We start from the raw sequence: 230,686 nt of genomic DNA on the forward strand, positions 1-230,686 counted from the left end.
ACACAATCTGCCAACGCTCCTGCTGATAAGGCGCCACAAACACCACCTGCTCATTAATCATCTCGCCGGTTGAGTCACGCATGTACTTGAACACACTGTCGTAGGGCACTCGCATCATGATGTCCGCCACGCGTGTTTTGGACAGGTAATGGCCTTTCCAGATGTGGTTGCGAAGATCGTCCCCCAGGTTTTCATCCGGAATGATCCAGTAGGGCCGGAACGCCACACCCAGTGCCTCGGCGATCTGCCGACCGAGATCCGCATCCACACCTTTCGCCTCACCATTTTCCTCGTAGGAGTAAGGCGGAAAGTCCTTATACATGCCGACGTTCAGAAAACCCGAATCCTGGATAATATCCAGGGTGCGATCCGGAATGAGCAGGCGCGGCTGTTGGCCATGCGCCACCGCCGCCAGCATCGCAAACACCACAAGCAAAACACGAAACGCAGCTTTCATCACTCACCCTCCTGACGACAAATCGTTTCCAAACCGGATTATTCCGGCTTGGGCAGCGACTCAACGTAGGTGCGAATGGCCCAGATCGCGGTTTGATCCAGATTGTCCTTGAAGGAGGGCATACCGCGGCCGGTGCCGTTGGTGACCCGGCCAATGAAGTATTCGTCGTCCCACTCTTCCAGTTCACGCAGGTCTGGCGTCAGGCCACCAGACATGGCCTCGATGCCGTGGCAAACAGCGCAGTTACCGGCATAGCCACTGCGACCAATTTTGATGGCTTCTTCGTTGAGTGAGCCGTGTTCGTTGCCCTCACGGAACGGATTTTCCGCGCGCAGCTCCTTGCCAAGGTCGGGCAAGGCACCGGTATCAACCGGTTGCGGTGTCACATCCCCGTGGGACCAGGCGGAGGAAGCGCCAACAGACAAAGTGGCAGCGAGCAGGGTTCGAATGAAAACGTGTGTCAGCATGGTTAGACCACCTCTTGTTTTGAATCACGATGGCTGGCGCTGTTTTTGTGTGACGTCAACCAGCAGCTTTCCACAAGTATGGTGAGGCCGTGCTAGCGATAGAATGCCACTTTCGCTTTCAGACACTAGTTCCTTAGTAGTAAACGCTCAGAGTCAACGCCAAAGCATGAGCTTCCGCATTGCCCATAGAGAACGCCCGGTTTTTCATGATGATGGCCATACCCTGGGAACTTTTCCCGATTCCTGTTGGTTTCATCCCATTGATCCGATGCTTTTTTCCGTCGCCACAGCGTCCCCCCAAGCCAATACTCGTGGCGTCGATGCCTTGAGCAAGACGATGGGTACAACAAAAAACAAGGGGAAAGACAATGAACTTCAAGACACGCAAGCGCCCGCTACTGCGGGGGATAGGGCTGGCTCTGGCCCTCGGATCAGCGGTAGGTCTCGCCAGCCAGGCAAATGCCGGAAACGTAACCTGGGAAGATATCGCCAATGATGCACAAACAACCGAGAACGTGCTGGGCTATGGCATAGGCCCCAAGGCCCAACGATACAGCCCGATGACCACCATCAACCGGGACAACGTGGAACGACTGGTTCCGGCCTGGTCATTTTCGTTTGGCGATGAAAAACAACGGGGGCAGGAATCCCAGGCACTGGTTCATGACGGTGTTATCTATGTAACCGGCTCCTACTCTCGCATGTGGGCCCTGGATGCAAAAACCGGAAAACGGCTATGGGAATACAGTCACCGGCTGCCAGAAGGCATTCGCCCCTGTTGCGATGTGGTCAACCGTGGCGCTGCCATTTTTGGTGATAAAGTCTTCTTCGGTACTCTGGATGCGGGCATTGTTGCCCTGAACAAGGATACCGGTAAGGTCGTCTGGCGAAAGAAATTCGGTGACCACGAAGCCGGCTACACCATGACCGGCGCACCCACGCTCGCGAAGGATCAGAAGACCGGCAAAGTTTTGCTGATTCACGGATCCTCAGGTGATGAATTTGGCGTTGTAGGCAAGCTGTTTGCCCGAGACCCGGATACCGGCGAAGAAATCTGGATGCGCCCGTTCGTCGAGGGCCATTATGGCCGTCTCAACGGTAAAAAAAGCACGCCAACCGGTGATCCTCGCGCGCCCAGTTGGCCCGACGACTCCTCCCGTGACACCGGTAAGGTTGAAGCCTGGAGTCATGGCGGCGGAGCCCCTTGGCAAAGCGCCAGCTTCGATGCAGAGACCAACACCATCATCATCGGTGCCGGCAATCCCGCACCCTGGAACACCTGGGCCCGCACATCACCGGGTGGCAACCCTCAGGATTATGACAACCTCTATACGTCGGGACAGGTTGGCGTAGACCCCACAACAGGTGAGGTGAAGTGGTTCTACCAACACACACCGAACGATGCCTGGGATTTTTCCGGTAATAACGAGCTTGTGCTGTTTGAGTACACAGATGACGGACGCGAGGTAAAAGCCACCGCGCACGCTGACCGCAATGGCTTCTTCTATGTGGTCGACCGCACGAACGGTAAGCTCGAGAAAGCGTTCCCATTTGTTGACAACATTACCTGGGCCAGTCACATCGATCTGGAAACAGGCCGCCCCGTGGAAAGAAAAGGCCAGCGCCCACCGCCCGTCCCGAAGGGTGAAACCCGTGGCGAATCCATCGAAGTCTCTCCGCCCTTCCTGGGTGGCAAAAACTGGAATCCTATGGCTTACAGCCAGGACACCGGACTGTTCTATATACCCGCCAACCATTGGAAAGAAGATTACTGGACCGAGGAAGTTACCTACAAGAAAGGGGCCGCCTACCTGGGACAAGGCTTTCGAATCAAGCGAATGTATGACGACCACGTAGGCATCCTTCGAGCCACGAACCCGCTCACCGGCGAGATCGAATGGGAACACAAAGAGCGGTTGCCACTTTGGGCCGGCGTTCTGACCACCAAAGGCGGCCTTGTATTCACAGGCACTGGAGACGGCTACCTGAAAGCGTTCGATGCCAAGACCGGTGAGGAACTTTGGAAATTCCAGACCGGCTCGGGAATCATCTCTTCGCCGATCACCTGGGAGATAGACGGCGAGCAATACATAGGCATCGCCTCCGGCTACGGCGGTGCAGTTCCGCTTTGGGGCGGCGATATGGCCGAACTGACCAAACCTGTCTCCCAGGGAGGTTCGTTCTGGGTATTCAAGATGCCCTCCTGGGCACAGGCCTCCCGCTAACCTTCCTCCGGACTGGGCCTGGCAGTTCGCCGGGCCCCTTTTTCTGCCTATGAGTCAGAGGTGAAATCATGAAACCTGTTATTACCGCCTCATTGTTACTGTTCACCGTATCGGCACTGGCCAGTGACTATATGGCCGATATGGATCAAATCCCCGTCATCAACGGTTGTAAGCTGGAACGCAAAGCTAGTTGCGCCGGCGCTGACCTACAGGGGGCGGATCTGTCCAATATGGACCTGCACTCAGCCAACTTTCGCGGTGCCAACCTGTCTGGCGCAAATATCAGCCATACCAGCCTCCGCGGTGCCAACCTTGATGGGGCGACTCTCGACAATGTTACCGGATATCGGCTCCAGGCCTACCGGGCCAGCATGAGGGGCGCGTCCCTGAAGAATGCCCAGTTACAGGGTATGCAGGGCGAGTATCTGTTCGCCCAGGGAGCGGACTTCAGCGAGGCAGACCTGACCGGAGCCAACTTCGACTTCTCGCGGTTTTCCGGTGCCACTCTGGTGAACGCCACCATGCCCTTCAGCAGCTTCGAGATCTCCTGGATGCCAAAGGCCAACCTGAAGGGCGCCAACCTGCGGGGGGCAAACCTTCAGGAAGCCAAGCTGGGGCTGGCCAACCTGGCCGATGCCGACCTGACCGGAACCCGCATTCACTACGCCACGTTCGAGGGAACCCATATGGAGGGCTGCACAGCCTGCCCCTTCGACTGGTGAACCAGGGCGGGCTCAGACCCGCCTTGCTTCCTCCAGCTGACCATAACGAACAAGGCCAGCATCCACCGCCAGATGAATCAGCTCCACTGACGAGGCAACCTGAAGCTTGCTCTTCAGGCCCGCCAAGTGGTTAGACACCGTCTTGTTGCTGACGCACAATCGACCAGCGATACCTGAAACACTCTCACCCCGGGCATACATCAGAAGAACCTCCATTTCCCTTTGGGTCATATCCCTGAGCCGATGGTCTACCGGCCGCTCCTGGTTCATTGCCAGACGGGTCGCAATCGGATGCTCGATGTAGGGTTGGCCAGCAGCGACCCGTTTCACCGCTTCAGCCAGCTCCTCCGGGGCGCAGCTTTTTGAGACAAACCCCGAACCGCCAATATCCAGAGCCTGCCTGACCATGGGCAGCTCATCGTGCATGGTGAAGAAAAGAATGGCCGCACCGCGCCAGCGCTGGCGCAGTCGGCGCCCAACCTCCAAACCAGAGATATCGGGAAGCCCCATATCGAGCAACACCACATTTGGCCGCAACCCTCCATAGCAAGCGACCGCATCCTCGCCGTTGTCGACCTCGGTGATCGCCACCGCGGGCAGCATTGAACGCAGGAGATTCGCAATCCCCTGGCGAACGACCTGATGATCATCCACAATCATGAGTTTCACACGATGCTCCCCGGGATTGGGCACAGTCGGGTAAGCGGGACGGCAAGCCGGATTCGGGTGCCCTCGCCCATTCGACTGAAGAACTTTACTTCACCACCCAGGCATCTGGCACGCTCACGCATGGACCGCACACCCAGGCCAGCGTTGTCGGGCAGACAATCGTTTCCGACGCCATCATCACGCACTTCAATGCTCAGTTCCGTGGCGTTAAGGGCTACCGCCAATGTCGCGCAGGACGCATTGGCATGACGGGATACGTTGTTCAAGGCCTCCTGGAGAAACCGGTACAGGTGTGTCTGTTGCTCACCGGTAAATTCTGGCAAGCGGTCGTCCATCGCAAGGCGACACTCCAGGCCGCTAAGCTGTTGCCATTGTTCGGTCAGATGCCGGATTGCGCTGCCCAGACCCAACTGCTCCATCACCAGCGGATGCAAATCCTGGAGCAGGTGACGGAAATGCCTCTGGATGGTCTCACAGTTTTCCGCCAGGTCACTGGCCTGTTTCTTCTGCCGATCGTTCAGGCCGGGATCGTAGAGCAGGCTTCGCGCCTGGGCACGAATGCCCGTCAGGTATTGCCCCAGGTCATCATGGAGTACACGGGCGATATGTTCACGCTCCCGGTCCTGCAACCGAAGCAGTTCGTTGAGCAGTCGACTGACGGTCTGCTGTTCCGACTGAAGCGCCTCGGCCATGGAATTGAAACGGCAAATCAGAGAGTCCAGCTCTTGTTCTTGCTGACGCGGTAGCCGGGAAGTGAGTTGACCCGCCGAGATTGCCCCCATGGCTTCAGAGAGGCTGGCGAGGGTACGCATGCCGCGCCTGACCATAACAAACAGCGCGAGGAAGCACAGGCAGGTACCAATCGCGTAGGCACCGGAAACCAGCAGGAACCCTTCCCAGATTTCCTCAACCTCATCGGCGGGATCAACCTGCCAGCCATTAACCACTGGCCGGTGAAATTCTCTAGCAATTAGTGCTGAGAACCAGGCAGGCACATCCCTGCTTACTTCAGTACCGGTATCACCCGCCGGCGTCAGGTGACGCATGCCGCTAACGACAGACTCCGGGAGACCGTCGGGGCTTTCCAAACTCTGTGCAAGGCCGGCAACACCGCCAAGTTCCCGCTGGACATCATGGCGGGCCTGCTGGATGTAAAACAGCGCTCCGAGCAGATAGATGAGCAGAAAAACCGCCAGCATCAATAGAGATATCTTCCGATATACCGTCATTGTTTTTATCCATTGCGGGTAAACAGCCTGTCCACCCTCATGCTAAACCCGCCAGCTTTAACCGGAATAGTTCTTTAGTACTGGCACTTTCCTACTTTCTGAATATTTCACCGGCATTGCCCCTTCTCTAAGCTGGAATCACAACAACAAACCGGAGAATCCAATGTCTTTGTTATCCAGGACAGCGGCAGCCACCCTGCTCACCGTGCTCAGCGCAGGCTCTCTCCAGGCGGAGTCTCTCGACGTTCGCATCGGCTACCTGCAGTGGGTGCCAGACAGGGGCCCTGTGTTATCCAACGTGATAGCAGACCCCGAAGACGCCGGCTTGCGTGGCGCTGAACTGGGGCTGGCCGACAATCAGACCACCGGGCGATTCCTTGGGCAAAACTATGAGCTGGACAGTGAAGTTGCCGGTTCCCACGAAGAGGCCCTGGCAGCTTTCGAGTCCATGCAAGCCAACGGTACGCGCCTGTTTGTGGTCAATGCCCCAGCCCAGACCGTGCAGGCGATTATGGGGCTGGCCAGCGATAACGCCCTGGTGTTCAATGCCGGCGCCAAAGACGATGCGCTTCGCACTGCCGAATGCCACGTTAACCTGCTTCATACCGTGCCCAGCTACGCCATGCTCACCGACTCACTGGGCCAGTGGCTGAATATGCGGCGCTGGAACAATCTGTTTCTGATTACCGGGCCGACCGACGAAGACAGGGCCTGGGCCGATGCGTTTCGCCGGTCCGCCAAGCGTTTTGGTCTGAAGATTGTCCAGGACAAGCCCTGGACCTTCGACGCTGACCTGCGCCGCACCGCCGCCAAGGAACTGCCCGCATTCACCCAGGCCCGCAACTATGATGCCGTGGTCGTGGCCGACGTGCGTGGCGATTTTGGCGAATACGTTCCCTTCAATACCTGGCTGCCGAGGCCGGTGGTCGGCACCCAGGGCATGGTGCCGGTTACCTGGCACCGGGTGGTTGAAGCCTGGGGCGCGGCGCAGCTTCAGAACCGGTTCCGGGCCCTGGCCGAGCGCGATATGAATGGCGACGACTACGCTGCCTGGGCCGCTGTCCGTTCAATTGGCACGGCGGTCACCGATCTGAAAGTGGCCGACGCCAGCGAGATTCGCGACTTCCTGTTTACCGACAAGTTCCAGCTGGCCGCCTTCAAGGGGCGCAGTCTGAGCTTTAGGGACTGGAACGGACAACTGCGCCAGCCAATCCCGCTGGTGCATCCCAGAAGTCTGGTGGCTCAGGCCCCCTTCGAGGGCTTTCTGCACCCCAATACCGAAATGGACACCCTCGGGTTCGACAAGCCCGAAAGCCAGTGTCGTATCAACGGCTGACCCTGAGCGGCGCCACTTTGAAAACAAGAAGGAGCAACACCATGAAATCATTGTTCAAACACGCTGCTCTAGCGGCCATGATCGGTCTTTCCGGACCTGCAGTGGCCAGCCTGGCCTACGTTTCCAACGAGAAGGACAACACCCTGTCTGTGATCGATACAGACACCCACCAAGTGATCGATACCATTGAGGTTGGCGCACGCCCCAGAGGTATCCTGTTGTCGAAGGACTTCACCAAACTCTATATCTGTGCCAGTGACGATGACACGGTGCAGGTGCTGGACCTGGCCACCCGGAAGATCATCGACACCCTGCCCTCCGGCGAGGACCCAGAGCAGTTCGCCCTGCATCCGAACAACCGGCACCTGTATATTGCCAATGAGGACGATGCCATCGTGACGGTGGTAGACGTACAAACCAAGGATGTGCTGGCCCAGATTGATGTCGGCATCGAGCCGGAGGGTATGGCAGTCAGTCCCGACGGCAAGTGGGCGGTGAACACCAGTGAAACCACCAGCATGCTGCACTGGATCAACACCGAGACCTTCGAAATCGAGAAGAACGTGGTCGTTGGCCAGCGCCCCCGCCATGTGGAGTTCACCAAAGACAGCAAGATCGCCTGGGCCTCAGCCGAAATCGGCGGCACCGTGCACATCTTTGACGTCGACACCATCGAAGAGATCAAGCAGATTGATTTCAAGATCCGCGGCGTACCCCAGGACCGCGTTCAGCCGGTTGGCATTCAGCTGACCTCTGACGGCAAGTACGCCTTTGTGGCCTTGGGGCCGTCCAACCACGTCGCCGTGGTGGATGCCCAGACCTATGAGGTTCTGGACTATCTGCTGGTCGGTTCCCGGGTATGGCAGCTGGCACTGGATAAGGATGAGAAGTTCCTTTACACCACCAACGGTGTCTCTGGCGATGTCTCTGTGATTGATGTAGACGAGCTCAAGGTCATCAAATCCATCAAGGTGGGCCGCTACCCCTGGGGTGTGGTGATTGATCCGACTTCATGACCATCGAAGCCCGGGACATCAGCTTCCGCTACGGAGACAAAGCGGTTCTGAAGGAGGTCAGCTTCGCGCTGACCTCTGGCCGTTTCCATGCACTTCTGGGCCCAAACGGGGCAGGTAAATCCACCCTGTTTGGCTTGCTCACCCGGCTACTGGCCTTGCAGCAGGGCGATGTCTTGCTGGGCGGCCAGTCGCTCAGAAAACAGCCCGCAGAGGCGATGCGGAAGATCGGCGTGGTGTTCCAGCAGAATGCCCTGGATCTGGACTTGTCCGTTCGCCAGAATCTGCACTACCACGCCGCGCTGCATGGCCTGTCCCGCAAAGAAGCCCGGGCCCGTGGTGACCGGGAGCTGGCCCGGTTCAATCTGCTCGACCGGGCCGACGACGCGGTTCGCCAGCTCAATGGGGGGCACCGGCGGCGGGTGGAAATTGCGCGTGCACTGCTTCATCAACCCTCCCTGTTACTTCTGGATGAGCCCACCGTAGGCCTCGATGTCGCCAGCCGGCGGGCACTCAACGAACACGTTCGGACCCTGTGCGAGCAAGACGGGCTGACCGTACTCTGGGCCACGCACCTGATTGAAGAGGTTCAGGAGCAAGACAAGGTGTTGATTCTGCACCAGGGCCGCTTGCTGGCAAACGGCACGGGACAGGTGATCTGCGAGGAGCAAGGCGCACAGAATCTGGCAGACACGTTCCACAAACTGACCGGAGCCGGCTAATATGAAAGCCATCGATTACTGGCACTGTTTTATGGGCATCCAGACCCGGGAATGGCTCAGGTTCTGGCAGCAACGCACCCGCTTTGCCAGTGCGCTGGTGCGGCCCCTGCTCTGGCTGGTGGTATTCGCCGCCGGGTTCCGGGCGGTTCTGGGCATTTCCATTATTCCCCCGTACCAGACCTACATCACTTATGAAACCTACATCGTGCCCGGACTGTGCGGCATGATCATCCTGTTCAACAGCATGCAAGGCGCACTGTCGATGGTGTATGACCGGGAGCTCGGCAGCATGCGGGTGCTGTTGATGAGCCCCCTGCCCAGGCCATTTCTGCTGATTACCAAACTGCTGGCCATGGGTTTTGTCTCCGTGGCCCAGGTTTATGTTTTTCTGCTGATCGCATGGCTGGTTGGCGTAGAGCCACCCCGATGGGGGTACCTGGCGATTCTGCCCGCATTGGTCCTCACCAGCCTGATGCTGGGCGCACTGGGATTGCTGATAGCCACCTGGATAAAACAACTGGAGAACTTCGCGGGGGTGATGAACTTTGTCATTTTCCCGATGTTCTTTATGTCTTCCGCCCTGTATCCGTTGTGGCGCATGAACGAAGCCAGCCCATGGCTTTACTGGATCTGCCAGTTCAATCCGTTTACCCACGCAGTTGAAGCGATCCGGTTTTCACTCTATCTGGAATGGAACCCTCTGGCCGTCGGCATAACCGCCGGCGTGACCATCGTACTTTCGCTTTTCGCTACCGCGGGTTTTCGCCCCCAGCGGACGAAAATCCTGGGGAGCAAGCCCGCCTGATCCGGCCGAGTGTCAGGAGCCCACTCTATCCAGCCTCCTCAGCTGCTCTAACAACTCGCGAACGGCTCCCGACTCCACCACCCGGTCGTCCCATTGCAACCTTGCCGGCTTACCATCGAGGTACCAGAGCCGGTTTGCCAGTAACTCTGCATCACCGCTGTCGTGGGTCACACAGATCATGGCCATATCCGGGTTTGCGTCCAATATGCCGGCGATCAGCTGTTTCAGATCTCCCGCCATGATCGGGTCGAGCGAGGCAAAGGGCTCGTCCAGCAGTAGAAGGTCCGGCTTGACCGCCAGGCAGCGGGCCAACGCAGCACGGCGCGCCATCCCCAGTGAAAGCTGATCCGGCAGGTAATGGCCATAACCGGCCAGACCAACCTGTCGCAACAGGTGCTCAGCCTCCTCATCGCTCGCGCCCACCAGCCGGAGGTTGGCTTTCAGGCTTCGCCAGGGCAACAGCCGATGCTCCTGAAACAGGTACCCGACTCGCAGTGTTTCACGACCAACCACCGCACCGGCCGGCATTGAGTGATCCAGGCCGGCGATGGCATTGATCAGCGTGGTCTTACCGATGCCGGACGGCCCCAGCAAGCAGATGCGGTCGCCACGCTTGATGGTGGCAAACACTTCGCCCAGCACGGGCTGTGCATAGTCCCGACCGCGTATTCTCAGCTCAAGCATGGGCCTGCTCCGGCTGTCGCCAGCGATTGGCCCGTCTTTCCACAGGCTGTAACAGCCCCAGTTCGATCAATTGCACAACGGCGATAAACGCCAGGCTGTAGGCCAGAATGGCTGCAACGTCGAACACCTGGAACGCCAGGTGCAGCTGAAAACCGACACCGCTGGAACGCCCCAGCAGTTCAACCACCAGAACGATTTTCCAGATCAGCGAAAGCCCTCCCCGGGTGGCCGCCATCAGATAAGGAAAGAGCTGCGGCACCCACACCTGCCGGAGCCGCTGCCAGCGGGTAAATCCGTACACGGTAGCCATCTGTTCCAGCCGGTAGTCCAGGCTGCGTGCACCTTCTCGCACTGTGACGGCGACATTCGGGATCTTGTTGATAACAACCGCCATCACCGCAGCCGCCTCCACCAGCCCGAACCAGACATACATCAGTATGATGGTGACCAGCGCAGGCAGGTTCAGAAGCAGCACCAGCATGGGATCAAACAGTGCGTTGGCGGTGCGCGACCGGCCCATCACAATACCGATACACGTACCCAGCAGCATCGCCAGGGTAAACGCCACCGCGACCCGTGCCAGCGTGGCGCCCAGATGGAACCAGAGCTGACCGCCCCGCGCTTCCTTCATCAAGGTTTCCAGCACCTGCAATGGTCCGGGTAGCAACGGGGATTCCAGGTGCCAGGCAAACAGCCCCCAGAACACAATAAACAGGGGCAGTACCAACCAGTAGCTCCAGACCGGCGGGCGACCTGCCTGGCTGCTCACGGCGGGCTCCGGTAGAACAGGGCTTCGGGCATCAGGGCCTCGGCATCAGCGCCTGTGAGCACCAGCAGCCGCTGGAGATCGCCACGGCGCTGCTCGGTCAGCGGCGCCGGGGTGCCCGCCACAAAGCCATCCCGCAGGGCTTCGAACACGGCCTCTGTGGACTGCCCCATCAGAGGCCGTAACCGCTGCCAGTGCGAAGGTTCACCGGCCAGCTCGGCTTTTGCCTGTTGCAGCGAACGGGCAAAGCGTTCAATCAACCCGGCATGCTGTTGCGCCCATTCTGAGGGAAAGACATAACCCAGTACCGGCAGGTTTGGTTCCAGGTCCAGAGCCCTGAGCAGGTCCGCCATCCCGAAAGCCGAACGCCAGCCGCCCTCGCCTCTGAGCCGGGCAGAGAAGTGCCAGTAGGTGACGATGGCATCAACCTGCTCACGCTTTAGCGCCTGGTTCAGTAGTGGCGGGGCGGCAAACTGCACCCGGGCATCTCGAGCCAGATCGATACCCTGTCGCTCTGCCACCTTGGTCAGCAGCACCCAGCCCTTGCTGTCCGGCCCGCCGGCTACGCCGATGCGTTTGCCTGCCAGGTCAGCCACCGAGCGAATCGCAGACGCCTCCGGCACGACGATATCCCCGATCTGGCTTGAGAACGGCACATACAGGTAGGGGGTGCCGGCTTGGAATCGCGACTGCGCCCAGAGCAAATCAGCCACCGCGCCATGCACGGAACCACTGGTGACTGCCAACCGTGACGCTGGCAAATTCGCCACCAGTTTCAGGTCAAGCCGGTAGCCGTTCTTCTGGTCCAGCTTTCTGTGTTGCAGATGATCCAGCTCCCAGTGGGCGGTACCGAACTGAAGCACGCTGATGCTGAGAACGGGCAACCCCGCCGGCTCCCGCGAATAGCCGTTGTCCGGTGTTACCAGCAAAACCACGGCAAACACCAGGCTGAGCACGCGAAAGCCCCGTGAGAACCACCCCTTGAGGCCCGGGTGTACGGCTTGAGTTATTCTTGTGTGATGCTTCATACCATCACGATACGAAGCCCTCAGCCCTTCAAGAATAGTACTTTGGTGCCTGTTTTTTGGTGCGATGGTCGCATTCAACCCAAGGCCAATATGGCGTGTAATGAAACCATCACAATAATAAACAGAAGGTGATCGCACCCATGCAGACACCTTCTGCACAGGAGGCCGCCATGTTAACCGAGCTTGATGCCGCACTCTCGTCGGAAAAACGCTATGATGAATCCGACACCACTCCCGAAGACGACAATAAACAGGCAGAAACATCCATGGAGCCGGCGTACAAGATTCTGATTGCCGACGACCACCCCCTGTTCCGGGAAGCGATCAGCAGTGTGATCGCCTCAGGATTCCAGGGCAGTGAGATTATCGAAACCGATGATCTGGACAGCGCGCTGGAAATCACCCGCGAAAACGACGACCTCGACCTCATCCTGCTGGATCTGAACATGCCAGGCATGCACGGCCTCAACGGCTTGATTACCCTGCGCAACGAGGCGCCGACCATTCCGGTGGTCATCGTATCCGCTGAGGAAGACAAACAGGTGGTGCTGCAGGCGATCACTTACGGCGCCGTGGGCTTCATCACCAAATCCTCACCCCGGGCCCAGATGACCGAAGCCATCCAGCAGATCCTGAATGGCAACGTATACCTGCCCTCCGACATAATCCGCACCGGCAAGGAAAGTAACAGCCGCAGAGCCCGGCACGAAGACAACCCCATTTCCCCGGAACTGCTCAACTCCCTGACCCGTCGCCAGTTACTTGTGCTGGAAAGAATGTCCAAAGGCGAGTCCAACAAGCAGATCGCCTACAACCTGAACATTGCAGAAACCACCGTGAAAGCCCACGTTTCGGCCATTCTGAGGAAACTCGGTGTGCACAACCGGGTGCAGGCCATTCTGTCGGCCAGTGATGTGGATTTCAGCCAGTACCTGAAGCGTTGACCAGTCTTGAGGGGCTCAGCCCCTCAAGACATGATTGAGCACCGCTCTTAATTTCAGCGGCTTGACCGGCTTGTTCATCAGCAGATACCCCAACTCGCGGATGTGCTGTTTCAGTTCGTTGGTGTAATTGGCTGTGATCATCAACACCGGCGCCGGCTGACTTCGCCGGCCATTGATCTGGGCAACCGCATCCACACCATTCTCATCGTTGTCCAGATGGTAATCCGCCAGGATCAGGTCCACCGGTGTGCTGGCGATATCCACTTTGGCGTCCAGATCAGGCACAGAGACGGCGGTCACCACCCTGCAGTCCCAACCCTCCAGCAGGGTTTTCATCCCCTCACAGATGGCCAGATCGTTGTCGATAACCCACACCCTGGCGCCGGACATGCCGTGATCCACTTCGACCTTCTGGATATCCGTGGTCGCCGCCGGCGAGGGCTGCAACTGCCCCAGCGGCACCCGCACGCTGAACACCGAGCCTTTGCCCTCAGTCGACGCCACAGACACCTCATGCCCAAGCATGCGGGATATCTTGTCGACGATCGCCAGCCCCAGGCCCAGCCCCTTGTCGGCCTGAGAGCCACTCGGGCGAATACGTTTGAATTCCTGGAAGATCTCGGTCAGCTTGTCCTCGGGAATACCCGGGCCGGTGTCCCAAACCTGCAGTAACACGTGATCATGCCGGCGGCGAACACCGAGCAGGATGCGCCCCTGACCGGTGTAACGGATCGCGTTGGTCAGGAAGTTTCTCAGGATTCTGGCCAACAGCTGGGAGTCAGACTGCACCACCGCCGACGATGGCACGAAATCCAGCCGCAGCCCCTCTGCCAAAGCCATCTGACGGAATTCCCGGGCGATGTTGTTGAGCAGATCCCGCAGATCAAAGGCGGTCACGTCCGGTTTGATCACCCCGGCGTCGAGCTTGGAAATGTCCACCAGCGTGCCCAGCAGGTTCTCGACGTCATCCAGCGAGGTGCTGACCGAGCGCACCAGGCCCTCGGCCCTGGGGCCGAAGCTTTGCTCCTGCAAGGCGCTGGTGAACAGACGGGCAGCATTGAGCGGCTGCAGCAGATCGTGACTGACGGCGGCCAGAAACTTGGTTTTCGACAGATTGGCCCGCTCAGCCTCCAGTTTGGCCTCCCTGAGGCGCGCCTCAACCGCTGCACGCTCGGAGATCTCCTGACGAAGCTGGGCGTTGAGGCCGGTCAGTGCCGCTGTGCGCTCCCGTACCCGCTTTTCCAGGTTGTCATAGGCCTGCTCCAACGCCAGCGCGGTTTTTCGGCGATCGGTAATATCACGAATCAGCACGAAGAAGCCGACCACTTCGCCATTGTCATCAACGTTGGGCACATACGATCTGAGCATGTACCGCTGCTCACCCCGAACACCGGTTTCGTCAAACTCGAATGTCACGCTGTGGCCGTCCATGACCTCCAGAATCTGGGGTAGCAGCCGCTGGTAAAATTCAGGCTCGTGCACCTCGTCCAGGCGCATACCCAGGGGCGACTGCCCGGGCTGGCCATACCAGGCCTGGTAAACCTTGTTGCAGAACTGCACGGTCAGATCAGCGCCCACGTATGCAATCAATGCCGGCACATGGTCTGTCACCACGCGAATCCAACGCTCGCTTTCTTCCAGCGCCTTGATACGGCGCGCCATTTCGCTGTTCTTGACGTCAGTGATGTCGGAATACAGCACCACAAGCCCGCCTTCCCGCGTGGGCCTTTCGGTCATCTGCACCCAGCGGCCGTTGGACAGCAGGAACACCGTGCCCTCGGCATCCTCGTGGCTGTGCTCCTCGACGACCAGCCCGGAGCTCAGCGCTTTCGATTTCACCTTGTCTATCGGGGTGCCCGCTGCCGGCACCGGCACACCGGCATGGCGCCAGTAACTCCGGAAACGACTGTTGGTCTGAATCAGGCAGTGGTTGTGGTCGAACAATACGAATCCATCAGCAATGCTTTCAATAGCATCGTTCAGGCGCTGGCGCGAGGTCTCCGCCTCTTCCCGGGCACGCATCAGAGCTTTGTTACTGGCCTTGAGTTCTTCCATGGTCAGGTTCAGGGCTTCCGTGCGCTCACGGACCTGCTCGGCCAGTATCACCGAGTGCTCGAACGCCGCGTAGGGCTCCGGCTTGTGGGCAGAGCCAGACTCCACCCGAACAATCAGCGCGTCCCGGATGTCACGCAGGCGCCGGTTTTCAGCTTCCAGTTCCGCAATGCGTTGGTCCTTGGCGGACTCGCCGGAAGATTCGGGGAGATCAGGTACTGAACTCAGGCTGGCCAATGACCACCCCCGTAAAGGTCTGATTAATGTGCATACCGTTGAACTGCTCCCCGTAGGTGTTGAACCCCACCACACGGTGCGCTTTGAGGAATTCGGAAACCGCGTCACTTTGTCCGGTCAGCTCGGCTTCGAGCCGGCGTAAAAAGCAGTCGCACCCCAGTGTTACCAGCGGTGTGCCGACCACCCGCTCGGAGGCTTCAATCTGGGTTCGTACACTGTCCAGGAGCGAACCCGGCGCCATGGCGGTCATGACAATGCCAGTCTCCACTGCGCAATAGAACGTGAGACTGCGATCAGGATTGACTCTCTGGATAGAGCGAACGAAATAGTTCCCTCCCACTCGAACGCCCAGGGGCCGCAGGGCAAACACCTTGCGGTCCAGTTCATCCAGCGATACGCCCACCGCCCGACCATAGACCTCAGCCGCCGGCTCCGCGTTCAACTCGTATACAGTCCGGCTTTGCGGACAGGCCCGGGTAACCACCAGTTTTTCATCCAGCGGTTCCATGTGGTGGGTCGAGAACACCCGGAAATCCAGCGGGGTATTGACCAGCATGACGGTGGCCGCCCCGCAGTGAAATTCACCATCGTAATAAACGTGGGTATCGGCCAGGCGCTCGTCGTCCCCCGCAGATCCACCAAACTGAGGGATTGTGCCTAAAGCCGCATTGAGAGTCGCCAGTACCAGTTCTTCCCGGCTGGAAAGACCATCCAGCAAGGTAATGGCAAAGGTATTGCCCTTGACCGGCGCCAGGTTGGCATCCCGGCAGGTGGTCAGCATCTGGTCAATGACACCCTGGGCGTCCTGGAGGGTGAATCGATCCAGCTGCCGAATCAAAGCACAATCGATGGCGAAGTAACGGGCATCAAACCCGATGGCGCTGATGCAGCCCCGGTCGTATCCCTGCTCGGTAATCTCACCGGCCGAGGTGCAACCGTAGACACGCACACCAGAGAAGGCTTTTTGCAGAGCGGGACCCAGTTTCTGCAGGTCATACTCAACAGAGCAGAAGAACAGCACGCAACCCAGGTTGTCGTGCACAAGCCGCTTGGCAAGCTCTGCCGCGGCCAGCTCGGGCTCGCGGACGCTGGAACTGGCGACTCGCACTGCGGGTAACTGACTGACTGGCTTCATCGGTAGCCTGCTCGGAATACGGGAATCTGATACCGATTCTACGCCTCCTGAACCACCAGCCAATGCGACTTCAGTGCACTTTGTCGGCGCGCCAAATCTTCCGTAAGCCATTGATTATCTTCCCCTTGAATCAATGTCCGGTGACGCAGCCAGGTTTTGGCAAGAGCAAACCGGCACTTTAGTCTGAGACGGCCATCGCAGGCGCACCGGCTTCCTGCCGGCTACCTGCAAGGCCATAGACAGGAGCGAAGCTCCTCAGAACATCACAACGGCACCCAGTGCCAGAGTGTTGGCGTCTGCGGTTTTCACACCGGTAGACTTGGTTTCCTGCTCGAACATATTGTATTCGGCCACCAGCTTGAAGTTACTGTTAACGTCGTGGAACACGGCTACAGACATATTCTCGGTCTCGAAATTGCCCTGATCGGAATCGGTTTCACCGTAAGACAGCACAAAGCGGTTCGCCCCCAGGGTGTAGGAAGCCTGAACCAGGTAGCCATCGGCGTCCTCTTCAGAGGCCAGAGCCCCATCCGTAATCAGAACCGGCACATCGCCTTTGGAAGTGAAGCCTGAAGCCGTCAGGGACAGACCGGCCACAGCCGCTTTCACACCATAGCCAACGCCCTGACTGTCGATCTTGGTAGTGGCGTTTTCGGAGCTCTGATGACGACCGTTCACCCAACCCGTCAAGGCCACGCCGTTCAGGTCAGCGCTGTAGGTGACTTCCGCCTCAAAACGCGGGGCAGACTGCTCAGACTGGGCGCCCGGCGTGGTGTTGGCAGGCTCAAAAATACCCGCTGCAACGTTCAGGCCGCCCATGTCCGGTGTGCGATAGGTGATCTGGGCTGACGGATTTGGGTAAGGGTAGCCGGTGCGGATATTGCCGAAAGACACGCCTGTGGCTGCACCCGGAGAACCAAAACCCATCAGGATCTCATCCAGGAAGATATTGGAACGGGCGTACAGGCCGAAATCTTTACCAATCAGGACCTGACCAAAAGCGCCATCCACGGTTGCATACAGTTGACGCACATCGATTGCGGTGTCGGTCGGCGACTGCAGGCTGTCGTTGATCGTGCTCCAGAACGATGAACGGCCACCCAGTGTCAGGTCGCCCATCTCCTTACTGAAATTGAAGCCGATGGTGTTCGGCAAAAAACCCATCTTGACGTCGGAATTGCGCACGTCAGCAACTTTGTCATCACGGTTCACGTAAAACGCATTGAAGTAGCCATCCACCGAAAAGCTGGTGCCGTCCTCGTTGTACAGTTCAATGGCTGCATTGGCTCCGGCACTGGCTCCCATGGCCGCCATCATGGCAATGGCCAACCCTGACTTTCTGAAGTTGTTGTTTTTCATACATCCCCCGGTTGTTTTTTGGAAATCTGGGATAAGAGGACCGGTTATCCGATCGCTCCAGGCGAGGTCTGACGCCTGATTTCCATGGTCGGTGATGCAACAACAGGGGGGAATGCTTCCAGCGAGCAGGTTTTCTGCTCATTTGGGAGGCATTTGAAACGAAACTTTGGAAGTACGACTACGTGGAAAGACCACCCGTGAACTGGTCCAGTTCAGACAAGCAGTCATCAAGAAACTCATGGGGGTTGGCCAGAATGGCCTCATCCGCCACCACACCAAACTGCACCTGACCGGCGTAGCTGACGATACTCACACCCAACCCGATATCGCCGGCCTGGGGCACCCAGAACATCTGCTCGGTGATGGCACAACCGGCCAGGTAACGGGTCTCCGGCGTACCAGGCACATTGGACACCACCGCAGAGGCCTTGCGGAAAAACAGGTCAGCCAGTGGTTTGCGCCCCACCTCCGGCAAAAGCGCGGCGCTGGCCGTCAGCCCCCAGGCGATCCCCGGCTGCCAGCTCTTCTTGAGCTTGCGGGTTTCATGCTTGATGCGGAACAGCCGCTCCAGGGCACTGGCTCCATCCACCGGCATGGGCACGAACACCGTGCCAAAGCAGTTGCCGGGCTCGCCGTCCTCCGGCCGAACCCCCTCCGGCATCCGGGACCGGATATCCACGGGCACGGCCGCATGCATGACCGCATCGTCCAACTGTTCTGGTGACATCCCCAGCCGTGGGCGCACAGCAGCCGCCACACAGGCCAGTAACACATCGTTGATCGTAGTATGGGTGGCCGATGCGACTGCACGAAAACGGTCAAGCGCCACCGGTTCAGACCACCGACAGCTACGCCGGCCCAGCAATGGCCGCCGCAACTCAGAGGGCGTATCGGCCGGTTCCACCAGAAACTCGCTGAGCTCATGCACCATCCGGGCACTGGCCTCCAGTGCCCGCCCGGCGTGCCCCACTCCTTTGGTGGGGCCATCATCCGGTATCGCGCCGGAAACCTGGCCTGCCTGGGCAGCCATATTTCCCAACCATTGCCTGGCGTAGGTTGTCCACCGTTCCAGCTGCGGCAACTCGGCAGCGCCATAGATGGCCGGGTACTGCCGGGGCGACGGCGGGCATAGTGTTGAGAAAATGCCCAGCAGGGACAGCCCGTCGGCGTAACAATGATGCAGGCGCAGCAGCAAGGCCGCACCACCCTGGGCGTTGGGCGCCAGCCAGAACTTCCAGCCCGGGCGATACCGCGGCAGCGGCTCGTTCAGCCGCGCCGACACCCAGTCCTGCAACTGATGCTGATCAAACCGGTCTATCACCACGTCAAGGTGATGGGAAACGGAAAAAGTGGGGTCTTTCTGCCAGTACCAGGCCGGCGCCTTCCAGACCGGGCGGCAGAGAAAACGCTCCCAGGCGGTCCAGTACACCTCCAGAAATTCCCGGAACCGGCCGGCCGTCAAGCCGTCAACCCGGAGCATAATGGTAATGGTCATGGGGTTTTCCGGCCGTTCCAAAGCCAGCCAGGCCGAATCCGAAGGCAGCATGAGATGCGATTGCTCCTGGTTCAAACCTGATAGTCCCCGATGAATAACGTGCCCGATAAGTAAAAAGCCAATCCCGCATTGTGCCAGAGTCCTTTACGGGGCTCCATCACCGTGCGTCGCCCACAGCGTTACAAAAAATTACCTGCAAGTAACCCTTCGGCTCTATACTGGTTATATGTAATGATGCAATGGTTATAGAGAAGGACCACGATGCTGCGCGATTGGCTACAGATCTCCGGAAATCCCGGCGGTAGTGCCACTAACTCGCCCAGCCAAACGCGGTACAAATGAGAGACCGGCACAACCAAAACCAATAACAGTCCATTGCAATGCCGGGGGAGATGAATCATGAAAGCCAGTCATGTTCGCAAACTGATCAAGCCTATCGAGAGCGCCTATTCAGAGATGTTCTCAGGCCGGGTTTACCGTGTTGGTAAAGGCGCCGTATCGGTGCGGAATCATAGCGGCGCTGCGGAACATACCGTCATCGGCGTCCACGGCTTTCTGGAAAATCACTGTTACTTCACCCAGGCCTATGACGGCCCGACCACCGAACTGATTCTTCTCACCTGCAGCAACTACCATATTCCGGTAAACGGTGTAACGCCGGAGAACCCGGGCTGGGAAGTGCCCATCAAGCACCTGGAAGGTACCATTGAGTATGATGCCTGTATTCTGAATCAGGCACTGCAAAACCTGCCCAGCACCCGCAATATCCGGATCCACGGCCACTCCAGGGGTGGTGCGGTGATTCTTGAAGCCATCAAGCAGTGGCCAGAGCTGTACGAAGATGTCGAAATTGTGCTGGAAGCGCCAGTGCTGCCCCAGGGCAAACTGCACGCCCTGGTGACCACCCTGCTGGAGCCGGTCAGCCACGGCATGTGGCCCTGGCTGATCCGTCTGATCAACAGCGCGCCGCAATCCGCCTATGGCCAGACATTCTTTGGCAAGATGAACCCGAGAAAACGGCAGCTGCTGAACAAATTGTTCTATGCCACCAAGGATCATCTGACCATCGTGCGCAACATTGAAAATATCATGGAGTGGATGGTCCGCACAGACACCTCGGTGTACCAGCATGTGCGCCATGGCACGTTCCTGATACCTGCGACGGATCGCATCCTGGATCGCAATGCCATGCTGGCCAGTGCCCGTACCAGCCCGACCAACATGCGCATCATCGAAACCGAAGCCCCCAGCCACTTCATCACGCTGGACAGCAAGGAATGGGTGCCCGGTCTGGAAACTCTGCCTGTTGCCGCCGAGGGCTGAACCTTAACAGGTGCAGCCCGGTTTCCGCTTCGCTAAACTGAGCGCCTTTTTCTGAGGCCATGCCTCTTGTCGCCGGTTTTATTGGAGCCCCTGCATGTATCGTGAGCGCCTGGTCACAACGGACGTGAATTCAGAAAACGCCCACCGGCTTAAACGCCTGCTACTGGAATACCACGACTTTCGCCAGCTCAAGTCAGCCCACCCCCTGCTGGAAGACACCCGCCGCATCGCCGACTGGCAAGCGGAACGGCTGAAAGCCACGCACCAGGACCTTTACCAGAACCCCGGCTATCACACTGGCCTGGAATTCTTGCTGACAGACCTTTACGCCCCTGCTGGCATGACCCAACGGGACGATAACATCGACCGGGTCTTCCCGAAGATGGTGAAGTGGCTACCAGACCATCTCTTGGGCACCTTCGCCGGGCTGGTTGAACTGAACCTGGTCACCCAGAGCCTGGATCTTGAACTGGCACAATGGTTTGACCGGCACAACCTGAGTACCGCCTCAATCACCACCAGCGACTATTGCGACGCTTATCGGGCCAGCGGCCAGTTGAGCATCCGCAGCCGGCAACTGGAACTGGTGGCCGACACTGGCCAGCAGTTGGACCGCTACGTGCGCAACCGCACCCTGGGCTGGCTGCTGTCGATGAGCCGGGGGCCGGCGGAAATGGCCGAGCTGGGCGATCTGCACAGTTTCCTGCACCGGGGCTACAGCGCATTCCGGAAGATGGAGGATGTCGACGTGCTGATTGAACGGCTGATCGGCCGGGAAAAACAGGTGATGGAGAACATACTGGCGAGCCACCCGGAACCCTTCTCGGTACCGGGCAACCTTTAACCGGGCTCAGGCTGTGAGAATCTGGTCCAGTTGCGAGTGAATTTCCTGCTCGATACGGGATTTGAACGGGCGCAGCATCAGCCCCAGTTCCAGGCGGATGTGCAAATCACTGTCAGAGAGATCCAGGTGGCCTTTCACCCCACTGCGCTTGAACGTGAGCAGGTCGCCCTCCCACTGGTAATTGACGTCGAACTGCTTCGACAGATCTTTCGCCAGGGTTTCTGCCGCTTCACGGGCGTGGGCTTTGTCCAGGGAGTGGGCGCGATGAATATCAATGACAGACATGGATCAGTTTTCTCGGTTGTTTGGAGACAGATTTACAGTGTAAGTCGGCAATAAACTTGTAGCCAACCCCTCAAAGGTTAGAATACCAACCTGAGATTCTGACAGGACCAACACCCATGAGCGAGCAGCAAACACCGGGCACCCCCGGCAACGGCCAGGACGACGTAACCCACTTCGGGTTCCGCAATGTACCCAGGAGCCAGAAAGCCAGCCAGGTGGCTCAGGTTTTCCACAGCGTGGCCGGCAAATACGACCTCATGAACGATTTGATGTCCATGGGCATCCACCGGCTGTGGAAGCGTTTCACCATTGAACTCAGCGGTGTTCGCCAGGGCCATCAGGTACTGGATATTGCCGGTGGCACCGGCGACCTGACCATGAAATTTTCTGACCTGGTCGGCCCCACCGGCAAGGTGGTCCTGGCCGACATCAACGCCTCCATGTTGCAGGTAGGCCGCAGCCGGCTGACCGACCGGGGCTACGCTGGCAACATCGAGTACGTGCAGGCCGATGCCGAGCACCTGCCATTCCCGGACAACAGCTTCCAGGCCGTGTCCATCGCCTTTGGCCTGCGCAACGTCACCGACAAGGACCAGGCCCTGCGGGACATGGCCCGGGTCCTGAAACCCGGCGGCAAGCTGATGGTGCTGGAATTCTCCAAGCCCACCAACCCACTGCTGAGCAAGGCCTACGACACCTACTCGTTCACCGCCCTGCCGTTGATGGGCCAACTCATCGCGGGCGACAGTGAAAGCTACAAGTACCTGGCCGAATCCATCCGCATGCACCCGGACCAGGACACCCTGAAAGGTATGATGGAACAGGCCGGTCTGGTGAACTGCAAGTACTACAACATGACCGGCGGCATTGTCGCCCTGCACGTGGGAATCAAACCCTGATGTTCCCCGGCCCGACCCTTCTGTCCGCTGCCAGCGCCATTGTAGAGATCGCGCTGAACCGGGCACTGGAACTGGACACAGCGGGCCGGCAGGCCCTGCTGGACGCCCTGACCGGGCCGGCACAATTCAACATCAGCGCGCCGGTCCCGTTGACCTGGACCCTGGAGTGTGTGGGCGAACGGGTTCAGGTGCGCAGTCAGCCCGCCGATGCCCCCGAGCTGGTCATTACCGGCCGCCCCATGGCCTTTGTTGCCCTCGCCCTGGGCGATGACCAGGTGTTTGCGGACAATCGGCTGGGCGTGCAGGGCAATACCGCCCTGGCCCACCAACTGCAACGTGCCCTGAACCAGCTGGAGCCTGACTGGGAAGCGGCCATGGCCCGACACCTTGGCGACCTTCCGGCACATTTTCTCGGCAAGCGCATCCGCAGCGCGGTGCAATGGAGCCGGCAGGCTGCTAATGCCATGAACGCCAATCTGGAAGAGTACCTGCACGAAGAGAGTCGGGCCCTGCCCGGCCGCAGAGAGCTGGAGGCCACATTCCAGGACATTGACCAGCTCAACCTGCGCACTGAACGCCTGGAAGCCCGGCTGACACAGCTGGAAAGTTCCGGTAGCGACAACGATACGGAGACCCTGTGACCCGCCTGCAACGCCTGTTCCGAATTGCCTGGGTATTCTGCCGCTACCGGCTGGACACGTTTCTGCCCCTGGCGGAACTGCCCACACCGCTGAAGATTTTCTTCCTGCTGGCGCCCTGGCACCTGTTCCCCCAGCCGAAACTGAGCCGGGGCGACCGGCTGCGACTGGCGTTGGAAGAGCTCGGCCCGGTGTTCGTCAAATTCGGCCAGATTCTCTCCACCCGGCGGGACCTGCTGCCCGACGACATGGCCGAATCCCTGAAACAACTGCAGGATCGGGTGCCGCCGTTCCCCAGCGACCAGGCCCGGGGCATTATCGAGAAATCCCTGGGCGCGCCGGTGTCGGAGCTGTTCGCCGAGTTCAGCCCGGACCCGATGGCCTCGGCCTCCGTGGCCCAGGTACACGCCGCCACCCTGCCCAATGGCCAGAGAGTGGTGGTCAAGGTGCTGCGCCCAGGTATCGACAAGGTGATCCGCCAGGACCTTGGCCTGATGTACCTGATGGCCGGCCTGCTGGAAAAATACTGGTCTGAAGGCAAACGCCTGCACCCGGTAGACGTAGTGGCCGATTACGACGCCACCATCCACGATGAGCTGGACCTGCAACGCGAAGCCGCCAATGCCAGCCAGTTGCGCCGCAACTTCGACAACTCACCGCTGATCTACATCCCGTTCATCGACTGGGACTACACCAGCAAATCCGTGCTGGTGATGGAGCGCATTCACGGCATCCCCATTGCCGACGTAGACAGCCTGAAAGCGGCCGGCGTCAATATGAAAGTGCTAGCCGAAAAAGGCGTGGAGATCTTCTTCACCCAGGTGTTCCGGGACAGCTTCTTTCACGCCGACATGCACCCGGGCAACATCTTTGTCGACGTCTCCAACCCGGCTGACCCGAAGTACATCGCCATCGATTTCGGCATTGTGGGCACCCTGGCGCCAGACGACCAGAGCTACCTGGCCCGTAACCTGCTGGCCTTCTTCCGCCGGGATTACCGCCAGGTGGCCCAGCTGCACATACAGTCCGGCTGGGTGCCGCCGGACACCCGGGTGAATGAATTCGAGGCAGCCATCCGTACCGTGTGCGAGCCAATCTTCGAACGGCCACTGAAAGACATCTCCTTCGGCCACTTCCTTCTGCGGTTGTTCCAGACGGCCCGCCGTTTCAATATGGAAGTGCAGCCGCAGCTGGTACTGCTGCAGAAAACCCTGCTGAACGTCGAGGGCCTGGGCCGCCAGCTGTACCCGGATCTGGACCTGTGGAGCACCGCCCAGCCGTTCCTGGAGAGGTGGATGCGCCAGCGCATCGGCCCCGCCGGGTTGATCAAATCGCTGCAAACGCACCTGCCGGCGTGGCTTGAACAGTCGCCGGAGATGCCGCAACTGGTTCATGATGCGCTATTACAGCTTCGAAGCAGCGGCCCCACGGAAGAACAGAATCGCGCTACGCTTGAGTTAATGAAAGAGCAGCAACAGCGCAGCGACCGCCGGTGGCGCCGGGGTTTCATTGCCGCCGCACTCACCGCCGCAGCCCTGGCGGGCACTCAGGAGCAGGCCACGCAGCTGGCGGCCGATGCGCCACTTTGGAGCTGGGCCTTGCTTGCCCTTGCCGGCGCGGTCATGCTCCGGGGCAGCCGTTAAACGAATGGATTTATCAGGATTCACAAAAATGCAAGATTCCCCCGCTAACGTCGTACAGCCTGACTGGCTCAACGAGATTCGCTGGACAGAAGACGGCCTGGTACCGGCCATCGCCCAGGATGCCGACAACGGCGACATCCTGATGATGGCGTGGATGAATGCCGAGTCACTGAAGCTGACCGTTGAGGAAGGCCAGGCGGTGTACTGGTCCCGATCCCGGGGCAAGCTCTGGCGTAAGGGCGAAAGCTCCGGACACCAGCAGGTACTCCGGGATATCCGGCTCGACTGCGATGCCGACGTCATTTTGCTGAAAGTGGAACAAAAAGGCGGTATTGCCTGCCATACTGGTCGGCGAAGCTGTTTTTACCGGACCCTGAAAGACGGCCAATGGGTCAGCGCCGAGCCGGTGCTGAAAGACCCGAACGCCATCTACGGCAGTGATTGAGGAGCAGAGACCGTGAGTGATGTACTGGAACGCCTGGCCCAGGTCCTGGAAGCCCGCAAGGAAGCCGACCCGGAAACCTCCTACGTGGCCAGCCTGCACGCCAAGGGGCTGAACAAGATTCTGGAGAAGGTGGGCGAAGAGTGCACCGAAACACTGCTGGCCGCCAAAGACGCCGAACACTCCGGGAACACCCGGGATGTGGTGTACGAAACGGCCGACCTGTGGTTTCACAGCATGGTGATGCTCTCCCGGCTTGGGCTCGGACCAAAAGATGTGATTGATGAACTGGCCAGTCGTTTCGATCTGTCAGGCCTAGAAGAGAAAGCGTCGCGGAACTCGTAAAGAGGTACCCCTAACGGGGATTTCCGGGAACGGTCGCCGTTGGCGTACAATGTCATGGAACAGCAACAATTGAACGAGGAACCCTCATGGGTATCAGCATCTGGCAACTTTTAATCGTACTCGGCATCGTCATCCTGTTGTTCGGAACCAAGAAACTGCGCAACATCGGCAGTGATCTGGGCGGCGCGATTCGTGGCTTCAAGAAATCCATGAGCGACGAAGAGGAAAAATCCGCCGATCAGAGCACGCTGGAAGGCCAGCAGGCTGAGAAAACTGAGGCCCCGGCCGAAGAGAAGCCCCGGGAAAAGCAAAGCTGAGTACCGCCTGAATGTTCGATATTGGCTTCATTGAGCTACTGATCTGCGGCATCATCGCGCTGCTTGTGCTTGGGCCTGAGCGCCTGCCTACCGCTGCCCGGGCCGCGGGCCGGTGGATTGGCGGCGCGCGGCGCATGGTGGGCCAGTTCACCTCGGAACTGGATCGCCAGCTCAAGGCAGAAGAGCTGCGGGAAGAGCTCCGCAAGGCCGGTGACGTCGGCCTGGACGACATGGAGAAAACCGTCCGCGGAGCCCTTGATGAAGCCAAGAAATACGAACACATGATCCTGCCAGACAGCGAGACCCGCAAACCCCGGCCCGCACCGGCAACCCGCAGGCTCGCCGGCGAGGAAAGCACAAATCAGTCAACCGCCGAGACTCCGCAAGGCGACAACGCCGATCAGGAAGCCAGCGGCGAGGCCAGCAACGCGACACCAGAGCGGCCATCGGATAATCGTTCATGAGCGACCCAGGCAGTAACCCGATACCTCCTGAACAACAGGAGATGCCCCTGATCGAGCACCTGCTCGAATTGCGCAACCGGCTCCTGAAAATGGTGCTGGCCGTCATTGTGTGTTTTGCCTTTATCTACCCGTTCGCCAACGACCTTTACCTCTGGCTGTCGTTACCACTGCGCGAGCTGCTACCGGTGGGCCAGACCATGATCGCCACCGACATCACCTCGCCTTTCTTTGCGCCCCTGAAACTGGCTCTGGTGCTGGCAGTCTTTGCCGCCATCCCGGTGATCCTGTATCAGCTCTGGAGCTTCGTAGCGCCGGGCCTGTACGCCCATGAAAAGCGCCTGGCATTTCCCCTGCTGTTTACCTCCGTCATCCTGTTCTATGCGGGCGCGGCCTTTGCCTATTACGTGGTATTCCCTCTGGTCTTCGGATTCTTTACCGCCATTGGGCCCGAGGGCATTGTCGAGCTGCCTGACATCAGCAGTTACCTGAACTTCGTTCTGAAAATGTTCTTTGCCTTCGGGGTGGCCTTCGAGATTCCCATTGCCACTGTGCTGCTGATCCTCACAGGTGCCACTACGCCCCAGGATCTGGCCGCAAAACGCCCCTACGTGGTGGTGGCCTGCTTTATCATCGGCATGCTGCTGACCCCGCCCGACATTATTTCCCAGACCCTGCTGGCGGTGCCCATGTGGATTCTGTTCGAGTTTGGCATCCTGTTCGGGCGCCTGGCATACCGCCGGGTAGATGACGCCTCTGAGGGCGAGTCCGACTCCGCATGAACCTGGCGCTGCTGTTCGACGAAGACTTCACCGGCACAGACCGGGTGCTGCTCCGCGGTCGCCGCCTTGAACACCTGAGGACCGTACTCAAAGCCAGTACCGGCCACCAGATTCCGGTCGGCCGGGCCAACGGCGCCATAGGCACCGGTGAAATCCTGACCCTGACAGACACCGAAGCGGAGCTGAAGGTCACGCTAAGCCAGCGCCCACCACAGCCTCTGCCACTGACCCTGATCCTGGCCATGCCACGGCCAAAGATGTTCCGCCGCGTGCTGCAGACCTGCGCGTCCTTGGGGGTGAAGGATATCTGGTTGATTAACAGTTACAAGGTGGAAAAAAGCTTCTGGCAAACTCCGTGGCTGTCAGACGACAACCTGAGGGAAAACCTGACACTGGGCCTTGAGCAGGCTAAAGATACGGTGATGCCACAGGTGCATATCCGCAAGCTGTTCAAACCCTTTGTGGAAGACGAACTACCGGCCCTGCTGGCAAATAAAATCGCGCTGGTGGCGCACCCCGGCACAACCGCACCCTGCCCGGTTCACCTGAACGAGCCGGCAGCCCTGTGCATCGGGCCGGAAGGCGGTTTTACCGATTACGAAGTGGGCAAACTGGAAGAGGCCGGATGCCAGGGTGTGCATCTGGGGCCCCGCATTCTGCGGGTGGAAACGGCCGCGCCAGTGTTGATCAGCCGGCTGTTTGACGCCTGCGGCTGAGCTACCCGCAAAGCCGTCTCTTATTCCGTGATACCCATGGCTTCTGCCGCCACCCGATTCTTCAGCATGGGCAACTGGTTGAGCCAACGCATACCGGTATTCCGTAACCAGCGAACCGGCAGCTCGTCCCGGGCAAACAGCTGCTTGAAGCCTTCCATCGCCGCCATCATGGTGAGATTCTCGCCTTTTCGGCGACGCTGGTAACGGGCCAGTACCAGGGCATCATCCGGGGCCAGGTTGCGGGCCTTGGCCCGGGCCAACTCTTCCAGCAGGGCCCTCACATCGCCATAGCCCAGGTTGGCACCCTGGCCCGCCAGCGGGTGAATGGTGTGGGCGGCGTCCCCAACCAGGGCCAGGCCGTCGGTAACATAGTCCTTGGCGTGGCGCTGGCGCAGCGGGAAGGCAAAACGCCCGGAAACCTCCAGTACCTCACCCAGTTGCTGCTCAATGGCAACGCCTAACGCCTGCCGAAACGCCTCGGTGTCCAGCGCCATCAGGCGTTTGGCTTCCAGCGTATCCTGAGACCAGACAATCGAGCAGAAATGGTCATCGCCGGCTTCGTTCAGTAGCGGCAAAAAGGCCAACGGCCCGGTTGGCGAAAAGCGCTGCCAAGCAGTATAGCGGTGCGACTGGCGGGTGCGGACCGTGCACACAATCGCCTGCTGGTCGTAATCCCACTCCCGCGTGGCCAGGCCACTCCATTGCCGCAAGCGAGACAAGGCGCCGTCGGCTCCGACCACAAGGCGGGCGTTCAGGCGCCGGCCGTCTTCCAGCTCGACACCGTCACGGCCATGCCAGGCCTTCACCCGGACGCCGTCAAACAGGGTAACGCCACTGTCGGCCAGCTCTTCAAACAGCGCGCGCACAATGTTCCGGTTCTCAACAATGGTTCCCAGTGAACTGGCGTGCAGCTCCGCTGCATCAAAATGGATACGCCCGGTGCCGTCACCATCCCACACCGTCATCTGGCGGTAGCCACAGTGGCGACTGTCCTGGACCCGCTGCCAGGCGCCCAGTTCAGCCAGCAGACGCTGGCTGGCCAGGGAGATAGCGCTGACTCTGGGCTCAAAGTCGTTCACATCCGTTGCCGGGGCCGCCGGTGCGACCAGCTCTGCTACCGTGGCACCTTCAATCAACCCGACCTGCCAACCCTGGCGGGACAGCCCCAGGGCCAGTGCTGAGCCAATCATGCCTCCACCCACAATCAGGATATCCATCTGCGAATTGCCGGAATCACTGGTCATTGCGGGCAGGCTCCTTCGAACAATCGGCACGGGAAACAACGGGTTTACGGCCACCGGTGCCCATGGCTTTGCGGGAAAACCAGCGCTTGGCGCCAGGCACCAGATCCAGGCCTACCAGGCCCGCGTCCCGGGCGGCCGCCAGAGGTGGCAATGATTGCCCGAACACACGAATCAGGGAATCCGAAAACTGTACGGTTTGCTGCCAGTCCTGCCGGTGCAGGCGCTGGTACTCTCCCAGAATCGACAGATCGCCCAAAGGCGTGCCGTCGTCCACCGCCCGCCGGAACTGCTCCACCAGGGTCATCAGCCCACGCAGGGCCAGGTTAAACCCCTGCCCGGCGACCGGGTGCAGCGCGTGGGCCGCATTACCCACCAGGGCAACGCCCGGGCGCACGGCTTCATCCACCGTGGTCAGCTTCAACGGGTAGTGATGGCATTCACCTATCCGGGTAAAGCGCCCCAGGCGCCAGCCAAAACGCTCCTGCAAGGCCTGGCATCGCTGGTCATCGGACAGCGCCAGTACCTGCTCCAGCGCACTGTCGGTGAGCGTCCACACCAGGGCGGACTGGTTTTCCGCCGTCACCGGCGAGCCATGGGGCAGCAAGGCCATAGGCCCCGCCTCGGTGAAGCGTTCGAAAGCGGTAAACCCGTGTGCGTCACTGGTGGAGACGTTGGCAATCAGGGCATTCTGACCGTAGTCCTCGGTGCGGGTCACAAACCCCAGCTGTTCCCGCAGGCCAGAGCGGCCGCCATCAGCCACCACCAGGCACTGCCCGGCCAGACTGTAGTGTTCGTCACCCTTGCGAATCTCGACGCAAACACCACCAGGCATCGGCGTCATACCGGTGACTTCCGCCGGCGCCTGCCAGCTCACGGGGGTGTCCAGCAGCGCCCGCATCAGGCTCAGGCCCATCCAGCGGTTATCGGCCACATAGCCCAGGGCTGCCTGACCGTGATCCTGCGCATGCAAGCGGGTTGCGCCGAATCGCCCCCGGTCCGACACGTGGATGTGGTGGATTGGCGTGGCATGTTCCGCCAGTACCTCCCACAGCCCGAGGTTTTCGAAGATCAGCCGTGAGCCCCAGGCCAACGCCGTGGAGCGTGCGTCGTAACTGGGCTGGTAGTCTTCGGGCAAGGCATCTGGCGACAGTGGAAAGGTTTCCACTACCGTTACCCGTAACTCCGGCACCACGCGCGCCAGCGCCAGCGCCAGGGTGGCCCCGGCCAGGCCGCCACCGGCAATGATCAGATCGGTATCGGTGCGGGTGTCTGTCACAGTGTCAGTCCGCCATCAGCGCTTCAATCTCGGCAATGGTCTTCGGAACATCGCCAGTCAGAACCCGGCAACCTTCTTTGGTGACCACCACATCGTCTTCAATGCGAATACCAATGCCGCGCCATTTGGCGTCTACATTGGCGTTGTCCGGGGCGATGTAGAGCCCGGGCTCCACCGTCAACGCCATGCCCGGCTCCAGTTCACGCCAGGCATCACCCACCTTGTAGTCGCCCACATCGTGCACATCCAGGCCCAGCCAATGACCGGTCCGATGCATAAAGAAGGGCTTGTAGGCCTCACTGGCGATGGCGTCATCGAGTGAACCAGAGAGCAGCCCCAGGTCAATTAACCCCTGGGTAAGCACCTTCAGTGCCGCTTCGTGGGGATGGTTCCAGTGGTTACCGGGCCGCACAGCATCAATCGCTGCGTACTGGGCCGCCAGCACCACTTCGTACAGGGCTTTCTGTTCCGGGCTGAACCGGCCGCTGACCGGGAAAGTACGGGTGATATCGGAGGCGTAACAGTCCAGCTCGCACCCGGCATCGATCAACACCAGGTCTCCGTCTTTCAGGGGCGCGCTGTTCTCGATGTAATGCAGGATGCAACCGTTGGCACCGCCACCCACGATGGAAGGATACGCCGTCGAGCGGGCACCGTGTTCCATGAAGGTATGAATCAGTTCGGCTTCCAGGTTGTACTCGTAACCGCCCCGGCGCGCCCGTTTCATGGCACGGCAATGAGCCTCGGCACTGATCTGACCAGCCTTGGCCATCACCTTCACTTCTGCCGAGCTCTTGTACAAACGCATGTCGTGCAGCAGGTGTTCCAGGGCCACGAACTCTCCGGGAGGATGGGCGCCTGCGCGCACTTTGCTGCGGATAACCTTGACCCAGTCCATCACCCGGTTATCAAAGGCGTGGTCCTTGCCCAGCGGGTAATAGACCCGGCTGCGGCCTTCAATCATTCCGGGCAGGATGTCGTCGATGTCGGAAATCGGAAAGGCATCGTCCATACCGAAGCGCTCAATGGCGCCCTCCGGCCCCACCAGGAAACCGTCCCACAGTTCTTTCTCCGGGTTCCGCTCTTTGCAAAACAGCACGGTTTCACCGTGCTCACGGCCGGGAATCAGAGCCAGCACGGCTTCGGGCTCACCGAAGCCAGTCAGATACTGGAAATCGCTGTCCTGGCGGAACGGATGCAACACGTCCCGGTTTCTGACCCGTTCCGGGGCCGCCGGCAGGATAGCGATGCTGTCTGGTGCCATACGGTCCATCAACTTGCGCCGACGCTCAGCAAACTCTTTAACGGAAATCATTGAGGTCATGATGTCTCCAGGTCAATGCAGGGTCGGGGTGTTGGCCGGTTTTTCCGGTTCGTTAAACTCGGTAAATACCGCCAGGGCACCCAGCCGGATGTATTCGGTGATCTCCAGCAACTGCTGCTCGCTTTCTTCATCCGATTCTTCATCTTCCGACAACTGGCTGATAGCCACCATGTCTTCAATCAGCTCGCGAATCTCGTCCGGAGCCTGCCCCAAGGATGCTCCGGCCGCCAGTGCCATGCCTTCCAGGAAACCCCGAACCCAGGCCACCAGTGCCTCAAGGCGCTGATCAATGGCGTAATCGTCATCCGGCAGCAACGGGTGAAAACTGAGGTCTGACGACTGCAACTGCGCCAGCGCCGTCTGGTAGGCGCCGTTCATAAAGGGCGCCAGATCCCCGGACTCTTCCATGGCCTGGGTGCCAAGCCCCATCTGTTCACAAACCATGGCCAGCCACTCGTCTTCCTGAATACGGGAACCGGCCGCCAATCGACCACACAATGCACCGTGCAGCTCAGAGGGGTGGCTGAACGCCTTGTGTGTGGTGTAAACGTTGGCCCAGCGTTCAAATTCAGCGGCGCGGGCAGCACCTGTGCTATCGGTGTCAGACATGAAACCCTGTGTTCCTGTGTCAGGGGAGCCTGGCCGTTCTACCAGCCGGGTTCCGTATACATTTGAGCAAGCCTCTATCCTAGCATTCCGGCAGACAAGTGGCACTTCCGGGTACCGGCGGGCTTGCTTTTGCACTGGCAAAAATCAAAAATGTTATAACGTATCAAAGCTGCGAGAGGTACCAACCATGTTTTACCCACGCGCATCCGCACGTTCTGCAACCCTGCTGCTATCACTCAGCCTGGCCGCATGGCCGGTTCTAGCCTCCGACAACCCGGGCGCACACCAGCATGGGCACGCCGATCTGCAAATGGCGATTGATAACGAGCGCGTAGATCTGCTGCTTCTCTCACCCGCCTACAACCTGATCGGCTTCGAGCACAAGCCCCGCACTGATGAACAGCAACAACGGGTGAACGACGCCGAACAATGGGCCAGTGAAACTGCCATAATCAATACCGTGGCGGGCAACTGCACCCTGGTCTCCAGCGCCATGCACGTGGGCTGGGGTGAAGCGAAAGACGACGGCCACAAGCATGACCATGGTCACAGCCATAGCCATAGTCACAATCATGACCACGACCATGACCACGACTCCGGTCACGCAGACATCGAAATTACCCAGACGCTCAACTGCCCGAATCTATCGGAGTCCGCTCAGTTCGAAACCGGCCTGATGGCCCGCTTCCCTGAACTCCAACACCTGAACGTGCAGTGGGTCGGCCCACTGGGACAAGGCGCCACACGTCTGTCACCGGGTAACATCCAGTTCCGGCTGACCCGGTAGTAGCCCGGCGAACTACTCGCTGTAGGGTTTGACCGACGTCGCTACCAGCGAGTAGGAGGACGTACCGAGATCATTCTCGGTACGTTCGATGACCAATTCGCCTTCTATCCACACCGGGTCATACAAAGCCCGGAGCGTGAATCCTTCTTCATATTTGACGTGAATAATCTGGTTCGGTGGTGGCGGAGGCACATGAATGCAGGCGCCGTAGTAGGGGACCAGGAAGAACTCGAGGATACGCATGTCGTTGGTGACTTTCAGGGGCACGACAAAACCCGGAATCCGGCCTTCAACGTTACCCATCTCCGGAACAACCCGGCCGGTCATGATTTCATCCGGCAACAGGGCGGGGCCGTCTCCTTCGTGTTCAATTTCCGGCATACTCTCCAGCAACGCCAGATCCTCGGCCGGCATCAGTTCCAGCCAGTCGATCTCCCGCGGCTCTGCCAGTGCAATGGATGAAACCATCAGCAGTATCATCGGTCCAAGCCGCGCAAGCAGGTTCCGGGTTTGCAAGGTATCGAACATGTACAACCACTCCCCATGGGGTCAACCGTGTAACGGACGCCATCATACAACGGCAAAGACAATACGGATATGAGCACCGAGACAGCAAGAAACCAATCCGGTTCCAGTATACCGGAACCTGCGATCGTGACACGCCAACTGGCCTTTCGATGGCCCGGCCAGACAACCGCCACGGCCTTTCCCGATATCCGGCTTGCCCAGGGAGAGCATCTGTTCCTGCATGGCCCCAGCGGCACCGGCAAGAGTACTCTGCTGGGATTACTGGCGGGTATGCTGGCCCCGGAGTCGGGCACCATCGAACTTCTGGGACAGCCGATGTCCAGCCTGAAGGTCGGCGCTCGCGACCGGTTCCGGGCAAATCACATGGGCGTGATCTTCCAGCAGTTCAACCTGGTGCCTTACCTGAGCGCGATGGCCAACGTGACCTTGCCCTGCCGCCTGTCTGCGGTACGCCGCACCCGCACCAGCCCAGACCCTGAGACATCGGCAGCGGACCTGCTCAGGCAGCTGGCGATCCCGGATGACCACTGGCACAAAGGCGTGACCGAACTCTCCGTTGGCCAGCAACAGCGGGTGGCGGCTGCCCGGGCACTGATTGGCGCGCCGGAAGTCATCCTGGCTGATGAGCCAACCTCGGCACTGGATGCCGACAACCGGGACCGTTTTCTGGACCTGCTACTGGCGTTGGCTGAACAGCGGCGCAGCTCGGTTATCTTTGTCAGCCATGACCGCGCACTGGCCAGCCACTTCCATCACCAACAAGCTTTGGGAGCGACCCCATGAGCAAAGTAAAACTTGCCCTCTCCCTAGCTACCGCCAGCCTCTGGTATCGCCGCCGGGTGCTCGCTCTGGTCTGCCTGACACTGACCCTGAGCGTGTCTCTGCTGCTGGGCATCCAGTACCTGCGCACCGAAATCCGCCAGTCTTTCACCAGCACCATCAGCGGAACCGACCTGATTGTCGGTGCCCGGAGTGGCCAGCTTAACCTGCTGCTGTACACGGTGTTTCATATTGGTGATGCCACCAACAACATCCGCTGGTCCAGCTTCCAGAAACTGGAGCAGGATCGCCGCATTGATTGGGCCATCCCCATTTCACTGGGGGACAGCTATCGTGGTTATCGGGTGGTCGCCACCAACGACCAGTTTCTGGCCCGGCTCCAGTTCGGCAACAACCAGTCTCTGGAACTGGCCCAGGGCGAGTGGTTTGACGACCTGTTCGACGTGGTCCTCGGCGCAGGTGTTGCCAGGCAACTCGACCATCGCCTCAACGATGAGATCGTGTTGTCTCACGGGGGCGGTCGCACCAGCTTCTCCAATCACACCGACCTGCCCTTCAGGATATCCGGCGTGCTTGCACCCACCGGAACGCCGGTCGACCAGGCCGTCTATATCAGCCTCGATGCCATGGAAGCTATCCATGTTGGCTGGGAATCCGGTGTCGCCATCCCTGGCCGGGGTTTATCCCCGGACCGCGCCAGAGCCAGGGACTTTACACCAGACGCCATCACGGCGGCCTTTGTCGGCCTGAGCCAGCCCATCCTCACGTTTCAGGTACAACGGGAACTGAACCAGTCCCGGGATGAGCCGTTATCCGCCATTCTCCCCGGTGTCGCGCTGAGTGAGCTTTGGCGGATGATGGGGCAGTTTGAAAAAGCGCTGCTCGGCATCAGCGCCTTCGTGGTTGTTACCAGCCTGATCGGACTGGTGGCGGTGCTGCTTACCTTGCAGGCTCAACGCCAGCGCGAAGTGGCGGTTTTAAGGGCCACGGGTGCATCCCCGGCGCTGATCGCGTCGCTCTACAGTTTCGAGTGTGTGGTATTGGCCCTCACCGCCTGTCTGCTCGCCCTGATTGTCGGGGCTGGCGCAATTGCCGGCCTGAGTCCCTGGCTGCTGGAGCAGTTCGGTATCCAGATCAGCCTGCGCCCGTTGAAACAGGACGAGTGGTTACTGCTGGCTGCCGTTCCGGTGTCGGCCCTGCTGGTATCACTGGTGCCGGCCACCAGCACCTGGCGAAAGAGCCGGAAACAGGGCTTTGGTGCCGCCAATACAGACTGAACCCGCGCCGAAGGTGATGGCCATCACGGGAATCCGCGCCATGACAATGCGTTAAATTGACCGGTCTGGCGTCGGCACTTATAGTTACTCATACTTACATCACCGTTGTTGGGCACGTCATGGAACAGTCCGAAGTACAGGCATTAGCGGACAAGCTGGACAAGCTGATTGAACGCTGCGAAAAGCTGGAGAAGGATAACGCCCTGTTGCGCGAGCTGCAGGACGACTGGAATCGGGAACGAGCCCAGCTAATGCACAAGAACGATCTTGCCAAAAACAAGATTGAAGCCATGATAGGCCGCCTGAGGGCGCTGGAGCACCACTGATGTCAAAGTCATCAACCACCGTTGAAGTCAGAATACTCGACAAGGAATACCTGGTGGCTTGCCCGCAGGAAGAGCAAGAGGCGTTGCTTCGTGCGGCCCGGCATCTGGACAACAAAATGCGGGAAATCCGCTCCAGTGGCAAAGTGTTCGGAACCGAGCGCATTGCCGTGATGGCCGCGCTGAACATTACCCACGAACTGCTGGAGCGCGACACCATGTCTCACGCAACCAGCAATTTGCTCAGAGCCATGGACAACCGGCTGGACGAAGCCCTCGGAGAATCGTCCGGAAATTGATTTCAGAAAGATTCCGGGAAATGGGGTTGCAATCGGCCCCGACCCTGCCCGTATAATGGGATCAACTTCCTGGGCTGTTCGCTGGTCGGGTACGTCCTCGAGCCGATGCGCACTACCCAGGTGGCCACTTCAGGGCATTGTGAGCATGTCCCCCAAGGGGGAAAGCCTAATATGTCACAGCGGCCACCGACCTTGAACTTTGGGTTCAAGGGCTACATCCGATAACGGCAGCCCGGGAAGCTTTATTTTGAGTCAGTTTCACTCTCCCCAACCGTTTGAATCCCATCCGGACACCCTGTCCAGGACGGAGCTCCGCAGGCACCTCAGGCAAAAACGCCGAGCCTTATCCTTCGAGCAGCAACAACAGGCCTCGGAACGACTGACACTGAATCTTCTGAAACATCCGGCCCTTCACCGCGCCAGGCACATTGGCATCTACCTGCCCAATGACGGCGAGATCGACCCAAGCCTTTATATCGACTTGGGCCGGCGCAAGGGCATCCGGTTTTACCTGCCGATTCTGCACCCGGTGTATCCGGGCAAACTGGTGTTCAGTCCGTACTTTGACGGTGTTGAACTGACCGCCAATCGGTTTGGTATTCCGGAGCCGGCGTTTCCGCGCTCAAGGCGCAGACCGGCCTGGGCACTGGATGCGGTGCTGTTTCCGCTGGTAGGTTTTGATGAGCAGGGGGGAAGGCTCGGCATGGGCGGCGGGTTCTATGACCGCACGTTCGCCTTCAGCCGGATAAGGCCGGCCATGGCACCCAAGCTGATAGGGCTGGCCCACGATTTTCAGAAAGTCCGTGAATTACCGATAGAATCCTGGGATGTGCCCCTGCACGGCGTGGTTACGGACCAGCGCTGTTACCGGTTCAGACCCTGATTGGCAGACTGGATAAACCCGACCGCTGGCGCAGCCGCCCGGTCGGCACGTTTGTCTTCTGAGGCCTGGATGGAAGTGAAGCCGGTAACGACAAGGCCGACAGCAAAGATGAGCACGATGGCGCGGATGATGTCAGGCTTGTTACCCATTACGTATTTCCCGTTTTTTCTTTGAGTTAATTAGTTGGAAAATCAGCTAGCTATTCTCGGGTTCGAGAATTAGACGAAAGACTAACACGTAACTTCAATTTTACAATTTTTGACTCGTTACAGTTATGTAAGGGTTTTTGCGCCGGTATGCGAGGCCGGAGAATGACGCCCGACACCGGGCTCCCTGATCTCACGTGGATCACCGAATCAGTGGGTGGATGGGCTTTCCGAAACACGCTCCTTCGGCACATCCACCCCCTGATTCTGCTTGGGTGATTTTGCCCGGTTTCTACTTTTCGTTTGCGCTTCCGTTACCCGCGCCGAGGAACAACCGGTAGGCTTCGTTATCGGTCATGTTTTCGTAGCGGAAACCCACCTTCTCCAGCATCTTTTCGAAATCCGGAATCTCATCCTCATTCACCTGTGCTCCCAGCAGCACGCGGCTGTAGGCGGCGCCGTGGTTGCGGTAGTGGAACAGGGAGATGTTCCAGCGGGTGCCGAGGGACATCAGGAATTTCAGCAGGGCGCCCGGGCGTTCGGGGAATTCGAACTGGTACACCACTTCGTTATCCACTGACGGCGCATGGCCGCCGACCATGTGGCGGATGTGTTGTTTGGCCAGGTCGCTGTCGGTCAGGTCGATCACGGAGTAGCCGTTTTCGCGGAGTTCCTGCACCAGGTCTTCCCGGCCGTGGCCGCCAGCCTGGATCTGGATACCGACGAAGATGGTGGCGTCGTCAGAGTCCGAATAGCGGTAGTTGAACTCGGTGATGCTGCGCTTGTGCAAGGCGTTGATGAAGGTCTTGAAGGCACCCGGGCGTTCCGGGATGGTGACCGCCAGGATGGCTTCGCGTTTTTCACCGATTTCCGTGCGCTCTGAGATGTAGCGCAACCGGTCGAAGTTCATATTGGCGCCGCTGAGCGTGGCGATCAGGTTTTCGTTTTCGATCTGTTCCCGCTCAACGTACTTCTTGATGCCAGCGACGCCCAGGGCGCCGGCAGGTTCGGCGATGGAGCGGGTGTCTTCGAAAACGTCCTTGATAGCCGCGCAGATTTCATCGGTGGATACCGTGATCACTTCATCCACATAATCCTTGCAGATTTCCCAGGGGTATTTGCCAATCTGCTTGACCGCGACGCCGTCGGCAAAGATGCCCACTTCGTCCAGCACTACCCTCTTGCCAGCTTTCATAGCCGCTTGCAGGCAGTTGGAGTCTTCCGGCTCGACCCCGATCACCTTGATTTCCGGGCGAAGGTATTTGATATAGGCGGCCATGCCGGCAATCAGGCCGCCGCCGCCCACGCAGATGAAGATGGCGTGGATGGGCTGGCTGAACTGCCACATGATTTCCATGGCCACCGTGCCCTGGCCGGCAATCACATCCGGGTCGTCGTAAGGCGGGATGTAGGTATAGCCGTGTTTCTTGATCAGCTCCTGGGCATGGGCCGCGGCTTCATCAAAAGCATCGCCTTTGAGCACTACCCGGGCACCATGGTCCCGCACCGAGCGCACTTTGATCTCCGGGGTGGTCTGGGGCATCACGATCACCGCCTTGATGCCCAGCTTCTTGGCTGCCAGCGCCACGCCCTGGGCATGGTTGCCGGCGGAGGCACAAATCACCCCTTTGGCTTTCTGCTCCTCAGAGAGCTGGGCAATCCGGTTGTAGGCGCCGCGAATCTTGAAGGAAAACACCGGCTGAAGGTCTTCACGCTTGAGCAGAATATTGTTGCCAAAGCGCTTGGAGAGGCTACGGGCTTCAGTCAGGGGTGTTTCGATGGCGACGTCGTAGACCCGCGCATCGAGAATCTTCTTGATGTAGCGTTGCGGCATGATGGTTCCGGTTGCTGGTGATTGGCTTGGAAAAACCTACAGTGTAGAAACTTTGCACGGCAGCCGTCTATAAGCAGAGACACTGGGCGCGTATAATGCGTGAAAAATCATCTTTTTTCTCCCGGAGCCCACCATGACGCAGGACGAACTCAAACAAGCCGTTGCCAAAGCAGCCATGGACTACATTGCCCCGAAACTGGAACGCAGCAGCATTGTCGGCGTCGGCACTGGCAGCACGGCTAACTTTTTTATCGACTTCCTCGCCCAGTACAAAGATGAATTCGACGGCGCCGTGGCAAGTTCCGAGGCCACCGCAGAACGCCTGAAAAAGCACGGCATCGAAGTCTATGACCTGAACAGCGTCAGTGAGATGGAGTTCTATGTCGACGGTGCCGACGAAACCAACGCCAACCTCGAACTGATCAAAGGCGGCGGTGCCGCGCTGACCCGGGAAAAAATCGTGGCGGCAGTGGCCAAAACCTTCATTTGCATTGCGGACGACTCAAAAATGGTGAGCATCCTTGGCGACTTCCCGCTACCGGTGGAAGTTATTCCCATGGCACGCAGCCATGTTGGCCGGGAAATCGTGAGGCTCGGCGGTGATCCCGTGTACCGTGATGGTGTTACCACAGACAACGGCAACATCATCATCGACGTCCACAACCTGGATATCTCCCGCCCGATCCAGATGGAAGAAAAACTGAACAACATCGTGGGCGTGGTCACCAACGGTCTGTTCGCCCGCCGCCCGGCGGACCTGTTGTTGCTGGGCACCAGCGAGGGCGTGAAGAGCATCCCTCGTAACAGCGCCTGACAGGTTACGGACTGCCTCCAGAAAGCTGGCCAACCGGGCCAGCTTTTTTTGTGCCCGGCGAAATGCAAACCAAGCGCTTGCTTGGTGGCGGAGATTGCGCGACACTTCTTCCATCGAAAAACAAGTACACCGGGAGCGAATCCGTGTCTGACTACTTCAACGAAACCCACGAGCAGGTGCGCCAGACCGCGCGCAAATTTATCGACACCCACGTACGCCCTTACATAGACGACTGGGAAGAAGCCGGCGAATTCCCCCGGGAAATCTACCAGCTCGCAGGCGACGCAGGGCTTCTGGGCATTGGCTTCCCTGAGGCTCTGGGCGGCATCGCTGAGGGCGACATTTTTATGAAAGTGGCGGTTTCCGAAGAACTGATGCGTTCCACCTCCGGTGGCTTTGTGGCCAGCATCGGCTCCCTGGACATCGGCCTGCCGCCGGTGGCCAAGTGGGCTAAAAAAGAGATTCGGGAGCAGATTGTGCCTCCCGTTCTGCGCGGTGAAAAAATTGCCGCCCTGGCCGTCACCGAGCCCGGCGGCGGCTCCGACGTGGCGAACCTGAAGACCCGGGCGGTAAAAGATGGCGATCACTACATCGTCAACGGCAGCAAAACCTTCATCACCAGCGGCATCCGCGCCGACCACTACACCGTGGCCGTGCGCACCGGTGGCGAGGGCCACGCCGGCATCAGCCTGCTGCTGATCGACCGCGACATGCCTGGCTTCTCCACCGGCAAGAAACTCAAGAAAATGGGCTGGTGGGCGAGCGACACTGCCGAGCTGTTCTTTGAAGACTGCAGGGTGCCTGCAGACCGCCTGATCGGCGCCGAAAACGCCGGCTTTATCGCCATCATGAGTAACTTCCTGGCCGAACGCCTGAGCCTGTCCATCATGGCCTACATGACCGCTCAACTGGCCTACGAGGCGGCCCTGGACTACACCAAACAACGCCAGGCCTTCGGCCGCAATATCGCCGGCTTCCAGGTCACCCGCCATAAGCTGGTGGACATGGCGACCCAGATCGACATCGCCCGGGAATACACCTACCGCTGCGCTGCGTTGATGCAAGCCGGCAAGAACCCGATCAAACAGGTGGCCATGGCGAAGAATTTCTCTGTGGACGTGTGCGAAAAGGTTACCCGCGAAGCGGTACAGCTGTTCGGCGGCATGGGCTATATGCGGGAATCGGTAGTAGAGCGGCTGTATCGGGACGCCAAGATTCTGTCCATTGGCGGTGGGACCACGGAGATCATGAAGGAGCTGATTGCCAAACAGATCAGGCTTTAGGCCTGGTCTGTTTGGTCTTCAGTTTTCAACCGGCACGATATCCCAGGTATCCACCCACAATTGAGCCCAGAATAGCCAGTACCGGCAGCGTGAAAACAACAGCATTCAGATTGCCACCAAAAAAGTCACCGGACCTTTTCAATGAGAAAAGACTGTTAAACGTATCGATGACCACCGGTGTCAATCCGACGAACCAGCCCAACACAGCGCCAATAAATAAACCGAAAACAATTCCAATGAACACCATAAACCACTGCATCACAGCCGATCCTTGTCAAAACGATTATATGTGGTGCTAACCAACTACCTCTTAACGTCCAACATGCCATAGGGGCGCTCACGCACACCCTTGAGCAACCCGACAATCACGTCGGTGCCTTTCATCGGTGCCATTTCAGGGTAGTCTTTCATTTCGATTGAACCTTCGATCTCAAAATGGCCGTGACGGAAGCTGTTCACCTCGCCATCCGTGGCGACCCAACGGAATTCCCGTTCGGTGTCGCTGTGTTTGCCATCGCTGATGAATAGGCGGCCTTTGCGACCGGCTACGGTCATTTTGCTGGAGGCTAGGAAGGACAGCATACCGGTATTGCGACTCTTCTCTTCCTTAAGCTCTGCTTCACTTTGGTATGTGCCGGCCATAAGCAAAAAGCGGGAACGTTTGCCGTTATAGAACTCCATGGCATAGCCCTCTCGCTCGGGCGTCACAGTGTTCACCACCACAAACTCCCGATCCAGACACACCCCTGGTTTATTGTGGGGCCAGGGATGGTATTCCAAGGCATGAGCCCGCTCCTGCATTTGGATCAAGCGCTCGTGATAGATGGCTTTGTAATCAGCTTCATCTCGAGAGACATTTCCCAGTGCACCCTGCCCTTGGATGGCAATGGCGGCTTTTGCGGACGGGAAGTCCCTTAGAAAGTGAGTTTCGAACTTGTGACTGCGATCAGGCTTTTCTCGCATCCCTGGAATTTTTCGTCTGTCTGCATAGTAAACCAAGGTTTTGAGGTCACCTTCCGGTTCCGAATGCACGTAATGGGTTTCGACAACTTCCTTATTGCGCACTTCTTCCACTCGCGATCGCCACTCGTCAACCCGATACTCTCCCCGATACGCAGTATCGTGACGCACTTCGTCTGGTGGGTACACCGAAGCCAGAATCAACTCATCGTTGTAACCGCTATCGATCAGTTTCATATCCGCAGGTAGCTCTAACTGGTATCGCCCTGCGCAGTGTTCCGTAAACTCAAATACCGGGAGTTCGTCTTCTCGCATTTCCATCTTGCTCATGGCCAGTCCTTGTGTAGTTTGTATCAGCAATAGAAGCCCAGTCAGGGCACTGCGGGTAATCGGCGACATTCAGCCTCCCAGTTTTCGGTGTATGTCCGGCAACAGGATCTGCAGCTCCCCCATAACCAGATCCCGGACATCCGGGCAGTTAAAAAAGCCCTGATGCTCCTCCGTTGCGGGCAGAGCCAGCCGCTTGAGGCCACCAGCGGCCCTGGGATGATCACCCGCTCCCGCATGAACGGTGCCGTCTCCCGGCGCCGTTTCTGATTGCAGCTTATAGTCCGTCGTATTGGCCTGAGGCGGGGGTGGGGGATGGTACTCATACTTAGCCTGTTCCAGCCAAGCATCCACAGCCGCTTCGTGTCTTTGCTTTTCCTGAGGCCCGTACAGACTCACCGTTCCATCGCCGAATAAAACAGCATGATTCTCATTGTGGTAAACTTGCCATTCATCCCTTTCGCCGTCTGAGACTTCACCACCGTCCCATGTACATCGGTCAAACGAAAGATCGTTATCATTATTGCTGTAGACTAGGGTAGTGGTGTTATGGAAGCTATCTGCTAACGTCTGATGAAAATCAGAACACTCCTTTAATCTCAGGTCCATTGCGAATTCATAGTCATCTAGCTGATTACCTTCTGAGTAAGCACTCCCAATCTCCGGTGCCAACAACTCCGGCTGAATCATCCGGTACCAAACATCAAACCGGGAATAAAAATCAAAAACCGAACTCCCTGTCCCAATGTTCACCACTTCCGGCGCCTGATCTCCGCTTTTCAGGTACAACCAGTCCGCCTGATTGTCCACTGTGCGATATAGCTGATTGGGCAAAAGCTCAAGTCCGCCCTGGCAGAACCCGAGGATGGCGGTCACATCGGCAGCATTTTTACCAAGTACCAATTTGGCGGCTCCAGATTCACCCGCCCGGAACTTTTTGTACGTCGCCGGGCTACCATGGGTCGGCATCGCGCCGTGAATGACCGCCTCTACATCACTTTCCAGCCTCGCCATGGAAAAGCCCGCCCGCGAGGCATAGCCACCCATGGAATGACTGATCACCAGAAACTTGACGTCCGCTGGACCTATGCCTCGCTCGTCCTTCTCCACGATTTGTTGACGAAAGTCAGCAATCCGATCTTTCAGGCGCTCGCCAGCATTTTCATTGCTCAACATCCAGTTGTAGCCCACGGCAAATACCGGAAAACGAAGGCCCGGATACAGTCGTGACAAGGTGCGAGTCTTGTTCTCCAGAAACTTCAGGAAGGGGCCGTAGCTGTCCCAGTGCACCTCACCCCAGCCATACTGGCGTTTTTCGTCTATCTGCGAGGGCGGAACCGCGGTATAGGTGCGAAAATAGTCATCCGCACCTTCATCAACTTCCAGTAAGCTATCATCGCGCTCAAAAATGGGCACGCCTCGACGCTTGGCATCACCGTTTACCAATAACTGCTTACGCTGTACCGGCCCGGCAAACACAAAATCACTTACACGAGGAACCACGCCTGCATACCGGCGAGCCGTCCGACCTTTTTCAGCCAAGTCGTCACCGCGCTCTTTCACACCAATCCAGCGTCGCCGGAACCATTTACCTATAGCTTCGAGCTTTCCGTCGTCGTCCTCCGCTTGGGCATCAGCCATTTCCTGTTCACGCTGCGCTTTGATTTCGATGGCCGCACCACTGGGGCCTTCAAAAGCTGCTCCAGCAGCAGGATCCCAAACAGAGCTCCCGCTCCTGCGGTTTTTCAACCTCGTACCCATAATCCCTGGCACAAACACCAGAGCCACAACGCCCGGGCGGCATTGGCAATCCTCATGACAACTCATCCACATTCTCCTTGTGCTGCTTGTGCTCCCTTGCCCATTCCAGTACCCGCTCTGCCCGAAACTGCTCGAGCGCTCCGGAATGCAGATAACCTTGTACCGCCGTATTCTCGAATGCGTCAGGCACGTAGTGCAGCGCTTCCAGCAGGAGCGTGACTGCGGACAGGCTCGTAAAACCGGCTTCTGCCGCGAGGCTCAATCCTGTATCCAGTTGCGCCTTGCATTCGGGCCAGTTTGCCGGTGGATCGGGCAAATCCAACAGGTGGCGCGCCAACGCATATTGGCGAACTCGTTGCTGTTGGCTGGGCATGCGATCTAGCTCTTCCTGAGCCAATGTCCATGCCATCATCAGGCCACCGTTACTGCTGGATCACCTTCGAGCACCACGCCGCCGTGAGCCGTGGCGCTCCCCTGCAACACAACTGGCACGCCGTTCACGGTCAACCCGGGAGCACCCTGGCTCAGGGTGTCGGGCCCGCCGACTTTGCAGTTGCACTTATGGCCCTGCAGGGCAACCGGCGTACCGTTGACGGTAAAGGCCCCATCGCCCTCGGCAATGCCGCCACCAACGTGGGGTGTGTTACCCGAGAACATCGGGCACATGTGGTAATGACCTTTCAATGAAACGGGAATACCCATCAGATTTCCTCCATGAACGACAGATGACGACTCACGAAACTGTCTCCGGCTTCGCTTCGCTGCCAAAGCTGATATTGGTACGGGTACTGGTACGGATTGAGATCGGCATGAATCAGCGTATCAAAGGGAGCCAGGAACTCATCGCGTCGACGAGGCGGCGAATCTTCCAGGTAGAGGCTAAGTACTCGCGGGTCGTACCAGCGAAACCGCGTTGTTTCTCCTCCGGGCAAACGGGCATACACCCGCGACCGCAAGGCATCCACCAGATGTTTAGGTCCAAGGGAGCTCGTAATCCAAAGGCTGGCGTGGCCCAGCGGATCTTTCTGCAAACACACATCGATTGCCCCGGGTTCTCCGTCAACTGCAATGAGCCAGGGGCCACTGTCGGCGAGCTCTTCGTCTTGCTGGCGGAACAGGGAAAGGGTGTCCAAGCCAGCACCACGGGCAAACCACAGGGGTTCGGGACAGGCGGCGGCATCCAGTATCAAGCACTGCACGCCCTGGCGGACCAGCGCATGCCGTCGCTTGGCGTTACTCATGCACCGTCCCCGCACGCGGAGCAGATATCAACCAGCGGCGTTCCCTCCCGAGCCGCGCTTTCCAGGGTTTTGATCTGAGAGACCGCGCCGGTTGAGACCGCAACCGGACCGTTCAGCTTTATGGACGGTGAATCAATGGTCACGCCACCTGAGCCAATGGTGATTTTGCCCCCCGGTCCCTGGACCACAACACTTTCGCTACCGGTTAGGGTGAGATTCCGGGTGTGAATCAGGGCGCTTTCGCCGGCCTCTACCAGTACCTTGCCCTGCACTTTCTGGGTGTAGTGTCCACCCACTTCCAGATCATGATTGGCGCGGCTGAACTCGTGGCGACGATCGGCCACTTCCAGGCGATAGTGGCGGCCAATGTTGGTAAACCGGTCACGGCCAACCTCCAGGGTCTGATCCTGCCCGATGGAGGCCTTCTGGTCGCGGCCAATGTCGACCTGTTCGTCCCGGGTTACGTTCAGGCGCTGGTCGTTGCCGATGTGTTTTTCACGGTCATTGCCGACGGAGTACTTCTGGTCGTTGTAGATCTCCAACTCATGGTCTTTCTGCGCCCGAAGATAAACCAGTTGTTTTTCCTTTTCGTCTTCAAAACTTAATTCGTTGTAGCCGCCACCCTGGTGGGTCTGCGTCCTGAGCACGGTTCTGGTTCGGTTTGTGGGCAGGGTATAGGGTGGCTTGTTGGTCGCGTGGTACGTCCGGCCGGTGATGATGGGTTGGTCTGGATCACCGTCCAGGAAGCTGACAATCACCTCGTGGCCTACACGGGGTAGCGCCATGAAGCCATACTGGCCGCCGGCCCAGCCCTGGCTGACCCGTAACCAGGCGCTGCTGTGTTCATCGTCCGTGCCATAGCGGTCCCAGGGGAACCATACCTTGACCCTGCCGTGGTCGTCGCAATAGATCTCTTCCCCGGCCGGACCGGTCACCCGGGCTATTTGAGGGCCATCCATTACCGGGCGGCAACGATCGTTCCGTGGTCGCCAATTTACCGTTGCCGGTACAGCGGTGAACCCATTACCGTAGGTTGTGGGCTCCCCTCCTGCTTCCTCCTCCAGCACCTGAGGCTGTACACCATGATGCGTCACGCTAATCAACAACCATTCACTATTGGCGGCGTCATCAAAATGGCCCTCCAACTGAAAACGAGCCCCGGCTGTAAAATCAGCCCGATTACTTTCTCCGCTGGCGGTGCTTGCGCCCTGCCGGAGGCTATCAAGCCGTGCACGGGCGAAGGGCTCGCCGCTGGCGTCCTGCTTGTACCGACCAGGATAATCGTAGTGTTCGTAGTCTGGCCGTTGGTGCTGCAGGTCTGACGCCATTTCCACATGGTCGAGCCCATAGGCGGGGTTGCGGAAGGTGTAGTCTTTCATGGTAACCCCGGCAACACCCACTCGCTCGGTGGTATCGAACCGGTATACACAGCTTTGCCGACTGCTCCCTCCAGCCGTGGCATTGTATGGGGCATTTTCCAGTTTCAATGAATCCCGATAATGATCTGCGATGATGAACTCAGAACTCTGCCTGCCATGCTCCACCCTGAAGTGCCAACCTTCTTCAGCCGCCAACCGTCTCAGGAAGGCGAGATCTGACTCTCGGTATTGCACGCAGTACTCACGCTCTTCCGGTTTCCGGTTCAGGTCGAAACGTGTGCCTACTACCGCGTATTCCTCCAGCAACTCCCGCAGAATGACTTCGGTATCTTTATGTTGGAATATCCGGCTGTTCCGGCCTATGCCGAGGCGCCAAAGAGGAGGCCTAACGATCATCTCGTACCGGGTTCGGTGGTTGCCCGCTGTACCACGGGAAAACTCGGCCACCACACCTCTGAACTGCCTCAGCAACTGCTCATCCTGGTATATCCGAAGGATTATCTCTTGCTCCAATACCTCCGATGGCGCAATGTGACTGGCCTTACTGAAGGCTGTAAGGTCAAGGGTAAATACCTCTGAAAGAGCTTCAGTAATATCGAACTCATACACACTGAAAGTGTCGTCGGGCAGTTCACCAACGCTTATGGTGAACTGTAAGCCTGTGGAACCCAGCATATGCAACGTCCTATGTCAGTGGATCAACACTCGATCATTGAGTATCAGGGGAATTGGGAGGAAAGGCGTTCGGGGCGGCAAGGGGGGACGCCGAAGTGAGAAGAGCCCGGATTACCCTCAAACGTTATCGAGAGCCCGCTTTCGTGCCAAACCTGGCAAGCTGTTAGATCAATCACCCGACCATTCCTTTGTTCCATTGTCTCTCATATCCCTTGAGAATGGATGAAATTTCACCACTTCTGTACCGAAAACTACCAAAGCCCCGAGCCAGCGGCAACCTGTTGCGAAAGCTTACAGACCAACGTTTAGTTTCGGTCCACACCATTGTCCCGTATAATTACGCCCACTTTTTGAACGCAGTTAAACGCACCTCAACGTAGCAGGAAGGATCGCACATGCAATTCGACAACATCCCCGCTGGCAAGAACCCGCCAGAAGACATCTACGTAGCCATCGAGATTCCGGCTAACAGCTCCCCGGTCAAGTACGAGCTGGACAAAGACATGGGCGCCCTGCTGGTTGACCGGTTCATGGCCACCCCCATGTTCTATCCGGCCAACTACGGCTTCATCCCCCACACCCTGGCTGATGACGGCGATCCCATCGATGTGCTGGTTGTTACCCCTTACCCCATCCAGGCCGGCTGCGTTATTCGCTGTCGCCCGGTAGGCGTGCTGAACATGGAAGACGAAGCCGGTGGTGATGCCAAGCTGGTTGCGGTACCCCACGACAAGCTGACCACCACCTACCACGATGTCAAAGAGATCGACGACCTGCCGGAGCTGCTGCGCAACCAGATCCGGCACTTCTTCGAAAACTACAAGACGCTGGAGCCCGGCAAGTGGGTGAAGGTACAGGGCTGGGGCAACGCCTCCGAAGCCAAAAAAGCCATTGAAGACGCGGTTAACGCCTACAAAGGCTGATCGCACTTCAGGCAAAGAAAAGCCGGGCAGTCATCACAACTGCCCGGCTTTTTTGTGCGCGAGATCTGGTCTCTTAGCCCCTGGACAGCAGATCCCGCATATCACTGATGGCGGCGTTCGCCCGCGACAGATAGGCCGCCATGGTAAGTGAGTGATTTGCCAGCACTCCGAAGCCACTGCCATTCAGAATCACCGGGCTCCACATGGGCTGTTGCGTGCCCTCAAGCTCAATAATGATCTGCTTCACGCTGGCCATGGCATTTTTGTCCTGCAATACCTTGCGGAAATCCACCTCAATGGCCTTGAAGATGTGCAGCAATGCCCAGGCGCTGCCCCGGGCCTCATAGAACACGTCATCAATTTTGGTCCAGGGCGTTTTCACGTCATCACCACCGGTGTCTTCCGCCAGCGGATCATCCGGGTTGACGTTCGCCAGGGCTTCCGAAACCGAGGCTTTCCCAACACTCTCGCTGAGCGTTCGTGACAGGCTGCCCAACCGGGTTTCAAGGTCTGCCAGCCAGTTATTGAGGTTGTCAGCACGGGCAAAAAACTGGGCGTTGGGCTGCTCCGGATGAGACAGCCGGTCCAGGTATCGTTTCAGCGCATTAATGCCCCGACGGTACTCCCGCTCCGTGGAAGGAATGGCCCAGCTACCGCTGTCAAAATGAAACTGCGGCTCGGCGATGATCAGGTCCGCGTCTTCAGCAGACTGGCTCTGAGAACGGCTGATGTCCTTACGCATGGCTCTGGACAGATCCCGCAACTGTACCAGCACACCAAACTCCCAGTTGGGCATGTTATCCATCCACAACCCGGGCGGGAAAATATCGTTGGAAATATAGCCACCGGGTTTGTCCAGCAAGGTTTCGGCAAGCTGGATCATGGTGGCAGTGGTGGCAAAACCGGTCACCGGCTCCCGGCCCATGTCATTGGCGAGGGCGCGGGTATGCTCTCGCACAGAAAAGGTATCTGGCTCACTGCTCCAGTACATACCAAGAATGGTGGTTATTACCAGATATACCAACAGGATCACCAGAACAAATTTGCCAATGACACCGTTGCCTCCGGTGTAATCCTGCATATCGTCTTTCTTGTCCCTGAAGTACTGTGTGATTTTGCCCGGCATAAGGCTGCAAGTCTCCCGTCAGTTGTCAGTCAGCGGCAAATGGCCTGCCAAGATGGTATCCCATGGCTCCATCAATACCCAATCTACAGAGTACCGAGTATTCTGCTGCCGTTTCCACTCCTGTCGCAAAAACCTTCACGCCCCGGCTGCGCGCAATGGCCAGCACGGACTCCAGCCAGAAACGATTTTCATCATGGCTGTCGAGGTTATGGATGAAGCTGTTATCGATACGCATGGCCCGGAACGGCAGATTCTTCAGGTAGCTGAACGGCACGCCCCCCACCCCGAAACGATCCACCAGAACCGGCACCCCGAGCCGGACGAGCTCTCGAACCAGTGTGCTGACATCCTTGCGGTGATGGTGAATGGTCTGCTCGGCCACCCCAACCCAAAGACGACCAACCAGAGGCCCTGCCTGCCCAAGACTCGCCAGCAGATCCCTCCGGAACTCCGGGTCAGCAACGGACGCACTCCCCAGGGAAACCGCCAGGCGCTCCCCCGGATGGCTCGCCAGGCGCTCCAGAACCCGCTCGATCAGTAGCCGGTCGATGTCCTTGATTAGCCCGAGGCGCTCGGCCACAGGTACAAACAAACCTGCCTTGAGAACCCCTTCAGGACTGTTGATACGGGAGAACACCTGATAGTGAACCACCGACTGCTCACCACCCTGCACCATGGGCTGTAACCACAGCGACAAACTGCGGTCACGTATCGCCTGGCTGATGATCACCCGCCAGGTTTCCATGTTGTGGTGGTTCTCCAGGCCGGTTTCGGACAGCCAGCAGCAGGATTCATCCCGCTGCTGGGCCGCCACCAGGGCCTCATCGGCAGCTGCCAGCAGGTCCCGGCTACCTAACCCTTCGGCTGTCACCGCGAGCCCGGCATGCACGATAGTATCCATCGGTGCGGCATGATCCGCATAAAGCCCGTCAAGTTCCGCAACCAGTTCTTCCGCCCACACCCGGACATCTGCCGCGGATGCGCCCGGCAGAAAAACCGCGAATTCAGCCCCCGTCCTGCGCCCGGCGAAAGATTCAGTGTGCCGCTTCACAAAGCGCTGCAGACAGCCGGCAATCTGCTTCAGGAGCAGGTCGCCCTCGCTGCGGCCATAGGCCCTGTTGTAGTCAACGAAAAAGCCGAGCTGGATCATAATCAGCACGCCCGGGGCAGCCTTTTCCTCGGATTCAAGCTCAGCCCGCAGTCGCTGATCAAAGGCACTCCGACTGGCCAGGCCGGTCACGGGATCTTCGTTGTTCACCTTGCGCAAATGCTGGATCAGCTTGCCTTGCCCCTCAAACAACTGGCCGAGGTCATCCGCCATCTGATTCATGGCTTCGGTAACCTGGTTCAGTTCCCGGGTTGACTTGATGTCGACCCGTTTCCGAAAATCCCGCTGCCCCAAAGCCCTGGCCTGAGCTTCCAACGCTTTCAGCGGGCTCAGTATTCGCCCCAGCAACAGGTGCAGGACGACCAGACCGGCACCGCCGATGGCCAGCACGCCCACCAACAATCCCACGGTAATGCGCCAGAGATCGTCGTAAGCCCGGCCCGGATGACTGACCACACGAACCTTGCCCAGACGACTCCAGCCACGCACGACTTCGGCCTCAGCCATTGGCCGAGGCAGGGAGGCCAAACGGATAAACCAGCCAGGGGCGGCAGTACCCTGAAGCGGCATTCTTCTGCCCGCAATCAGGCTATCACTGTGATCAAGGTATTCCACGGACAAGTACCGGCCACTGTCGAACACGGCATCAATCAGCGACGCAGCTGCCACCGGATCTGAGCCATCAATGGCGTTCGACAAGGATAAGCCCGTGGCCGTGGCGCCGTCCCGGGCATGGTCACCGAGCTGATCGGCTACGTAGCCCCGAAAATAGCCGAAACTGGTGATGAACGCCGCCGTGAGAATGAGCACCAGCAAGCCACCGGTAAACACCAGTAATAGCCCCTGAAGCGTAATCACGCCGTGCTGCTGATCTCTCTTTCCAAGCATCCCCGCCATAGCTGCTGGGGCTCCGGTCCGATAATTGGTTTGATAAGTGTCTGTGACCTGTACCGCAGAGTTGACAAACATTTACATAGCGCAACCTACGCCGACAACATTAAACACTATAGACTCTGCAAAAGGACTAAGGTTAAAAAGTTAGTCCTGCCGGATCGGACCATCAAAAAATGAAAACAGACAGGCCGGAGCACAATGAACGACGAAAGCCAGAAAGAAAAACTCAGGCAGCATTTCGCCCGCCGTGTGACCACCCAGGCCAGGGTGGTTCTGGATACCTGGCAGAAGATTCGCGAAGACAGGGATCAAGCCGCGGTTTACCGCGATGAGCTGGTCTCGGCAACGGACAAGCTGGTCCGCTATGCCAAACGGTTCGAAATGGAGAGCCATGCCGCCGCTGCGGAGCACATCCTGGGACTGCTAGAGCACTGGCACCAGAGCTCCCCCCTTGAGGATGACCAGGCGCGGCAACTGGAAGATGCCACCGAGACTCTGCGCCATTGCACCCAACGCCGTACCGACCAGGAAACCTCCGACACACCCCAGCAATACCGACGCACACCGGTCTACATTGCGCTGTCCAACGGTGAAATGGCCGCCCGCCTGATCCGCCAGCTGGAATTTTTCGGGTTCCGGGCGTCCGCGTTCAGCAGTGCCTCTGACCTGATTGAAGCCTGCGCCCTGAGCAAGCCGGAAACCATCCTCATGGATGTCAACTTTGGCGGCGACACCAACAGTGGCATTGCCACTGTGGAGCAGCTACAGGAGCAGCACGACACGCCCATACCGATCATCTTCATGAGCGATGAAGACGGCAGTATTGAAACCCGCCTGCGAGCATCCCGGTGTGGCGGCGAGGAGTTTTTCTACCCGGCGGTGGACCCCGGCCAGCTGATCGAAAAGATCGAAACCTACACCCACGGCAATACGGTCGAGCCCTACAAGGTGCTGGTTCTGGATGACTCCCGGGCCCAGGCCAAATACATGGAAACGGTGTTGAAGAAAGCGGGCATGACCGCCCACATCATCACCGATCCGATGCAGATCATTCACGCCCTGGAAGAGTTTTCGCCGGAAATCATCATTCTGGACATGTACATGCCCGGCTGCACCGGCATGGAGATCGCCCGGGTGATCCGTCAGCAGGATCGCTTCCACAGCGTTCCCATCATTTACCTGTCCGCGGAAGAAGACGTCAGCAAGCAGCTGCACGCTATGAGCCTGGGGGGCGACGACTTCCTGACCAAGCCCATCGACCCCAAGCACCTGATTGCCACCCTGCACAACCGTGGCCGCCGGGCCCGGTCATTGCTGGCACTGATGATTCGCGACAGCCTCACCGGCCTGTATAACCACACCCATACCCTGCATCTGCTGGAGCAGGAAATCGTGCGGGCCCGGCAGAAAGACCAACCCCTGTGTTTCGCCATGCTCGACATCGATTACTTCAAAAAGGTTAACGACACCTTTGGCCATCCCATTGGCGACCGGGTGCTGCGAAGCCTGTCGATGTTTCTCAAGCAGCGACTGCGAAAATCCGATCACATCGGGCGTTATGGTGGTGAGGAGTTTGCGATCATTCTGCCCAACACACGGCCCGGTGACGCCCGCAACGTGTTGAATGAAATCCGCGAGCGCTTCTCCGAGCTGGTACAGCCGGCCGGCGACCGGGAATTCAACGTCACCTTCAGTTGCGGCATCTCCGCCTGGCAGGGTGACAGCGCCCAGTCTCTGTGCGAGCGCGCAGACCGGGCGCTTTACACGTCCAAGGAACATGGGCGCAACTGCGTTACCACTGCAGAAGACTAAACCCCGGACATCAGGCAGCGGGCTCCACAGTCAGAAATACCGCTGTCTGATTCAGCAGCTGATAGGCCACCTCACCGAAGGTAATCGGCCCCGTCAGCTCGGCAGTGGTCCGACCTTCCAGCTCCGAGTATAGGTAGTTGAGGATACAGTTACAGCCAAACACCAGATTACCGGCATGGTCAGGCATGGCGGCGAGAAACGCGGTCGGGTAATCTTCCACCGGCCGGGCAAAACGATAACTCACCCCCTCGAAAACCGGTGCATAAAGGTTTACCACTCCGGCCTGCTCGTCGACAGACTGAATGCTTACGTTGACCATTGCGCCACAGTAGTCCGCCACCAACGGCAGCTTCTGATGACGGCCTTCGCGCAACACAAGATCGGCGAAGTTGTGAGGCTGGCCATCCACCCGGCACCGACCTACCGCACGACTCGTTGCCTCGAACGTCAGCTCAGGGCCGGTGCCTGCTTCAAACAGATTGACGATATGAACAACCGCGGAGAGGCTGTCGTCCAGAGGCACATGGAGCACCACCGCCCGGTCACTGAAACACTCCCCGCTCCGACCATCAAAAACAACCGCTTTGCCCTGAGCCAGCTCATCGAGATGCACACCAGAGACCCAGCCTACAATCGGTTTCAGGTACATGTCGGGAAACTCCGGCGCATGGTGCGCATAGGCTTCCAACACCTTACTACCGGCAGGCAAAATTATGATCGAATAGCCATTCTCAGGGGCATCTTCCAGAACATTGCGCAGCGTGATTTCGTCGTAGTGGTTCACGCTGGCGTCCCCGTCACCGAGATCTTGCACAAACAGCCTGTCGCGGCAACACTGGCCACCATCGCCAGTCATGAAGTATGGCGTGCTCCCTCCCACCCAGGTACCCCGGGGCAGAGTGGCCAATAACGCCTCATCACCGGCAATGGCCAAAGCCCTTCCCGCCTTGATCAGCTCGGCTGCCTCCGTTGGGGTCATGATCCCCGCCTGCGTGGTTTTGCTCACGAGTCTATCCCCTCAGCGCTCTCTCGAAATGTCGCCAACTGGGCGATTTCATGACCAAGCTGTTTTTCGTGCTTGATAAAAAATCGTCTGAGCGTGTTCACCCTGAGAATCTTCGCATCGTGACTGGTCAGGCCCGAAAACTCCTGCCGACTCCGGGCCAGCAGTAGCTTGAGACTCAGAAGGCGAATATCCATCGGTGTGTCAGAGGCCAATAAATTGAACCACACGGGATCACCGGTCGGCGGAATAACCTGCCGGGCAGCGCCCGGCGAAGCACTTTCAGCCAAAGCACCTTCAAAGCCATGATCGGTACCATGCACGCCTTCGCTGATGGCATGGCGTATCTGCCAGGCCAGGTAAACGTCAATGTCGAGCAACCTGCACACTTGTCGATACCCCAGCCCGGCGTTCAGGCACTCAATCACCTTCTGGGCCAGACCATGCGTATAGTCATCACCGGCAGGGCCAAGAAACGGTACCGTCTCAGGCGGCTCTGCGCCCTGCTCCGGCAAACTGGCGTGGATGTAGGTTTTTAAAGGGCCCACATTGGCATGGCGCCAGCACGATTTCGGCTGCACAAATGCCGGCCGACCAAACCAGGACTTTCCGGTTCTGAGGTAGGCATGAAGCTCCCGACGCTGCGCATCCACCTTGATGCGGTCCACAACCCACGGTTCTTTCAATTCAAGTAACTGACGGCAGATCTCGGTGTCTCGCACGATACCTCCCTGGTAATCCCTATGCCTTGAAACACCCAGTCTGGCAGCATATTCCCGGGCCAGACAGCCGACTATCGCATCAATCGGCCGGGACTTAAGACCCAAGCCTACTGGGCACAAAAAGTACTGAACTGAACGTATCGCTCAGGCATCACCTCGTGCCCGCCGTTTTGTCGGCGCTGCATGAAACCAATGTCGAATACCGGCATGGCTCACCTTCATCGACAATGATTGTCATCAACGAAATGTCATCGCGCTTACAGCGATTGCTGTGTAACCTTTTTAAGACCAATGTACGACAGGCAAGATTGTCAAAAAGTGTTGATCTGAGGCTAACAAGTACGCACCATTGAGGTAACGTGCCGTTATCTTCGGCGATCCTGTAAAACACCAAGGCAGACAGAACCATGTCGACCATACTTGTGCTCCATGGCCCTAACCTCAACATGCTCGGCACCCGGGAGCCCGAGGTCTATGGCTATGAAACACTGGCCGATATTGACGACCGCTTGCACCAGACAGCGGCCGAGCAAGGTCACCACCTGCTGCATTTGCAATCCAATGCAGAGTACGAATTGATTGAGCGGGTACATGAGGCCCGGGGTGAGGGAGTGGATTTCATCATTATCAATCCTGCCGCCTTTACCCATACCAGTGTCGCCCTGCGGGACGCCATGCTGGCCTCCGGCATACCGTTCATAGAAGTGCATTTATCAAATGTGCATGCGCGGGAACCTTTCCGCCATCACTCCTATTTTTCAGATATCGCCGAAGGGGTTATCTGCGGGCTGGGCAGCCAGGGCTACGACCTTGCCCTGCAGGCTGCACTGCAACGAATTCACCGATAGACCAGAGACAACGGGACTGGAACAGTTATGGATATTCGTAAAATCAAGAAACTGATTGAACTGCTCGAGGAGTCAGACGTCGAGGAGCTGGAGATTCACGAGGGTGACGATTCAGTTCGTATATCGCGCCGTCGGGAACAGGCCTCCGGTGGCCATTACGTGAGCCACTACTCAGCACCCGCGCCCCAGGCTCCGGCACCGACCCCAGCACCCGAGGCAGCGCCGGCTGAACAAACCTCTGCACCAGCCGCCATCAATGGCCATGCAGTGAAATCTCCGATGGTGGGCACCTTCTACCGCTCACCGTCCCCGAGCGCTGCAGCGTTTGTCGAAGTTGGCCAGAAGGTAAACGTTGGTGATGTCATCTGCATTGTGGAAGCCATGAAGATGATGAACCAGATCGAGGCTGACAAGGCCGGCACCATCACCGAAATCCTGGTCGAGAATGGCCAGCCGGTGGAGTTTGACCAGCCCCTGGTCGTCATTTCCTGAATTCGGTGATTGTTAACCATGGCCATGTTAGAAAAAGTTCTGATCGCAAACCGCGGTGAAATCGCCCTGCGAATCCTCCGCGCCTGCAAAGAGCTGGGCATCAAGACGGTAGCCGTGCACTCGCAGGTTGATCGCGACCTTATGCACGTTCGTCTCGCTGACGAAACCGTCTGCATCGGTCCCAACAGCGCGACGGAAAGCTACCTGAACATCCCGACCATCATCAGCGCTGCAGAAGTAACGGACTCCGTAGGCATTCACCCGGGTTACGGCTTCCTGGCTGAAAATGCCGACTTTGCTGAGCAGGTCGAGAAAAGCGGCTTTCGCTTTATCGGACCGAAGGCGGAAACCATCCGCCTGATGGGCAACAAGGTATCTGCCATTGAAGCCATGAAGAAGGCCGGCGTACCCACCGTGCCCGGGTCTGACGGCCCGCTGACGGACGACGACGAGCGCACCCTCCAGGTGGCCCGCCAGATCGGCTACCCGGTAATGATCAAGGCCGCTTCCGGTGGTGGTGGTCGTGGCATGCAGGTGGTGCATTCCGAGGCTGCATTGCTGAAAGCGGTACAAATCACCCAGACCGAGGCCAAGAACGCTTTTGGCGACCCGACGGTCTATCTGGAGAAGTTCCTGGAAACACCACGCCATGTGGAGATTCAGGTACTGGCGGACATGCACGGCAACGTGATACATCTTGGCGACCGGGACTGCTCCATGCAGCGGCGGAACCAGAAAGTCATCGAGGAAGCCCCGGCCCCGAATGTTGACCCGGTATCCCGGGAACGCACGCTCAAGGCCTGCGTCGACGCCTGCAAGGAAATCGGCTACGTGGGTGCCGGCACCTTTGAATTCCTGTACCAGGACGGCGAGTTCTATTTCATCGAGATGAACACCCGGGTACAGGTTGAGCACCCGGTCTCAGAGATGGTGACCGGTGTTGATATCGTCCGTGAGCAGCTGCGCATTGCCAGCGGCCTGCCGCTGCAATACAGCCAGGACGAAATCCATATCTCCGGCCACGCCATCGAGTGCCGGATAAACGCCGAAGACCCGAAAACCTTCGTGCCCAGCCCCGGCAAGGTAAAACATTTCCATGCCCCCGGTGGCAACGGCATTCGTGTCGACTCCCACCTGTACAGCGGCTACACGGTACCGCCGTACTACGATTCCCTGGTGGCCAAACTGATCACCTGGGGCGATGACCGGGAGATTGCACGCCGGCGCATGAAGAACGCGCTGGACGAAATGCTGGTCGAGGGCATCAAGACCAACCAACCCCTGCATCGAAAACTGGTACGCGATGGTGGCTTTAAACAGGTAGACTTCACCATCCACTACCTTGAGAAACTGATGCGGGATTAACCATGCCCTGGATACAACTCCAGATTCCAGCTGATCCGGACACCGCGGATCAGCTGGAAGACCTGTTAATGGAAATGGGCGCAGACGCCGTTTCCATGGAAGACGCAGCCGACCAGCCCCTGTACGAACCCGACCCTGGCACTACCCCCTTATGGAGCCAGACCACGGTTACCGGCCTGTTCCAGTCCGACCGAAACACCGAGCAACTTTTAGCGGATATCCGCGACGCCTGGCATCAGCAAACCCAGCAGTCCCTACCCGAAATCGACGTTACCCTGGTAGAAGACAAAGACTGGGAACGGGCCTGGATGGACGACTTCCATCCCCTACAGTTTGGCAAGCGCCTGTGGATTGTCCCCAGCTGGCACGAAGCGCCAGACCCGGATGCGGCCAACCTGCTGCTGGACCCGGGCCTCGCCTTCGGCACCGGCACCCACCCCACCACGGCGCTGTGCCTGGAATGGCTTGACGGCCAGGATGTTGCAGGCAAGCAGGTGACAGACTACGGCTGCGGTTCCGGCATCCTGGGCCTGGCCGCCCTGCTGCTCGGCGCGGACCATGTCATTGGCGTGGATACCGATCCGCAAGCGCTGGAAGCCAGCCGGGACAATGCCCGTCGGAACGGCGTGGAAGACAACCGCCTGGATCTCTACCTGCCCGGCAAGGATCCGGACACCCGAGCCGACATCATGCTGGCCAATATCCTGGCCCAACCGCTCATTGGCCTGGCCCCGAGACTGGCGGAACTGACCAGGCCCGGCGGGGATCTGGTACTGTCCGGCATCCTGTTCAATCAGGCCCGGGAGGTGATGGACGCCTACGAGCCCTGGTTCACCATGGACGAGCCGGAACAGAAAGAAGACTGGATACGCCTCACAGGACGGCGCAAGGACGGATGACGAGCCCGGGCTTTACGACTAAACTGCCTCCTTTGTAGTGACAGATGTAGTGATAGATCAATGATCGAGAATCGATCTATCCGCGATCAAGCTTTCAGGAACGAAGCATGACCCAAAGCAGCCTGCAGACTCAGTGCCCTAATTGCGAAACCCGTTTCCGGGTGACTGACGAACAACTCAGTATCGCCGGGGGAAAAGTCCGTTGTGGCAGCTGCCTGAAAGTTTTCAACGCCATTGAGCACCAGGTCGTCAAATCCACCGGCAGCGCTGCGCCAGCCGCCACAGGTGGCAAAGCAGCAGGGGAAACCCCTCCTCCGCCCGCAGACACCCACGCAGGGCACGATGAAGAAGACTTTATCTTTGCCGACAACCCGGAAGAAGATGCCACAGAAGGTCGCTATGCCGGCAGCAAGCTGACGTTTTCCGATGACGAACTGAGCGACAGTTTCCGCTCATTTGATGAACCGGAAGAGTCCGGCTACCACGATGACGACCTGACCCCGGAAAAACAGGACGTCGACGAAAGCTGGGCGGAAGCCATGCTGGCGGACGATCAACCGGCACGGGCGCCGAAAGCACTGGCCGAACCTGAACCACAAACGCCAGAACCGGAAAACAAACCTGAGCCGGATCTGCAGCTGACACCCCAGGATTCGCCATCATCCGGGACACCTGACGCCGCCGACAGCCAAGAAACACCCGAGCCGCCAGCGCCAGGCAAAAGCAAGTCAGCCAGCCCTGCAACCGCTCCCGAAGAGCTTACGCTGGCGGCAACCGATGACGACCGGCCTGCGGCCCCGAAAGAACCGGCGCGCAAGGCTGATCAGGCGCCCGACACCCTGTATCGGGATCTGCGCCGCGACCCGGTATCGGTTGGCCAGGGCCGCAGTCGCCTGAGGGCCGCCCTCTGGACGCTCGTCGTTGTAGCCTTACTGGGCGCGCTGGTTGCCCAGGTAACCTGGTTCCAGTTTGATCGGCTGTCTGCCATTCCCCAGCTCCGGCCATTCTACGAGAAAGGCTGTGAACTGGCGGGCTGCCAGCTGAAACCGCTGATCAACGTAGAAGCCATCCAAAGCAGGAAACTGGTAGTCCGGACCGACCCTGACAACCGCACCCAGCTGATTGTCGACGCCGTCATCATTAACCGGGCCACCTTCGAACAGCCGTTCCCGGCCATCGCCCTGACCTTTTCCAATCTTAACGGCGATGTGGTTGCGCAAAGCACCTTTACCCCGGCGGAATATCTTGCCGGTGAGGCAGAATCTCTCAGCGCCATGCCCTCCGAGACCCCGGTACGGATTGCGATCAGTATCCGCGATCCGGGCCGCGACGCGGTCAATTACAACCTGAGCTTTCGGCCCTGGACACCCTGATGAGGGGCCGGGGCGACAGTTGACAGCGCAAAAGTCAACCAAAAAGCACGAAAAATAATCAATTTTTTCAGCACTTTTCCCCTTCAATCAGACCCCCTCCGGCGGTATCATTACCGCCCTTCGGAGACTGAAGCGGTCATAATTTAACCAGCCGCTTCTGGCCGAATCTTGCTTAAATCGCTGTGACACGGACTCAGATCATGCTGCCGACGGCAAAAATCGGGCCGTATACCCTGCCCAACCCATTGATAGTTGCACCCATGGCCGGTGTAACCGATCGACCCTTCCGGCAGCTTTGCCGGCGGATGGGAGCGGGCCTGGCAGTATCAGAAATGGTCATAGCAGACAGCAAACTCTGGCATACGCGGAAATCCCAGACTCGCCTGAACCATCAGGGCGAACCGGAACCCCGGTCTGTTCAGATTGCCGGTGGCGATCCGGACATGCTGGCCGATGCGGCGCGGCAGAATGCCGCCTTCGGGGCCCAGATCATTGATATCAACATGGGCTGCCCTGCCAAGAAGGTCTGCAACAAGGCGGCAGGCTCCGCCCTGATGAAAGACGAAAAGCTGGTCAGGGCCATTCTGGAAGCAGTGGCCAGCGCGGTGGACATTCCGGTCACGCTGAAAATGCGCACCGGTTGGGATCAGGACAACCGGAACGCGCCGGTGATTGCAAGAATGGCCGAAGACGCAGGCATCCAGGCCATCGCGGTTCACGGTCGCACCCGTGCAGACAAATACAACGGCGACGCGGAATACGACACCATCGCAGAGGTGAAGGCCAGCGTTGGCATTCCAGTCTTTGCCAACGGCGACATCACCACTCCGGAGAAAGCCCGGCAAGTGCTGACGCACACCGGCGCAGATGGTTTGCTGATCGGCCGAGGCGCACAGGGGCGACCCTGGATTTTCCGGGAAATCCTGCACTACCTGGAAACCGGTGAACACCTGCCAGAACCACCCCTGAATGAGGTGGAGCAGATCCTGTCAGAGCACCTGGCAGAGCTGCACGGCTTTTATGGCGAGAAAATGGGCGTGCGAATCGCCAGAAAACACGTGGGCTGGTACCTGCAGTCACACGACCAGAGCAAACAGTTCCGCAAACGCTTCAACGCCATCGACGATGCGCTGGAGCAGAAAGACAGCATCGAACAGTATTTTTCAGGCTTACGAAATGGAGAGGTATTCGCAGCATGACCGCTGAGACTTTGGCAAACGACACCCTGAGCACACCGGCAAACGATGATCTGCATCAGTTGCATACGGTAAACAACAGCGGCAACACCGTCACCCTGCGTGACAGCGTGGAAGTGGCCCTGAAGAACTACTTCGCGCAGCTGGATGGCGCGCCGGTTTCCGACGTCTACCAGCTGGTGTTGTCGGAAGTGGAAGCCCCGCTGCTGGAGCAGGTGATGAAATACACCCGCAACAACCAGACCAAGGCTTCGACCATGCTCGGTCTCAATCGCGGCACCCTGCGCAAGAAACTCAAGCAGTACGGTCTGCTATAATCAGACTTGTCCCTGAAGGGCCTCCCGGATGCGTTCGCGAGGCCCTTGTTCTTTATATCCAGGCTATCCCCGGCTTATCTGAACAGCGAAGAAAGTGACCCATGGCAAACCAGGCTAACACCCCCGTCCGTCGCGCCCTGATCAGCGTGAGTGATAAAACCGGCATCGTCGACTTCGGCCGTGCCCTGACTGAACGCGGCGTTGAGCTGCTCTCCACTGGCGGCACCTTCCGCCTGCTCAAGGAAAACAACGTACCGGTCACTGAAGTGTCCGACTACACCGGTTTCCCGGAAATGATGGACGGCCGGGTAAAAACCCTGCACCCGAAGATCCACGGTGGCATTCTGGGCCGTCGCGGTACCGATGATGCGATCATGGGCGAGCACGGCATTAACCCCATCGACATGGTGGTGGTGAACCTGTACCCGTTTGAAGACACCGTGGCCAATCCGGATTGCGATCTGGCCACCGCCATTGAGAACATCGACATCGGCGGCCCCACCATGGTCCGTGCTGCGGCCAAGAACCACAACGATGTCGCCATCGTAGTCAACGCTTCCGACTACAGCCGGGTACTGAAAGAGCTCGACAACAACGATGGCCAGCTCTGCTACAACACACGCTTCGACCTGGCGGTAAAGGCCTTCGAACACACCGCCGGTTACGACGGTGCCATCGCCAACTACCTGGGTGGCCGCACCCCGGACAACAACAACGCCGACTTCCCCCGCACCTTCAACGCCCAGTTCGTGAAGGTCCAGGATATGCGCTACGGAGAAAACCCGCACCAGCGTGCCGCTTTCTATGCCGAACGCAACCCGAAGGAAGCCTGCATCGCCACGGCCAAGCAGCTGCAGGGCAAGGAACTGAGCTACAACAACGTGGCCGACACCGACGCCGCCCTGGAATGTGTGAAGCCCTTCGCCGATCCGGCCTGCGTGATCGTCAAGCACGCCAACCCCTGTGGCGTGGCCATCGGTACCGATATTCTGCAGGCCTATGACCTGGCCTTTGCTACCGACCCCACCTCGGCCTTTGGCGGCATTATCGCCTTTAACCGGGAACTGGACGCCAAAACCGCCCAGGCCATCGTTGACCGCCAGTTCGTGGAAGTCATCATCGCCCCGAGCGTGGCGCCGGAAGCGGTTGAGATTGTCGCCGCCAAGAAGAACGTGCGCCTGCTGGCCTGCGGCGAGTTCGACGGCGAGCGCGCCCAGACCATGGACTACAAGCGCGTGACCGGCGGCCTACTGGTGCAGGACCGTGACCTGGGCATGGTCGCGATGGAAGACGTGAAGGTAGTCACCGAGCGCCAGCCCACCGAACAGGAACTGAACGACCTGCTGTTCGCCTGGGAAGTGGCCAAGTACGTGAAATCCAATGCCATCGTGTACGCCAAAGCCGGCCGCACCATCGGCGTGGGCGCAGGCCAGATGAGCCGCGTTTACAGCGCCAAAATCGCTGGCATCAAGGCCGCCGACGAAGGCCTGGAAGTGAAGGGTTCGGTCATGGCCTCTGACGCCTTCTTCCCGTTCCGGGACGGCATCGATGCTGCGGCAGAGGCCGGCATCACCGCCGTGATCCAGCCGGGCGGTTCTATGCGCGACCAGGAAGTGATCGACGCCGCTAACGAGCACGGCATCGCCATGGTCTTCACCGGCATGCGCCATTTCCGTCACTGATCAAAGAATTCAGGAGCAACACATGAACATTCTGGTTATTGGCAGTGGCGGGCGCGAACACGCCCTGGCCTGGAAAGCCGCGCAATCCCCGCTGGCAGATAAAGTCTTCGTAGCACCGGGTAACGCCGGTACCGCCCGGGAACCGAACCTGAACAACGTCGACCTGGACGTGATGGACCTGGACGGCCTGGCCAACTTCGCCGAGCAGAACAACGTGGGCCTGACCATCGTCGGCCCGGAAGCCCCGCTGGTGGCCGGCGTGGTGGACAAGTTTGAAGCCCGCGGCCTGCGTATCTTCGGCCCCAGCGCCGGTGCTGCCCAGCTGGAAGGCTCCAAGGCCTTCACCAAGGATTTCCTGGCGCGCCAGCAGATCCCGACCGCCGACTACGCCAATTTCACTGATGTGGACGAAGCCCTCGCCTATGTACGTGATAAAGGCGCGCCGATTGTGGTCAAGGCCGACGGCCTGGCCGCCGGTAAAGGCGTCATCGTCGCCATGACCCTGGCCGAAGCCGAAGACGCCATCCGCGACATGCTGGCAGGCAACGCTTTTGGCGATGCCGGCAGCCGTGTAGTGGTTGAAGAGTTCCTGGACGGCGAAGAAGCCTCCTTCATCGTGATGGTCGACGGCAAGAACGTGCTGGCCATGGCCACCTCCCAGGACCACAAACGAGTGGGCGATGGCGACACCGGCCCCAACACCGGCGGCATGGGCGCCTACTCCCCCGCTCCGGTGGTCACCCCGGATGTGCACCAGCGCATCATGGACGAAGTGATCTACCCCACCGTCAACGGTATGGCCGCCGAAGGTCACCCGTACAAGGGTTTCCTGTATGCCGGCCTGATGATCGACACCAACGGTGCACCCAAGGTCATTGAGTTCAACTGCCGCTTTGGCGACCCGGAAACCCAGCCGATCATGCTGCGCATGAAGTCGGACCTGGTGGAACTGTGTCAGGCTGCCGTGGATGGCAAACTGGACCAGTGCGACTCCGAGTGGGACGACCGCGCCTCTGTAGGCATTGTGCTGGCGGCCGGTGGTTATCCTGCCGACTACAGCAAAGGTGATGTGATCTCCGGCCTGCCGGAAGGTGAAACAGAAGGTGAGAAAGTCTTCCACGCCGGCACCAAGCTGAATGGTGAGGATGTGGTGACTGCCGGTGGCCGGGTGCTGTGCGCCACCGCTTTGGGCAACACGGTGACCGAAGCCCAGCAGCGTGCTTACCAGCTGGCGAAGACCATCAGCTGGAACGGCATGTTCTACCGGAACGACATTGCCTACCGGGCCATTGCCCGGGAACAGTAGAGCTGCCTGCTAGCGAATCACAACCCGGCCCCGCGCCGGGTTTTTTATGGTCGAAAGCCAATAGGAACTTCAAATCTACATCATAATAATTACTTGTTGTTAACGCTTATCATTTGTATAGTTGCAACCCTTATTCAATAACACCTGCACAGGATGCGATTATGCAACAACGTTTTACCCGCCGTTTTATCGTAGCCGCCATCATGGCCGCCTCCCTTCCTGCCGTGGCCCAGGAGCACACACTGAAGGAGCTGGTAATCATCGGGGACGAGACCTCAGCCGCCAGCCTGCCGGGCTCAGCCCATGTGGTAACAAACGAAGACCTGGAAACCATGAAGTACACCGACGTGCACCGAGTGGTAAAGGAAGTGCCTGGCGTTTATCTGCTTGAAGAGGAAGGCTACGGCCTGCGTCCTAACATCGGTATTCGCGGCTCCGGTTCCGGGCGGTCCGGCAAGGTTACCCTGATGGAAGACGGCGTGCTGATGGCACCTGCGCCCTACTCTGGGCCAGCCGCCTACTACTTCCCGTCCTTCGGCCGCATCAACGGCGTTGAAGTTCTGAAAGGACCAGACCTGCTCCGTTACGGCCCGGCCACCGTTGGCGGCGCCATTAACCTGCGTTCCACGCCGATTCCGACCACGACCGGCGGCCGGGTAACGGCGGAAATTGCCGAAGATAACGGCAAACGTATCCATGCCTGGTATGGCGCCAACAGCGAACAGGCCGGCTGGCTGATCGAAACTCACCAGCATGAAAGTGACGGCTTCAAAGACATTCGCCAATCCGACCGCGAAGCCGGCTTCGACAAGCAGGATTACGTCGCCAAGCTCCGCCTGAACACACGCCCGGACGCCGACATCTACCATCAGCTCGACCTGAAAGTGGATTACAGCGAAGAGCTGAGCCTGGAAACCTACCTCGGCCTGACCGACGCGGACTTCAATGCCAACCCGGACCAGCGCTACTTCGCCTCTGAACGGGACAACATGGACACCCAGCGCACCGGTTTCATGGCCCGGCACCTGGTGGATTTCAACAACGATGTAACCCTGACCACCACCGCCTACCGCAACGAATTCAAACGCAACTGGTATAAAGCGGCGGGGCTGAACTCCCTGATCAATGCAGCCAATGGCGGTGACGCCCTGGCACAGCAACAGCTCCGCGGTGAGGCGGATCTCGCCGGCATCGAGATCAAGAACAACGCACGCGAGTACGAATCACAGGGTATCGATTTTGTGGCAGATTGGGGCCTCAATCTGGCAGACATGCGCCACGACCTCACCTTCGGCCTGCGCTACCACGAAGATGAAGTAGACCGCCTGCAGCCAGTCGACACCTTCGACCAGGTCATCGTGAACGGCCGTCCGGTTCTGCAGTATGTCTCAACCACCTCCGGAAATGGCATCAGCGGCAGCAACAACGCCATTGAAAAAGCCGAGGCCTGGAGCACTTACATTGCAGACCGCGTTACCGTAAACGATCGACTGACCGTCACCGGCCTGCTCAGGTACGAGGATATCGAAACCAGTCGTGTACGCTATCAGCAAGAGGCCCGCACCGATGTACAGGACCGTGCCTCAAACAGCACCGGTGAACTTCTGCCAGGCCTGGGCGCAACCTACAAACTGGATGGCGGCGTCACACTTCTGGCCGGTGTTCATCGGGGTATGGCTCCGGCTGGAGCCGGCAGCACCGATGTTGAGCCCGAACTCAGCACCAACTACGAGCTCGGCGCCCGGATTCAGCGCGGCGCTGGTCGCTACGAGCTGATCGGCTTCTACAGTGACTATGAAAACACGGTCCAGAACTGCTCCGTAGCTACCCCTTGCGCTGGCGGCCAGGACACCGGTTCGGTCAGTCAGGGTGAAGCCCGCATTCAGGGTATTGAAGCCCTGGCAGGCTACGAGTTCGCTCTGACCAACGGCCTGTCTGTTCCGGTTGAAGCCACCTGGACCTACACCGATGCCGAGGTCACCAAAGACAGCGATTCCGGTAACGTTCTGAAGGGCGACAACCTTGTCTACCTGCCAGAGAACGTCCTGAACCTGCGCACCGGGCTGCGCGCCGGGGACCAGTGGGACGCCTACCTGAACGTGTCATACGTCGACGAAATGTGTATCGACAACACCTGCGACCGCAGTGGCACCGACAACACCTTCAGGAAGACCGAATCGCTCACCGTAGTTGATCTTTCCGGCAGCTACCGCGTTGCCGAAGGCGCCCGCGTCTTTGCCAAACTCGATAACGTGTTCGATACCCAGAAAATCATCGCTCGCTCACCCGATGGCGCCCGGCCGAACCTGCCGCGCACCGCATCTGTGGGCGTTACCGTTGATTTCTGATCGACGTCTCCACACAAAAGGCTGACGGACCAGCCTGACTCAGGAAAACTTCAGCCCGGCCATTGACCGGGCTTTTTTCTGGGTTAGTGTAAGCGTTCACAACGACCACAATGAAAAGGAGTTCTCCGTGCCGCGCTCTGCTCTTAACCTCGCCCTATTACTTGCAACCACACTGCTGATCAGCGCCTGCTCGAAACAGAGCATCTACGACAGCGCCATTGGCTGGGAGCGTTCCAGCGCCGGCCTTGAGACAGCGGAAGTGTCGATTGGCGAGTTGGACATTGCCTATCTGCGCAGCAAAGAGGCTGTAGAAGGTGACACCTTGGTGCTGATACACGGGTTCGGCGCTAATAAGGATAACTGGACGCGGCTGGCCAAGGAGTTCAAGGGCGAGTTCAATGTCTACGCCATCGACCTGCCCGGCCATGGCGACAGCAGCAAACCCCTGGACATCGGCTACCGGTTTGAAGACCAGGTGAACTACCTGAATCAGGTCCTGGCCGAACTGGGCGTGAAGCAGTTCCATATGATGGGTAACTCCATGGGCGGCGCGATCACCGCGCTCTACGCCGCCACCCATCCGGAGCAGATCCAGACCGCAGTACTGTTCGACCCCGCCGGTATCTTTGAGTATGAAAGCGAACTGGTAGATCGGGTGCTGGATGGTGACAACCCGCTGATCCCGAAAAAAGAAGGCGATTTCGATCGTCTGCTGGACTTCGCCCTGGAAAAGCGCCCGTTCGTACCCTGGCCGATTTTTGATGTGATGGAAGAAAAAGCCATCGCCAACCGGGAAGTGAACGAGGTTATCTTTGCCGCCATTCGCGACACCGGATTTGAGCCAGACTTCCGCGACGCCATTACCCGGATTGAAGCTCCGGTACTGGTGGTCTGGGGCAAGCTGGACAGGGTAATCGACTACCGCAACGCCGATGTGTTTGTTGAGGCTATCCCCAATGCTCGCAAAGTGCTCCTGGACGACGTCGGCCATGCGCCCATGGTTGAGGTTCCGAAAGAATCAGCACAACTGTTCCGGGAGTTTCTGGCCAACTAACACCCCTGACACCAAGCGCTACTACATTTGACACAGGAAAAAAGGTAGGCTTCCGGCTGCCACTTCAACACTCGACAAGAACTGGTTTATGCCTGAAGCCATCTGGATCACCTTCGCCTTTGTCCTTGGACTGCTTGTAAAAGCTGTTGGCCTGCCGCCGCTGGTGGGCTATCTGGCGGCCGGCTTTGCCTTGAGCGGCATGTCGGTGATGACTGGCATACCGGTGGAGGAAACAGCGGTTCTACAGCATATTGCACACCTTGGCGTCTTGTTGCTGCTGTTCACCGTTGGATTGAAACTCAAGCTCAGGTCCATCGTCAGTCCGGAAGTGATCGGCGGCAGCTTGCTGCATTTTTCGATTACCTGCCTGGTGTTTACCCCCGGTCTGTACTGGCTTCTTGACCTGGACTGGACCACGGCGCTGATGCTGGCCATCGCGCTGTCGTTCTCCAGCACCGTGCTCGCCGCCAAGGTTCTTGAAAGTAAACGGGAACTTAGAGCCTTCCATGGTCGCGTTGCCATTGGCATCCTGATCATGCAGGACCTGATCGCCTTGGTGGTGATGAGTATTGCCGCAGGCAAGTCACCTTCCGAATGGGCCTTGATGATTTTTGGCCTGCCGCTGCTTCGGCCACTCCTGTTCAAGCTGCTGGATGCCAGCGGCCACGATGAACTTCTGGTGCTGCTTGGCCTGTTGCTGGCTCTGGTTGTCGGGGGGCTGGGCTTTGAAGCCGTTGGGCTCAGCTCTGAACTGGGTGCCCTCATTTTCGGAGCCATGCTGGCCAACCACCCGCGCTCCCAGGAGCTGGCCAAGTCACTGTGGAGCGTCAAAGAAGTTTTTCTGGTGGGTTTCTTTCTGCAGATTGGCATTGGCGGCCTGCCAGACCAGCAAGCCCTGATGTTTGCCGTCGTCACCGCACTGGTTCTGCCACTCAAGGGCATTCTGTTCTACTTCTTGCTGCTGCTCTTCCGCTTGCGGGCTCGCAGCAGCTTTTTGACTTCTTTGTCGCTGACCAATTACAGCGAATTCGGCCTGATCGTCGCAAGCGTGGCACTACCACAGTGGCTGGTTCCACTGGCCATCACTGTCTCGCTGTCATTTGTCATTTCAGCCCCGCTTAACCGGTTTGCTCACGGCATCTACGAACGCGTCGCACATCGGATCGCCGGCTTTGAAAGCCATAAACGCCACCCGGATGAGCAGCCAATTTCACTGGGAGACACGAAAATTCTTGTTATGGGGATGGGGCGCACGGGAACAGCCACCTATGACTGGCTGCTTCCCCACGAACCTCGCCTGATGGGGCTGGATTCAGATCCGGCGAAAGCGGAAAAGCATCAGGAGGAAGGTCGCAACGTGGTGTTTGCCGATGCCGAAGACACCACCTTCTGGGAGGGCTTACATATGCCGGACCTGGAATCCGTGGTGCTGGCCATGAACGACATTGAGGGCAAGTTGATCGCTGCGAGGATGCTGCGCAAACTCGGCTTCAAGGGCTACATCGTGGCCCACACCATGTTCGCCGATGAGGCCGAGAAAATCCGCGAGGCGGGCGCTGACGACGCCTACCTGACCATGAGCGAAACCGGGGTCGCACTCGCCAGCCACCTCATGGAGAACACGGAGCTTCAACCGACGCAGGTGCGAAACCCGGTATAAACGTCACTGCGGAACGGCAGGTAAGCCTGCCGGTAGGTGCCACGAATCAGGTTGGATGATGTGGCACAGCTGCCACCCTTGGTGACCTTGTGTGTGGCAAACTGCAAGGTGGACATAAACGGGTACATGTCCACCTTGAAACCGTCATAGGGCAGGAAGTCGTTGGAGGTCCATTCCCACACCGAGCCAATCATCTGCCGACAGCCAGACCAACTGTCTCCGGCGGAATAGTCGAACACCGGATTCCGAGCCATGCTGCGGCCATCCAGATCAGCTCTCAAGGCATCCGGTGCCTCATTGCCCCAGGGATACCGGCGGAACGTATCCCCAGGCCGGTTGCCCAGCGCTGCCACTTCCCACTCATATTCCGTCGGCAATCGACGCCCGGCCCACTTGCAGAAGGCTTCCGCCTCCCAGTAAGTGACATGGGTAACCGGCGCATCTGCCTCCAGGGGTAACCACTGGTCAAACACCCGCTCCTGCCAATGGCCGTCGTGCCAGCGCCAGTACAGCGGGTGCCGGGGTGAGTGCATCAAAGGCTCCTTGCCCCCGTGCACCAGACTCACATCCTGCTCTGACTCCAGCCACTTCCGGCCTCCGAAAGACCACAGCTCCGGACGCTGGTAACCACAATCGTCCACAAACGCCTGAAACTCCCGGTTGCTCACCAGCGTTCGACTGATGGCAAACGCCGGCAACTCCACCTCGAACCGGGGTTTCTCAGCATCAAAGGCAAAGTCGTCTGTCGCAAAGTATTCAGACTCACCGGGCATACCAATCACCCAACGCCCGGCAGGGATTTCCACATCCCCGGAGATTGCCTCACAAGGGGCTGGCCGGTCGCCCTTGAAGTCCACAGGCGCCAGATACCCCACCGTCTGCCGGCACCAGATCAGCGATTCAATGTGCATGTTCTGGTGATAAATCGCATAACGGTAGAGATACAGCTCTTTGTCAGTGAGTTCACGGCTCTTGATGCGCTCTGCTACCCGGTCGTAGATGGCATTGAAGTACGTGAGCGTTTCCTCACGGCCGGGAAACAGATCCCGGCGCCAGCGATCCTTGTGCTCAACATGAAAGGAATCCCAGAGATCGTCCATGGATGGATCGAAGCTGGGCGTGCCATCCAGCAGGTTGAACACGAAGACCTCGTAGAAGAACGCAGAATGCCCCATTTCCCAGAGTGGTGGGTTCACACCAGGGTGGTAGGGAACATCCAGTTGCTGCTCCGGCAGCGTGCAGATCAATTGCTCCGTGCGCGACCTGGCCAGTTCCAACTCATCTAATAGCTGTAACTTTTTCACTTCAGCAACCATGGGCCGCAACTCCGGAGTCTGAATACGTTTGCCGTCTGGCTCGGTGGTATGAGCAGGTGGGGAAGGCCTTTCCAAAACACGCTGTGAATACATCCCTGTACGCTCTGCTCCGCCCCTCAGCGCTAATTGCTCCTGCGTCGCGCTGAGGGTCCTGGGCAGGCCATCCGTGGCCAGCCCGTGAAGCGCTTTCGCGCTCCACCCCTGGCTCCGCAAGGTTTTGGAAAGGCCTTCCCCACCTGCTCTTCGTACCTTCTGCCTGTCCGAAAGAATAACAAAGAAAAAACCGCCGGGGGCAGAAACCCGCGGCGGTTCAATCACTATCAATACGATAGGCGCAGAAAATCAGGCCACGTCAGGCAGCCTTCTTGCGCTTACGCCGCCAATCGGCCAGATCTTCGATCAGCTTGTAGAACAGCGGCACGAAGAACAGCGCCAGGGTACTGGCGGCGAGCATACCGCCTACCACTACCGTACCGATTTCCTGACGGGAAACCGCACCGGCACCGGTACTGAAGGCCAACGGCATGGAGCCCACGATGAAAGTCAGCGCCGTCATCATAATGGCCCGGAAGCGCTGGCGTGCAGCGGTGCTGGCAGCATCAAAGGAACTCATACCGCTTTTCCGGTTCTGGGCCGCGAACTCCACGATCAGAATGGCGTTCTTCGCCGCCAGGCCAATCAGCACCAACAAACCCACCTGGAAGTAGATGTCGTTGGGGAAGCCTCTCAGCAAAGACGCCAGAGCGGCACCGAACACACCGAAAGGTACCGCTGTGGCTACCGCAACCGGCAGGCCCCAGCGCTCGTACTGGGCGGCCAGGATCAGGAAAACCAAAAGCAGCCCCATACCGAAAGCGAGAATGCCGGAATCCGCAGAGTCCTGCAGCTGATAGGCTTCACCGGTCCAGCCCAGCAGGGTGTTACGATCAAACTGTTCCGACGCCACCGCCTGCAGGGCCGCCAGAGCATCACCGGTGGTGAAGCCCGGCGACGGATCTGCCAGCAGTTTGGCGGCCGGATACACGTTGAACCTGTTCAGGATATCGGGGCCGCTGACCCGCTCCAGCTCCACCAGGGAACTCAACGGAATCATCTCGCCATAGTTGGAGCGCACAAACACCCGGCGCAGGTCGTCCGGATGGCTACGGAACTCACCCTCTGACTGAAGATTTACCTGCCAGTTACGGCCCTGCAGGGTGAAGTCGTTCACGTAAAGGCCACCGAAGGTGCTCTGCATGGTGGTGAAGATCTGGTCAATCGGAACCCCGGCAGCCTGGGCCTTTTCCCGATCCACGTTGGCCTTGTAACGGGGAATGCCTGTATCCAGGGTCACCCGCACATTCTGCAGTTCCGGCCGGGCATTGGCGGCCTGGGTGAACTGGTCTGCCATGGCCTTGATCTCAGCCGGGGTGCGGCCACCACGGGCCTGTATATAGCCTTCCACACCTCCGGTGGTGGACAAGCCCTGAATCGGAGGCGGGGTAAAGGCAATCACGAATGCTTCCGGCATCCCAAAGCCAATGCCCATGATCTTGTTGGCGATGTCGGCCGCCTTCTGACCCTCGCCTTCCCGCTCTGCCCAGTCTTCCAGTGTCACGAAGGCCACACCACTGTTGGTCCGCAGGGCGCTGGAGATGATGTCGAAACCGGCAAAGGACACCACGTCTTTCACTTCCGGCAGTTGCATCATCTGCTCAACCAGCTGGTCGCGAGTGTCCGCCGTCCGGCTCAGGGCCGAGGTGGGGGGCAGCGAATAGGCCGCCAACACGAACCCCTGGTCTTCCTGGGGCACCAGGCCAGAGGGCATTTTGTTCAGCAGGAAAGCGGTGCCGCCAAGCATCGCTGCAAACAGCAGCACGCCAATCACCGCATGGCGCAGCAACCAGTCCACCACGGCAGAGAAGCCGTTAGTGAGTTTGTCGAAGCCGGCGTCAAACCAGCGGAATACGGCCAACTGTTTGCCTTCGTGGCCGAGCAACAAAGCACACATCGCCGGTGTCAGGGTCAGCGCCACGATACCGGATATCACCACCGACACCGCGATGGTTATCGCAAACTGCCGGTAAAGCTCACCGCTGAGCCCGCCCAGGAAGGCCACCGGGGCAAACACCGCCACCAATACCAGAGTGGATGACACCACCGCGCCAGACACCTGCTGAATGGTGAGAACCGCCGCATTGTAGGAAGACAAGCCCTGCTCCTTCATCAGGCGCTCGGCGTTTTCCATGATGATGATGGCGTTATCCACCACTACCCCGATCGCCAGTATCAAGCCGAACAGGGTCAGCAAGTTGACCGAGAACCCCAGTGCCTGCATGCCGGCAAAGGTACCAATCAGGGACACCGGGATGGCAATCAGCGGTATCAGGGTGGCGTTGAAATGCTGCAGGAACAGGAAGGTCACCAGCACCACCAGCAACACCGCCACAATGAAGGTGGAGATCACCTCCTGGATCGAGATATCAATGAACCGGGTGGTGTCGTAGGGCACGTTGTATTCCAGGCCCTCCGGGAAGCGGTCTGCAATTTCTTCCATGGCCGCGTTCACGGCATCGGCAGCGTCCAAAGCATTGGCGCCGGGCTGAAGGTACACCCCCATGGGCACTGTGGCACCACCATTGTACACCGCTGCGAAGTCGTAGTTCTGGGCGCCCAGCTCGATTCTGGCGACGTCTTTCAGGCGCAGGGAGGCACCCTGATCATCACTGCGCAGGATCACCTCACCGAACTCTTCAGGGCTGGTAAGCCGGCCCGGGGCCGACACGCTGAAGGTAAACGCCTGCCCTTCGGGCGCTGGTTCCGCCCCGATCCGACCCGCAGCAAACTGGGCGTTCTGGGCACGCAAGGCAATGGCTACATCGTTGGGAGTCAGCTCGTACTGGGCAAGTTTGTCCGGCCTCAGCCACACCCGCATGGAATAATCCTGGGCCCCGAACAGGGAGGCATCGCCAATACCGGGCAACCGCACTAACTCATCCAGCACGTTCAGCAAGGCATAGTTGGAGATCTCCACCACATTCATGGTGTTATCCGGAGAAGACAGGGTAATCACCTGCAGGATGGAGGTGGAACGGGCTTCCACTTTCAACCCCTGGTTACGGACGGACTGTGGCAGGCGAGCCAGCGCCTGCTGTACCCGGTTGTTGACGTTGATGGTGGCCTGGTCAGGATCGGTGCCAATCTCGAACGAGACCGTCACCCGGAAGCTGCCGGAGTCTGTGGCACTGGATTCCAGGTAGATCATGTTGTCCACGCCGTTGATTTCCTGCTCCAGCGGCGCCACCACCGAATCCGAAATCACGTCCGCGCTGGCACCCGGGAACCGGCCATCCACCACCACCTGGGGTGGAACTACGTTTGGATACTGCTCTACGGGCAGCCCGATCAGCGCCAGAAGACCACCAAGCGTGATGATGATTGAAACGACCGATGCGAAGATCGGCCGGTCGATGAAGGTCCGCAGCATCAGTCTGAGCCTCCCTCATCATCGGTATTGGTGACGTTTACCGTTGCGCCATCGCGCAGGTTAACCAGGCCGCTGACGATGTAACGATCACCTTCTTCCAGGCCGCCGAGAATGATCTGGCGACCGCTACTCACCGGGCCAAGCTCTACCCGGCGCGCCTTTGCGGTGCTCTCATCGTCAACCACATAGACCACCGGCCCGTTCGGCCCCTGAGTCACCGCTCTTTCCGGAATTGCGATGGCATCTTCGAAGCTCTGCAACTCAACCCGAACCCGCACAAACTGGCCTGGCACGATCACATTCTCCGGGTTACCAAAGACCGCGCGGGCCGATACTGTACCGGTACGCGGGTCCAGCGTGGAGGCGGTAAAGTCGATCTGCCCATCCAGCTCATATTCCTGGCCGTCGGCCAGTATCAGACGGGCGGCCACTTCCTGATCGCCGGCACCGCGCATCCCCTCGCGGGCAGCCCGGCGAATGTTGGCGTCATTCTCAGGCAGGGCAAAGCGCACATGAATAGGGTCCAGCTGGACAATCGTGGTCAGCAGGGTACCGGAGCTGATCAGACTGCCTTCGGGAAAATCTTCCAGGCTGGTGACACCGCTGACCGGCGCGGTTACCGAGGTATAACCAAGGTCCAGCTCTGCCTGTGCGACTCCGGCATTGGCCACCGCCAGATTGGCCTGGGCCAGCTCCAGTGCGGACTGGGCAGCATCCCGATCACGCTCACTCACCGCGTTGCGCTGGAACAGTGATGAAATCCGGTTCCACTCCCGTTCAGCCTGGCGCCGGTCGGCCTCGGCCACCTGGCGCTGAGCCTGGGCCCGTTGTAAGGCAGCTTCCGCAGGCTTGCGATCGATCCGGAACAGCGGGTCGCCTTCCTGAACCATCTGGCCTTCTTCGTACAGACGCTCTTCCAGAATACCCTGAATCCGCGCCCGCACTTCCACCTCACGGGCACCCCGAGCGCGGCCGGCATAATCCTGACGCACACTGATGTTTTCGGCCACGGCTCGCTCAACCACCACGGCTGCTGGCGGCATACCGCCGCCCTGCTGACTGCCTGTCTCGTCGTTACTGCAACCAGCCAGAATGAACAGGCATGACAAACCTGCGACCAAAAAGCCGTTGCGAGCCATCGGCCGGTGAACGTTATCAATGCGCATGGCGCGGTCTCCTGAAAACCGGTTTAAAGACATAAGGCGAGCCGGGATGGAATAGCGGGCCCGGGATAATACATAAAGTTAATAGGGCGCTAAAATACATCCATCCATGTATGTATGTAAACTAATTTCCTTTATACTTCGGTTTTTTCCCATCAGATGACTGCGATTAATCATGGCCCGAAAAACAAAAGCCGAAGCCGAAGCCACCCGGGAAGCCATCCTCGATGCGGCAGAATGCGTCTTTATGGACAAGGGCGTTGCCAAGACCTCGCTGGAAGAGATCGCCCGCAAGGCCGGCGTTACTCGCGGCGCGGTCTACTGGCATTTCCGCAACAAGGCCGACATTCTGGACGCCATGCTGGAACGGGTACGGGCGCCCCTGGGCGAGATGATGGATGAGACGGCGGAAGCAGATCAGGGGCTTGAGAGCCTGAAAAACCTGTGCATTGTCGCACTTCGTAAACTCGCCCAGGATCCCCGCTACTTTCGTGTGTACATGATCCTGTTCCATCGCAACGAATCCGACCAGGCCATCGCCAAACACCGGGAACTGGCCCGGGAAGCCACAGAATTTGTCACGGAAATCCTGGGACGCCCGGAAAACCGGATAAAGCTGCACCCGGAACTAACTCCCGCCCAGGCCGCATACTTGCTGCATACACAAATGCTGGGACTGTTTTTTGACTGGCTGGCCGATCCAGAGCAATGGCCGCTGGCTGAAGTGGCGCCCACCTTTGTAGAGGCTTACTTCCGGGGCCTGTTGGCCGAACGCTAGTCAACCCCAGACCCAGAGTATCATCGGCACTCCGACAACCGTCACGAGCACAGACAACGGCAAACCAAGGCGCCAGTAATCCCCAAAGCGATAACCCGCAGGCTCCATCACCAGGGCATTGGACTGATGCCCGATCGGGGTAAGGAAAGCACAGGAAGCGCCTACGGCCACCGCCATCAACACTGCATCCGATGCCAATCCAAGTTGGCTGGACACCCCGAGGGCTATCGGGGCGACCAGTATGGCAGCCGCCGCGTTGTTGACCACGTTTGACAACAACATGGTACCCACCAGGATGATGGTCAAGGCGACCCAGGCGGCCTGCCCTTGGGCAACCGTCAGGATCTGCTCCGCTATCAACGCAGCACCACCCGTGGTTTCAAGCGCCTGCCCTACCGGAATCATTGCGGCGAGCAGCACGATCACCGGCCAGTCGATGGCGCGGTAGGCCTCGCCGGCATCCATCAACTGCACCAGCACCATGGCCACCGCACAGGCCACCAGCGCCACGGGCGGTGTCAACAGGCCAGAAAGGATGATCGCGATGGCGGCGAGGAACACCCCGCCTGCCAGCCAGAGATTTTTCTCCCGGCCGAGGGTCAAGCCCCGCTCAGCCAGGGGTAGGCAACCCAGAGTTTGCAGTGTCGATAACAAATTGTCTTCATAGCCCTGCACCAGCAGGATATCCCCGGAACGGAATCGGATTTCTGCCAGGCGCCGCTTTAGTCGATGCCCCTGGCGGGCAATGGCCACCACGTTCAAACCGTAGCGTTCTCTCAGGTTAAGACGGTTGGCGGAACGCCCGATTAAACGCGACGATGGTGAAATCACGGCTTCCGTCAGTCGAACGTCCCCGGCTGCCACCTGCTCTTCGGTGCCCTCTCGGGGTGTCATTGGCTGCGACTCTTTTCCTTCTTCATCCTCGTCGTTCACCGCATTGGCAAGGACCAGTCCGGTTTGCTCAACAAACTCCTGCAGGCTCTCGGTGTCGGCTTCCACCAACAGCACATCGCCGAACTTCAGCACGTTGAAGGTTGATGGTGCTGGCGAGACCTCCTCTCCCCGAATCAATGCCAGTACCACCAGGCTCTTCTCGGTGCCGCCCGAGGTAAGCAGATTGTGCAGTGTGCCACCAGCAAAGGGCGACTCTTCCGGCACCTTCAGTTCGGTAACATACTCACCTACGCTGAACAGTTTGTCGCCACTGGCCGGGTCGTCGCGCTTGGGTGTCAGGCGCCAGCCAATCACACCGATGAACACAATGCCAACAACGGTAATGGCCAGCCCTACAGGCGCAAAATCGAACAGGCCGAAAGAGCCCGCTTCGCGATAACTGGCAATAATGATATTGGGGGGCGTGCCAATCAGGGTGATGGTGCCTCCCAGCAAAGAGCCGAAGGCAAGTGGCATCAGCAGCAAAGACGGAGAGCGCCCGGACTGCCGCGACATCCAGATCGCCACGGGCATCAACAGCGCCAGCGCACCCACGTTATTGATAAAGCCGGAACACAAGGCCACCACCAGAGTCAGGGTGATGACCTGCAGAACGGCGTTACGCCCAACCTTACCAAGCAATCGGGCGACGGCATCCACCACGCCACCGTTCACCAGCCCCTGGCTGATCACCAGCACAGCCGCCACGGTAATCACCGCCGGGTGGCCAAAGCCCGTGAACAACTGGTCGGGGACAACCAGGCCGGTGACAGCAACCGCCAGCAAGGCAAGCATGGCTACGATATCGAAGCGCAGGCGGTTCCAGATAAACAGGGCGAGGGTTGTGCCCAGAATCAGAAACACCGTCCATTGATCAGATAGCATGGCGCCACTCCACTCTTCGGCCAGACATGTCAGCTTTCCTTACAGAGCGCTTGTCAGTGCGCCCCAGCCCCATCTCCAACTCGCTGTATTGTCAACGCCCCGGAGAACTGGTGCAGAATCTGCTTGCCTGGTTGTCAGGGATTCCGCCTGCATGACAAAGCCATCAGCAGGTCACAGGGCCGTGGTCGACTATAGCAGTTTCCGCATTCGCTCCCCCAAGATTCCCAAGAGAAGCAGTCGGTTGTTCAGTCACTTTGCAGGAGCAAGGTTATGGAACAGAAACGACCGCTCGTCTGGTTGTCGGCGGATTCAGGCGAAAACACGGTACCGCCATCACTCACATCCCAGTGGGCGATTGTACCGGTTGATATCAATGCCCAATCCCTGGCCATTTTGCCGCACTGGCGGGGGCTGGCGGTGGGTGTGTGTGTTATTGCCGATCTCGAGCTTGCCGGGTTACCGTTGTTCGCGCCCTGGCTGGAGGCTTTACCGGTATCGTCCTGGCTCGCCCTGGTTCGGCGCGATCAGCTGCAACACCCCGCGGTGCGCCAACTGATTCGGGAATTCTGCCAGGATTACCACACCCTTCCCATCGCCCCCTACCGCCTGTCCGACAGTCTTGGCCACATGTGGGGCATGTCGAAACTGACCGAAGCACTGGCCAGTTCCGACCATGCCAGTGATTATCAGCAGTACGCTCTGGAGGGCCCTTCGAGCGCCATTCGCATGGCACGCAGCCTGGTTCGCAAATTCTCCATCACCAACGAGCCGTTGCTGATCTACGGCGCCAGCGGCACCGGCAAAGAGGCGGCGGCACGCTTCGCCCACGAGCATTCTGATCGGCGCACGCAGGTCCTGGTCAATGTAAACTGCGCCGCCCTGCCCGCTTCATTAACCCAGAGCGAGCTGTTCGGGCACGAACGGGGGGCCTTTACCCACGCCCTGAACAAGCGCATGGGCCGGATCACTGCAGCCGATGGCGGCACCCTGGTCCTCACCGGCGCCGATGAACTAAGCCTGGAACAGCAATCAGCGATCCTGCGGTTCCTTCAGGACGGTATCATTGAGCCTGTCGGCGCCAGCCGCCCGATAAAGGTCAACGTCCGCATCATCGCAACCTGCAGCGTGCCCTTGGAACAGAGGGTGGAACAGGGGCTGTTTCGATCCGATGTGTTCTACCGGCTGGGCAATCTGAGCGTGACATTGCCTACCTTGAAAGAACGCCTCGAGGACATTCCACTCCTGGCCCGCCGAGCGCTGGATGCCTGCGATGGCAGCCACTATCAGATCGGAAGCGACACCCTGGTTGCTCTGGCTCGCCATAGCTGGCCGGGCAACCTCCGAGAATTGCAGAATCGAATCCGCCAGGCGGTGCTGATGACTAAGTCACTGCATATTACGCCCGAAGACCTGGGGCTGGAGCCAACCGGCGCCCCTGCCCAACCTGACCGGTTCACCCTTGAGGCGTTCCGAGCCAGGGCTGAGGAGCAGGCCATCTCCACCAGCCTGTCACTTACCCACCAGAACGTTTCCGCCGCCGCTCGCCTACTGAAGATTTCCCGGGTGTCGTTTTACCGGCTGCTCGAGAAGCACAATCTGCAGCTCCCTTCCAGCATCAACCTGAACCCCGGAAGAGGGCAAGGAGACTGAACATGAAGCCACTGACCCTGATCGCGTTAACCGCAGCACTGGTAACCACCGCCAACGCCGCCCCGCCGGAGCCCGACGCAACTCCCAGATCAACCGCTGAAGCTGCCCAACAAAAGGCCGTCCAGGATTCTGCAACGGATATTGCCTCGATCACTGCCGACCGGGGTATCGTCACCCGCCCCGGCCGGTTTACCATCGAGCCTTCGTTCTCCCACGCCCACAGCAACGCCACCCGCGTGGCGGTGGAGGGGTACACCATCATCCCTGCACTGCTGATTGGGCTGATCAATATATCCGAGATACAACGGGATATTTTCGTCAGTGCTGTGTCTCTGAAATACGGATTCACCAGCCGGTTTGAGGGCAGTGTGCGGATACCGTACCTGAGCATCCGGGAGGACCTGCGGGAGAGGGAGATTTTCCAGGGCACGCCGGTGGATACCCTGCGGGAATCGTCAGGTGACGGCTTGGGCGATGTCGAGTTGGCAGTACGCTACCAGCTCAACGACGGGCTGGACGGCTGGCCCTATCTGATCGGCGTGTTCCGCGCCAAGGCACCCACCGGCGACGGCCCCTACGACGTCAAACAACGGGTGCTCACCGATAACGGCGGCAATCCGATCGGCATTGAACTGGCAGAGCGACCGACCGGGTCCGGATTCTGGTCGGTAGAGCCTGGCCTATCTTTCATCTACCCCACAGACCCCGCGGTGCTGTTTGGCAACCTGAGTTACGTGTGGACCATCAAGGAGGAGCAGGGCTTTGAAAACGGGGGGACCGTCGATCCGGGAGATGTGGTCCGTTTCGGATTCGGTATGGGCTTTGCGTTTAACGAACGGACGTCTTTCAGCCTCGGCTACGATCACTCGGTGATTCGTAAAACCACCTTTGAACACAACAACGACCTGTTCGCCGCCAATTTTGACCGCATTCAGGTGGGCTCGCTGGCCTTCGGCCTGTCTCATCGGTTATCACCGGCAACCACCCTGAGCCTGACAGTAGCCGTTGGCGTTACCGATAACGCACCTAACAGTGAGATCACACTGAAACTGCCGATCAACCTGTAACCGGCAATCAGGGCAGGATCAGAGGCAGGCCGGAGTCTCTGGGCAGGCGATAGACGCCACCCAGGTTGTTCAGTTCAATATTCAGCTGCCGGGTGTTCTGAATGACCGTGCTGTTGAGGCTGTTCTGGATCACGGTCATCCACCCCCCATTACCCGCAGCGCCAGACACCAGCTCCAGCCCCTGCAAGCCAGGAACGTTCGCGGACAGCACGGTTTCCATCTGGCTACTCCAGGCATTGGACACCGGGCGATTCAGGTCGGGAATCTGCAGTCTGTTGACCACCAGGGTATCCCCATTGACCGCCACCACCTGCTCGAGGCCAATGGCAATCTCCAGGTTGTCCAGCACAAACCCGCCCCGCAATTCGGCCAGTTCGCTATCGCTGAGCGGAGGGGCTGACACCCGCATGTCGGACCAGGCGAGCGGCGCCACCAACAGAAAAACCAGGGATAGACCGGCACCCTTTCTCATGATCTCACCACTCCTGTGTGCTGGGCCAATAGGGCAAGTTATGGCCAACACCCGGCCCCTTGAGACCTTTGAACAGCGGTGCCCGGGCCAGCCCCGGCCATTGGCCGTCTGCCAGGAAGCTGGACCGCCCCTGGTCCAGATGGCTACGAATCACGAACGCTGAGCCATCCCAGCTTTGCTCAAATTCAGCCCGACTGTAGGCCTTCAAACCCCGGGCGGGGTCTGCTACCAATACCTCGCGCTCACTGATGCCCCGAATAACCACAAAATGCCGGTAGCCCCCCAGGGTCACAAGAGCAATCACCGGCACCCGCACCTGCTCCCTCAGTCCACTCAGAGGCAGCCGGAATCCGTCGGCCTGATACCCCTCCGATTCCAGGTAGCGCTTCATATCGAGCATGGAAAAACCTTCTCGCCGAACCTTGTCTTCATCGGCGACGGCCAGCATCCCGACGAACACCTCCTGTTCATTGACCGGGTGGTCATAGTGAAACGACAACAACGTGGCCAGCGCTGCAGAGCCACAGCTGAAATCGTACTGTTGCCGGAAAACATCCTGGTATCGCTGGTCCAGAAAACTGCTGACACTGACCTGTACATCGCCCCCGGGACCGGGAACCAACACGGTTCCGGCAAAAGCCGAAGGCCACAGCAGGGTCGCCAGAACACCCGTCATCAGCTGTCTTAATCCCGCCATGGCCCGCCTCCGGTTTCAATGGTTGATGAGTATGTTGATCTGGGTACTGTCCTGTATGACTACCTGATTACCACTGTTCTGAATCACCGTGGCGACGCCGTTCATATTGTCGAAGGCGTGGTCGCTGATCCGGTTGTCGCCGGTAATGACCGGGCCGGACAATACGTTGCCACTAACCAGCCCATTTTGCTGGGTTTCGTTCAGCTGCCATTGCATGGAGATGCCCTGGCGACCGCTGGCGGAATCCAGCTGTTCGGCACTCAGTGGTTCTACGTCAGGCCAGTCACCCGCGTTCGCCGTTATGGCAAACAGGCTGCCCAGCACCAGTAAAAGCGTGACGCACCTTGTCATGACACATCTCCCGACAACACAGGGCTGCCCGGTTCAACACCCGGAGCAGCCCTGATTGCCTCAGTTGGTGCCACCACCCGCGTTGAGGTTGGACATCACACTGACGTTGGCCTGAGTCACGCTACCCACGCCCGCGTTCTGGGCGAAGGCTCCGACACCAGTGAAGTTAGCGGAGCCACCGGAAATCTCATTTGAGGCCCGGGTATCCACATAGGAGCTTTCACCGTTAGCACTGCCGTAGGTGACGTTGGTCCCCGATACAGAGCCATTGAGCTCGGCATCGTTCATGAACACTTCCAGGGACAGATTCAGCGTGGTGGTGCTGTTATCTGAATTGTCGCTGCTGTCGGTGTTGTAGGAATCAGTGGCGTTGGTGGAGTTATCGGAACTGTCACTGTTGCCACTGTCAGCAATTTTGAACGAATCGCTGATGTTAGTGCTGTTGTCGGAATTGTCAGAGTTATCGGAGTTATCCGAATTGTCTGAATGATCCGAGTTATCGGTGTTACCGCTGTCGGCGATCTTGAAGGAATCGCTCACGTTGGTGCTGTTGTCCGAGTTGTCGCTGTTATCCGAGTTATCGGAGTTGTCTGACATGTCGTTACCACTGTCCGCGACTTTGAACGAGTCGCTGACATTGGTGCTGTTGTCCGAGTTATCGGAGTTATCTGACATGTCGTTGCCGCTGTCTGCGATCTTGAACGAATCGCTGACATTGGTGCTGTTATCCGAATTGTCGGAGTTGTCTGAGTTATCAGACGCATCGGTATTGCCGCTATCGGCAATCTTGAAGGCGTCGGCAACATTGGTGCTGTTATCCGAATTATCCGAGTTATCGGAATTATTGGAGTTATCCGAATTGTTCGAATTATCGGAGTTGTTGGAATTATCCGACATGTTGTTGCCACTATCGGCAATCTTGAACGAATCAGACACATCGGTGCTGTTGTCTGAATTGTTCGAGTTATCGGAGTTGTCGGTGGAGTTGTCGTTACCGGAATCCGTGTTTCCGGAATAATTGGTGTTGGCAGAGGAATTGTCATTGGCGTTGTTGTTGGGGTCGCCGTCTCCTCCCTGTTGTGCCATAGCGTAACCGGAGATACCCATGCTCATGGCGATGGCAGCTGCTAGCAGACTTTTCTTGGTATTCATGATGTCATTTCCTTTGAGTTTGTTGGCTTTTAGGAATCCGACCCAACCCGCCAGCAACCGGGTAAGCCAAGGTCCAGACCCGCTCATGTATTGGAGCGATTACCGTGCCAACCTTACCCAGCAGCCATTATCTATCTGACTCATATAGATTTTTAGGAGTAATGCTGCTCGGCACCAGAGCGAACACCAGGACGACCTGTTCCATTACTGAAACAGCAGGTTTTAACGACACTTGGACAAACGAAAAAGAAAGGCGGGGAATCAGGCAGATAGCCAAAAATCAGACGTGTTAAAAAACAAAACCCCGCAAAGCAAAAGCCTTGCGGGGTCTCTGGTAGCTGGCAGGCACCGCGTGCCTGCCGGACAACCGGAACCGGTCGATTAACCGAACTGGTTCATGGTGTTGTCTTTACCACCGGCCTTCAGAGCCGCTTCACCAGCGAAGAACTCTTTGTGGTCATCACCGATGTTGGAACCGGCCATGTCCTGGTGCTTCACAGTGGCGATGCCCTGACGGATTTCCTTGCGCTGAACACCTTCAACGTACGCCAGCATGCCTTCGTCACCGAAGTAGCCCTTGGCCAGGTTGTCGGTAGACAGAGCCGCAGTGTGGTACGTCGGCAGGGTGATCAGGTGGTGGAACACACCCGCTTCACGGGACGCATCACGCTGGAAGTTACGGCACCACTCGTCAGCCAGCTGGCCCAGCTCAGTGTTGTCGTACTCGGCGCTCATCAGCTTGGCGCGGTCGTAAGCAGATACATCCTTGCCTTCTTCCTTCATGGCATCGAATACCTGCTGACGGAAGTTCAGGGTCCAGTTGAAGGACGGGCTGTTGTTGTAAACCAGCTTGGCGTCGGGCACTACTTCCTTGATGCGGTTAACCATGGCAGCGATCTGACCAACGTGCGGCTTCTCGGTTTCGATCCACAGCATGTCTGCGCCGTTCTGCAGGCTGGTGATACAGTCCAGAACAACACGGTCTTCGCCAGAGCCCGGCTTGAAGCAGAACAGGCCAGAGGCCAGACGCTTCGGCTTCAGCAGCTTGCCGTTGGACTTGATCACAACGTCGCCGTTCTCGATCTGGGAAGCGTCTTCGATGTACTCGCCGTCCAGGAAGCTGTTGTACTGGTCGCCCAGGTCACCCGGCTCGTTGGTAACAGCGATCTGCTTGGTCAGGCCAGCACCCAGGGAGTCAGTACGGGCAACGATCACGCCGTCGTCCACACCCAGTTCCAGGAACGCCAGACGAACCGCGTTGATCTTGGACAGGAAGTCGGCGTGCGGAACGGTTACTTTACCGTCCTGGTGGCCACACTGCTTCTCGTCAGATACCTGGTTTTCGATCTGGATACAGCAAGCACCGGCTTCAATCATCTGCTTGGCCAGCAGGTAGGTTGCTTCGGCATTACCGAAACCAGCGTCGATGTCAGCAATGATCGGCACAACGTGAGTTTCGTGGTTGTCGATCTGCTTGATCAGCTCAGCGGCCTTGGCGCTGTCGCCAGCGTTTTCAGCTTCTTCCAGGGCACGGAACAGGTGGTTCAGTTCCCATGCGTCAGCCTGGCGCAGGAAGGTGTACAGTTCTTCGATCAGGCCAGAAACCGCAGTCTTCTCGTGCATGGACTGGTCAGGCAGCGGGCCGAACTCAGAACGCAGGGCAGCAACCATCCAGCCAGACAGGTACAGGTAGCGACGCTTGGTGGTACCGAAGTGCTTCTTGATGGAGATCAGCTTCTGCTGGCCGATGAAACCGTGCCAGCAACCCAGGGACTGAGTGTACTGGGAAGAATCGGCATCGTAAGCAGCCATGTCTTCACGCATGATCTTGGCGGTGTACTTGGCGATGTCCAGACCAGTCTTGAATTTGTTCTGGGCGCGCATGCGGGCAGCGTGCTTCGGGTTGATGGCATTCCAGGTCGGGTTCTGCTTCAGAATCGAAGCGATTTGGTCGACGTCTTGTGCGTAGGGCATGATCTCTATCCTTTCTACGTTTATGTTCAAAAGGGTCGGAAACGCTGCTGCCAGCAGCTTCCGGAGCCAGCCACCTGCTTATACAACCCGGCAGGGGATGACGTTGGGCGTAACTGTAGTGCTTTCCGATTTATAATTGAAATTTATATGGTGTATTTTCGGCATTTTTCTGGTGAATACCAAAAATGGATAAGCCGGTAGACCAGAGCCGTTCTTGAGCCCGGTCATTTTGGCCACGCTATAACATGCTATGATTCAGCCACTTGATTAATATCACGCCCCCGCGACGACGGGTAACAGAGGTATCCGGTGTTCTACATCCGCGCTTTCGGCCACTCGCTGCTGCACGCACTGAAGAATCTGTTTCCGATTATTGCGGTGGTTGTGTTCTTCCAGTTGGTCGTACTTCAGCAGATGCCGGACAATACACTCAGCATGGCCATTGGTCTCCTGATTGTTGCTGCCGGTGTCGCCCTGTTCCTTCAGGGCCTTGAGCTGTCGATTTTCCCGGTGGGCAAAAGCCTTTCCAACCAGTTTGCCAAGCGGGGGTCGGTACCTATCCTGCTCTCGTTTGGTTTCGCCATGGGTTTCTCCGCCGTGGTGGCAGAGCCCGCCCTGATTGCCGTAGCCCAACAGGCCCAGGAGATCAGCGAAGGCAAGATTGACGCTCTCACCCTCCGGCTTCTGGTCGCCACGTCGGTTGGCGTGGTGATCGCCCTCGGCGTGTTCCGGACCATCTTCGGCTACCCGCTGCACTGGTTCATGATCGTCGGTTACATCACCGTGGTCATCGTCACCTGGTTCGCTCCGGAAGAAATTGTCGGGCTGGCCTACGACTCCGGTGGAGTCACCACCAACATTGTTACCGTGCCGCTTATTGCTGCCCTGGGCATCGGCCTGGCCGCTTCCATTCGGGGCCGCAACCCGCTCACCGATGGCTTTGGCCTGGTGGCCCTAGCGGTCATGGTGCCCATGATTACCGTGCAACTCTACGGCATCGTGGTTTACAGCGGCGGCGTATCCGACGAAGCGGGCCCCATACTCCTGCAGGACGAAGGCGAAGCCATCTCCGGCGCCCTGAAAATGCTGTTGGAACTGGCGGAGATGTTCAGGGACGTGCTGCCCATCATCCTGACCATTCTGTTCTTCCAGTACATCGTCCTGCGCCGGGGTCTGTCCAATCCGCCGAAGATTCTGTTTGGTTTTCTGCTGGTTATTCTGGGCCTATATGCCTTTGTCGTCGGCCTCAAGATGGGCCTGTTCCCCATTGGCACCAGCATGGCGGAACAGCTGATCGCACTGGAACGCTTCGGTTTCATTTACCTGTTCGCCTTTATGATCGGATTTGCCACCACCATGGCCGAGCCGGCCCTGCTGGCCGTGGGCAAACAGGCCGAAGAAGCCGCCTCCGGGCGAATCAACGGCAATGCCATCCGCATTCTGGTTGCCCTGGGCGTGGCGGTTGGCATCAGCATCGGGGTGCACCGGATCATTGTTGGCGGCTCCATGCATTACTACATTATGGGTGGCTACACGGTGGTCATCATCCTGACCGCCCTGGCCCCGAAATATATCGTGGCCCTGGCCTACGATCTTGGCGGGGTCACCACCTCCGAGGTGACCGTGCCACTGGTGACCGCCCTCGGCATTGGCCTGGCCACCAATATCGAGGGCCGGAGTGTGTTGATTGATGGCTTCGGCCTGATTGCTTTCGCTTCTATCTTTCCTATTGTTACCGTGATGCTCTACGCCATTGTCATGCAATGGCGGGCAGACCGCAGAGAGGTGCACACATGAAGTTTTCCGTTCTAGTCGCCATCGTTCCGGAAGAGCAGGAACAGGAATGCATAGATGCCGCCCGCGATCTGGGCGCCGGCGGCATTACCGTACTTTCCGGTCGGGGTATCAGCAACACAGCCAAGAAGACCTTCTTTGGCCTGACCTACGACGGCAGCCAGAGTGTGCTGGTGATGGTTCTGGAAAAGGGCCTGTCCTTGCAGATACTCAAATCCATTCAAAAACTTTTGATGCCGGCGGAAAACGATTCCCAGGGACTGGTATTCACTCTGCCGCTGGAACACCTGGGCGGCATTGATATGTCCCAGTTCCAGAAGTTTGAACAGCATCTAAAAGAAAATATCTAAGGAGCACCGGAGATGAAACTGGTCAAAGAGGTCATGGTTACCGACGTGGTTTGTGTTTCCCCCTTCGCCAAGCTGCGGGAAGCCCTGAGCCTGATGAAGAAACATAACGTGAAATCCCTGGTGGTCGAAAAACAACACCCAAATGATGCCTACGGCCTTATTACCTACACCAATGTGCTCAAGACCGTTGTCGCCGAAGAAGGTGACATTGACCTACTGAACGTTTATGACGCCTGCGCCAAGCCAGCAATCTCGGTTGGGAAAAGTCTCGCTGTTCGCCAGGTCGCCAGCCTGATGACCGAACACCGGGTAAAACGCATCCTGGTACTGGAGGACAATGACCTGCTGGGCTTTGTCACCATGGACGACATTATGGCGGTGTTGCTTGAGCAGGTTGAGTAACCGGTCCCCTTACTATGGCTGAACACGCTCTGACACAACTTCTGATGCTACTTGGAGCCACCGTTACGGTGGTTCTTCTTTTTCAGAAATTGAGGATTCCGCCAAGCCTGGCCTATCTCGCCGTTGGGGTAGCATTGGGAGCCAATACGGCTGGGCCCGTTGTATCTGAACATTACATCCGGATTATTGCCGAGTATGGCATCGTCTTTCTTTTGTTCACCATTGGCCTCAGCTATTCCGTGAGCCAGATATACGCATTGAGGCACACCATTCTCAGCCTGGGCACAGCACAGGTTGTCCTGACAACGATTATTGTTGGCCTGGCCGCATGGCTAATCGGCGTTCCGGCCGCTGCCGCCTTCGTTATCGGGGCCGTGTTCGCCCAGTCTTCGAGCACCATCATTATTCGCCAGTTAACCGATCAAAACGAAGCTCAGTCCCGACACGGCAGGCTGGGGATAACCCTATCAGTGTTTCAGGATATTACGGCTGTTCCATTTATCGTCATTATTCCTGTACTGGGAGTGGCAGCGGCCCATCAAATCACTGGCGAACTCGGGCTCGCCCTGCTCAAGGCCGGCATTGCACTTGTGCTGGTACTGATTGTTGGGCGATATCTGCTAAAGCCACTGTTTCATCTGGTAGCGGAGAGACGCTCAGCGGAACTCTTCACACTCACCGTGCTTTTCGTATCGCTACTCGCAGCCTGGACTACAGAAGCATTGGGTTTATCCATGGCCTTTGGCGCGTTTCTTGCCGGGATGATCCTGGCTGACACCGAATTCAAACATCAAGTCGATGCCACCATCCGCCCCTTCAGAGATGTTCTTGTAGGGCTGTTCTTCGTTAGCGTCGGGATGCTTTTTAACCCTGAGGTATTGCTTGAGATCTGGCCAGAGGCACTGGCAGGCGCCAGTTTTCTGATCATTACCAAGCTGCTCATCGTGACAATCATTACCCGCCTATCCGGAATCGATTTAGCAACGGCCTTCCGGACTGGGATTGTGCTCTCGGTGGGTGGTGAGTTCGGGTTTGCCTTGCTGACCATCGGAATAGAGAGCGGAACCATAGGCGGATTAATTGCACAGACAGTTCTTATGTCTGTTCTAATCTCAATGCTTATAAGTCCATTCCTGATGCACCACAGCGACTATTTAGCCAACCGTCTGTTTGTTCAGAAATCCAAAGTGGACAATCAAGAACTGATGGGAACCGGGCAACCATCCGATCTTGGCGACCACGTGATCATTTGCGGATACGGCCGAACCGGGCAAGTGGTGGGCGCCTTTCTGGAAAAGGAGGGCATCCCCTTTCTGGGCCTTGAGCTTGATCCCAGTATCGTTCAGGAAGCGCGCCTCGCCGGCCATGCCGTTTACTGCGCCGATGGTGCTAACAGGGAAGTTCTTGAGAATGCAGGGCTAGCCAGTACTTCGATTTTAATCATCACCCACAATGATCTCGCTTCCTCATTACAGACACTTCGGATAGTTCAATCTATCAGACCAGACCTCAAAACCATCGTACGAACCAATAACGATCGCTTTGAACAGGAGTTGCGAAACGCCGGTGCCACGGAAGTTATACCGGAAACGCTTGAAACCGGCCTGCTGATTGCCTCTCACCTTTTGCTCTCGCTTAAAGTACCGGGAAGGAAGGTAGCCCGCTATCTCGCGGATCAAAGGCGGAAGAGGTACCCGATGCTTAAAGAAATTTTCCGAAGCGACGTCGACACACTTCTGGATGAGAACCCGGATGCCGAGATACTGCACGCAATACGCGTTTTTGAAGGGGATCCCGGAGTCAACAAAACCATTGAGCAGCTTATCGCCCCATACAGCCGAATTGCGGTCTCCGCCCTTGTCAGAAACAACAATCGGGTAAAAGATCCAGAGTCGGATATCCGCCTGACCTCTGACGATGTTTTAGTAGTTCTCGGGCCCCAATCGGAAATTGATAGCCTTCAGCTAGAAATGACCGGTATTGAGCCAACCAGGGGAGCATAAGACTGGCTCAGTGAAGATTTTATTTGGGCTGTTGACGGAGAAACTCAATGTGCTCCTTCAAGCCAACGGCCTGGGCAACGTCCAACTCAATTGCGATCCCCGTCTCTTTCGATTCATCAAGTTTGCCCGCGGCACAGACAGCATCAAGGACCCGCCGCGAGCGGCTGGCCTCAACCAGGATCAAAACAACACTTCGGGCTCCCATAAACTCGAAACCAAAGAACGTGTAATGAGGCTTGTGACCTCGTCCTTGCGCATTATTGATGATAGTGGCACCCGTTGCACCAGCATCTCGAGCCGCATCAAGCACGATGTCCGTCCGTTCTTGGTCAACGAAAACCATAATCAATTTGAAATCCATGCTGCCTCCTTAATTCCCTTCCAGAACACCGATACTTTACCACCAGCCACCAACTATCCCATTAAAGATGGGACCAAGACTGATCTTGCTCAATTTAAAGCCAACACAACAATCTGATCCCGCTCTGCCAATGCCAACCACTCGCTCCGGGGAGGGTTGAGCTGCAGGTGCCGCCCCAATTCATTCGCCTTTGCCCGATATACGCCAAGCGCGATCTCACCGCCGGCGGCGACAATTTTTTCAAGCAGCTGGAAATCCGCGCTCGCAGGTAACGGGTAATCGTGGGGATCGCGGAACTGAATCTCGGCGCCACCCACAGTAAACAACTCATCCAACACTACCCGGAGTTCGCGACGCAGGGCTACCTGAGCCAGAACGTGGCTCAGGATCATCGGGCTGATCAGCATCTCACTCTGGTGGCCATAGAGCAGCTGGCGGTTGTTGGGATCACTCAGCTCCATAATTACCTGCGGGCGCCGGGGTGCCTCGGCCAGAATGTCTTCCAGCTGCAGGTAGCCAACCATGGCCCGGGCATCGGCCTCTTCCCCGGAACCAAGGCGGTCACTGCTCAGCAGAATGATCGTATCGTAGCTGGCGGGGTTCAGTTTTCGCAGATCGTCTTCCACCATGTAGTCAGCTTCCAGCAACTGACCGTTGATGGCTTCAAGATCAACGCCATAACGGGCAATTTCCCGCTGGCGTTCTTTTAACGGGGTGGCAGACACCATATCCAATTTGAAATTGCGGCCTTTATAGCTGCTAAATTCCTCGGCCAGGCTCGGCACCCGCCGGTTCCAGCCCAACACAAGCACCCGGTGAGCCCCCGAACCGCCAGTCGCGTGCACCTGCGCGGCGCGCCTTTCAATAACAGGCAGCGGTTCAGCTTTCGGGTCTGCCCCCGTATGCTCGTAATCACTGGCCAACAGCACCACGCGGTCTTCGCGGCGAATAATCGTGTCTGATGGTGCCAGCAGGTTGACGTTCCAGCCGCCACCGGCGGGCTGCAACAAACCAAGAACGATGGCGTTCGGGCGTTGGGCCGCCAGTTCGCCCAGACTCAAGCCTTCGGCGGTTTCACCGCCCCGGACAAAAATTTCACTGCCTTCTCCGGCGGTCAGCAGTTCGTTATAAACCTCAGAAAGATTGGGATGCAGAACGTTCTGCACCATCAACCTGCTGATGGTGACATCGCCCGCAACCACCTCAACCGCACCCGGATAGGCGCGCTCAATCACCGACAGCTTGCGCATGTCCTGAATTTCAGCCACCACAAATGGCAAAGGCGCATTCAGATGGCGAGCCTGGGCAGCGATGGACAGCAGTGCCTTGACGGTTTCCACATCTGACGTCACCAAGCTTCCGGCATCGTGAACCTGGCTGGGCACAATCACTGCGGCGGCATCCAGGCAGGCTACCCGATGCAAGGCATCTGGCTGAATCGCTGAGCCACTGCGAAGAATCACCTCACGAGCCCTTCGCCCAACGCCGGGCTCGCTCCCCAACTGATGCACCTGTTCGGCACTGGCCTCCTCCGCCAGGACCACCAGCCGCAATTTCTGGGTGTCATGTTTCTCCAGAAAACGCTGCATCCGACCGGTAGAGCTGAACAACTCCGCCACCAGTGGCGGCGTTTGAGCTGTCCAGCCAAGTACCACAAAATGGTTCTTAAGCGTGACCGGTGTCAGGCCCCGTTCCAGCTCTTCCATCTTGGCAATCAGCCAGCGGGTCAGGATGGCCACCAGGGTACCCATAAACACCACGTAACCGAGAACAGTCAGCAACGTGGAGACCACCCGTTGCCAGGTACCCACATCGTCGCCGAGATAGCCCGGGTCGGTCAGCCGCAGAAACGCCCACCAGACAGCCGAGCCCGGGTCGTCGAACTCTCCCCCCTGGGGCACCACAAGCATCCCGCCGATCAGCGAAATAAGCCCAATAAAGAAGCCGACAACCAGTAACTGGAATCCTGCCCCTTTGACAAGTTGGCGTTCGACAATGAACTTCAGACGGTCAACAACCCGGAATGGCAACATGGTGGTCCTTTTTGCGAATCGTCAGTGTTGGACATAGGATAGAACAAAGCCTGTCAGGAAGGTGACCTCAATCCATGACAACAACTTCAACTCGAAGCCCTGCCTCCCGTCGGATGATCCTGGCACTGGCAATCACCCTCTCCGGCACCGCAAGCGCCAGCAATGCTCATATCCCGCAACCCTGGAGGTCCGATGCAGTGGTACTGGGCCGGGATGAAGCCTATGACACCGAGCGCTTCCTCCACGAACTGACGTTTGATCACCGTCAGGCGTTACCGACCGCCATGGACAACGGCATCCGCGGTACCGGCGGCAGTGTCAGCAGCCGCCGGCTGTATTTCGACTTCCGCTACCGCCAGGATTTCGGTTTTCGTGATGACCAGAACGGCTTTCTGCTGGATATTCAGCGGGCCGAGGATCTCGACGGTTCCTACCAGCGGCAGTTGGTGGGCTTCAGGCAAAATCTTGGTGAACGCACGGAGCTGTGGCTGCAAGGCGATGTGTTTTCCGACAAGGCGGAATCCGACATCTATCTGAGTGCCCGGCACCGATTTACAGACAAAAGCTGGTTGCACGGCAGCATAGTTCTTCCGAATTATTACTTCAACGAAAAAACTGATACCGCCGACCGTTTCGACAAGCAGCCCCGTTCCTATTTCCTGCAGTGGCATCACCAGGGATCATCTGCCGTGGAAGGCACGACGGTATCGCTCAATCTGTCCCCCGATTCCCGGTTCATAAGCCAGCAGCAGGAGCTGGCCGTCAGCAACGAAACCCAGCGCGGGGCCATCAGCCACCGCCAGCAAACCGGAGACTGGCTGATCGGGTTACACCTGGAAGGTGAGCGCACACGGCGGGATTACACGCTGCAGCGGAGCGATGAAAACAGGGCCACCGGATTCGAGCGCGACCATCTGAAAGCCCGGGGCTCCGCCACCCTGGTGCCGCACCGGCTCTCCCCCACAGTTGGAGTGGCCTGGCTGCAACTGGATGAAACCGGATATTTCGGACGAGAGCTGAACGATGAGGGACGTATTCGGCGCCGGGAACCCACAGTCTTTGCCGAGATCACCCTGAGCGCCAGCCAGAACACCAGCATCAGCCCGGGCATTTACCTGAGTGCGCCCGAGATCCGGCAAACGTTTGAACAGGAGGAGGAACAACGCCAGCACACCGGCTTTACCGGCAAGCTGGCAGTACCTATTGAAACCCGACTGAGCGCCAGCAACGAGGCAATATTAACCCTGAACCCCACCTTCTACCTGCACAAATTCGGGTTTGGCGGCGGCAACCTGCAGTTGCACTGGCCGCTGTAAGCGGATCAGACCATCTGCGGGGCACTGCGGCGGGCACTGAGGGTTTCAAGAGCCGAGGCCAGTGATGGATAAAAACTGCTGACCCCCGGTTCCGGTTTGAGCCCAGCCCGGGCCAGGGCCCTAAGGGGCTGAAACTGAAGGTCAGCGATCATGATTTCGGTACCGTTTTTCCGGCACTGGTCAATCAGTTTGTTCAACGCCGCCAGGCCGCCGGCATCCAGCACGGTCACGCCATCCATGTACAACACAAAGCCCCGGGTTTCCCGGGACAGATCCGCAAGCTCACCAAAAACCCGGTCAGCGGCGGCAAAGAACAGCGGGCCGTTGATCTTGAATACCCGCCAGCCTTTCGGCAGCCCGGCCTGCACTACCCGTTTGTTATCGCTGATGTCTGTCACCTTGGTCATCTGAGCCATTTCACGCATGAACAGCACCGCCGCCAACAAGACACCGGTAGTAATGGCAATGACCATATCCAGCGCCACGGTCAGGCCAAAACAGGTAAAAAACACCAGCACATCGCTGCGCGGGGCGGTTTTCAGCAGATGCATGGCCTTGGGGGCCTCGCTCATGTTCCAGGCTACCATGATCAGCAGCGCAGCCATGGCCGGCATGGGCAGGTATGCCAGAATACCGGCCAGCGACACCAGCGCCAGCAACACCACCAAGGCATGCACCATGGCAGCCACCGGTGACTGGGCCCCGGCCCGATAGTTGGCAGCTGAGCGGGCAATGGCGGCGGTGGCGGTAATACCGCCGAAAAACGGCACCACAATGTTGCCGATGCCCTGCCCCATCAGTTCGCTGTTGGCGCTGTGGCGCTTGCCGGTCATGCCATCCAGCACCACGGCACACAGCAAGGATTCAATGGCCCCGAGCATGGCAATGGCAAAGGCCGCCGGCAGCAACTCGCGCACCATATTCCAGGACAGGCCTACCGGCTCGCCCTGGGCATTCAGTTGCTGCCAGGGCCAGGCAAATTCGGGAAGGAAGGGGGGAATGCCGGCACCGGTACTGCCATCGGGCAACAGGTAACTGAACCGGGAACCGATGGTTTCTATCGCAGCCCCATTGGCATTGAACCAGATCGCCAGCAGGCTGCCGATAATCACCGCAGGCAAATGCGGCGGCACCGGCGTTTTCAGCCTGGGCCAGAGCAACATAACCGCCAGGGTAATGGCGGCGATCAGTGTGCTCATGGAATCCAGCGCCGGTAACTGCTGGGCCAGCACCGCCAGCTTGTCCCAGTAATGCTCCGGCATGGTCTCTACCGACAGGCCGAAAAAGTCTTTCACCTGCAGGGTGGCGATCACCACCGCAATACCGCCGGTGAACCCCAGGGTGACGGATTCCGGGATATACTCGATAAAACGGCCCAGGCGCATCACCGCCATAATCACCAGCAACACCCCGGACATCAGCGTGGCCAGCAGCAGGCCACCCAGTCCGTAGCTCTGGGCAATGGGGTACAGAATCACCACGAACGCCGCCGTGGGGCCGGAGATGCTGTAACGGCTGCCGCCGAACAGGGCAATCACAAAACCGGCAATGAAGGCGGTATAAAGGCCATACTGGGGGGCAACGCCACTGGCAATGGCCAGCGCCATGGCCAGGGGGATAGCAATAATGCCGACGGTCACGCCGGCCATCAGGTCTTTCAGGAAGCGGCCGCCGGTATAACGCTCATCCACACAGGCTTCACGGAAGGCGTGGGCAATCCTCAGAGAAAACAGATGAGCGCGGTGCGACATGAGGCACTTCCCGGTTGCGGCGATAGCTTAGTCATTATATGCTCACGCCGATTACATTCAATGTTAACGTGATTAACATGCCATGAGCACTACCACTTATGACTAAGGAAAACCGAACAGCCCGATTGACGCTACTGATCGATCCGGAGAAGAAAGCGGTCTTTGAGGAACTGTGCAAAGCAGAGGATGTCACTCCGTCACAGAAAGTCCGCCAGTTTATCCGCGAATACGTCGAGCAGAGACTGGGCGAAGACTGGCGCGAACGGCGCACCGACAAACCTGACTGAGCATCGCCGATGGCCTCACCCGAACGCTTTCGCCTCCCTGTTCTGGCGCTCAGCCTGGCGCTAACGACCGGTTGTGCCCAGCTACCCAAACCGTCCGGCACAGAGCCCGCGCAACCACAAACCCTGTATGACAGCGTACTGGTCGACAGCCATTCAAGCCAGCCAGTCACCATCGACAACCTGGCACGAGCACTGACCAGCACCGATGTGGTGGTGATTGGCGAGTATCATGGCCACCAGGCCTCGCACCTCCTGCAGGCCCAATTGCAACAACGGCTTTACCAACAGCGTCCGCGCCAGGTGTTGACCCTGGAGCAGTTCAACCTGGATTATCAGCCGGCGCTGGACAGTTATCTGGCGGGCATCACCGGCGAAACCGAAATGATCGAAGACGCCAATGCCTGGGACAACTACCGGGCTTCTTACCGGCCGCTGGTAGAATTTTCCCGGCGCCATGATCTTCCCGTTGTTGCCGCCAATGCCCCTGCCGATGTGGTTCGCTGCGTGGGCCGCACCGGCCCGGGCTATCTCGAACGTTTGCCCACCGACCAGCGGCAAACGCTGCCTGAGCAGCCGTTCCGGGACACGCCGGCCTACCGGGAAAAGTTTGTCGAGGCCATCAGCGGCAGCCACGGCCAGGGCGATCCCTCCATGGCCGAGCGCATGGATAACACCTACAACGCCCAACTACTGCGCGACAACACCATGGCCATGCGCATCCTGCAAGCCCATCAACAACACCCGGACCACCAGGTAGTGCACCTGACAGGCACCTTCCACAGTGAGCAGGGGCTGGGCACCGTGGCGTTGCTCAAACAACAGGCGCCGGAGCTTTCTGTGGTGGTGATCAGCCCGGTGTTCTGGCCAGACGAGGAACGACAAGCACCGTTGGCCGGCAACCTCGACAAGGGCGATTACCTGTATCTGATCCAACCTCTGCCGCCGGAATTCCGGGACACGGATCGGCGGCAGAACGCCATGCGGGAACGTTTTAGCAGTGGACCAGAGATCCAGTGCATCACAGAATAGGCACGTTGATTCACACAAGGGACTGAACCATGAAAGTTGTTGTTGCCATTATCCTGGGCATAAGCCTTATTCTCTCTGCGTCGTTATTGAAAGAAGGGCTCACCGGCCTGAAAACGTCGGACCGCTACGTCACCGTCAAAGGCGTTGCCGAACGGGAGGTGCAGGCCGATCTGGCACTCTGGCCGATCCGATTTGTCGCCACGGGCAACACCCTGGAACAAGCGCAGGAAAAAGCACGCAGTAGCCGCGAAGCCATCTATGCGTTTCTGGAGTTACAGGCGATCGACAAGAACGCCGTTGAGCTGCAACGGCTGGATGTCACCGACACTCGCGCCAACCCTTATCAGGGCGAGGGCGAACAGAAGTTCATCATCAACCAGACCTTAATGGTGCGCAGCACCCAGATAGACCGCATTCGCCAGGCGGCCCAAAACGTCAGTGAACTGGTGGATTCCGGCGTACTGCTGACCACCGACTACGGCCCCGGCGGCCCCACTTACCTGTTCAGTGGCCTGAACGACATCAAGCCGGCGATGATCGCCGAAGCCACCGCCTCCGCGCGGGAAGCTGCCCAGCAGTTCGCCCGGGATGCCAACGCCAGTGTTGGCGGTTTGCGCCGGGCCAATCAGGGGGTGTTCCAGATTCTGGCCCGGGACCAGGCGCCGGGCGTATCGGAACAGCAGCAGCCGGTGAAAACGGTACGTGTGGTCTCGACCGTCGACTATTACCTCGAGTAACGTCCGTTTACTGGGTTTGCACCATCTCGTCCGTCACCTGATAGTCACCGGCCAGCCAGCGCAGAATCTCGTTGGCGGCCGGATGATCAAAGGCATCGTAGGTGCGGATCAGCGCCTGCTTCTTTTCATCACTGATCCGCCCCAGCCCGGCATCCTGCAGCACCAGCAGATCGGCTTGTAGCTGATTGGCAAGGTCTACCCCCAACAGTTCCCGGGCGGCATGATGAAACGCCTGGCCATACTGATAGTTCGGCCCCTGCCGGTAAGACTCCGCCAGAGTGAGCGCGGGTATCGCCGTCAACGCCGGCTGTAATGCCGGATTGATGGCGTGGCCGGCCAGATGTGCTGCATTGTTCGCGGGGCGGCCGGTAAAGGCCCGCAGGTGCAAATGCCGGGACATCCGGTCACCATCATTCACCGGGTAGTTATCCCACAGCACCGGTTTACGGCCCAGGTGATCCCCTACCCGCTTCAGGTGCCCCGGTGAGATTTCCCGGGAACAGACTTCCTCCCCGGTCCAGAACACCCTGACCTCTTTCGGCAACTCGGCGCCCAGGGTTTCCAGATAGTCCGCCGGGCGTTCTCCGAACACCCGGTCCAGCACCGGGTCGTCGGAATAGTAGGTCGGGCACATGCTGATGGTGGTGGCCTTGGAGTTATCCCGAATCCAGCGGACAATCTCGGCCTGGGTGCGGGCCAGCTCCGGCACTTCAGAGCGCATGTCATCAAACAGGATGGCCAACTCCTGAATCCCCACCCGGTCTAGCATCCGGAGCTTGGCTGCCAGCGCTTCCCGGGCGGCGTCATCAAACCGGTTGAAAATCTCGAACGGGCTCAGGCCTACCCCGAAACGTACCCCCTCACGGCGGCACAAACGGGCAAAAGCCTCCAGCTCGGCCGCCTGGTCTGCCGGATGGGGTTCCTGCCAGCGACGGCGCAGGTAGGAGTCCGCCTTCGGCGCGTACAGGTAGAAGCTGTAACCATGTGCGGCCAGCGAGGTCATGAGTCGCCCCCGCTCTGCCCAACTCCACATTGGGCCATAGAAACCTTCGATAACACCCAGTTCAACTGTCATGACCTGTTCGCCCCCTGATTACCGCATTCACTCATCGTATCCTCAAGTGTACTCCGGATCGGGCGAATCACCATGAACGAAACGTCAGTGGCCGGAAAGGCAATCGTATACTCTGGCGATAGGCGACTGACAGTCGGCAGGATAGACTATCAGCTATCTCTCAACGGAACCCGGCTCAACATGCCTGATGCCCGAAATCGCCTGACTGCCCTGGACGCACTGCGTGGCCTTGCAGCTCTGGGCGTTGTCCTGTTCCATTACCTGCCCTATTACGACCGGCTGTATGACCACTCTTTCAGCAGTCCCGGCTTCCTGGATTTCGGGCGCTACGGTGTGCACCTGTTTTTCATGCTCAGCGGCTTTGTCATTTTCATGACTCTGGAACGCACGCGCACTTCCGGTCAGTTCGCCCTGGCCCGCGCCTTTCGACTTCTACCCGCCTTGTGGGCAGGCATTGCGCTCACCTATCTGATGGTCCACTGGCTCGGGCCGGAGGATCGCATGGTTAGCTTCGATGCGGCACTGATGAACCTGACGCTGTTGCATGAGTACCTGGGCTACCCCCACGTTGACGGCGCCTACTGGAGCCTGGTGATTGAAGCGACCTTCTACGTGTGGATTGCCTTGCTGTTCTATGGCCTGGGCGATTGGCGCAGAATTCGGACGGTACTCTGGGCCTGGGTGCTGGTCAGTTATGCCGGTGTCATCTGGTGGAAGGCCATTCCGGACACCCTGGATTTTCTGCTGAAAGATTTGCTGTTTGTTCGCTACGCGCCACTGTTTATCAGCGGCATGTTGATCTACCGGGCCTATCATGACCGCCGCTTGCCCGCCATCGATATCGCCCTGCTTGCCCTGAGCATCGGCCATTGTCTGGTCGCCTACAAAGCGCCGTTCAATATCTTCGTGCTGGCCTGCTACGGCATTTTCGCGCTGGCGGTCGCAGGCTACCTGAATGTCCTGTCACGCCCAAGCCTGCTCTGGCTGGGAAGCATTTCCTATACGCTGTACCTGGTTCATCAGAACATTGGCTATGGGCTGATCAACCTGGCCTATCAGGCGGGCCTTCCGGGACAACTGGGGGTGGTGCTGGCACTGGCGGTGGCGATTGCCCTGGCCGCCGTCCTGCACTACGGCATCGAGAAGCCAGCCCTGGCTTATTACCGGCAATGGCGCGCCAACCGGCCGACGCCGACAGCACGCACGGTCATTAGGGCGGAGCGCCCTCAAGAACAATCAGGACGGGGCTGATAGCAGGAAATAAAAAGGTTTTGAAGGATTCATCAAGCTCCTGATCCCGATCAAAAGACCGCCAACATGGAAGGTGGAAAATATCGTCTAGACTTACAGAAAATTGTTGAACCACTTCATTTTGAAGGGAGTTTACCTGTATGGAAATCAAAACCTTTGCCGACCTGATCGACTGGACCCGGCAACTGCACGCCCATTTGGGCCGCTGCCTGCACGAATCTGCCGCCTTGAATAAAGATGAGCGAGCCAGTGCCCTGCTTGATTACATAAGTCGTCACGAGCAACTACTAGCAAAAGCCGTGGAAGAATATGAAAAGCAGGCCGATTCGAAAGCCATGAACACCCGCCTTTACGACTATGGCGTGCACAAACCTATCGAGAATGAACGCACCTGCGACACGCACTACAACGATCTGGATTTTGCCGGCATTGCCCGTGAGATTTTCGATTTCCACGACCAGGTAATGAACCTGTATGACAACCTGATCGGTAAAGCCGAGATTCCCGAGGCCAAAACCCTGCTGGAAGACCTGAAATCCCTTGAGGAACACGAGGCCATGCGCATGGCCAGCCAGATCGGCCGAATGCAGGATGTGTGAACTTCTCACCTCCCAATGACCTTAGACCTATGTCGTACACAGGTTATTTTTTGCTGTAGAACGGCCGCGGTAGTTGCTAATCTGAACTAGACTGTCCGGACGGTGGTTTCCTACAGGGAACCGGGTCCATCGAAAACGACAAATACAATAAAACCAGAGGATAGAAGAGCAATGAAGATCCGTTCTGTTCTTTCCGCGGCTGTGCTGGCTGTGGCAACTACCTTTGCCGCCACTCAGGCGCTCGCACAAGACAAATTCACCCTCAAAATGGCCGAAACCTGGGGCCCTAACTTCCCGATTTTTGGCGACACCACCAAGCGCTTTGCTGAAACCGTTGAAAAAATGTCCAACGGCAGGCTGACCGTCCGTATTGATTCCGCCAACAAGCACAAAGCGCCGCTGGGCGTGTTTGACATGGTCAAGGCCGGCCAGTATGACCTGGGCCATTCGGCATCCTATTACTGGAAGGGGAAAGTACCGGAAACCCTATTTTTCACCAGCATGCCATTTGGCATGAACGCCATGGAACAGTACGCCTGGTTCTATCACGGCGGTGGTATGGAGCTGATGCAGGAAGTGTATGAGCCCCACAACATGCTGTCGTTCCCCGGCGGTAACACCGGCGTTCAGATGGGCGGCTGGTTCCGCAAGGAAATCAAATCCCTGGACGACCTGAAAGGCTTAAAAATGCGCATTCCGGGCTTCGCTGGTGAGGTGTTTGCAGAGGTTGGCGTTAATCCAACCAACATCGCCCCGGGTGAGCTCTACACCGCACTTGAGCGAAACACCATCGACGCCGTTGAGTGGGTAGGCCCGGCGCTGGATCTGCGTCTTGGCTTCCAGCAGATTGCCGATTACTACTACACTGGCTGGCACGAGCCCGCCACGGAACTTCAGTTCCTGGTGAACAAGCGCGTGTGGGACCGTCTGCCAGCAGATCTGCAAGAAATCATGCGAGTAGCCATGCGCACGGCTTCATACGACATGCTGGTTCACTCACAGCACGCCAACGCCGAAGCCTGGGCCAACATCAAAGAGCAGTATCCGAACGTTCAGATCAAACAGTTCCCGGAAGACATCTTCCAGGCCATGTACGATGCCAACAAGAAGCTGCTGAAGGAAGCCGCTGAACGTAATGATCTGTCCGCCCGGATCGTGGAATCCCAGGAGACCTACCTGCGCCAGAGCCGGGCCTACACAGACATCTCTGAGCGGGCGTACCTGAATACCATGGCCGAAGTCGAGTAAACTGAGGTCAGAAGTAACAGAGCCGGGATCGCTCAACGCAGTGATCCCGGTTTTTTCGTTTCACAGATACGCATCCGCTTTGCGGAGGACGAAGTTCCATGCACTGGATAATCAAACTCGACAAGAGCCTGGCCTGGCTCTCGAAACTGTGCGGCGTGATTGCCTGCCTGGCCATGATCCTGATGGCCGTGAACGTTTTTTACGATGTCGTTGCCCGTTACGTCTTCAACGACGTGTCCATCGCCCTGCAGGAAATGGAATGGCATCTGTATTCCGTGGTTTTTCTGCTGGGTATTCCCTACGCCCTGCGCACAGACGGCCACGTTCGGGTAGACGTGTTCTATACCCGCTGGAGTAACAAGACCAAGGCCTGGGTCAATATTCTGGGTGCGCTGATTTTTGTCATTCCCTTTGCCTACCTGATCGGCCGTTACGGTTACAGCTTCGCCCTGGATTCCTACCAGATGGGCGAAGGCAGTGGTGACCCAGGTGGCCTGCCCCACCGCTGGGTGATCAAAGCGGTGATACCACTGAGTGCTGTATTCATGGCCACCGCCGGCCTGAATATGGTGACCTACGCCATCCGGGTACTGTCGGGCGAGAAAGAATACGTAGGCGAGCACAGCGCGGGAGGTCTGGCATGATCGGTATGATTATGTTCGGCGTGGCCCTGATCATGCTGATGTTCGGTTTCCCCGTGGCCTTTACGTTTGGTGGTGTGGCTCTGGTGTTCGGTATCTATGCCGAGGGCATGGATCTGTTTGCCTTCATGCCGTACCGCATCATGAGCGTGATGCAGAATACGGTTCTGATGGCGGTGCCCTTGTTCATTTTTATGGGGGTGGTGCTGCAACGCACCAAATTGGCTGAGCAACTGCTCACCTCCATGGGTCGCCTGTTTGGCGGTTTGCCGGGTGGTTTGGCCATTTCCACCATTCTTGTGGGCGCGCTCCTGGCCGCTTCGACCGGTGTGGTGGGCGCCAGCGTGGTGGCTATGGGCCTGATTTCTCTGCCGGTCATGCTTGCGCACAAATACGACAAACGGCTGGCAACCGGTACCATTTGCGCTTCTGGCACCCTCGGGCAGATCGTACCGCCGTCCATCATCCTGATTATCCTCGGGGATGTGCTTGGGCTGCCGGTTGGCGACCTGTTCAAGGCAGCGGTCGGCCCCGGGGTGCTGCTGATTGGCCTCTACATTGTCTACATTCTGGTGCTTACCCGTTTGAAACCACAGACGGCACCAGCCATGCCCAAGGATGATGACGGCGTAAGCCGGGGTAAGGAAATCCGGGATGCCCTGCTGGCCATCATTCCGCCACTGGCATTGATCATCGTGGTGCTTGGTTCCATCTTCACCGGCATTGCCACCCCCACCGAATCCTCCGCCCTGGGCGGTATCGGCGCGGTGGTACTGGCGCTCATCTACCGTCAGTTCTCGTTCAAGATGGTCTGGGATGCGGCGAAGGATACAGTCAGCGTTACTGCGATGGTCTTCGCCATTCTGATTGGAGCCACGGCCTTCTCCATGGTGTTCAGTTACACCGGCGGCGACTATCTGCTGGAGGAATGGCTGCTGATGCTGCCGGGCGAGCAATGGGGCTTCATCATTCTGGCCATGCTGGTCATCCTGATTCTTGGTTTCTTCATCGACTTCGTAGAGATTTCCTTCATCATCGTGCCCATCCTGGCGCCGGTAGCCGAAGCCCTGGGCATTAACATGCTGTGGTTTGCCATTCTGGTAGCCATGAACCTGCAAACCAGTTTCCTGACACCACCCTTCGGGTTCTCACTGTTCTACCTTAAAGGGGTGGCACCACCGAATGTCCGAACGATCGATATCTACAAAGGCATTGTGCCATTCATACTGATCCAGATTCTGGTGCTGGCGCTGATCGTCATCTTCCCGGAATGGTTCGGCATGAGCTCCACTTACTGACCTTTTCAGGCAGGGTCGGGTAAGCAACCCGCCCCTGCCTCCTGTCCTTTTTGCACCCAAACCTGACAAACCCTGATCATTTTCTATACTAAGCAAGAAACGCGACTCTCAGTGATGCATTCGGGAAAACGCCGGAGAATTAACGCGAAGGGAGAGAAGTTTCATGGCACAGGGCACAGCTCCAAAGACGGACTATTCTGACAGCAACACCAAAGCACATGTTCTTAGCCTGCCACTGGAAAACAGTCAGGCTGATCGCGAACCACACAGCTATGAACGCTGGCTGATCGCCAAGTTAATGCGAATGGCCGGTTCACCCGCCATACGCTTCCAGCTGTGGAATGGCGAGGTCATCGAGCCGGAGCAAGGGCCAGCCCGCTTCACCCTGCACCTGAAGGATCACAAGGCACTCTACTCCCTCGTTGCCAACCCCAACCTCGCCTTCGGCGATCTGTACAGCGCTGGCCGCCTGGAGATCGATGGCGACCTGCCTGATCTGATGGAAAGCCTTTACCGATCAGTCCACGCCGCCCGGCAGAAATGGCCAAAATGGCTGGATGCGCTTTGGAAGAATCACAACCCCAGAGCAACCGGCATTTCCGAGGCCAAGGAAAACATTCACCACCACTACGACCTGGGCAACGAGTTTTACCAACTCTGGCTGGACAGCGCAGAAATGCAGTACACCTGTGCCTATTACGAGCACCCCGGTAACACACTGGAGCAGGCACAACTGGCCAAACTGGAGCATGTGTGCCGGAAGCTGCGCCTGAGGCCAGGCATGACGGTGGTGGAAGCCGGCTGTGGCTGGGGCGGCCTGGCCCGTTATATGGCCCGCAACTACGGCGTGAAAGTTCACTCCTACAACATATCCCGTGAACAACTGGCATACGCCCAGGCCGAGTCTGAACGCCAAGGGCTCGATGGTCTTATTACCTATGTCGAGGACGACTACCGCAATATCACCGGCCAGTACGACGCATTCGTCTCTGTTGGCATGCTGGAGCATGTTGGCAAGGAAAACTACCGAGCCCTGTCGGAGCTGATCAAGCGCAGCCTGAAACCCAACGGCATAGCTCTGCTCCACAGTATCGGGCGCAACCGCCCCATGCTAATGAATGCCTGGATAGAGAAGCGGATCTTTCCCGGCGCCTACCCTCCCAGTATCGGCGAGTTTATGGAAATCTGTGAGCACGGCGACTTCTCGGTACTGGATGTGGAGAACCTGCGGCTGCACTATGCCCAGACCCTGAGCCACTGGACGGAGCGCTTCGAAGCCAATGCCGAGCGCGTTACCGAGATGTACGACGAACACTTCACCCGCGCCTGGCGGCTTTATCTGGCGGGCTCAATTGCAGCATTCCGGGCCGGTTCTCTGCAGCTGTTCCAGGTGGTGTTTACCCATGGCGATAACAACCAGCTGCCCCAGAGCCGGCAGGACTTGTATGCGTTTCCGGCAACACCGGAGGGCAACTGATGGATCACTACGATGTGATCATTGTTGGTGCCGGCCCGGCCGGTTCCACCCTGGCACGCAGCTTGGAGGATGCCGGGAAGAATGTACTGGTCATCGACAAAGCCAGCTTCCCCCGGGACAAAACCTGCGCGGGCTGGGTAACACCTGCCGTTATGGAGAGCCTGGACATCAACCCGGCGAATTACGCCAATGGCCGAACCCTTCAGCCTATTCGTCGTTTCCGCATTGGCATGATGGGGCAGCCTGCGGTGGAGAACGACCACCATGGCATTGTCAGTTACGGCATACGGCGCTGCGAATTCGACGCTTTCCTGCTCGAGCGGGTACGCTCTCCAAAGCAACTTGCCACACCCGTCAAATCCATCGTCCGGAACAACGGCCACTGGGTGGTCAACAACCAGTGGCAGGCCCCGCTTCTGATTGGCGCCGGGGGGCACTTCTGCCCGGTTGCCAGACAGCTGGGCACTGGCCCCGGTAAACACGAAACAGTGGTCGCCGCCAAGGAAGTGGAGTTTGAGATGACACCGGAACAGGCCGATGCCTGTGAAGCCCGGGGGGATACACCTGAGCTCTGGTTCTGCCGGGATCTCAAGGGTTATGCCTGGGTATTCCGCAAAGGTAATTTCCTGAACATTGGCCTGGGGCGGGAAGACAACCACCGGCTAACGGATCACCTGGAGGCATTCGTAGACGATATGAAGCACGACGGGCGAATCCCCGCAGACCTGCCGGGGCGATTCAAAGGCCATGCCTACCTGTTGTACGCCCATGCAGATCGGCCACTGGTAGACGACGGCGTATTGCTGATCGGAGATGCAGCGGGCCTGGCTTACACCCAGAGCGGTGAGGGTATCCGCCCTGCCATTGAATCCGCCTTGATGGCGGCCGAGGTGATTCTTCACGCGCCCGACTTTTCCGGGGCTGCGCTACAGCGCTACGGTGAGCGCATTGCGGAACGCTTTGGCAACCGTGCCAGCGAGCAGGACCCCGGCTGGGAACTGCCTGAATGGCTGAAACAGCCCCTCGCCAGCACGTTAATGCGCTCGCACTGGTTTACCCGAAAGGTAGTGACCGAAAAATGGTTCCTGCATCAGGATGTGCCGCCACTTAAAGCCGCCGGCTGAAACGCAAAAAGCCGGGCCCTTGCGGGGCCCGGCGAAGTGACGCGACATGAAAAGGGTATTACATGGAGAACTTGTGATCGAAGCCGATACCGAAGGTGGTGTCTTTGTCTTCGCTCAGGTCTTCCTCTACCTCGGTCAGGACCGCATACACCTTGCTGTTTTTGCCAACCTTGTAATCAGCACCCAGCGCCCACAAGCTGCGCTCTTCGTCTGTCAGATCACCCTCGGTCAGACCATACTGGGCCTTCAGCTTCAGATTGCCGGTCTTAAACGCACCGCTAACCAGGTAGCTGGTGTCTTCCATGTTGTTGTTGGCGCCTTCAGCCAACTGGTACAGGAAACCGGCTTCAAATGCGCTGGTGTTGACGCCCGCCACAAAACGAAGGATATCGTTCTGCGGATCCTGTGCACCGCCGTCAGAATCCACAAAACGGCGGGGAGTGCTGCTACCACGGGTACGAGTAGTCGTTTCAGAATCGTAGGCAATCGCACCGTAGAAGATGTCTTTCTGGAACGTCAGTGAGGCGGAAATCGCATCTGCTGGGCCGTCATTGGCATCCGGGTTAGCAACGTTATCAAACTCTTCGCCCGGAATAAACGCAACATTCAGGGTCAGCATGTCTGCCAGTTTCGGGGTGCTGTACTGAATGATGTTGGTTGCACGCAGCTGGCCGGCCATCAGGAAATCGATGTCGCCCAGGGTATCGTTGAACTGGTCAACGCTCATCTCGGCGCGCTTGAGCGGGGTGTCAAAGTTACCGGCGATCAGTGTGCCCGCGTTGGCGTGTTTGAAACCACCAAAAATGTTGCGCTGGCTGAAAGGTGTTCCGCCATCATCAACGTTGATCTGGTATTCCGCCTGGTAAACAGCAACCACGTCTTCAATGTTCAGGTCCAGTTCACCTTTTACGCCAAGACGGGAATTGTTGCTCTGCAAACGCCAGGCATCGTTAGAGAAAGAGGCGCGATCACGATCCTGGTTCTCATAGGAAACATTCACTTTACCGTAAACAGTCGGGCCCTTGTCAGCCATCGCCACAGACGGCGCGACAACCATGGAACCGATAGCCAGTGCCAGCAATTGCTTTTTCATTACGTTCTTCTCCATCAGTGATCATTCTTGATCGGTGTTGAATTTCGTGATGTCACTATGGCGATGGTTTATGAACGATTTGTTAACTATATATGTCAGTTGTGTGAAACCTGACTGTCAGCAAAGGGTTGCGATGCACAACGACAAACCCCGTCCAGAGGACGGGGTTGTTTTACAGACTGCGTTAACCGATTACTCGGCGTATTGCAGAACCACTCGATACACCGCGGTGGTGCCACTCACTTCATTACCGGTAAGCAAGAGCACGTCGCCGTTTGGTGACAGGTCCGCGGGTATCACCGTAATGTCTTCGATTCCCAGATCACCGGCGATAGCCAGGTTGGTTTCCGGGTCCATCACCCACTCTTCCCGCGTATTGAGATAGTCCACGATCGACGGCGACTGCGGATTGGTGATGTCAAACACCATGACACCACCCATACGCTCAAGACCAAGGAAAGCAAACGTACGATCACCAAAGGTGGCTGATGTTACCGCTTCCGGCTCTGGCCCCTTGTTATCCGAGCGGTTCAGGAACGAATCGCCAGCACTGTGGTTCGAGTTGAAGAACTCCGCGCAGGGGATATCTCGCTGCGACCCGGCAAGGCAGGCATCACTGGCCAGATACTGCTCAACCATGTCGCCGGAATCCCACACCAGATCACCATCAGCGGACCAGATCGCCATGGAACGGCCACCGAATGCGTATACCTCGTCATACATCAGCCGGTCACCTGCAGGGTCCTCAACACCGGAGGTATTGAACATCACAGGGTCACCGTTTTCATCGGTGCGGTAGCCCATGGTCCAGGTCACGGTGAGGCGGCCCAACTGTTCATCTTCCCGGCAGCCGCCTGGCTCACCGGCACTGGCGCCGCAGTAGTCGAACACCTCGGGATTCAGCAGTGCGCCTTTCGCCAGGTCGAACAGTTGTGGCGGCATGTCATCGCCCAGACGGCGTTCAAAACCGTTCTTGTGGAACAAATGCTTGAATCGTATTTCCTCGACAAAGCCCTGATTGGCATCACCACCAAAGTCAGGGTCTTCCGAATCTTCAGGCCCCCAATAGGCTGGGTTATCCTCACCCCAGGCCCGGGCATCGCCCTCGTTGGCGGTCAGGATGAAAGTCTCACCGTTATTGGTGAAGCTGGCGATGGCATCCGGATGGTACATGCCGAAAATACCCGGCCAGGTTTTGATGTCGATGACTCCGTTTTCATCGCTGGCATCCAATCCCTGGCCCTCAACACCATGATCCTTGTAGCCCAGCGGCAGGATCTCAGTGATGGTGGCCGAGGCGATGTCCACTTTCGCGAGTGCGTTGTTCTCCTGCAACGCCACCCATGCAGTGGTGCTGTCGGCGTTCACTGTGATGTACTCCGGCTCCATATCCTGGGCGACACTGGCACCCGGACCAAATACCCGAACACCATCCGCCACCAGCTGTGCTCTCTGGCTATTGAAGGCGGTAAAATCTGCCGTCCTGACTTGCAGGTTGTCAGGGTCAGTCACATCAATGACGGAAACCGAGCCTTCCGGATCAATCTGATAGTCGTCACTCGGCTCACCCTCATTGGCTACCAGAAGGTATTTGCCATCAGGAGTGAGTCAGCATATCCGGCTGAGCACCAACCTCTGCAAAGCCGCGCAGGGACAGTGTCGCAGCATCGTATATGGCAGCGAATCCCGGTTCAGTCTTCGGTGAATTGCTTTATTAGAAAACTAACTCGGTAGCAAAGAAACCTATTTCACCGCTGTTACAGGATCGGGAAGGAAATAAGACAGGGCAATGACATATTGATGAAAGGCACATGGCGGCCTGATACCACCACGTGCCCTTACGGACGTATTATGACAATCTACTGACCAAGGTAACTCCGGTACATCCACACCGTTTTTTCCTGCTGGGAGATGTAGTCACTCATCAGGGCAACGGTGCCTTCGTCTTGAGCCTCGCCGGCCAGATTGAGCAGATCACGCTGCTTGGCGATCAATTTCCCGAAGCTCTCTACGATGTTGCCCACAGCTTCTTTGCCATCAGACACATCCTTTCGCTCGGGCACATCGGATTTCTCGATGTAGGTACTGTATGCGTGCGCCGGGCGGTGGCCCAGGGTCAGAACACGCTCGGCGATCTCATCAATCTTCAGCAAAAGATCGTCATAGAGCTCTTCAAACTTGGCGTGCAGCTCAAAGAAATTGTCGCCCTTGATGTTCCAGTGATAGCCACGAACGTTCATGTAAAAGATCTGGTAGTTGGACAGCAACTCGTTAAGAGAGTCCGCCAGCTTCTGGGTCTTTTCCGTGTCCAGACCAATAAAGTTCTTACCCATATTGAACCTCCTGATTCGCGTTTTGGGTTTATCTGCCAACCACTCTACTCAGTCGTCGGCTATAGCTGAAGTTTAGTTCTTCAATACTTGCGATAGCATAAGATTATATCAAAAACCAGAAACCCATAGACCGATGCTATCGACGATAATCACAAGTTCTATTTGGAAATAATTCTCGTTTGGTCTTCAATACATTCATAGACCCTACGAAAACGGAGTTGATCATGAGCGCACTGAAACTGTTCGTTCACAACCACAGTGCCAACGGTGACCAGTCACTGTTAAAAACCATCACCTTTGCAATCACGCACTTCGTGGTGGCGTTCTCCGTAGCCTATTTGCTGACCGGCGACATTCTGATCGGCAGCCTGATCGCCATGGTTGAGCCGACCATCAACACCGTTGCCTACTTCTTCCATGAGAAGATATGGGCACGGTATCAGCGGAATGCAACCGCCAGGCCCTTGATCGTACGGCACAACACGCCCTGAAACGGCTGATTCAGATCAATTACGGATATAACAGAAGCGGGCCGGCTCAGACGCCGGGCCCGCAATCCATACAACCCTCAGCGGGTTCCGGCCCCAGCCTGAGGTTTCTGTTGAGATTTTTCAGAGCAGTCCTCAACCCTTCTTCAATCACCGGGTGGTAGAAAGGCATTTCCAGCATTTCACTGACGGTCATTCGCTTCTGGGCACACCAGGCCAACAGGTGGGCAATGTGTTCCGCCGCCGGCCCGAACATTTCTGCGCCCATGAACAAACCGCTGCCATGCTCACCATACACACGCAGCAAACCGCGATTCCTGCCAATCACTTTGCTACGGCCCTGGTCCTCAAAGCTGACCTCCCCGATTGCAAAGCAGCCCTGGCACTTCTCGTCCACCTGATGAATGGTCAGCCCGACCAAGGCAATCTGTGGGTCTGAGAACACCACGGCCAACGGCGTCTTGCGCAAGCCGGTGCGCACATCGGGCCAGGCCGCGGCGTTATCCCCGGCGATACGGCCTTCATCTGCCGCCTCATGCAGTAAGGGCCGGTGGTTATTCACATCACCAGCAATAAAAATATGGCTGTCGCCACAGCGCAGTGTGTAGGGATCAAACTCCGGCATGCCCTGGTCATTCAGTTCAATGCCGGCATTCTGGATATCCAGGTTATCCACATTGGGACGGCGGCCGGTGGCCGCCAGCAGATAGTCAAAGGTTTCCTGATGCACCTCGCCATCCTCAAACCAGGTGATGTGAACATCTTCACCCGTGCGCTCGACCCGGCGAGTCTCCGCCTTCAGGCTCAGTGCCAGTTCTTCACCAAACACGCCCTTCGCATAGTCACGGATCTTCTCGTCCCGCAGGCCGCCAATACCACCGCTGACCCCAAACAGCCGAACCCGCACGCCCAGCCGGCTCAGTGCCTGGCCCAGTTCCAGGCCGATGACACCGGGGCCGAATACCGCTACAGATTCCGGCAGATCCTGCCAGTCAAACACATCGTCGTTAACGATTAACCGGTCCTTGGCTTCTCTCAGGATGCCCGGCACGTTAGGTCGGGAGCCGGTGGCAATGATAATGCGATCGGCATGCACTTCAGTGTGTTCGCCAACCACCAGCCGGTGGCTGTCGACAAACCGGGCATGGCCCATCAATCGGTGTTCCTCCGGCAGTTTTTCCATGGACCGAACCACCGGTGCCACAAACTTGTCCCGCTCTGCCCGCACCCGCTCCATGACCAGCCGGCCATCAATCCGTACATCACCCGCCAGCACACCGAACACATCGGCGGTTTTCAGGTCGTGGGCTCTTTCAGCAGCGGCAATCAACAGTTTGCTGGGCATGCAGCCCACCCGCGCGCAGGTGGTGCCGTACCGTTCTCCCTCGATCAAAACCACATTGTCGGTGGCTTTACGAACCCGCTGGTATGCCACCATGCCGGCAGTCCCGGCACCGATAATGGCCACATCCACTTCACGCTTGTTCATTTTGCCTCCCGGTAAGCTAGAATTCGGCAGTTAAACTGAAAGTATAGAAACCTTATCATTGCCTGACAGGTGAAGCTGGCAAAAAATCCTCAGCAGTGTGCAGGTTTACCTTCAGTACGTTCGTCTGGCAATGACAATACCCGGAGATCTCAGGTGCAGAATTACTGGCTGGAATTTATGACGGTGGCACTGGTTCACTTACTTGCGGTGGCAAGCCCGGGCCCGGATTTCGCGATCGTTTTGCGCCAGGCGCTCACCCAGTCCCGACGTAATGCCTTGCTGAGCGCAGCCGGCATTGGCATTGGTATCTTGCTGCATGTGGGTTATTCGTTGTTGGGCATTGGTTTCATTATTCAGCAGTCGGTAATGCTGTTCACCGTACTGAAGGTGGTGGGTGCCCTGTACCTGTTGTGGATTGCCTGGCATTGCCTGCGAGCAAAACCCGGCGGCATTCATGTGGATGCCAGAGGTAGCAACGGGCAAACCGGTTGGGCGGCGTTCCGGCTCGGCTTCCTGACCAACGTGCTGAACCCCAAGGCCACGCTGTTTTTCGTATCCCTGTTCTCAGTCATCATCAACCCCGGCACCCCGGTGCTGCTGCAGGCGGGCTACGGCCTTTATATGGCTTTCGCCACCGGCCTCTGGTTTGCCCTGGTCGCGATATTCTTTACCCACCCCCGTGTCCGCCGGGGGTTCAACCGGTTCGGACACTGGCTCGACCGGGCCATGGGGGGCATCCTGGTATTGCTGGCCGGGCAGCTGTTGCTTTCTACAGTGAGCGGATCAGAGCCTCCGTCTGCTCCCAGCCCAGGCACGGATCGGTAATCGAGCAGCCGTAGATCAGCTCTTCGCCGTCGTCCTGCCGGCCGAATTCCAGGAAGCTCTCCAGCATCAGCCCCCTGATGTGCCGGTTGCCGCTGCGCTTCTGGGCCATCACCTCCCGGGCGATATCCAGTTGCCGCTCGGCCTGCTTGCAGGCGTTGTCGTGGCTGCAGTCCACCATCACTGCCGTCGACAAGCCGGCTTTCTCCAGTTCCGCCACCGCCTTGGCGATGCTCAACTCATCGTAATTGGTCACGCCCCGGCCACCGCGCAGTACCAGGTGGGTGTCCGGGTTACCGGAGGTAGAGATCATCACCGGCGCGCCGTTATGGGAAATACCCATATGGTGGTGCGGGTGCGAGGCAGACTTCATGGCATGGCTGGCCACGGTAATGCCGCCATCGGTACCATTTTTGAAGCCGGTGGGCATGGGCAGGCCGCTGACCATTTCCCGGTGGATCTGGGATTCGGTGGTGCGGGCACCGATGGCAGTCCAGCTCACCAGGTCACCCAGGTAATCCATCATGAACGGGCTCAGGGCTTCCGTCGCCAGCGGTAAACCCAGCTCGGACAATGCCAGCAGTAGCTTTCGGGAGCGTTCCAGACCCTGCTTCAGATCGCCCTGGCCGGTGCGATCAGGATCGTACAGAAGGCCTTTCCAGCCAACCGTGGTGCGTGGTTTTTCCAGGTAGGCGCGCATCACTATCAGGAAGCGATCACTCACCTCGTCCGCCAGGGTTTTCAGACGGGTGGCGTAATCCAGGGCGGCCTGTTCATCGTGAATCGAACACGGGCCCATCACAATCAGGGTTCGGTCGTCCTGACCGTGCAGCACGGCGCGGATCTGCTCACGGTAACTGGCAATGGCCCGAACCAGGTGCTCACCGGCAGGAAACTGCTGGCGCAACTCGCCCGCCGTTGGCAGTGTGGCTTCCTGTCGGTGCTGGCAAGCACTTGCGATTTGCTCGCCCAGCGTTTCGGATTTCAGCGGCATGTTCATGTCTGTGTTCCCGTTTCCCTGTATCAGAATCAAAAAAGCCCCGGCTGGGCTACCAGTCGGGGCTTTTTCGAGTCCGGTGGCAGCCTGGGTTGCTTGCCGGGCTGCCTTCCTCGTTAAATTCGGTCGATGAAGATCTTACGGGCGGCCCGGGCTCTGGCTAAAATAAAAGCCATAACCAAACCACCAAAAATACACAGCAGAACCTGCGGCCTTCAGTTTCTCACCGAAAGCTTTCAAAACATTCAATTGACAGGCTGCGTGTGTGGTCTTCATGCTTTTCACTATAACCCCGCGGTTTTCAGATTGGCAACCCGCAATCCGGAATATTTTTGGCGGGTATGTGTAACGGCTCCGGAGGCCCCGATGACTGAACGCATGACCCACTCCATCACAACCAGCCTGTTGGCACTGGTGTTCGCCCTGTTTTCAACCCTTGCCCTCGCCCAGGAGTCTCGCGTTTACCAGCTCAACAACCGCACCTCTGCTGACGTTGCCAACCAGATTAAAGAACTCTATCAGCAGGCTCCCGTCTCAGTCTCCGCCCGGGGACAGCAACTGGTGGTTCGTGGGGAGCCCGGATTACTGGATGAGATCGGCACGCTGATTGAATCCATCGACGTACCGCCCGTGCAGATGCGCATCAGCGTTCGCTACCGGCAGGACATCGGCGGCAAGCAGTCCGGTGGCGGCGTGACGATTTCCGACAACCGGGCCGGCGCCAATGTCGAACGCCGCACCATAAGCACCAATTCCAGCACTGAACGGCAACTGGTGGTCCAGGATGGCCAGTCCGCCCACATCACCTCCGGCAATGTGCGCACCCTACCGTTTGCGGTCCAGGGCGGACGCAACCCGGCGGCGATACTCGAACAGGTAGAAACCCGCAGCGGCTTTATCGTGACACCCCAGGCCATATCCGACCAGACGGTAGAGCTGAATATCGTCTCGTTTGAGGAAGATCCGGCCAGTATCCAGGGCTATGAAACCGAAGCCCTGATGACCATTCGGCGGGTTGAACCCGGTCAGTGGGTGTCCCTGGGTGGCACCAGCACATCCCAGAGCCACCGGCAGGATGGCATCACCTATCGGGTAACCGGTAACCGTTCTGAAAATCAGTCGGTGGATGTGAAAGTCGACATTCTGCCCTGATCAAGCTGCCCGTTTGCCGAGCAGCAGGTCCCGGGCATCATTGAGCTTGGCCGCCAGGTAGTCGTTACCACCCCGGTCCGGGTGTACCTTAAGCATCAGCCGCCGGTGGGCCGCGGTCACTTCCTCCCGGCTGCAGCCGGGCTTTACACCGAGGATGTCACAAGCTTCCTGTTCGGTCATCGGGCCCTGAGTTGCCACATTGGCTCGGGCACCTGACGCTCCACCCGGAGCTGGCCCTTCGTTATCACCCATCGCCCGGCGAACCAGGGGGGCAAACTTCAACAGCGCCGGCAGCTTGCGCAGCAACGGAATGATCGCGGCAACCGCTGCCGTCAACACATGGACCCGCCCGGTCAGCACCATAAACAACAACAGGGCGCCGCCCACCACCAGCACCGCTTTCCATATGGCGGCTTTCTGGCCTTCCGGTGACAGGGCACCCCATTTTTTCAAGATGACAAACACGGCGGCCGCCAGGGCCAGGCCGAGAATTAGCTGCATTCGATCCTCTCACCCGTTCACATCGTGACAGGAGCATAACAGATACACTCCCGTGCCATTATGTATGCGAAACTGCGATTTTACATCCGTAAAGCACAAGATCCGGCAAGACGACGTCATCGTAGTTTCATAGCAGTAGATATACTGAGATTTAGAGGCAAACTGGTGACAAACCGAAGTGCTTTTTGTAGCATCCTATTGGTTATCGTTAAGCTGACGCATTCTCATTAAGCGTCCGCCTGTCGCCGCCCCCTGATGCGCAAGGAAAGCTGTCAGCCTTCCCATCCCGGCGACGTTATCCGTTTAAAGAACCCTAGCCCAGGAACAGACCTATGCGTACCGCATCCCGTTTTGTCATCGTCATCATTTTTCTGGGTGTCGTCCTCGGCGGCATCTTCGGTTACAAGTTCTATGAATTCGGCCAGATGCAGGAGATGTTCTCCCAGCCTCAGCCCCCAGCCATCATTTCCGTGACCGACGCCACCACGGAAAACTGGCAGCCGAGTATCAAGGCCGTGGGCAGTGTAAACGCCATTAACGGTATCGAGGTGGCCAACGAGGTGCCGGGGGTCATTGAGTCCATCAACTTTGAATCCGGCGATACCGTGCAGAAAGGTGACGTACTGATTCGCCTGGATGCCGCCATCGACGAAGCGGCGCTGCGTACCCGCCGGGCAGAGGCCCAACTGGCGGAGCAGGAATTCAAGCGGGTGTCTGACCTGTTGCCCAAACGCGCGGTATCACAATCACAGTACGATGAGGCCAAGGCCAACTACGATGCCGCACGAGCCCGGGTAAACGAAGCCGAGGCTCAACTGAGCAAAAAAGTGATCCGGGCACCGTTTGACGGCACCCTGGGCATCCGGATGGTCGACCAGGGGCAGTACCTCCCGACGGGTACACCTATTGTCGAGATCAATATGCTGAACCCTATCTACGTGGATTACACGCTGTCCGAGAAGTACCTGCCGGAGGTTGACCGTGGTTACCCGGTAACGGTCACGGTGGCCGCGGTGCCGGATGAGGCATTCAGTGGTGAAGTCAGTGCCATCAACACATCGGTCAACCCGGAGACTCGTACGGTTCGTATCCGCGCCACCCTCAACAACGAAGATGGCAAATTGCGCCCGGGAATGTTCGCAACGATTCAAACAGGCCAGCCCAGGGACAACGAAGTGGTCACGGTCCCCAGAACCGCCATCTCCTATAACACTTACGGCAACTTCGTGTTCGCCGTGAAGGAGAATAATGACGGCGAACTGGTCGTTGAGCGCCGCACCGTCACCACGGGCGAGGTCCGGAACGAACGGGCTGCGGTTCTCTCAGGCCTTGAATCCGGCGAGACCGTGGTCTCGAAAGGTTTGCTGCGGCTGCGGGCAGGCCAGCGGGTGGAAATCCAGGACGAGTCCGGGCAGGAGGCGTCTGAGTAATGAAATTCACCGACATTTTTGTCCACCGGCCGGTGCTGGCCACCGTGGTCAGCCTGCTGATTCTGCTGATCGGTGCCCGGGCAGCCATGGAAATGGAAGTCCGCCAATACCCGAAACTGGAAAGCACCACGGTAACGGTCACCACCGCTTACCCCGGGGCCAGTTCTGACCTGATCAAGGGCTTTATCACCACGCCCCTGCAGCAGGCCATTGCCGAGGCCAGCGGCATCGACTATCTGACCTCTACCAGCTCCCAGGGCGTGTCAACGATTCAGGCCAAGATGGTTCTGAATTACGATGCCAACGACGCCCTCGCTGAAATTCAGGCCAAGGTTGCCAGCCAGCGCAACGTGCTGCCCGGCGATGCAGAAGACCCGGTGATCACCTCCACCACCGGTGACGACACGGCCCTGATGTATATTGCTTTCTACAGTACCGAGCTGGAAGTCCCCCAGATTACCGATTACCTGACCCGCGTGGTTCAGCCCAAGCTGCAGGCGCTGTCTGGCGTTGGCAAGGCCCAGCTGTTGGGGCGTGCTTTCGCTCTGCGGGTGTGGCTGGACCCGGAGCGGCTAGCCGCGGTGGATCTTACCCCGGTCGAAGTGGCAGACAAACTGCGAGCCAACAACTATCAGGCCGCTGTCGGCACCACCCGGGGCCAGTACACTGAGATTGCCCTGACCAGTGATACCGACATTGCCGATCCAGAAGCCTTCCGTAACCTGGTGGTCAAGCAGCAAAACGGTACCCTGATTCGGTTGCGGGACATTGCCGAGGTGGAGCTTGGCTCTCAAACCTACAATCAGCTGGCGCTTTATAAGGGCGAGCCCGCTACCTATGTCGCCATCGAACTGGCGCCGGGGGCCAACCCGCTGACCGTCGCCGGCCTGGTGAAAGACGAGTTACCGGACATCGAAAGCCAGCTACCCAGCGGCCTGAATGTGCGCCTGGCCTACGATGCCTCCGACTTCATTGAAGATTCCATCAACGAAGTCATCCGTACCCTGATGGAAGCCATGCTGATTGTTCTGGTGGTGGTATTCCTCTGCCTCGGCTCGATTCGCGCTGCTATCGTGCCATCTGTGGCGGTGCCTCTGTCGCTGATTGGCGGCGCGTTTATCATGCTGATCTTCGGTTTCTCACTGAACTTGCTGACCCTGCTATCCCTGGTTCTGGCGATCGGGCTGGTGGTGGACGATGCCATTATCATGGTGGAGAACGTGCACCGGCACATTGAGCAGGGCGAATCACGGTTTGACGCTGCGCTCAATGGCGCCCGTGAAATGGCCACACCGATCATCGCCATGACCACTACGCTGGTGGCGGTGTATGCGCCAATCGGGTTTATGGGCGGCCTGGTGGGCTCGCTGTTTACTGAATTTGCCTTCACCCTGGCGGGTACGGTTGTGATCTCCGGCATTGTTGCCCTGACACTCTCACCCATGCTCTCCGGCAAGGTGCTGAAACCCCATGGCAATCCCGGGCGCTTCGAGGTGCTGGTTGAAAAAACCTTTAATGGCCTCGCCAATGCCTACAAAGCTGCGCTTACCTCGTTGATGCAGACCAAGTCGGTGGTGGTGTTCTTCGCCGTCGTGGTATTGGGTTCTATCTATTTTATGGTGATGATGAGCCAGAATGAGCTGGCACCCACCGAGGACCAGGGCATCCTGTTTTACCAGGGGCTGGGGCCGCAAACCTCGACGCTGGAGTATCTGTTTGATCATGGCCAGGAGGTTCAGGAGCGGATGTCCGGCGTGCCCGGCTACAACGAGGATTTCATGATTCTTGGTATCACCAGCCCGAACGCCGTGTTTGGTGGTTTCAAGCTGGCACCGTGGAGTGAGCGGGAGATCAGCCAGTTCGAGGTACAGCCCATGCTGGATTCCGAACTCAAAAAAGTGACCGGATTGCAGACGGCGGTGTTCCCGTTACCGGCCCTGCCTGGTTCGGGTGGCGGCCTGCCGTTCCAGTTCGTGGTGACCACCGGTGGCACCTACGAACAGTTGAATGAAGTCGCCGACGAACTTCTTGGCAAAGCCATGCAGAGCGGCAACTTCATGTTCCTGCAGAAATCCATCAACTTCGACAAGCCCGTTACCCGCATCAACGTAGACCGGGACCGGGTGGCGGACCTGGGCCTGTCCATGCGTGATGTCGGTCAGTCGCTCGCCAGTATGCTCAGCGGCGGATACATCAACCGCTTCAATATGGAAGGCCGCTCCTATCAGGTGATTCCGCAGGTGGGTAATGACTTCCGCGCCAGCCGTGAAGCACTGGACGACTATTACATTCGCGCCGGCAATGGCCAACTGGTGCCTCTATCCAGTGTGGTCAGCTTCAGTGAAGAGGTGGAACCTTCCAACCGGACCCAGTTCAACCAGTTGAACTCGCTGACTCTTGAGGGCGTGATCATGCCCGGCGTGGCAGCTGGCTCCGCCATGGACTTTATGGAGCAGGCCGCAGCCGAGGTATTCCCGCAAGGCTTCAGCTTTGACTATACCGGGGAGTCGAGGCAGCTGGCCACCCAGGGCAGCGCTCTGATGGTGACCTTCTTCCTGTCGTTGCTGGTTATCTACCTGGTACTGGCGGCACAGTTCGAAAGCTGGCGCGATCCGTTCATCATCCTGGTGTCGGTGCCCATGTCTGTTGCCGGCGCCATGGCGTTTATCGTGCTCGGCTTTGCCTCCATGAACATCTACACCCAGGTGGGGTTGATTACCCTGATTGGTGTGGTGTCGAAAAACGGCATCCTGATCGTGGAGTTCGCCAACCTGCTGCAGAAAGAGAAAGGCCTGAACAAGGTGGATGCGGTGATTGAAGCTGCGGCCATTCGCCTGCGCCCGATCATCATGACCTCCCTGGCACTGATCTTTGCCATGGTGCCGCTGCTGATTGCGGTGGGCCCGGGGGCCGAGAGCCGGTTTGCGATTGGCCTGACCATCAGTGCCGGACTGGGTATCGGCACGTTGTTTACCGTATTCGTACTGCCGGCCTTCTACATTCTGCTGGCACGAGATCATCATGGCTCTGCGGCCGATGAGTATACGGAAGCTGCCAACAACGACGGGGCACCGGCCACATCCAGCAGCCATTAAATGCTGACTGGTGTTACTACAGAGCCCGCTCCGGCCATCCGCAGCGGGCTCTGTGGTGTCAGGTCATGGCAAAGTCGGCGGGCTCCATCACTGGCTCAACCTGCAGCCGACGTCGCCACTGCACAGTTTCACTGGGCAGCTCGCCGAAGTGTTCCCGATACAGCGCGGCGAAGCGGCCCAGATGGGTAAAGCCCTCGTCAGCGGCATACCAGGAAATATGTGGCACGTCGCACTGGCAATCCACCAGGCGTTTGCGCACGCGTATCAGACGGCAGCGCTGATAGAAGCGGTAAGGGGTCATGCCGGTTTCCCGCTTCATCAGGTAATACAGGTTACGTTCGCTGGCCCCGGAATGGTTAGCCAGTTCCTGCAGATCAAAATCCCAGTCCTGTTCGCTACGAATTTTCTCAATCACCCTCGCCAGCCTCCGGTCCAGTACTGGCAGTTCTTCGGGCAGTTCAACCCTGCCCGTCGCCAGTTGCTGTTCCAGGCGTTCAAACAGAGCAAGTGTCTCCCGACTGGCATCCTGATGATCCTGAAAATAATCCGCCTTCATTAGAAAACGATGGATATGACCAGCCAACGCCACGTCCAGGCCTGGCCGGGGCCACACTGGTACCAGCTCACTCACCGGATACACCAGTACCAGCCGACTGTTCTTGCTGATTCTCAAGCTGAATGTTTGGCCAGCGGGAATCATGATCAACGGAAAGGCAGACACACCAGGGCCACCTTCTGACGATACCTGAGCCGATCCGTGAATGGTGGCTACCAGAAGCCTCTGAGGCATGCAGCAGTCGGCAAGCAGCATATCCTGAGCGACATCAAGCACACAGACCAAGCCAGCCTCTACATCAAGGGCTGACAACGAACCCACCAATCCCTGGGGACGAGTCAGGCCACAGGTTATTCCCCCGCACCCGAGCAGCTCTGTCATGGCGGCCAGCCACTCTCCACAACCTGCACCACTCAATCGCAGGTAGGCTTCCAATTCCGGTTTGGCATTCAGAGTTCGCATATAGCTCAAAAAGGCAATTAGTGAGCCTGCCGTTTTAAAGTAGCTGCGGACAAAGCCCTAGCCAAATCTTGCAAAATGCGCAAAAGCTGAACAAAAGTTATGTTTTTATTGATAGTTGTCAAAATTGCAGAGACAGTCAGGCCAATGACAGGTCGGCCAGTGGCGTCGGCCTTGCCAACAGAAAGCCTTGACCACGATGGCAGTTTAGTTCCCGCAGCCTGCGGCGCTGCTCTTCGGTTTCAATACCTTCGGCAACGACCTCCAGATCCAGCGCCTCGGCTATGGCCAGAATGGCTGACACGATGCGCGAGTCGCGACCATCCGGCCCGAGACGATGGACAAATTGACGGTCGATCTTCAGAACCTTGACCGGCAAGGCATGCAAGTAGGCCAATGATGAATAGCCGGTACCAAAGTCATCGATGGCAACCATGATGCCCCGGTCCACAAACGACTGGAGCTTGGCGAGGCAGCGGCGCGACAGATTCATCAGGTTGGTTTCGGTAATCTCGATTTCCGGGCACCACCCCCGGGCCTCCAGGCTCGAGAACAGCGGCTCCAGCATCGGCTCCAGCCGCCCGTCCGAAATCTGCCGGGCGGAAATATTAATCGCTAGCCGACACCCACTGCCCCAACCGACTTCACATCGCTGAAGGTCCGCCATGATGTGCCGTACGAGTTGCTCAGTAAGCTCATGTATGTGGCCACGCTGCTCTGCCACCGGGACAAAATCCGCCGGCGATACTGCCCCGAGTTCAGGGTGGTGCCAACGCAACAGGGCCTCCAGCCCTACCATGGAGCCATTTGCCAGGTCGTACTGGGGCTGGTACACCACGGAAAACTCCTCCGGAGCCACCTTGAGCGAAGCAATCAATGCTTCAGACAAGCGCTGATGGAACTGCCCCTCCTCACCGTCCACGGCGCTGTAGATTCGATAACAGGCGCGGCCTGAGAGCTTGGCCGCGTGCATTGCACGATCAGCATTTTGCAGCAGGGCCGAAGCCGTTTCCCCATGCTTTGGAAACACCGCAGCCCCCACAGAGGCCGACAGGAAATGCTCCCGGTGCTCCACCAGCATTGGCGCCTGGAATATCCCGCTCATGCGCTGGCAAACCACGGGTAACTCAGACTCATCCTCCAGCTCGACAATGGCTGCAAATTCGTCCCCGGATAGCCGAGCAACGACATCCCCATCTCGAAGCACACTCTTCACACAGGCCGCCGCCTGCTGAAGCACTCGATCGCCACAGTCATGGCCATGGAGATCATTGACTGCTTTGAAGAAATCCAGATCGATGTAGACTACGGCGAAACAGCCTTTGCCTGCCTTGTATTGCCCGACCCTTGCTTTCAGAAACTCCTGGAACAGCGAGCGATTTGGCAGCTCGGTGAGTGGATCATAGTAAGCCAGAGACGCCAGACGTTCGTTACTGGCAGTCAGCTCACCAACATCCATGAAAACGCCGGCAAACAGCCTCTGTCCCTGGTAGTCTACCGGGTAGATATTGAGCCACTGCGGATAGTTCTCGCCATTTTTGCGCCGGTTCCAGATCAGTCCCTCCCAGCATCCGGTCTGATTCAGGCTGCGCCACATGGTCTGATAGAACTCGTGCGAATGCAGCCCGGAGCTCAGCACCGATGGCTTCTGCCCCACGACTTCTTCTGGCAGATAGCCGGTCACCGCCTGGAACATGAGGTTGACGTAGGCAATCCGGGCATCTGGCGTAGCCAGCATGATAGCTCTGGGGTGGTTGTCCACCAACGCCTTGAAATCCTGTTCTCTCAACGCCTGCATCGTCTTGTTTCCTTCCACGCCGAGCCTGCGGTAACGACAGGCTTTCAACCCAGCATAGATTTAAACTGTCGCAAACCTATCCACATCCTGCAAAAAAGCCCTACCTTTGACCAAAGGAGGAGAAAAATGTGACTCGCATTTGGCGATTTGCAATATTTGGATACCCCGCACACGGCGACAGGTCGATAGTGTTCCAGCGAGTTCAATAAAAAGATCCCAGGAGCGATCCATGCGCAGGAATGAACCGGTCACCGGCAAAGAGCGCGACTTTCCCGCTCAATACCACTTGATCACCACCACGGATCTGAAAGGCAAGATCACTGCCGCCAACGATGAATTTGCAGAAGTAGCAGGGTTCTCTGTTGATGAACTGATCGGCCAGCCCCACAACATGATTCGCCACCCGGATATGCCCCCGGAAGCCTTTGCGAACCTGTGGCACACCATCCGCGGTGGTGAGTCCTGGCGCGGAATCGTCAAGAACCGCTGCAAGAACGGCGATCACTACTGGGTGGATGCTTACGTCACTCCGATCATGAAAAATGGTGAACTGGTTGAGTTCCAGTCCGTGCGCTCACGGCCTACCCGGGCCCAGATTCATCGCGCCGAGAAGGCCTACGCCGCCTGGCATGAAGGCAAATTACCGCGCCGTTTCCAGGCCGTCAGTCCTCCGCTGATTTCCAAGCTCGCTTGCCTTTATGCCTCTTTGGCCGGCGGCCTTTTGCTGTTCGGGCTGGCCGAGCTGACGCTTGCCCATATGCTGACACTGCAGGCATTAGTGTTGGGCGTTTTCGGCGTGCTGTTCTGGCTGACCCTTCCAATGATGCAAACCGCCCGCGATACCTGCTGCGAAGCTCACCCGGTTATGCCCTGGATCTATACCGGCCGCCGGGATGAAGGCGCCTGGATAGAATTCGACCGGCAAAAGCGGGATAGCACCCTGCGGGCGGTCTCTGCCCGAATGCACGCCAACATCGGTAAGCTGCATGGGCGCAAGCAGCGCACCATGGAGTGGGTTTCCAGCTCGGTCAGCAGCATCCGCAGCCAGCAAACGGATATCGAGAACATTACCCGAGCTTTCGAAGAGCTGGCCCAGAGCGTTCAAAGGGTTAACGAAATGACCTGCCGCACTCAACAAGCCAGCGCAGATGCCCGGAAATCAGCGCACCAGTGCCAGAGCCGCATGGAAGGCGTGAACGAGTCGATATCCAGGCTTCACAACCGCCTGTCCGACGCCAATCAGGAAATGGATAAATTGGCCGGGCAAAGCGACACCATCAGTGTGGTACTGGAAGTGATCTCCGATATTGCGGAACAAACCAACTTACTGGCTCTGAACGCCGCTATCGAGGCAGCGCGAGCCGGTGAATCCGGACGAGGCTTTGCCGTGGTCGCCGAAGAAATACGCGGGCTGGCCCAACGCACCCACGAATCCACCCGCCGTATCGACACCATGATAGAAAACCTGCAGGCGGAAACCCGGACGGTCGTCGGGGTAATCATGGAAGGTGGCGAGGCTTGTGAGCAAACCGCCACGATGGCCCGCGAGGCAAGCGAGGCACTGGGAACCACCCTAAAAGACATAGACATTATCGATGACTGTGCCCGGGAAGTGGCCGGAGCCTCCGAGCAGCAGTCGGCCCTGGCACTGCAGGTAGAGCAGCAAGCTGAAAACCTGCTGCATTTGGGCAATCAGTCTGTCAAAAGCAGCGAAAGCGCCCACCAGGAATCGGAACAACTGGGCAACAACGTGGACCAGGCACAGCTGCTGACCAGTCATTTTCTAAAGATGCTTTGTGATCGCTTGCTGCCCGCTCAGACCAGGCAGGTCAAACAGCAATTTCCCGAGGCGGCGCAATAGGGTAGTCTGGCGATCTGTCGGCTGGTGAAACCAGCCCAACCCACAAAAGCTCAGGATCGCCAGCACCTTGACCCTCGGAAATCTTTTCTGGCTGTTTGTCGCCGGTTTTGCCATCTGGTATTGGTGGAAAGCCAAGGACATCAAAGACTTCGTGCTACAGGCCGCACACCGTTACTGTAAAACCATGGACGTGCTGTTACTGGATGATGCCGTTTACCTTCGCGGGCTCTGGTTCAAACGCGACCGCAACGGAAAACTCCGGGTATGGCGCCGCTTCCTGTTTGATTTCACCACCACTGGCGAAGAACGCTATACCGGGCGCATCATCATGCTCGGCCGACAGATTGAGCACATGGAACTGGAACCCCACCGGTTCTGATCCCCGCACACGTACACCCTTTCACCTCACCCAAATGGGCGATTACGCCAGACCCGACCGCCGGGCAATACTCCTCGTTGCATTACGACAACCAACAAAAACAACAGGAGTCTTTTATGCGAATTGCCATGCCTTTTCGGCTGATGGCCGCGGCCCTCATGCTGGTCTTCTCAATGGTGAGCCACGCCAGCTACACCCAGACCCGCCACCCGATTGTGCTGGTTCATGGTGTGACCGGTTTCAACACCATCGGTGGTCTGGTCAACTATTTCCATACCATCCCCTGGAACCTGGAGCGCAGCGGCGCAAAGGTCTACACCGCCAGTGTTTCATTCGTAAACAGCAGTGAGCAGCGCGGTCAGCAGCTGGCCAACTACGTCAACAGTCTTGGTCACTCCAAGGTCAACCTGATGGCGCACAGCCAGGGCGCGCCCACCTCCCGGGTCACCGCCTCCCTGATTCCCCACCGCATTGCCTCTGTTACCTCAATCAATGGTGTCAACAAGGGGTCGAAAGTCGCCGATGTCATCCGGGGCATACTGCCTCCCGGCAGTTACGTGGAAGGTGGGGTTGACGCCATCGCCAACGCGCTTGGAGGCCTGATTAACGCTTTGTCTGGTTCCAACAACCCGCAGGACGGCGTTGCCGCGCTGGAAACCCTGACCACTCCGGGCACAACCAGCCTGAACAACGCCCTGGGCTGGAAAGGGGTTAACCGAAACGCCTGCGCCGGCACCGCTGAAGACGTCTGGATCAACGGTAACCGGGTGAAGTTCTTCTCCTGGACCGGGCGCGGCATCTGGACCAACGTGTTCGACATTACCGATCCGTTCCTGGGCGTAACCTCTCTCGCCTTCGGCAGTGAGCCTAGTGATGGCCTGGTGGGCGTTTGCTCCACCATGATGGGCAATGTGATCGGCACCCACTACGACATGAACCATGTCGATGCCATCAACCACCTGCTGGGTGCACGCTCACTCTGGACCAACCCGGTCAGCCTGTACCGCAGCCACGCCAACCGTTTGAAGAACCGCGGATTGTGAGAACAGTATGACGAAACAACCCATCGCATTGCGTCGATGGGTGCTTCCCGGAGCATTGCTGGCTGTTGTGGCCGGCAGTGGCCTCTGGTGGGCACTGACGCCGCAAGCAGATACGGGCACCGCCAACACAACACCTCAGCAGGCAACTGAAAAGGCCGCTCAGCAGTCTGGTTCAACCAGCCTTGCCCCGACAGCCATTGTCGCCCCCAGCGCACCGGTTGCTGAAACCCGAACCCCGGAGTCCCTGGGTCCCAACCCATTTGCGCCCTCACTGCAGGGTACCGATATAGACGGCGTTCTGCAGGCGGACGACAACGGTCAGCTGATCGTGAATCTGGAGGTCAGGGATTTCTTCGATTATTTCCTGAGCACCGTCGGCGAGGTGTCACCGGAGACCGCCATTGGCCAGATTCAGCAGATGGCTCGCCAACACCTGCCCGAGAGCGCGGCACAACAAGCCCTCGCGTTACTGGACCAATACCTGGACTACAAACAGGCTTCCCTGGCGGTCATGCAAACCGAACTGGACCCGGCCCGCCAGCATGAACCCGCCTATCAGCTTTCTACTCTGGGTAATGCCCTGGCTCAGCTGAAGGGTCTGCGGCAACAAACCTTCGCACCCGATGCTCATCAAGCCTTCTTCGGCATGGAAGAAGCCTACAGCGAATATACCCTGGCCACGCTGGCCATTCAGCAGCGGACCGACCTGACCGATCAGGGAAAACAGGCCCTGGTGGAATGGCACCGCAACCAGCTGCCAGACACCCTGAAATCCACCGAACAACGGCTGGAAGCCAGCGCACAACAACATCAGGAACGGGTTCTCGCCGTGGAGTCGGCCACCTCCCCGGAAGCGGCGGGACAACGACTCACCGAGCTGGGGCTTGATCGGCAGAGCGTTGACGGCGTCGTCAGTTACCTCCAGCAACAGGAAGCCTTCCAGGCTCGGTTCGAAAGCTTCCGGAAGGACCTGCAAAGCAGCGTTGCCGGCGGTCTCGTGGATGCCGAACAACAGCAACATCAGGAACAATTGTTACAGCAACACTTCCAGGATGAACAGGAACAGACCTGGGCAAGACTGAAGCTGCTGGATCAAAGCTGATCATAATGTGCGGAAGCGCCTGAACTCGGCGCTGCCGCGTATTACAATCGGGCGAAGACGCAGTAGGACCCGATATGAACGCTGAACAAATCCAACAACAGCAAGCGCTGGGCTTCAGGTCTCTGAACTTTACCCCCAGGCTGGAGCCCGTTTACCGGAAATCCAGATCAGCCATGATTCGGCAACGGGCAAGGCCGGTGTCGATTGCCGGCCTGGCCCTGTACCTGGTCTATGCGATCGTAGACATTCTCACCCTGCCTCCGGAGCTGGCCAGCATCACCGCCGGGGTGCGCCTGGGCTTAGTCTGCCCGATAATCATCCTGGTGCTCGTACTCGCCTATCAGGACAAGCCTTCCGACCAGACGTTCGAGAAACTGTATACGATCGCCTATCTGGTTGGCGGTGTCGGTGTGATCGCCATTATCCTGGCGGCCCGAAAACAAGACTATCCGCTGCCCTATGAGGGCATGATCCTGATGCTGATGTTCGGCTATTTCGCCATGGGCCTACCATTCAAAACCGCGGCCACCGCTTCCGGTTTTCTGGTCATCGCCTACTTGAGCACAGAGGCCTTTGCGGGCACGCCCACCCCCGCCGTCCTGAGCAATGGCTTCTTTCTGCTGACCGCAAACGCCATCGGCATGATAGGTTCCTGGGTCAGCGAATACCGGCATCGTGCGCACTTTCTGGACCGCCAGCTATTGGACCTGATGCACCAGGCCACTGAAGCTGAAAGCCGGCGAAAGACCGAACTGATTACCGCCGCCAGCCACGATCTGCGCCAGCCTTTGAATGCTATTTACATCACCCTGGAAAACCTGAAACCAGGCGAACAGGATAACCACCAGAGCTCCGTCATTGCTCAAGTCAAAGACATGGTGGCCCAGCTACGCCGCCTGCTCGGAACCGTGCTCGACAGCGCTCGCCTGAGTGAAGGGATGATCCAACCGGAAATAGTGCCGGTCAGCCTCGAGGCCATGGTTCAGGAACTACACGACCTGATGAACGAGACGCTCGGCCAACGCAATATCACTCTGACCATCGAACCACAGCCTGCCGGATACCCCGTTCTGGCTGACCCGGGCCTGTTGCTGCGCATACTGCAGAACCTGGTGATCAATGCGGCCGACCATAGCGGTGGCAATGCCATTACCGTCAGCAGCCAATGCCAGGACCACTGGGTAACGCTGCGGGTAGCCGACAACGGCAAAGGGGTGGCGCCAGAGCTGGGGGAGCAGTTGTTCCAGCCCTACGTCCGTGGCAACAGCCCGGCGCCCTGCCCGGGGCTTGGTTTGGGGCTGACCATCGTCCGGGAATTCACCGGCCTGATGGATGGCCGGTGCGGTGTCGACTCCCGGCCTCACCAGGGTAGCGTGTTCTGGATTGAGCTACCGGCCACTACAACCAGCCAAGCGCCCGGGCCTTGTTAACGCACTCTGTCCGGTTGTGAACACCAAGCTGGGTGAAGATCGCCTTCAGGTGGGTTTTCACGGTGTGTTCGGTCAGGTCCAGGCTTTGGCAGATGCGTTTGTTGGGGAACCCCTGAGCCAGCAGGGACAACACCTCCCGCTGCCGTGGCGTCAGGGGAAGGTCGTCAGTAGCGAAAGCCGTCAGGCCCCCGGGGAAGTAGCTCTGCCCCTGTCCCACTGCTCGCATCATTCGCACCAGTGATGCCCTGCTTGCGGATTTGGCAAGAAAACCTTTGGCACCGGCGGCCCTGGCGGCTCGCACCGTCCCTTCGTCATCGCTGCTGGAAATGATGACAATGGGCGGCTTGGCACTCTGACCAGACAGCCGGGCGAACAGAGATAGCCCCACCTCACCGTTGAGGGCGACATCCAGCAGCACCAGATCAATGTTGTCATCGTGCCTCAAGGCATCGGCAGCTTGTTCAACCGACGAGACAATTTTCACCTGCGCTGCCAGCATCTCCTGCTGAATCAGACCAGCCAGTCCTTGAGCAAACAGCGCATGGTCGTCCACCAACAGCACCCTCCCGAAGAGTGATACTGCCGATGCCGGGGCGGATTCGGCACCCCGACCAAGCGTTGTCGCAATCATTCACAGTCTCCCGCACTGTTTATTTTTGTTTCCGGAGATACGCCACTATAAGCCAGCCAGACCAATCACTCAGCGGCCTGCTTAACACTTTATTACATAGGTGCCTGTTCTTATCTGCTCACTGCAGCCGACTGAAACACAAATGTCATAATTCTGAAGCATGCTTCCCATTACTCAACCATCTGTTATAAATAGGTTTTTCAACTAATGGCGAAACCACCAAGGAAGTTTTTAACTCTCTGCCTGTTCGTGCTCACGGCGGTCGTGCTGTCTCCAGCATCCGCCCATGAGCTTGAAATACACGGGTCGAACACCGTTGGCGCCACGCTGGCCCCCATGTTGGTCTCCGGGTATCTGCAGCAGCTTGGCGACGGCAACCCCAGCAGCCGGCCCACTGGTGAGGAAAATGAACAGATCCTCAGTGCCAACGCCGGCGGCCGGAATCTCAGTGTTCTGGTGGCGGCGCATGGCTCGAGCACCGGCTTTCGAACCCTCGCCAGCGGCCGGGCCGGCATCTGGGCATCATCCCGACCGGTGAAGCCATCCGAGGCCGACCAGGTGCGTGCGCAAGCCGATCTCACCGCGCTGGAAAGCGAGCATGTGATTGCCATTGATGGCCTCGCCATCCTGGTGCACCCATCCAATCCGATCAATCAGCTCAGTATCGACACCATCGGCCAGATCTTTGCCGGTGAGATTCGCAATTGGTCAGAGCTCGGAGGCAGTAACCGGGCTATCACCCTGTACGCGCGGGACGACCGCTCCGGTACCTGGGACACCTTCAAATCCCTGGTGCTGGGCAAAGCCTACGCCCTGCACCCTGAAGCACTGCGTTACGAATCCAACGATCAGCTCTCTGATGATGTGTCCAGAGACCCGGGTGGAATCGGTTTCTCAGGCCTGGCCTCTGTACGCAACAGCAAACTGTTGGCGGTTTCCGACGGCAACGCACCGGCCCTGAAACCGAACCAGCTCACCGTTGCCAGTGAGGACTACCCGTTATCCAGGCGACTGTTCATGTACACCATGGGTGATCGCACGCCGGAATTGGCCGCCCAGTTGATCGAGTTTGCCCTGGGCACCAACGGCCAGGCCCTGGTAGCCGAATCCGGTTTTATTTCCCAGAACCCGATTGCGGTGAAACCGGACTTCGATGCCTCCGTGCCGCTGACCTTCCGTCGCCTGACTGAGAACTACCAACGGCTGACCGTAAACTTCCGGTTTTCTGAAGGCCGCACCAAGCTGGACAACAAAGCACAACGGGATCTGATGCGAGTGATGCACTATCTCGAAGCGCAAGGACGCTCAGCGGAAGACCTGTTGCTGATCGGTTTCGCCGACACCCAGAGCCATGAACTGAGGGCCCAGATGATCTCCGAACTGCGGGCGCTCTCTGTGCGCAAAGCGTTAAACGAGGCAGGCCTGCCCCGGGTCGCCTACACTGGTTATGGGCACTATATGCCGGTGGGCGGCACCGGCAATCAACGTAACGGCCGAGTGGAAGTCTGGATCAAAGAACAATAGCACCGGATAGACAGGAGGCTTGGACGAAAGTTTCGTCCAAGCCTTCGGCAATCCCCTATCCGCACCGCTATCACAGATATGTTTGGGTTTCCTATACTGCCGTTGTCACCACCAACCAACAGACCGGGACAATGGACATCAAAAAAGACCATCGCTTCGCCATCAACCTGAACGTTCGGGGCATCCAGCCCTCTTCCACCCTGCGCATCAACGAGCTGAGTAACCAGCTACGTTCCGAGGGCAAGGACATCATCAAACTGGGCCTGGGCCAGTCTCCGTTCCCGGTGCCAGAGCGCGTGGTTGATGCCCTCAAAGAGCACGCCCACGAGAAAGATTACCTGCCGGTGAAAGGCCTCAAAGGCCTGCGCGAGGCTATTGCCGGTTACATTAACCGGGCCGAGCGTATGCGTTGCACCTGGGAAGACGTGCTGATCGGCCCGGGCTCGAAAGAGCTGCTGTTTATTCTGCAGCTGGCCTACTACGGTGACCTGCTGATTCCGCGCCCGAGCTGGGTATCCTATGCGCCCCAGGCCCGAATCATCGGCCGCTCGGTACACTGGCTGCCCACCCACGCGGAGAACAACTGGCAGCTGACCGCAGAAGAGCTGGACATCATCTGCCGGGACGACCCGTCGCGCCCGCGTATCCTGATCCTGAACTACCCGTCCAACCCCACCGGTTGCACCTACACCGACGACCAGTTGCTGGCCATCGCCAACGTGGCGCGCAAGTACAACCTGATACTGTTATCGGATGAGATCTACGGTGAAGTGCACTTTGAGGGCAAGCATAAATCCATCGCCCGTTATTACCCGGAGGGCACCATCATCAGCACCGGCATGAGCAAGTGGTTGGGTGCCGGCGGCTGGCGCCTTGGCGCCTTCATCTTCCCGTCGGAACTGCGCCCGCTACAGGATGCCATGGCCATCATTGCCAGTGAGACCTTCACCTCCACCGCAGCGCCTATCCAGCATGCTGCCATCACCGCCTTTGACGGTGGCGAGGACATCGACGAGTACCTGAAACAGTCCCGTCGGGTGCTGAAAGTGGTGGGTGAATACGTTTACACCCGTTTGAGCGCCATGGGTGCAGTGGTGCAAAAGCCGGAGGGGGCCTTCTACCTGTTCCCGGATTTCTCCAGCTTCAGCGACAGACTGGCCCGCAGGGATATCAAGACCGCCCAGGCGTTCTGCACCGCCCTGCTCGAAGACACCGGCGTGGCCATTCTGCCCTCCAGTGACTTCGGCTTTGTGCCGGACCACCTGGGCGCGCGCCTGGCGTTCGTTGACTTCGATGGCACCCAGGCCCTGGGCCTGGCCGGTGGTGACTACGCCGAGCAGGCGCTGGGCGACGATTTCGTCAAACAGGCCTGCCCGCGCATTGTGCTGGCCATGGACAAGATGGAGAAGTGGCTGAACAGCCTGTAAGCCTGCCGTGTTAGACTGGCACCCTCACGTTTTCGAACCGGGGGTGCCATGTCTGATTCTGTTTCTCTGCGCGAAATCACCGATTTTGCCGAAGCCCTGGCCAGAGAGGCCGGCGAGCTGATCCGCCACGAGCGCCAGGAAAACACCCTGCGCACCGACTACAAGCAGCAGACGGAACTGGTTACCCACGCCGATGTGATGGCCGATGAATTCATCACCGGCGCCATCCGCGAACGCTTCCCCGATCACCGCATTTTGTCTGAAGAAACCATGCCGGACCTGTCCCAGGCAGAGGAGCTGGACACGCCGCTGTGGATCATCGACCCCATCGACGGCACGGTAAACTACGCCTATGGGCACCCGCAGGTGGCGGTGTCGATTGCCTATGCGGAGCGCGGTCAGGTGCAGGTAGGTGTGGTACACGCGCCGTTCCCGAATGAAACCTTCCGGGCCACCAAGGGCGAAGGCGCCACCCTGAATGGCCAGGCCATTCGCCACAGCGGCGCTAAGGAACCCCGGCAAAGCCTGTTTGCCACCGGCTTCCCCTACACCAAGGACAACCTGGAACCGCTGGTAAGGCGGCTGGATGCGATGATTCACCAGTGCCGGGACCTGCGCCGCATTGGTTCGGCGGCCCTGGACATCTGCTGGGTGGCCTGTGGCCGCCTGGATATCTACTACGAGAACGTCAGCCCCTGGGACTTCGCCGCCGCCCGCCTGATTGCCTGGGAAGCCGGCGCCACGGTGGGCCACTTCAGCGACGTGCCCGATGGCTACCCGGCCGATCTCTGGGGCCGCGATATCCTCATCTCCGCCCCGGCCGTATGGGAGCCCGTACGGGCCACACTCCGTTCTGCTTCGGGTTATGACTGAAGCTGGGGTGTTTGTTTCTGGCGGTCTGGATTTGGAGTTTGGGCACGCCTAGCCTTCCAGTTTGGGAGTATGGGTACACGCAGCCTTTGAGTTTCGGGAGTGTTGTGGGCGGGGGTTGCCTTCGCAGAAACGCTACAAGCACGTCCGTGTGCGCTTCGCTCCGGCCATCCATGGCCTTCGAGATTCTGCGAAGGCAACCCCCGCCCACAACGATCGAGCTCCGATGAGATAGCGGTTCTACCGAAACTGAATTAATCGAGCAGTATGGATGCTAATTACACAGAAGCGTTTTTAATGCGATTTCCGTGAGATCGAAAAGGCACTGGCTGGAGACCCTTTCCCGAAATCTCGGAGGCCAGGGATGGCCGGAGCGAAGCGCACATGGATGTGCTCGTAGCGTTTTCGGGAAAGGGTCTCCAGCCAGTGCCGAACCCCAAAGACAAGCAGGCTAGACGTACCCAAACTCCCAACCCATCAGGCTACCGGCAAACAAACCACCAATCTCAACCCCAAACAGCCTCGGAAACCAAGCTCCAAGCCTCGTCGAAATCAGCAGAGGGCAAACGAGCGAATGAGGACCGGACGAACCGCTGGATGCGGCCTTCCAGAAACACCATCACGAAATCTGCACCACGGGCCGCGCTGGTTCGAGGCCGCAGGCTCTGGCGGATTTCGCCTTCCTTGAGAGTTTGGCGAAACTGGGTTTCCAAACGCTCGAAGAACTGGGATGCGCGCTTGCGCAGGGACTCATCCTCGCCCATCAGGGCATCGCCCGTCAGCACGCAACACAAACCCGGATTACGCTCAGCGAACACCAACACCAGATGCACCAGCTGCTGAAGGCGAACCCGCACATCTTCCTGCTCCTGAAGCACCAGCTGGCAACGGGAGAACACCGCCTCCTCGGCAAATTCGATCAGGGCTTCGAACATTTTCCGCTTGCTGGGAAAGTGCCGGTACAAGGCCGCTTCGGTGACACCCACGGTTTTAGCCAGGCCGGCGGTGGTGATCCGGGCCCCGGGGTCGTTTTGCAGCAATTCAACAAGGGCCTGCAGGATGGTGTCCCGCCGGCTGGGTTTCTGAGTGGTCATATCAGTACTACAGCGCTCTGTTTTTTTTGGCCACGGACAACACGGACCTGCACGGACACTGGGATAATCTTTCTATCCGTGTCAGTCCGTGCCGTCCGTGGCTAAGGTTTTATATTTTTTTAGAAGAAAGTGCCGTCAATCGGTGACGACGCACTGGCGTACAGCTTCTTCGGCATACGTCCAGAAAGGTAGGCCTCGCGGCCGGCTTCGATGGCCAGGCGCATGGCGTTGGCCATTTTGATCGGGTCTCTGGCCTGGGCGATGGCGGTGTTCATCAGTACGCCGTCGCAGCCCAGTTCCATGGCGATGGTGGCATCCGAGGCGGTACCAACGCCAGCGTCTACCAGTACCGGTACCTTGGCGTTCTCGACGATCAGCCGGATGTTGTAGCGGTTCTGGATGCCCAGGCCTGAGCCGATGGGCGCACCCAAGGGCATGATCGCCACGCAACCCATTTCTTCCAGACGCATGGCCAGAAGCGGGTCGTCGGAGCAGTACACCATCACCTTGAAACCGTCTTTGATCAGCTCTTCGGCGGCGGTCAGGGTTTCCGGCATGTTGGGGTACAGAGTTTTGTGTTCACCCAGCACTTCCAGTTTCACCAGGTCGTGGCCATCCAGCAGCTCCCGGGCCAGCTTGCAGGTGCGTACCGCGTCTTTGGCGGTGTAACAGCCGGCTGTGTTGGGCAGGATGGTGTAAGTGCTCGGGGAAATGACATCCAGCAGGTTCGGCTCGTCCGGGTTCTGGCCGAGGTTGGTACGGCGCACCGCCACGGTCACGATCTCGGCGCCACTGGCCTCAATCGCGTGGCCGGTTTCCATCAGGTCGTGATACTTGCCAGTGCCCACCAGCAAGCGGGACTGGTAAACCTTGCCTGCGATTTCCAGGGGTTTGTCTTCGGGGAGCTGGATTTCCGGGGTATCTGTCATAACCTACCTGAGTTCAGTAAAAAGAGGGGACGCGTTCAGCTGAACGCAAACTTAACCGCCGCCGATAGCGTGCACCACTTCCACCCGGTCGCCATCGCTCAGGGTGAAACTCGGGTGCTGACTGCGGGGCACTATATCTTCGTTGACCTCAACCGCGACCCGTTTCCCGGCCAGCGTGAGATGCTCAATCAAGGTCGCAATGGTTGCTCCACCGGGGAGTTCCATGTGCTCACCATTTACCTGAACCTGCATGGTCCGGATCACCTCCGTTACTTTTTCAGGGCCGCCGCAACCAGCAAGGCCCAACCAATCATGAAACAGACACCGCCAATCGGCGTAACCGGCCCGAGCCAGTGATGGCCGGACAACACCAGCAGATACAGGCTGCCGCTGAACAGCACAATGCCTGCGAGCCAGAAGCCGCAAGCGACGCCAAGTAAGCGCTGGGACAAGCCCAGAGCCGGCATCAGGCTCGCTACCACCAGCACCAGGGCGTGGTACATCTGGTAACTGACAGCCGTCTGGAACACTTCCAGGCCCCGCTCGCTCACCACGTGGCGCAAACCGTGGGCACCGAAGGCACCCGCCATCACCGCCAACAGGCCGGCCAAAGCTCCCATCATCAGAGCCCAGCGAATCACCGCTTCTGAGGGTTTAAGCGCAGTCACAGTGAATCAGCTCCCCGGAATCCAGATTCATCAGGGTCAGGGCGCCACCCCAGACACAGCCGGTATCCAGGCCGATAAACCGGTCGCTGCCGGTGTTGCCTTCCAGCGCAGCCCAGTGGCCGAAGATCACCTTTACATCGTCTTTCCGGGGGTAGGTAAACCAGGGCGCGAAGCCCGGCGGTGCATTATCCGCCGACTCTTTGGTGGCCAGCTCCAGGCTGCCGTCTTCGGCGATAAAACGCATCCGGGTGAAGTAGTTGGTGATCACCCGCCAACGGTCCATACCAGTGAGGGTATCACACCAGCGCTCCGGCTGATTGCCATACATTTGGCTGAAATATTCCTGCGCCTGCCCGCCCCGGATCACGGCTTCTACTTCCCGGGCACAGGCCACTGCCTGGTCCACGCTCCAGATATGAGGCAGCCCGGCATGGGCCATAACCAGGTTACGTTTTTCGTCGTGCACGCACAGATATTGTTGGCGCAGCCAGTGGATCAAGCGGTCATGGTCCGGTGCATCCAGGATATCGTGCAGGGTGTCTTTGCGCTTCGGGCTGTGGCCCCCCAGGGCAACCGCCAGCAAGTGCAAATCGTGATTCCCCAACACCACCACGGCAGCGTCGCCCAGGCTTTCAATGTAACGCAGGGTTTCCAGTGAGGCGGGCCCGCGATTAATCAGGTCGCCCGCCACCCAGAGCCGGTCCCGGGAGGGCGAAAAATCCACTTTCGCCAGAACATCCCGCAACCGCTCATAGCAACCCTGAATATCGCCAATGGCGTAGTCAGTCATTACTTACCTCATCTACCTCGACGTTAAGCGGGCCGGAGTCCGCCAGCAAGTCGGCAATCTTGACGTAGTCGGCCAGGCTCAGGTTTTCCGGCCGCAGGCCGTCGTTGATGCCCACAGACTGCAACTGTTCCACCGTCACCAGAGCCGCCAGTGCCTTGCGCAGGGTCTTCCGGCGCGCGTTGAAAGCGGTGCGCACCACGGCCTGAAGGGTCTTGAGGTTCTTGGCCGGGTGCGGCAATTCCTTGTGGGGTACCAGGCGAACGATGGCAGAATCCACTTTCGGAGCCGGCCGGAAAGCCCCCGGGCCCACTTCAAACAGCGGCTGCACCTTGCAGAAGTACTGGGCCATGATACCCAGTCGGCCATAATTATTGTCGCCCGGCGTGGCCGCCAGCCGCTGCACCACTTCTTTCTGCAACATGAAGTGCATGTCCTGAACCACCCCGGACTGCGCCAGCAGGTGGAAGATCAGCGGCGTTGAGATGTTATAGGGTAGGTTGCCGACGATTCGCAGTGGGCGACCATCCACCACCAGCTGGCTGAAATCGAAACTCAGGGCATCGGCTTCGTGAATCCGGAACTCGGGATAATTGAAGAATTTGGTGCGCAGCACCGGAATCAGGTCCCGGTCCAGCTCCACCACCTGCAGGCGCGGATTAACCGCCAGAATCTCTTCGGTGATCGCACCGAGACCAGGACCGATTTCGACAATGGCATCGTCCGGTTTCGGATTGATCGACCGGACAATCTTCTCGATCACGCCCGGATCATGAAGGAAGTTCTGGCCGAAACGTTTACGGGCCTTGTGGCCCGGATGGTTACTCATGATGACTCTCCGGCAATAGCCGCCCGGCGGCAGCGGGCCATGTGTTCGCCTACGCGAATGGCGGTGTGCAGGCTGCCGGCGTCGGCCTTGCCGGTGCCGGCCAGGTCCAGGGCGGTGCCGTGGTCTACCGAGGTACGGACAATGGGCAGGCCCAGGGTGATGTTAACGGCCCGGCCAAAGCCCTGAAATTTCAGTACCGGCAGGCCCTGGTCATGGTACATGGCCAGCACGGCATCAGCGTTATCCAGCCAGTGTGGGGTGAACAGGGTATCGGCCGGCAGCGGGCCGGTCAGTTTAATACCTTCGGCCCGGAGTTTATCCAGGGTCGGCTCGATCACCTCGATTTCTTCCCGGCCCAGGTGGCCACCCTCGCCGGCGTGTGGGTTCAGCCCCGCCACCAGGATCCGTGGTTTTTCAATGCCAAAGAAGGTTTTCAGGTCGGCGTTGAGGATGCGCGTTACCTGGGTCAACCGTTCGGGGGTAATGGCCGCAGATACGTCCTTCAGGGGTAAGTGGGTGGTTACCAGCGCCACCCGCAATTCCTCAGTAGCCAGCATCATCACCACCCGTTCAACACCGCAGAGTTCCTGCAGAAACTCGGTGTGGCCGCTGAACGCGATTCCGGCTTCGTTGATCACGCCTTTGTGAACCGGCGCGGTCACCATACCGTCAAAATCACCGTTCAGGCAGCCCCTGGCGGCGGTGGTCAGGGTATCGAGCACATACTGACTGTTGCCGGCGTGTAACCGGCCCGCGACTGTAGACGCGCAGCCTTCCACATGGCACACCGACACATGGCCAGCCCGGGTGTCTGGCGTCTGGCCCGGGTGCCAGTCGTGTAACTCTACGACCAGACCAAGCTGCCGGGCACGGTCTGCCAGCAGCGTTTTGCAAGCCACCACCACGATACCAGTCTGGCGCGGTTCAAGCGCCAGTTGCAGGCACAGTTCCGGCCCGATGCCCGCTGGCTCGCCGGCGGTCAAAGCCAGAATCACCGGTGTCGTCATGACGCGTTGTTTTCCTCACTGGCCGGGTTCAGATCGGCGTAGTCCCCTTTGAACTCGACAAAGGCTTCATCGCGAATTTCCCTGAGCCAGTTCTGAAGTTCGGTTTCAAACTTGCGCTGGTAGATAGCTTGCCGGGCCTGGGACTCCCGGTTTTCAGCAGTCACGTCCTGTTGCCGGCGCTCTTCTACCTGAAGAATGTGCCAGCCAAACTGGGACCGCACCGGCCCGTAAATCTCGCCTACATCGGCCTCCATCATGGCCTGCTCGAAAGCCGGAACCATCTGGCCGGGGCTGACCCAACCCAGGTTGCCGCCATCAGAGCCGGACACCGGGTCATCCGACAACTCCCGGGCCAGGGCCGCAAAGTTCGCGCCGTCCTGCAATTGCTGGTAGATATCGCGAATGCGGTTTTCAGCCTGGGTTTCGGTTACCGCTTGGGAGGGACGAATCAGGATATGACGCACCCGGTGCTGCTGGATCACCGTCAGCTGTTCGCCACCACGCTTGTCCATCACCGTCACCAGGTGAAAACCGCTGTTGTTCTCAAGCACCTCTGAGGGCACGCCTACTTCCATGTTCGGCACCACCGGCGCAACCAGGGATGGCAACTGGCTCTCTGTACGCCAGCCCATATCGCCGCCTTCAAGGGCGTTTCCGGCATCCGATTCGGCAACCGCCACTTCCCGGAAGTCGCGACCATCGATGATCTGCTGGCGCAGGTTTTCCGCTTTTGCGCGAGCCTGCTCAACGGAATCCTCGTTACCGGGGTCATCTACCTGGATAAAGATATAAGCCAGGCGGTATTCCTCAGCATCCGGCCCCCGGCCGGCCTGGGCCTGCAGGTAATTCTCAACCTCCCGGTCAGTGATACGGACCCGGTTGCCAACCCGGCGCTGCTGCACCCGGCCAGACAACATTTCATTACGGATCTGTTCCCGGGCCTGCTGGTAGGTAACGCCCTCTTCCGCCAGTTGCTCTTCAAACTGCTCCAGGCTCAAGCCGTTACTACGGGCAATATTAGCCAGGGTCTCGTTCAGCTCGTTATCGCTGATGCGCATCCCCATCTGGTCCGCCATCTGCAACTGAAGAGACTCGGAAATCAGCTGTTCCAATACCCGCTCTTCGAGCAGTTGCCGGGGCGGCAGGCCGGTGCCCTGGGCGCTGAGACGGCCAACAATGGTATTCACCCGCGCATCCAGTTCGGTCTGGAGGATGACATCGTCATCCACAATGGCAACCACCCGGTCCAGCACTTGTCGCTCGGCGTGGGCAGAAACCGACACAGCCAGCATGGCCATGGTCAGCAGCAGTGTCAGTCCGTGGCGTAACGTCGCCTTCATAATCACCTCTTGATGTGTACATTCCCAGCCAGGCCTTCAGAACAGGCTGGCTGATGACATTGGTTCGTTTTAACGGCGCGGAGTTCCAAAACGGCGGCGCTCGCGTTCGTCATAGCCGTAGATGGCATCAGAAATATTGTCGGAGGCGCCACCACTACCCCCGAGCCCTTTCAGTTCAATGCGGAACAGCACACGGTTATCCAGCTGTTCATCGTCCGTCAGGTAGTTCTGGTGAACTACCTGAACGCTCCAGCAGCAGTTGTTGTATTCAATACCCGCCAGGGTACCAACGGTACGGTCCAGGCCGGAATCATAAACCCAGCGGCCGATCCCGCTGACGCGGTTGGTCACTGGGAAAACAACACCAACATCACTCTGTTCCAGCTCGTCTGGTCGGCTGTAGGTGTGGCCCAGGGTGGCCAGGTAACGATAATCCTGTGAGTGGAAGATTAGCTGGCTTCGGCCTTCTTCGGTTTGCTGGGTGTCGGGGTCCCACAGGCCGGCACTGCGAATCTCCAGATTCTCCAGCGGATTCAATACCAGCTCACCGGCCAGCGGTGAGCGGCTTCTGTCGGAGGCACCCAGGCCGAACAGGTCCACTTCCCGATCATCGAAATAGCGCACCTGTCCGATGCTGACCCTTGCTCGCTCCGCCCCGGTCACCAAGTCATTGAACCGGCTGGTCAGGGCGACGGTCAACTGGTTGGCGTCACCCACCCGGTCACCGCCGGTGAAGCGATCCCGCTCAAACAACTGGTCGAAGCGGAAACTCTTGAGCCCGGTATCAAAGTCCGGGATGTGATTCTGGTCAGCATCGGCATCGGCCCAGGCGTAATAAAGCCGGGGCTCCAGGGTCTGGTTGTACGGCACATCGAACAGGCTGGAGCGGCGATCAAAGTACAGCCCGTTATCCCACTCAAACACCGGCACCGTTCGGTCAAAGCTGCCGCTGCCCTGAGTGTAATCTTCCAGGTCATAGCGGGTGTAATCCAGACTGACCGACGGCCGGGTGAAACCCCAGAGCCTGCGCACAGGCAGGGCCAGTTCCGGAATGGCCCGAACTCGCTGGCCGTTGGCCCGGTCCAGGCCGGTCAGATTCTCGTTGTCGCGATAGAACCAGGTGTACTGGCTCTCGAGATTGGCCTCGACGTGCCCTAATTCGCCGGTTCCGGCGTAGAGAATCTCCGGCAACTGGGCGTAGGGCTTGTCGACATCGGCGATCCGGTCCCGGATGGTCTGGTAACCGTTCAGGTAGGCATCGAAATACTGGTTATTGCCGGAATAACGCACACCCCCGCGACGTTGCAGGTGCGTTGCCTGATCGATTTCCAGGGAGCGGTTGAGGTCACTGAGGTAGTCCTGGTCAGAGACCACCGAGTAGTCCCCGTAACCGGTCCAACCCCCGCCAAACCGGGCCCGGGTGGTGAAATCCAGTGCCCAGCGATCGCCACCCTCGCCTGGATTGTCAGCCTTGAAGGCGGAATCGTTGTCGATATAACCCAGTTGCAGGACCGATTCACCAAAGCGGCTCAGGTAACGCCCTTCTACTTCGGTAAACAGCCCACGACCATGAATGTACTGGGGTGTCAGGGTGGCATCGTAATGAGGTGCAAGGTTCAGGTAATACGGTAAGGCCAGATAGCCGCCACTGCCGGCGCTGGAGGAACCGAACTGGGGGTACAGGAAACCGGTCTTGCGGCGGTCATCAATGGGAAAGGTGATGTAGGGCCAGTAGAACACCGGGGTATCCAACACTTCCAGGCGAACGTGGCGGGCGGTGCCAAATCCTTCCTCCTGATCCAGGGCAATATCGGAAGCGACAATAGACCAGTCGTTCTGATGAGGCCCGCAGGTGGTCAGCATGCCATCGGTGATCAGCACCTGGTGCTCCCCCACCCGGGACAACGACGATGCCCGGCCCCGCATCTCGGCGTCATGCAGCAGGAAGGTGGCGGTGTTGATGTCCAGTTGCCCGGACTCCACCGAGTAACGGGCGCTGTCGCCGGTCAGTAAAAACCCGTCGCCACGGCTGACCAGCGGACCGACAAGGTCCAGCTCCCCCGTTTGCTGGTTATAACGGGCTTCAGAACCTGTAGCCTGGAATTCACCCTGGCGCAGGCGCACATCGCCCTGCAGGAACAACTCGGAATTCAGCTCATAGCGGGCGTTCAGGGCGCTGGCCTCCAGCGGTGCCCCGCCGGTCTCCGCTCCGGACAGCAAGGGCATCTGGCCGCCAGCGGCCGACGATGGCAGGTATCCGCCTTCACAAAATACCGGTAATCGATCCCTCACCTCGGGCGGCAGCTCACTACGGGGGCGCCAGTCGATTTCCGCCGCACTGGGAGCCTGCTCCTCAGCACCGACTAAACCGGAAACAGGCAAAAGCGCCATTGCCAACAGGAGCCTGGCGAACCGGTGCTGGGGCCACGACAGGTAACGGTAACGGCTGGGCACGGTAGCGAAGTTCCTGTTCCGGGTGAATGGGGCTTGAAGAAAAACAGCTGCCTAGTTTACACGCGCCCCACGGGCTTGTTAACGGAAACACCGCTGCAAATCCGTTTTACGCTCTTTATACTGCTCTGCTAACGTTTGCACTCAGTCATTGAACTCAGGAAGCGCAGCATCATCATGGATATCCGCCTGCAACGGCTGACCGAATGGGTCAGGCACATACCCGGTTTTGAAACTGCCAGCCCCGAGCCGGTTTCCGGTGACGCCAGCTTCCGCCGGTACTTCCGGGTTTGGCAAAGCACCACTGGCAAAACCCCGGTGCCGTTTATCGTTATGGATGCCCCTCCCGAGCACGAAGACTGCCGGCCGTTTGTGGCCATCGCCCGACACTGGCGCCAGCAGGACATTATGGTACCCGCCATTGCCGCTGAAGACCTGGCCCTGGGCTTCCTGCTGCTGGAAGACTTTGGCGACCACCTGATGCTGCCGGCCCTGGCCCAGACCAACGCCGAGACACTGTACCGGCAGGCACTGGATGAGTTGGTCAGGATCGGCCAGGTGTCCTCGCCGGGCAATTACCTGCTGCCACCTTACGATGAAGCCCTGCTGGACAGGGAGATGGCGCTGTTCCCCGACTGGCTGCTGGAGCAACACCTGCAACTGACACTCAGCAATCAGGAACGGGCACTGCTGGACACCACCTTTGCGCTCCTGAAGGAGAGCGCCCTGGCACAACCGGAGGTCACGGTGCACCGGGACTACCATTCCCGGAACCTGCTGGTACTTGCCGGCTGCAAGCGCCCGGGGGTGATTGATTTCCAGGATGCAGTGCGCGGACCGGTCACCTACGATGTCGTTTCCCTGCTGAAAGACTGCTATGTGCGCTGGCCCGAACACCAGATCGCCGACTGGCTCGAATATTTCCGCACCGCCAGCCTCGCGGCCGGCCTGCATCGCGCCGATCCGGACACCTTCCGGCAATGGTTTGAGCTGATGGGCATGCAAAGGCACCTGAAGGCCGCCGGTATCTTTGCCCGCCTGGCAATCCGGGATGGTAAATCAGGGTACCTGGACGACATCCCCCGCACCGTTTCTTACCTGCGAGACGCCAGCGCCCGGCAACCGGCGCTCCGACACTTCCATGAATGGCTGTGCGACCGCGTACTGCCCGCCATTGAACAGCGTATTGGCCCCGTTCCCGGGCAGGAGAGCAGCCAGCAGTGAAAGCCATGATCCTGGCCGCCGGCAAGGGCGAACGCATGCGCCCGCTGACCCTGACCACCCCGAAACCACTCCTGGTAGCCGGTGGCAAACCGCTGATCGTTCATCACCTGGAACACCTGCGTGACGCGGGCTTCCGCGACGTCGTCATCAACCACGCCTGGCTCGGGGAACAGATAGAGCAGCAATTGGGCAATGGCAAACCGTTTGGCCTGAGCATTCGCTACTCCGCCGAAGGCGAGCCGCTGGAAACCGCCGGTGGCATCGTCCGGGCGCTGCCACTGCTTACCGACCAGGGAGAAGACTGGTTTCTGGTGATCAATGGTGACATCTGGAGCGATGTCTCGTTATCGGACTTGCAGCCTCCGGAACAGGATAACTGCCGTGCGCTTCTGGTGATGACGGATAACCCCGAGCACCATCCGGAGGGTGACTTTCACCTTGCAGCCGATGGCGCCCTGACCACAAGCGGCGGCAGAAAACTCACCTTCACCGGTATCAGCCTGCTGCACCGGAAGCTGTTTGATGGCCTGGATGACACGTCCGGCAAGCTGGGCCCGGTGCTTCGCAAGGCCATGGCAAGCCATCAGGTTCGAGGCCTCTATCATGGTGGCCGCTGGGTGGATGTTGGCACCCCGGCCAGACTGGACGAGCTGAACAGGCAACTCGCCGACGGCAGGCGACAGGTATGAGCAAAGCCAGCACGCCACCGTTACCCGCCAGACTGGAGTCGGTGTTCTCCGACCTGCTCAAGGAGCTGTCCAGTTGCGGGCACCAGGCCAGCACCCTGATGGAGAGAGCGAGGCTGCCGCGCTGGTGCCGCAAACCCCTGTTCTTTTTCCTCGGCTACATTGCCAAGGCCGATGGCCGGGTGATGGAAGCAGACATCCGCTACGCCGAGGCCCTGATGAAAGCCCTTGGCCTTTCCAACCGCCAACGCAAGAAAGCGATTGACCAGTTCCAGCGGGGCAAGGCCGCCAGCCAGCTACCCCTGAGGCAGGGCCTGCTGTTCCGTTTGCTGGCAGCGATATGGCCCGGACCAGCCCTGAAGACGGCCATCTGCCTGTGCCACGGTGCCCAGGTACTGGGCCAGCCCGGCAAAGCCCGGCGCTACCGCTGCGAAGATGCCATCGACCACATCGGCCTGCCCGTGGCGGTCAGCGACGACATCTTTGAAAGCTACGCCAGCAAAGTCTGGATCCGTAACGCCGGCCCTGCAGCCAAACCGGATACCTATGAACAGGCCTGCCAGATCCTCGGTGTGACCCGACGGGACGACCTGGAATCCATCAAACGGACCTACAGAAAGAAGGTGTCCGAATGTCATCCAGACAAACTCGCCCAGCAGAAACTGACACCATCAGAACTGGCCATGGCCAAGGATCGACTGCTTCGCTACCGGCAGGCCTGGGAACTGATCAAGCAGCGCCACCGGCCGCTTTAATCAGATGTTGCGCCGCCGATGCTGTCCCGGTCATCGATTCATCCAGGCCTGAATCCGGCTGGCCACCCGCTCCGCATCGGCCCGTTGTGGTGGGTTTGACAATGCCATGGGTTGGCGCCGATAACCACTGACCTGCTCCCGCGCCAGGGCAGCCGCCCGCGCAACCGCCGGATGCCGGCCGGCGTCATCCATGGCGTGCAGGTCGAGAACCCGCCACGGCCTGTCTGCCGACAACATAGCGGGCAATTCCGGCAACCTTTCACCGGAGAAACGTGGCGCCAGCCAGATCACCCCGGACAACGCCCCCTGGCCCAGTGCCCAGGCCGTCACATAATCGGCCGACCAGCCAATACCCGACACCGCCGGGCGCTCGTATCCGCGCCGCTGCAGCTCGCCAGCGGCGGCATCCAGCAGCTCGCGGATAGAGTTGCGGTAGTCTGACATCACCTCCTCCAGGGCTTCTTCCTCAGCCACGTCAATCATCACCGAGGATTGCAGCTGGTCATCCTCAGGCGGAGCTGGCTCCTGAGGTTCTGGCACCAGCCGTTGTTGTCGGCGCCGAACCACACTTTCCGGAGGCGGCCGAAGCCCCAGCGTCATCACTGCCACGCCACGCTCCGCCAGGGTATCAAGAAGCCCGCCTGCCAGACCTTCAGCCGCGGTCTGCCCTTCGTTTGCCAGCACAATCAGCGCGCCACGTGCCGGTGTTTTCAGCTCTGGCTGGAACAGCGCCAGTGCCCGGCTATCGTCGTCCAGATCCAGCCACACCGCCCGCTCAGGAAACATCCGGCCCAACGACCACTCGCCCAGGCCGGTCACCGCCGTCGCCCTGCTTTCCATAGCCTGTTGTGTGCCCTGACCCAGTTCCGGCTCGCTCTCCTGGGCCGATACCGTCAATGCCAGCCCGGCCAACAGCAACCAGAGAACCCCAATACCTGCTCGACCTGTGATCAAAACCGCTTACCTCGCGCTGCGAAAATGCCTAGCAAACTGATAGACTAGCAGGGTTCCTGTGCCGCCGATAACTCACCTGATCAAGAGAGCCTTTGATGAACCCTTACCTGATTGCCCCATCCATTCTCTCCGCTGATTTCGCCCGCCTGGGCGAGGAAGTCGACAACGTACTGGCCGCTGGTGCCGACGTGGTTCACTTTGATGTGATGGACAATCACTATGTCCCCAACCTGACCATCGGCCCCATGGTGTGCGAGGCCCTGCGCAAGCACGGTGTGACTGCACCCATCGATGTGCACCTGATGGTCTCCCCGGTGGATGACCTGATCCGCATGTTCATTGACGCCGGTGCCAGCTACATCACCTTCCACCCGGAAGCCAGCAACCACGTAGACCGCTCCCTGCAACTGATCCGCGACGGCGGCTGCAAGGCCGGGCTGGTGTTCAACCCCGCCACGCCCCTGAGCCACATGGATTACGTGATGGACAAGCTCGACATGGTGCTGCTGATGTCGGTAAACCCGGGCTTCGGTGGCCAGAAGTTCATCCCTGGCACCCTCGACAAGCTCAAGGAAGCCCGCAAGAAGATTGATGCCAGCAACTACAACATTCGCCTGGAAATCGACGGCGGCGTGAAAACCGACAATATCCGGGAAATCGCCGAAGCCGGCGCCGACACCTTCGTGGCCGGCTCTGCCATCTTCAACACCCCGGATTACAAGGCCACCATCGACGCCATGCGCGAGGAACTGGAGCAGGCCCGCAAGGTGATTGGCGGATGAGCCTGAAAGGTCTGTTCAACGCCCGCTGGCCGGGCGTGGCCCTGTTTGATCTGGACGGCACCCTGGTGGACAGCGCCCCCGACCTGGCCGCTGCGGTAGACCAGATGCTGGAACACCTCGGCAGGAGCCCGGCCGGGCTTGAGAAGGTGCGCAACTGGGTGGGCAATGGTGCCCCTATACTGGTGCGTCGTGCCCTGGCCGGGCAAACCGACTGGGAACCCGCTGCGCCCAGAGACGATGCTCTTTTCAACGATGCACTGGCGATCTTCTACCACGCCTACGGACAACTGAACGGCCGTCATGCGGTGGTGTTTGACGGCGTCAACGAATGCCTTGAGCACCTGAAAGGCCTGGGTTGCCGGATGGCCGTGGTGACCAACAAGCCGGACCAATTTGTTCAGCCATTGCTGGAGAAAACCGGCCTGGACCGGTGGTTTGAACTGTCCGTTGGCGGCGATACCCTGCCGGTAAAGAAACCGGACCCGGCGCCCCTGGTGCACGCCATGGAACAACTGGGCGGCACACGGGGCACCACGGTGATGGTTGGTGACTCCAAAGCCGACGTAAAAGCCGCCCTGGCCGCGGGCATCCCATGCGTAGCCGTGCGGTATGGCTACAACTTTGGCGGGCCGGTAGACAGCCTCGGCGCAGATGCTGTTGTTGATTCGCTGGCCGAGCTTTTGTAATCTCCCAAGGACGTTTTACTTTGAACACATCCATTCGGGAGATTCCTGCCGTGCAGGGACTGAATCTGACTGCAGCGCGAGGCATCCTGACAACCCGCGCAACACGATGGTGGCGATGGCGCACCGGCTGAGCAAGCCACGGGGCGGATAGCGCATGCCTGTTTGCCCGCACCACCGGTCACAGCGGTGTAACACCGTTCTGACAAAACGCAGATTAGATTTCAGGAAACCGAACCATGACACCCGAGCAATTCCACGAGCTCGCTGAAGCCGGCTACAACCGTATCCCCGTGTACCGCGAAGTACTGGCGGACCTGGACACGCCCCTCAGCACCTATCTGAAACTGGCCAGTGGGCCATACTCCTACCTGTTTGAATCGGTACAGGGCGGCGAGAAATGGGGCCGCTATTCCATTATTGGACTGCCTTGCCGGGAAGTGCTGAAAGTCTTCGACCATCGCATTGAGGTCAGCCGCCACGGCGAGGTGGTTGAACAGGCCGAAGTGGCCGACCCCCTGGTTTTCGTGGACGACTACCAGCAACGGTTCAACGCCCCGGACCTGCCGGAACTGCCCCGTTTCAATGGCGGCCTGGTGGGTTACTTCGGTTATGACACCGTGCGCTACATCGAGAAACGCCTGCGCCACAGCTGCCCGCCTGACAAAATCGGCACCCCGGATATCCTGTTGATGGTGTCGGATGAAATTGTGGTGTTCGACAACCTGCGGGGCAAGCTGCACCTGATTGTGCACGCCGACCCGTCAATTGACGGTGCCTACCAGACAGCACAGGCCCGCATCGACGAACTGGAAAGCCAGCTGCACCGCCAGACCGCCAACGCCCCGCGCACCCCGGAACATCTGCGCGGCAAGGTGGTGGACGAAAGCGACTTTATCTCCGGCTTCAGCCAGGACAAATTCGAAGCGGCAGTAGACAAGATCAAGGGCTACGTCCTGGACGGCGACGTGATGCAGACCGTCATCTCCCAGCGCATGTCGATCCCGTTCGAGGCACCGCCGCTGAACCTCTACCGTTCGCTGCGCGTGCTCAACCCATCGCCGTACATGTACTTCCTGGATCTGGAAGACTTCCACATTGTCGGCTCCTCTCCGGAAATCCTGGCCCGGGTGGAGGACGAGGAAGTCACCGTTCGGCCCATCGCCGGCACCCGCAAACGCGGCGCCACCGATGCCGAGGACAAGGCCCTGGAAAAAGAGCTGCTGGCCGACCCGAAAGAGATCGCCGAGCACCTGATGCTGATCGACCTGGGCCGCAACGACGCCGGCCGGGTATCGGAAACCGGCACCGTGAAGCTGACCGACAAGATGATTGTGGAGCGCTATTCCCACGTCATGCACATTGTCTCCAATGTCACCGGCCGCCTGAAACAGGGCACCAGTTGCCTGGACGTGCTGCGCGCCACCCTGCCCGCCGGCACCCTCAGCGGCGCCCCGAAAATCCGCGCCATGGAAATCATCGACGAACTGGAACCGGTGAAGCGTGGCGTGTACGGCGGCGCCGTAGGCTATCTGTCGTTCAACGGCAACATGGACACCGCCATCGCTATCCGCACTGCAGTGATCAAGGACAACACCCTGCACATCCAGGCCGGCGCCGGCGTGGTGGCAGACTCCATTCCCCGCCTCGAATGGAAAGAAACCATGAACAAGGGCCGCGCGATTTTCCGTGCCGTGGCCATGACCTACAACGACTACGACCATTGAGGCGGAGGAACAGATTATGTTGCTGATGATCGATAACTACGATTCCTTCACCTACAACGTGGTGCAGTACCTGGCGGAGCTGGGTGCAGACGTGCAGGTATACCGGAACGACGAAATCACCATTGCGCAGATCGAAGCCCTGAATCCTGAGCGGCTGGTGATTTCCCCGGGCCCCTGCACGCCCAACGAGGCAGGCATCTCCATGGACGCCATTCGCCACTTCGCCGGCAAACTGCCGATCCTGGGCATCTGCCTGGGCCACCAGTCCATCGGCCAGGTGTACGGCGGCGATATCATCCGCGCCGGGCGGGTGATGCATGGCAAAGTATCGGCGGTGTACCACAATGATATAGGCGTGTTCCGGGGCCTGAACAATCCGTTGCAGGCTACCCGTTACCACAGCCTGGTGATCGACAAGGACACCCTGCCCGATTGCCTGGAAGTCACCGCCTGGACCCGCAACGAAGACGGTTCCATAGAGGAAATCATGGGCGTGCGCCACAAGACCCTGCCCATTGAAGGTGTGCAGTTCCACCCTGAGTCGATCATGACCGAGCAGGGCCACGAACTGCTGCGCAACTTCCTGAGAACATAACAAGAGGCCGACCCCATGGACATGAAACAAGCCCTGAACCGCATTGCCTCCAACCTGGACCTGTCCCGGGAAGAGATGAAGGATGTGATGCGCATTGTGATGAACGGCGAGGCCACCGACGCCCAGATCGGCGCCTTCCTGATGGGCCTGCGCCTGAAAAGCGAAACCATCGACGAAATCACCGGCGCCACCGAAGTGATGCGCGAACTTGCAACCAAGGTCACCGTCGACGCCAGCCCACTGGTCGACATCGTCGGCACCGGCGGCGACGGCGCCAACCTGTTCAACGTGTCCTCAGCGGCGTCTTTCGTTGTCGCCGCCGCCGGTGGTTACGTCGCCAAGCACGGCAACCGGGGCGTGTCTTCCAAGAGTGGCAGCGCCGACCTGATCGAAAAAGCCGGTATCAACCTGAACATGAAACCCGAGGAAGTGGCGCGCTGCGTTGAACAGATCGGCGTAGGGTTTATGTTCGCCCCGGCTCACCACGGCGCAATGAAACACGCCATCGGCCCGCGCCGGGAACTGGGCTGCCGCACCATTTTTAACATCCTCGGCCCGATGACCAACCCGGCTGGGGTGACCCGCCAGCTGATCGGCGTATTTTCCCGTGAGCTGTGCCGGCCCATGGCCGAAGTGCTCCAACGTCTGGGCGCGGAGCACATCATGGTGGTGCACTCCAAAGATGGCCTGGATGAAATCAGCCTAGCATCGTCGACTCATGTGGCGGAGCTGAAAAACGGCGAGATTACCGAATACGAGCTGACGCCCGAGGATCTAGGCATCAAGAGCCAGTCTCTGGTCGGCCTGGACGTGGATTCTTCCGATGAGTCGCTGAAACTCATCCGCGCCGCCTTCGGCCGCAGCCACGATGAAACCACTGAAAAAGCACGGGACATGATTGCCCTGAACGCCGGCGCGGCCATTTATGTGGCAGGCCTGGCCAGGACCGCCAAAGAAGGGGTCGATATGGCACTGGACGCGATGGGTTCTGGCCTGGCTGCCGGCAAGATGTCGGAGCTGGCTGATTTCTCACAGTGTTTTTAACGGCCATGAACTCCTGAAGGCCGTTGCCAAGTTTGAAGAGCCGGTGATGGGGGCCTTTCCAAAACTGTCTGTAGCCATGGATGGCTACAGCCAAGCCCTACAGGGACGTACTTGTGGGCGTGTTTTGGAAAGGCCCCCATCATCGGCTCCAGCACCCAATTTTGCAGGCACGAAATGACTGAACGACATTTGGACAAAACTCCCACGATTCTCCGGAAAATCGTTGACCGGAAATGGGAGGAAATTGATGAACGTAAGCCCAAGGTTTCGATTGCGGACCTGAAAGCCATGGCGGGCGACCAAGCTCCGGCACGTGGGTTTGCCAACGCCCTGCGCACCCACATCGACGCGCAGCGTCCGGCGGTCATCGCCGAAATCAAGAAAGCCTCGCCCAGTAAAGGCATCCTGCGCGATCCGTTCGAACCAGAACGCATTGCCGAGAGCTACGAGAAAGGCGGTGCCGCCTGCTTGTCAGTGCTGACTGACAAGGATTTCTTCCAGGGCCACGCGGACTATCTGAAAGCGGCCCGCGCGGCTTGCAGCCTGCCGGTGATCCGCAAGGACTTCATGGTGGCGCCCTACCAGGTTTACGAAAGCCGGGCCATTGGCGCCGACTGCATTCTGCTGATTGCCGCCTGCCTGACCAAAGACCAGATGCAGGAGCTGGAAGGTATTGCCCATGAGATCGGGCTGGATGTGCTGGTGGAAGTGCATGATGGCGAGGAGCTGGACGATGCCCTGGCCCTGAGCACACCGTTGGTGGGCATCAATAACCGTAATCTGCACAACTTCGAAGTGTCGCTGGACACCACCTTCAATCTGCACCAGCGTATCAGTGCCGACCGGCTGACCATTACCGAGAGCGGCATCATGACCCGTTCAGACGTGGAAGCCATGACCAGCCGGGGCATCTACGGGTTCCTGGTGGGCGAGTCGTTCATGCGAGCGCCAGATCCAGGTGACAAACTGCAGGAGCTGTTTGGCTGATTCACTGAGGTAACGGGCAGGCTAACGATGGACGCAGATACCGGTAAGGAATCCGACAACCCGATACTGACCGGCCCCTTCTGGCCGGTATTTTTCCGCTATGCCCTGCCCTCGGTGGCGGGGCTGTTGGCGCTGACCACCGCCAACATTGTTGATGGCATTTTTATTGGCAACTTTGCCGGGGCCGACGCGCTGGCGGCGCTGAACCTGCTGATTCCCTGGTTTACCTTTCTGTTTGGCATGGCCCTGGCCCTCGCCATTGGCGGTACAGTTCGGGCTGGCCGGTATCTGGGCGAAGGCAGAACGGAAGCCGCGTCTGCCATCTTCAGCAAGTGCCTGATGGCCACACTGGCCCTCGCCATAACCGGGGCCCTGGCGGGGTTGTTGTTCCACGATGCGATCTATCGAGTGCTGGGTGCCTCCCCGGACATCTACCCGCTGATGTCCGAGTATTTTCTGGTGATCATCTGGGTGCTGGTGGCTCAGCTTGTCACCATGGTGTTGTATTACTTCGTGCGGGTGGACGGTTTTCCCGGGCTGGCAACCACGGCCCTGGTAACGGGGGCCGCCGCCAATATCCTGCTCGACGCCCTGTTGGTGGGCTATCTGGATTACGGTTTGCGTGGCGCCGCCATCGCAACTGGCCTGGCCCAGGTGCTGCAGTTCGGCGTTCTGGCCCGTTATTTTCTCAAGCCGGAGCGCAAGCTGCGCTTCGGGCTTTATCAAAAACACTGGCGGGAAGTGCCCCAGGCATTTGCCAATGGCGTTTCGGAGTGGATCAACGAGCTGTCGGTGGGGCTGGTCATGCTGCTGATCAACTGGCTGCTGATGACCACTCAGGGTGTGGCCGGGGTAGCCGCCTTCACCGTCGTGAACTATCTGATTTTCCTGAGCCTGATGGTGTTCTACGGCATTTCAGATGCCATGCATGTGCTGATCAGCCACAACCTGGGGGCCGGCAACGCCGAGCGTATCCGTCGCTTTATGGGCTGTGGGGCAACCGTCATCCTGAGCCTGGCACTGGCGCTGGTGGCCACGGTCTGGATGTTCGGAAACCAGGTTGTCCGGCTGTTTCTCGACACCGCCGCAGACCCCGCCACCGCCGAACTGGCCGACCGGTTCCTGACCATCCTCTGGCCGTTATTCCTGGTCAACGGTATTAACGTGCTGTTGTCGGTTTACCTGACCGCCATGCATAAACCCGTCCCCTCCGCCCTGGTGGCCTTTTCCCGAAGCCTGATTCTTCCTGCGCTGTTGCTGATAGGCATTGCCCAGTTCGCGCCACAGTGGCCGCTGCTGGTGGCACTGCCCCTTGCCGAATGGCTCACGTTCGGGCTGGCCGTGGCGCTGTTTTTGCGCTTCCGTCCGCAGCGAGTGATCAACGCTCCAAACCAAATGTAAAAAATGTAAAAATATTTCACCTGCACTCGATTCTCATTTAGATTTACTCCAAATTCTGGAATCGGAGTGTCGACATGGGACCGTCTGCCCGGGCGATTGCCGAACAGGCAAGTTTTCAGGCCTTCCTGCATAGCTATCTTCAGGAAATTGATCCCGGCCACTGGCTGGCCGCCAGCCAACACCTTCACGACCCCGGCAGCCGTTTCTCCGGCTCTTGGGTGTGCGAACTGCCCCTGAACACCCAGCGGGCCCGGCTTGCTGTCGATATCCTTTACCGTTCCCCCGTCGGCCGGCACCGCTATGGCAAAGTGCGCCAGTGGCTAAACGGTCGTCATTGCTGGTCAGACATCGAACCGTTCCAGGCTATGTGTCTTCTGGTACGCGAGCTCTATGCACTTTCCGGCGGTATGGTCCCGGAGCTTCGTAAACTCCGGGAACTGGAGTTCCTGCACCGGCTAACAGACAGCTACGGGGTGATGACCCGTTACCTGGAACAGCGCCGCCACGATCCCCGGCTTTTGACCAACCGGTTCATCGATTCAGAACAGTCTTTGTTGTTTGGCCACGCCACTCACCCCACCCCCAAAAGCCGCCAGGGCATGTCGGAATGGCAACAAACGGCCTATGCTCCTGAGCTGGGCGGGCGATTCCGGCTTCATTATTTTCTGGTCCATCAAGACTACGTGGAACAAGACTCGGACGGTCCATTGCCCGCCAGTACCATGGCGGAAACCCTGTTGAACAGTGGCCATGCCTCCCTGAACCTGCCAGACAACCATGCTCTGGTTCCGGCACACCCACTTCAAGCGCAGTGGTTACTTGCGCAGCCGTCGGTGCTGGTCGCCATCGAGCAGGGGCAGATACATCCGCTCGGCACTCTTGGGCCGGAGTTCTCCGCCACGTCTTCCGTGCGCACGGTTTACAGTGAACAGGCAGAATGGATGTTGAAGTTTTCCATTCCGGTGAAAGTGACCAACTCGCTCCGGGTCAACAAGGCCCACGAGCTGAAAGCGGGTGTGGTGATGTCCCGACTGATCCGGCAAACCGGGTTCGCGGAGTCTGAACCCGGCTTCCGCATCCTGCAGGACCCGGCCTATCTGACGGTTTCCCTGCCTGGGCAGGCCGAGAGCGGCTTTGAAGTCATTTTCCGGAACAATCCCTTCACTCCGGGGCAGGACCAGGGTGTGATCAGCATGGCCGCTCTGGCCCAGGATCCAATGCCCGGCCGAAATTCGCGGTTGATGGACCTGATCGAGGGTCTGGCTTTGAACGAGAGCCGAAGCATGGCCGCGGTCAGTCTGGACTGGTTCCAGCACTATCTGGCCTGCGCGATTGGCCCGGCGCTCCGGCTTTATGACGACCACGGCATTGCTCTGGAGGCGCACCAGCAGAACAGCCTGCTGGATATTGGTGGTGGCTATCCTCGCTGCTATTACTACCGGGACAATCAGGGTTACTACCTTTCGGAAACGTTTCGCAAACAACTGACAGAGCAGTGCCCGGACCTGTCGGAAACCCCGGAACTGTTCTACCGGGATGCCATGATCCGGGACCGCTTCTGCTACTACCTGATCGTCAACCAGGTGTTCTCCGTGATCGCCCGGTTCGGCCTCGACGGGCTGATTCCGGAATCGGTGTTGATCCGGCAGTTCCGGCAGTTTCTCCGCTGCGAACGCACCCGGCTCCATGGCCCGGCCCGGGCACTGGTCAATCTCCTGCTCGAGGACAGTCGCCTGCCGTACAAGGGCAACCTGCTGACTCGAGTACACGATGTTGATGAGCTGAATGCCGAGCTGGAAATGGCGGTGTACACCAGTATCGCCAACCCTCTTCGCGGTCTGGCGCACGCAGCACCGCAGCCAAGTTTTCCTGCGCAGGCTGTCGGGGCAGATCATGGCGCTGCGTGAGCAAACACCATCGCCGATGACAGGACTAAGCCCGGTCATCGGCCTGACCGAGTCGCCAACACAGCGCGTGCTCCGGCAACTGCTGGAAGCGCTGCTGTTTGAGCGTTTGATCCCCTACCGCCCATGCAATGACAACCGCTCCGGCTGGCAATGGCTGTCGTTCCGGATCGGCAGCCTGGCTGGGCGCTGCCGCGCTCGGGTTCGTGGCTTTGGCCGGCTTCGGCTGGATATGGACACCCTGACCCTGGGGCAGGAACAACCAACAACCTCAACGTCGCTGGCGAGGCTGGTCGGCCAGTTACCGGCCGCGAGCACACAACAGCAAGCGCTGTTAAACGAACTTGTCGCCACCATCGAAAACACCGAAAGACTCGACGCCCTGTATCGGGCCCGAGGCCCACGGGAACGGCGGGGCCTGCACGGCGAAGCGCTGGACTGTGCATTGCACGAGGGTCACCCCTACCACCCCTGTTACAAGAGCCGGCTGGGATTTCAGGGCGATGACCTGGTGCGCTATAGCCCGGAAACCAGCACCGGGTTCCGTCTCCATTGGGTGGCGGTCCCCCGGCGCTATCTGGATTCGCAGTTGCCGGCTCCGGATATGGCGTTCTGGCAGTCGGAACTCGGTCGGGAACAGGCCTATCTGCTGCGGGCCGCGTTCCACCGGGCGGGCGTTGACTGGCAACACTGTGGTGCCTTGCCAACCCACCCCTGGCAATGGCAACAACTCTGCCAGGGGCCCCAGGCGTCCCGGCTCGACGCACTGGGCATCAGAAGCCTGGGGCCTCTGGGAGACCGTTACCGGCCGGGGCAGTCACTGCGGTCCCTGTTCAACATCAGCCGGCCGGCGAACGCCTGCATCAAACTGCCGCTGGGCATCCATAACACCTCGTCCCGCAGGCACCTGGAACCCCACTCGGTGCCTTCAGCGCCGGTCATCAGCCGCTGGCTTGAGGCGATTTTGGCCGCCGACTCGCAATTCGACGCTACCTACCCTCTCCGCCTGCTGCCCGAGTATGCCAGCCTGGGCATTACCACTGGGCGTGACCGGGGCTCAGGCAGTGCAGGGCTTGAAGGTGAACTGGCCGCCATCTGGCGAGCCAGCATCCGCTCCCGGCTTAATGACGGTGAGCAGGCCATCCCCCTGAACGCCCTGTTCCAGTGGCAACCTGACGGCATGCCGTTCATCCACCCCTGGGTGGAGCACTACGGCCTGGGCCCCTGGCTGGAAGCCACGCTCAAAGCCGTCATCCTGCCAGTCTGGCATATGCTGGCGGCCCACGGTGTCGGCCTCGAGGCCCATGGCCAGAACAGTCTGCTGGTGATGCGTGACGGCTGGCCCAGGGCGCTGATGCTTCGGGATTTCCACGACAGCGTCGAATACGCCCGGGACTACCTGCCCCCGACCACTCCTGAACCGGACTTCGGCACCAGGCAGGCACTCTATGACCAGGCACCAGACGACCAGTACTACCGTATGAGCGGCCCGGAAGCCCTGCGGGAACTGGTCATGGATACCCTGTTTATCTTCAATCTGAGTGAGTTGGCGCTGCTGCTGGATGAGGCCTACGGATTTAACGAAACGCGCTTCTGGGACCGGGTCAGGACGATCCTGACCGATTACGCACGGCAACAACCGGATCTGACCTCCCGTTTGGACGGGCTGGCCTGGGATCAGCCAACACTTCGGACCGAATCCCTGCTGTGCCGCAAGCTGCGGCCAGACAACCAAAGCCATTGCCTCCGGGTAACCAACCCCCTGGCTTCGGGTCCGGATTCCACATCAATGCCCCCTACCGATCACCATCACGAGAGGTTACCGTGACTGCACCTTTGTTTTACGTCGACAACACACCCTACAGCCAGGCCGACTGTGATCATATTGTCCGGGGCCTGGCGGAGCGGCCCGAGTTCCAGTCGCCGGCCGGTTGCCGATTTGCGGTCTGCCTGCAAGACACCGCCCACTGGCTGGCCCTATGCCTCTGGCTGAAGCCCCTTGGCGCCAGCGTACTGCCCATTCACCCCGGCACGCCCTACCCTGCTGCCAGAGCCCTGGCCGAGGACACCGGCTGCAGCTACCTGCTGTTCGGCGAGCAACTGCAGGAGGTAACGCCGGAAACCCTTGGTGGGGTGACACGGACGGCTTCGGCCGAGGGTGGTGAGCTGATCCAGCTCAGCTCCGGCACCACGGGTAAGGCCAAGACCATCGCCCGGCCCTGGCGCGACATAGACCGGGAACTGGCCGCCTATGTCGCCCATTTTACTGAGGCCCGGGCCTTAACGCCGGTGGTCGCCTGTCCGGTCACCCACTCCTACGGTCTGATCTGTGGCGTACTGGCTGCCCGGGAGCGGGGCATCGCACCCCATGTGGTCACCAATCTGAACCCACGATTCATTATCGCCCGGCTGCGTGCGGTGCCTGAGCACCTGCTCTATGCCTCACCCACCCTGATTAGCCTGCTGATGCGGATGCTGCCGGAACAGGAAATGCTGCACGCTGTCATGCTTTCCGGGGCCCCCTTGCCCGCGCCGGTGCTGACTCAGCTTCGGGACCGGTGCCTGCGGCTGTGCCAGCAGTACGGATGCTCCGAAGCCGGCTGCGTGGCTGTGAGCGCAGACGTGACCGAACCGGGCCTGCTGGGCTACCCGCTGCCTCACCTGTCGGTGCAGGCCGGTGCCTCCGCCGGGCAACCGGATGAAATCCTGATCACGGTAAAAGCCACCGGACAGCGCATTCACAGTAAGGATCTGGGCTATTTCGACCACCGGGGCCAGCTGCACTTCCTGGCCCGCACCGATGACACCATCAATGTCGCCGGCATTAACGTCTACCCGGGCGCCGTGGAAGACGTGTTCCTTGGCTACCCCGGGATTCGCGAGGCGGTGGCGTTCAAACAACCCGATGCCTTTGCCGGTGAACGGGTTTGCCTGCGCTTCGTGGCGGATTCAGACATCGACACCGACCAGCTTCGACAATGGAGCCGCGACCGACTGTCACCTCACCAGGTGCCGTCACTGATCGAACAGGTGGAAAGCATCAGCCGGCTCCCGAACGGCAAGGTCAGCCGCCGGCTGTTAAGCGAATCCCTCGCTGACATGGGTCAGCGGGAGGTCCTGGCATGAACAGAACCAACCCGACCCGAAGCGCCATTGAAACGGTGATTCGAAACCATCTACCTGACGCCCGGCTATCGGTGTTTTCGGCCAAGGCCCGCCTCAACGCCGACCTGGCGATTGATTCCATCATGCTGCTGCAACTGATTGTGCACCTGGAACTTGAGCACGGCCTGCATGTTCCGGAGGAAGCGCTGCTGACCCATCAGCTCGAGACCGTTGAGGACCTGGAAGCGCTATTGGTCGCCACAGGCAACCCGGAGGTTTCCCTGTGATCAAAGTGCATTGTTTTGTCAGTTGTGTCTGCGAGATCATTAAACGCACACCGGGTGTGGATCACCGCCCGTTCTACTTTGGCGTCTGGGATGCGGACTTCTCGGTCAGTGAGGAGCAGGTTCTGTCTTACCACTCGCCCCATACCCGCCACGACCAGTTCCGGGAGTGGTACCGGCTGCTGTATGGCGTCACCATTGAGCCCTGGTACGACCACCAGCAATCGAAAGAGGCCAACATAGACCGGCTGATTGAACTGGTGGAAACGCGCCCTGCCGATCGTCAGGTAATGGTCATGCTGGACCTTTACCGGTTGCCGGAACGGGAGAACAAGTTTCACCAGAACCCGTTTCCCCACTACGTGATGCTGGAAGCCACGGACGATCCGGAGCAGTGGTTCATGTCGGACCCGGATTTTCGCTGGGAGGGTGTGCTGCCCAAATCCCGGATTCTGGACTCGGTGCGTTCCCCGGCCGCTGCCGGTGGTTTCTGTTTCGACGGCCTGGACATCCGGCATACGCCGGCGGAGACCGTGGCCGCCTACTTCGCCCAGTGCATGAAACCCGACACCAACCCGTTCACCAATGCCTTACGGCAGATTCTGCACGCCCATATCGGGCCCGACGCCAGGCAACCACTGGCAAACCTGCCCCAGGCATTCCGGGAAATTCCGGTGATGGCGATTCGCAAGTACGCCTACGAGCACGCCTTTGCCTGGCTGCTGGAGGATCAGGGCCGCACCGCCGAGGGCGATCCGTGGTTCGAGGCCCTGTGCGAGGACATTGACCGGCTGGTGAAAACCTACACCCAGATCCAGTACCGGGCGCTGAAACTGGTGATGTCAGGCAACCCTGCCCTGCTGGCTGGGGTCGAAGAGCTGCTGGACGAACAGGATCAGCGGGAGTTCGCCATCAAGGACAGCCTGCAGGGGCTGTTCCAGGAATGGCAGCAGCAACACCCCGACCTCACCGGCGCTACCGCCGACACCCGGACGTCCGACCTGGAGGTATTGCCATGATCCGCTTCCACCTGTGTACCATCTCATTCCGCCACCAGTTGGTGTCGTTACCGGAACTGGCCACCTGGGCCGGGGCCACCGGCTTCGACGGCATTGAACTCTGGGGCGTGCATGCACGGCATCTGTTACAGCAGCCCGGGCTGGATGGCCGCTGGCTGAAAAGCCAGGGACTGGGCATTCCCATGGTAAGCGACTATCTGCCGCTGGAGGGAGGTGAACAGGAGGCCATCCGCTACACCCGCGACCTCTGCCGACTGGCCCGGCACTGGCAGGCACCCAAAGTGCGAACGTTTGCCGGCGATCAAGGCAGCGCCGAGCTTGACCGGGGGCAGCGCAAGGCGCTGACCCGACGCCTGCAGACACTCACCCGTTGCGTCGCGGACGAAGGCCTGACCCTGGTGGTGGAAACGCACCCCGGCACCCTCGCCGATACGGTTGACTCTACCCTGGCAATGTTGGCAGACATTGACCATCCGGCCATGGGCATCAACTTCGATGTCCTGCATGTCTGGGAGGCCGGTGCGGACCCACAGCTTGCCCTGCAACAGATGGCGCCCTGGGTCAGGCATTTTCACTTCAAGAATATCCACCAGCGGGATCAGCTTGGCGTGTTTGCCCCGGCCAATGTGTACTCACCGGCAGGCTCAAGGCAAGGTATGGTGCCGGTGTTGGAGGGCGCCTGCGACTACCGCCCACTGCTGGACACGCTGGCAAACTGGCAACAGTCGCTGGCCAACCCGGCCCCTCTGGACATCTCCCTGGAGTGGTTCGGCCCGGACAGCTACCGGGTGCTGTCCAGCGACCTTCGCCAGCTGAGGCTGCGGGTTGCGGAAACCGGCGAGCAACCTCAGTCGCTGGCGGCCTGCCAGTGAACCTCATCCACCTCATCGCCGGCAAAGCGGATGAGGTGGGAAGCTACCACCTGGCCCAGCTCCTCCAGCTCCGTCTCGGTGGGTGACTGGCACCGCATAAGCAACTTACCGTCTGCTGCTTCGAGCCGGCATTCACCGATGGAGAAAGTCAGCCTGCCATCGGTCCCGGTCCACTCAGCCTCAATCTTGTGGCGAAAGTGTTTGCACAGGCGATTGATCAGGCGACCGGGATCGGTGGTGGCCACTTGGGCATTCATGGTTGGCATGGCAGATTCCTCGACATCAGTGGGTCAGTTAACACTGGCGGATAGCGGACGATCCGCCAGCACGATGGGGTGTCCACGAGAGCACTGTTCGATTCGGGCTTCGATACCATAGGTTTTGGCCAGCAGCTCCGGCGTCAGTACCTGTGCCGGTGAGCCCAGCACGGCCTGGCCGCCGGGAGACAACACCAGAACCTGGTCGCAATAGCGCAGGGCCAGATTGAGATCATGGCTGGCCACCAGGGCAATCGAGCCGGTCCGGCTGGTGGCGTCACGCACTGCGTTGAGCACGTTGAGCTGCCAGTGCAGATCCAGAGCGCTGGTGGGCTCGTCCAGCAGCATCAATGGCGTCTGGCGCACCAGAACCTGGGCCAGCCCTACCATCTGGCGCTGACCACCAGACATTTCCGACAGGCGCCGAAGCGCCAGTTGCCGGATACCCAGGGTGTCGAAGATCTCTTCAATCGCCAGCTCGGTCTCTTCCCGGGACCAGTCGCCGCGAGCAGAGCGGCAGGCGCTGAACACAGTTTCGTAGGCCACCAGGGGAATGGCCTGGGGCAGTGGTTGGGGCAGGTAGCCGACACGACGAATGCGCTGGTGTGCGGTAATCGCCGCCAGGTTTTCCCCGGCAAAGGTCATGGTGCCGGCAATCGGCAGCAGGCCCGCAATGGATTTCAGCAGCGTGGACTTACCCACGGCATTAGGGCCAACCACGGCCACCAGTGAGCCCGCGGGTATCTCGGGCAGGGTAAGTCCGGTGAAGACGGATCGGTTCCGGTAGCCGGCGGTCACGGATTGCAGTTTCAGGGTCACAACGCGGCCCTCCTGCTGCGGCCGATGATCAGCGTGATAAACAGCGGGATACCTACCAGGGCGGTCACAATCCCCACCGGCAATACCACTCCCGGCACCAGCAGCTTGCTGGCGATGGATGACAACGACAGCAGGACGGCCCCGGCCAGGGCGCTGCCCGGCAGCAGGAAACGGTGATCTTCCCCCAGCATCAACCGGGCAATGTGGGGTGCCACCAGGCCTATAAAACCGATTTCCCCAACGAAACACATGGCCGCCGCCGTCAACAGGCTCACCCGCATCAGCACCACCAGGCGCATGCGCTCCACCCGGATGCCCAGACTGCGGGCCTGCTCTTCACCACTGCGCAGCAGGGTCATGGCCCAGGCATTACGAAGTGAAAACGGCAGGCACACCGCCAGCACCAGGGCCACGATAGCCACTTTGTCCAGACTGGCCCTGGCCAGGCTGCCCATGGTCCAGAATACAATCTGCTGGACCGACTCGGCGTCGGCCATGAACTGGATCAGTCCCACCACCGCGTTGATACCGAATAACAGGGCAATACCGAACAGCACCACCGCATGCACCGAAGCGCCCAGGCTACGTGACAGTACCAGAATCAGTAACGAGGCGGCCGCAGCGAACACAAAGGCCGACAGCGGCAACAGCACATGGGCCGCCAGCCCCAATACCGAAACATTGAAGGCGATAACCAGCGACGCCCCCAGGGTGGCAGCCGCGCCGACGCCCAGGGTAAACGGGCTGGCCAGGGGGTTGTTCAGTACGGTCTGCATCTCGGCCCCGGCCAGGCCCAGGCAGGCGCCTACCACCACCGCCATCAACGCATAGGGCAGCCGGATGTCCTGAATGATCACCAGGGTGCCGGCATTAAGGCTTTCAGGATTCAACAGCCCGCGAATCACGTCCAGCAAACCCAGCATGGCCGGCCCCGAGGCAATGTCCACCAGCAAAGCAGCCACCGCCGCAGTCACCAGACCGGCCAGACACAGTACCCGCCGGAACACAAAACGGCGGTACTGGCTCGCCAGCCCGCCATCCGCCGGCGTGCCTGTCCGGTTGGCGGCAGCGCCTGCACTCGGCGACGTCATAGCGTTTCCTCGCCAAGCGTGATCCAGTAACGGCCATCCAGGGGCACTGGTTGAAACTCCCGGTAAAAGGTTTCCAGGGTTTGCTCCGGGTCCAGTTCAGACAGCGCCTCCGGGTGCAGCCAGCGAGCCAGCGCCTGAACCGCTACCACGTTCATCGGTGTGTTATAGAAGTGATGCCAGATCGCCATGGCCCGCTGCTCCCGGATTGGCTCCAGGGCCCGAAGCCCGGGCCGATCCGTCGCTCGGCGGAACGACTCGCGGGCCATCGGCCCATCAACACCTGCCCCCAGCATCACATAGGGCTGATCCGCATCGGACACCTGGTACTTGCGCGAACCAATGGCCGTGGCCAGATAGCGATCGGGAGGGTCACTGAGCAGATACTCCAGATTCATCACACCGGAAACTCCGGGCACCCGGTCTGCCGCCACATTGCGCCCGCCCGCGGCGTCAATGAAGCGCCCCATCATTCCCCGGACCATGGTTTCGCAGCAGCTGTCATGCAGGCCTAACCGGCTGTGGAGAAACACCCTGGGCCGGTTGTCCAGAGGGATGTCAGATACCACCTCACTGACCCGTGCAAGCTCCTCCCGGTAGAAACGGTTGAACCTCTGCGCCTCCTGCTCTCGGCCAAGCACATCTCCCAGCAGTGCCATACTTCGGGGTGTATTGACCAGGGGCTGCTGTCGGAAATCGACAAACACGACCGCCACGCCAGCCCGCTCAAGGCGCTCAATCAACGCCCTGTTGTGGGCGCCGGGACCATGGCCCTCCAGGCTGAAGATGGCCAGGTCGGCCCCGATGGCCAGCACCGATTCCAGACTGAAACTGTCGGCGGATGCATGCCCCACCTTGGGCACCTCCGCCAATGCGGGAAAGCGTTTCAGGTACTGGGCATAACCTCCAGGGTCGGTCTGTTCAAAATCCGGCAATATGCCAGCCAGGCGATCCATCGTTGCATCGCCGTCCAGAATGGCCAGCGCCGGTATATAGCGGCTCTCACCCAGTATCACCCGGTTCACGGACTCGGGGATGGACACCTGCCGGTCGGCCAGGTCCGTGACGGTTCTCGCCGCCTGGACCACGCCAGTCTGGATCAGAAGAACGCCGCCCAGCAGGGCGGCGACAAACGGTGACAATGCCATCAGCAACCTCAGAACCGCATGGCCAGGCCAAGGCGAATATCACGACCGGGTTCGGGCATACCGACAATGCCTTCGTAGTCTTCGATGTGCTGGTAATCGGCGTTACTGGCGTGATCCAGGTACTGCTTGTCACCCACGTTCTTGACCGTGAGGGTCAGTCTCAGGTTTTCACTGCCGGTGGGCAGCCAGTGGACAAACACGTCGTGTACGCCGTAGCCGGGCTTGTCGATGGTACCCACAGAGGTTTCCAGGCCATCAATACCCTTGACGAACCGGCCCTGCCAGCCGAACTCAAGGTTGCGGTCCCAGCGGTAGGCCAGATCAGCAATCCAGGTGTCGCCCATGGTGTTGCCAAGCAGGTTATGCTCGTAAACGGTCAACGGCTGACCATCCACTTCGGCATCGTTGCTGTGGAAACTGAGCCCGGCGGACAGCGCCTGCCACTGGTAACCGGTTGAAATCAGGTAGCCATCAGACTCCAGGTCACCAATGTTCTTGTAGATGGACTCCCGGAAAGGCAGCAGCGGGTCGGCAATCGCATCCTTGATCTCGGAACGGTACACCTCTGCAGACAGGCGGAAGCGGTCATAGCGGTAATCGAAACCGACTTCGGTATTACGGGCCTTTTCCCCCTTCAGGTCGGGATCGTTTTCCGAGCCTTCCAGTTTGAAGGAGTCCTGGGTGGTGGGCCCACGAAATGCCTCGGCATAGCCGGCCTTCAGCGTCAAACCGTCGACCACCTCCCAGGCCAGGTTGGCGTTCGGACTGACCTCGTCCTCACTGAAGCGCTGGTCATTGTTGTCCTTGAGCCGGTAGTCATCATAGCGGGCACCGGCACTGAACAGCAGACGGCTGGTGAGCCATACATCACCCTGGAGGTAGATACCCAGCACTTCACCGGTCTGCTGTTCGGCTTTCTTGTCGTCCTCGTAGCCGGCGTTGACCTTGTCTTCCCGGTAGTCCACACCGTAGGTGAGGCTGTGCTCACCGAAACGGCTGGTATTGCGGAGGTCGCCGCCGGTGTTCTTGCTGAACCCGAAGTAGCGACCCCAGCGGTCCTCAACGTTCTGCTCGATGTCGGACTCGGTGTGGTAAACGGTTGCTTCCAGATCCACCAGGGCATTGCCGGAGGGTGCGAATCCATAATTCAGAGTGGTGGTATCCCGGCGGCCATCAAGGTCGTACAGGCGATTGAAACCACTGACGATCCACTGTGGGCGCTGGGGCCGTTCTCCCTTGTCGGTGCGGACTTCGTGACTGAGTTTCAGGGTCTGATCGGCCGGCAACTGGCCTACCAGTTTGGCAAAGCCAAGCTGTTGACGGGCATCGCTGCCGGCAACACGCTCACCATTCCCATCCTTGAAGGGCTCGTGATCACTCTGGCTGACAGACACCAGGGTGCTCCAATTATCGCTCAGCCGGCCAAAGGCTGTGCCGCTTGCCTTGTAGCCGTCGGTGTTGGAGAAAGAACCCAGCTTGACCAGGGCACCAGCGTTTTCTCCCGGTCGCAACAGGTCTTCCGGATCCCGGGTCACGAAACGGATTGAACCACCCAGGGCACCGGCGCCATCCGTGGCCCGACCGGCCCCGGCGTTGACCTCAACCTGCTTTAGCAGCTCAGGCTCCACCGACAGACGGCCGGAGTGATGAAACAGCGCCCCGGCCTGGGTGGCGCCATCCACTGACACGTTCAGCAGGGGATCTTCAAAGCCCCGCACATAGACTTTCTGGGCAATGCTGTTCGAACCACCCACATTGACATCCGGGCGGCCGGCAAACACGTCGTTCAGATCATCCGCCTGGTAACGATCCAGGTTCTGCCGGTCAATGACGATATCGCTGGCAGCTTCCCGCTCAGCGGTCACCTGTATCGGCTCAAGGGACACCGGGTCTGCATGGGCCAGGGGGGATGCGGCCAGGGCAAGCCACAAGGCGTTGCGACGAAAACCACCCACTCGGGATTCAGTTCCTAGATTTGCCATGGGTACTGCGCTCCAATACTGAAAATGATTCCTATTTGGGGCGCATTCTCGATTAGAAAATCGAGGAAGTGAACGACTTTTACATTTGTTACAAACGTGACGCGGGAAACCACAGATCCATTTGAAGTCCCCGGCCGGGCCGATTCCGGGCCTGAATCCAGCCACCAATGGCCTCAACCTGACGACGAGCCAGGGATAGCCCCAGTCCATGCCCGCCTGGCCCGGACTGACCGGTGCGGGAGGCCCGAAAGAATGGCTTGAAGATCAGATCAAGCTGCTCGGCCGGCACGCCCGGCCCCTGGTCGCTGACCGACAGCCGGTATCCGTTGTCCTGGGGCTCCAGCACGATCCGGATACAGCCCTCCGCCGGGGTGTAGTGACAGGCATTACGCACAACATTCTCAACCGCCTGGGCTATGGCCCGGTGACTGCTCCCCGCCAGCATGGCCTGATCGGGCAATTCGGCCACAATCCTGCGGCTGGGGTTCTCGTAACGGGCATCCTCAACGATGGTGTCCACAAGGTCGGTCAGGTTCAGGTCTTCGTTGCCCAGGTCCGGCTGTTCGTTCTCGAGCCAGGCCAGCGTCAGGGTATCTTCCACCAACGCCCGCATCAGATCACACTCCCGCCGGATACGCGGCAGGAAATGGTGAGTATCAATGCCTTCCTCAACGCAACTGACGGCCATATCGATCCGGGTCAACGGGGTTCGTAACTCGTGAGAGAGGTCAGCAATCAGACGGCGCTGGGACAGGATCAGATCGCCAATACGCTCCGCCATGCGGTCAAAGGTATCCGCCAGAGCGGTGAGTTCATCATTACGATTACCCAGCAGGGCACGCACCCGGGTTCCCAGGTTACCTTCACTGAACTGACGGGTAGCCAGTTCCAATTGACGGATGGGATTCATCACATGCCGGTAAATGACCAGCGACAGCACCAACAGCACCACCAACGGCAAGGCCACTTTCAGGAACAGCTTCATCTCCGGCAGGTAGGTGCCCGGGCGCATCCGTTGCGGCAGGGTAATCAGAAAATGGGTGTGGCCATCGGCAAAGGTCATGTCCATGATCGGGTTGTCCGCGAAGTAGAGATGGATTTTCCACTCTACGTTCCGGCCAAGACGAAAGCCTTCCATAAACTGCCCGGACAACTCACTTCCAGCCAGCGGCTGCACCGACGACCGCACCACCGCCGCCCAGGTATCCTCCTGTACCTGAAGGTTTTCCAGCCAGTCTGCCAGCGCCTGTTCATCGCCGGATAGGTATAGTCGCTCGGCCGTTCGCCCCCATTGCTTCAGAGTGTCCTGATGGTGCTTGGCGATAAAGCTCATCTGCTGCTCGGTGGTGTCCCCCAGAAAGGAGATCACCCAGACCAGCACCAGCGTACCCAGGGCCAGGGTGCCGCAAAGGCGCCACCAGAGTTTTCGGCTCACAGAAAACAGTACCCCCGGCCATGGACAGTCTGCAGGCGGTCAGCCGCCATGCCGGCCTCAACCAGCTTGCGGCGCACCCGGCTCAAATGCATATCCAGACTCCGGTCATAACGGCTGAACTCCTTTTCCAGCACCACCTGGTACAGGTAGGGTTTGCTGAGAGTCTCCGACTGGTGCAGGACCAGCATCCAAAGCAGTCGAAACTGGATGGGCGTCAGGCAAATTGCCTCGCCGTTGCAAACCACCGACAGACTTGCGCGATTGAGCGTCAGATTACCAACCACCAGTTCCGTGGGGTCGGCACGCTGGTCGCCTGCCTTGAGGGTGCGCCGGAGCAGTGCTTCGATCCTGAGCAGCAATTCGGTAAAGCTGAACGGCTTGGGCAGATAATCGTCCGCACCCTGTTGGTAACCCAGGATACGCTCCTCCTCGGCGCCACAGGCGGTCAACATCATGACCGGCGTCTGGCGGGTCTTTCGCAGGCGCTCCAGGACATCAAACCCGTTCATCCTGGGCAACAACACATCCAGCAGGATCAGGTCCAGCCGCAGGCTGAGCGCGTCAAGCAGGGCCTGGTCGCCCTCAAAGCACTGTTGAACCTGATACCCCTTGCTGGTCAGCAGCCCTGATAGCTGATCGCTCAGGGTCTGGTCGTCTTCAACAATCAGGATTCTTGGGCGGGACTGGGTACCAGAGGACATTACCGGGCAACCTTAACTTATCAATTCACCTTATCATATGCAGTTGATTATCATTTATCAATCACGCGACTGCCAACGTTGAGACTTATTCCCAAGAACCCGAAATAACCAGGAATTCTAATAACCAAAGCGAATATCATATACCCCCATATTATTGGCCTACTCAAGGTCTGGCCCAGTAAATTAGCTGTTCTATCATCCAGTTAATCCGGGCAGACCACTCCATGAAAACAAGATTCGCTCTGACCTTTGCCTTGCTGCTGCCGGCCTTGCCGGCGCTGGCTGACGACGACGCCAATACAGCGCAAACCGCTCTGCTCGCCGCGTCCTGCGCCAACTGCCATGGCACCGATGGCAAGCTGGCCGGTGTTATCCCGGCAATCGCCAACCGGCCCGCCACAGCGCTTGAAAACCAGTTGATGGAGTTCAAGCACAGTGACTCCACCCGGGCCACCGTCATGCCGCGGATTGCCAAGGGCTATTCCGATGACGAACTGAAAGCCCTGGCCCAGTATTTCTCGCGCATCGGCTCCGCCCAGCAGCGCTGATTATCACCACGACAGAAGAATCGAGACCATGACCAAATCAAACATCAAGAATCAGGGCCTGAACTCGTCCCGTCGTGATCTGCTCAAGTTGATGGGCGCGGCCTCTGCCCTGCCTCTGCTGGGCGCCTGCAGCAGCCTTGGCGGGCCAAGCCGTAAAGACCTGTCGGCAAGGGTTGTGGTGGTTGGCGGCGGCTTTGGTGGCGCCACCGCCGCCAAGTACCTGAAGCGCAACGCACCGGATCTGGACGTCACTCTGATTGAACCCAACAAGGTGTTCTACACCTGCCCGTTCTCGAACCTGGTACTGGCGGGCATGCGCACCATGGACAGCATCAGCCACAACTACAACGAGCTGCGTGAGCTGGGTGTCCGGGTCGTTCACACCACGGCCCAGGACGTTGACCCGGTGTCCCGCACGGTCAGCCTTGGCGATGGCAGCAGCATCCGTTACGAGAAACTGCTGTTGTCTCCGGGCATTGATATTCGCTGGAACGCCATCGAAGGTTATGACCAGGCCGCGGCAGAACAGGCGCCCCATGCCTGGAAGGCCGGCGACCAGACCCGACTCCTGCGCCGCCAGATCGAAGCCATGGACGACGGCGGGGTGTTCGTTTTGACGGCGCCCGCCAATCCGTTCCGGTGCCCGCCTGGGCCCTATGAACGGGCCAGCCTGGTGGCCCATTACCTGAGCCAGCACAAACCGCGCTCAAAGGTGCTGATCCTGGACGCCAAGGACAACTTCTCCAAACAGGGCCTGTTCATGCAGGGCTGGAAAGACGTGCACGGCGACCGAATTGAGTGGGTCGGGCTGTCTGGCGACGGCAAGGTAACTCGCGTTGATGCCGGCAAGCGGGAAGTGGAAACCGAATTCGGCACCATCCACAAAGCCTCGGTGCTGAACGTGGTGCCGCCCCAGAAGGCCGGCTTTATTGCTGACCGGGCGGGCGTAACCAATGAGTCCGGCTGGGTGCCGGTAGACCCGGTCACGTTCGAATCCACTCAGGTGAAGGACATCTACGTGGTGGGCGACGCCACCATTGCCGCCCCGATGCCGAAGTCCGGCTTTGCCGCCAACGCCCAGGGCAAGGTGGCCGCCGCGGCCATTATTGCCGCCCTGGAAGGTCAGCGGCCGCTGGAGCCGTCCTGGGCCAACACCTGTTACAGCCTGATCAACCCGGAATACGGCATTTCCGTGGCTGCGGTGTACCGGATTCAGGAAGGCCTGATTCACGAGTCCTCCGGCGGGGTCAGCCCCAGCGATGCCAATGCAACCTTCCGCAAACTGGAAGCCGATTACGCGTCGGGCTGGTACAGCGCCATCACTCAGGACACTTGGGGCACACGCCGCTAGGCCGGGACGATGGGTAACCTGTTTGCAAACCACCTGAGCGCCGTGCTCTGGGCCGGCGCCCTGCTCGGCGTGGCATACGGCATGATCGCCCAGTGGAGCCGATTCTGTCTGCTGCGGGGCCTGTTTAATCGCTGGCAGCAGGACGACAGCCGCCGGCTCAGGGCCTTCGCCCTGGCCATGGCGGTCGCGCTGGTCAGCAGCCAGTGGCTGGCCTGGCAGGCAGGCATCAACCTCACCCGAACCCCCTACCACCCCACCAGTTTACCAGTGGCCGCCCTGCTTGTTGGCGGCCTGCTGTTTGGCTATGGCATGGCCCTGGCCAACGCCTGTGGCGCCCGCTCGCTGGTGTTGCTGGGCACTGGCAATCTGCGCTCGTTACTGGTGTTGCTGGTTCTTGGCATTGCTGCCTATATGACCATGTCGGGGGTTCTGGCCGAATTCCGGTTGTGGATGGAAAGCCTGTACCGGCCGACCCTCCCGGCCACCGATCTGACCCTGCTGACGACGCCCATGGGGCTCGACACCGCTACCGGTCGCCTGGTTCTGTCCGGTGCTCTGTCTCTGGCATTGATTGCCTGGGCACTGTCTTCCCAGGCATTCCGAACCTCGCCGCGGGACTGGCTTGGCGGGCTGCTGATCGGGCTTCTGGTGGCTGCAGGCTGGTGGATCACCGGGGTACTGGGCGCAGACGATTTTGACCCGGTTCGGCTGGCGTCTCTCACCTTTGTCGCACCGGTGGGCGACAGCCTTCAGTACCTGATGCTCTCCACCGGCACATCACTGCGCTTCGGGGTTACCGTGGTAGCGGGTATCGTAGTCGGTAGTCTTCTGGTGTCGCTGCTCACCCGGGAGTTTGCCTGGCAAAGCTTCACCAGCCCGAGCCACAATGGCCGTGCCATTGTCGGTGGTTTCCTGATGGGCGTGGGCGGCATCATGTCGATAGGCTGCACACTGGGCCAGGGACTCAGTGGTTTTTCCACTCTGGCAATTTCCAGTTTTCTGGCCCTTGCCGGTATAGTAGCAGGCTCACGCCTGGCGCTTCGTTTCAGTGGCGGCAGTGCTGCCAGCCGCTAAGCGCACGGCCAATGGTTCTGATCAATTCGAGGTAGTCATGATATCCCGTTCCCTGCTCGCTGCTCTTGCCCTGATGTTCGTGATGGGTACCGCCAACGCCGATCAGCGTTGGCAAAGGGTAGAAGCCGTGACCCAGGCACTCGACAACCGGGTACCTGAACTGGAAGGCCTGAGCCTTGAGCTTCCCCTGGTGGCGGAAGACGGCAGCAGTGTTGCGTTGTCCGTGTCGTTTACCGGTAGCCTGGAAGATGGCGAACACATCGAAAAGATCCGCCTGTTTGCCCCCGGCAATCCACGCCCAGAGGTAGCCGATATTACCCTGGGCCCGCTGGCTTCACCCGCCAACATTGCCACCCGGATTCGCCTCAGCGAAACCCAGCAGGTGGTGGCCCTGGCCATCACCAACCAGGATCGCGCCTTTCTGACAACCCGGGATGTAAGAGTGACGGTCAGTGGCTGTCTGGTGGGCGGCGGTGATGCGTCTGCCATTGCCATGGCGAACCCCCGCCTGGCCCTTGCCGGCAGTGTCCGCCAGGGCCAGCCGGTGACCGTGCGTTCGCTGATCAATCATCCTATGGAAACTGGCCTGCGGCCGGACGGCCAGGCTGATGACAGCATTGAACAACAGCTGGTTGAATCGCTGACGGCCACCCTGAACGACGAGCCGGTACTGACCGCCCGCTTTTTCACGGGCACCTCTGCCAACCCCTACCTGCAGTTCCAGCTTACGCCGGAAGCGGAAGGCGAGCTGAAGCTGGTCTGGCAGGATCAGAAGGGTGAACAGATGGAAGCGAGCCAGCCGGTCAGGTTCTGAACCGCACCAATAGCCAGCTTTATTCCGCCAAGGCCTCCTGCAGTAATGCCTGAAGGTGGCCTGGCAGATTGCCGGCCAGCTTCAGCGCCGCCTCGTGGCCACGAGGGGTCATCTTGCCCCAGGTTCGGCGCACAATGCGCAGCCACTTCTCTTTGTCGTAATCGGGTTTCTCGTCGAAAAAGTCGGCGAAGTAACGTTCCAGAAACACCATGCAAGCGACATCTTCCAGCAACTGGGTGTCTTCATCCTCCCGCAGCTTGCGCTTGGTGAGAATCAACTCCACCCGCTCGCACTCCTCCGGCGGGTAACCACATTCAGCCATAATCTCCGCCGCCCGCCAGCCATGCATCCGGCCACAGGCCTGGCGCCACTGGTAGTAATTTTGCCGGCCCTCCCCGTAATCACTACGGGGCATGGTCCAGCGTTCAATATGCTGGGCCCGGCAGGCAATCTGCATGCGCTCGGAAGGCGCCGGTTCCAGCTCAAACAACCAGCGGGTCATATGCAGGCTGTAGGCATATTCCCTGGGCAGTGTTTCTCCCTCTACCAACTCCCGATTCGGATCGGCCAGGTTGGCTTGATCAATGGCGCTCAGGGTGCAATCCAGTTTCTGGCTCATGGTTACCTTTATTGTTGGTTCATACCTGGGCGGAGGGCCGGGCCTTGATCCGGTCATACCAGGCTTGCAGGTTGGCCTGTTCCGGCTTGATGCGGATATTCACCACCCGGGCAAAGGCGATGGTGGTGAAGGCGTTGATGTCGGCGGCGGTGAAGCGGTCGCAGCAGATGTACTCGTTGCCTTCCAGGTGCTTATCCAGGAAGTGCATGAACTTCTCAACACCCTTCCCGCATTCCTCGCCCCACTCTTTGATCGGGTTCATCCGGTCCTTGAAGTATCCGGTGGTGTGCTGGAAGCACATGCCGGTGGGCATGAAGAAATAGAATTCCAGCCAGCGCAGCCACTGCTCCACCAGCGCTTTTTCGACCGGGGTTTCCCCCAGCAGTTTGGGCGTGTCCGGGTAGGCTTCTTCGAAGTAACGGCAGATGGCCATGGTTTCCGCAATGCAGGTGCCATCGTCCAATTCCATGACCGGCACTTTCTTCATCGGGTTGCGGGCTACGTATTCCGGTGTCAGGTTCTCGCCTTTTTCGATATCCACCTGTACAAACTCGGCCTTGTCCAGAAGGCCCTTCTCCGCCATGAATATGCGCACACGACGAGGATTGGGGGCAGACTTGGTCTCAAAGATTTTCATATTGTTATTGGCTCCGTTGATCTGACATCAAGGCCTTGAGAGTGAACGGAAAAAACGGTTGCGTCAAGCAACTGCTACTGGCCCGGCAACCATTCCCGAATCTGCCGGATAACCCAGGCTGGCTCGTCCAGGGGCAGGTCGTGACCCGCATCCGGATGCACTTTCAGGGTCCAACACCAGCGCTTTTCCAGCTCCGCACTGCACTGCCAGTGCACAATCCGGTCCCCTTTGCTGGCTAACAGCAAGGCGTCCGCCATCGGTGCCTTGGCTCCAGGTTTGTAACGAGCGGCGGCAGTCAACTGCCGGACCGTGGTTTGGAACGACACCGGACGCTGGCGCTGAATGCTGTACCAGGATTTGCAGAGAGCCAACGGTACCTCGCGGTTGGAGGTCAGTTTCAGTATATCCCGTTCACGATGAAACAACTCGCGCCTGGCCAGTAGCCGAAGCACCCTTGGCCAGGTACCGGGCCGCATCCGGCGCCAGGGTGGGCTAAAGCCTGAACTGGTGTTGATCAGAACCAGATGTTGCAGTTCACCGCACTCAGCGTGTTGCGCCCAGTCCAGCGCCACCATCCCGCCCATGGATAACGCCACGATGGAGAACGGGCGCGGGATGTGGCCAACCTGCTCAAGTACCTTCTGCCGGATACCGGCAATAGTCCCGGGGCTGTCATCCCGATAGTGAATACCGGTACCAGGCAGATCCACCAGATGCACATGGTCGTCCGGCATCGCCGCTCGCAATTGCTCGGCAAAGGGGCCCCAGTGACCGTGTTCGCGCGTCAAACCCCTGAGCAGTATCCAGTGCATATCATCGGGTATCCCTGTACCAGTGCATGATGGCCGCTTCTCTCAGCATGGACTGCTGCTCACCGATGGGCAACCAGTTCTGGTGACTGGCCGCCGCACTGATCAGAAAATCCATCCAGGTCAGATGGCTGCGCAGTACGCGCTGATGCCGGTGTGGCACCAGCGGGTTGAAAAATCCATCCAGCCGGAACAGTTGCCGTGGGCGTTTGCGTATCCAACGCCAGGACCCCATTTCCAGGGTCAGGGGTAGAAATACGCCGCTGTTTTCCCGGTTGACCTGTTTGTAGAAATAGTCCCACAGATCGCCATGGGTCAGGTAGTGGGCAGACTGGGGCTCAAACCGGTAGTTGTGATTGGGGTAGGCCTGCTCCCAGATCAGTTTAAGCGCCATAACCGAATCAATACGTCGCATCGGGCGGCGGCGATAAGCATAAGGAAACCAGATCTGGTCCTGCCAGCCAAAACCGGAATGGCAATCCAGTGCCAGGCTGAACGGTCGGTTTGGCAACAGGTCCTGAATCACTGCTTCCAGCGCCTGATTTTCCACCTCCATCCCCTGCTCTGGCCGGCCCCGATACCAGGGTAACCGAGACGACCATTGCTGGCCGCCCAGTAAAAAGGCACTGCCGTCCTGCGCGGTAATGGGCGCGTTGCGCATCAGATCCACTCCGCCGGGATTGCTGCGCTGGTTCAGATACATGCCACCGGGGTTCACGATCGGTAACAGGGTAATGTGGACTTTCTCAAGCAGGGCGTTGAGATGCTGGTCCCAACCCAGGCGGGCCAAAAGGGAATCCAGCCAGGCCATCACCACCTGGCTGCCAATACGTTCCAGCCCATGCACCCCGCCCACAATCAATACCACCGGCACATCCGTCGCGGGCGTGCCAAGATCCACCCGATAGATCGGCAACCCCATGGGGCCAACAACCACTCGGCCAGCCACCTGGGTGCTGACGAAATCCGGTGCTTCAGCCAACTGTCGCTCCAGTTGCACCAGCTCCGGCAGAAAGGTTCTGAGCAGTCGTTTTTGATGGCGATCCCGGCTGGCCTGTTCAGCCGGAATGACGCTGTGGGGAGTCAGGGCCCGTAGTTCGGTCATGGTGCAATCTCTGGTCGCTGAGCCCCGGAGTCTACCTCCGAAATGCTGCAATAGATTGACAGCGTTACAGCCCCAAATATGCAATACAAACTATTCAGGAAGCGATATGATTAAGGTATCTGCCCCGATACTGATGGCGGTTTAACCTTTCATGTTCAGAACCCTGTTGCTCTCTGCGTTTTTCCTGCTATCGGCCTGTTCTGACCAGGCGCCAACGGATTCACCAGAAACCGACGCTCCGAACCAGGCCGACCTTTCCAGTGCCGCTCCCAAGCAGGCGACAGCCGCCGGTGCCGCCATTCGGCGCGTGATACTCGCCGCGGACCCATGGTGCCCCCACAACTGCCTGGCAGGCGCGCTGCAGGAGGGCTACATGGTGGATATTGCCAGGGAGATCTTCGCGGAGGCGGGCTACGAATTCGATTACCAGAATTTCGGCTGGGCACGCTCGCTGCAGCTGGCGCGGGAGCAATTGATTGACGGAGTGGTTGGCGCGCTGAAGGGCGATGCACCGGACTTCATCTTCCCCGAGACCAGCCTTGGCGAAGCCCGCATTACGCTATATACCCACCCGCAAAGTCAATGGGAGTATGACGGCATTGACTCCCTGCAGGGCAAGACCTTACTGGTGATTAACGGGTACGCCTACTCTCCGGAACTTGATCACTACATCAGCGAATACACGGATGATTCCGAGCGGATCTGGATTCTGTCTGGCCCGGCACCGCTGGCCCGAGCCCTCCAGCTTCTGGAACGCGAACGCACCGACGTGTTTGTTGAAGACAGCGCCGTGATGTCCTGGTTCCTTGCTCAAAACACGTCCATTGCCGCCCCCAGAAACGCGGGGCTGGCCTACGAGGCACCCCTGTTTATTGCCTTCCCGCCGGAAAACCCTGACGCAGCCGAACTGGCAAACCTGCTGGACAGCGGCCTGGCCCGGCTGACGGCCAATGGCAGGCTCGCCGCCATCCTGTCGGCTTACAGGCTCTCTGACCCGGATTTATAAGCGGTAATAGTGTCACCGGACGCCGTCCGCAACAGCAGCTCGCCATAGCGGCCAATTCGGCCATCGACCACCTCTGACATGAGGTCGAGAAACCGCTGTTCCTGGTTCATCAATGCCGGCGCGCAGGCCATCAGCGTGGTGGCCGGCGGCGTAAAGCTCAGGCCTTCTCCGGTCAGTCGGAAACCACCGGAATAGCGGTTACAGGAGGCCCGGCCAGCAACCCGCCCTTCGTCAAGAAACTCGATCGTGATCCGAGACCGGTCGATGATCCCGCTGCCGGCAAGATCCTCAACAACCCATTCTGCACCGCGGAACAAACGTTCCCGGTCACCACCGCAGCCCATGAAGGTTTCACCGTCCAGGGTTAACCGAACCTGCGCCGGATACTGGGCCCCGGCCATATCGTCCTCGCACAGCTGGTGGGCTATACGGAATTCCAGTACCTGACCGTCGAACCGTGCCTCGTAGGTTCGCCCGTGCCGGTTGGCCAATGTTTCATTCAGCACGATCTGCTCGCTGAGCTGCTGATCGTATGGACGGCTCAGGGTCATCTGGTTCTGCTCAATCTGCACCGACCAGAATGGCTCGGTACCGATGGCACGAAACGAACTTTCGATCGCCCCCGGCTCCAGGCACTCGGGATAGACCTGTCCGCGCAATGTCAGTGTGCCCCGCTCTCCCTTGCCCCAGAAACTGGTATCCGGGTCGCCCGGCGCCTTGTAGAGCGCACCGGATGCAGCCACTGCCGGCTTCAGAAGTACCCGCTTGTTCAGGTATTCCAGCCCCACCAGGTCACTGCCTTCGGAGCTGGTCATCCGAACATCCAGCTGACCGCAGCGATATTGGCCAAAATCGGACAAGCCCTCGGTTTGTGGATGGGAGGCACAGGCTGCCAGGGTGAGGCCCGTCAGCGCCACGACGGACAACGGCAATACTCGTCGCAAAAACATGAACACATCCTCTGTTGTTCCACACTACAGGTCGCTAGTTTAGAGATTCCCGGCCCGATTAACCATCATTGCGGAAACGGGAATCTTGCATCCCGGAAAACAACCTTCGACGTGTCTCAGACAACCAGCGGAGCGGATTACTCCTTACCGCTGGGCTGTGGTACCGCAGTCATTTTTGTTCCATCGGCCGTTTCAAGCACCAATCGGCCGTCAGCCTCGAACTGATAATGCCGTATATCCCCCAGCAGCTTCAAAAACCGGTTTTCCTGCTGCATCAGAGGTTCAGGGCATGCCATGCGGGTGGCCGCCATGCGAGAGAGTTCAAGCTGGTTGCCATTGGCATCCCAGCCACCCTGGTAGCGGTTGCAGGAGGAACTTCCGGAAACCCGCCCTTCGTCAGTAAAGGCAATGGTGACATCACTGCCTTCTGCCACCGGGTCGCCATCAATTTCCTCGACCTGCCACTGACTCCCTGCCAGGTTCATGGTTTTTCCCGTCGCCCGCTCCTGGGACAGGGAACATCCCCACAACGACCCAGTGACCAACAACATAGCGAGGATATTCTTTGCAAGACTCATATAACCCCCTGAAATTTATGGAACAACCCTCACAGTCTACGCCTCGCCTGGTGGGAAATCGCTGACAGAAGCGTTAATCTTGCGTCATCAAAACACCGGGAGCACACCCATGACCGTCAAGCTCTACCAGTTCTGTATTTCCCACTATTCGGAGAAAGCCCGCTGGGCACTGGACTACAAAGGCGTCAACTACAAGCCGATCAATCTGCTCCCGGGCCAACACGCGCGAACCATCACGCAAATGACCAGGGCAGATTCCTCGGTGCCGGTGCTGGACCATGACGGCCAGATCGTTCAGGGTTCAGCGCAGATCGTGGATTATCTGGACCAGATGTTCCCCGACAACCCACTGACACCGGCAGACCCCATACTTCGTGAACAAGCCCTGGAATGGGAAAAAAAGCTGGATGAACAGGCTGGGCCTGCTATTCGAACCTGGGTCTATCACTACTTTCTGCAACGGCCCAAAGTGGTAGTTCCTTTGCTCGCCGCCGGCACCCCGTTCTATAACCGGATTCTGCTCAGCCTGGCCTTCAGCCGGGTGGATGAGATCATGCGCAAGTGGATGAAGATCAACCAGAAAACGGCAGATGCGGCGCAACAGACCCTGGAACAGCTGGTCACGGAACTGACCGACATCTACCGCCAGCGGCCCTACCTGGTGGGCGACCGGTTCAGCCGGGCAGATCTGGCCGCCGCAGCCCTGCTGGCGCCGCTGTTCCAACCGCCCCAGTATCCGGTGCCCTGGCCAAAACCCGCCCGTATTCCCAAACCGGTACAGAGCTGGCTGGAAGAGTGGCGCCCCAAACTCGAGCCGATCGAAGCCCTGTACCAGAAGCATCGCTGAGGGTGTTGATGTGTCGGAAACCGCCACTTTCGCTGACGTAATAGGACAGCGTGTTTGGCGGTGATTGTGCCAAGATAGACCCTGAACAAGAACAACACCGGGTTCCTTAATGGCACTGATAGACATGATGCAGGCGGTGCTGGAAAACAGCGGCCTGCTGGCACTGTGGCAAACCGTAGCCCCCTGGCTGGCACTGGATGAGCGCCAGCTTATTTTTGTGGTAGCCACACCGATTTTTGTCGGCGTTACCCTGTGGGAATACCTGAAAATCCGCCACGACCCAGCGCTGATGGATACCCGCGAGGCAGTCCGGAATTTCGCCCTGGGCGCTGGCTACCAGACCACAGAGCTACTGTTCGCAGGCATCATCGCTTTTCCGGTTTATGCCCTGTGTTATCACTTCCGACTGTTCGACCTCGAGCTCAACTGGTTCACGGCCTTCCTTACCTTTCTGGGTGTCGACTTCTGTTTTTACTGGATGCACCGGGCCAGTCACCGGATGCGCTGGTTCTGGGCCGCCCACGTAGTGCACCACTCGTCAGAGCGGATGAACTTCTCAACCGCGATGCGCCAGAACGCCACCAATATTTTCAACGGCATGTGGATGTTCTATCTGCCGCTGGCACTGATCGGTTTCAATCCTGTCTGGATTGGCGTGGCCTATGCGTTTTCCCTGGTCTACCAGTTTTTTATCCACACCACGCTGGTGGGGAGACTGCCCGCCTGGGTCGAAAAGGTATTCAACACGCCAAGTCATCACCGGGTACATCACGGTCGCAACCCCGGCTACATCGATCGTAATTATGGCGGCACCCTGATCCTCTGGGATCGACTGTTCGGCACCTTCGTGGACGAAGATGCCAAGGACCCGCCCGAGTACGGCATCACCCGCCCGGTGGCCTCAAATAACCTGATTGTGCTCTGGACCCACGAATACGTGGACCTGTTCCGCGACATGCAGCAGCCAGGCGGACTATTGTCTCGACTCAAACACCTGTGGAAACCGCCGGAGTGGCAACGCCCGGCCGCAAAGGAACCCGGCCAGGAACATGCGCAAACAGACCCTGCTACTGACAACCCCTGACAACCATCAGATCAACGCGACCCTGTTTGAACCAGAGCCGTCACCCAACTGCTGCCTGATCATCAGCCACGGCATGGCCGAACATGGCAACCGCTATGCTGCCCTGGCCTCCTGGTTAGCCGGCCAGGGCGTGGCGGTTATCAGCTATCACCACCGCGGTCATGGCCCGGGCAGTGGTCACCCTGGACACTACGCAGACTCGGACGGCTGGCAGAAAGTGGTGGACGACCTGAACCAGGTGGTCCACTACGCCCGGGAACAGATGCCGGGCATTCCGGTCGCCCTGCTGGGGCACAGCATGGGCTCGTTCATTGCCCAAAGCTACGCCCAACAATACGGCCAGAACCTGGATACGCTGATTCTCAGCGCGACCAACCGAATCCACACAGCTGAACTTCGGCTCTCGCTGCTATTGGTGCGCCTGATAAGGGCGCTGCGTGGGAAGCGGCACGCCAGCAAGACCATTGCCCGAATGACTTTTGGCAAATTTAACCGGATGTTCAAACCCAACCGCACGCCCTGCGACTGGCTCAGTCGGGACCCGCATCAGGTGGATCTGTACCTGGCCGACCCGTGGTGCGGATTTGAATGCACCACCGGGCTATGGCAAGACTTTATCCAGGGTATGCTGTCGATCAATCCCGCCCAGTGGCGCCCGGACCTGCCCGTTCACCTGTTCGCCGGCACCGATGACCCGGTGGGCGAAATGGGTAAGGGGATACGCCGTCACTTTCAGGCCATTCGGGAGGCCGGTGTGCAACAAGTCACCCTCCGGCTGTTTGAGGGCGGGCGTCACGAAACGCTGAACGAAACCAATGCTGACGTGGTCTGGCAGCACCTGCTGCAATGCTTGCCCGGCCGTGAGCAAAGCCTCCGCCGAAACCAGGCCCTGGCAGGCTGACATCACCGGCATGGTTTCTGGCCTGTTTGGCCGCAGAGCCCGCCACCGGATACCGCTAACCTGATCAGACTTCAACGCCACCACAAGGTAATGATCAGCGTGAGTATCGAACAAGAACATTGGGTGACCAGCGGTGACCTGCTCCTGTACGCCAGAGTCGAAGGTAATCCCCAGGCCACGCCATTGGTGTTGGTACACGGCTACCCGGACAACCACAGTGTCTGGGACAAGGTGACCGAGCAACTGAAAAAGGACTATCTGGTCGTCCGCTACGACGTTCGGGGCGCTGGTCGCTCCGACAAGCCTGCCAGGACCAGTGCGTATCGAATGAAGTGGCTCGCGCAGGACCTCAAAGCCGTGGCCAACGCGGTGATACCCGGCCGCAGCTTCCACCTGGTGGCCCACGACTGGGGCTCTATCCAGAGCTGGGAAACGGTGACTACCGGAGCCCTGGACGGGCGCATTCGATCCTATACCGCCATTTCGGGGCCTTGCCTGGATCACGTGGGCTACTGGCTTCGGGACCAGATCATGGCGCCCCGCTCCGGGGGCACCACCAAGGTTCTGAAGCAGCTGGCCAGCTCCTGGTACGTGTTCATGTTCCAGTTGCCGGTGCTGCCCGAAACCCTGTGGAAGGCCGGCCTCGACCGCTTGTGGCCGGGGTATCTTCGCAAACACGAACAGATTGCCGATGCCCAGTTCAGCGAGTACCAGAAAGCCGACGGCCACTATGGCGTCAAACTTTACCGGGCCAACTTTATCCGCAAGCTGCTGCGACCAGAACCGCGACTGGCAGGCTGCCCGGTACAGGTGATCATCCCCACCCGGGATGCCTATGTGGGCCGCCAACTCACCGAGAACCTGGCCCGCTGGACCGGCAAGCTGACCCTGCAGGAACTGGATACCACGCACTGGGCTCCCATCACCGAGCCGGCGGCCGTGTCACGGTCGGTACGGGAATTTGTCGAAGCCCATCGCTGATATGGGCGCCCCCCCACAACGCAAAAGGCCGCTGACAGTCAGCGGCCTTTGAGGCAGTTGCCAGGCGGGAATCGTTCAGCGGGTGCCGTACACCACCATGGTTTTGCCCTTGACCCGAACCAGGCCCTGGTCTTCCAGCGTTTTCAGAACGCGGCCTACCATCTCCCGGGAACAACCAACAATACGGCCAATTTCCTGGCGAGTGATCTTGATCTGCATGCCATCGGGATGGGTCATGGCGTCTGGCTCCTTGCACAGGTCCAGCAGGGTGCGCGCCACCCGTCCGGTCACATCCAGGAACGCCAGGTCGCCAACCTTGCGGGTGGTCTGGCGCAGGCGAGAAGCCATCTGCTCGCCGATGAAATAGAGCACCCTCGGGTCCTGCTGGGCGATCTCACGGAACTTGGTGTAACTGATCTCCGCCACTTCACACTCGGTCTTGGCCTTGACCCAGGCGCTGCGGGAGTCCATGTTGTCAAACAGACCCATTTCGCCGAAAAAGTCTCCAGCGTTCAGGTAGGCCATGATCATCTCGCGGCCATCATCGTCTTCAATGATGACGGTGACGGAACCTTTGACGATGTAAAACAGGGAGTCGCTTTTGTCACCGGCATAAATAATGGTGCTTTTGGCGGGGTAACGCCGACGGTGGCATTGGGAAAGGAAATAATCCAGGTGTTTGGTTTTCTGCTCAACCGGCTTGACGATGGTAGCCATAGTGCGGGACATGCCTCCTCAGAGTCTGGCGATTCCTGATGTTTTTCTGCCCCGCATTTCCTTGCGGGTTTCGCGATTTTTATTGTTTGCAGCGCAACTTATAACAAGAAGGTCATCTTTCGGCAACTCGAAAGCGGATACAAGATGTATCTGGGATCAATGCCTCTTTGGTCGCAAGGGGTAGCTGTCGCCACTATCAGACTGTGCTAGCATCCTCCATCAGGCTCCGGAGCAACCTTGATCACATCCGGCCATGAACCATCACCCATGGGAGAACCCGATGAAAGCAACCGTCGACTGGACCGGCAACGCCAGTTTCAGGGCTACCAGTGGCAGCGGCCACAGTGTGCAGATGGACGGTCCGCCTGATCATGGCGGCGAGAACCTTGGGCCACGCCCCATGGAAATGCTGCTGATGGGCGTGGGTGGTTGCTCGGCCTTTGACGTGATGAGCATCCTGAAAAAGAGTCGGCAAGACGTCACCGCCTGCCATACAGAACTTGAAGCAGAGCGGGCCGATGCCGTACCGGCTGTCTTTACCAAAATACACCTGCATTTTGTAGTTACCGGCCACAACCTCAAAGAGAAGCAGGTCGAGCGGGCGGTAAGCCTGTCTGCTGAAAAATACTGCTCAGCGTCCATCATGCTCGGAAAAGCCGGCGTCGAGATCACCCACAGTCACGAAATCCACGCCGCAGAGTAAGCGATTTCCGTAGCCAGCGCGCCCCATGCCGCCAGTGGGGCCACCGTAACCAAAAATGTCATTGTAGATACTATTCATTGACACACACGGTATGCATAATACGCAACTTTCTCCGCAGGTCTGCGCAAAAGGTGAGCAATTATTATGGAAACCAAACTCCAGCTGCACGGTTTCAACAACCTGACCAAATCCCTGAGCTTCAACATCTACGATATCTGTTACGCGCAGACCGAAGAGCAGCGTGAAGCCTACATTGACTATATCGACGAGATGTACAACGCCGAGCGTCTGACCCAGATCCTGTCTGACGTGGTCAAAATCATCGGCGCCAACATCCTCAACATTGCCCGTCAGGACTACGAGCCCCACGGTGCCTCTGTGACCATGCTGATTGCCGAGCATGAACTCACAGACAGCGAAGCCAACAATGAGGAATCTCCGGGCCCGCTGCCCGACACCATCGTGGCGCACCTGGACAAGAGCCATGTGACCGTTCACACCTATCCGGAAAGCCACCCCCACGATGGCGTCAGCACCTTCCGCGCCGATATCGACGTGTCCACCTGCGGCCTGATTTCACCTCTGAAAGTGTTGAACTACCTGATCCACAGCTTTGACTCCGATGTGGTCACCGTGGACTACCGGGTGCGCGGCTTCACCCGCGATGTCGATGGCACCAAGCACTACATCGACCACGACATCAACTCGATCCAGAACTACCTGACCGAAGACACTCAGAACGCTTATCAGATGATCGATGTGAATGTGTACCAGGAAAACCTGTTCCACACCAAGATGATGCTGAAAGAGTTCAACCTGGATAACTATGTCTTTGGCGTGAACGCCGACGAACTGGACCCGGCCGAAGCCCAGTCCATCGAAGACCGCCTGCGTCGCGAGATGCTGGAAATCTTCTATTCCCGAAACGTGGAATAAGCCTGAGCGGCGGTGGCCACAGGCCACCGCCGCTCTTCTTCAGTTTTTTTGATCTGTCCCGCCAGAATTCTGCGTTTTCATCCTTCGTCTCTCCCCGGTTTAATAGAACCATCATCAACGAGAGGAGGACGACATGACGCTTCGCTCCCTGAAACAGACTATTCCCGCTCTTGGCACCTCGGATGGCGCCGGCGTAAAAATCAAACGCTCACTGGGTCAAAGCCAGGCCATTCGCATGGACCCGTTCCTGATGCTGGATGAATTTGGTTCCGACCAGCCCCAGGACTACATCGCCGGCTTTCCCGCACACCCGCACCGGGGCTTCGAGACGGTCACCTACATGATCGAAGGGCACATGCTGCACGAAGACCACCTGGGTAACCGTGGCAACCTTCGTAATGGTGGCGTGCAGTGGATGACCGCCGGCCGGGGCATCGTGCATTCTGAAATGCCGCAACAGGAATCCGGTGTCATGCGCGGCTTCCAGTTGTGGCTGAACCTGCCGGCAGCCGAGAAAATGAAGCCAGCCGGCTACCGGGATATTCAGCCCGAAGACATCCCAGTGTTCAATCAGCCCGGAGCCTCCGTAAAGCTGATTGCCGGCGAGGTGAACGTCAGCGGCGTGCAGGTATCCGGTGCCGTGACCGGCGGCACTACCGAACCGCTATACGCCGACATTCACCTTGAGCCCAATGCCCAGCTTTCGCTGCCCGTGGCACAGCCCCTGAACGCCATGCTGTACCTCTACGAAGGCAATGCGAGTCTGGTTACTGGTGAGGCGCAAACCCAACTTCGGCTATCCGCCGCCAACCTGCTGGATGACGGCGATGAGATCCTGCTGGCCGGAGGCCCAACCGGTGCCCGGCTGCTGTTGATTGCGGGCCGCCCGATAGGTGAGCCGATTGTTCAGTACGGGCCGTTCGTGATGAATACCCGTGAGGAAATCGAGCAGGCACTGAGGGATTACCAGACTGGGCGCTTAACCGCCGCCTGAACATCAGGCGAAGGTTCGGCCCGCCATCAGGCGTTGGATCATGGGGCGGATGATCAACTCCATGGCCAACGCCATCTTTGGCCCCGGAATCACCAGCGTGTCGTGGCGTGACAGCGTGCTCTGGGGAATCGCCTGCAACAGCCAGGAAAAGTCCACCTCGTTAGAGTCGCGAAAGTGGATCACCACCATGCTTTCATCTTCACTGGGCACATCCCGGGCGATGAAGGGGTTGGAGGTATCCACCAGCGGTATCCGCTGGAAGTTGATGTGGGTATGGGAAAACTGGGGCACGATATCGTGTACGTAGTCTTCCATGCGGTTGATGATGGTCTGCACCACGGCCTCCTGGCTGTACCCCCGCTGGTTGGTATCCCGATGGATTTTCTGGATCCACTCCAGGTTTACAATGGGCACCACGCCGATCAGCAGGTCAACGTACTGGGCAATGTTGAAGCTTTCGCTGATCACTCCCCCGTGTAGCCCTTCATAGAACAGCAGGTCCGTGTCTGCCGGTAGTGGTCCCCAGGCGGTGAATGTCCCCGGTTTATGACCGGCCTCAACCAGTTGGCGATCTTCATCGTGAACATACTGGCGGTATCGTCCGTTGCCGGTATGGCTGTAGTCATAGAACAAGGCTTCCAGACGGTCGATATGATTGGCTTCCAGGGCGAAGTGGTTACGCTCGCCAAACTGTCCCTTGGCCGCCAGCCGGGCCATCTGCTCCCGAGTGTACCGGTGGAAACTGTCACCACCCACCATGGCGGCGTTCAACTCCTCACTGGCAAACAGCCGCCTGAAAATCTGGCCGGTGGTGGTCGTGCCGGCCCCGGAGGAGCCGGTCACCGCAATGATAGGGTGGCGTTTGGACATAATGAGCAATTTCCCGGATCAGGTCAGGCTGGTGAGCAAGCGTGGTTTTTCAACAACAAAGCCTTGAGCATAGTCCACACCCAGCTGCCTGAGCATATCCAGAACGTCTCGGGATTCAACCTGGGAGGCAATGACTTCCCGCTTCATGTAATGCGCCATGTCCACCATGGATCTCACCATTGCCTGGTCAGTCTGGCTCGACACCAGCTGGCTGGTGAAGGCACTGTCAATCTTGATCAGATCCACCGGCAGGGAACGCATGAACTGGAACGAACTGGGGCCACTGCCGAAATTACCCAGGCAGAACCGGCAGCCCAGTTCTTTCATCTCCAGGATGAAATCGGCCACCGCCTGCACGTCGCTGATGGCAGATGCCTCGGTCAGCTCAAACCACAGCCGTTCGATGGGCGCGTCTTTTTCACTGAGCTTCTCGTAGATAAATTCCAGCAAGCTCTGATCATTCAACGAATACCCAGACAGGTTGATACACACGCCACCGACGTGTCGGGGGTCCGGTGCCTGGTCCCTCAGCCAGTCCAGCATATGCCCGACCACCCAGCGGTCCACCGCCTGCATGCGATCATAGCGCTCAGCCATGCGCACAAAATCCTGGCCGGTTATCAGGGCGCCGCTGTCATCGTACATGCTGATCAGAATCTCATACTGGGCCGTCATCCGGGCCTCGGCATGAAGCGGTATGATCTTCTGGCAGCGCAGCAGCATGCGTTCTTCATCCGGATCCGACAGGCTGGCGACGCGCGCGGCGATCTGCTCCTGGCGGGCCTGGTCATCGGCATCCAGAGTAAATTCGGCGATCTTGCCCGGCCCCATTTTCCGGGCCTGGGATAACGCCTGCTCCGAACTTCTCAGCCAGCGTTCGGCACTCACCAGAGCCGGCAACTCGGCCACCAGGCCAACGTTGGCCGACAACGTATACTGGCGGCCGCCAAAGGCAAACTCAGCCGATTCAATGGCCTCGATCAGGGCCGCGGCCACATCCTGGCCCTGCTCTTCCGCAACCAGCATGGCGAATTCATTGCCGGCCAGGCGCGCCACCGGCATGCCATCACCCACATGGCGGCACAACAGCTCTGCCACCTGCTTGAGGGTTTCATCACCAGCCTGGTAGCCAGCGGTATCATTGAGCAACCGGAAGCCACGGAGGTCCAGATGCAACAGAGTGCGGCTGTCTTCACGACGGGCCAACTGCTGCTCCAGCATCCGTTCGAACTCCCGGCGGTTAAGCAAACGGGTCAGCTCGTCATGGGTGGACGCCCAGGACAGCTGGTCATAAACGTTGCGGACCATGCGGTCGATACTTTCATCCACCAGCGGTCGGTCGTACTGGTTATCAGGCACGATGATGCCCTTGCGCATCTGTCGGGCCAGCGCGTCCAGCTCCAGCTCAACCACCCGCATGCCCTGATGATTGACAAAGACAAAGCGGCTAAAGCCCCGGGCGATCCAGACCAGCCGGATATACTGGAGTTCGTCAGGCCGGGTCTGGTCCCGCAGCCAGTCGCCGGTGCGCAGCTGCTGCGACCGGTTGATCCAGCGTTGAAGGCTGCGCTGTTCCCGCTCGTTGAGGGTTTGCGGGTCTTTCTCCGCTGGTTTTGCCGGCGGCACTTCGACCATCTCAGGGGTTTTGTCGGGCCGGCGAACCAGGAAGTGCTTCAATTCATCGCGAATCTGGGAAGACGGCATGTGATTGCTGGATATCGACGCCAGGCCGTCCTGGATCAGCCGCAGAAGCTCCGGCAGGTTGATACTGCTCTCCGGATCATCGGCAAAGGCCAGCAGCGAATCAATCACCGCCAGGTAGTCCTGCCAGAGCTGACTGTCTGGCCCCTGGCGAATCCAGGTCAGTGACAACAGGTCCCGCCAGCCGCCTTCCAGCAAACTGACCAGCGCCCGGGGAACCTTGCGACCGGCAATGCGCTGATCAATCGCGGCGCTCACCGCCGCCTTGGACTCAGACACCTTCTGGGCACCCTCGGCCGCTGCCGTTACACGCTCGACGTTCCGGCGGTAGACCAGATTCTGCCGGTCAATCAGGGTGTCCAGCTCGGTCACTGTCTGTTCAAACACGCCGGTGTCCTGCTCGAAATCCGTGGCAATGCGCTGAACCAGCTCGTCGACCCGTCGCTGGACCACCGGGTTCAGGCGGCCACCCTTGACCCCCAGCTGGGCCAAACGGTTCATCACGCCGCGGACAGGGCTGTCCTGATCCTCAAAAAACGCCGGATCCCGCATCACCACCTTGAGCACCGGCACTTCCAGCTGACGCATCCGGGCCTGCACATAGTCACTGAGTTTGGGGCTTTCCACGACACTTTTGAAAAAGCGATCAACGACATCCAGGGTTTGCTGCTGCTCGTCATCCAGCCGGGCTTCGCCGATTTCCTTGATCTTCTCGACCACCCGCTCTTTCAGCGGGGCGGCGGATTCTTCCGGGCCCGCCGCGCGTACCTGCAACTCCTGCAATTCCCGGTGCAGTTCACCGGTCGACAGTGGGCGCGCATTGGGGGCAAAGTCCTCCCGGGGACTTTCCCCTCGGGAAACCCGGCTTGCCTGCAGGGTTGTGAGCAGATTGCGAACGGTGGAAAACGCCGTCTGGGCGGCCTGGGCGTAGCCGCGGAATTCACCGGATAACCGGCTTTTCAGGGCTCGGCTTGCGGGCGTGGCGCGGGATTCCTCGGCGGGCTGGGCCGGGCTCTCGGCTGGGGTCTCTTCTGGCCTGGTGACTGTCGGCGCGGGCGTGGGCTCGTCCTTTGGCGGTGCCTGCTCACTGAGGTATTTGGACAAGTCCAGGTCTGGCAGCACGCCATGACGAATAAGAATGTTGTTCAGTTCCCGGTACAGCGGCGCCAGTTGTTTAAGCACGGTTTGCTCAAAGGTCTTCAGGCAGACTTTCTCCACCTCTCTGGTTGCCTTGAGCTGTAACAGGGCATGATGGAAGGCCTCACAGACCAGCGCTGGCCCAAGCGGGTTGTGGTGGCCGGTGCGATTGGCGATACCGAGCTTGTCCAGTCGCAGCTTGAGCTGAAGCAGGTCGCCACGGTACTGGGTATCGGCCCGAGTGACCATTACCCGGATGGTCAGCCAGTCTTCGAACTCGTTCTTGTCGACCACAGACAACTCAGCCCCCGGCACCCCCTTCTGGGCTGGTTTCAGAGGGGATTCCAGAAACCTCGCCATATGGTGCCAAAGAATCCTCTGGCGTGCCTGGAGCTGCCCTGAGGCGTCCATATACTCGTTGGCCAACTGATCGCTGGGAGCCTTCTGGGCGGCCTTGCGGAGCGCATCGACCATCTGCACGAAACAGGCATCCATCAGCGGTTCGATGAAACTGGTCACGGTTTTGGCAGACTGATGCAGCACAAACTGCACACGCTCACTCGGCGCCCGCAACGACGACCTGGCCTGATCACCACTGCTGCCGCAAAGCTGCAGCATGGCATTCAGGGCGTCCGGATTGGAGCGGGTGAAGTTCACCCCCATAGCGCCATCTATGCGCCGCACGGGGCTGACATGCAATTCATATCGGCGCTGGCCGTCCACACCGCGAAACCGAACCACCAGCTCGGACGGCTGGCTTTGATCGAACACCCGGTCCAGTTTTCGGGAGGTTTCACCGGAATAGCGGATGAACAGGCCTTCGGCGCAAAAATCAGCAATCTGGCAGGGCCAGGTATTACCGCCACCTGCGTCGATCTGTGCCGCGAGTTTAATGGGCTGTCGGGTACTGCTACGACGTTCTCTCGGATCCATGAACTACCTGACCAATTGATAAGCCGGCCTGGTCGCCAATGACCGTCGCCCTGGCGAACATCCCTGAGTTAGTGGCTGTGATCTGCTGTTATGATAAAAAGAGTATAGCCAGCCCCGGAAAACAGCCAGCGAGCCTGTCACGACGAGCACCAGGGCGGAGCCGGAAAGACCATCAATCACAACGTACGGATACATGAGACAGCTTAGTCAGATCTATCTTCTTTTGCTACTGTTAACAGGGCTCCAGGGGTGTTCGACCATTGGCTACTATGGCCAGGCAGTGGGCGGCCATCTTTCACTGATGCTGCGGGGACAACCCGTGGAATCGGTTGCCCGCGACCCACAAACCGACCCGGAACTGAAACGCAAACTGGCCGTTGCACAGTCCGCACGCACCTTCGCAAATGACGTACTTCAGCTACCCGTCGGCACGGCCTTTACCAAATACGTTGAGCTGGACCAGCCCTGGGTTGTGGTCAACCTGGTTGCTGTACCCGAATTCTCGCTGGACCCTCACCAGTGGTGTTATCCCGTGGTGGGCTGCCAAGCCTATCGAGGCTACTTCAATCTGGAGCGGGCGCGCAAGGAGCAGGCCCGGTTCAACGCACAGGATTACGACACCTTCATCGGCGCCGTCACTGCCTACTCTACCCTGGGTTGGTTCAATGACCCTCTGCACACCGGTTTTACCAGCCTGCCAGATGACCGCATGGTGGCACTGATGTTCCACGAACTGGCCCATCAGGTGGTGTATATCAAGGAAGACACCGCGTTTAACGAAAGCTTTGCCACTGCCGTTGAACTGGAAGGCCTGAGAATCTGGCTGGAACAGCAGGCGTCCGAAGCCGGTTTTGACCGCGCCCTGCAGCGGCTGGAGCACCGTAATCGGACCCTGGACCTGGTCAACGACGTCGGCGCACAGCTCCGACAGCTCTATCAGCAACAACAGGTACTGGCCGCCGACGTGCTAAGGGGCCGCAAGGCGGCCCTGTTGGAGGAACTGGCCCATGCCTACGCCGAGCTATCAGAACACTACCCGGAGCCTGGCCCATTTGGCACACCGCCGGTGCGCCTGAACAACGCCAACCTGGCTCTGTTCCAGCAATACAACCAGCATGTGCCGGCATTCCGGCAATTGTTGCGGGATCACCACTACGACTTCGGACAGTTCTATGACTCGGTCAAGACCTTGTCCAGGGCCACGCCGGAGGAGCGGGAACAACAGCTCAGTGCCCTGTCACAACGGTTTGTAGAACACCTTTGAGTTGCGCTGAGTGTTGTAGGACGCCAGCTTTGGCCCGGGCAAATCCTGCACCGCCGTGGGCAGAAAACCCCGCTCCCGGAACCAGTGTTCGGTCTGGGTAGTCAGTACGAACAGTTTGCGGATGCCCTGCCCCTTCGCCAGCTTTTCAATCATCGCCAGAATGTCATCTCCCCGCCCGGCGCGCCGGTAGGAGGGGTCGACCGCAAAACAGGACAGTTCACCGGTACCTTCGTCCGGGTAATGATATAGGGCAGCACAGCCAACGATAGTGCCATCCCGCTCGGCCACGACGAAGCGGTCCACTTCGGTTTCCAGCATTTCCCGGGAGCGGCGCACCAGGATGCCCTGCTCTTCAAGGGGCTGGATCAACTCCAGAATACCCCCGATGTCTTCCACCCTGGCCTGGCGGATCTGCTCGTAGTTATCCCCGCTGACCAGGGTTCCGGAACCGTCCCGTGTGAACAGTTCCTCCAGCAACGCGCCATCTTCCACGTAGCTGATGATGTGGGCCCGGCGCACGCCTTTCACACAGGCATCACAGGCTGCTTTGAGCAGTGCCGCGTCATGGCCGGTCACCACATTGGTATTGAGGCGTTCCGATGCCTGGCGAGCCGACAGCTCCCGAATCAGTGAACCGTCTTCCTCAAGCAGGCCTTCGTCATCGATGAACACGATCAGTTTTTCTGCCTGCAAGGCAGCCGCCACCTGGCTGCCAACGTCCTCGTAAGACAGATTGAAAGCATCACCGGTGGGCGAGTACCCCATGGGCGGCAACAGAACGATGTGGCCCTGTTCCAGCAGCTGTTCAATACCCCGGGTATCCACCCGGCGCACTTTCCCGGTGTAGCCGAAATCCACGCCATCCAGCACCCCCACCGGCTTGGCAGTAACATAGTTGCCGCTGGTGACCCGGATTCTGGCATTGTGCATGGGCGAGTTAACCAGACCCATGGACAACTGGCTTTCCAGATAGGCCCGCAAGCCCCCGATGGCTTCCATGACCAGGGGCAAGTGGTTATCCGGGGTGATGCGCAAGCCGCGGGCAAAGGCCGATTCAAGACCGGCGTCGTCCAGCCGGGACTGGATCTGCGGGCGACCACCAAAGGCCACCACCAGGCGCACACCCAGGCTGCTGAGCAAGGCAATGTCGTGGATGATATTGATGAAGTTCCGGTGCTCGATGGCATCGCCGGGCATGGTCAGCACGACGGTTCGGCCGCGATGAGCATTGATGTACGGAGATGAGTGGCGGAATCCGTGCAGCCATTCGTTCGATTTCAAACCTTTCTCCCCTTCCATCAAAGACAAAACTGCTTGATCAGACCGCGCAGAATATCCACGGTGGGTTGTAATTGCGACATCTCAAGAAACTCATCCGGCTGATGCGCCTGGTCAATGGAACCAGGCCCCATCACCAGGGTTTCCAGGCCCAGCTTCTGCAACCAGGGCGCCTCGGTGGCGAAGGCAACCGCGTGGGCGGTGTGGCCGGTCAGCGTTTCACACGCCTTGACCAGGGCCGCATCGGCCGGCGTTTCAAAAGGCGGCACGCCGTCGAACAAGGGCTCGAAAGTCAGGTTCAATTGCCGACGTTCTGCCAGGGGCTGCATCCGGTTGAGAATCGCCTGGCGCAGGGTTTCCATGTTCATCCCCGGCAACGGACGCAAATCGAAGTGGAGTTCGCACTGAGCGCAGATCCGGTTCGGGTTGTCACCCCCGTGAATGCAGCCCAGGTTCAGCGTCGGTACCTGCACTTTGAAGTTGGGGTTTCGGTATTTTTCCTGCCATTCGGTGCGCAGATTCAGCAGTTCCCCCAGGGCCTCGTGCATGCCCTCCAGGGCATTGCGACCAAGGTCCGGGTTGGAGGAATGGCCGGATTGACCATCAAACCGCAGCCGCTCCATCATGATGCCCTTGTGCATGCGCACCGGCTTGAGGTTGGTCGGCTCGCCGATGACCGCATACCGGGCCTTCGGTTTGCCGGCCTCCGCCAGTGCCCGGGCGCCGTTCATGGAGCTTTCTTCGTCCGCTGTGGCGAGGATGATCAGTGGTTGCTGAAGCGGCTGGTCGACAAAAGCTTTGGCCGCTTCAATGGCCAGCGGAAAGAAGCCTTTCATATCGCAGGTACCCAGGCCGTACCAGCGATTGTCCTTTTCGGTCAGGGTGAACGGATCACTTTGCCAACGCTTGTCATCGAACGGAACGGTATCGGTATGGCCAGACAGCACCAACCCGCCCGGACCGCTGCCAAGCGTGGCAATCAGGTTGTATTTGCCCGGCATACCCGGCACTTCCAGGATTTCCACCGCAAACCCCATGGGCTCCAGCCATTCGGCCAGGGTTCTTACAACCGCTTCGTTACTGTGGTCCCAGTCCGGTGATGCGCTGCTGATGGAGGGCAGCGAAATCAACCGGGTCAGCATGTCCCGGATGTCCGGTACGGTCTGTAACTTGTCAGTGCTGTGCGCCATGGTAGCCTCCCGGCCGTTGATCTCAGTCTGCCCTGCCCCGCCGCCAGACATCAAACTGGGTGATGGCCCGAATCAATATTGGATAAGCCACCTCTCCGCCGGCAACGGTGCGTGACACTTCCAGCTCACGCTCCCCCACGCTGACCAGGCGACCCTCTACCTGATTGCCGTTAGACAGCGTTACCCTCACCTGCCGCCCCAGCCAGGTCTGCGCGCCTTCCAGGTCCGCCGGGTACCATTGCTGAACACCGGGCTCCTCCCGGGGGATCACCGGTTCCAGTGCTTCCAGAGGCAACTGTGGCTCGGGGGCTTCCATTTCGGTCAGGTAGATATCGGGAACCCCGGCACCATTATAGTCAACCGGCCAGGCGGCTTCGGGCGCCGATTCAGAGCGTACGGGTATGCCAAAAGTGCCAGAGCCGGGTGTAATGGCAAATTGCAGCTCGCCACCTTCCATCAGCCACTGGCGGTAAAGTGCCAGCAATTGATCGCTGCCATCGTAGCCACGAGCTTGCAGGCCTGCCGCCATTACAGAGACAGCGTTACTGGCCCATTGGTTCACGTCCTGCCCGGTTTCCCGGGCACAGTAAGCCGACAGGCGGCGCATCAAACCAGCGTCCCGAAAGGTGATACGAACCGGTTCAGCACTGCTCTCCAGGGTGGCCGCCAGGCCGGAGAGATTAACCCGGGCGTCCGGCCATTCCGCTTCCAGGCTGCCGGTTTCTGCACTATTGATCTCCAACCGGACACCTTCAGGGCCCTGCTTCAGGTGCACGTCGCCGCGAATAGCAGAAATCCCCATGCGCATCAGGTCGCCACTGCCCAGTTGCTGCCGGGGATCAGGCGCACAGGCCAGCGACACCAGCGGCGGCAGCCGTGATTGTGACTCGGTACCCGCGGTCAGCCAGTTCCGGAACATGGTCGGCTCCAGAGCCATGCTGGCCTGCTCTGCCGTCAGCGACCAGGTCGCTGGCAGCGGTGACGGGTTGGCCAGGGTGGTCAGAAGGGTCACAGGCGAACCGGCATCAAATTCAATCAGACCCAGCTGCAACGGCTGGGTCAGTCGAAAGTCTTCCCAACGGGACTGCCTCAAGGTCACCCGGCCGTCCAGAGCCGAGCCGATCTGGCCTCGCTCCAGCACACCATAGCTGGAGAGCTCCGACCGCGCTTGTGCCATGCGCTGATCCGTCAGCCACCAGACGCCGGCCTTGAAACCGACAAAAGCCACAATTCCCAACGTGATCAGAAATGACAACAGGCGCTTCATCCGGTTGCTCCCGGGTCAGGTTGTTTAGTTCCGGGAAATCAGGGTACCAACGCCTTCGTCGGTAAAGATTTCCAGCAAACAGGCATGGGCAACACGGCCATCAATGATGTGGGAGGTACGCACGCCGTTCTCCACCGCACTGAGCGCGCAGCGAATCTTCGGCAGCATGCCGCCGTGGATGGTGCCATCATCAATCAGGTCGTTAACCTGCTGGGCGGTCAAGCCGGTCAGCACCTTGTCTTCCTTGCTCTTCAGGCCGGAGACATTGGTCAGCAGAATCAGCTTTTCCGCCTTCATGGCTTCCGCCACCTTGCCGGCCACCAGGTCAGCGTTGATGTTATAGGAGGCGCCATCCGGGCCCACACCGATGGGGGCAATCACCGGAATCACGTTGCTGCGGGTGAGCATGTCGATCACATCGACATTAACACTGGCAACCTCGCCCACGTGGCCAATGTCGATGATCTCCGGTCGTTCCAGTTCCGGTGAACGGTCAACTACCTCCAGCTTGCGGGCACGAATCAGGTTGGCGTCTTTACCGGTCAGGCCCACGGCGGTGCCGCCCTGGGCGTTGATCAGGGATACGATTTCCTTGTTTACCTGGCCACCCAGCACCATTTCCACCACATCCATGGTTTCGGCGTCGGTCACGCGCATGCCGTTCACAAAGCGGGATTTGATGTTCAAACGCTCCAGCAGCTCGCCAATCTGGGGGCCGCCGCCGTGAACCACGATGGGGTTGATGCCCACCAGTTTCATCAGTACCACGTCCCGGGCAAAGCTGCTTTTGAGCTCTTCGTTTTCCATGGCATTACCGCCGTATTTGATCACAACGGTCTTGCCAGTAAATCTTTGGATATAGGGCAGGCCCCGGCTCAGTACCGAGGCCACCTGCATTGCTGTTTCACGATCCAGCGCCATGGTGATGTGTAATTCCTTGCTGTCAGAGAATGTATCTTGTCAGAAGTCCGCAACCAGGTCGGGTGCGGCCTTCTGTAATTGCTCACGAAAGACGGCCTTGATCCGTTCAAGGGCCTCGTCGGTTTCAGCCTCAAACCTCAGCACCAGAACCGGCGTGGTGTTGGACGCCCGGCATAGGCCCCAGCCATCGGTATAATCTACCCGAATGCCGTCGATGGTACTGATGTTGCCGTCACCAAATTCACCCAGCTTGCCAAGGCGCTCAATGATCGCGAACTTCTCGGTTTCCGTCACCTCGACATTCAGCTCGGGCGTGCTGATATCCTCGGGGAAATCGGCAAAGACATCGTCGCTGTGACGATCCTCAATACCCAGGATTTCCAGCAACCGGGCGGCTGAATACAGGCCGTCATCGAAGCCGTACCAACGTTCACCAAAGAATACGTGGCCGCTCATTTCACCTGCCAACAGCGCGCCGCTTTCTTTCATTTTCGCTTTCATCAGTGAGTGGCCGGATTTCCACATGATGGGCCGGCCACCGGCTTCGGAAATCACGCCTGCCAGGCGACGACTGCATTTCACATCGTACAGGACATCCGCCCCCGGGTTACGGGACACCACATCCCGGGCGAACAGCATCAGCAACCGGTCCGGCCAGATGATCTTGCCAGTGTTGGTTACCACACCCAGGCGATCACCGTCACCATCAAAGGCCAGGCCGATATCGGCGCCGGTTTCCTGCACTTTGGCGATCAGATCCTGCAGGTTGGCCGGCTTGCCGGGGTCCGGGTGGTGATTGGGGAAGTCACCATCCACCTCGCAGTACAGCGGGGTTACCTCACAGCCAAGCTCTTCGATCAGCATGGGGCCAAGTTCGCCCGCGATACCGTTGCCAGCATCCACCACGACTTTAAGCGGCGCGGCCACGGCGATGTCACCGACAATCCGATCCAGATAGGCCCGGCGCACATCTTCCCGGGACTGGGCGCCCTGACCAGAGGTGAAGTCGGCGGTCTGAATACGCTGGTAAAGTTTCTGAATCGCCTCGCCAGACAAGGTTTCGCCGCCGAGCATGATCTTCAGGCCGTTATAGTTGGCCGGATTGTGGCTACCGGTCACCATCACGCCGGAGCCAGTCTGCAACTGGTGTGTGGCAAAATAGAGTACCGGCGTGGGCACCGCCCCCACATGGATCACATTGCAGCCGGTAGCCATGATGCCACTGGCCAGCGCATCGGCCAGGTCCGGGCTGGAATGGCGACCATCGTAACCAATGCAGATCGAGGTCACACCGCGAGCCGCCGCCTCGGAACCAATAGCACGGCCAATCACCCGGACCACCTCGGGGGACAGGGTCTCACCGACAATTCCCCGGATGTCATAGGCCCGGAAGATCTCGGCGGCAACGTCCACGGATGGCAGCTCGGCTTCCACCACCTCGGGGATATCCTCATCGAACAGGGCGTCATCGCCACTGCCAAAACCAAGCACATCCTCGTCGCCATCGAGCATATCGATGTCGGGCATGTCCTTGTCCTGGAACAGGGGTTCTTCCTCACCGGACGCAGGCTTTCTGGCACCGGCTGCCACCTGCTGAGGTTTTGCGCTCTCGGCAGCTTTTGCCAGCCGTTTATCAACCATCTGCGACAGGCGGAACAGCACCTCGCCGGTAGACGCCACCATATCCCAACGGAAGGTCGGCAGTTTCACCCGCTCGCCGCCAAACACCTTGTGCGACCACTGGATCAGGGCCGTCACATCCTGGCGAATGCCTCGCTGGGCGCCGCCCAACAACACCCAGACAACAATCGCGGCCACCAGTGCCGGAATGCCGACCAGAACGGCGGCCACGATGGTATTGACCGGCGCCTCTGGCGCCCGGGCTGGCTGGAACACCACAGACCAGTCCGGATTCGACAGGGTTCTGGTTTCAGAAGGGCCCGAACCCCGGCCGGTGCTGACCACGGTACGCTGGGAACCCGATGCCGCCTGCACCAGCGACAACTGGCCTCCCAACTGGCGATTGCCAACGGTCAGAAGGGGCTGAAGCTGATCCGCGCCGTAAACCACCAGCACACTGCCCTGCACTGCGTTGCTGACCGGATGTCGAACTGGCGCGGCGTACTGAAGATACCACTGATCGTTACGGGGAAAGGCGTCTGGCAATAGTGACTGCCCGTTCTCTGCCCGCCGGGCCAGCTCCAGGCCGGCAAACCCGAGCAGGCCGTCGCTGCTGCCGGTGCGGGGAATATCACGGTAACGGAAAACAAAAACCGCCTGGGCTCCGGGCAACGCCGCCTGCAGCTGGCGCGCCAGCTCGTCCCGGTCACCTTGCTCGGCAAGCTGATTGCTCACATAGCGCTGATTGGCCAGGGCACGCACCTGTTCCTGCTGGGCGCTAAAATACTGGTTCAGCCTCTGTTGGGCGCCGTCGGCCTCAACCACCCGGGCCTGCTGGTAACTGCGCTCACCGGCGGGCACAATCACCAGGAAATGAAGCAGGGCCACCGCAACCACGCCGGCCAGAACCACCACCAGCGACTGATTGAGTGCAACGGTGTTGAGTCGTTTGAGGCCAGACCCTGAGGATTCTGTTTTTCGCTTGTTTTTCCTTCCCGGCTTCTTTTCGGGATTGTCATCCACCGACGGCTCTTTGATTTTCTTTTTACCGAGTTTCATAGTGCTTCCCGCAATGATTTTTACGTCCCGGACAATCAGTTACCAGCAAAGTATAGACGCCGACCTGCATAAACGCTGCCAGCCTCCGGTAACCGACTCAGTGCGTTCCGGTTGAACCAAACCCGCCCTCGCCGCGGGTACTGGCGCCGAATTCAGACACCACTTCAAAGTCTGCCTGCACAACCGGCACCAGAACCAGCTGGGCAATACGTTCACCGATGGCGATGGTGAAAGCGGTTTGGCCCCGGTTCCAGCATGACACCATCAATTCACCCTGATAATCGGAATCGATTAACCCCACCAGGTTGCCCAGGACGATGCCGTGCTTGTGGCCAAGACCGCTGCGCGGCAGGATCATTGCCGCCAGCGACGGGTCGGCAATGTGCACGGATAGCCCGGTCGGAATCAGGTGAGTCTCGCCCGGCTCGACCGTTAATGGCGCATTCAGGCAAGCACGCAGATCCAGGCCCGCCGAGCCCGGCGTTGCATACTCCGGAAACGGTATGTCGGTGCCAATTCGATCGTCCAGGATTCGTACCTGCAGTTTCTTTTGCGTCATGAGTTCCCGACCTTGTTGCTGTGTTCGGCGATCAACGCCACCAATGTGTCTGCGATGGCCTGTTTGCTGTCCGGGCCAATCGCATGCTCCCCGCTCGGCCAGAATACCGTGACGGCATTCTGATCGCTGTTAAAGCCCAGGCCCGGGACGGACACGTCGTTGGCCACGATCATATTGAGCTTCTTGCGTTGCATTTTATCGTGGGCATAGCGGGCGACATCTGTGGTTTCAGCGGCGAAACCCACGGTAAACGGAGGATTCTTGCGGGCTGCAATGGTCGCCAGCGTATCCGGATTGCGCACCAGCGACAGTGTCATCGCTTCGTCCGTTTTCTTGATCTTGTCGCCGGCACAGGCCGCAGGCCGGTAATCAGCCACCGCCGCTGTGGCGATAAAAATGTCGCAGCCCTCCGCCACTACCCGCTCGGCTTCCTGCAACATGTCTTGTGCCGTCATCACCGGTCGGACTGCCACGCCATCCGGCACCGGCAGGTTAACCGGGCCACTCACCAGTACCACCTGGGCACCCGCATCTGCTGCCGCCCGAGCCAGGGCATAACCCATTTTGCCGGAGCTGTGGTTGGAGATATAACGCACCGGATCAATGGGTTCACGGGTAGGGCCTGCTGTGATCACCACCCGTTTTCCCGCCAGCGCTCCGACAGTGGCCCGGGCTGCATCAGCCAGAATCCGGCTGGCAAGGGCGTCCGGCTCCAGCATCCGGCCAGGACCTGTATCACCGCAGGCCTGCTCGCCTTGATCCGGCCCCCAGACGGTGATCTGTGGGTCTTCCGCCAGCAGGGACATGTTTCTCTGGGTCCGGAAATTTTTCCACATGGCCTGATTCATGGCGGGGGCCACCGCAATGGGCGCCTCAGTGGCACAACAAACCGTGGTCAGCAGGTCATCCGCCATGCCCTGGGCCAGACGGGCCAGAAAATCCGCAGACGCGGGCGCCACCACCACCTGATCGGCCCATTTGGCCAGTTCAATATGACCCATGCCGGCCTCGGCCTCCGGGTCCAGCAGCGATGTACGCACCGGCTCGCCGCTGAGGGCCTGAAACGTCAGCGGCGTCACAAATGCCTCGGCGCCCCGGGTCATCACCACCCGCACTTCAAGGCCCGCTTTCTTGAGCAGCCGGACCAGTTCGGCACTTTTATAGGCAGCAATGCCACCGGTGATTCCCAGCAGAATTCGTTTGGCAGCCATGAAGGGCTCCGTAATCCCGTAAAATGAAAGGGTTATAAGATAGCACGCCCGGGCCCGGCAGGCAGCCTGCAAGAGCACCCGTTCGTTTACCAAATGTTACTTTTTGGAGTAACCTTTGTAATTCTGAGAACCGATGCAGGATGCATCACAATCTGACACGCAAGGAAGCACAGCATGACCAACCCTGCCTGGCCAACCGATGAACGGCCCCGTGAGCGCCTTCTGTCCCACGGCCCGGAAGCCCTGTCTGACGCCGAACTCCTGGCCATTTTCCTGCGCACCGGCACCACCGGCATGCCGGTGATGCAACTGGCCCGCCATCTGATCGCCGAGTTTTCCGGCCTGCGGGGCTTGATGACCGCCTCCCGCAGGCAGTTCTGTGAGGTCAAAGGCCTGGGCACGGCCAAATACGCCCAGGTTCAGGCCGCCATGGAGATGGCCCGCCGGGTGATGGACGAACCACTGCGCCAGGGCGATCCGCTACGCTCACCGGCCGACACCCGCCGTTTTCTCACCAGCCGGCTGGGCACTTACCCCCACGAAGTGTTCGCCGGCCTGTTTCTGGATAACCGCCACCGGGTGATCCAGTACCGGGAACTGTTTCGCGGCACCATTGACGGCGCGGCCGTGTATCCCCGGGAAGTGGTTCGCCAGGCCCTCGAAGACAACGCCGCCGCTGTCATTTTTGCCCACAATCACCCCTCTGGCGTCGCGGAGCCCAGCCAGGCGGACATTTCCCTGACCCGCAGACTGAAAGAAGCACTCGGACTGGTGGATATCAGGGTTCTTGACCATATGGTTATCGGCCATGGTGAGGTAATATCCCTGGCTGAAAGAGGGTTGATGTAGCTGCAGCAGGGTCGATTCCGGAAAACTGGCCAAATTCCCAACAATTTTTTGCGTTGGTCGGCCAGTTCTGGTATAAAAGCGTCCCTTTCTGGCGGCGTCTGGCGAGCAGCGTTCAGTTTAGAGGCGCGAACCGGTGGCAGTTATTGCTCCGGAGCAACCAGAGACGCATTAAAAAACGAATTCGTATTGATAGACCATTGCTCAGGTCGGAGGCAAGTATGTCCAGAGTTTGTCAGGTTACCGGTAAGCGTCCGGTTACCGGTAACAATGTATCCCACGCGATGAACCACACTCGTCGTCGTTTTCTGCCGAATCTGCAGAACCACCGTTTCTGGGTTGAGACCGAGAAGCGTTTCGTGAAGCTGCGCGTTTCCACCAAGGGCATGCGCATCATCGACAAAAAAGGCATCGACGCTGTGCTGGCCGATCTTCGTGCCCGCGGCGAGAAAGTTTAAGGAGCCGCATCATGCGCGAGAAAATCAAGCTGGTTTCATCAGCAGGCACTGGTCACTTCTACACGACCAAAAAGAACAAGCGTAACACTCCGGAAAAAATCGAGATCAAAAAGTACGATCCGGTTGTCCGCAAGCACGTTGCGTACAAGGAAGCCAAGATCAAGTAATTGATCCTGCCTCCACAAAAAAACCCGGCCAGCGAGCCGGGTTTTTTTATACCTGAGCAAAATACCCCTGCACCGAAAGGGCCTCGCAGGCCTTAAAAAGTTTCCAGGTACCCCTTCGGCAAGGCCACATCCATGGCGATGGGCAAATGATCCGATACCGGATAACTGATCACCTCGGCACGTCGGATTTCCAGGGAAGGGCTGACCATAATGTGGTCCAGGGCCTTTTCGGGCCGCCAACTGGGGAAGCTGTGAGCCGTGCCCGGCAGGGGTATCAGGTCGGTTTCTTTCAAGGGCGTTTGGGTCAGCAGCTGCTCTGCATGAGCATTCATATCCCCCATCAGGACTACGTGCCGGTAGTCGGCAATGAGATCCCGCACGTAACCCAGTTGCCGCTGCTGTGCCGCCTTGCTGAGGGACAGGTGCATTTGTACCAGTATGAGCGGATCGTCTTCCGAACCATACCGGGCAATGATCGCTCCACGGCCAGGAATCAGGCCGGGCAGTTTGTGCTCAGTGACATCCAGAGGCCGATACCGACTCAACAGACCGTTACTGTGCTGCGCGATCTGACCAAGATTGCGGTTTAATTGCTGATACCAGTAGGGAATACCGGCGGCTTCTGCCAGATACTGAACCTGGTTGATATAGCCACTGCGCAAACTGCCACCGTCGCATTCCTGCAACGCCACCACGTCGTATTGCCGCAACAGGGTGGCAATACGGTCGAGATTCTCGATGCGGCGACGATGAGGCAGAAAGTGCTGCCAGCTGCGGGTCAGGTAGTGATGGTAAGACGAGGTATTGATGCCCACCTGGATATTGAAAGTGAGCAGCCGGATATGACGATGGGGCTCGAACTCAGGCACATGCTCGCTACCAGAACAGGCCCCCCGGGGACCTTCCGGCCCCCGGAGAATGCCATTAATCTGATTGCGCAGACGCTTATACATAACAGGGGATTCCCACGCTGAACCTGAACGCGCCCCTCAATACCGGCGGCTCACTCTGCCGCAGCACGTTCCTGCTCGACCAGGTAGTCAACCACAGACAGCACGGCCTCATGACCACCTGCCATGGAGGCGCTGACCACGTACTTGCCATTTACCAGCATAGTCGGTGTACCGGTGATGCGCGCGCCGCGGATCTTGGCCTGGGCCTGCTGAACCCGTGCACGAACACCGAAGCTGCGGTAGTTGTTGAGAAACTCCTCGGCATCAACGCCGTAGCCGCTAACGAAATCCGCCAGAGCTTCGGGGGAATTCAGGGGGCGACGTTCGCCAGCCAGCGCCGTAAACAGGGCGTCATGCACCTTGTCCAGCTCACCCATGGCCTCCAAAGCATAAAAGGCGTAAGCGTGAGGCTCCCAACTTTGACCCAGTGCTGCCGGCAGCTTCACGAAATTCACGTAGTCAGGCGCCTGGTCGGCCCAAGACTCGATAAGCGGCTTGAAGGTATAGCAGTGAGGGCAGCCGTACCAGAACACTTCGGCAACTTCTACGCCTTCGTCCGATGCGGTGCGAACCGGATTATCCAGGGTGCGGTAATGAGTGTTCTCAACCCATGACTGAGCCTGCGCAACAGCACCAACCGCCATAGACAGCGCGAAAACAACAACTGTGCCTAGTGTTCTTATCATCGGGAATCTCCGAGTTCGATGTTCTGATGTGACAACGATTATGACCCAGCAAACCGGGAAAGTTCCACTGCTGGCCAGAAGGGAATGGTTACGGAAAGGTAAGCAGCAAAAACCCCGCCTTGGCGGGGTTTTTACAACTCACTACGTCAAGCCGGACTCAGTTCAGGCCGGAAACGTAGTTTGCCAAGGCCTTGATCTCGGCATCGGTCAGACGGGTAGCCACGTCCACCATGATGTTGGCGTTGGTGGTACCTGCACGCTCGCCGTCACGGTAGGCTTTCAGCTGCTTCTCTACGTACTCAGCGGTCTGACCGCCCAGGCGAGGGTAGCCAGCTGGCTCGTTGCCAGCACCGTTCGGGCTGTGGCAACCGGCACATGCGGCAACGCCGGAGGCCATGTTACCGCCACGGAACAGCGCCTGGCCACGCTCGACCAGATCCGGATCGGCCTGACCAACAACCATTTCCTGCTCGTTATAGTAGGCAGCCAGATCCCACAGGTCCTGATCAGACATATTATTCAGCAAGCCGGTCATTTCCGGAATCGGACGGTCTCCGTTTTTGATATCGACCAGTTGGCGATACAGGTATTTCTCGCCCAATCCGGACAATTTCGGATACACCGCCATGATCGGCTTGGCGCCGCCCTGGCCGTGACAGCTGGCACATACCGCTGCGTTCTGTTCACCCGCTGCCGGATCTCCTGCCCCGTGAGCCATTGCCGTCAGGCCAACTCCGAGAACAACTCCTGCGATCAGTCTTTTCATGCTCGCTCCGCTTCTCTCATCTTTGCATCTTGAAAGTATTCTTCGTTGTGCAGCCGGCAGGCGCCAATCTATCTGGCTTATCACCGGGGCTGACAGCGGCAACGCGCAGCGTCCCGCCGGAAATTGGTGTAGCATTATACATTAATCGCCGATAACTGAAATCCAAAGGAATACCAACCATCGTGGACCCTGATCTGACTCAAAAAAGCGTTTCGTTCAACAGTGCCCGTTTTCTGATCAGCGCGTCCAAACTGGACGAGTGCCCGCCCGACATCGGTGCCGAGGTTGCCTTCGCTGGGCGCTCCAATGCCGGCAAGTCCAGCGCGCTGAACGCCATTACTGCCAACGGCAAACTGGCCCGGACCAGTAAAACACCCGGCCGCACCCGGCTGATAAACTTTTTTACACTCAATAAAGAGAACCTGCGCCTGGTCGACCTGCCCGGTTACGGCTACGCCAAAGTCTCCCGGGACATGAAAGACGACTGGCAACAGCATCTGGGGCATTACCTGAATGATCGCCGCTGCCTGCGAGGCCTGGTGCTGGTGATGGATATCCGGCACCCACTCACCGACTTCGACCAAATGATGGTGGAATGGTGCGAGCATAACAACCTGCCGTTGATGATTCTTGCCACCAAAGCCGACAAGCTGAAATTTGGGCAAGCGAAAACGGCCATGCTGGGCATTGCCCAGAAGCTGAAACCCTATGCGTGCGTAGCACACCTGATCATGTTTTCCGCCACCTCAAAACGTGGCGTGGATGAATGCCGGGAAGCATTGACAGACTGGCTGGAGACGCCGGAATCGGAAACCCCCTGATGAAAAAAACCGGCCTGCCATCAGACAGGCCGGTGAAACGTCAGGGTTTGCGACGTACCTGAGAACTCACTCAGGAGACGCAGGAAATGTCCGGTTTCCCACGTCACTACCTTTGAACGCGATCGCGGAAAAAAGTTCAATTTTTAACCAATCCCGACAGAAACCCCGGTTTCAGCCCGCGAGGACTCACCGTTCTGCTCCGGATTTTCCGGCAGCGTTGGCCGATACTTTTCACGTAACGCCAGCACCTGCTCGCGATAATCCGGGGTCAGATAAGGCAATTCCAGAGTCAGCACCTGATAAATACCCTGCTTGAGTTCGGTCAGGGTGAGACTGGCAGGCTCGTCACTGGCGTGGGCTGTCTTCAGAAAAGCCATCCAGTTGGTGATGACCAGCCAGACGTTGAGCGACATGGCCGAACGTAAATCTTCCGGCTGCGGCTCAATAATACCCGCCTCCGCCAGCTTGCCGAAGATGCGGTTGATGGCAGCAAGACATCGATTGGTGAATTCCCGATAGTCCTGGCGCAGCCTGGTATCGCTGTCCAGCAGGTATTCCAGGTCCCGGTGAAAAAACCGGTAACTCCACAAACCGTCAAACACCGATTCCAGGTAAAAGGTCAGGTCGTCAAGCGTCAGCAGCCGATCCTCCGGAATATCGAGGTAATAATCCACCAGTTTTTCATACTCCTGGAAGATCTCGTAGATGATGTCGGACTTGTTCCGGAAGTGGTAATACAGGTTGCCCGGAGAAATCGCCAGGTGCGCGGCAATGTGATTGGTGGTGATGTTCCTTTCACCCCGCTCGTTAAAAAGCTCCAGACTGGATAGCAGAATCTTGTCTCTGGTTTTCATCGTCCCGCCAGTGATTGTTGTTATCTGCATCACGGATGGCCCGATGAGCCAACCGTCATTTCTTGACTGCCTAGAGTATATACTCTAATAATAGCCTCAAGTGCAAATCGTCCAGATTTTAGCCAACCAAAAACAACAGGCTCAGGGTATCGCCCTGCAGCCAATGGGGAGAGAAACATGGGAGCCACTGTCGTCCAGCTCACTGAGAGCAAAAAGCAGATTCAGCACACCCATCGCGTGTTTGAGGACCAGAAGAAGGCGTTCCGGAACAACCCGATGCCGTCTCTGACCGAACGCAAGGAGAACCTGAAACGGCTCAAGCGTGCCTTGCTAAGCCACCAGGACCGTCTGGTAGAGGCCATTGACAGGGACTTCAGCTGCCGCTCCAAAGATGAAACCCTGATTGCAGAGGTAATGCCATCCATCCAGGGTATCAACTACACGCTCAAACATCTGAACGAGTGGATGAAGCCGTCCAAGCGGCACGTTTCGGTCCTGTTCCAGCCCGCCAGTAACAAGGTGCATTACCAGCCCAAGGGTGTGGTCGGTGTGATCGTGCCCTGGAACTATCCGCTGTATCTGGCCGTTGGTCCACTGGTGGCGTCTCTGGCTGCCGGCAATCGCACCATGATCAAGATGTCGGAATTCACTCCGCACACCTCCGCACTGTTCAAGGAAATCATTGAATCCATGTTCCCGGAGGACCTGGTGTCGGTGATTACCGGCGAGGCGGACGTGGCCGCCGATTTCTCCCAACGCCCCTTTGATCACCTGCTGTTCACCGGTTCCACTTCGGTAGGCAAACTGGTGATGCGCGCGGCCGCAGAAAACCTGACGCCGGTGACCCTGGAACTGGGCGGCAAATCGCCTGCGATTGTGTCTCCGGATGTGCCGATGGAAGACGCGGCCCAGCGAATTGCTTTCGGTAAGGCATTTAACGCGGGCCAGACCTGTGTGGCACCGGATTACGTTCTGTGCCCGGCGGATCGGGTTCAGGGGTTTGTGGATGAGTTCCGCGCGAAGTTCGCCGAGATGTACCCGAGCCTGCGGGATAACGATGATTTCACAGCGATCATCAATGAGCGTCAGTATGATCGCCTGCAGAGCTATCTTGAGGACGCCCGGGCCAAGGGTGCCGAATTGGTGGAGATCAATCCCGCCAATGAGAACATGAAGGACGGCACCCGGAAGATTCCGCTGACGCTGGTGCTGAAAACCACGCCGGATATGAAGGTGATGCAGGATGAGATTTTCGGGCCGATTCTGCCGGTGGTGAGTTACGGCGGTCTGGAGGAAGCCGTGCATTACATCAATGATCGGCCGCGTCCGCTGGCGCTGTACTTCTTTGGCTATGACAAGTCGCACCAGCAGTTTGTGGTGGATAACACGCTGTCTGGCGGTATGTGTATCAACGATGCGTTGATGCATGTGGCGCAGGATGATCTGCCGTTTGGTGGTATCGGTGATTCCGGTATGGGTCATTACCATGGCAAGGAAGGTTTCCTGACCTTCTCGCACCACCGGGCGATCTTTACCAAGCAGAAATTCAACAGCGGCAAGTTTGTTTATGCGCCGCACGGAACGGCTGCCCATCGGATGGTTTATAAGCTGTTTATTCGCTGAAGCCTGATTGCTTGGTGCAGGGCTGGAGTGTGGTGCGTCTTTCCAAGACACGCCGTGAATACTTCCATGTAGGCTTGAGCAAAACATCCATGTTTTGCACAGTCTTGGAAAGACGCACCACACCCCAGCCACCGGCAAAGTGCCTGCCGCCTTATAACAACAACGTCGAAAGAAGCCTCTACAATGACCAGACCCTCCCCGGAATACCACCCAGACCATCAGCCGGAACTTAGCCGACGCAGTTTCCTGAAAACCGGCCTCGGCGGCGCCATGTTCCTGAGCACCGTCAGCATGACCGCCGGCCTCACTGGCTGTGCTACCGCCCCCGCCGGGCGGGTGAGTGCCGTTGATTCCCGTATGGACGCCAGCTATCAGTTCGAGTTTTTGAGCCGGGATGATATTGCCCTGTTTGAAGCCCTGTTACCGGCGATGTTTGCCGGAGCGCTGCCGGAGGAACCGAATCAACGGCAGTATGCGATTGCCGGGACCATTGAGCGGATTGATCAGGGCATCGTGATGTTCGGTCCGGCGAACCAGAAGGAGCTGCGCAAGCTGTTCGATCTGCTGAATTTCGCACCCACCCGGATAACCCTGGCGCGGGTGTGGTCGGATTGGCCCTCGGTCACTACCGAGAGTGCCGAGGCGTTTCTCAATCGGTGGCGGGATAGCCGGATTGGTCTGCTGAACAACGGCTATATCGCCCTGACCAAAATCAGTAACGTGGCGTTCTATGGCCATGACCAGCACTGGCATTTGTCTGGCTACCCAGGACCGCCCGCCTGGGCGGTTGATTCCCTGCCCCAGTTCCACAACGCCTGACCCCATCGCAGATTACGGAGAGCAGTATGTCCATGAACGATCCTATCGCCCGGGGCCTGGCTTCTGGCTGGAATGTGACTGACGCCAGCAAACTGACCACCGATCAAACCGTGGAAGCGGATGTGGTGGTGATTGGCACCGGTGCCGGTGGCGGCACAACGGCGGAGATTCTGGCCCGGCAGGGGCTGTCGGTGATTCTGGTGGAAGAAGGCCGGCTGTATTACCAGAAAGACTTCAAGATGGATGAGCTGACGTCCTACGCCAGCCTGTATCAGGAAGGCATGAGCCGGGTCACCGCAGACGGCGCCATTGCCATTCTTCAGGGCCGCTGCGTGGGCGGTTCGACGACAGTGAACTGGACTAGCAGTTTCCGCACGCCCGACGAAACCCTGAACTACTGGAGCCAGAACCTCGGCCTGAGCGACCTCGCCCCGGACACCATGGCCCCCTGGTTCCAGGGCCGGGAAGAGCGCCACACCATGGCGCCCTGGATGACACCACCAAACCTGAACAACGACATTCTCAAGCAAGGTTGTGAAAAGCTAGGCTACTCCTGGCAGGTGATCCCCCGGAACGTCAAAGGCTGCTGGAATCTGGGCTACTGCGGCGTCGGGTGCCCCACCAACGCCAAACAGGGCGCGCTGATGACCACCATCCCCGGCGCCCTGGACAACAACGCCCAACTGTTCCACGGCCTGCGCGCCGACCGGCTGGTGATGAACCAGGATCGCATCGACCACCTGCAGGCCAGCGCCATGGGCCCGAACGGTGTCACGCCATCCGGCGTTACCGTCACCCTAAAAGCCCGGCACTTCGTAGTCGCCGCCAGCGCCATCGGTTCTCCCGGGTTGCTGCTGCGCTCGGAACTGCCGGACCCCCACAAACGCGTCGGCAAGCGCTCGTTCATCCACCCGGTCAACGCCACCGTCGCCCGCATGCCCGCCAAGGTTGATCCCTTCTACGGCGCGCCGCAGTCCATCTACTCCGATGAATTCAACTTCAAACACGGCGTCGATGGCCCGGTCGGCTACAAACTGGAAGTACCCCCATTGCATCCGGCCATGGCCGCCGGCGTGGTTCCCGGCCACGGCCAGGAACAGAAAGACAACCTCGGCCAACTGCCCTGGATGCAATCCGTCATCGCCCTGCTGCGCGACGGCTTCCACGAAGACAGCCCCGGCGGCACCGTCAGCCTGCGGGACGATGGCAGCCCGGTACTGGACTACCCCATCACCGACTACCTCTGGCAGGGCATCCGCCAGGCCTACCTGGACATGGCCGAAATCCAGTTCGCCGCCGGCGCCGAAGCCGTCCAGGCCGTACACCTGGACTCCGGCTGGTACACCAGCTGGACCCAGGCCAAAGACGCCATCAACCAACTCCCCATGAAACCCCACCGCGCCCGCCTGTTCACCGCGCACCAGATGGGCGGCTGCGGCATGGGCGCCGACCCGAAAAACTCCGTAGTCAACGGCTTCGGCGAACACCACCAGGTGGCCAACCTGAGCATCCACGACGCGTCCATCTTCCCCACCAGCATCGGCGCGAATCCGCAGTTGTCGGTGTATGCCTTGGCGGCAAGGAACAGTAACCGGTTGGCGCAGAAGTTGAGCGGGGCATAATTGGATTGCCGGAGCGGCATGCAGATTGTCAGCTCGCATATGCAGCGCCTCCCCTCCCGGGAATGTCGAAGGCCAGGGATGGCCTGAGTCAAGCGCACATGGATGTGCTTGTAGCGTTTCCCGGGAGGGGAGGCGCTGCGTATGCATGGCACACAACTAAGACAGCGTTGAACAGGGCTCTGGACTACAGCCCACCAACGGTTCCTGCTATCCTACGGCCCATCAACAAAAGGAGCTGTGCATGCCAAAAGTCATCTACCCAGGCACCTTCGACCCCATCACCAACGGCCACACCGACCTCATCGAACGCGCCGGCCGCATGTTCGACGAAATCGTCGTCGCCGTCGCCTACAACCCGAAGAAACAGCCCCTGCTCAACCTCGAAGAACGCTGCGAACTGGTCCGCAAAGCCACCGCCCACCTCCCCAACGTCAGCGTCACCGGCTTCAGCAACCTACTGGCCGATTTCGTGCGGGAGCAGAACGCCACCGTCATCCTGCGCGGCCTGCGAGCAGTTTCAGACTTCGAGTATGAATTCCAGCTCGCCGACATGAACCGCCGCCTGGCCCCGGAAGTGGAAAGCGTGTTCCTGACACCGGCCAACCACCTGTCGTACATCTCGTCGACCCTGATCCGGGAAATCGCCTCGCTGGGTGGCGACATCTCCGAATTCGTCGACCCTGCAGTGGCAAATGCCCTGAAAGAGAAGTTCAGCAAGTCCTGAGCAGAAACCGATAAAAAAGCCCAGCCGGCGGTAGCCATCGGCTGGGCTTTTTCAAGAAGGGATTAAAGCAGTGGCGGCATCGGAATCTCGATGCCATTGATATCCAGAACCAGATCCTGCAGGCGGCCAGTCATGACCAGTTGGTCGCCGGCATCCACCAGCAACCCCTGTTTGATCAAGGGTGCCACCTGCATGCGCACGGCCGGATAGTTCTCAGCCAGGGCCAACGGCATACGGAAGTCCAGCGCCCCGGTTAAGCCCTGCATCACCATCAGCATGTTGGCCCGCTCGCTCTCTGACAGCTCCGGATGGGACAGCTCCAGGCTACCCTGCACGGGCCCTTCAGGGGTATCCAGGCTCAACTCCCGGATTCCTGCGGAAAATCCGGCGGCCGCAAGCCCGCGAACCGAATCGTTAAACCGCTGCATCAGGGCCATCTGCTGCTCGAACGCCGCCTGCGGGGATTGACCGGCCTGCGCCGCCATCAGCTGCATGTCGGTCATCACCGAACTGAACTCATTCCAGCTGGCAACATCAAGACCATCTACAGCGAACTCAATCCGGTGCGGGCCGAAGGTACCGTCATCAAAGACAACGGAGTCCAGCGCCAGGGCAATCGAGGAATCCAGTCGCTCGCCTTTTCGGTCTGCCTCGCTATGACTGCTCAGCGCGATACCGTTAAACGCCATGGGCGGCACCTGAGGACCCTGCATGGTCAAGGCATCAACCGTGACCGCACCGGCGCCGGTCCAGATATCACCGGATAACCAGGCAAGGCTCTGCTCCATGTGCACGTTTTCAATGGTGACGTTCATCTCCGGCCCGGACAGCACCACCGCCGGCCAGACCATCAGCATGTCGGCTTTTTCACCCAAACGACCAATATCAATCCGTGCCAGACCACCGCTGCTGCGCAAAACACCACCACCGTGTGGCTCGCTGATCTCGATAGCAGGGGCCTGCAATTCCAGCGTGGCGGAACCCCAAACCCGGGTTTCCAGTGTCAGTTTTGGTTCGTCGTTGGGGAACCAGCCTGCCCCCTCCGGCTGCCAGCCTTCCGTAGGTCTGAAATTCAAGTGGCTGCCAGTAATGCCGTGAGAAACCTGAACCTCAAAATCTATGCGGTTACTCTCGCCCGTGGCGGGGTCCAGAAAGGTGGCGGTACCAGAGACTTCGGAGCTCATCAAACCGCGCCGGTAACGATCGGTTTCCATGCGCAGGAACGGCTGGGCATTGTTGACTTCCTCGGTCGCAGTCAGCCAATGTTGCTCAGTCAGATAGCCCACGCCCCAGGGGGCTACGCCAGCCACTACCAGTATCGCCGTGCCGGCGATGGTCCAACGTTTAAGATTCAAGGCTCCAATCCTGTTGTGTTTTTATTTCCTGCGGGCCGGGGGCCAGCGTATCAATTCGGTTTAGAGGTTAACCGGTCCAGCAACACCAGCTGCGAAGCCAGGCGTTCCTCTCCTTCTTCTGGCTGATTCTGTAGATAACTGCCATCAGACTGCAATACCCAGGACTGGCAGTTATCAGAAAGATAGGTATCCAGATCCTCGGTCACCCGCTCGATTAGCGCCGGCTCTTCGATCGGGAAGGCGGTCTCAACCCGGCTCAGCAGGTTCCGCTCCATACCATCGGCGCTGGAACAGTAAACGTCGGGTTTGCCGTTGTTGCCAAAGTAATATACCCGGGTATGCTCAAGAAAGCGCCCGATGATGGACCGCACCCGGATATTCTCCGACAGGCCCGGCACCTGGGGACGCAAGCAGCAGATACCGCGAATGATCAGATCAATACTGGCACCGGCCTGGGACGCCCGGTACAGGGCTTTGATCACCTGCGGCTCGGTCAGGGCGTTGAACTTGAAGATAATGCGTCCGTTCTCCCCAAGCCCGGCTTCCCGCTCTATCAGACTGATCAGGCGATTGTGCAGGGTGAAGGGGGCGTGAAACAACTTCTTGATCTTCAACGCCTTGCCCATGCCGGTCAGCTGCTGGAACAGCTTGTTGACATCGTCACCGATGGATTCGTCGCAGGTCAGGAAGCTGTAATCGGTGTACAGCCGGGCGTTACCGGCATGGTAGTTGCCGGTACCCAGGTGCACATAACGGCGCAGCCGGCCTTCTTCCCGGCGCACAATCAGGATCATCTTGGCGTGGGTTTTGTAGCCCACCACGCCGTATACCACAATCACCCCCGCCTCCTGCAGACGGCTTGCCAGCTCCAGGTTTTCTGCCTCGCTGAACCGGGCCCGCAGCTCGATAACGGCGGTCACTTCCTTACCCCGCCGGGCCGCATCCGCCAATGCCTCGACTATTTCAGAGTCGGCTCCGGTGCGGTACAGGGTCTGGCGGATCGCCAGCACATGGGGATCTTTCGCCGCCTGTCGCAGCAGGTCGACCACCGGACTGAAGTTTTCATAAGGATGCAACAACAGCAAGGGCCGCTTGCGGATGGCATCAAACATGGATTCCTTGCTGCGGATCTGGCGCGGAATCGAGGGTGAAAAACTGGAATAGGTCAGGTCGGGGCGATCCACCAGGCTGCCAACGGCCATCAAACGGGTCAGGTTGACCGGTCCATGCACCTGATAAAGATCCCGCTCGGTCAGACCGAACTCCCGCAAGAGAAACTGCACCAATTCCTCCGGGCAGTTGTCGGCCACCTCCAAACGCACTCCGTCACCAAACCGGCGACTCAACAATTCGCCGCGCAGGGCTGAGGCCAGGTCTTCCAGGTCGTCTTCCAGTTCAAGGTCAGCGTTACGGGTCAACCGGAACTGGTAACAGCCTTTCACTTCCATGCCCGGGAACAACTCGTCCGCATGGGCGTGAATCATGGATGACAGAAACACCAGGTTGTCGCCGCCGTCACAGACGTCATCCGGCAGCCGAACCAGGCGAGGCAGGGAGCGGGGTGCGGGCACAATGGCCATGCCGGTTTCCCGACCGAAGGCGTCTTTGCCATCGAGTTCAACGATGAAGTTGAGGCTCTTGTTTACCAGGCGTGGGAACGGGTGCGACGGGTCCAGCCCGATGGGGCTGACCACCGGCAATATCTCTTCCTCGAAGTAGTTCCGCACCCACTCTGCCTGGGCCGGCGTCCACTCACGGCGCCGGACAAAGTGAATGTTCTCTTTCTCCAGCTCGGGGATCAGCACGTTATTGATGATGTCGTACTGCTCGTGGATGTAGTCGTGGGCCACCCGGCTGATCTCCGCCAGCACTTGGTCTGGCTGCATGCCGTCCACGCCCACGGTCTCCCGACCGTACTTCATTTGCTGGCGCAGGCCCGCCACCCGAATTTCAAAGAACTCGTCCATGTTGCTGCTGAAAATGCAGCAGAAGATCAACCGGTTGATCAGCGGATGAGTGGTATCCAGCGCCTGCTTCAACACCCGGTAGTTGAACTGAAGCTGGCTCAGCTCGCGGTTGAAATAGTTTTCACTGGCGTCCAGATTGATGTCTTCCCCCACCGGCGGTACATCTACCGGCGCTGGCACACTCTGATCACTGATCTCTGCGGTTTGCGCATTCTCGGTTGTCATTACTCTTCATATCCATGGTTATTTCGGGCGCCTTCAAGCCCCTCTATACCCGCGAACGATCCCTCATCAGTCTCGCTGCGCGCACTGCAAAATAGGTCAGGATGCCGTCAGCACCGGCACGGCGCATGGCCATCAGGCTCTCCATCATCACCGCATCGCCATCCAGCCAACCGTTCTGCGCAGCGGCCATATGCATGGCGTACTCACCACTCACCTGGTAGACAAACGTTGGCACCTGCAGTTCGGTTTTCACCCGGTGCACAATATCCAGGTAGGGCATGCCCGGTTTGATCATTACCATATCGGCACCCTCGGCCAGATCCATCGCCACTTCATGAATGGCTTCGTCACTGTTGGCCGGATCCATCTGATACGTCGCCTTGTCGGCCTTGCCCAGGTTGGCGGCAGAACCGACCGCATCCCGGAACGGGCCGTAATAGCTGGAGGCATACTTGGCAGAGTAGGCCAGAATCCGGGTATTCACATAACCGGCGCCTTCCAGGGCATCGCGGATAGCCGCCACGCGACCGTCCATCATATCTGAAGGGGCAACCACGTCAGCCCCGGCATCGGCATGGGACAACGCCTGGTTCACCAGAGCTTCAACGGTGACATCGTTCAACACATAACCGTTGTGATCAATAATGCCATCCTGACCATGGGTGGTGAACGGGTCCAGGGCAACGTCGGTGATCACGCCGAGTTCCGGCTGAGCTTTCTTCAGGGCACGAACCGCCCGCTGAGCCAGGCCGTCCGAATCCCAGGCACCCGAGCCAGACAGATTCTTCCTCTCAGCAGGGACGACCGGAAACAGCGCCACCGCCGGAATGCCCAGCTCCACCAGTTCCGCAGCCTGCTCCACCAGAAGATCGACACTCAGGCGCTCCACCCCCGGCATGGACGGCACAGCCTCACGCTGGTTCTCGCCTTCAAGCACAAACACCGGGTAGATCAGGTTATCAGGCGACAGCTGGCTTTCCCGAACCAGTCGGCGGGAAAAATCACTGGCGCGATTACGGCGCAAACGGGTCGTCGGATAGGCTCGGCTTGAAATCGGCGGGCGCTGTTTGGACACGGATAACCTCCTGAATATGGATGGCCTTGGAAAGTGATGACATCATACACCCCAGAGGCCACGCATTGCAGGTTTGAGCCCAGTGTGCCGTTGACCGATGACAATCCAGTGACAAAAAACGGACGGCCCTGCCTCAGGATGGCAGTCGCCGCCCGCCAATGAAGGGAATCAGATGGATCGGTTGTTAAACCCTACTTCCACCTTGCGTGGGGAGTCCGCACGGAACGTGGTGTCCACTTCCTGTATCCGACCGCCACTTTGCAGGAATGCTTCGATATCAGCCTGCAACTGGGCCCTGACCCGTGCCCTGCCGGCAATGGAATGGTTATCATCACTGTCGCTGGTCCAGTTACCGGACTGCTCCAGATTGCTTTCGTCGAATTCACTCATGGTATTTTCTCCATCAACGAAAACAGAACTACAAGCACTGTTGGCTCTGCGCCTGACAGCACCCCGTCTCGACCGCCGGCCGCCTGCGGCCCCGTCTTGGCGTCTTTATAATCCGGTTTTGGTGACGACGCTATTTCCTGACAACCACTTTTTTGTAACTTTTTGTATCCAATTTCAAGCCCATGATTTTAAAGATGTCTTGCATGACAAAACAAACAACCGCAAATTGACACAAAGAATGAACCGTGATTCACTACTTGTAAGGAGCCGGCATGGCCTATCGTGAAACCGAAAAGATGCGCGAACGGAAAGCCCGGGCACGCCAGAACATCATCGAGCGCACCTGGGAATGTGTCGCTGAAGGTGGCTTCCGAAGCGCCCGTATCACCCGGATTGCTGGCCTGGCCGGCGTTGCCACCGGCACCATCTATCGGCATTTCGAGTCCCGCGAGGACCTTTTTGCCGAAATCTTCCGGTTGGCCACCCAGCGGGAAGTCGACAAGGTGGCCGAAGCGCTCAACGTATCCGGAAACGCCGTTGAACGCCTAGACAACGCCTTGAGGAAATTTGCCCAGAGGGCCCTCAAAGGCCCCATGAAGGCCTGGGCCCTGATCGCCGAACCGGTGGATCCGAAGGTAGAAGAAGAGCGACTGGTTTACCGAAAGGCTTACGCCAGCCTGTTTGAACAAGCGATCCGGGATGGCATAGCCGAAGGCTGCATACCGGACCAGAACGCACGGCTCGCCAGTACCTGCCTGGTGGGCGCGATATCAGAATCCCTGGTGGGGCCTCTGTCACCAACCCAGACAGACATACCGCCGGGGCAAGACAACAACGAAGATGAGCTGGTCAACGCCATCGTCTGCTTCTGCATACGGGGGTTGACCGGCACCAGGAGCTAACCATGAACAGCCCGCAGCGCAAGACCGAGTCCACCGCCGACAACCGCTACCTGTCGGCCACCCACGAGGTGATCAACCAGCCACGGCCGCTGGAGAACTACAACCTCTACGAACAGGACACCGCGCTGCGGGAGGCGGTACTGCGCGAGGGCGCCGGCTTCGCCAACGACGACCTGAGTCAGTTCGGCGCCTGGGCCGGCCAGGCGGATACCATTGACCTTGGTAACCAGGCCAACGCCAACAAGCCCTCCTTCCGCACCCACGACCGCTACGGCCACCGGGTAGATGAGGTGACCTTCCACCCGGCCTACCACGAACTCATGCGCGTGGCCCTGGAGAATGGCCTGCACAGCTCGCCCTGGACTAACCCCGGCAAAGGCGCCCACGTCGCCCGCGCCGCCAAATACTACCTGCACTCCCAGGTAGAAGCGGCGCACTGTTGCCCGATCACCATGACCTTCGCGGCCATCCCGTCGATCCAGAACCAGCCAGACCTGGCCAAACTCTGGGCTCCGAAAATCCTGGCCAACGAATACGACAGCCGCAACGTACCAGACACCGACAAAACCTCCGTCACCATCGGCATGGCCATGACCGAGAAACAGGGCGGCAGTGACGTACGCGCCAACACCACCGTGGCCTACCCGACAGGCCAGGAAGGCCCGGGCCAGCCCTATGAACTGGTTGGTCACAAATGGTTCGTCTCCGCCCCCATGTGCGACGCCTTCTTGGTGCTGGCCCAGACCACCAGCGGCCTGTCCTGCTTCCTGATGCCCCGGTGGCGCCCGGACGGCACCAAGAACCCCTGGCAGGTACAGCAACTCAAGAACAAAATGGGCAACGTCGCCAACGCCTCCAGCGAAGTGGAAATCCGCGGCGCCCTGGCGTGGATGGTCGGTGAAGAAGGCCGCGGCGTCAGAACCATCATCGAAATGGTCGCCATGACCCGCTTCGACTGCATGATCGGCAGCGCCGCCGGCATGCGCCAGGCCGTCGCCCAGGCCAGCCACCATTGCCACCACCGCAGCGCCTTTGGCGCAACCCTCAGCGACCAGCCGCTGATGCAGAACGTCCTGGCCGACCTGATCATCGAAAACGAAGCCGCCCTCGCCTACACCATGCGCGTAGCCCGGGCCATGGACAACCAGAACAACGAACACGAACGCCTGCTGGCCCGCCTGGCCACCCCCGTAGGCAAATACTGGATCTGCAAACGCACCCCCAACCACGCCTACGAAGCCATGGAATGCATCGGCGGCAGCGGCGTGATGGAGGACTGCATCATGCCCCGACTGTTCCGGGAATCCCCGGTCAACGCCATCTGGGAAGGCAGCGGCAACGTCCAGTGCCTGGACACCCTCCGCGCCCTGCAGAAAGAGCCCGAAACCCTAGACGCCTTCTTCAAAGAAGCCGCCGAAGCCCGTGGCACCGACCGCCGCTTCGACCAGTTCCTGGCACAGCTCCAGCACGACTTCGCCGACATCAGCGACTTCCAGTACCGTGCCCGCAACCTCGTCGACCGCATGGCCCTGACCATGCAAGGCTCCCTGCTGCTGCGCTTCGGCGATAAAGGCGTCGCAGACGCCTTCTGCGCCTCAAGACTGCAATCCAGCGGCGGCATGAACTACGGCAACCTGCCCTCCGGCACCAACCCGGCGGCGATTATCAAACGGGCGACGCCTGTAGTAGGCTAGGGGAAGAATTCGTCAGCTCGTCATTTCACCCCACAGAGGCGGACGAGCAAAGACTCCCCGAAGAAAGTCCGGGAAGCGGTGAGGGTGGGCTGTTCAAAACCTTGCGGAGCCATGGATGGCGGAGCAGAGCGTACAAGGACGTATCCACAGCGTGTTTTGAACAGCCCACCCTCACCGGTTCCTGCACCAAACGAGCCAGACCAAACATGTCAGAAGCCCTGAGAAAACTGCTCAAAGAAGGCAAAAACCCACAACAGCACCAGGATATCACCCCCCACGTAGGCGTCCTCACCCTGCACTTCCAGCTCTACGCCTGCGAAGACCTAAAAGCCAAACGCAAAGCCTTCACCGCCATGAAAGCCATCTGGGGCAGAGAACCCGACCTCGCCGTCGCCGAAACCGCCGACCACGAAGCACTGGACTGCGCCACCTGGACCATCGCCGCCCTCGGCGCCAGCGCCCAGCAAATCACCCAGCGCCTCGACCAGATCGAAAAGGACATCCAGGACCGTATCGACGCTGCCATTCTGGATGTTCACCGGGAAATACTCTGATAGCCCCGGCGCCATAACACCAGCGCCCACAGGGCATAGCGTCATTCCTGTTCAGGCCTTATACTACCGCCCCTCAGGGAATACATGACCTGCAAGCACGCAGGCTATACTACGAGTGTCGGGCAACGCCCGGCTTCGTCCGCCGGGTTTCCGGAACCGACCTTGCGGATAACCACTGAAAGAAGTGTGTGGCTCTATGACCGGAAAGAAAAAATCCGCCCAGGCCTCCGTTGAGGCCATGTATCGCGTATTCACGGTGCCCGAGGCGCCGGAATCCACCCTGAGCCGCATCGACCAGAACATCTCCCGGAACCTGGCCGGCTTCCTACAGGAACACATCGTCGCCGTTGAACGCGACCTGAGCGATGTCGAAAAGAACTTCGCCGACTCCGTGATTCCGGAAAAGCCGGTATTCGTCTCCGAACAGGCCCAGTTCCTGCTCGACAAACTGGTCGCCAACTCGGTGCACACAGCCTCACCGGCATTCATCGGCCACATGACCTCGGCACTGCCTTACTTCATGCTGCCGCTGTCAAAAATCATGATTGCCCTGAACCAGAACCTGGTTAAAACCGAAACCTCCAAAGCCTTCACCCCCCTGGAGCGCCAGGTACTGGGCATGGTCCACCGGCTGGTGTACCAGCAAGACGGCTCCTTTTACCGCAAATGGATGCACGACCCCCGGCACGCCCTGGGCGCCATGTGCTCCGGCGGCACCGTCGCCAACCTCACCGCCCTGTGGGTCGCCCGCAACCGCGCCTTCCCCGCCGAAGGCAGCTTCCGCGGCCTGCACGAAGAAGGCCTGTTCCGGGCACTGAGGTATTACGGCTGCGAAGGCGCCGCCATCGTTGTCTCCAAGCGCGGCCACTATTCCCTGCGCAAAGCCGCCGACGTACTCGGCCTGGGCCGGGATGCCCTGGTGCCGGTGGAAACCGACGAATTCAACCGTATCCAGCCCGATGCCCTGCGGGACAAATGCCTGGAACTGCAAAAGCAGAAAATCAAGGTCATGGCTATCTGCGGCGTGGCCGGCACCACCGAAACCGGCAACGTCGACCCACTGGACGCCATGGCCGACATCGCTAGGGAATTTGGCGCCCACTTTCACGTCGACGCCGCCTGGGGCGGGCCAACCCTGTTCTCCCGCACCCACAAACACCTGCTGCGCGGCATCGAAAAAGCAGACTCGGTCACCTTCGACGCCCACAAACAGCTCTACGTACCCATGGGCGCCGGCCTGGTGGTGTTCAAAGACCCCAGCCTCGCCAGCGCGGTAGAACACCACGCCCAGTACATCATCCGGAAAGGCTCAAGAGACCTCGGCAGCACCACCCTGGAAGGCTCCCGCCCGGGCATGGCCATGCTGATCCACTCCGGCCTGAAAATTCTCGCCAGAGAAGGCTACGAAATCCTCATCGACCAGGGCATCGACAAAGCCAAAACCTTTGCCAACATGATCGATGAACAACCGGATTTCGAGTTGGTCACCCGCCCGGAACTGAACATCCTGACCTACCGCTATTGCCCGGAAGACGTACGCCAGGCACTGGCCATGGCCGACGAACTGCAGGCAGAGAAAATGAACACCTGCCTGAACCGCATCACCAAATTCATCCAAAAAACCCAGCGGGAGCGAGGCAAGGCATTCGTCTCCCGAACCCGACTGGAGCCGGCCCGCTATTATCACTTCCCGTGCATCGTCTTCCGGGTGGTCCTGGCCAACCCGTTAACAACACCAGACATTCTGGAAGACATTCTCAAGGAACAGCGGGAACTGTCGAAGGAGGATGGCATTGCCGATGAGATTGCCATCCTGCACCAGATGGCGGAAGCGGTTTTAAATCAAAACCAGAAAGAAGCCAAACAGGCCTGAGCTTAGCGAAACCCTCTCAAAGTTATGGGGCGGGGCTTGTGGGAGCCCTTTCCAAAACCTTGCGGAGCCAGTCGGCGCCCCGCAAGGGGATGGGGAGCTTCGCCCAAAACACGCTGTGAATACGTCCCTGTACGCTCTGCTCCGCCATCCATGGCTCCGCAAGGTTTTGGGAGAAGCTCCCCATCCCCTTGCTCAGAGTTCGTCATTCAATATCGGGGATTGATCAGTAAAGCGCCTCTTCGTCATCCAGCACCTCGTGCAGGATCTCCAGAAACATCTTGTCTGCCTCACTCCAGTTTTCCGGAATCCGGATGGTGGTGTTGGCACTGATCTCGCGAGCGATCAACTCATCGGAATTCGGCTGTCCCTTGTATTTGCGGGCAATATCCATGGATTTGACCGCAATCGTCGGCTCGCTCATCACCTTCTTGATGAACACCCGCAACTCTTCAATCATCTTGGCCTGACGGCTCTCGGAAGATGAACTCATTCCTGACTCCCCGATTATGGATAGCGTTAAAGCAAACCGGCCCGCTCAGGGCCTGATGCCCATAGTATGGCCAATCCGCGGGGCGGTAACCAGCCCCGCATAAACCATCAGATCATCAAACCACGCAGGGCGAAGAACAGGAACGCCGCCATCAGGGCAGACGCCGGCACAGTGATGATCCACGCCGCAGCAATCCGGAACAGGTGCGAGCGCTTGACCATTTCTTCCTTGTAGATCTTCTTCAGGCGCTTGCGTTCAGACTTGGACAGCGGCACCTGATCCTTCTTTTTCTTGGCCTGCTTCAGCAGATTCTCCATTTCCTCGACAGACGCATTCCGGAAATCATCCAGGAACGGCTTCAGTCGCTCCTGCTCAGCGGGATCATGATGTTCCATGATCTTGTGCAACTGGGTGGCATAGTTGGATTTCAGGTATTCCCTCAGGAAACCAACCCCGAATACGCCACCAATGGCAATATGGGTGGAGCTGACCGGCAGCCCCAACTGGGAAGCAAGGATAACGGTGAGTGCTGCAGACAATGCAATACAGAACGCACGGGTTTTATCCAGCTCGGTGATTTCGCTGCCAACCGTCTTGATCAGGCGCGGGCCAAACAGCATCAGGCCCACCGCAAGACCCAGAGCACCGACCATCATCACCCAAAGCGGGATGCTGGCCGAGGTGACCACACCGCCACCGGCCTGGATGGCATCATTAATGGCCGCCAGCGGACCAATAGCGTTGGCCACGTCGTTGGCGCCATGGGCAAAGCTCAGGAGTGCTGCCGCGAAAATCAGCGGCCAGGTGAACAGCATATTCACACCATCGGTGCTGTTCTCCATCGTCGCCGCCTTACGGCCAACCAGGGTTCTCATGGCGAAAAACACCACTGCCGCCAATGCCAGACCAATCAAGGCGGATTGGGTGAAATCAAGCTTTACCAGCTTGCTCATACCCTTAATCATCAGATAAGTGCCAAAAGCCCAGGCCATGATGGCCACCAGCCAGGGCACGAAGGTGCGGGCCGCTGACACCAGGTTCTTCTGGTACAGCACGGTCTTTTTGATCACAAACAGGAACAAGGCCGCCAGGGCGCCACCCAGTACCGGGGAAATCACCCAACTGGCAGCGATCTTGCCCATCACCGACCAGTCGGCGATGGCCCAGCCGCCAGCGGCAATACCGGCCCCCAGAACGCCCCCAACAATCGAATGGGTGGTTGACACGGGCGCGCCCATCCAGGTGGCCAGGTTCAACCACAGGGCGCCTGCGAGCAGGGCTGCCGTCATCAGCCAGACAAAGGCTCGCGGATCATCGAGACTGGTGGGATCAATAATGCCACCCTTGATGGTTGAGACCACATCGCCACCGGCAATGATCGCGCCACCGGCCTCAAACACCGCCGCGAGCAAGACAGCGCCGCCGAGCGACAGGGCACCCGAACCGACCGCCGGGCCGACGTTGTTGGCGACGTCATTGGCGCCGATGTTGATGGCCATATAACCGCCAATAACAGCCGCCGCCATCAACAGCATATTATTGGGCAGGCCCTGGCTAAAGGAGCCAACCACAAGCCAGACGATAAGCAGGAACAGAACGCTCAGGCCGACCCGATACCGTTCCGTGGCGGGGCTGGTGAGGAGGGTATCCAGAAAGTTGCTGGAGCGGGCCATAATCAATGTCATCTCTTGTGAGCTGAATGAACATCGGGCAGTCATGCCACGGGGGGCAAACTATAAAATTTTTGCCATAAAATTGAAACAAAACTGACACGCAAGGCAGGCGTCACATTCCCGTAAAGAGGGACTGCAAATGCTACATAATTTGGCGCATACTTCCGGAAAGAGCGTCAAAAAACGATAAAAACGCCCATGACCCACGACACCCTAGCCGACCACGCCAGCTCCCGGGAACAGGAAGAGCGGCAAATCTCCCGATTGCTCAATGGCCTGTCCGTGATGGCCGTCGTGTTTCTGGCGGGCATTGGCACCAAGGCCTGGTATGCGGAGCACCCGGTTCATGCCTGGGTGCTCTGGCTGTTTATTGTTCCTGTTGCGTTCAACATGATCTGGTACGCCTGGACGCGGGATCGGGTTGTTCAGAAGGCCGGCCTGCTGACCACCGTCGGTCTGTTGTTTGCCTACCTGCTGGCATCCGGCGGCGAGGGCAACACCGGCCCGCTGTGGTTCTATGTATTCCCGCCCTTGCTGTTCTACCTGACCAGCCTGAAAGGCGGCACCGCCATTCTGCTGTTCTGTTATCTGCTGGCGATCATTGTTTTCCAGTTCCCCGGGCTGCCACTGGTGACTGCGGAATATTCCACCGACTTCAAGATTCGTTTTTTCGCCACCCTGACCTTTGAATCCATTTTCTGCTTTGTTCTGGAAGCAGGGCGCCTGCGGGCCAGGAACAGGCTTCTGGCCCTGGCAAAAACCCATGAACGTGCGGCCCGAACTGACGAACTGACCGGGCTGGCCAACCGCCGGGAAATGCAAAACCGGCTGAATACCGAGTTCTCCCGCTTTAAACGCGCTGGCCATCACTTCTCGGTGGTGCTCATTGACCTGGACCTGTTCAAGCGCATCAACGACGACTACGGCCACGACGCAGGTGACGCGGTGCTCCGGCAGTTTGCCGACCTTACCCACACCATCGTGCGGCAATCCGACCTCGCCGCTCGCTGGGGTGGTGAGGAATTTTTACTGTTGCTGCCAGACACCAGCCTGTTGCAGGCCCTGTCCCTGGCGGAACGGCTGCGAGCCGAGGTGGCCCGAACGGAATTCCACCATCAGGGAAAAACCCTGCCGGTCACCATCAGCGCCGGAGTCTGTTCCATTTCCAAGGCGGGCTCGGTGAACGAGTTGCTCAAACAGGCTGACATCCAGTTGTATAACGCCAAAGACGCGGGCCGAAACCGCATTGCACCCCGGGTACGAAGCCAGGACACCCCGGAAGCAACCGAAACCCGGGCTTGAGCCCACAGGACACCATCGCTATGATCAGCCCCGGTTGGCCAAAGGGCCAAAGTCCTGACAAAGCATAGGTGGTGACATGGCAGCAATTCGAGTTCTGGTTGGCAGTGTTTATGGTGGCGCCCTGCTGACAGCCCGCAAGATTCGCGAGGAACTGGAAGCCGACGGTCACCAGGTGGCGGTCCTGGAAAATCCGACCCTGGATGACATAATCTCCAATGATGATGCCCTGTTAGTCTGCACCTCCACCACGGGCCAAGGCGAAGTTCCGGCCAACCTTCTAACGCTCTATGTTGACCTTCGGGACCAACTCCCCCAGCAACCAGGCCGGCCGTTCGGGGTCATCGTGCTGGGCGATAGCTCCTATGGAGATACCTTTTGCGGCGCCGGCGACCTTATGGAAGAAGCTCTTTACGAGACCGGTGCCCGCAAAGTGGGTGAAACATTGAGGGTTGATGCCCTGGAAACCATGGAGCCCGAAACCGAGGCGGTCCCCTGGGTCAAAAACTGGGTTAACGGTATTTGACCAATCTTTACACAAGTTACCAAATCTCCCTGCCGCGACGCTTGAGCCGCCTCCGGCGACAGGCCATACTCGTCAGCATAACGACAATAACGGTAACCTGTGACTCTGATGAACCCGGCTAAGCTTCTGGCCCTGCTGTTTCTGGTGATAACTCTGCCGCTTCAGGCGCAGCCGGCAAGCGTTTCGTATATTCCGGAGATGGAGTATCTCCGCCTGGCGCCGGACGCTCAGCTCACACCCGTACACGCAATGGCCTCGGACGATTGGCAGGTACTGCCGGAGAAAACACCCAATTTCGGCTACATCCGAGACCACATCTGGCTTCGCTTTCCAGTCAGCAACCCGGAATTCATCACCCTGCTGGAAATCAGCTACCCACAGCTTGATCACATTGATTTTTACCTGATCCAAGACGGCGATATCGTCCGCCATGACAGTACGGGCGATCAGAAACCCTTCCGGGAGCGGCCGGTTCAGCACCCTCACTTCCTGTTTCCGTTCCAGCTGCAACCCGAGAGCGCCTACCAGATCCTGCTACGTGTAGAGACCCAGGGCGCCATGCAGGTTCCCCTGAAGCTCTGGAACAGTCGCAGTTATTTCGAGAAAGCGTCTGTCGAAAGCCAGCTGCACGCCGGTTACTACGGCATTCTGATTACCGTTATCTGCTTCAACCTGTTTGTGTTTCTGGCACTGAGGGAACCGGTCTACCTACTTTATGTGTTATCCACCCTCGGTTACCTGATTCTTGTGGGCAGCCTGAACGGCATCACCTATCAGTTATTGTGGCCAAACCTCCCAGCTATACAGAACCGGGCCATGCTGCTGACCGTGCCGTTTGCTATGGTCTTCACCCTCCTGTTCTCACGCTCGTTCCTGAGGCTGAAACGGTCCAGCCCAGGGCTTGACCGGCTGATTCTGTTAACCATTACCCTCAATGTTCTGACGGCGGTCATCACCTTCTTCACCGATTACAGCACCGGCAGCCGCCTGACGGTTGCACTCGCCATTCCCAGCTGCCTGCTGCTGACGGTGGTGGGGCCGCTCCAATGGGTTCGCGGCAATCCCCAGGCGGTCTACTACACCCTGGCCTGGGGCGCTCTAACCCTGGGCAGTGCTATTACCGCAGCCAACAAGTATGGCCTGATCCCTACCAACTTCATCACCGCCTACGGCATGCAAATAGGCTCCGCTCTGGAGGCCATTCTGCTAAGCCTGGCACTGGCGGTACGTATTTACCGGGAACGCCAGGACAAGGTTCTGGCCCGGGAAGCCGAGTTAAGGGCACTGGAAGCCCGGCGGTCAGCCGAGCTACGGCTGATGGATCAGGCCCTGCACCATCCACTGACAGGCCTGCCCAATCGCAGCAGCTTTGAAATGAAACTGAGTGAGCTCACCCACTCGAACGACCGCAAACGCTATGGCGTTGTGATTATTCACCTCAACAACCTGAACTCGGTGACCAAGACCCTGGGCCATCGCAACAGCGATCGCATCCTGGAGCTCGCGTCCAAGCATTACAATGCGGTGATTCGGGATGTACCGGGCGCCATTGCCATTGAACAGAGCGACGTCCGCAACTTTTACCTAGCCAGCCTGGACCCGCAAACCTTTGCCTTCCTGGTTGATGCCAGCGAAGCCGAAGCTGCCACCCGGGCGGTGCTGCGAAGCATTGAAGAAGTCCGTTACCCGGTTGATTTCCTGGGTATGCAGGTGCCATTAGCGCCGCAGCTCGGGGTGGCGATCTATCCCGAACACGGCACAGACGCCAATACGCTTATTCGGCGCGCGGTGATTGCCGAAGGCTCTGACCGTGCCCGGGACCGGGGGATTGCCTACTACAAGCCGTCCCGGGATTCCTACAGCGCGGAACGACTGACCCTGGTATCTGAACTCCGACACGCCATCGACAACAACACGCTGGCGCTGTATCTACAACCCAAGCTGTCGCTCAAGTCCGGCCAGATCGTCGGATATGAAGCCCTGATCCGCTGGCCAGACCGCGAACAACCGGTCCCACCTGACCAGCTCATTGCCCTGGCGGAGCAAAGCGGACTGATCAAACCCCTGACCCGCTGGGTACTGCAGGAAGCCCTGCACATGCGCAGCCGGTTGCTGGAGCTGGGCTTCGACGCAGGCATAGCGGTTAATATCTCGCCCAACAACCTCCGGGAGCCGGATTTCGCGGTATTTGTTCAGCGCCTGATGCAGAGCTTTCACTCCCATATGGGTGCCATCACCTTTGAGGTAACGGAAACCTCGATGATGCAAGACCCGGTGAACTCTCTGAAGGCACTCAATGCCCTGAACGCGGCAGGCATCCCCCTGTCCATCGACGACTTCGGCTCCGGTTACTCTTCACTGTCGTACATCAAACAGCTGCCGGCCAGTGAGATCAAAATCGACCGGTCGCTGATTACCGAACTGTCGCACCGGGAGGAAGACCGGGTGATCGTGCGGACTACCATCGATATGTGCCACAGCCTGGGCTACACGGTGGTTGCGGAGGGGGTTGAGGATGACGAAACGCTGCACCTGCTGGAAGACATGGGCTGCGACCTGATTCAGGGGTACATTCTGACCAGGCCGCTGCCCTTTGACGGGATGATTGACTGGATGTCTGGTCAGCCCAGGCGCTCACGAATCAGCGCTTCCTGAGTCGTTGACGCCACCAGCACGCCGTCCCGGGTAAAGAAGTTGCCCCGGTTAAACCCCCGCGCACCGGACGCGCTGGGGCTGTCCTTGTCATACAGCAGCCAGTCGTCCATGCGGAAATCCCGGTGAAACCAGATAGCGTGGTCCAGGCTGGCCACCTGCATCCCCTTGCTCATAAACGTTCGGCCATGCGGGTTCAGCGACGTACCGAGAAAGGTGAAATCGGAGGCGTAGGTCAACAGGCACCGGTGCAACACCGGATCGTCCGGAAGGGGCCCTGCCGCCCGGAACCAGTTCTGCCGATGAGGCGGGCGCTTCTCTGGCTTGAACGGATTCATCGGATTGACCGGGCGGATTTCAATCGGACGATCCTTGGTCATCACATCCCGCAGTTTTTCCGGTAACTTTTCTGCGATCATCTTGCCCCAGTCCTGCTCGGAACGCAGTGACTCAGGCTCTGGCGCCTCAGGCATCTCTAACTGGTGATCCAGCCCCGGCTCGGTCACCTGGAACGACATGGAGCCGGTCAGAATTTCCTTGCCATCCTGGCGGGCAATCACACGACGCACCGAGAAGGTGCCGCCATCACGCACCCGCTGCACCTCATAATCAATCGGCATGCTGTGGTTACCCGGGCGCAGAAAATAGGCGTGCAACGAATGGCACAGCCGGTCCTCGACGGTGCGACTGGCCGCCATCAGGGCCTGCCCCAGCACCTGACCACCAAACACATGGGGGAATCCCAGGTCTTCGCTCTCACCCTGAAAATGATCATCACCGATGGGGGACAAGTCCAACAGCTCCACCAGCTTACGGGTTACCTCTAGCATGCCTGCTCCTGTGTTTTGTTAGCTCACGAACGGGTTTTCTACCCCAGAAAGCAAAATTTCGCAACGACAACAACAAGGCAAGGAAGAATATCGGGGCCGGATGGCCCCGATGACAGGCTGGTCAATCCTGGTGGAGAGGCGGCACTTCCCGCGCCAGCGCCTGCTTTTCAACGGCAAAGCGGCCGGTCACCGCAAAACCGAGTGTTTCACCGGCAGGCGACTTGAACAACGCTTTCACGTCAGAGGCTTCCTGTTCAATCTGCCAGTTCCCTTCTGCGCCGACCGGTGGCGGGCATACGGCTGTCGGGCAGCAGGGCGTCTTGACCATGATCGGCATGGTGCCATAGCGGACCTCGGTGCGTTCGCCCGTAAGGGTTTTCGCCAGAGCACGGGCGCAGGCCATCAACGGCAGTACATACAGCAGCACCTGGCCGTCCACTTCGGCGCAGTCGCCCAGGGCATAGACATCCTCTGCCGAGGTTTCCAGCGCACGGTTCACCTGTATGCCCCGCCCGGTGTCCAGCCCTGCGGCTTTCGCCAGCTCGGTTCGCGGCCGCAAACCAACCGCTGAAATCACCAGGTCAGCCTGCAGTGTTTCACCGTTACCCAGTGTCAGCCGGACACCGTCTCCGTCCTCATCAACCTGCTCGACAACGGTTCCCAGGTGGAAACGAACCCCAAGCTCCGTCAGCTCATGGCGAACAGCCTCAGCGGCGGGCTCCGGCAACAGGCTGGGCATCACCGTGGCGTCCGGTGCAATCACGTCGACCTCATAACCACCATTGCGAAGATCGTTGGCAAACTCACAACCAATCAGCCCGGCCCCCATGATCGCCACCCGCTTACCGCCTTCCAGCGCTTTGCGGAATGCCCGGTAGTCCAGCAGGTCGTTAATGGAGTACACACGGTCCAGGCCATTACCAGCCAGACCAAGGCGGATCACGTCAGCCCCCCAGGCCAGCACCAGGTTGCTGTAACCTAGCCGTTCATCACCCAGGATCAACTCGTGCTTGCCGGTGTCTATGCCGGTCACCGTGGTGTAGGTGCGTACTTCCACCCCGAGCTGCTCAGCCATGGCTTCGGTATCGGCCTGGGCCAGCCCCTGGGCGTCTTTATCTTTGGTAAACCCGGTAGACAGCATCGGCTTGGAATAGCTGACGCCATCATCGGCGGTGACCATAACGATCGGGGTGTCTTTGTCCAGCTTGCGGAATTCGCGTACCAGCGAGTAGCCCGACAACCCGGTGCCTACAATCACAATCGGTGCCTGGTTGGTCATTCATCTGCTCCGTTTATCAGCCGATTTCGATCATCTCGAAGTCTTCTTTGCCAACGCCGCAATCCGGGCAAACCCAATCCTCGGGCACGTCTTCCCATTTTGTACCCGGCTCGATTCCATCTTCCGGCCAACCTTCGGCCTCATCGTAGATCAGGCCACAAACCACACACTGCCACTTCTTCATGCTATCTCTCCCATCAATGTTGGCGGAATATTATTGTCTGACAATGCAACAATCAAGCATCACTTTAAAGATTTGTCCGGACAGGCCAGACAACCGCAAAGGGCCATAATACTCGTCCCATTGCCGATGACCAATGCCAGCACGGACGCTCATCCCGGTATATTTGTGCCAATAGCTGTAACTACAGATAGCTACCTGGTGCCACCCCCCTCCCTTCAATAGGCCCACTTCGGTATAATCGCCGGTTTTACGACAGGATCCGACCGTTATGACCGATACCGTCGCCGACATGAACCAGGTCATGGCCGAAGCCGACTGCCTGGTGAATGAGCAGCAGGTGAGCGCCGCCATCGACACGATGGCCACTGCCATTACCGAGCGCCTTAAAGACAGCAACCCACTGCTGTTCTGTGTGATGAACGGCGGTCTCATACTGACCGGACAACTGCTGCCCAGGCTTCTGTTCCCGGTTCAGGCGGAGTACCTGCACGCCACCCGCTACCGCCAGGAAACCACCGGCGGCATCCTGGAATGGAAGCTCCAGCCTGAGGCCGACATGAAAGGCCGCACGGTATTGATTGTCGACGACATCCTCGACGAGGGTACGACCCTCTGTGCCATTGCGGATTACTGCCTGGCTCATGGTGCCCAAGAAGTCCTGACCGCAGTTCTGGTCGACAAAGAGCATGATCGCAAGGCCCGCCCTGGCCTGAAAGCAGACTTCACCGGCCTGTATGTGGAAGACCGATTCCTGTTCGGTTATGGCATGGACTACAAGGGATACTGGCGCAACGCGCCCGGAATCTATGCCGTCAAAGGACTCTGACCACCGCAACGGGCCGATCATCCCCCCCACGCGCTGGTACCGTTCTCTTGCTGCCGCCGGGCTTCACAATCCGGCGGTGCACGGCCCGGCCCGGCACTGGCTCCAGGTGGAGGGCTCGTTTACCCGGGCGCTCCAACAACAGTGCCGTTACCGCTTTCACGTGGAAGTCTGCAACGAGGGCTTCGCCGTGCCAACACTTGAGGAAGCCCGGCGCCTCGGCCTCGCGCCCCGGCAGCGGGCCTGGATCAGGGAAGTTCGCCTGTGCGGCGATAGCCAACCCTGGGTTCTTGCCCGCACCGTCATTCCCCTTGCCTGCCTCGAAGGCAAGGGCCGACGCCTTCGCAACCTCGGCAACAAGCCTCTTGGTGCCTATCTTTTCAGCCGTCCTGAATGGCTGCGCGGCCCACTGGAAACCGGGCTGTGCCAGAACACCGATGACCAGCAACCACAATTGGCCCGGCGCTCCCTGTTTCACCGGGGCAACGAGGCCCTGATGGTGGGCGAGTACCTGCTGCCAACACTCTACCAGCGGTAAACGCGGGTTTAACCGGCGCCGCCAGGCTGGCTATAATCAGCCACTGCCCACGCACCCGACCGATGGAAGACCCTTGCCATGCTGCAGAACGCCCTGCCAGAACACGTCCAGAGCCGTCTGGCCGACTACGCGAAGCTGCTGCGCATCGACCGACCTATTGGCAGCCTGCTGTTACTCTGGCCTACCTGGTGGGCACTCTGGCTTGCCGCGGGCGGAATGCCGTCCCTGGCCAACATTGTGATCTTCACCCTGGGCGTGTTCTTCATGCGGGCGGCAGGCTGTGCCATCAACGACTTCGCTGACCGAGACTGGGACCGTCATGTCAAACGCACCAAAGACCGCCCCCTGACTACCGGTCGCATCCGGGCCTGGGAAGCCGTCGCCCTGTTTGCCGGCCTGTGCCTGGTGTCGTTCCTGATGGTCGTGCTGTTTACCAACTCGCTGACCCTGTACCTGTCATTCGGTGGCGCCCTGCTGGCGTTCATCTACCCATTCATGAAACGCTATACCCACCTGCCCCAGCTGTTCCTGGGCGCCGCTTTCTCCTGGGCCATCCCCATGGCCTGGGCCGCCGAGGCCAATGAACTGAGCCAGCTCACCTGGCTGCTGTTCACCGCCAATGTGCTCTGGACTGTCGCCTACGACACCCTCTACGCCATGGTTGACCGGGATGATGACGTCAAGGTAGGGATCAAATCGACCGCCATCCTTTTTGGAGA

The 230,686-nt window shown here is 58.9% G+C and carries 217 protein-coding genes and 1 other RNA gene (2 of these 218 running past the window's edge); 119 read left to right on the top strand and 99 right to left on the bottom strand.

Annotated elements, in window-relative coordinates:
• The 3 genes from FIV08_RS16515 to FIV08_RS19915 form a co-directional block, all read right to left on the bottom strand.
• Window positions 1-457, bottom strand: partial view of a substrate-binding periplasmic protein gene (locus FIV08_RS16515; protein ID WP_152439127.1) — the start only. It extends 470 nt beyond the left edge of the window; 457 of the gene's 927 nt are visible here — the first part of the coding sequence; its start codon is at window positions 455-457; its stop codon lies beyond the left edge, outside the window.
• 38 nt (window positions 458-495) lie between these two features.
• Window positions 496-924, bottom strand: a complete 429-nt coding sequence (gene pedF, locus FIV08_RS16520) for a cytochrome c-550 PedF (RefSeq protein ID WP_152439128.1) — start codon at window positions 922-924, stop codon at window positions 496-498.
• Window positions 925-1,057: 133 nt separating this feature from the next.
• Entirely contained in the window at window positions 1,058-1,180 is a 123-nt protein-coding gene (locus FIV08_RS19915; RefSeq protein ID WP_267313111.1) for a hypothetical protein, read from the bottom strand.
• A gap of 112 nt (window positions 1,181-1,292) precedes the next feature.
• On the opposite strand from FIV08_RS19915, the gene FIV08_RS16525 reads away from it, so the two are divergent.
• Window positions 1,293-3,149: a methanol/ethanol family PQQ-dependent dehydrogenase gene (locus FIV08_RS16525; protein ID WP_172972292.1), complete on the top strand. Its 1,857-nt coding sequence runs from the start codon at window positions 1,293-1,295 to the stop codon at window positions 3,147-3,149.
• 68 nt (window positions 3,150-3,217) lie between these two features.
• Entirely contained in the window at window positions 3,218-3,871 is a 654-nt protein-coding gene (locus tag FIV08_RS16530; RefSeq protein ID WP_152439129.1) for a pentapeptide repeat-containing protein, read from the top strand.
• Between the two features lie 12 nt (window positions 3,872-3,883).
• On the opposite strand, the gene FIV08_RS16535 is transcribed toward FIV08_RS16530, so the two are convergent.
• On the bottom strand, window positions 3,884-4,540 hold the full coding sequence (locus FIV08_RS16535; RefSeq protein ID WP_152439130.1) for a response regulator transcription factor: 657 nt from the start codon (window positions 4,538-4,540) through the stop codon (window positions 3,884-3,886).
• Window positions 4,537-5,739, bottom strand: coding sequence for a sensor histidine kinase (locus FIV08_RS16540; RefSeq protein ID WP_228715445.1), 1,203 nt, complete (start codon window positions 5,737-5,739; stop codon window positions 4,537-4,539). The genes FIV08_RS16535 and FIV08_RS16540 overlap by 4 nt, the downstream gene beginning before the upstream one ends.
• A gap of 193 nt (window positions 5,740-5,932) precedes the next feature.
• Between FIV08_RS16540 and FIV08_RS16545 the strand changes: the two genes are divergently transcribed.
• The 4 genes from FIV08_RS16545 to FIV08_RS16560 are packed head-to-tail and all read left to right on the top strand — an operon-like array spanning window position 5,933 to window position 9,645.
• A complete protein-coding gene (locus tag FIV08_RS16545; RefSeq protein ID WP_152439132.1) occupies window positions 5,933-7,105 on the top strand; it encodes an ABC transporter substrate-binding protein in 1,173 nt (390 codons plus the stop codon).
• Between the two features lie 41 nt (window positions 7,106-7,146).
• On the top strand, window positions 7,147-8,121 hold the full coding sequence (locus FIV08_RS16550; RefSeq protein WP_152439133.1) for a YVTN family beta-propeller repeat protein: 975 nt from the start codon (window positions 7,147-7,149) through the stop codon (window positions 8,119-8,121).
• Window positions 8,118-8,840: an ABC transporter ATP-binding protein gene (locus FIV08_RS16555; protein ID WP_152439134.1), complete on the top strand. Its 723-nt coding sequence runs from the start codon at window positions 8,118-8,120 to the stop codon at window positions 8,838-8,840. The genes FIV08_RS16550 and FIV08_RS16555 overlap by 4 nt, the downstream gene beginning before the upstream one ends.
• Before the next feature lies 1 nt (window position 8,841).
• Window positions 8,842-9,645: an ABC transporter permease gene (locus FIV08_RS16560; protein WP_152439135.1), complete on the top strand. Its 804-nt coding sequence runs from the start codon at window positions 8,842-8,844 to the stop codon at window positions 9,643-9,645.
• A 12-nt stretch (window positions 9,646-9,657) separates the two neighbouring features.
• Here the strand turns inward: FIV08_RS16560 and FIV08_RS16565 are convergent, their stop codons facing one another.
• From FIV08_RS16565 to FIV08_RS16575, 3 genes are read right to left on the bottom strand one after another with little or no spacing between them, the layout of a single operon-like run.
• Window positions 9,658-10,329, bottom strand: coding sequence for an ATP-binding cassette domain-containing protein (locus FIV08_RS16565; RefSeq protein WP_152439136.1), 672 nt, complete (start codon window positions 10,327-10,329; stop codon window positions 9,658-9,660).
• Window positions 10,322-11,098, bottom strand: coding sequence for an ABC transporter permease (locus FIV08_RS16570; protein ID WP_152439137.1), 777 nt, complete (start codon window positions 11,096-11,098; stop codon window positions 10,322-10,324). The genes FIV08_RS16565 and FIV08_RS16570 overlap by 8 nt, the downstream gene beginning before the upstream one ends.
• Complete coding sequence (locus FIV08_RS16575; protein ID WP_152439138.1) at window positions 11,095-12,123, bottom strand: ABC transporter substrate-binding protein; 1,029 nt, start codon at window positions 12,121-12,123, stop codon at window positions 11,095-11,097. Before FIV08_RS16575 ends, FIV08_RS16570 begins: the two co-directional genes overlap by 4 nt.
• 266 nt (window positions 12,124-12,389) lie before the next feature.
• Here FIV08_RS16575 and FIV08_RS16580 point away from each other — a divergent pair, with 266 nt between their 5' ends.
• Entirely contained in the window at window positions 12,390-13,067 is a 678-nt protein-coding gene (locus FIV08_RS16580; RefSeq protein WP_106694070.1) for a response regulator, read from the top strand.
• A gap of 15 nt (window positions 13,068-13,082) precedes the next feature.
• Here the strand turns inward: FIV08_RS16580 and FIV08_RS16585 are convergent, their stop codons facing one another.
• The 4 genes from FIV08_RS16585 to FIV08_RS16600 form a co-directional block, all read right to left on the bottom strand.
• A complete protein-coding gene (locus FIV08_RS16585) occupies window positions 13,083-15,347 on the bottom strand; it encodes a NahK/ErcS family hybrid sensor histidine kinase/response regulator (RefSeq protein WP_228715561.1) in 2,265 nt (754 codons plus the stop codon).
• Window positions 15,331-16,491, bottom strand: coding sequence for a nitric oxide-sensing protein NosP (gene nosP, locus FIV08_RS16590; protein WP_228715446.1), 1,161 nt, complete (start codon window positions 16,489-16,491; stop codon window positions 15,331-15,333). The genes FIV08_RS16585 and nosP overlap by 17 nt, the downstream gene beginning before the upstream one ends.
• 255 nt (window positions 16,492-16,746) lie before the next feature.
• Window positions 16,747-17,850 carry a porin gene (locus tag FIV08_RS16595; protein ID WP_152439141.1) on the bottom strand — a complete coding sequence of 368 codons (1,104 nt, stop codon included), beginning with the start codon at window positions 17,848-17,850 and terminating at the stop codon, window positions 16,747-16,749.
• 178 nt (window positions 17,851-18,028) lie between these two features.
• A complete protein-coding gene (locus FIV08_RS16600; RefSeq protein WP_152439142.1) occupies window positions 18,029-19,396 on the bottom strand; it encodes a WS/DGAT domain-containing protein in 1,368 nt (455 codons plus the stop codon).
• Between the two features lie 348 nt (window positions 19,397-19,744).
• Here FIV08_RS16600 and FIV08_RS16605 point away from each other — a divergent pair, with 348 nt between their 5' ends.
• Both FIV08_RS16605 and FIV08_RS16610 read left to right on the top strand, forming a co-directional pair.
• The gene (locus FIV08_RS16605) at window positions 19,745-20,668 is read left to right on the top strand and encodes an alpha/beta hydrolase (RefSeq protein WP_152439143.1); all 924 of its coding nucleotides are present in this window, start codon (window positions 19,745-19,747) and stop codon (window positions 20,666-20,668) included.
• Between the two features lie 94 nt (window positions 20,669-20,762).
• Complete coding sequence (locus FIV08_RS16610; protein ID WP_152439144.1) at window positions 20,763-21,512, top strand: FFLEELY motif protein; 750 nt, start codon at window positions 20,763-20,765, stop codon at window positions 21,510-21,512.
• 6 nt (window positions 21,513-21,518) lie between these two features.
• On the opposite strand, the gene FIV08_RS16615 is transcribed toward FIV08_RS16610, so the two are convergent.
• Window positions 21,519-21,797, bottom strand: a complete 279-nt coding sequence (locus FIV08_RS16615) for a polyhydroxyalkanoic acid system family protein (protein ID WP_061330695.1) — start codon at window positions 21,795-21,797, stop codon at window positions 21,519-21,521.
• 116 nt (window positions 21,798-21,913) lie between these two features.
• Here FIV08_RS16615 and ubiE point away from each other — a divergent pair, with 116 nt between their 5' ends.
• The 9 genes from ubiE to FIV08_RS16660 all read left to right on the top strand — a co-directional run bounded on the left by ubiE (window position 21,914) and on the right by FIV08_RS16660 (window position 28,040).
• Window positions 21,914-22,696, top strand: coding sequence for a bifunctional demethylmenaquinone methyltransferase/2-methoxy-6-polyprenyl-1,4-benzoquinol methylase UbiE (ubiE, locus tag FIV08_RS16620; RefSeq protein WP_138435816.1), 783 nt, complete (start codon window positions 21,914-21,916; stop codon window positions 22,694-22,696).
• Window positions 22,696-23,337, top strand: a complete 642-nt coding sequence (locus FIV08_RS16625) for a ubiquinone biosynthesis accessory factor UbiJ (RefSeq protein ID WP_152439145.1) — start codon at window positions 22,696-22,698, stop codon at window positions 23,335-23,337. Before ubiE ends, FIV08_RS16625 begins: the two co-directional genes overlap by 1 nt.
• A complete protein-coding gene (ubiB, locus tag FIV08_RS16630) occupies window positions 23,334-24,977 on the top strand; it encodes a ubiquinone biosynthesis regulatory protein kinase UbiB (protein ID WP_152439146.1) in 1,644 nt (547 codons plus the stop codon). Before FIV08_RS16625 ends, ubiB begins: the two co-directional genes overlap by 4 nt.
• A gap of 28 nt (window positions 24,978-25,005) precedes the next feature.
• A complete protein-coding gene (gene hisI / locus FIV08_RS16635; protein ID WP_058092481.1) occupies window positions 25,006-25,422 on the top strand; it encodes a phosphoribosyl-AMP cyclohydrolase in 417 nt (138 codons plus the stop codon).
• Between the two features lie 12 nt (window positions 25,423-25,434).
• Entirely contained in the window at window positions 25,435-25,764 is a 330-nt protein-coding gene (locus FIV08_RS16640; protein ID WP_058092480.1) for a phosphoribosyl-ATP diphosphatase, read from the top strand.
• A gap of 86 nt (window positions 25,765-25,850) precedes the next feature.
• The gene (tatA, locus tag FIV08_RS16645; RefSeq protein WP_058092479.1) at window positions 25,851-26,081 is read left to right on the top strand and encodes a Sec-independent protein translocase subunit TatA; all 231 of its coding nucleotides are present in this window, start codon (window positions 25,851-25,853) and stop codon (window positions 26,079-26,081) included.
• Between the two features lie 11 nt (window positions 26,082-26,092).
• Window positions 26,093-26,545 (top strand): Sec-independent protein translocase protein TatB, encoded by a 453-nt coding sequence (gene tatB, locus FIV08_RS16650; protein ID WP_152439147.1) that lies wholly within the window; start codon window positions 26,093-26,095, stop codon window positions 26,543-26,545.
• On the top strand, window positions 26,542-27,324 hold the full coding sequence (tatC, locus tag FIV08_RS16655) for a twin-arginine translocase subunit TatC (RefSeq protein WP_072676241.1): 783 nt from the start codon (window positions 26,542-26,544) through the stop codon (window positions 27,322-27,324). Before tatB ends, tatC begins: the two co-directional genes overlap by 4 nt.
• Window positions 27,321-28,040, top strand: a complete 720-nt coding sequence (locus FIV08_RS16660; RefSeq protein WP_152439148.1) for a 16S rRNA (uracil(1498)-N(3))-methyltransferase — start codon at window positions 27,321-27,323, stop codon at window positions 28,038-28,040. The genes tatC and FIV08_RS16660 overlap by 4 nt, the downstream gene beginning before the upstream one ends.
• 20 nt (window positions 28,041-28,060) lie before the next feature.
• Here FIV08_RS16660 and FIV08_RS16665 read toward each other — a convergent pair whose 3' ends face one another.
• From FIV08_RS16665 to FIV08_RS16680, 4 genes are read right to left on the bottom strand one after another with little or no spacing between them, the layout of a single operon-like run.
• On the bottom strand, window positions 28,061-29,284 hold the full coding sequence (locus FIV08_RS16665; RefSeq protein ID WP_152439149.1) for an FAD-dependent monooxygenase: 1,224 nt from the start codon (window positions 29,282-29,284) through the stop codon (window positions 28,061-28,063).
• The gene (gene ubiH / locus FIV08_RS16670) at window positions 29,274-30,560 is read right to left on the bottom strand and encodes a 2-octaprenyl-6-methoxyphenyl hydroxylase (protein ID WP_152439150.1); all 1,287 of its coding nucleotides are present in this window, start codon (window positions 30,558-30,560) and stop codon (window positions 29,274-29,276) included. The genes FIV08_RS16665 and ubiH overlap by 11 nt, the downstream gene beginning before the upstream one ends.
• A gap of 4 nt (window positions 30,561-30,564) precedes the next feature.
• On the bottom strand, window positions 30,565-31,884 hold the full coding sequence (gene pepP / locus FIV08_RS16675) for a Xaa-Pro aminopeptidase (RefSeq protein WP_152439151.1): 1,320 nt from the start codon (window positions 31,882-31,884) through the stop codon (window positions 30,565-30,567).
• A gap of 12 nt (window positions 31,885-31,896) precedes the next feature.
• Window positions 31,897-32,493 (bottom strand): UPF0149 family protein, encoded by a 597-nt coding sequence (locus FIV08_RS16680; RefSeq protein WP_152439152.1) that lies wholly within the window; start codon window positions 32,491-32,493, stop codon window positions 31,897-31,899.
• A gap of 187 nt (window positions 32,494-32,680) precedes the next feature.
• Between FIV08_RS16680 and FIV08_RS16685 the strand changes: the two genes are divergently transcribed.
• On the top strand, window positions 32,681-33,280 hold the full coding sequence (locus FIV08_RS16685; protein ID WP_152439153.1) for a ZrgA family zinc uptake protein: 600 nt from the start codon (window positions 32,681-32,683) through the stop codon (window positions 33,278-33,280).
• 12 nt (window positions 33,281-33,292) lie between these two features.
• Here FIV08_RS16685 and FIV08_RS16690 read toward each other — a convergent pair whose 3' ends face one another.
• The gene (locus tag FIV08_RS16690; RefSeq protein WP_152439154.1) at window positions 33,293-33,808 is read right to left on the bottom strand and encodes a DUF3299 domain-containing protein; all 516 of its coding nucleotides are present in this window, start codon (window positions 33,806-33,808) and stop codon (window positions 33,293-33,295) included.
• 126 nt (window positions 33,809-33,934) lie between these two features.
• Here FIV08_RS16690 and FIV08_RS16695 point away from each other — a divergent pair, with 126 nt between their 5' ends.
• The 6 genes from FIV08_RS16695 to FIV08_RS16720 all read left to right on the top strand — a co-directional run bounded on the left by FIV08_RS16695 (window position 33,935) and on the right by FIV08_RS16720 (window position 37,370).
• On the top strand, window positions 33,935-34,591 hold the full coding sequence (locus FIV08_RS16695; protein WP_416376898.1) for an ATP-binding cassette domain-containing protein: 657 nt from the start codon (window positions 33,935-33,937) through the stop codon (window positions 34,589-34,591).
• Window positions 34,588-35,865 (top strand): ABC transporter permease, encoded by a 1,278-nt coding sequence (locus FIV08_RS16700; RefSeq protein WP_152439156.1) that lies wholly within the window; start codon window positions 34,588-34,590, stop codon window positions 35,863-35,865. The genes FIV08_RS16695 and FIV08_RS16700 overlap by 4 nt, the downstream gene beginning before the upstream one ends.
• Window positions 35,866-35,984: 119 nt before the next feature.
• Window positions 35,985-36,191: a TIGR02449 family protein gene (locus FIV08_RS16705; protein WP_061330711.1), complete on the top strand. Its 207-nt coding sequence runs from the start codon at window positions 35,985-35,987 to the stop codon at window positions 36,189-36,191.
• Complete coding sequence (locus tag FIV08_RS16710; RefSeq protein ID WP_072676232.1) at window positions 36,191-36,487, top strand: cell division protein ZapA; 297 nt, start codon at window positions 36,191-36,193, stop codon at window positions 36,485-36,487. The genes FIV08_RS16705 and FIV08_RS16710 overlap by 1 nt, the downstream gene beginning before the upstream one ends.
• Window positions 36,488-36,550: 63 nt before the next feature.
• A non-coding RNA gene (gene ssrS, locus FIV08_RS16715) (6S RNA) lies at window positions 36,551-36,730 on the top strand.
• A 4-nt stretch (window positions 36,731-36,734) separates the two neighbouring features.
• Window positions 36,735-37,370 carry a 5-formyltetrahydrofolate cyclo-ligase gene (locus FIV08_RS16720; protein WP_152439157.1) on the top strand — a complete coding sequence of 212 codons (636 nt, stop codon included), beginning with the start codon at window positions 36,735-36,737 and terminating at the stop codon, window positions 37,368-37,370.
• Here the strand turns inward: FIV08_RS16720 and FIV08_RS19755 are convergent.
• Both FIV08_RS19755 and ilvA read right to left on the bottom strand, forming a co-directional pair.
• Window positions 37,352-37,519, bottom strand: coding sequence for a hypothetical protein (locus FIV08_RS19755; RefSeq protein WP_172972293.1), 168 nt, complete (start codon window positions 37,517-37,519; stop codon window positions 37,352-37,354). The two genes, FIV08_RS16720 and FIV08_RS19755, sit on opposite strands and share 19 nt — an antisense overlap.
• 289 nt (window positions 37,520-37,808) lie before the next feature.
• Window positions 37,809-39,350 (bottom strand): threonine ammonia-lyase, biosynthetic, encoded by a 1,542-nt coding sequence (gene ilvA / locus FIV08_RS16725; protein WP_152439158.1) that lies wholly within the window; start codon window positions 39,348-39,350, stop codon window positions 37,809-37,811.
• A 133-nt stretch (window positions 39,351-39,483) separates the two neighbouring features.
• Here ilvA and rpiA point away from each other — a divergent pair, with 133 nt between their 5' ends.
• Together rpiA and FIV08_RS16735 are read left to right on the top strand one after the other, a co-directional pair.
• Window positions 39,484-40,164: a ribose-5-phosphate isomerase RpiA gene (rpiA, locus tag FIV08_RS16730; RefSeq protein WP_152439159.1), complete on the top strand. Its 681-nt coding sequence runs from the start codon at window positions 39,484-39,486 to the stop codon at window positions 40,162-40,164.
• A gap of 143 nt (window positions 40,165-40,307) precedes the next feature.
• Complete coding sequence (locus FIV08_RS16735) at window positions 40,308-41,447, top strand: acyl-CoA dehydrogenase family protein (RefSeq protein WP_152439160.1); 1,140 nt, start codon at window positions 40,308-40,310, stop codon at window positions 41,445-41,447.
• A 25-nt stretch (window positions 41,448-41,472) separates the two neighbouring features.
• On the opposite strand, the gene FIV08_RS16740 is transcribed toward FIV08_RS16735, so the two are convergent.
• The 7 genes from FIV08_RS16740 to FIV08_RS16770 are packed head-to-tail and all read right to left on the bottom strand — an operon-like array spanning window position 41,473 to window position 47,790.
• Window positions 41,473-41,709, bottom strand: coding sequence for a hypothetical protein (locus tag FIV08_RS16740; RefSeq protein WP_152439161.1), 237 nt, complete (start codon window positions 41,707-41,709; stop codon window positions 41,473-41,475).
• A gap of 41 nt (window positions 41,710-41,750) precedes the next feature.
• Window positions 41,751-42,806: a hypothetical protein gene (locus tag FIV08_RS16745; protein WP_152480531.1), complete on the bottom strand. Its 1,056-nt coding sequence runs from the start codon at window positions 42,804-42,806 to the stop codon at window positions 41,751-41,753.
• Window positions 42,807-44,561: a hypothetical protein gene (locus FIV08_RS16750; protein ID WP_152439163.1), complete on the bottom strand. Its 1,755-nt coding sequence runs from the start codon at window positions 44,559-44,561 to the stop codon at window positions 42,807-42,809.
• Entirely contained in the window at window positions 44,548-44,907 is a 360-nt protein-coding gene (locus FIV08_RS16755; RefSeq protein WP_152439164.1) for a hypothetical protein, read from the bottom strand. Before FIV08_RS16755 ends, FIV08_RS16750 begins: the two co-directional genes overlap by 14 nt.
• On the bottom strand, window positions 44,907-45,197 hold the full coding sequence (locus FIV08_RS16760; protein ID WP_152439165.1) for a PAAR domain-containing protein: 291 nt from the start codon (window positions 45,195-45,197) through the stop codon (window positions 44,907-44,909). The genes FIV08_RS16755 and FIV08_RS16760 overlap by 1 nt, the downstream gene beginning before the upstream one ends.
• Window positions 45,197-45,736, bottom strand: coding sequence for a DUF4123 domain-containing protein (locus FIV08_RS16765; RefSeq protein ID WP_152439166.1), 540 nt, complete (start codon window positions 45,734-45,736; stop codon window positions 45,197-45,199). The genes FIV08_RS16760 and FIV08_RS16765 overlap by 1 nt, the downstream gene beginning before the upstream one ends.
• On the bottom strand, window positions 45,733-47,790 hold the full coding sequence (locus tag FIV08_RS16770) for a type VI secretion system Vgr family protein (protein ID WP_152439167.1): 2,058 nt from the start codon (window positions 47,788-47,790) through the stop codon (window positions 45,733-45,735). The genes FIV08_RS16765 and FIV08_RS16770 overlap by 4 nt, the downstream gene beginning before the upstream one ends.
• A 395-nt stretch (window positions 47,791-48,185) precedes the next feature.
• Here FIV08_RS16770 and ppa point away from each other — a divergent pair, with 395 nt between their 5' ends.
• A complete protein-coding gene (gene ppa, locus FIV08_RS16775; protein WP_058092462.1) occupies window positions 48,186-48,713 on the top strand; it encodes an inorganic diphosphatase in 528 nt (175 codons plus the stop codon).
• Between the two features lie 73 nt (window positions 48,714-48,786).
• Here the strand turns inward: ppa and FIV08_RS16780 are convergent, their stop codons facing one another.
• Both FIV08_RS16780 and FIV08_RS16785 read right to left on the bottom strand, forming a co-directional pair.
• Window positions 48,787-49,839, bottom strand: a complete 1,053-nt coding sequence (locus FIV08_RS16780; RefSeq protein WP_152439168.1) for a DUF2333 family protein — start codon at window positions 49,837-49,839, stop codon at window positions 48,787-48,789.
• A gap of 25 nt (window positions 49,840-49,864) precedes the next feature.
• Window positions 49,865-51,844: an EAL domain-containing protein gene (locus tag FIV08_RS16785; RefSeq protein ID WP_152439169.1), complete on the bottom strand. Its 1,980-nt coding sequence runs from the start codon at window positions 51,842-51,844 to the stop codon at window positions 49,865-49,867.
• A gap of 195 nt (window positions 51,845-52,039) precedes the next feature.
• Between FIV08_RS16785 and FIV08_RS16790 the strand changes: the two genes are divergently transcribed.
• On the top strand, window positions 52,040-53,653 hold the full coding sequence (locus FIV08_RS16790) for a diguanylate cyclase (RefSeq protein ID WP_152439170.1): 1,614 nt from the start codon (window positions 52,040-52,042) through the stop codon (window positions 53,651-53,653).
• Between the two features lie 10 nt (window positions 53,654-53,663).
• Here FIV08_RS16790 and FIV08_RS16795 read toward each other — a convergent pair whose 3' ends face one another.
• Together FIV08_RS16795 and FIV08_RS16800 are read right to left on the bottom strand one after the other, a co-directional pair.
• Complete coding sequence (locus FIV08_RS16795) at window positions 53,664-54,659, bottom strand: DUF6976 family protein (protein WP_216646156.1); 996 nt, start codon at window positions 54,657-54,659, stop codon at window positions 53,664-53,666.
• Window positions 54,656-55,378, bottom strand: coding sequence for a hypothetical protein (locus FIV08_RS16800; protein WP_152439171.1), 723 nt, complete (start codon window positions 55,376-55,378; stop codon window positions 54,656-54,658). Before FIV08_RS16800 ends, FIV08_RS16795 begins: the two co-directional genes overlap by 4 nt.
• A 407-nt stretch (window positions 55,379-55,785) precedes the next feature.
• Here FIV08_RS16800 and aroQ point away from each other — a divergent pair, with 407 nt between their 5' ends.
• From aroQ to FIV08_RS16860, 12 genes are all read left to right on the top strand, one after another.
• Window positions 55,786-56,226 (top strand): type II 3-dehydroquinate dehydratase, encoded by a 441-nt coding sequence (aroQ, locus tag FIV08_RS16805; protein ID WP_152439172.1) that lies wholly within the window; start codon window positions 55,786-55,788, stop codon window positions 56,224-56,226.
• A gap of 27 nt (window positions 56,227-56,253) precedes the next feature.
• Window positions 56,254-56,718, top strand: coding sequence for an acetyl-CoA carboxylase biotin carboxyl carrier protein (gene accB / locus FIV08_RS16810; RefSeq protein WP_106693879.1), 465 nt, complete (start codon window positions 56,254-56,256; stop codon window positions 56,716-56,718).
• Window positions 56,719-56,736: 18 nt separating this feature from the next.
• Window positions 56,737-58,083, top strand: a complete 1,347-nt coding sequence (gene accC / locus FIV08_RS16815) for an acetyl-CoA carboxylase biotin carboxylase subunit (RefSeq protein ID WP_152439173.1) — start codon at window positions 56,737-56,739, stop codon at window positions 58,081-58,083.
• Between the two features lie 2 nt (window positions 58,084-58,085).
• Entirely contained in the window at window positions 58,086-58,982 is an 897-nt protein-coding gene (gene prmA, locus FIV08_RS16820; protein WP_072676222.1) for a 50S ribosomal protein L11 methyltransferase, read from the top strand.
• A 107-nt stretch (window positions 58,983-59,089) separates the two neighbouring features.
• Complete coding sequence (locus FIV08_RS16825) at window positions 59,090-60,355, top strand: DUF3426 domain-containing protein (protein WP_152439174.1); 1,266 nt, start codon at window positions 59,090-59,092, stop codon at window positions 60,353-60,355.
• 200 nt (window positions 60,356-60,555) lie between these two features.
• Window positions 60,556-61,554 carry a tRNA dihydrouridine synthase DusB gene (gene dusB, locus FIV08_RS16830; RefSeq protein ID WP_138435836.1) on the top strand — a complete coding sequence of 333 codons (999 nt, stop codon included), beginning with the start codon at window positions 60,556-60,558 and terminating at the stop codon, window positions 61,552-61,554.
• Window positions 61,551-61,868: a DNA-binding transcriptional regulator Fis gene (gene fis / locus FIV08_RS16835; protein WP_058092452.1), complete on the top strand. Its 318-nt coding sequence runs from the start codon at window positions 61,551-61,553 to the stop codon at window positions 61,866-61,868. Before dusB ends, fis begins: the two co-directional genes overlap by 4 nt.
• Window positions 61,869-61,969: 101 nt before the next feature.
• On the top strand, window positions 61,970-63,550 hold the full coding sequence (gene purH, locus FIV08_RS16840) for a bifunctional phosphoribosylaminoimidazolecarboxamide formyltransferase/IMP cyclohydrolase (RefSeq protein ID WP_152439175.1): 1,581 nt from the start codon (window positions 61,970-61,972) through the stop codon (window positions 63,548-63,550).
• A gap of 22 nt (window positions 63,551-63,572) precedes the next feature.
• On the top strand, window positions 63,573-64,856 hold the full coding sequence (gene purD, locus FIV08_RS16845) for a phosphoribosylamine--glycine ligase (RefSeq protein ID WP_152439176.1): 1,284 nt from the start codon (window positions 63,573-63,575) through the stop codon (window positions 64,854-64,856).
• Between the two features lie 161 nt (window positions 64,857-65,017).
• Complete coding sequence (locus FIV08_RS16850) at window positions 65,018-67,204, top strand: TonB-dependent receptor family protein (protein WP_152439177.1); 2,187 nt, start codon at window positions 65,018-65,020, stop codon at window positions 67,202-67,204.
• Between the two features lie 127 nt (window positions 67,205-67,331).
• Complete coding sequence (locus FIV08_RS16855) at window positions 67,332-68,258, top strand: alpha/beta fold hydrolase (RefSeq protein WP_152439178.1); 927 nt, start codon at window positions 67,332-67,334, stop codon at window positions 68,256-68,258.
• A gap of 88 nt (window positions 68,259-68,346) precedes the next feature.
• The gene (locus FIV08_RS16860; protein WP_152439179.1) at window positions 68,347-69,918 is read left to right on the top strand and encodes a cation:proton antiporter family protein; all 1,572 of its coding nucleotides are present in this window, start codon (window positions 68,347-68,349) and stop codon (window positions 69,916-69,918) included.
• Here FIV08_RS16860 and senA read toward each other — a convergent pair.
• From senA to FIV08_RS16875, 3 genes are all read right to left on the bottom strand, one after another.
• Window positions 69,888-71,234 (bottom strand): selenoneine synthase SenA, encoded by a 1,347-nt coding sequence (senA, locus tag FIV08_RS16865; RefSeq protein WP_172972294.1) that lies wholly within the window; start codon window positions 71,232-71,234, stop codon window positions 69,888-69,890. The genes FIV08_RS16860 and senA overlap by 31 nt on opposite strands.
• Before the next feature lie 352 nt (window positions 71,235-71,586).
• The gene (locus FIV08_RS16870; RefSeq protein ID WP_152439180.1) at window positions 71,587-74,700 is read right to left on the bottom strand and encodes an efflux RND transporter permease subunit; all 3,114 of its coding nucleotides are present in this window, start codon (window positions 74,698-74,700) and stop codon (window positions 71,587-71,589) included.
• Window positions 74,700-75,866 carry an efflux RND transporter periplasmic adaptor subunit gene (locus FIV08_RS16875; protein ID WP_152439181.1) on the bottom strand — a complete coding sequence of 389 codons (1,167 nt, stop codon included), beginning with the start codon at window positions 75,864-75,866 and terminating at the stop codon, window positions 74,700-74,702. The genes FIV08_RS16870 and FIV08_RS16875 overlap by 1 nt, the downstream gene beginning before the upstream one ends.
• A gap of 172 nt (window positions 75,867-76,038) precedes the next feature.
• Here FIV08_RS16875 and FIV08_RS19950 point away from each other — a divergent pair, with 172 nt between their 5' ends.
• On the top strand, window positions 76,039-76,641 hold the full coding sequence (locus FIV08_RS19950) for a TetR family transcriptional regulator (protein ID WP_152439182.1): 603 nt from the start codon (window positions 76,039-76,041) through the stop codon (window positions 76,639-76,641).
• Here the strand turns inward: FIV08_RS19950 and FIV08_RS16885 are convergent, their stop codons facing one another.
• A complete protein-coding gene (locus tag FIV08_RS16885) occupies window positions 76,642-78,459 on the bottom strand; it encodes an SLC13 family permease (RefSeq protein ID WP_152439183.1) in 1,818 nt (605 codons plus the stop codon).
• Between the two features lie 270 nt (window positions 78,460-78,729).
• Here FIV08_RS16885 and FIV08_RS16890 point away from each other — a divergent pair, with 270 nt between their 5' ends.
• Window positions 78,730-80,109 carry a sigma-54-dependent transcriptional regulator gene (locus tag FIV08_RS16890; RefSeq protein ID WP_152439184.1) on the top strand — a complete coding sequence of 460 codons (1,380 nt, stop codon included), beginning with the start codon at window positions 78,730-78,732 and terminating at the stop codon, window positions 80,107-80,109.
• Window positions 80,110-80,111: 2 nt separating this feature from the next.
• The gene (locus FIV08_RS16895) at window positions 80,112-81,176 is read left to right on the top strand and encodes a transporter (protein WP_152439185.1); all 1,065 of its coding nucleotides are present in this window, start codon (window positions 80,112-80,114) and stop codon (window positions 81,174-81,176) included.
• Between the two features lie 7 nt (window positions 81,177-81,183).
• Here FIV08_RS16895 and FIV08_RS16900 read toward each other — a convergent pair whose 3' ends face one another.
• The 5 genes from FIV08_RS16900 to FIV08_RS16920 all read right to left on the bottom strand — a co-directional run bounded on the left by FIV08_RS16900 (window position 81,184) and on the right by FIV08_RS16920 (window position 85,822).
• A complete protein-coding gene (locus FIV08_RS16900; RefSeq protein WP_228715447.1) occupies window positions 81,184-81,648 on the bottom strand; it encodes a hypothetical protein in 465 nt (154 codons plus the stop codon).
• A 4-nt stretch (window positions 81,649-81,652) separates the two neighbouring features.
• Entirely contained in the window at window positions 81,653-82,345 is a 693-nt protein-coding gene (locus FIV08_RS16905) for a C39 family peptidase (protein WP_152439186.1), read from the bottom strand.
• A 15-nt stretch (window positions 82,346-82,360) separates the two neighbouring features.
• Entirely contained in the window at window positions 82,361-82,696 is a 336-nt protein-coding gene (locus tag FIV08_RS16910; RefSeq protein WP_058092439.1) for a hypothetical protein, read from the bottom strand.
• Between the two features lie 60 nt (window positions 82,697-82,756).
• On the bottom strand, window positions 82,757-83,848 hold the full coding sequence (locus tag FIV08_RS16915) for a hypothetical protein (RefSeq protein WP_058092438.1): 1,092 nt from the start codon (window positions 83,846-83,848) through the stop codon (window positions 82,757-82,759).
• A 381-nt stretch (window positions 83,849-84,229) separates the two neighbouring features.
• Window positions 84,230-85,822: an isocitrate lyase gene (locus FIV08_RS16920; protein ID WP_058092437.1), complete on the bottom strand. Its 1,593-nt coding sequence runs from the start codon at window positions 85,820-85,822 to the stop codon at window positions 84,230-84,232.
• A gap of 309 nt (window positions 85,823-86,131) precedes the next feature.
• Between FIV08_RS16920 and FIV08_RS16925 the strand changes: the two genes are divergently transcribed.
• Genes FIV08_RS16925 through FIV08_RS16940 form a run of 4 tightly spaced genes read left to right on the top strand, consistent with a single transcriptional unit; the run spans window position 86,132 to window position 90,371 of the window.
• Window positions 86,132-87,619, top strand: coding sequence for a DUF1538 domain-containing protein (locus tag FIV08_RS16925; RefSeq protein ID WP_152439187.1), 1,488 nt, complete (start codon window positions 86,132-86,134; stop codon window positions 87,617-87,619).
• Window positions 87,616-87,966 carry a transcriptional regulator gene (locus FIV08_RS16930; RefSeq protein ID WP_152439188.1) on the top strand — a complete coding sequence of 117 codons (351 nt, stop codon included), beginning with the start codon at window positions 87,616-87,618 and terminating at the stop codon, window positions 87,964-87,966. Before FIV08_RS16925 ends, FIV08_RS16930 begins: the two co-directional genes overlap by 4 nt.
• A gap of 12 nt (window positions 87,967-87,978) precedes the next feature.
• Complete coding sequence (locus tag FIV08_RS16935) at window positions 87,979-88,368, top strand: CBS domain-containing protein (RefSeq protein WP_058092434.1); 390 nt, start codon at window positions 87,979-87,981, stop codon at window positions 88,366-88,368.
• Window positions 88,369-88,382: 14 nt separating this feature from the next.
• On the top strand, window positions 88,383-90,371 hold the full coding sequence (locus tag FIV08_RS16940) for a cation:proton antiporter (RefSeq protein WP_152439189.1): 1,989 nt from the start codon (window positions 88,383-88,385) through the stop codon (window positions 90,369-90,371).
• A gap of 19 nt (window positions 90,372-90,390) precedes the next feature.
• Here the strand turns inward: FIV08_RS16940 and FIV08_RS16945 are convergent, their stop codons facing one another.
• Together FIV08_RS16945 and FIV08_RS16950 are read right to left on the bottom strand one after the other, a co-directional pair.
• Window positions 90,391-90,732 carry a P-II family nitrogen regulator gene (locus FIV08_RS16945; protein ID WP_058092432.1) on the bottom strand — a complete coding sequence of 114 codons (342 nt, stop codon included), beginning with the start codon at window positions 90,730-90,732 and terminating at the stop codon, window positions 90,391-90,393.
• A gap of 89 nt (window positions 90,733-90,821) precedes the next feature.
• Entirely contained in the window at window positions 90,822-92,765 is a 1,944-nt protein-coding gene (locus tag FIV08_RS16950) for a CASTOR/POLLUX-related putative ion channel (RefSeq protein ID WP_152439190.1), read from the bottom strand.
• 74 nt (window positions 92,766-92,839) lie between these two features.
• Here FIV08_RS16950 and FIV08_RS16955 point away from each other — a divergent pair, with 74 nt between their 5' ends.
• A complete protein-coding gene (locus FIV08_RS16955) occupies window positions 92,840-94,081 on the top strand; it encodes a hypothetical protein (RefSeq protein ID WP_152439191.1) in 1,242 nt (413 codons plus the stop codon).
• A 5-nt stretch (window positions 94,082-94,086) separates the two neighbouring features.
• Here the strand turns inward: FIV08_RS16955 and dauA are convergent, their stop codons facing one another.
• Entirely contained in the window at window positions 94,087-95,832 is a 1,746-nt protein-coding gene (gene dauA, locus FIV08_RS16960; RefSeq protein ID WP_152439192.1) for a C4-dicarboxylic acid transporter DauA, read from the bottom strand.
• Between the two features lie 98 nt (window positions 95,833-95,930).
• Between dauA and FIV08_RS16965 the strand changes: the two genes are divergently transcribed.
• From FIV08_RS16965 to FIV08_RS16975, 3 genes are read left to right on the top strand one after another with little or no spacing between them, the layout of a single operon-like run.
• The gene (locus FIV08_RS16965) at window positions 95,931-96,119 is read left to right on the top strand and encodes a CopG family transcriptional regulator (protein ID WP_072676199.1); all 189 of its coding nucleotides are present in this window, start codon (window positions 95,931-95,933) and stop codon (window positions 96,117-96,119) included.
• 9 nt (window positions 96,120-96,128) lie between these two features.
• Window positions 96,129-97,148 (top strand): ChaN family lipoprotein, encoded by a 1,020-nt coding sequence (locus FIV08_RS16970; protein WP_152439193.1) that lies wholly within the window; start codon window positions 96,129-96,131, stop codon window positions 97,146-97,148.
• Between the two features lie 29 nt (window positions 97,149-97,177).
• Window positions 97,178-97,885 (top strand): SIMPL domain-containing protein, encoded by a 708-nt coding sequence (locus FIV08_RS16975; RefSeq protein ID WP_152439194.1) that lies wholly within the window; start codon window positions 97,178-97,180, stop codon window positions 97,883-97,885.
• A gap of 7 nt (window positions 97,886-97,892) precedes the next feature.
• On the opposite strand, the gene FIV08_RS16980 is transcribed toward FIV08_RS16975, so the two are convergent.
• Window positions 97,893-98,960, bottom strand: coding sequence for a beta-N-acetylglucosaminidase domain-containing protein (locus tag FIV08_RS16980; protein WP_152439195.1), 1,068 nt, complete (start codon window positions 98,958-98,960; stop codon window positions 97,893-97,895).
• 180 nt (window positions 98,961-99,140) lie between these two features.
• On the opposite strand from FIV08_RS16980, the gene FIV08_RS16985 reads away from it, so the two are divergent.
• From FIV08_RS16985 to FIV08_RS17015, 7 genes are all read left to right on the top strand, one after another.
• On the top strand, window positions 99,141-100,211 hold the full coding sequence (locus tag FIV08_RS16985) for an acyltransferase family protein (RefSeq protein WP_152439196.1): 1,071 nt from the start codon (window positions 99,141-99,143) through the stop codon (window positions 100,209-100,211).
• A 140-nt stretch (window positions 100,212-100,351) separates the two neighbouring features.
• Window positions 100,352-100,810, top strand: a complete 459-nt coding sequence (locus tag FIV08_RS16990; protein ID WP_106693906.1) for an ATPase — start codon at window positions 100,352-100,354, stop codon at window positions 100,808-100,810.
• 171 nt (window positions 100,811-100,981) lie between these two features.
• A complete protein-coding gene (locus tag FIV08_RS16995; protein ID WP_072676194.1) occupies window positions 100,982-102,058 on the top strand; it encodes a TRAP transporter substrate-binding protein in 1,077 nt (358 codons plus the stop codon).
• A gap of 98 nt (window positions 102,059-102,156) precedes the next feature.
• Window positions 102,157-102,702, top strand: a complete 546-nt coding sequence (locus tag FIV08_RS17000; protein WP_152439197.1) for a TRAP transporter small permease subunit — start codon at window positions 102,157-102,159, stop codon at window positions 102,700-102,702.
• Entirely contained in the window at window positions 102,699-103,997 is a 1,299-nt protein-coding gene (locus tag FIV08_RS17005; RefSeq protein WP_152439198.1) for a TRAP transporter large permease, read from the top strand. The genes FIV08_RS17000 and FIV08_RS17005 overlap by 4 nt, the downstream gene beginning before the upstream one ends.
• A 163-nt stretch (window positions 103,998-104,160) precedes the next feature.
• Window positions 104,161-105,474, top strand: coding sequence for an SAM-dependent methyltransferase (locus tag FIV08_RS17010; RefSeq protein ID WP_152439199.1), 1,314 nt, complete (start codon window positions 104,161-104,163; stop codon window positions 105,472-105,474).
• A complete protein-coding gene (locus FIV08_RS17015) occupies window positions 105,474-106,598 on the top strand; it encodes an NAD(P)/FAD-dependent oxidoreductase (protein WP_152439200.1) in 1,125 nt (374 codons plus the stop codon). Before FIV08_RS17010 ends, FIV08_RS17015 begins: the two co-directional genes overlap by 1 nt.
• A 58-nt stretch (window positions 106,599-106,656) precedes the next feature.
• On the opposite strand, the gene FIV08_RS17020 is transcribed toward FIV08_RS17015, so the two are convergent.
• The 3 genes from FIV08_RS17020 to FIV08_RS17030 form a co-directional block, all read right to left on the bottom strand.
• Window positions 106,657-107,691 carry a porin gene (locus tag FIV08_RS17020; protein ID WP_152439201.1) on the bottom strand — a complete coding sequence of 345 codons (1,035 nt, stop codon included), beginning with the start codon at window positions 107,689-107,691 and terminating at the stop codon, window positions 106,657-106,659.
• Window positions 107,692-107,883: 192 nt separating this feature from the next.
• Window positions 107,884-109,275 (bottom strand): choice-of-anchor I family protein, encoded by a 1,392-nt coding sequence (locus tag FIV08_RS17025; RefSeq protein ID WP_228715563.1) that lies wholly within the window; start codon window positions 109,273-109,275, stop codon window positions 107,884-107,886.
• A gap of 275 nt (window positions 109,276-109,550) precedes the next feature.
• Window positions 109,551-110,024: a Dps family protein gene (locus FIV08_RS17030; RefSeq protein ID WP_072676187.1), complete on the bottom strand. Its 474-nt coding sequence runs from the start codon at window positions 110,022-110,024 to the stop codon at window positions 109,551-109,553.
• 224 nt (window positions 110,025-110,248) lie between these two features.
• Here FIV08_RS17030 and FIV08_RS17035 point away from each other — a divergent pair, with 224 nt between their 5' ends.
• Window positions 110,249-110,515 (top strand): DUF2061 domain-containing protein, encoded by a 267-nt coding sequence (locus FIV08_RS17035; protein ID WP_197463799.1) that lies wholly within the window; start codon window positions 110,249-110,251, stop codon window positions 110,513-110,515.
• A gap of 46 nt (window positions 110,516-110,561) precedes the next feature.
• Here FIV08_RS17035 and FIV08_RS17040 read toward each other — a convergent pair whose 3' ends face one another.
• Window positions 110,562-112,001: a dihydrolipoyl dehydrogenase gene (locus tag FIV08_RS17040; RefSeq protein ID WP_152439203.1), complete on the bottom strand. Its 1,440-nt coding sequence runs from the start codon at window positions 111,999-112,001 to the stop codon at window positions 110,562-110,564.
• 153 nt (window positions 112,002-112,154) lie between these two features.
• On the opposite strand from FIV08_RS17040, the gene FIV08_RS17045 reads away from it, so the two are divergent.
• The gene (locus FIV08_RS17045) at window positions 112,155-112,826 is read left to right on the top strand and encodes a LysE family translocator (protein WP_152439204.1); all 672 of its coding nucleotides are present in this window, start codon (window positions 112,155-112,157) and stop codon (window positions 112,824-112,826) included.
• On the opposite strand, the gene FIV08_RS17050 is transcribed toward FIV08_RS17045, so the two are convergent.
• Window positions 112,771-113,823: a 3-deoxy-7-phosphoheptulonate synthase gene (locus tag FIV08_RS17050; protein WP_152439205.1), complete on the bottom strand. Its 1,053-nt coding sequence runs from the start codon at window positions 113,821-113,823 to the stop codon at window positions 112,771-112,773. The genes FIV08_RS17045 and FIV08_RS17050 overlap by 56 nt on opposite strands.
• A gap of 363 nt (window positions 113,824-114,186) precedes the next feature.
• On the opposite strand from FIV08_RS17050, the gene FIV08_RS17055 reads away from it, so the two are divergent.
• Window positions 114,187-114,972 (top strand): secretin N-terminal domain-containing protein, encoded by a 786-nt coding sequence (locus FIV08_RS17055; RefSeq protein ID WP_228715448.1) that lies wholly within the window; start codon window positions 114,187-114,189, stop codon window positions 114,970-114,972.
• On the opposite strand, the gene FIV08_RS17060 is transcribed toward FIV08_RS17055, so the two are convergent.
• Window positions 114,973-115,473 (bottom strand): DnaJ domain-containing protein, encoded by a 501-nt coding sequence (locus FIV08_RS17060; protein WP_152439206.1) that lies wholly within the window; start codon window positions 115,471-115,473, stop codon window positions 114,973-114,975.
• 332 nt (window positions 115,474-115,805) lie between these two features.
• Here FIV08_RS17060 and FIV08_RS17065 point away from each other — a divergent pair, with 332 nt between their 5' ends.
• The gene (locus FIV08_RS17065) at window positions 115,806-116,903 is read left to right on the top strand and encodes an efflux RND transporter periplasmic adaptor subunit (RefSeq protein ID WP_152439207.1); all 1,098 of its coding nucleotides are present in this window, start codon (window positions 115,806-115,808) and stop codon (window positions 116,901-116,903) included.
• Window positions 116,903-119,998 carry an efflux RND transporter permease subunit gene (locus tag FIV08_RS17070; RefSeq protein ID WP_152439208.1) on the top strand — a complete coding sequence of 1,032 codons (3,096 nt, stop codon included), beginning with the start codon at window positions 116,903-116,905 and terminating at the stop codon, window positions 119,996-119,998. Before FIV08_RS17065 ends, FIV08_RS17070 begins: the two co-directional genes overlap by 1 nt.
• Before the next feature lie 58 nt (window positions 119,999-120,056).
• Here FIV08_RS17070 and FIV08_RS17075 read toward each other — a convergent pair whose 3' ends face one another.
• Together FIV08_RS17075 and FIV08_RS17080 are read right to left on the bottom strand one after the other, a co-directional pair.
• On the bottom strand, window positions 120,057-121,016 hold the full coding sequence (locus FIV08_RS17075; RefSeq protein WP_152439209.1) for an AraC family transcriptional regulator: 960 nt from the start codon (window positions 121,014-121,016) through the stop codon (window positions 120,057-120,059).
• Window positions 121,017-121,152: 136 nt separating this feature from the next.
• Window positions 121,153-122,811 carry a putative bifunctional diguanylate cyclase/phosphodiesterase gene (locus FIV08_RS17080; RefSeq protein ID WP_152439210.1) on the bottom strand — a complete coding sequence of 553 codons (1,659 nt, stop codon included), beginning with the start codon at window positions 122,809-122,811 and terminating at the stop codon, window positions 121,153-121,155.
• 229 nt (window positions 122,812-123,040) lie between these two features.
• On the opposite strand from FIV08_RS17080, the gene FIV08_RS17085 reads away from it, so the two are divergent.
• The 5 genes from FIV08_RS17085 to FIV08_RS17105 all read left to right on the top strand — a co-directional run bounded on the left by FIV08_RS17085 (window position 123,041) and on the right by FIV08_RS17105 (window position 128,626).
• The gene (locus FIV08_RS17085; protein ID WP_152439211.1) at window positions 123,041-124,672 is read left to right on the top strand and encodes a PAS domain-containing methyl-accepting chemotaxis protein; all 1,632 of its coding nucleotides are present in this window, start codon (window positions 123,041-123,043) and stop codon (window positions 124,670-124,672) included.
• Between the two features lie 67 nt (window positions 124,673-124,739).
• The gene (locus FIV08_RS17090; protein WP_058091449.1) at window positions 124,740-125,051 is read left to right on the top strand and encodes a DUF3301 domain-containing protein; all 312 of its coding nucleotides are present in this window, start codon (window positions 124,740-124,742) and stop codon (window positions 125,049-125,051) included.
• 116 nt (window positions 125,052-125,167) lie between these two features.
• Window positions 125,168-126,094 carry an esterase/lipase family protein gene (locus FIV08_RS17095; RefSeq protein ID WP_172972295.1) on the top strand — a complete coding sequence of 309 codons (927 nt, stop codon included), beginning with the start codon at window positions 125,168-125,170 and terminating at the stop codon, window positions 126,092-126,094.
• Window positions 126,095-126,101: 7 nt separating this feature from the next.
• Complete coding sequence (locus tag FIV08_RS17100; RefSeq protein ID WP_152439212.1) at window positions 126,102-127,196, top strand: lipase secretion chaperone; 1,095 nt, start codon at window positions 126,102-126,104, stop codon at window positions 127,194-127,196.
• 74 nt (window positions 127,197-127,270) lie between these two features.
• Entirely contained in the window at window positions 127,271-128,626 is a 1,356-nt protein-coding gene (locus FIV08_RS17105) for a sensor histidine kinase (protein ID WP_152439213.1), read from the top strand.
• Here FIV08_RS17105 and FIV08_RS17110 read toward each other — a convergent pair.
• The gene (locus FIV08_RS17110) at window positions 128,595-129,257 is read right to left on the bottom strand and encodes a response regulator transcription factor (RefSeq protein WP_083557499.1); all 663 of its coding nucleotides are present in this window, start codon (window positions 129,255-129,257) and stop codon (window positions 128,595-128,597) included. The genes FIV08_RS17105 and FIV08_RS17110 overlap by 32 nt on opposite strands.
• Window positions 129,258-129,464: 207 nt before the next feature.
• Here FIV08_RS17110 and FIV08_RS17115 point away from each other — a divergent pair, with 207 nt between their 5' ends.
• The 3 genes from FIV08_RS17115 (at window position 129,465) to FIV08_RS17125 (ending at window position 133,081) form a co-directional block, all read left to right on the top strand.
• On the top strand, window positions 129,465-130,781 hold the full coding sequence (locus tag FIV08_RS17115) for a substrate-binding domain-containing protein (protein ID WP_228715449.1): 1,317 nt from the start codon (window positions 129,465-129,467) through the stop codon (window positions 130,779-130,781).
• 131 nt (window positions 130,782-130,912) lie between these two features.
• The gene (locus FIV08_RS17120; RefSeq protein WP_072676174.1) at window positions 130,913-132,208 is read left to right on the top strand and encodes a pyridoxal phosphate-dependent aminotransferase; all 1,296 of its coding nucleotides are present in this window, start codon (window positions 130,913-130,915) and stop codon (window positions 132,206-132,208) included.
• Between the two features lie 48 nt (window positions 132,209-132,256).
• On the top strand, window positions 132,257-133,081 hold the full coding sequence (locus FIV08_RS17125) for an inositol monophosphatase family protein (RefSeq protein ID WP_152439214.1): 825 nt from the start codon (window positions 132,257-132,259) through the stop codon (window positions 133,079-133,081).
• Window positions 133,082-133,584: 503 nt separating this feature from the next.
• Here the strand turns inward: FIV08_RS17125 and slmA are convergent.
• From slmA to FIV08_RS17170, 9 genes are all read right to left on the bottom strand, one after another.
• Window positions 133,585-134,172, bottom strand: a complete 588-nt coding sequence (slmA, locus tag FIV08_RS17130; RefSeq protein ID WP_152439215.1) for a nucleoid occlusion factor SlmA — start codon at window positions 134,170-134,172, stop codon at window positions 133,585-133,587.
• 119 nt (window positions 134,173-134,291) lie between these two features.
• Entirely contained in the window at window positions 134,292-135,101 is an 810-nt protein-coding gene (locus FIV08_RS17135; protein ID WP_152439216.1) for a thiazole synthase, read from the bottom strand.
• Window positions 135,102-135,152: 51 nt separating this feature from the next.
• Window positions 135,153-135,353 (bottom strand): sulfur carrier protein ThiS, encoded by a 201-nt coding sequence (gene thiS, locus FIV08_RS17140; RefSeq protein WP_058091456.1) that lies wholly within the window; start codon window positions 135,351-135,353, stop codon window positions 135,153-135,155.
• Window positions 135,354-135,370: 17 nt separating this feature from the next.
• A complete protein-coding gene (locus FIV08_RS17145; protein WP_058091642.1) occupies window positions 135,371-135,724 on the bottom strand; it encodes a DUF423 domain-containing protein in 354 nt (117 codons plus the stop codon).
• A 31-nt stretch (window positions 135,725-135,755) separates the two neighbouring features.
• Window positions 135,756-136,559 (bottom strand): symmetrical bis(5'-nucleosyl)-tetraphosphatase, encoded by an 804-nt coding sequence (locus FIV08_RS17150; protein ID WP_152439217.1) that lies wholly within the window; start codon window positions 136,557-136,559, stop codon window positions 135,756-135,758.
• Window positions 136,552-137,385, bottom strand: a complete 834-nt coding sequence (gene rsmA, locus FIV08_RS17155) for a 16S rRNA (adenine(1518)-N(6)/adenine(1519)-N(6))-dimethyltransferase RsmA (RefSeq protein WP_072676171.1) — start codon at window positions 137,383-137,385, stop codon at window positions 136,552-136,554. Before rsmA ends, FIV08_RS17150 begins: the two co-directional genes overlap by 8 nt.
• Window positions 137,382-138,392: a 4-hydroxythreonine-4-phosphate dehydrogenase PdxA gene (pdxA, locus tag FIV08_RS17160; protein WP_152439218.1), complete on the bottom strand. Its 1,011-nt coding sequence runs from the start codon at window positions 138,390-138,392 to the stop codon at window positions 137,382-137,384. The genes rsmA and pdxA overlap by 4 nt, the downstream gene beginning before the upstream one ends.
• A complete protein-coding gene (locus FIV08_RS17165) occupies window positions 138,389-139,732 on the bottom strand; it encodes a peptidylprolyl isomerase (RefSeq protein ID WP_061330773.1) in 1,344 nt (447 codons plus the stop codon). The genes pdxA and FIV08_RS17165 overlap by 4 nt, the downstream gene beginning before the upstream one ends.
• Before the next feature lie 69 nt (window positions 139,733-139,801).
• Window positions 139,802-142,123, bottom strand: a complete 2,322-nt coding sequence (locus tag FIV08_RS17170; protein WP_152439700.1) for an LPS-assembly protein LptD — start codon at window positions 142,121-142,123, stop codon at window positions 139,802-139,804.
• A gap of 237 nt (window positions 142,124-142,360) precedes the next feature.
• On the opposite strand from FIV08_RS17170, the gene FIV08_RS17175 reads away from it, so the two are divergent.
• Genes FIV08_RS17175 through FIV08_RS17185 form a run of 3 tightly spaced genes read left to right on the top strand, consistent with a single transcriptional unit; the run spans window position 142,361 to window position 144,848 of the window.
• Window positions 142,361-143,407 carry an aminoglycoside phosphotransferase family protein gene (locus FIV08_RS17175; RefSeq protein ID WP_152439219.1) on the top strand — a complete coding sequence of 349 codons (1,047 nt, stop codon included), beginning with the start codon at window positions 142,361-142,363 and terminating at the stop codon, window positions 143,405-143,407.
• Window positions 143,404-144,096 carry an N-acetylmuramate alpha-1-phosphate uridylyltransferase MurU gene (murU, locus tag FIV08_RS17180; protein ID WP_152439220.1) on the top strand — a complete coding sequence of 231 codons (693 nt, stop codon included), beginning with the start codon at window positions 143,404-143,406 and terminating at the stop codon, window positions 144,094-144,096. Before FIV08_RS17175 ends, murU begins: the two co-directional genes overlap by 4 nt.
• Entirely contained in the window at window positions 144,093-144,848 is a 756-nt protein-coding gene (locus FIV08_RS17185; RefSeq protein ID WP_152439221.1) for a DnaJ domain-containing protein, read from the top strand. The genes murU and FIV08_RS17185 overlap by 4 nt, the downstream gene beginning before the upstream one ends.
• 30 nt (window positions 144,849-144,878) lie before the next feature.
• On the opposite strand, the gene FIV08_RS17190 is transcribed toward FIV08_RS17185, so the two are convergent.
• On the bottom strand, window positions 144,879-145,802 hold the full coding sequence (locus FIV08_RS17190) for a DUF3530 family protein (protein WP_152439222.1): 924 nt from the start codon (window positions 145,800-145,802) through the stop codon (window positions 144,879-144,881).
• Between the two features lie 95 nt (window positions 145,803-145,897).
• On the opposite strand from FIV08_RS17190, the gene rpe reads away from it, so the two are divergent.
• From rpe to FIV08_RS17255, 13 genes are all read left to right on the top strand, one after another.
• Window positions 145,898-146,584, top strand: a complete 687-nt coding sequence (rpe, locus tag FIV08_RS17195) for a ribulose-phosphate 3-epimerase (RefSeq protein ID WP_072676164.1) — start codon at window positions 145,898-145,900, stop codon at window positions 146,582-146,584.
• A complete protein-coding gene (locus tag FIV08_RS17200) occupies window positions 146,581-147,270 on the top strand; it encodes a phosphoglycolate phosphatase (protein WP_072676163.1) in 690 nt (229 codons plus the stop codon). The genes rpe and FIV08_RS17200 overlap by 4 nt, the downstream gene beginning before the upstream one ends.
• Before the next feature lie 236 nt (window positions 147,271-147,506).
• On the top strand, window positions 147,507-148,994 hold the full coding sequence (gene trpE / locus FIV08_RS17205; protein ID WP_152439223.1) for an anthranilate synthase component I: 1,488 nt from the start codon (window positions 147,507-147,509) through the stop codon (window positions 148,992-148,994).
• A gap of 16 nt (window positions 148,995-149,010) precedes the next feature.
• The gene (locus tag FIV08_RS17210; protein WP_152439224.1) at window positions 149,011-149,589 is read left to right on the top strand and encodes an aminodeoxychorismate/anthranilate synthase component II; all 579 of its coding nucleotides are present in this window, start codon (window positions 149,011-149,013) and stop codon (window positions 149,587-149,589) included.
• 15 nt (window positions 149,590-149,604) lie between these two features.
• A complete protein-coding gene (gene trpD, locus FIV08_RS17215) occupies window positions 149,605-150,633 on the top strand; it encodes an anthranilate phosphoribosyltransferase (RefSeq protein ID WP_152439225.1) in 1,029 nt (342 codons plus the stop codon).
• A gap of 174 nt (window positions 150,634-150,807) precedes the next feature.
• Window positions 150,808-151,620 carry an indole-3-glycerol phosphate synthase TrpC gene (gene trpC, locus FIV08_RS17220; protein WP_152439226.1) on the top strand — a complete coding sequence of 271 codons (813 nt, stop codon included), beginning with the start codon at window positions 150,808-150,810 and terminating at the stop codon, window positions 151,618-151,620.
• A 27-nt stretch (window positions 151,621-151,647) separates the two neighbouring features.
• Complete coding sequence (locus FIV08_RS17225) at window positions 151,648-153,021, top strand: MATE family efflux transporter (RefSeq protein WP_152439227.1); 1,374 nt, start codon at window positions 151,648-151,650, stop codon at window positions 153,019-153,021.
• 74 nt (window positions 153,022-153,095) lie between these two features.
• Window positions 153,096-154,928, top strand: coding sequence for an IucA/IucC family protein (locus FIV08_RS17230; protein WP_152439228.1), 1,833 nt, complete (start codon window positions 153,096-153,098; stop codon window positions 154,926-154,928).
• A complete protein-coding gene (locus FIV08_RS17235; RefSeq protein ID WP_152439229.1) occupies window positions 154,915-156,753 on the top strand; it encodes an IucA/IucC family protein in 1,839 nt (612 codons plus the stop codon). Before FIV08_RS17230 ends, FIV08_RS17235 begins: the two co-directional genes overlap by 14 nt.
• Window positions 156,750-158,051, top strand: a complete 1,302-nt coding sequence (locus FIV08_RS17240) for an AMP-binding protein (protein ID WP_152439230.1) — start codon at window positions 156,750-156,752, stop codon at window positions 158,049-158,051. The genes FIV08_RS17235 and FIV08_RS17240 overlap by 4 nt, the downstream gene beginning before the upstream one ends.
• A complete protein-coding gene (locus FIV08_RS17245; RefSeq protein ID WP_152439231.1) occupies window positions 158,048-158,317 on the top strand; it encodes a phosphopantetheine-binding protein in 270 nt (89 codons plus the stop codon). The genes FIV08_RS17240 and FIV08_RS17245 overlap by 4 nt, the downstream gene beginning before the upstream one ends.
• Window positions 158,314-159,333 (top strand): DUF6005 family protein, encoded by a 1,020-nt coding sequence (locus FIV08_RS17250; RefSeq protein WP_152439232.1) that lies wholly within the window; start codon window positions 158,314-158,316, stop codon window positions 159,331-159,333. The genes FIV08_RS17245 and FIV08_RS17250 overlap by 4 nt, the downstream gene beginning before the upstream one ends.
• Window positions 159,330-160,205 (top strand): sugar phosphate isomerase/epimerase family protein, encoded by an 876-nt coding sequence (locus FIV08_RS17255; protein ID WP_152439233.1) that lies wholly within the window; start codon window positions 159,330-159,332, stop codon window positions 160,203-160,205. The genes FIV08_RS17250 and FIV08_RS17255 overlap by 4 nt, the downstream gene beginning before the upstream one ends.
• Here the strand turns inward: FIV08_RS17255 and FIV08_RS17260 are convergent.
• The 7 genes from FIV08_RS17260 to FIV08_RS17290 form a co-directional block, all read right to left on the bottom strand.
• Complete coding sequence (locus FIV08_RS17260) at window positions 160,181-160,471, bottom strand: DUF2218 domain-containing protein (protein ID WP_152439234.1); 291 nt, start codon at window positions 160,469-160,471, stop codon at window positions 160,181-160,183. The two genes, FIV08_RS17255 and FIV08_RS17260, sit on opposite strands and share 25 nt — an antisense overlap.
• A gap of 24 nt (window positions 160,472-160,495) precedes the next feature.
• Window positions 160,496-161,281 carry an ABC transporter ATP-binding protein gene (locus tag FIV08_RS17265; RefSeq protein ID WP_152439235.1) on the bottom strand — a complete coding sequence of 262 codons (786 nt, stop codon included), beginning with the start codon at window positions 161,279-161,281 and terminating at the stop codon, window positions 160,496-160,498.
• On the bottom strand, window positions 161,278-162,372 hold the full coding sequence (locus tag FIV08_RS17270; protein WP_152439236.1) for a FecCD family ABC transporter permease: 1,095 nt from the start codon (window positions 162,370-162,372) through the stop codon (window positions 161,278-161,280). Before FIV08_RS17270 ends, FIV08_RS17265 begins: the two co-directional genes overlap by 4 nt.
• Window positions 162,369-163,517 carry an ABC transporter substrate-binding protein gene (locus tag FIV08_RS17275; protein WP_152439237.1) on the bottom strand — a complete coding sequence of 383 codons (1,149 nt, stop codon included), beginning with the start codon at window positions 163,515-163,517 and terminating at the stop codon, window positions 162,369-162,371. The genes FIV08_RS17270 and FIV08_RS17275 overlap by 4 nt, the downstream gene beginning before the upstream one ends.
• An 8-nt stretch (window positions 163,518-163,525) precedes the next feature.
• Window positions 163,526-165,499, bottom strand: coding sequence for a TonB-dependent receptor domain-containing protein (locus FIV08_RS17280; RefSeq protein WP_152439238.1), 1,974 nt, complete (start codon window positions 165,497-165,499; stop codon window positions 163,526-163,528).
• Between the two features lie 88 nt (window positions 165,500-165,587).
• On the bottom strand, window positions 165,588-166,934 hold the full coding sequence (locus FIV08_RS17285; RefSeq protein WP_152439239.1) for a sensor histidine kinase: 1,347 nt from the start codon (window positions 166,932-166,934) through the stop codon (window positions 165,588-165,590).
• Window positions 166,931-167,635: a response regulator transcription factor gene (locus FIV08_RS17290; protein ID WP_106693949.1), complete on the bottom strand. Its 705-nt coding sequence runs from the start codon at window positions 167,633-167,635 to the stop codon at window positions 166,931-166,933. The genes FIV08_RS17285 and FIV08_RS17290 overlap by 4 nt, the downstream gene beginning before the upstream one ends.
• Before the next feature lie 224 nt (window positions 167,636-167,859).
• Between FIV08_RS17290 and FIV08_RS17295 the strand changes: the two genes are divergently transcribed.
• Genes FIV08_RS17295 through soxZ form a run of 4 tightly spaced genes read left to right on the top strand, consistent with a single transcriptional unit; the run spans window position 167,860 to window position 171,422 of the window.
• A complete protein-coding gene (locus FIV08_RS17295) occupies window positions 167,860-168,183 on the top strand; it encodes a c-type cytochrome (RefSeq protein ID WP_152439240.1) in 324 nt (107 codons plus the stop codon).
• A 28-nt stretch (window positions 168,184-168,211) separates the two neighbouring features.
• Window positions 168,212-169,534 carry an FCSD flavin-binding domain-containing protein gene (locus tag FIV08_RS17300; protein ID WP_058091479.1) on the top strand — a complete coding sequence of 441 codons (1,323 nt, stop codon included), beginning with the start codon at window positions 168,212-168,214 and terminating at the stop codon, window positions 169,532-169,534.
• Window positions 169,535-169,543: 9 nt separating this feature from the next.
• Window positions 169,544-170,608: a YeeE/YedE family protein gene (locus FIV08_RS17305; protein ID WP_152439241.1), complete on the top strand. Its 1,065-nt coding sequence runs from the start codon at window positions 169,544-169,546 to the stop codon at window positions 170,606-170,608.
• A 37-nt stretch (window positions 170,609-170,645) separates the two neighbouring features.
• Complete coding sequence (soxZ, locus tag FIV08_RS17310) at window positions 170,646-171,422, top strand: thiosulfate oxidation carrier complex protein SoxZ (protein WP_152439242.1); 777 nt, start codon at window positions 170,646-170,648, stop codon at window positions 171,420-171,422.
• A gap of 19 nt (window positions 171,423-171,441) precedes the next feature.
• On the opposite strand, the gene FIV08_RS17315 is transcribed toward soxZ, so the two are convergent.
• From FIV08_RS17315 to FIV08_RS17330, 4 genes are all read right to left on the bottom strand, one after another.
• Complete coding sequence (locus FIV08_RS17315) at window positions 171,442-172,041, bottom strand: DUF4202 domain-containing protein (protein ID WP_152439243.1); 600 nt, start codon at window positions 172,039-172,041, stop codon at window positions 171,442-171,444.
• A gap of 19 nt (window positions 172,042-172,060) precedes the next feature.
• The gene (locus FIV08_RS17320) at window positions 172,061-172,678 is read right to left on the bottom strand and encodes a glutathione S-transferase family protein (protein ID WP_152439244.1); all 618 of its coding nucleotides are present in this window, start codon (window positions 172,676-172,678) and stop codon (window positions 172,061-172,063) included.
• Between the two features lie 74 nt (window positions 172,679-172,752).
• A complete protein-coding gene (locus FIV08_RS17325) occupies window positions 172,753-173,490 on the bottom strand; it encodes an alpha/beta fold hydrolase (RefSeq protein WP_072676153.1) in 738 nt (245 codons plus the stop codon).
• A 1-nt stretch (window position 173,491) separates the two neighbouring features.
• Window positions 173,492-174,592, bottom strand: a complete 1,101-nt coding sequence (locus tag FIV08_RS17330) for a M14 family zinc carboxypeptidase (protein ID WP_152439245.1) — start codon at window positions 174,590-174,592, stop codon at window positions 173,492-173,494.
• 151 nt (window positions 174,593-174,743) lie between these two features.
• Between FIV08_RS17330 and FIV08_RS17335 the strand changes: the two genes are divergently transcribed.
• Window positions 174,744-175,598 carry a substrate-binding periplasmic protein gene (locus tag FIV08_RS17335; RefSeq protein ID WP_152439246.1) on the top strand — a complete coding sequence of 285 codons (855 nt, stop codon included), beginning with the start codon at window positions 174,744-174,746 and terminating at the stop codon, window positions 175,596-175,598.
• Here the strand turns inward: FIV08_RS17335 and FIV08_RS17340 are convergent.
• Together FIV08_RS17340 and FIV08_RS17345 are read right to left on the bottom strand one after the other, a co-directional pair.
• Window positions 175,571-176,548, bottom strand: coding sequence for an META domain-containing protein (locus FIV08_RS17340; protein ID WP_152439247.1), 978 nt, complete (start codon window positions 176,546-176,548; stop codon window positions 175,571-175,573). The genes FIV08_RS17335 and FIV08_RS17340 overlap by 28 nt on opposite strands.
• Window positions 176,549-176,685: 137 nt before the next feature.
• On the bottom strand, window positions 176,686-177,126 hold the full coding sequence (locus tag FIV08_RS17345) for an META domain-containing protein (RefSeq protein ID WP_058091488.1): 441 nt from the start codon (window positions 177,124-177,126) through the stop codon (window positions 176,686-176,688).
• 109 nt (window positions 177,127-177,235) lie between these two features.
• Between FIV08_RS17345 and FIV08_RS17350 the strand changes: the two genes are divergently transcribed.
• The 4 genes from FIV08_RS17350 to FIV08_RS17365 all read left to right on the top strand — a co-directional run bounded on the left by FIV08_RS17350 (window position 177,236) and on the right by FIV08_RS17365 (window position 180,939).
• Window positions 177,236-177,973, top strand: coding sequence for a glutathione S-transferase family protein (locus FIV08_RS17350; RefSeq protein WP_072676148.1), 738 nt, complete (start codon window positions 177,236-177,238; stop codon window positions 177,971-177,973).
• A gap of 109 nt (window positions 177,974-178,082) precedes the next feature.
• A complete protein-coding gene (locus FIV08_RS17355; protein ID WP_072676147.1) occupies window positions 178,083-179,057 on the top strand; it encodes a sterol desaturase family protein in 975 nt (324 codons plus the stop codon).
• Window positions 179,023-179,958, top strand: a complete 936-nt coding sequence (locus FIV08_RS17360) for an alpha/beta fold hydrolase (protein WP_152439248.1) — start codon at window positions 179,023-179,025, stop codon at window positions 179,956-179,958. Before FIV08_RS17355 ends, FIV08_RS17360 begins: the two co-directional genes overlap by 35 nt.
• 99 nt (window positions 179,959-180,057) lie before the next feature.
• Complete coding sequence (locus FIV08_RS17365) at window positions 180,058-180,939, top strand: alpha/beta fold hydrolase (RefSeq protein WP_152439249.1); 882 nt, start codon at window positions 180,058-180,060, stop codon at window positions 180,937-180,939.
• A 75-nt stretch (window positions 180,940-181,014) separates the two neighbouring features.
• On the opposite strand, the gene crp is transcribed toward FIV08_RS17365, so the two are convergent.
• The gene (gene crp, locus FIV08_RS17370) at window positions 181,015-181,656 is read right to left on the bottom strand and encodes a cAMP-activated global transcriptional regulator CRP (protein ID WP_007153756.1); all 642 of its coding nucleotides are present in this window, start codon (window positions 181,654-181,656) and stop codon (window positions 181,015-181,017) included.
• A gap of 280 nt (window positions 181,657-181,936) precedes the next feature.
• Between crp and FIV08_RS17375 the strand changes: the two genes are divergently transcribed.
• The 3 genes from FIV08_RS17375 (at window position 181,937) to FIV08_RS17385 (ending at window position 184,289) form a co-directional block, all read left to right on the top strand.
• On the top strand, window positions 181,937-182,359 hold the full coding sequence (locus tag FIV08_RS17375; RefSeq protein ID WP_152439250.1) for an OsmC family protein: 423 nt from the start codon (window positions 181,937-181,939) through the stop codon (window positions 182,357-182,359).
• A gap of 144 nt (window positions 182,360-182,503) precedes the next feature.
• A complete protein-coding gene (gene speD, locus FIV08_RS17380) occupies window positions 182,504-183,295 on the top strand; it encodes an adenosylmethionine decarboxylase (RefSeq protein ID WP_058091492.1) in 792 nt (263 codons plus the stop codon).
• 133 nt (window positions 183,296-183,428) lie between these two features.
• The gene (locus FIV08_RS17385; RefSeq protein WP_152439251.1) at window positions 183,429-184,289 is read left to right on the top strand and encodes a pirin family protein; all 861 of its coding nucleotides are present in this window, start codon (window positions 183,429-183,431) and stop codon (window positions 184,287-184,289) included.
• Between the two features lie 3 nt (window positions 184,290-184,292).
• On the opposite strand, the gene FIV08_RS17390 is transcribed toward FIV08_RS17385, so the two are convergent.
• Window positions 184,293-185,159: a phosphoribulokinase gene (locus FIV08_RS17390; protein WP_072676143.1), complete on the bottom strand. Its 867-nt coding sequence runs from the start codon at window positions 185,157-185,159 to the stop codon at window positions 184,293-184,295.
• 18 nt (window positions 185,160-185,177) lie between these two features.
• Entirely contained in the window at window positions 185,178-188,930 is a 3,753-nt protein-coding gene (locus tag FIV08_RS17395) for a DUF1631 family protein (protein WP_152439252.1), read from the bottom strand.
• Between the two features lie 193 nt (window positions 188,931-189,123).
• Here FIV08_RS17395 and FIV08_RS17400 point away from each other — a divergent pair, with 193 nt between their 5' ends.
• Window positions 189,124-190,194 carry an aminopeptidase gene (locus tag FIV08_RS17400; protein WP_152439253.1) on the top strand — a complete coding sequence of 357 codons (1,071 nt, stop codon included), beginning with the start codon at window positions 189,124-189,126 and terminating at the stop codon, window positions 190,192-190,194.
• Here FIV08_RS17400 and argA read toward each other — a convergent pair.
• The 7 genes from argA to coaBC form a co-directional block, all read right to left on the bottom strand.
• Complete coding sequence (gene argA / locus FIV08_RS17405; protein WP_072678107.1) at window positions 190,168-191,475, bottom strand: amino-acid N-acetyltransferase; 1,308 nt, start codon at window positions 191,473-191,475, stop codon at window positions 190,168-190,170. The genes FIV08_RS17400 and argA overlap by 27 nt on opposite strands.
• A gap of 17 nt (window positions 191,476-191,492) precedes the next feature.
• Complete coding sequence (argE, locus tag FIV08_RS17410; RefSeq protein WP_152439254.1) at window positions 191,493-192,662, bottom strand: acetylornithine deacetylase; 1,170 nt, start codon at window positions 192,660-192,662, stop codon at window positions 191,493-191,495.
• Window positions 192,663-192,684: 22 nt separating this feature from the next.
• Window positions 192,685-193,929, bottom strand: coding sequence for an acetylornithine deacetylase (locus FIV08_RS17415; RefSeq protein WP_072676139.1), 1,245 nt, complete (start codon window positions 193,927-193,929; stop codon window positions 192,685-192,687).
• Window positions 193,930-193,953: 24 nt separating this feature from the next.
• Window positions 193,954-194,850, bottom strand: a complete 897-nt coding sequence (gene argB, locus FIV08_RS17420; protein ID WP_058091499.1) for an acetylglutamate kinase — start codon at window positions 194,848-194,850, stop codon at window positions 193,954-193,956.
• 39 nt (window positions 194,851-194,889) lie between these two features.
• Window positions 194,890-197,529, bottom strand: a complete 2,640-nt coding sequence (locus FIV08_RS19955; RefSeq protein ID WP_152439255.1) for a phosphomannomutase/phosphoglucomutase — start codon at window positions 197,527-197,529, stop codon at window positions 194,890-194,892.
• A 97-nt stretch (window positions 197,530-197,626) separates the two neighbouring features.
• Entirely contained in the window at window positions 197,627-198,088 is a 462-nt protein-coding gene (gene dut, locus FIV08_RS17430) for a dUTP diphosphatase (RefSeq protein ID WP_058091501.1), read from the bottom strand.
• Window positions 198,085-199,299: a bifunctional phosphopantothenoylcysteine decarboxylase/phosphopantothenate--cysteine ligase CoaBC gene (gene coaBC, locus FIV08_RS17435; protein WP_152439256.1), complete on the bottom strand. Its 1,215-nt coding sequence runs from the start codon at window positions 199,297-199,299 to the stop codon at window positions 198,085-198,087. The genes dut and coaBC overlap by 4 nt, the downstream gene beginning before the upstream one ends.
• 174 nt (window positions 199,300-199,473) lie before the next feature.
• Between coaBC and radC the strand changes: the two genes are divergently transcribed.
• The 3 genes from radC (at window position 199,474) to rpmG (ending at window position 200,770) form a co-directional block, all read left to right on the top strand.
• Window positions 199,474-200,148, top strand: a complete 675-nt coding sequence (radC, locus tag FIV08_RS17440) for a RadC family protein (RefSeq protein WP_152439257.1) — start codon at window positions 199,474-199,476, stop codon at window positions 200,146-200,148.
• Window positions 200,149-200,366: 218 nt separating this feature from the next.
• A complete protein-coding gene (rpmB, locus tag FIV08_RS17445) occupies window positions 200,367-200,603 on the top strand; it encodes a 50S ribosomal protein L28 (RefSeq protein ID WP_058091504.1) in 237 nt (78 codons plus the stop codon).
• 11 nt (window positions 200,604-200,614) lie between these two features.
• Complete coding sequence (gene rpmG / locus FIV08_RS17450; RefSeq protein ID WP_008173465.1) at window positions 200,615-200,770, top strand: 50S ribosomal protein L33; 156 nt, start codon at window positions 200,615-200,617, stop codon at window positions 200,768-200,770.
• 92 nt (window positions 200,771-200,862) lie between these two features.
• On the opposite strand, the gene FIV08_RS17455 is transcribed toward rpmG, so the two are convergent.
• The 3 genes from FIV08_RS17455 to FIV08_RS17465 form a co-directional block, all read right to left on the bottom strand.
• Window positions 200,863-201,723, bottom strand: coding sequence for an endonuclease/exonuclease/phosphatase family protein (locus FIV08_RS17455; protein ID WP_061330822.1), 861 nt, complete (start codon window positions 201,721-201,723; stop codon window positions 200,863-200,865).
• Between the two features lie 50 nt (window positions 201,724-201,773).
• On the bottom strand, window positions 201,774-202,409 hold the full coding sequence (locus FIV08_RS17460; RefSeq protein WP_058091506.1) for a thiol:disulfide interchange protein DsbA/DsbL: 636 nt from the start codon (window positions 202,407-202,409) through the stop codon (window positions 201,774-201,776).
• Window positions 202,410-202,566: 157 nt separating this feature from the next.
• Window positions 202,567-203,175, bottom strand: a complete 609-nt coding sequence (locus FIV08_RS17465) for a c-type cytochrome (RefSeq protein WP_072676135.1) — start codon at window positions 203,173-203,175, stop codon at window positions 202,567-202,569.
• 182 nt (window positions 203,176-203,357) lie between these two features.
• On the opposite strand from FIV08_RS17465, the gene yihA reads away from it, so the two are divergent.
• The gene (gene yihA / locus FIV08_RS17470; protein ID WP_072676134.1) at window positions 203,358-203,996 is read left to right on the top strand and encodes a ribosome biogenesis GTP-binding protein YihA/YsxC; all 639 of its coding nucleotides are present in this window, start codon (window positions 203,358-203,360) and stop codon (window positions 203,994-203,996) included.
• Between the two features lie 143 nt (window positions 203,997-204,139).
• Here the strand turns inward: yihA and FIV08_RS17475 are convergent, their stop codons facing one another.
• Window positions 204,140-204,850 (bottom strand): TetR/AcrR family transcriptional regulator, encoded by a 711-nt coding sequence (locus tag FIV08_RS17475; RefSeq protein WP_072676133.1) that lies wholly within the window; start codon window positions 204,848-204,850, stop codon window positions 204,140-204,142.
• A 177-nt stretch (window positions 204,851-205,027) separates the two neighbouring features.
• Between FIV08_RS17475 and FIV08_RS17480 the strand changes: the two genes are divergently transcribed.
• From FIV08_RS17480 to coaD, 4 genes are all read left to right on the top strand, one after another.
• Window positions 205,028-206,473: a coniferyl aldehyde dehydrogenase gene (locus FIV08_RS17480; protein WP_061330827.1), complete on the top strand. Its 1,446-nt coding sequence runs from the start codon at window positions 205,028-205,030 to the stop codon at window positions 206,471-206,473.
• A 183-nt stretch (window positions 206,474-206,656) separates the two neighbouring features.
• The gene (locus FIV08_RS17485) at window positions 206,657-207,292 is read left to right on the top strand and encodes a hypothetical protein (RefSeq protein WP_152439258.1); all 636 of its coding nucleotides are present in this window, start codon (window positions 206,657-206,659) and stop codon (window positions 207,290-207,292) included.
• Between the two features lie 26 nt (window positions 207,293-207,318).
• Complete coding sequence (locus FIV08_RS17490; RefSeq protein WP_152439259.1) at window positions 207,319-208,914, top strand: GMC family oxidoreductase; 1,596 nt, start codon at window positions 207,319-207,321, stop codon at window positions 208,912-208,914.
• Window positions 208,915-209,155: 241 nt separating this feature from the next.
• Window positions 209,156-209,638, top strand: a complete 483-nt coding sequence (gene coaD / locus FIV08_RS17495; protein ID WP_152439260.1) for a pantetheine-phosphate adenylyltransferase — start codon at window positions 209,156-209,158, stop codon at window positions 209,636-209,638.
• 62 nt (window positions 209,639-209,700) lie between these two features.
• Here the strand turns inward: coaD and FIV08_RS17500 are convergent, their stop codons facing one another.
• The 4 genes from FIV08_RS17500 to FIV08_RS17515 form a co-directional block, all read right to left on the bottom strand.
• On the bottom strand, window positions 209,701-210,993 hold the full coding sequence (locus FIV08_RS17500) for a DUF945 family protein (protein ID WP_152439261.1): 1,293 nt from the start codon (window positions 210,991-210,993) through the stop codon (window positions 209,701-209,703).
• A 50-nt stretch (window positions 210,994-211,043) separates the two neighbouring features.
• Entirely contained in the window at window positions 211,044-213,185 is a 2,142-nt protein-coding gene (ppk1, locus tag FIV08_RS17505; protein WP_138435918.1) for a polyphosphate kinase 1, read from the bottom strand.
• Between the two features lie 43 nt (window positions 213,186-213,228).
• Complete coding sequence (gene hemB, locus FIV08_RS17510; protein WP_172972296.1) at window positions 213,229-214,260, bottom strand: porphobilinogen synthase; 1,032 nt, start codon at window positions 214,258-214,260, stop codon at window positions 213,229-213,231.
• Window positions 214,261-214,428: 168 nt separating this feature from the next.
• A complete protein-coding gene (locus tag FIV08_RS17515; protein ID WP_061330833.1) occupies window positions 214,429-214,650 on the bottom strand; it encodes a hypothetical protein in 222 nt (73 codons plus the stop codon).
• 272 nt (window positions 214,651-214,922) lie between these two features.
• Between FIV08_RS17515 and FIV08_RS17520 the strand changes: the two genes are divergently transcribed.
• The 4 genes from FIV08_RS17520 (at window position 214,923) to panP (ending at window position 219,673) form a co-directional block, all read left to right on the top strand.
• Window positions 214,923-215,552: a TetR/AcrR family transcriptional regulator gene (locus tag FIV08_RS17520; protein WP_152439262.1), complete on the top strand. Its 630-nt coding sequence runs from the start codon at window positions 214,923-214,925 to the stop codon at window positions 215,550-215,552.
• A 2-nt stretch (window positions 215,553-215,554) separates the two neighbouring features.
• Complete coding sequence (locus FIV08_RS17525) at window positions 215,555-217,246, top strand: isovaleryl-CoA dehydrogenase (RefSeq protein WP_152439263.1); 1,692 nt, start codon at window positions 215,555-215,557, stop codon at window positions 217,244-217,246.
• A gap of 206 nt (window positions 217,247-217,452) precedes the next feature.
• Window positions 217,453-217,800 (top strand): DUF503 domain-containing protein, encoded by a 348-nt coding sequence (locus FIV08_RS17530; protein WP_152439264.1) that lies wholly within the window; start codon window positions 217,453-217,455, stop codon window positions 217,798-217,800.
• Window positions 217,801-217,996: 196 nt separating this feature from the next.
• Window positions 217,997-219,673 carry a pyridoxal-dependent aspartate 1-decarboxylase PanP gene (gene panP, locus FIV08_RS17535; RefSeq protein WP_152439265.1) on the top strand — a complete coding sequence of 559 codons (1,677 nt, stop codon included), beginning with the start codon at window positions 217,997-217,999 and terminating at the stop codon, window positions 219,671-219,673.
• Between the two features lie 223 nt (window positions 219,674-219,896).
• Here the strand turns inward: panP and FIV08_RS17540 are convergent, their stop codons facing one another.
• On the bottom strand, window positions 219,897-220,163 hold the full coding sequence (locus FIV08_RS17540; RefSeq protein ID WP_058091522.1) for a hypothetical protein: 267 nt from the start codon (window positions 220,161-220,163) through the stop codon (window positions 219,897-219,899).
• A 107-nt stretch (window positions 220,164-220,270) separates the two neighbouring features.
• Window positions 220,271-221,836, bottom strand: coding sequence for an inorganic phosphate transporter (locus FIV08_RS17545; RefSeq protein ID WP_152439266.1), 1,566 nt, complete (start codon window positions 221,834-221,836; stop codon window positions 220,271-220,273).
• Window positions 221,837-222,034: 198 nt separating this feature from the next.
• Here FIV08_RS17545 and FIV08_RS17550 point away from each other — a divergent pair, with 198 nt between their 5' ends.
• The 3 genes from FIV08_RS17550 to FIV08_RS17560 all read left to right on the top strand — a co-directional run bounded on the left by FIV08_RS17550 (window position 222,035) and on the right by FIV08_RS17560 (window position 226,316).
• Window positions 222,035-223,138, top strand: coding sequence for a GGDEF domain-containing protein (locus FIV08_RS17550; protein WP_152439267.1), 1,104 nt, complete (start codon window positions 222,035-222,037; stop codon window positions 223,136-223,138).
• A 76-nt stretch (window positions 223,139-223,214) separates the two neighbouring features.
• The gene (locus FIV08_RS17555; protein WP_152439268.1) at window positions 223,215-223,661 is read left to right on the top strand and encodes a flavodoxin; all 447 of its coding nucleotides are present in this window, start codon (window positions 223,215-223,217) and stop codon (window positions 223,659-223,661) included.
• 108 nt (window positions 223,662-223,769) lie between these two features.
• Window positions 223,770-226,316: an EAL domain-containing protein gene (locus tag FIV08_RS17560; RefSeq protein ID WP_152439269.1), complete on the top strand. Its 2,547-nt coding sequence runs from the start codon at window positions 223,770-223,772 to the stop codon at window positions 226,314-226,316.
• Here the strand turns inward: FIV08_RS17560 and tesB are convergent.
• The 3 genes from tesB to FIV08_RS17575 form a co-directional block, all read right to left on the bottom strand.
• Window positions 226,283-227,143, bottom strand: a complete 861-nt coding sequence (tesB, locus tag FIV08_RS17565) for an acyl-CoA thioesterase II (protein WP_061330841.1) — start codon at window positions 227,141-227,143, stop codon at window positions 226,283-226,285. The two genes, FIV08_RS17560 and tesB, sit on opposite strands and share 34 nt — an antisense overlap.
• A 121-nt stretch (window positions 227,144-227,264) precedes the next feature.
• The gene (locus FIV08_RS17570) at window positions 227,265-228,422 is read right to left on the bottom strand and encodes an NAD(P)/FAD-dependent oxidoreductase (RefSeq protein WP_152439270.1); all 1,158 of its coding nucleotides are present in this window, start codon (window positions 228,420-228,422) and stop codon (window positions 227,265-227,267) included.
• Between the two features lie 16 nt (window positions 228,423-228,438).
• Window positions 228,439-228,606, bottom strand: a complete 168-nt coding sequence (locus FIV08_RS17575; RefSeq protein WP_008173532.1) for a rubredoxin — start codon at window positions 228,604-228,606, stop codon at window positions 228,439-228,441.
• 268 nt (window positions 228,607-228,874) lie between these two features.
• On the opposite strand from FIV08_RS17575, the gene FIV08_RS17580 reads away from it, so the two are divergent.
• The 3 genes from FIV08_RS17580 to ubiA all read left to right on the top strand — a co-directional run.
• Window positions 228,875-229,432 (top strand): hypoxanthine-guanine phosphoribosyltransferase, encoded by a 558-nt coding sequence (locus FIV08_RS17580; protein ID WP_061330843.1) that lies wholly within the window; start codon window positions 228,875-228,877, stop codon window positions 229,430-229,432.
• The gene (locus tag FIV08_RS17585) at window positions 229,413-229,967 is read left to right on the top strand and encodes a chorismate--pyruvate lyase family protein (protein ID WP_061330844.1); all 555 of its coding nucleotides are present in this window, start codon (window positions 229,413-229,415) and stop codon (window positions 229,965-229,967) included. The genes FIV08_RS17580 and FIV08_RS17585 overlap by 20 nt, the downstream gene beginning before the upstream one ends.
• 78 nt (window positions 229,968-230,045) lie before the next feature.
• Window positions 230,046-230,686 carry the 5' portion of a 4-hydroxybenzoate octaprenyltransferase gene (gene ubiA, locus FIV08_RS17590; RefSeq protein WP_152439271.1) on the top strand. 244 nt of this gene lie beyond the right edge of the window, so 641 of the gene's 885 nt are visible here — the first part of the coding sequence; its start codon is at window positions 230,046-230,048; its stop codon lies off the right edge, out of view.

Source organism: Marinobacter sp. THAF197a (assembly GCF_009363275.1).
GTDB lineage: Bacteria > Pseudomonadota > Gammaproteobacteria > Pseudomonadales > Oleiphilaceae > Marinobacter.

Bases quoted from the DNA above. Each gene is read 5' to 3' on its own strand.
- FIV08_RS17260 (WP_152439234.1), bottom strand. From the start codon at position 160,471: ATGCCAACCATGAATGCCCAAGTGGCCACCACCGATCCCGGTCGCCTG.
- FIV08_RS16580 (WP_106694070.1), top strand. From the start codon at position 12,390: ATGGAGCCGGCGTACAAGATTCTGATTGCCGACGACCACCCCCTGTTC.
- FIV08_RS16625 (WP_152439145.1), top strand. From the start codon at position 22,696: ATGTTCCCCGGCCCGACCCTTCTGTCCGCTGCCAGCGCCATTGTAGAG.
- dauA (WP_152439192.1), bottom strand. From the start codon at position 95,832: ATGTCGCACCGCGCTCATCTGTTTTCTCTGAGGATTGCCCACGCCTTC.
- FIV08_RS17095 (WP_172972295.1), top strand. From the start codon at position 125,168: ATGCGAATTGCCATGCCTTTTCGGCTGATGGCCGCGGCCCTCATGCTG.
- FIV08_RS17170 (WP_152439700.1), bottom strand. From the start codon at position 142,123: ATGGCGCTTTTGCCTGTTTCCGGTTTAGTCGGTGCTGAGGAGCAGGCT.
- FIV08_RS16750 (WP_152439163.1), bottom strand. From the start codon at position 44,561: ATGAGTTGTCATGAGGATTGCCAATGCCGCCCGGGCGTTGTGGCTCTG.
- FIV08_RS17040 (WP_152439203.1), bottom strand. From the start codon at position 112,001: ATGAACAAGCGTGAAGTGGATGTGGCCATTATCGGTGCCGGGACTGCC.
- rpe (WP_072676164.1), top strand. From the start codon at position 145,898: ATGAACCCTTACCTGATTGCCCCATCCATTCTCTCCGCTGATTTCGCC.
- FIV08_RS17145 (WP_058091642.1), bottom strand. From the start codon at position 135,724: ATGATGGGAGCTTTGGCCGGCCTGTTGGCGGTGATGGCGGGTGCCTTC.
- FIV08_RS17530 (WP_152439264.1), top strand. From the start codon at position 217,453: ATGTCAGAAGCCCTGAGAAAACTGCTCAAAGAAGGCAAAAACCCACAA.
- FIV08_RS17120 (WP_072676174.1), top strand. From the start codon at position 130,913: ATGGACATCAAAAAAGACCATCGCTTCGCCATCAACCTGAACGTTCGG.
- FIV08_RS17055 (WP_228715448.1), top strand. From the start codon at position 114,187: ATGACTGAACGCATGACCCACTCCATCACAACCAGCCTGTTGGCACTG.
- FIV08_RS16565 (WP_152439136.1), bottom strand. From the start codon at position 10,329: ATGCTTGAGCTGAGAATACGCGGTCGGGACTATGCACAGCCCGTGCTG.
- ppa (WP_058092462.1), top strand. From the start codon at position 48,186: ATGCAATTCGACAACATCCCCGCTGGCAAGAACCCGCCAGAAGACATC.
- FIV08_RS17520 (WP_152439262.1), top strand. From the start codon at position 214,923: ATGGCCTATCGTGAAACCGAAAAGATGCGCGAACGGAAAGCCCGGGCA.
- FIV08_RS16875 (WP_152439181.1), bottom strand. From the start codon at position 75,866: ATGCGCATTGATAACGTTCACCGGCCGATGGCTCGCAACGGCTTTTTG.
- ilvA (WP_152439158.1), bottom strand. From the start codon at position 39,350: ATGCCGCAACGCTACATCAAGAAGATTCTCGATGCGCGGGTCTACGAC.
- FIV08_RS16755 (WP_152439164.1), bottom strand. From the start codon at position 44,907: ATGATGGCATGGACATTGGCTCAGGAAGAGCTAGATCGCATGCCCAGC.
- FIV08_RS17345 (WP_058091488.1), bottom strand. From the start codon at position 177,126: ATGAGTCTTGCAAAGAATATCCTCGCTATGTTGTTGGTCACTGGGTCG.
- FIV08_RS16940 (WP_152439189.1), top strand. From the start codon at position 88,383: ATGGCTGAACACGCTCTGACACAACTTCTGATGCTACTTGGAGCCACC.
- FIV08_RS17555 (WP_152439268.1), top strand. From the start codon at position 223,215: ATGGCAGCAATTCGAGTTCTGGTTGGCAGTGTTTATGGTGGCGCCCTG.
- FIV08_RS16680 (WP_152439152.1), bottom strand. From the start codon at position 32,493: ATGTCTGACACCGATAGCACAGGTGCTGCCCGCGCCGCTGAATTTGAA.
- FIV08_RS17390 (WP_072676143.1), bottom strand. From the start codon at position 185,159: ATGTCCAAACGCCACCCTATCATTGCGGTGACCGGCTCCTCCGGGGCC.
- FIV08_RS16665 (WP_152439149.1), bottom strand. From the start codon at position 29,284: ATGACCAGTGATTCCGGCAATTCGCAGATGGATATCCTGATTGTGGGT.
- FIV08_RS16525 (WP_172972292.1), top strand. From the start codon at position 1,293: ATGAACTTCAAGACACGCAAGCGCCCGCTACTGCGGGGGATAGGGCTG.
- FIV08_RS16780 (WP_152439168.1), bottom strand. From the start codon at position 49,839: ATGCCGGGCAAAATCACACAGTACTTCAGGGACAAGAAAGACGATATG.
- FIV08_RS17020 (WP_152439201.1), bottom strand. From the start codon at position 107,691: ATGAAAAAGCAATTGCTGGCACTGGCTATCGGTTCCATGGTTGTCGCG.
- FIV08_RS17135 (WP_152439216.1), bottom strand. From the start codon at position 135,101: ATGACAGATACCCCGGAAATCCAGCTCCCCGAAGACAAACCCCTGGAA.
- trpE (WP_152439223.1), top strand. From the start codon at position 147,507: ATGACACCCGAGCAATTCCACGAGCTCGCTGAAGCCGGCTACAACCGT.
- FIV08_RS17325 (WP_072676153.1), bottom strand. From the start codon at position 173,490: ATGCACTGGATACTGCTCAGGGGTTTGACGCGCGAACACGGTCACTGG.
- FIV08_RS16930 (WP_152439188.1), top strand. From the start codon at position 87,616: ATGAAGTTTTCCGTTCTAGTCGCCATCGTTCCGGAAGAGCAGGAACAG.
- FIV08_RS17075 (WP_152439209.1), bottom strand. From the start codon at position 121,016: ATGCGAACTCTGAATGCCAAACCGGAATTGGAAGCCTACCTGCGATTG.
- FIV08_RS17575 (WP_008173532.1), bottom strand. From the start codon at position 228,606: ATGAAGAAGTGGCAGTGTGTGGTTTGTGGCCTGATCTACGATGAGGCC.
- aroQ (WP_152439172.1), top strand. From the start codon at position 55,786: ATGTCGACCATACTTGTGCTCCATGGCCCTAACCTCAACATGCTCGGC.
- FIV08_RS17000 (WP_152439197.1), top strand. From the start codon at position 102,157: ATGCACTGGATAATCAAACTCGACAAGAGCCTGGCCTGGCTCTCGAAA.
- FIV08_RS17230 (WP_152439228.1), top strand. From the start codon at position 153,096: ATGGGACCGTCTGCCCGGGCGATTGCCGAACAGGCAAGTTTTCAGGCC.
- FIV08_RS17465 (WP_072676135.1), bottom strand. From the start codon at position 203,175: ATGAAAAGACTGATCGCAGGAGTTGTTCTCGGAGTTGGCCTGACGGCA.
- FIV08_RS17105 (WP_152439213.1), top strand. From the start codon at position 127,271: ATGAACGCTGAACAAATCCAACAACAGCAAGCGCTGGGCTTCAGGTCT.
- FIV08_RS17585 (WP_061330844.1), top strand. From the start codon at position 229,413: ATGCCGTCAAAGGACTCTGACCACCGCAACGGGCCGATCATCCCCCCC.
- FIV08_RS16825 (WP_152439174.1), top strand. From the start codon at position 59,090: ATGACCCAAAGCAGCCTGCAGACTCAGTGCCCTAATTGCGAAACCCGT.
- FIV08_RS16560 (WP_152439135.1), top strand. From the start codon at position 8,842: ATGAAAGCCATCGATTACTGGCACTGTTTTATGGGCATCCAGACCCGG.
- coaD (WP_152439260.1), top strand. From the start codon at position 209,156: ATGCCAAAAGTCATCTACCCAGGCACCTTCGACCCCATCACCAACGGC.
- FIV08_RS16705 (WP_061330711.1), top strand. From the start codon at position 35,985: ATGGAACAGTCCGAAGTACAGGCATTAGCGGACAAGCTGGACAAGCTG.
- FIV08_RS17255 (WP_152439233.1), top strand. From the start codon at position 159,330: ATGATCCGCTTCCACCTGTGTACCATCTCATTCCGCCACCAGTTGGTG.
- FIV08_RS16545 (WP_152439132.1), top strand. From the start codon at position 5,933: ATGTCTTTGTTATCCAGGACAGCGGCAGCCACCCTGCTCACCGTGCTC.
- FIV08_RS19950 (WP_152439182.1), top strand. From the start codon at position 76,039: ATGGCCCGAAAAACAAAAGCCGAAGCCGAAGCCACCCGGGAAGCCATC.
- dusB (WP_138435836.1), top strand. From the start codon at position 60,556: ATGCTGCCGACGGCAAAAATCGGGCCGTATACCCTGCCCAACCCATTG.
- FIV08_RS16850 (WP_152439177.1), top strand. From the start codon at position 65,018: ATGCAACAACGTTTTACCCGCCGTTTTATCGTAGCCGCCATCATGGCC.
- FIV08_RS17545 (WP_152439266.1), bottom strand. From the start codon at position 221,836: ATGGCCCGCTCCAGCAACTTTCTGGATACCCTCCTCACCAGCCCCGCC.
- hisI (WP_058092481.1), top strand. From the start codon at position 25,006: ATGCAAGATTCCCCCGCTAACGTCGTACAGCCTGACTGGCTCAACGAG.
- pedF (WP_152439128.1), bottom strand. From the start codon at position 924: ATGCTGACACACGTTTTCATTCGAACCCTGCTCGCTGCCACTTTGTCT.
- FIV08_RS17125 (WP_152439214.1), top strand. From the start codon at position 132,257: ATGTCTGATTCTGTTTCTCTGCGCGAAATCACCGATTTTGCCGAAGCC.
- FIV08_RS16890 (WP_152439184.1), top strand. From the start codon at position 78,730: ATGGAACAGAAACGACCGCTCGTCTGGTTGTCGGCGGATTCAGGCGAA.
- FIV08_RS17580 (WP_061330843.1), top strand. From the start codon at position 228,875: ATGACCGATACCGTCGCCGACATGAACCAGGTCATGGCCGAAGCCGAC.
- FIV08_RS16985 (WP_152439196.1), top strand. From the start codon at position 99,141: ATGCCTGATGCCCGAAATCGCCTGACTGCCCTGGACGCACTGCGTGGC.
- FIV08_RS17080 (WP_152439210.1), bottom strand. From the start codon at position 122,811: ATGCAGGCGTTGAGAGAACAGGATTTCAAGGCGTTGGTGGACAACCAC.
- FIV08_RS17475 (WP_072676133.1), bottom strand. From the start codon at position 204,850: ATGAAAACCAGAGACAAGATTCTGCTATCCAGTCTGGAGCTTTTTAAC.
- FIV08_RS17315 (WP_152439243.1), bottom strand. From the start codon at position 172,041: ATGAGCCAGAAACTGGATTGCACCCTGAGCGCCATTGATCAAGCCAAC.
- FIV08_RS17270 (WP_152439236.1), bottom strand. From the start codon at position 162,372: ATGACGTCGCCGAGTGCAGGCGCTGCCGCCAACCGGACAGGCACGCCG.
- trpD (WP_152439225.1), top strand. From the start codon at position 149,605: ATGGACATGAAACAAGCCCTGAACCGCATTGCCTCCAACCTGGACCTG.
- fis (WP_058092452.1), top strand. From the start codon at position 61,551: ATGACCGCTGAGACTTTGGCAAACGACACCCTGAGCACACCGGCAAAC.
- crp (WP_007153756.1), bottom strand. From the start codon at position 181,656: ATGGCTACCATCGTCAAGCCGGTTGAGCAGAAAACCAAACACCTGGAT.
- FIV08_RS17300 (WP_058091479.1), top strand. From the start codon at position 168,212: ATGACCAAATCAAACATCAAGAATCAGGGCCTGAACTCGTCCCGTCGT.
- slmA (WP_152439215.1), bottom strand. From the start codon at position 134,172: ATGACCACTCAGAAACCCAGCCGGCGGGACACCATCCTGCAGGCCCTT.
- senA (WP_172972294.1), bottom strand. From the start codon at position 71,234: ATGGTTGCTGAAGTGAAAAAGTTACAGCTATTAGATGAGTTGGAACTG.
- argB (WP_058091499.1), bottom strand. From the start codon at position 194,850: ATGGCGCTGGATCGTGAAACAGCAATGCAGGTGGCCTCGGTACTGAGC.
- FIV08_RS17115 (WP_228715449.1), top strand. From the start codon at position 129,465: ATGGCGAAACCACCAAGGAAGTTTTTAACTCTCTGCCTGTTCGTGCTC.
- pepP (WP_152439151.1), bottom strand. From the start codon at position 31,884: ATGACCTCAATGATTTCCGTTAAAGAGTTTGCTGAGCGTCGGCGCAAG.
- prmA (WP_072676222.1), top strand. From the start codon at position 58,086: ATGCCCTGGATACAACTCCAGATTCCAGCTGATCCGGACACCGCGGAT.
- FIV08_RS16575 (WP_152439138.1), bottom strand. From the start codon at position 12,123: ATGAAGCATCACACAAGAATAACTCAAGCCGTACACCCGGGCCTCAAG.
- coaBC (WP_152439256.1), bottom strand. From the start codon at position 199,299: ATGGCTGCCAAACGAATTCTGCTGGGAATCACCGGTGGCATTGCTGCC.
- FIV08_RS16895 (WP_152439185.1), top strand. From the start codon at position 80,112: ATGAAGCCACTGACCCTGATCGCGTTAACCGCAGCACTGGTAACCACC.
- FIV08_RS16920 (WP_058092437.1), bottom strand. From the start codon at position 85,822: ATGCCCTACGCACAAGACGTCGACCAAATCGCTTCGATTCTGAAGCAG.
- FIV08_RS17460 (WP_058091506.1), bottom strand. From the start codon at position 202,409: ATGATAAGAACACTAGGCACAGTTGTTGTTTTCGCGCTGTCTATGGCG.
- FIV08_RS17165 (WP_061330773.1), bottom strand. From the start codon at position 139,732: ATGAAGGCGACGTTACGCCACGGACTGACACTGCTGCTGACCATGGCC.
- FIV08_RS16990 (WP_106693906.1), top strand. From the start codon at position 100,352: ATGGAAATCAAAACCTTTGCCGACCTGATCGACTGGACCCGGCAACTG.
- FIV08_RS16790 (WP_152439170.1), top strand. From the start codon at position 52,040: ATGAACGACGAAAGCCAGAAAGAAAAACTCAGGCAGCATTTCGCCCGC.
- dut (WP_058091501.1), bottom strand. From the start codon at position 198,088: ATGACGCAAAAGAAACTGCAGGTACGAATCCTGGACGATCGAATTGGC.
- FIV08_RS17385 (WP_152439251.1), top strand. From the start codon at position 183,429: ATGACGCTTCGCTCCCTGAAACAGACTATTCCCGCTCTTGGCACCTCG.
- FIV08_RS17015 (WP_152439200.1), top strand. From the start codon at position 105,474: ATGGATCACTACGATGTGATCATTGTTGGTGCCGGCCCGGCCGGTTCC.
- FIV08_RS17010 (WP_152439199.1), top strand. From the start codon at position 104,161: ATGGCACAGGGCACAGCTCCAAAGACGGACTATTCTGACAGCAACACC.
- soxZ (WP_152439242.1), top strand. From the start codon at position 170,646: ATGATATCCCGTTCCCTGCTCGCTGCTCTTGCCCTGATGTTCGTGATG.
- FIV08_RS17210 (WP_152439224.1), top strand. From the start codon at position 149,011: ATGTTGCTGATGATCGATAACTACGATTCCTTCACCTACAACGTGGTG.
- FIV08_RS17355 (WP_072676147.1), top strand. From the start codon at position 178,083: ATGGCACTGATAGACATGATGCAGGCGGTGCTGGAAAACAGCGGCCTG.
- FIV08_RS16660 (WP_152439148.1), top strand. From the start codon at position 27,321: ATGAACCTGGCGCTGCTGTTCGACGAAGACTTCACCGGCACAGACCGG.
- FIV08_RS16860 (WP_152439179.1), top strand. From the start codon at position 68,347: ATGCCTGAAGCCATCTGGATCACCTTCGCCTTTGTCCTTGGACTGCTT.
- FIV08_RS16905 (WP_152439186.1), bottom strand. From the start codon at position 82,345: ATGGCGGGATTAAGACAGCTGATGACGGGTGTTCTGGCGACCCTGCTG.
- FIV08_RS17150 (WP_152439217.1), bottom strand. From the start codon at position 136,559: ATGACTGACTACGCCATTGGCGATATTCAGGGTTGCTATGAGCGGTTG.
- pdxA (WP_152439218.1), bottom strand. From the start codon at position 138,392: ATGACGACACCGGTGATTCTGGCTTTGACCGCCGGCGAGCCAGCGGGC.
- FIV08_RS17035 (WP_197463799.1), top strand. From the start codon at position 110,249: ATGAGCGCACTGAAACTGTTCGTTCACAACCACAGTGCCAACGGTGAC.
- FIV08_RS16540 (WP_228715445.1), bottom strand. From the start codon at position 5,739: ATGCTGGCGGTTTTTCTGCTCATCTATCTGCTCGGAGCGCTGTTTTAC.
- FIV08_RS17280 (WP_152439238.1), bottom strand. From the start codon at position 165,499: ATGGCAAATCTAGGAACTGAATCCCGAGTGGGTGGTTTTCGTCGCAAC.
- FIV08_RS16785 (WP_152439169.1), bottom strand. From the start codon at position 51,844: ATGGCGGGGATGCTTGGAAAGAGAGATCAGCAGCACGGCGTGATTACG.
- FIV08_RS17065 (WP_152439207.1), top strand. From the start codon at position 115,806: ATGCGTACCGCATCCCGTTTTGTCATCGTCATCATTTTTCTGGGTGTC.
- FIV08_RS17415 (WP_072676139.1), bottom strand. From the start codon at position 193,929: ATGAAGCGCCTGTTGTCATTTCTGATCACGTTGGGAATTGTGGCTTTT.
- FIV08_RS17290 (WP_106693949.1), bottom strand. From the start codon at position 167,635: ATGTCCTCTGGTACCCAGTCCCGCCCAAGAATCCTGATTGTTGAAGAC.
- FIV08_RS16900 (WP_228715447.1), bottom strand. From the start codon at position 81,648: ATGAGAAAGGGTGCCGGTCTATCCCTGGTTTTTCTGTTGGTGGCGCCG.
- FIV08_RS17560 (WP_152439269.1), top strand. From the start codon at position 223,770: ATGAACCCGGCTAAGCTTCTGGCCCTGCTGTTTCTGGTGATAACTCTG.
- accC (WP_152439173.1), top strand. From the start codon at position 56,737: ATGGCCATGTTAGAAAAAGTTCTGATCGCAAACCGCGGTGAAATCGCC.
- FIV08_RS17350 (WP_072676148.1), top strand. From the start codon at position 177,236: ATGACCGTCAAGCTCTACCAGTTCTGTATTTCCCACTATTCGGAGAAA.
- FIV08_RS17485 (WP_152439258.1), top strand. From the start codon at position 206,657: ATGACCAGACCCTCCCCGGAATACCACCCAGACCATCAGCCGGAACTT.
- FIV08_RS16760 (WP_152439165.1), bottom strand. From the start codon at position 45,197: ATGGGTATTCCCGTTTCATTGAAAGGTCATTACCACATGTGCCCGATG.
- tatC (WP_072676241.1), top strand. From the start codon at position 26,542: ATGAGCGACCCAGGCAGTAACCCGATACCTCCTGAACAACAGGAGATG.
- tesB (WP_061330841.1), bottom strand. From the start codon at position 227,143: ATGCTAGAGGTAACCCGTAAGCTGGTGGAGCTGTTGGACTTGTCCCCC.
- ppk1 (WP_138435918.1), bottom strand. From the start codon at position 213,185: ATGACAACCGAGAATGCGCAAACCGCAGAGATCAGTGATCAGAGTGTG.
- FIV08_RS17070 (WP_152439208.1), top strand. From the start codon at position 116,903: ATGAAATTCACCGACATTTTTGTCCACCGGCCGGTGCTGGCCACCGTG.
- FIV08_RS16600 (WP_152439142.1), bottom strand. From the start codon at position 19,396: ATGCTGCCTTCGGATTCGGCCTGGCTGGCTTTGGAACGGCCGGAAAAC.
- FIV08_RS16770 (WP_152439167.1), bottom strand. From the start codon at position 47,790: ATGCTGGGTTCCACAGGCTTACAGTTCACCATAAGCGTTGGTGAACTG.
- FIV08_RS17480 (WP_061330827.1), top strand. From the start codon at position 205,028: ATGGGAGCCACTGTCGTCCAGCTCACTGAGAGCAAAAAGCAGATTCAG.
- FIV08_RS17085 (WP_152439211.1), top strand. From the start codon at position 123,041: ATGCGCAGGAATGAACCGGTCACCGGCAAAGAGCGCGACTTTCCCGCT.
- FIV08_RS17525 (WP_152439263.1), top strand. From the start codon at position 215,555: ATGAACAGCCCGCAGCGCAAGACCGAGTCCACCGCCGACAACCGCTAC.
- FIV08_RS16615 (WP_061330695.1), bottom strand. From the start codon at position 21,797: ATGTCTGTCATTGATATTCATCGCGCCCACTCCCTGGACAAAGCCCAC.
- purH (WP_152439175.1), top strand. From the start codon at position 61,970: ATGGCAAACCAGGCTAACACCCCCGTCCGTCGCGCCCTGATCAGCGTG.
- FIV08_RS19915 (WP_267313111.1), bottom strand. From the start codon at position 1,180: ATGAAACCAACAGGAATCGGGAAAAGTTCCCAGGGTATGGCCATCATC.
- FIV08_RS17395 (WP_152439252.1), bottom strand. From the start codon at position 188,930: ATGGATCCGAGAGAACGTCGTAGCAGTACCCGACAGCCCATTAAACTC.
- thiS (WP_058091456.1), bottom strand. From the start codon at position 135,353: ATGCAGGTTCAGGTAAATGGTGAGCACATGGAACTCCCCGGTGGAGCA.
- rsmA (WP_072676171.1), bottom strand. From the start codon at position 137,385: ATGAGTAACCATCCGGGCCACAAGGCCCGTAAACGTTTCGGCCAGAAC.
- speD (WP_058091492.1), top strand. From the start codon at position 182,504: ATGGAAACCAAACTCCAGCTGCACGGTTTCAACAACCTGACCAAATCC.
- rpiA (WP_152439159.1), top strand. From the start codon at position 39,484: ATGACGCAGGACGAACTCAAACAAGCCGTTGCCAAAGCAGCCATGGAC.
- FIV08_RS17375 (WP_152439250.1), top strand. From the start codon at position 181,937: ATGAAAGCAACCGTCGACTGGACCGGCAACGCCAGTTTCAGGGCTACC.
- tatA (WP_058092479.1), top strand. From the start codon at position 25,851: ATGGGTATCAGCATCTGGCAACTTTTAATCGTACTCGGCATCGTCATC.
- FIV08_RS16710 (WP_072676232.1), top strand. From the start codon at position 36,191: ATGTCAAAGTCATCAACCACCGTTGAAGTCAGAATACTCGACAAGGAA.
- FIV08_RS16945 (WP_058092432.1), bottom strand. From the start codon at position 90,732: ATGGATTTCAAATTGATTATGGTTTTCGTTGACCAAGAACGGACGGAC.
- FIV08_RS17360 (WP_152439248.1), top strand. From the start codon at position 179,023: ATGCGCAAACAGACCCTGCTACTGACAACCCCTGACAACCATCAGATC.
- FIV08_RS16935 (WP_058092434.1), top strand. From the start codon at position 87,979: ATGAAACTGGTCAAAGAGGTCATGGTTACCGACGTGGTTTGTGTTTCC.
- FIV08_RS17060 (WP_152439206.1), bottom strand. From the start codon at position 115,473: ATGCAGCTAATTCTCGGCCTGGCCCTGGCGGCCGCCGTGTTTGTCATC.
- FIV08_RS17030 (WP_072676187.1), bottom strand. From the start codon at position 110,024: ATGGGTAAGAACTTTATTGGTCTGGACACGGAAAAGACCCAGAAGCTG.
- FIV08_RS16610 (WP_152439144.1), top strand. From the start codon at position 20,763: ATGTATCGTGAGCGCCTGGTCACAACGGACGTGAATTCAGAAAACGCC.
- FIV08_RS17540 (WP_058091522.1), bottom strand. From the start codon at position 220,163: ATGAGTTCATCTTCCGAGAGCCGTCAGGCCAAGATGATTGAAGAGTTG.
- nosP (WP_228715446.1), bottom strand. From the start codon at position 16,491: ATGAAGCCAGTCAGTCAGTTACCCGCAGTGCGAGTCGCCAGTTCCAGC.
- FIV08_RS17245 (WP_152439231.1), top strand. From the start codon at position 158,048: ATGAACAGAACCAACCCGACCCGAAGCGCCATTGAAACGGTGATTCGA.
- FIV08_RS17550 (WP_152439267.1), top strand. From the start codon at position 222,035: ATGACCCACGACACCCTAGCCGACCACGCCAGCTCCCGGGAACAGGAA.
- FIV08_RS16555 (WP_152439134.1), top strand. From the start codon at position 8,118: ATGACCATCGAAGCCCGGGACATCAGCTTCCGCTACGGAGACAAAGCG.
- FIV08_RS17005 (WP_152439198.1), top strand. From the start codon at position 102,699: ATGATCGGTATGATTATGTTCGGCGTGGCCCTGATCATGCTGATGTTC.
- FIV08_RS16965 (WP_072676199.1), top strand. From the start codon at position 95,931: ATGACTAAGGAAAACCGAACAGCCCGATTGACGCTACTGATCGATCCG.
- FIV08_RS17225 (WP_152439227.1), top strand. From the start codon at position 151,648: ATGGACGCAGATACCGGTAAGGAATCCGACAACCCGATACTGACCGGC.
- FIV08_RS16910 (WP_058092439.1), bottom strand. From the start codon at position 82,696: ATGACAAGGTGCGTCACGCTTTTACTGGTGCTGGGCAGCCTGTTTGCC.
- trpC (WP_152439226.1), top strand. From the start codon at position 150,808: ATGACTGAACGACATTTGGACAAAACTCCCACGATTCTCCGGAAAATC.
- FIV08_RS16685 (WP_152439153.1), top strand. From the start codon at position 32,681: ATGTTTTACCCACGCGCATCCGCACGTTCTGCAACCCTGCTGCTATCA.
- FIV08_RS17275 (WP_152439237.1), bottom strand. From the start codon at position 163,517: ATGGCATTGTCACCGTTTGTCGCCGCCCTGCTGGGCGGCGTTCTTCTG.
- FIV08_RS16970 (WP_152439193.1), top strand. From the start codon at position 96,129: ATGGCCTCACCCGAACGCTTTCGCCTCCCTGTTCTGGCGCTCAGCCTG.
- FIV08_RS16605 (WP_152439143.1), top strand. From the start codon at position 19,745: ATGAAAGCCAGTCATGTTCGCAAACTGATCAAGCCTATCGAGAGCGCC.
- FIV08_RS16765 (WP_152439166.1), bottom strand. From the start codon at position 45,736: ATGAGTAACGCCAAGCGACGGCATGCGCTGGTCCGCCAGGGCGTGCAG.
- FIV08_RS17455 (WP_061330822.1), bottom strand. From the start codon at position 201,723: ATGTATAAGCGTCTGCGCAATCAGATTAATGGCATTCTCCGGGGGCCG.
- rpmG (WP_008173465.1), top strand. From the start codon at position 200,615: ATGCGCGAGAAAATCAAGCTGGTTTCATCAGCAGGCACTGGTCACTTC.
- FIV08_RS17175 (WP_152439219.1), top strand. From the start codon at position 142,361: ATGGATATCCGCCTGCAACGGCTGACCGAATGGGTCAGGCACATACCC.
- FIV08_RS17185 (WP_152439221.1), top strand. From the start codon at position 144,093: ATGAGCAAAGCCAGCACGCCACCGTTACCCGCCAGACTGGAGTCGGTG.
- FIV08_RS17400 (WP_152439253.1), top strand. From the start codon at position 189,124: ATGAGACAGCTTAGTCAGATCTATCTTCTTTTGCTACTGTTAACAGGG.
- FIV08_RS17200 (WP_072676163.1), top strand. From the start codon at position 146,581: ATGAGCCTGAAAGGTCTGTTCAACGCCCGCTGGCCGGGCGTGGCCCTG.
- FIV08_RS16980 (WP_152439195.1), bottom strand. From the start codon at position 98,960: ATGACAGTTGAACTGGGTGTTATCGAAGGTTTCTATGGCCCAATGTGG.
- FIV08_RS16870 (WP_152439180.1), bottom strand. From the start codon at position 74,700: ATGCTGCGGACCTTCATCGACCGGCCGATCTTCGCATCGGTCGTTTCA.
- radC (WP_152439257.1), top strand. From the start codon at position 199,474: ATGACCAACCCTGCCTGGCCAACCGATGAACGGCCCCGTGAGCGCCTT.
- FIV08_RS19755 (WP_172972293.1), bottom strand. From the start codon at position 37,519: ATGGGTAACAAGCCTGACATCATCCGCGCCATCGTGCTCATCTTTGCT.
- FIV08_RS17235 (WP_152439229.1), top strand. From the start codon at position 154,915: ATGGCGCTGCGTGAGCAAACACCATCGCCGATGACAGGACTAAGCCCG.
- FIV08_RS16995 (WP_072676194.1), top strand. From the start codon at position 100,982: ATGAAGATCCGTTCTGTTCTTTCCGCGGCTGTGCTGGCTGTGGCAACT.
- FIV08_RS17330 (WP_152439245.1), bottom strand. From the start codon at position 174,592: ATGACCGAACTACGGGCCCTGACTCCCCACAGCGTCATTCCGGCTGAA.
- FIV08_RS17320 (WP_152439244.1), bottom strand. From the start codon at position 172,678: ATGAAAATCTTTGAGACCAAGTCTGCCCCCAATCCTCGTCGTGTGCGC.
- FIV08_RS17295 (WP_152439240.1), top strand. From the start codon at position 167,860: ATGAAAACAAGATTCGCTCTGACCTTTGCCTTGCTGCTGCCGGCCTTG.
- argE (WP_152439254.1), bottom strand. From the start codon at position 192,662: ATGGCGCACAGCACTGACAAGTTACAGACCGTACCGGACATCCGGGAC.
- FIV08_RS17305 (WP_152439241.1), top strand. From the start codon at position 169,544: ATGGGTAACCTGTTTGCAAACCACCTGAGCGCCGTGCTCTGGGCCGGC.
- FIV08_RS16975 (WP_152439194.1), top strand. From the start codon at position 97,178: ATGAAAGTTGTTGTTGCCATTATCCTGGGCATAAGCCTTATTCTCTCT.
- FIV08_RS17570 (WP_152439270.1), bottom strand. From the start codon at position 228,422: ATGACCAACCAGGCACCGATTGTGATTGTAGGCACCGGGTTGTCGGGC.
- FIV08_RS17515 (WP_061330833.1), bottom strand. From the start codon at position 214,650: ATGAGTGAATTCGACGAAAGCAATCTGGAGCAGTCCGGTAACTGGACC.
- FIV08_RS16530 (WP_152439129.1), top strand. From the start codon at position 3,218: ATGAAACCTGTTATTACCGCCTCATTGTTACTGTTCACCGTATCGGCA.
- FIV08_RS16955 (WP_152439191.1), top strand. From the start codon at position 92,840: ATGACAACAACTTCAACTCGAAGCCCTGCCTCCCGTCGGATGATCCTG.
- FIV08_RS17490 (WP_152439259.1), top strand. From the start codon at position 207,319: ATGTCCATGAACGATCCTATCGCCCGGGGCCTGGCTTCTGGCTGGAAT.
- FIV08_RS17050 (WP_152439205.1), bottom strand. From the start codon at position 113,823: ATGAACATGCCGCTGAAATCCGAAACGCTGGGCGAGCAAATCGCAAGT.
- FIV08_RS16595 (WP_152439141.1), bottom strand. From the start codon at position 17,850: ATGAAAAACAACAACTTCAGAAAGTCAGGGTTGGCCATTGCCATGATG.
- FIV08_RS17110 (WP_083557499.1), bottom strand. From the start codon at position 129,257: ATGATTGCGACAACGCTTGGTCGGGGTGCCGAATCCGCCCCGGCATCG.
- FIV08_RS17100 (WP_152439212.1), top strand. From the start codon at position 126,102: ATGACGAAACAACCCATCGCATTGCGTCGATGGGTGCTTCCCGGAGCA.
- FIV08_RS16950 (WP_152439190.1), bottom strand. From the start codon at position 92,765: ATGTTGCCATTCCGGGTTGTTGACCGTCTGAAGTTCATTGTCGAACGC.
- purD (WP_152439176.1), top strand. From the start codon at position 63,573: ATGAACATTCTGGTTATTGGCAGTGGCGGGCGCGAACACGCCCTGGCC.
- FIV08_RS17340 (WP_152439247.1), bottom strand. From the start codon at position 176,548: ATGTTTTTGCGACGAGTATTGCCGTTGTCCGTCGTGGCGCTGACGGGC.
- FIV08_RS19955 (WP_152439255.1), bottom strand. From the start codon at position 197,529: ATGAAACTCGGTAAAAAGAAAATCAAAGAGCCGTCGGTGGATGACAAT.
- FIV08_RS16690 (WP_152439154.1), bottom strand. From the start codon at position 33,808: ATGTTCGATACCTTGCAAACCCGGAACCTGCTTGCGCGGCTTGGACCG.
- ubiE (WP_138435816.1), top strand. From the start codon at position 21,914: ATGAGCGAGCAGCAAACACCGGGCACCCCCGGCAACGGCCAGGACGAC.
- rpmB (WP_058091504.1), top strand. From the start codon at position 200,367: ATGTCCAGAGTTTGTCAGGTTACCGGTAAGCGTCCGGTTACCGGTAAC.
- FIV08_RS16915 (WP_058092438.1), bottom strand. From the start codon at position 83,848: ATGAATACCAAGAAAAGTCTGCTAGCAGCTGCCATCGCCATGAGCATG.
- tatB (WP_152439147.1), top strand. From the start codon at position 26,093: ATGTTCGATATTGGCTTCATTGAGCTACTGATCTGCGGCATCATCGCG.
- FIV08_RS16745 (WP_152480531.1), bottom strand. From the start codon at position 42,806: ATGTCGCCGATTACCCGCAGTGCCCTGACTGGGCTTCTATTGCTGATA.
- FIV08_RS16700 (WP_152439156.1), top strand. From the start codon at position 34,588: ATGAGCAAAGTAAAACTTGCCCTCTCCCTAGCTACCGCCAGCCTCTGG.
- FIV08_RS17335 (WP_152439246.1), top strand. From the start codon at position 174,744: ATGTTCAGAACCCTGTTGCTCTCTGCGTTTTTCCTGCTATCGGCCTGT.
- FIV08_RS16885 (WP_152439183.1), bottom strand. From the start codon at position 78,459: ATGCTATCTGATCAATGGACGGTGTTTCTGATTCTGGGCACAACCCTC.
- accB (WP_106693879.1), top strand. From the start codon at position 56,254: ATGGATATTCGTAAAATCAAGAAACTGATTGAACTGCTCGAGGAGTCA.
- FIV08_RS16550 (WP_152439133.1), top strand. From the start codon at position 7,147: ATGAAATCATTGTTCAAACACGCTGCTCTAGCGGCCATGATCGGTCTT.
- panP (WP_152439265.1), top strand. From the start codon at position 217,997: ATGACCGGAAAGAAAAAATCCGCCCAGGCCTCCGTTGAGGCCATGTAT.